This is a genomic window from Stenotrophomonas sp. 28608_Sma, assembly GCF_056486185.1.
Genome location: NZ_CM151308.1, coordinates 2903678 through 3121976, shown reverse-complemented (window position 1 = coordinate 3121976; position 218299 = coordinate 2903678). Strand labels below are relative to the sequence as shown.

Below are 218299 nucleotides of genomic sequence, written 5' to 3'. Positions count from 1 at the left end.
ACCCGCTCGCAAGACGCGTAGAAGTTGTTCCCGTCCACCAAGCCGAACACGTCAACGTTCCCTCTGATCCATGGAGTGCCAATGGCGCATCACGCCTCTTGGACGATCGACACCCCAGCCAGTGCGTCGCCGTCGTTTTCGCGGCGCCGCACCTGGGAGAGCACCCCCTCGAACCGTTCCAGTTCGCCCTCATCGGTGGCGGCCCGCCGGTAGGTGTCCCCGTCGTCGAGCACGTCCACGACAACCGCCACGCCGGTGCCGTCCTCGGCCAGGGTCACCTGACTTTCGTAGATGCAGGTGCCGGTCCAGGAGCGCCAGCAGCGCAGCGTTTCCCCGTCCAGCCACACCGCCCACCGGTCGTCCATGTCGCGCGGCCAGAGGCCCTCGCGCAGGCGCGCCAGATCGTCGGCGGTGAAGGCATGGCCACACCGGATCGGCCAGCGGGGCCCTTCCATCGGTTTGAGCTGGCTCCAGCGGCTTGCATCGTCCATGTCAGCGCCTCCATTGCTTGCGGAAAGACCAGGTCACCACGCCCCACACGTCGAGCTCCACGTCCTCCGGGACGACGATGGGGGCGTTGGCAGGATTGCCCGAATGGAGCTCGTAGCGCCCGGCGCGCAGCCGCAATTGCTTGACCGTGAAGCCGCCTTCCCAACACACCATGACGATGTCCCCATGGCGGGCGGTCAGGGAGCGATCCACCACCAGGGTGTCGCCCGGGAAGATCCCGAACTCGACCATAGACGTGCCCGTGTCCGCTTCAACGTAGAACGTGGCCACCGGGTTTCGAACGACCCGCTGGTTGATGTCCAGCACGTCCTGCGAGCCGTAGAAGTCTTCAGCAGGCGAGGGGAAGCCACACGTGGCCCGCACCGGCAGCAGGAGCAGCGGCAGGGGAGTCGCGTGGAGGTTGGCGGGGCCCAGGTAACCGGGCGGAAGCGTGGTGTCGAGCATGGCGGAAGTCTCTACAAGTCAGAATCACCCGGTGAGACGCACCGGGGAGACAGGCTAGCTCCGCCTCCAGACCCTCGTCATTTAGTATTTCGCTGAACGGGCCCAACCCCTTGTCACTGCGAGGGTGGGGCAAGGCGTGAAACCGATGTGGCGCCGGTCGCGGGCGGTTCCACGCGCAGGACTGGACCGCCTCGGGTATGCTCCTTCGGCGGGGTAAATCGGGGAATCTATGGCAAGGCGTAAGGGCCGCGGGAGGCGGCACTACAGCAGCTACGGCAACTATGTCGTCTCCCAGCGCAGGGAGCTGACCACGGCGTTCGGTGGCATCGACCGGGATGTGGAGCGCCTGTTCCTGGCGCTGGATCCTTATTCGCTCGAATTGTTGTTCCAGGCATACGCCAGCCACTACGGCGGGTCGGCCGGTGCTTACGCCCGAAAGACCTACCCGAACTGGCAATCGGGAGCGGTCCGAATGAGCGGCGAGGTGGCCGAGCGGTTGCTCAACCTGCTTCCACCGCGGCTGCCGTATTCGGTGCGCTACGATCTGGTCAAGAAGCTTCGGAATGCGAACTTCCGGCCCATGACCCGTCATGTTCGCACCACCCAGGAGCGGTGGAGGGAGGATTTGCGACCCGCGATCGAAGAGGTGGTCGCGCACGGGGAAACCGCCAGCCTTTCCGATCGCTTGAAAGGCCGGGTTTCATGGTTGGCCAACGGGGACGTTGCCGCAGCCGAGGCGTTGATGTCCGAGGCCATTCGCGAAGAATCGTTGAGCCGGCTGGCCTATCTGAAAGTGGAGTTTCAGCGGCTGGACGCGATCATCGCCCAGCTCGGCGAATACCAGACGGCGGTGACCCACGCCATCGAATTGCCCCAGGGAAGCATCCAGGTGCACATCGCCATTCCGAAAGTGTCGATGTGGAAGAAGTTCACGAATTGGTTGGGATGACAATGAGCAACGATTTGACGAAAAAGCAGAGCGGCACGGGATTGAGCACCGAGAGTGGGCGATTCCGCCAGGACTTGATCAACCAGCTGACACCCGAGCAGCGCAAGGAGCTGGCCTTAAAGGCCGGGCAGGAGCAGTTGGATCTGGATAAGTCTGATGCCGATGCGGTGCGCCGATTCAACGCGTCGTCCGTGGAAATGCAACGAGATGTCCAAACTGCCAAGGATTTGAATGCTATCGGCTCGGATTTCACGATGGAAAATTCTTACAAGACCGCCAGCGGTGAAACGCGGATCAAGGTGACGAAGAACAACAACACCGTCTGGATCGTGGGATTGGTCGTCATTGCAGTCGTCTTTTTCGTGCTCTTCTCGCGCTGAACCATGACCCGCAAGGTCGTTGTTCACTCCAATGCCAAACGGTTCGTCCAAGTGATTGCCGTGGCGATTCTTGCTGCGGCCACCCTTACCGGCCTAAAGAAAGCATCGCAGTGGTGGCGGGCGCCTCCGGAGGTCGCGGAAATATCGGATACAGCGCCTCCCGCTTCTCTGCCGGCAGCAGCCAATATCCTGGTGGGCCGCAGCTCGGTTATTGACGCTGACACGTTGGAAATTCATGGCACGCGGATCCGCTTGGAAGGCGTTGATGCTCCCGAGGCCAACCAACGGTGTGGGTCGGAATCGCAAGATTGGGCCTGTGGCCAAGAAGCGGCCATGGCCCTTAGCGATTGGATTGCAGGTCGTCCAGTGACCTGTCATCCAAAGGGCGCGGATCGATACCAACGGGTCTTGGCCCGTTGTTTCGTCGGTAATGACGACTTGCAGGCATGGTTGGTGAGCAACGGGTGGGCGTTGGCCTACAGGCAATATTCCGCGGATTACGTGGCGGCCGAGCAACATGCAGAGGCCACGCGGGCAGGAATGTGGCGAGATGACTTTGTTCCGCCTTGGGAGTGGCGGAAGCAGCGCCGCTGAGTGCCCGCTTCATGGGTGAATTCAGCTAGTAAGGGTAAGCATGCCGACATGGAAGCCATCGCGATTGCGAAGTGCCCTGTTCAAGGGGGACGACTGGTTGTTCTCGTCGGATGGAGAAACATTTACCCTCTCTGCCCGCGGGCACGTCCCTTTCAAGGGGTCACTTGTTCTCTTACAGGCGTTCGCCTACCGCCGGAAGAATGCATTTCCCGCCACGGGGGAGTGTAAGTTCGTCATTTCAGGGGAGCGAAGAGATCAACTGCTCGGCGGCTTAAAGCCGGACCAAGCGGAGGAGCTAAAACGCTTTCTCGACCAGCATGTTCCAGAGAGCATCGCCGCGCACGCCCTAAGGGGACAGAAGGCACTCAACGAATGGCAGCGCGGACTTAATCGGCGCCTGGAGACGGATGGCTTTATTGAGCCGGCCACCGTAGAGAAGGTTAGGGACAGCATTCCTTCCCCCATCATTGCTGGACTCCCGACATGGGGGGCGCTGTTCAACCACCCCCAGTTGAGTCCAGCGAGGGAGCGATTCAACTCAAGCTTTCCCTTGCTGGGAATCACGCCATCGTCCTACGTGGACCAAACGGTAGAGCGGCACAATCGCCAAGTCTTCGATAGGGCGCTCCAGCGCTGGTCAAGCGCGTTGAGAAATCAGTTGGAGAGCCGAGGCTGGATCGGCCGTCGAACGGCGGCAGCGATGTTGAAGGGGAGCATGGTTCCCCAGTGGCCGGCTCGCGCATGGCGAGATGTTGCCCCGCCCGAATATCAGCCGTCCGCGGAAGCATGGCTTGAAGCCTCAGTAGCGGCGCACAACGCCGCTTTTGAGGCGCACCAGATGGAGGCCAAACGCTCGTTCTTCGAGCGGGTGGAGTCCAACCCCCTGACCGAGGAGCAGGCCAAGGCAGTGGTCTGCATGGACGACGAGCTGCTGGTCGTGGCCGCCGCGGGCTCGGGCAAGTCCTCCACCATCGTGGCCAAGGCTGGCTACGCGCTGGAACAGGGATTGTGCGCGCCGGAAGACATCCTGCTGTTGGCGTTCAACGCCGACGCGGCAGAGGAGTTGCGTCAGCGCATCGCCAAGCGGTTGGGCCACCTCGATGGGGCTGATCGCATCGCTGCCAAGACCTTCCATGCGTTCGGACTGGAAGTCATCGGCGCGGCGACGGGGAAAATGCCCACCCCGGCGCCTTGGTTGAGCAATGGCAAGGACGAGGCTTTCATCGGCCACTTGGTCGATGAACTTTGTGCCGAGAATCCGACGTTCGCGGCGCAGTGGGATCTCTTCCGATTGCTCTACTTCAAGGACGTGGGGCGGTGGGACGCGCGAGAAGAGCCGGAGGACTACGACCCGGAGAGCCAGCGAAAGCGTGGCTTTCGCACGCTGCGCGGGGAGATCGTCAAGAGCAAATCGGAGCGCCTGATCGCGGACTGGTTGTTCCTCCACGGCGTGAACTACCGCTACGAAGAACCGTATCCCCACGACACCCGCACGGCCACCAAGCGGCAATACCGCCCCGACTTCTACTACCCCGACATCGACGTCTTCCACGAACACTTCGCGCTCAACGCCAAGGGCGAGGCGCCTCCAGCCTTCAAGGATTACCTGGAGGGCGTGCATTGGAAGCGGCAACTCCACCGCGACCAGGGCACCCGGCTGTTCGAAACCACCGCCCATGGTCTGCGCACCGGGGCCGCCCTGGCCGCGCTCAAGGACCTGTTCAAGTCCAGGGGCATCGACCTGGTGTTCGATCCTGACCGCGTCCCTCCGGACAATGACCCGGTGTCGCCACAAGCCATCGCGAAAGTCATGCGCGTGTTCCAGCAGCACATGAAGGGCTCGCGGCAGACGGTCGAGCAGGCCCGTGAACGCATCGGCACATTGCCGGGCGCCTTCGTGCCGCGCATGGAGTTGTTCCTCGACCTCTACGAGGCCGTTGCCCTGCGCTGGGAAGACCGTTTGGCCGCGGAGGGGCTGGTGGACTTCGACGACATGCTCAACCAGTCCGCCGACCACATCGTTGCTGGCCGTTTTCCCTGCGGCGTCAAAATGGTCTTGGCCGACGAGTTCCAGGACACTTCCCGCGCACGAATGAGGCTGCTCCAGGCGATCGTTGACGCCAGCGGTGCGCAGTTCACGGCAGTAGGCGATGACTGGCAGAGCATCTATCGGTTCGCCGGCGCCGACTTGGCGATCATGTCGGGGTTCCAGATGTCCCACCCCCATGCCGCCATCCGACACCTTTCCCAGACGTTTCGGTGCCCGCAGTCGTTGTGCGATCTCACGTCGGAGTTCGTGTCCAGGAACCCGATGCAGTTGGTCAAGAAGGTCTTCACCAGAAACCCATTGAAGGGCCCCCGGGTGAGCGTGGTTGCGCTGCCAACTGTGGAAGACATCCCCGGACGTTTGAAGTCCAACATCCAGTCTCTCTACGACAAACTGCCGGAGCCTACCGACGGGAAGCCGCTGCGCTCCATGCTCGTTCTGGGGCGCTACAGAAACGACAAACCCAAGGAGCTGGAAGCGTGGCGTCAGCGGTTCGGGGACAAGATCGACCTCCGGTTCCTAACCATCCACCGGGCCAAGGGGCTGGAAGCCGATTTCGTGGCATTGCTCAACGTGGTGCAAGACACCCTGGGCTTCCCCAGCCAGGTCCAGGACGATCCCATTCTCCAACTGGCCATGCCCGAGCCGGAGATGTTCGAGTTCGGCGAAGAGCGACGACTGTTCTACGTGGCCCTCACCCGTGCGAAGCGTTCGGTAGTGGTTTACACCACCCAGCACCAACCTTCCCAGTTCCTGGTGGAGCTCCAGGCAGATCACGGCGTGGAAATCGTAAGGACGGAAGGGGAGCCTGCGGAAGCCTGCCCGGTGTGTGGTCAGGGCGTGCTGGTGGAGCGCGTCAATCGTGCGACCAAGGAGGTGTTCCACTCCTGTAGCAGGTTCCCACGTTGCCCACCGACCAAGGAAGACTGAAGTGGGTCAGGGCGCTTGAACGGGTCGGAGCAACTGGCGGTCGAGAAGATCCAACAGAGCATCCGCAACATCTGCGGCGGCCACCGCCCAATCGTTGTCTTCTCCGAAATACGTCTCCTCCAGCGGGTCTTCCTTGCCGCCATGGAAAAGGTTGTTTCTAACGCGTCGCATCGCAACGACCAAGGCTTCGGCGTCGTTATGGGGCAGGTTGACGGGCTGGTAGGTCGCCCGTGGTCGGCCCGTCTGGTCAAACTCAATGCGCTCCCTTTTCGGCCGATTGCGTGGTGGAGCAAGCAGCTTTCTCTGAGTGGGAAGGGGAACGAGTGCGACGAATGCTTGCCCCAAGCGCGCCACCGCTCGATCCACCTTGTTCCAGTCCACGTCTACCACGGGAACGGGGGCAGGTGCTGGCAAGGCGCTGAGACGCACATCGATCTCGAATGAGCCGATCTTGAACACCTTCCAGATGGGCGGTTTTGGGGTCTTGGTCTGAAAGAATTCGCTAGTCTGCTTAAGCTGGAACTCAAGCATTCCGAAGGCTTTCAATAGCCGATAGGCTTTGTCGGGTGATACGGGCATGGACTCATCTTAGTCCAGCTTCCTGCTACCACGCAGCCTCCCGCGGCCGCGCTTGCACGTGACGATACGCGACCAAGGTCTTGGCGCCCATGTTCCGGGCCTGGGCCAACTTCGTGCTCACCAACCGATCAGCTCCGCTGTCCAGCAACGCCCGAACCGTTGGTGCGTCAGCGGTCAGCAGGGCGACGTGGAACGGCGAGTAGCCACGGGCGTCGTGCGCGTTGGGTTGGGCCCCGCGCCCGATCGCCAGGTCCACCTGGGCGGGGTTGCGCTGTCGAATTGCAGCGAGTAAGTCGGTGTTGGCCATGCGTCCTCCTGACCCACTGATTTTCCGCTGTAGCGGAAACGCGCAAGGGGAGGGTGACAGTTTGGCAAACTGTCGTGCAACCCCAGCATTTTTTCGCTTTAGTCAGTAAAGCCCTCTGGACAGAATGTCCCTTTCTGCTTGCATGGATCTGAAGGGATACAAATGTATTCCATGGGGGCTGACATGAATTTCGTGGCAAGTATCAAAAAGGGTGTGCGGGGATGGTTAAAGAATTTGCGTGACCCACCAAATCTATTTCAAGAGCCGATCTGGAAGGTTCGCGTGGAGTTCCTTGTATTGACGCTGCTGTCTCCAATCCTGATCCCCCGCTATGTCATTGAGAAACGCATGGGTAAATGGAGGAGACATCGCCGGATGCCACCCATCTTTCAGCTATTCGAGCGCGAAGGAGGGTTCCAGCTGAGGGAGCTTGAGCAGTTGATTGCAGATGGCGCTGATGTGAACGCTCGGGAGCGAAAAGATGGAAAAACGCCACTTATTTTTGCTGTTATGCAGGACAGTCCATGGGAAGAAAATGGGCGAAGGTGGCTCGAGGTTTGTCGCGTGCTGCTCGAAGCTGGCGCAGATCCGGACGCGGATTACGACTGTGGCGAGATAAGGCGGTCACCAATCTATTTCGCCTATCTGGCGGGCAACGTGGAGCTGCTCGACCTGTTGTTGCAGGCAGGGGCCAATCCGCGTTCGAAGGCTTGGTTGCAGTTTGTCAATGCAGAGCCACGTCCCGATGCGTGGCTCGAACAGCAACGTCCGCAAATACGCGATCGCCTATGGAGATGGGAAACGGAACAAGAGGCCCTGCGTTTGGATGCGACTCTCCCTGGCGCAACGAAAGCCGTTCCGAATAGTAGGGCACGGTTATGAGGGTGATCCCATGAACCTGCAACTCACCTGCCTCTGCCGGGAGGACGTGTTCGCCGATGGGTTCGCCTTCGCAGAACTGCTGGAGGCGCCCTTGGCCGCGTTGCGCTGGGGTGGTGCGTGGTTGACCCAGTTGAAGCCCGGTGGGCCAGTGACCGAGGAGGCCATGCGGCGCTTCGCTATGGGCCAGGATTTCGATGGGCAGCCGCGGTTGTGGGAAGGCGAGGGCCACCACGCCCGGGCGGCGGGCTACCGCGTTTCGTTGCGCCTGCCAAAAGGGTTCGCCGCGCTGCTGGATACCGACGGCGAGGAGAGGGCACGGCTACAGGCTGCCCACCGCCATGCGGTTGACCAGGCGCTGTCGTCCCTGCCGTTCCAGCGTGATCACCGGGTGCTCTTCGTTGCATCCGATCGGTTGGAGGATGACTGGACGCACCACTGGTTGTTCGCCATCGCATGCGCACCGAACGGAAAGTGGGAACGGCTTGCGCTGAGCTTGCGGTTGGCGGCCAGCGAGGACGCTTATACCCACGCCATGGGGGCCTTCATGGAAGCGTTGCTGGAGACCAAACGATTGGAGCGCTTCTTCCGCCCAGCCCCCGTGGGCCGACTGAGGCAGAGGCTGTGACGCTGACGTCCAAGCCTCCCTTGACGGCCGTGCTGCCGAAAGTGTCCCTTTCTTCAACCTTGCGCCAGGCATTGGCCGCACGCGCTAGAGCAGCCGGGGTGAGCGAGAGCGAAGCCGTGCGCCAATGGCTCACCGCCTACCTTGCGCGCCCCCCGCTGCTGCGCTCTCCCGTTGCCGGCCGCAGGGACGACCGCTTGCCGCCTATCCGGGCTTCCCGAGACCTGGCCGACCGCGCCCGCCACGAGGCGCAGCGGCAGCATGTGAGCGTGGCGGAACTCATCCGTCGGGTGGTTGCGTTCCACACGTTCTGAGGCGCAACTTGGCCACGCTCGGCGGGTGCCACTTCCCCTTCGCCAGGCGATTCTGCACGAAGGCGCGGTAAGCCTCGGGGGAGGGCGGCGATTTGCGTTTGTGCCGGCGTGTGTTGCAGAGCCAGCAGGCGGCAGCAATGTTGCCGGCCACGTCCTTTCCGCCCTCTTGCTGGGCCACCAGGTGCTCGGCGGTGCAGCGAAGCGGCGTGGCCGTTTTGGCGCGCAGGCCGAACGGCTTTAGTTCATCGGGAGAGGCGTTCCACATCGGCACGCTGCAATAGCAGCACCGGCCCTTCTGGGCGAGGAAAGCCTCGGTTCTCAACCGTTGGAGGTTGGGCATGCTTAGATCTCAAAAGACAGGAAAAACCATCCCGTCGTCGCTTGTGCGATCGAATCGGGACCTGTTGCCTTGAGCTAAGCAGGCAATACGCCGGGGGCATTTCCCCTCGCGGCAAGGGAGTTATCGCGCCCCAGGCTGGTGGGTGTCAAGATGGGGCCCATTCGGGTGGCCATGCCCGGAGCGATGGGCTATAACCGTTGGATTCCCGACCGGAGTGCTCCTTTGGCCCTGACTACCCTGAAATCCCTTAACGCCGAAATCAAACAGCTCGAAGCCCAGAAGAAGCTGGTGGAGAAGCGCGACGGCGAGGTGCCCAAAGCCCTGGCGGTCCTGCAGAAGTATGCGAAGGTCCTCAGTCCGGCCCAGCGGCGGCAGGTGGCCAAGCTCATCGGGGAAACGATCGACGCCAAGCCGGCGCGTGCCGCCAAGGCTGCCCCGGGACCCCGAAAGGGCCGCAAGCTTGGCAAGGTGGCGCCGAAGTATCGCCTCCCAACCGGTGAGACGTGGGCCGGTCGGGGTTTGGCCCCCAAGGTCTTCACCGCGTGGGCCAAGTCCACCGAGGGCAAGGCGTGGGCTCAGGCCAACCCCGGAGCGAAGTTCCCGTCGGCTGATGGGACGGTGAAGAAAGCTCCCGCCAGGGTGGCCAAGAAGACGGGCAAGCCGGTGAAGAAGGCCGCCCAGAAGGCCGTCAAGAAACTTGCGAAGAATGCCGTCGCCAAGAAGGCCAGCAAGAAGGCCTGATCATGCGCGGCCTGTTCCCCAAGAAGAAGAGCCGGCTCTCGCCCCAAGGCAAAGCCATTGCGGCCGCCCACGTGCTGCTGGACAGTGCCGAGGGCCGATTGGACGAGAAGGCCGCCGGCAGGCGCTTGCGCGAGGAAGTGGGCCTTCAATGGTCCTACCTGACCTGCATCCAATGCCTGTCAGGGCAAGAAGCCTTGGCGGCCATTGAATCGCTGCCCAAAGGGTGGCAGGACAACGGGCGCACCCAGGTGCACCTGTTGGGGGCTGCCGTCATGGCGGCGCACACGGGAGCCAACCTGCGTTCGGACGGCAGCTCGCTATGCGCCAGCTACTTGCGATCGCCACACGACTTTCACGCCACTGTCACGCGGTTGTGGTGATCTCACCCCAAGCGAACAGGAGATTGCTGAGCGCCAATGGCCCGGGCGCCTTGACTTGCTGCCAACCCGCGGGCCTGTAGGATCCCATCATGGAGCTACTTTTGCCTCTTGCTATGGTTATCTTGGCCTGCGCAACTGGTCTGGCGCTGCTCCAACTTGTAATCGCGCTCTTCAAGGCGCTGTCCTGCCGGGAATGGTTGCGCCGCAGGAGAGCGAAATGATACGTTCGTTTCGCCACGCCTGCCAGAGGACTCGCGCTTGGCACAGCCCCACAGCGACATCGATTTGGGCCGGAGTCCGCTATTCGTTGACGGGCGACACCGGCTATTTCAGGTCGCACGTGGATGGCGTTTGTCTCGCGTGCACCGGGGGGGGATGAATCGGCGGAGCAATGAGCGCTTCGGCTGAGCCTGGCGGGCCGCCAAAGGATTTAAGCCCTACACAGCCCGCTCGGTTTGTTTCGCTTACAGATCGGCCGTTTGTGGTGCGGTGAGCCCATCTACCCGGACGGCCGAAATGAAGGGCGGCGCGCAGGCGTTGCCCTCACCTCTGCCGCTGTCGGATACTGATCCTGTCCATCGTTCGTAGCTCGCAATTCGCGCCGCCCACGGAGCCACAAGAGGGGCGAATCGATCAATCAGGCCAACAACGAGCAGCCCGATGATACGTAGCAAGCTTGCTCACAGACGCGTTCTCGCCGAGGGCGGACCGATTCTGGTGTGGTTGACCTCGTTTAAAGATCATTACGTATTTACCGCCAGTGGCATCGGATTGTCTGGAAAATACGGTGTGGCGCTACGGCAGGACACGAAAGCAAGTCGGAGAGCCCTCGAAGCGCGCTTTGCGGGGTCGAAGTTTCACGAAGTGTTCGTGAGCGATGTGCCAGCTTCGGTGATCAGTGTCAACCGGTCTCTGACGTCGGCTGGGCCGCGAGACGGGATATTCTTCCTCTGCAACACAGAGGTCGTCCAAGCCGCGGTTCTCGCGCACCTCGGGGCCGTGATCCCTAGCGAGGTCATCGCTCTTGCAGCCAACTTGAGTCGGGGACGGGGCTAGCCATGGTGCACTCTTAAAGGTTCAGGAATAGCGCAACTGAAAACTGAAATTCAAGCTGGCCTGCGTTTTGTACACAGCTGATCCACGTTGGCCGGCTTGCACTGGTGCCGAGTGAAAGGTAGCCCGTAATGTCTAAGTGTGCGGTGGTGTTCGTAAGCGCGGCTGTGGAAGAGATCGGTGAGGAGCGCTTGCCCGAAGTCATGCGTGCAGGCCGAGAGTTCAATGCCAAGTGCGGCTCGCGTGCAGTTGTATGCTTCGACGGCAGCAGGTTTTTAACATATTTGGAAGGCACAGCGAGTGCGGTGGCTGCGAGCTCCGTTTACACCCAGTCCTTCACCCTGCATACCGAAATCGTTGAGCTGGCGCGGGGATCCATCCAGCAGTTGCGGTTCCCTGCGCATGCATTGCTCTTCCTGCGGATTTCAGAAGCCGAGCTCAAAGCACTGATGAGGTCGAACTGGGTGAATTTCTCCCAACGCTTCGGAGGGAAATTCATCCCAGAAACGGGGATGGAGCGGCTTGCCGCATTGGTCGGCAATCGTCTCGATGACGTTCCGCAGTGATGGGTAACGGATTTCCTCTGTAGGCCGCCCGATTCACGTTGCACAGTGGAAGCAGGGGAGTTATGAATTTGAGGCATTCGACAGGGGCATGCCATGCGGTTGGAATTTACTCACAGCCACATCTACCCAGGGGCCACCGCGTCCCTGACAGGCGAGCAGGCTGAACTGGGCGAGAGAGCCACCTGCTTGGTCGAGCTCAGTGACGGCGTGGTCCTCTCGACCAGCTGTCTGATTCAAGGGGGGGAGATCATGCTATTCATGCCGGACTACCTGACCGCCCGTGGGGCAAAGATTCCGGCGAAGGACTGGGTGCTGCGGAAGGATCTGGAAACAGGCGCCTGGAAGGCAAAATCAAAGGTTGCCGTGTAGCACTTGTTGCTCTTCCCGACCCGTCAGGTTGTTGGGTCTGAAGCAATCTTAGGAGCGTGTCATGCCAAACCGTGCGGTGGTTTTTGTGAGTGAGGCCAGCCCCTACCTTAGCCTTGGGCGGCTGGTTGAGTTGATAGCCGACGCGGAGCGGTTCAACAGACAGGCCGGCGTGACCGGGGTGACCTTGTACGACGGGGCCCGGTTCCTGTCCTACCTGGAGGGTCCACCGGATGGCCTTCGCGTTGCCTACGCCAGGGCATCCGAAGCGCGCAGCCACCTGAACTTCATCGAGTTGGCACGCGGGCGTGTCTCGCAACGTCGGCTGCCGCGGTGGCCTATGCGGCTGTTTTTGGCCAAGGAGGGCCAGCTGCAGAGCATCGCGATGGCAGACTGGGCCAGCTTCTCTCAGCGGGGCGATGCGGACGCAATGAATGCAACGGCGATGGATCTCCTTGTGCGCTTCACGGGAGGGCCGTCTGCCTCAGTCTACGTGGGGCCCCTCTCGAAACCACTCAGCGAAGGGGAGGCGAAATGAACATCGTGGCGACTGGTCTGTCACCCGGCGGAAGGATGCTGGGAGCTCCTCTCGCGCTCCCGATGAAGCGTTGGCAAAGCTGAGCAGATTCCGTCTGCCGAAAGCAGAAGTCGTCCCAACTAGCTTGAACCAGCTGCTGACCGTGTGGAAAATTTGACCCGACCTTGTGGAACGGCAATCCACATGAACGTTCTCTTCGTGGACATTGAAACCTCCATCTGTGAGGTGGTTGGAGTCGAACTAAGAGAGCTCGGCTATGACGTCGAATGCTTGGAATTCAGCTCAGGAGCCTTGCGCGCAGCGCAAGCGGGGCACGTCGACGTCGTCATTCTGGATGTGCCCGCCAGCCCTGACGCCCGGCGCAGTGCATACAAGTTGGCAGACGAACTTCGGCGCGATGGCATCGCTGTCTTCTTTACCTCCACGCTTCATCCGAACGATGTGATCAGCCGGCACCGGGATCGGGGTGTTTTGTCCAAGCCCTACGGCGTCAAACAGATCGCTTCCTGGATCGAGGCGCTTGGCAAAGATTGCAGAGGCGAACCGGCAGGCGCGCACGTGCGCTAGCTGACTGGCAACATGCATCCGCCCTTTGGAGTGCATTGGACCGCAAGCCTTCCTCTTTACAGTGGATACGCTGGAAGCGAACGTCGCTGCTGCCCATCAATGCGCGCTACTTGCATCATCAGAAGCACTGTCGTTCAGCACCGTCACTTTCAAGACGGCGACCAGATCGTTGTCCTGCAGACAGCGTTCAAGAACTGGCTCCTGAATACGTCGTTCGCCATTGGATTTCCCGACTCCAGCAATCGGCCGCTTTCTGATCGAGCGGAGCAGGCCAAGCGCGCTGTTGGCCACGGCGAGCGAGATCAAAGGCCACAGTTACCAGGAGGCCTTCGTCAGGTCTCCTTTCGCCGCGCTTATCTCCATTCATAGCGCGTTGAGTGCTTCAAGCCACGGCGACGCCGTGTTCTTCCTGTGCGCCGAAGAAGCCACGTCGGAAGCATCTCCAAAAAACTGATGCTGGCATTCGCCATAACGACCAGCATGACCTTGGCGTTGGGCATCTTCACTATTGTCCGCGCGTCACATTCGAAGCAGGAGTTGTCCAGGATTGAGTCCGTCTGGGCGCCTGGCAGCTATGCCATCGGAGAGATGCGTGCGCAGTTCGGCGATCTCCGCATCTACGAAACCTCCCAGGTCAGCGAAGCCACTTCCGCTGAGGCCGTCAAGCAATACGAACAGCGGATCGTGGCGGGCAAGGCCAAGATCAACGAGCTGGTGAAGCAATACCTGCGGTCCTTCGCCGATGGCGAAGATGCCGCGTTGTTCAAGCCGGTCAGCGCTGCGTTGAGCGATTACTTTGTCATCCACGATCAGCTTCACGCTGCGCTCCTCGCTGGCGATGCCGAGGCCGCGCAGACGATCTCGGTGACAGAATCCAGGGCAAAGCGCGTGGCGCTGTTCGACGCCATGGAGAAAGTCAGCGAATACAACCTTCGCGGCATGAAGGCTGAACTCGCAACCAACGCAGCAAGCCTCAACAACCTGATGTCGATCACAGGCTTGGTCTTGGCGGTGCTGTACTTGGTCGCAAGCGTGCTGGGGTGGGCGATCAGCCGTTCGGTCACCCGGCCCATTGGTGAGGCGTTGCCCGCTATCCGCAGCGTGGCCAATGGCGACCTCAACGTGCGAACCGACTACCAGAGCCGCGATGAGGCGCGCCAGATGCTGCTCTCCCTCCGTCAAATGGTTGCCACCTTGGAGCGTTTTTCGAACGACACCAAGGTCATGGTCAAGCTTCACGAGGCCGAAGACATCTCGCACCGGATTCCGGAGGACCTGCCCGGTGTCTACGGCGAGCTGGCCAAGGGCATGAACACAATGGTGTTCGAGCACCTTGAGGCCATCCTGGATGCCATCCAAGTGCTCAACGAGTATGCGGCCGGTGACCTGCGGCGTGACGCGCGACGCCTGCCCGGCTCCCGGGCGTGCTCCACGAATCGATGGACGCTGCCAAAGCAAGTCTGCTGGCGATCAACACGGAGATCAAGCGGTTGGCAGTGTCGGCTGCCGACGGCGACTTCTCCGCCCGCGGTAACACGTCTGCGTTCCAGCACGACTTTGAATTGATGGTTTCGGACCTCAACCGTCTGATGGAGACAGCTGACCACAGCCTCAGCGCCGTCTCCACCTTGCTTCAGGCCATTGCCTCTGGCGACTTGACCCACCGCATGGAAGGCGACTTCCGCGGCGTCTTTGCGACGATGAGCGAAGACGCTAACGCGACCGTGGCTCAGCTGACCGATATCGTCTCCCGCATCCAGCAGGCATCCACGGCAATCAATACCGCGTCGACGGAAATTGCCGCGGGCAATGGCGACTTGTCGCGACGCACCGAACAACAAGCGGCCAACTTGGAAGAGACGGCGGCGTCCATGGAGGAGCTTACCTCCACCGTGCGCCAAAACGCCGAGCATGCACGCCAGGCCAGCGAGTTGGCCAGAGTGGGGCCTCGCGCGTGGCCGGGCAGGGCGGTGGAGTGGTCGGGAAAGTAGTGGAGACGATGGGGGGTATCGAAGCCTCGTCGCGCCGCATCGGGGACATCATCTCCGTGATCGATGGCATTGCTTTCCAGACCAACATCCTCGCACTCAATGCGGCCGTGGAGGCGGCTCGAGCCGGGGACCAGGGTCGAGGGTTCGCCGTGGTGGCCTCCGAGGTGCGCACGTTGGCACAGTGCTCTGCCTCTGCAGCCAAGGAGATCAAGGGGCTAATCGAGGACTCTGTGGCCAAGGTCGCTCAAGGATCGGCGCTGGTTGACCAGGCTGGCCAGACGATGTCTGAGATTGTCAGCTCGGTTGAGCGCGTGTCCAACGTCATTGGTGAGATATCTGCCGCCTCTCAGGAGCAGGCGTCGGGCATCGAGCAAGTGAACCAGGCTGTTTCTCAGATGGACGAAACGACCCAGCAGAACGCCGCGTTGGTGGAAGAAGCGACCGCCGCTGCCCGATCCATGGAAGACCAGTCGGTACAGCTGGCAACCGCCGTCGCGGTCTTCAAGGTGAATGAACGCGCGCAGGGAAAGACGCCAGCCACGGCCAGTGCAAGCTTGACCAAGCCAGGTGCTGTGGACGGCTCCCGCCTTTCTCAAACCGCCTACGCGGGCAAGCCAACCCCGCCGAAGGCATTGCCAGCTCGTCCCGCACGGCAGGTATCTGCGGACGCAGCGCACTGGCAGGAGTTCTAACCGCCCTTCCAAGGCCAGTGCGAACGCATGGTCGCTCGCAGGGCATGGTTGACCGAAGTTGCCGCTGAAGTCACCGTGGGTGAGGCCGCCTGGATGGCGGCCTCAGACCCGCAAGCGCGCCGAAAGCTCGGCGCCTTGCGCCGTGAGGCGGCGAGGCGGCAATGGCATTGGCCGAGGTTACGGCCGCCCGATGGCCGCTCCGCTTTGGCAGTTCAGCGGCTCGGAGACGGGGGAATGCCAGCCAATGGTTCCCTCAGGATGCCCAGCCATGGCTCGACGATCTCCTCGAACGCGAAGACATGGTCCCGGTGCTGGTCCATCCCTTGGAGGTAGTGCCGAATGCTGCGCTCAAACTCGTCTGCGACGTTGGCGTTGCCGGCGTTCGTGCGAAGCAGGAGCACTGTGGCCGCTTCCAGCGCCGCAACACGTATATGCATGCGATTCATTGCTTCTTGAAGACGCAAAAATGCGTCCCTGACCTCGTCGTTCACCAAGCCCTCCGCGAGCAGGCACATCAACACAGAAGAGGATCAGTGGCTGCTGCTTGAGCCCGGGATCGTCAGGCGAGCACGGTTGGCGGCGATCAAAAGGGCATTGCCAGTTCGCTCCGCTTGCGTCGGAGTCATCGTCGAGCCGCACATGGTCGAGTCACCGGCCGCGTTGCGAACTTGGTAAAGCCCGAGTGCAACCACTGCTGTTTCGGCGTCAATGCCGACTTCAAACCTGTCCAGTGGGAACCACGTTGCTCCGTCGAATTTCTCCATCGAGCGCCTCATGCACGGAATCGCGGTGTCAGCCAGAGATTACCGCAAAGCGTGGAACTTGGAACGCGCGCGAATCGGTTGCAACTGAAAGCGGCAGCACCGTGCAGCATTGGGCAATCAACCTGAATCGATCTCCAGCCGTTGCTGAATGGATAGGGCACGACCAGGGTCAATGACGGCGACGCGTTTGCCGTTTCCCAGCTGCACGCCCTGCGGGCAGAGCTCAGCGAATCGGTCGCTGTGAGCGGCAGGCTCGGCACGCCAGGCAGACAGGCTCTCGATGACCAAGACTTCGTCCACTGCAAGGGCGAACAGCTGAACCGCGGATTGAACCAACAGCATTGCTGGACAACCCGTCCCGACTGCATCGCCTCCGGTGATCAAGCCCAGATCAACCACAGGGACGTCTTGCCCTCTGATCGAGACTACAAACTGGCGGTCCCGGGTTCGGGTCAGCGTCTCTGGTCCGCGTATTTCCACGGCCGACTCGACATCCACACCGAACAAATCGCAGCCCACACGCACAATCACCAGCTCCAGCAATGGCTCTGATGAGGCCTGCAGAAATGGATCATAAGGCAGGGGAACGGTCATGGTTTCTGTGGGCAAAGACCAAAGGGCGATCGCATCATGCCCTTAATGTGTCCACCGTGGCAATTCATGCCCTAAGAAATCCGAGGCGTTCAGATTGGCAGGCCAAGGGCCTCACTCTGACAAGACCTGCCCGTCGTCCGAAGACGATGGGTTAGCGGTGGCTGTAGCGTTCGTGCCGGCCATTCGCTTCATGAACTCTTCCAACCTCATCCGGCTCACCGCTTGGTGGTTCTGGCAGTGTGGGCACACCATCACACCGGCGCCTTCCAAGTCCGTCAGGCCCTCGCCCGGTGCTAGCAGCGAGGTGAGACCACAGCTGCTACAAGTGGCCTCAACAGCATGCAGACGCGCCAGAGCGCCGTCGGAGGTCAGTTCTCCATTGACAAAGCGAAGCAAAATAAAAGCCGGTATTAGCCACGGGTAGGGTCCTGAAATAGGCCAGAGGCAGTCAGCGGCCTCAGCGATCTCGCAGACTTCCTGAAAGCGATACGCACGCTGCAGGATCCTTCCGCGTGCTTCCATCCGGGACGGTTCGTCGGCTGGAAGACCGAGTATCAAACTCCCTCGGGTCAGGGCGCAAGGAGCTCGGCCAACTCAATGGCGCTGATGGGTCTGGAAAGCGCGAAACCTTGAATTTCGTCACACCCAAGGCCTTGGAGCTTGGCGACCTGACCGTTCGTCTCGGCTCCTTCAGCGACGGTCGAGTAGCCCAGATCATGGGCCAGACCGACGATCGCTTGGACCTTGAGCAATGCGCGTTGGTCTTCGGAAATATCGTCTATCAGCGACTTGTCGAGCTTGAGCGTGTGAATGGGCAACTCGGTCAGGTACCCGAAATTGCTGTAGCCGCTGCCGAAGTCATCCACCCCGAGCCGAATGCCTGACGAGGCCATCCGCTTGAGTTGCTCGCCCGGCAGCGAGTTGACCCGCAGCCATTCTCCCTCGGTGATCTCGACCTCCACGTCCTGGCAATCCAACCCCTGCGCGTGGATTTTGGCCACGAGTTCATCGGCCATTCCTTGCCGCGCGACATTCCGAGCGGAGAGGTTGATGGAAAGGCTCAACGCAAGGCCAGCACGCTTCCATTGCGCCAATTGTGCCAATCCTAGGCGCAAGCGAGCGGCCCCTGGGGGCATTTGTGGCCGCGGCCACCCAGTCGCGTTACTCAATCTCCCCCGATTGGCAGCAGGAGCAGATTTATCGCCAAGGGGACATGGCCGAGCTCAAGGCCACTGGGGGCAACTGGCGTCAACAGCTGATCCACCCCGAGGACAGGCCCGCGGTGGAATTGGCCATTGCTCATGCCGCGGAGTTGGCGTCGCCGTTGGAGGTAGAACACCGCGCCTTGTTGCCAGACGGCTCCGTCCGCTGGATACAGTTGCGGGCAGTCCCGTTGATGGACAGCGAAGGCAACGTGAGCGAGTGGTTCGGTGCAGCCTCCGGCATCACCGATCGCCGCGTGGCTCAAGAGCGTTTGCAGCAGTTGACCGCAACGCTTGAAGAGCGGGTGCAGGCCGGCACTGACGAACTGATGGCGATGGAGGAACGGCTGAGACAGGGCCAGAAGATGGAGTCCCCCGGCCAACTGGCCAGCGGCATTGCCCACGACTTCAACAACATGCTCACCGGGGTCTCCATGGGCTTGGAGCTGTTGGAGATGCGCGTTGGCCAAGGCCGTTTGGAGGACCTGGGTCGCTACGTGGAGATGGCTCGAACGGGGGCCGACCGAGCTGCAGCGTTAACCCAACGACTGTTGGCGTTCTTTCGCCGGCAGACGTTGGCACCGTCGGCCATCCACGTGTCGGCCATGGTGAACAGGACGCTCCACATCCTGGCCCGCTCCATCGGGCCCTCCATTGAGATCGAGACGCGGTCGGATCAAGTGGAGGACGTCGTGCGGGTGGATGCTCCGCAGCTGGAAAACGCCCTTCTCAACCTTTGCATCAACGAGCGCGATGCGACGCCGGATGGAGGGCGCATCTCGATTGAGGCCGAGCTCTCACACGTCGATGGCGGACTGGCGGAGCGTTTGGTGCTGACGCCTGGACCCTATGTTCGCTTGTCGGTCCGAGACACGGGAACCGGCATGGACGCGAGCGTTGTTGAAAAGGTGTTCGAGCCCTTCTTCACGACCAAGCCGATCGGGTAGGGCACGGGGTGGGGCTTGCCGATCTACGTATTCACGCGCCAATCCGGCGGTCAGGTGGCGGTTGACTCCATCCCTGGGGTGGGAACCACGATGCACCTTTATTTGCCGCAAAGCACGGCTGATACCGATGACCGAATCCAGGAAACGCCCGCGCTTCCCCCAGCCACGTCGCCTGGTCGCTCGGTCCTTCTGGTAGAAGACGAGACCGCCATGCGCACGCTGGTGAAAGAGGTGCTGAGCAGTTTGGGCCACCGCGTGAAGGCGGCTGCAAACGGCAGCGACGCCCTCACTGTGCATGCCAGCGAAAAGCACTTTGATTTGCTGATTACGGACGTGGGCCTGACGGGCTCGCTCAATGGGCGGCAGGTGGCGGACGCGGGCCGGCAGCGCCGTCCGACACGCCGGTGTTATTCATCACCGGCTATGCAGCAAGCGTCGCGGTAGGAGCCGGCCAGCTTGAGTCTGGCATGGAGATACTCACCAAGCCGTTCGCCGCGGGGGAGTTGGAAAGAAGAGTGACCGAGTTGTTGCTGGAAGCCGTCAAAGCGTCGAACGAACCGTTCCCAGCAACTCCAGCAGCGTGAAAGCTCCTTGAGCAGCATAACGTCGTTTTCGAGGAAGTGTGGGTCTGCGCCGGGAACGCCCCCGTGACCGGTGACCAGCAGGACCGTCACGGAAGGGTGGCGTGCCATGGCGTGCTTGGCGAGATCGTGCCCGTTCATCCCCGGCAGGCCCACGTCGGAGATGAGGAGATCGAAGGCGGGTTGCTGCGCCAAGCGCTCCACAGCCGCTTCAGCGTCTCCGACCGCAGTGATGTCATAGCCGCTGTCTTTGAGAACGTCCTGCATCGATTCGCGGATGGCGACGTCGTGCTCTACAAGAAGGATGCGAGGGTACGAGAGGCAGTCATAGCAAACCTGGTTGATCAAAAATTCGAGGAATCATGCAGGACTGGGAGTAAAGCGCTGGTGCATCCCTGTGATGACGGCAATCACGGGAAGGCGAGGGCGCCGTCGCGCCTTGACGCGGTTTTGCCGCGAGGGCTGGATACTCAATCCCCACCCCTCCCGCCTGGACACTCCCACTATGGCCCGATCCGCCCCCGATTTGCCGGCAGCGTCGCCCCACGCCCTTCGCGTCGAAATCATGCCGCTGGAGTGCGGTGATACCGCGGTGATCGTCGAATTTGAATCCGAACCGCCCGCGTCGTGGCGAGCTCTTCTGACGAAGAAGTTGGCAGACGTGGAGGGGCTTGAGCTGGTATCCGCCCAGTTTGAGGGGCGGGTTCTCTACGTGCTGGGTGCGGAGGGGGGTAGGGGAGGAAGCGTCCACAGGGTGAGTCAATTGTTGCGGTCTCTTCCCGGACGTCCTGGGGGCTCAAACCTGCTGGATGAGCCTGTGAGCCGGGGCGTCCCGGGGCCGGAGCAGGCTCTAGCGACGCACGCCTGAGCGCGTTGTTCAAAAGACGAGTTAAACGCCCGGCCGGAAGATAGGCCGAGCTCGGTTCGATCGCGCTAGCATCGCAGATTGATCACGCAAGGCAGCTATGTACGTTGAGGTATACCACCGGGTGGGATTTTGGGCCGGGATCACCGGGGCGGAAGGTTGGCGCTGGCGGCTGGTGGCGCCACGCGGGCATGTTTTGATGGCTCCCCGGGAGACGTTCGCCAGTCGGCAGGCGTGCTTGGCGGCCTTGGCTCTGCTGCAGATCGGGCCCATTTCAGCGGTGGAGTCGGCCGGAGATGCCCCGAACGCGGTGGGCGCGGCCCCCTCACTATGTCCCGCCCTTTCAACGCCATGACGGCCACCCCAGGTTGGGCAGGTCACGGTCACATCGCCGGCATCCAATGAGGACTGGGTCTGATCCATCGGGGGGCATTTCGCTTGAGTGTGACTCCCCGCGTCGCAGGAAGGCGATCAGTTGAGGCCAGCGGCGTTCGCGTGCACACTGCTTTTGAACAGTCAGGGTTCGAGGGCCATGGGTACTTCCAAGCCGGGCAAAGATTTAGAACGGGTCACCTTGTCGGTGGGAGAGCACGTTTACACCTCCGAGATCTGGCGGCTCAGTGAAAGCCGTTGGGTTCTTCTCGCTGTCGAGGTCCACGGCGTGGGAGGGCGCTCGGATTTGAGCATCAAAGCGTCGTCGTGCCTCCATGCGTTGGACGCGGGAGAGCGGATTGCGTCTGAGATTCTCAACAACCCCTATGGCTGAATTGGCGTTGGAAGGTTCAATCGACGGAATGGATCCCAAGGACGGCAGATGAGCATTTTGAACGTGTTGCTGAGTGCCGATCACTTGGCTGTGACCGTCGATACCCTTGCGCAAGATGCTCAAACCGGGGCGCACTCAGAGGGCGCCAAGTTGCTTCTGCTGCCTCAGCACAACGCCGTCTTGGCCACGCGTGGGTCGGCCCAGTTCTTCCTAAGAATCTACGAGCTCTGTCTCCAAGCCAGTTTTCGAGCAGACTTCACGATAGAGCGGCTGTCCGGCGAGCTTGGCGGCGTGATTGATCGCCTCTGGCCAAACTACGTGAGCGCGGCGGCAGCCGCTGGCATACCCATCAGCGCTATGCACACCGAGTTGGTTTTGGGCGGCTGGTCGGCGCACGCCCAGCGCATGGTTGCCACCGCTTATGCAAAGTCCGAAGATGGCCGTCCCGCCGTGGTCCAAGCGCTGGTGGGAGGCTTGGCGTCGCCAGGAGAGCCCTTGCGGAATCAGCCAGCAGGCATGGGACGGGCGGAGTTGATGGCAGCAGGACGCTTGCAAGCCGCTTACCTCAACGGCGACAGCGAGCGGCCATTAGCGGGCGGTCGTCTGTTGGCAGCAATTCTCTCAAAGGGCCAAGCAACCGTTCTCGATCTGGGAGGTCTCTAGGGGGCAGGGCAAAGCGTCGATTTGCTCGGCCACGGACCTCAGTCCATGACGCAAGCCAAGCAGAAAGTCCGCATTGGAGCGTTGGCTGGGGAGGCACATGGATGTCGACGATCATGGGCATCAGGTGGGCCCATGCAAGGCGCACCGCGGTGGGATTGGCAGAACTGGCCACCAAAGCCCTGACCGCATACTCCAAGGCATTGGTTTCGCCCTCAGCGTTGGGCAGGCGCCTCTCGCACTCGCTCAGGCGGAGCTCCAACTTGACCAACGCCTCCGTCTCAGCCTTGTGCATACCCCTCCTCCATTGGCTGGCCACCGAATCGCGGTCTGGCAGCAGGGTGGCCCCAAGCTCAAGCGTTGGAAACCGGTGAGCGTTCCGCTTGACTGCACCGTCAATCGGCCCTTTCGGGCCAGCACACAGCGGTCCACTCTTCAATCAAGACTCGCCATGCGCGGGTGGTTAGGTTGGGGGCAAAGCTTTTCCAACCTCGCGCGTGCCACCGCCTAGCGGTTGTCACAGAGCGGGCAAGTGAGCACGGCGGCGCCGTCCAAGTCCAGCAGGCCATGCCCTGGAACCAATCGCAGTTGGCGGCCGCATTCCAGACAAGCGCAACTGATCCGCGTGACCTGCAAGAGCGAGCCGTCGGCCCGCCGCACACCCTCAACCTGATCGATGAAGAAACGTCCAATGTTGGGCATGAAGATGAACAAAAAGCTGAACAGAGCGGAATGCATATGATGCACCGCGACAACCCCACCGGAACCAGATGAGACAATTGGATTCTGAAGAATTCATCTACGGGGTCGTCCGCGCAGTCCGCACGCCAGATACCGCTGTCCGATCCCTCTATTGCCGTCGCAGGAGCATGATAAAGAGGCGGGCTGCACGGCGACAGCCTTAGGCACAGGGAAGTAACCGAGCGGCGCTGTTGGAAAGCGCTGAGCCAGTTCGTTAACCAGCAAAAGGCCAGACCGGCGGCCAGTCGGTTGCGGACCACTGCTGAGGGTGTGTGTCGCGCGTTGCCCTAAAGAGGCCGCCTGCTAGGGGGGCCGATCACGACGATGCCCTGAACTGCCGGGGCGTCACCTAGGGGAGGGGGAGTCACCCCGTTGGGTTCGGCGGCGCCAACTGGGGTCAGCGCCATAGCGGAGATTTTCACGATTGTCGCGTCCATCGGACGCACGGACATCTTGCTAGGGCGAACGTCAAGCGCCAGTGAACGCGCTCGGGTCGACCCGTGCGCGAGGGCTACCCAACTTGGATGGCGGCAAGCGCGTCTTTGGTTGAGAGAGGGCAGCCATAGTGCCACCCTTGGCCAATAGCCTCTGGAGCAATCCGGTAGAGCAGCAAATCTTGCGCCTCTGATTCGACGCCTTCTGCGATGACATCCAGCCCAAGCTCACGTGCGATGCGATACATCCCTGGCAAAACGGGCCGCAGGGGGGAGTCCTCGTTGATAGCGGCCACGAACATGCGATCGATCTTGATTCCTCGAAACGGCGATTGGGCGAGGCGGGAGAAGTTGGCGCTGCCGGTCCCGAAGTCGTCGATCAAGAACCGGTATCCCAGAACTGAGAGGGCCTGCATGTTGCTCTTTGCGGCAGCGGACACGAGTTCTTCCCGCTCGGTGATCTCGATGCGAATTTGCTCTGGCAACACGCCAAAATCGTTGGTGACGCTGCCGATGTAGCGAACGACGCACTCTTGGGCCATGTCCACGGGCTCGGCATTGATGCTTACGTAGAGGTTCCTATGCTCCCTCAGCGCGGGGGCGAGATCATTCATGGCACGGGCCAGCACGTATCGAAAAAGATCAGGACTCAGGCCGAATCGGTGGGCGATGGGCACGAAGATGGCCGGCGGGATTTCATCGTCTCCCGGCGGGCGCCAGCGGCTGAGCGCTTCAAATCCCACGAGCTCCCGCGTGCCAATTCGACGCAGTGGCTGGTAGGCCAGTTCGATCTCGCTGCGCTTCAGTGCAAGCACCAACCGTTGCTGGATGGTTTGCCGAGCCGTGATTTGGTGTTTGATCAGCAAGAACGCGAGCAAAAGCCCTACCGAGGCACCCGCTGACAGGATGGTGGTGAGCAACGCCGAGGGCAGTTCGGACACCACGTGCCTAGGGCTGGTAACGAACGCGCAAACGTCGGCCACCCGGCTGCAATGTTGAGCTTGGACGAGAGACGGGGTGCCGACGCGGCTGGTCGGGGACAAGGTGCGGAATGTAAACGATCGGTCCTTCGTTTCGATGCTGATGGAGCTGCTGCGCGCAGGGTCCAAGCTCTCGAAGGCAGACGGGGAGGACACGGTGAATGTGTCGCCTTGGGCGATCAGATTGGACCCGGTGTAGGGGGAGCCAACGAGATCCGATGCGTGCCAAAGCCGGACAGCGCCGCTGGAGAAGCGTGGGGCGGGGAGGGTGTAGGGGCGCGAGCGCCCCCAGAGAGCGCTGCAGACAAGGCGTCCGTCTCGGATGCGACCGATGTCGTTCATGTAGCTGGAGCGGAACGCGATCTCTTTCAGTGAGTCAATGTCGGTGGCGGAGCAAGGCGGCTGTCCAATGCGAGAGGCTTGTTCGGCCGCGACGCGCCTTGCAAGGGATAAAGCCTCCGAGCGCGTCACCGCGGCTTCCGCCACTGCCTCCGCCCCTTCCTTGTCACGCACGTAGAGGATGGCTTGGGCGACCGCGAGCATCGCCAAGACGCACGCCGCCGTGGCTCCTATTACGGTCAAGACGTAGCGAAGCCGATTTTCTCGAACGCTCAAAGCAACCCCCGATCTGAAACGCGCCATCGCTTCGCTTGGCTTCTCGCCTCATTTACCTTGTTACAGGTTTATCGGCAAGCTTTCCATGAACTTCAGCCCCAGCTCCACTGGCTTGCAAGCCTTGATCGAACAACCATGCATCTGCGTCTGAACTGTACAGCAGCAGGCCGTGAGCCCGGCGATCGCCAGCATGGCCACCCAGGACCTGCTGGTGGCAGCGCAGCTCCAGGCTCGATACCTCAACGCCAGCATGGGGCGGACCGTCGCCGGCGGACGGTTGCTATTGGGCTTTTTGAAGCCTGGCCAGGCGGTGGTCAAAGACTTGGGCCCGATTTAGCCCTGCCAATTTGGTCACTCGGACCGTTCAACGCAATGCCCCAGTCGAGCGCCGGCTGACGGGCAAGTGCAGCCGCGCCTGCAGCGTGATTGGGCTTTTCTCCCAATTTTTAGCTTTAGTCAAAATAACCCCCTTGTGGGTTTCGCGTGCCGGTGTATCCCAAACGTATGGCGTTCGCGATGCGTGCGTCTGACACCGACCAACGAAACGAAAGGGGGGAAGATGTTCATTGGATTCAGACTGACGACGCGGCTTGTCGTCAACGCCGTGGTTGTCCTGGTGCTGGCGCGATTGCTGTTTATGGGCATGGACGGCTTGGACCGGTTTTCCGACACGTGGAACCGCACCTTTGGGGCGAGCATGCCCAACGCCAGCGGGTTGCGCGGCGCCGTCAACGGCGCACGCCAGGTTGTCCCGTCTGGGTTGGACGAGTATGCGCGCCAGGCCGAACGGGACGCGGCCCAAAGCACCTCGCTGATGGACGTGTTTGCCAGCGTGTTCGGACGCGTGAAAAACGAGGAGGTCATGTTGCCCTCCACCATCAATTCCGCTGGAGGGGAGGGCTCGATCTATGACCGCTATGACCATTGATTTTGAGTGGCTGTCCATCCTCTCCGGGTGGTCCTTGCTCAACGACAGCGCGGCGCTGCTGCGCACCCCCGGCCAACGCTGGGCGGGCTTGGAGGGATTGCTCATCGGCTACGGCCTCATCGCTGGACAGTGGTTCGTCCTGGCCACCATGGCAGGGGCGCTGGCATGACCACCGTGGGCGCGGTGTTGGCCGCCGTCCTGGCTGCAGCGTTCCTGGCCACCGTGTTGGGCCTGGCTGGCATCTTCTGGGTCAATGCACGGCACGCCAGCGGGGCGCTTCGTGTGCGTTACCGCTTGCGTGCCCAAATCCTGGCTGGGCTAGTGCTGGCGTGGGTGCTCACCCTGGCGAGGCTGTCCACGTGAGCCGGCCACCTTACGTGCAGATGGCCGTTCGCGTGCCACAGGAGCTGAAAGACCTGTTGGAGCAGGTGGCTGACCGGGAGGGAATGCACGTCAGCGAACTCGTTCGCGTGCTGCTGTCACAATCGTTGACGGACAACAGGTGGAGAGCGCAGGCCATACGCCTTAAAGAGCCGAAACCCCCTCATTCCGGATTTCCTTGAGCTTCGACGTGACGGTCTGGGCAATAGCCTTCAGTTCGATCACAAGAGCAGTTCCGTTTGCCTGTGCCAAGTGATCGGCTAGGTATCGTCGTTCCTCACCCACGAAGACCATGTATTCCTGAAAAGGTGGCCAGCACATGACCACGGCGTCTGTGGTGGCACTGCCTTCGCTGAAAAGCGCACGCATTTCTTCGTTCGAAACGATGGAGTTGGCCTGATCAAAGCTCAGTCCCATGTCCACCAGCTGTTTTGCCAAACGCATGAGGCAGAGGTCTGTGAATCCAAAGCGCTTCCAAGAGGCGCGAACCGCACTCTGGTCTGGGGCAGGCGAATCCTTCGAAACCAATGGGGGCATCAGTCCACTTTTACCCAGCAGTCCTCGCTTTAGGTAGCTCCGAAGTCCCTCATATCCAATGCCTATGATTGCCGCTGCGCGCGACGTGGTGACTGTTGTCTGCATGGCCTCATCTCGGAAAATGGTCTTAACGGGACCGATTTTGAGGTTTGTAAAAATCGGTGTCAATAGGACCGATTATTGCGCTGTTGGCCGTTGACACCCAAGGACGTCGCAGAATTCGCCGCTTCAGCGCCGCCATGAGAGCTAGCTGCGGCGTGGAGACGTGGCTTCCGCTTTAAGCAGCGGCCCTAACGCGATGGGATGCTCAAGCTACCCGTGCCTCCGGCCGATTGGTATAACGATCCACCACCCAAGGAAAGGACGGTCATGAGCGAAGAAGCAAGCACAACACCGCTTGAGGAAATGAGCTGGGAGGAAAAGCTTGAGGAACTTTTTCGAAACGGGGTGCAGTTGTCGCGGCTTGGGCTGAACCTTAGGTCGGACGACGTTCAGCGCTATGGGCACGTGTGGGTGGAGGCAACCGAGATTGCACTTCTTTCCGATAACTTCATTCGCGCCATGGTGACTGCACTGGAGGGCAGACGAGATGCTCCAGAGCTCGCTAGGGCGCTTTATGCAGAGGTAGACGCTGTTATCGCGTTGCAGCGCCATGCTCTCAGAGCTGTTGGCTCCTCTCCGCCTAGCGAGACTAACCGCAGGAAAGAATGGATTCGCCGGTGGATTGGGCCAGGGAAGCGAGCGGGCGACGCCACGCACTCAATTTCTGGAAGCTTCCGTGAGGCTTTGGGTGACCTGTTGCCAGATTGGGCAAAGGGCACTCTGAAGGTCGGCGAGGAACTCTGGGAAATCTACGGTAAGAAGTAAAGGGCAGTCGTCCAACAGCCCTGATCGACCCCTGGCGGGGACAGGACTACGACTTGGTTTCCCGTTCCGAAAGCTCTAAAGATTCCGCGTAGGTTCTCACCCGCGCCAGCAATTCACGCTGGCGTTCGGGTGGGAGCCGGGAGACCACCAAGATCACTTCCGCCAGCACGTCGGACGCGGCGTGGAAATAGGCCACTGGCAGTCCCAGTTCTTCGGCCAAGCGTTCCATGGTTGCTTCGTCGGGCATGCGCTCCCCTCTCTCATAGCGAGAAATGCGCGGTGCCGCAGAGTTCTGGTCTTCCAATCCCAAAACCGCCCCGAGATCCGCCTGGCTCAGCCCTCGGGCCAGGCGAGCCTCACGGAGGCGGCGGCCGTAGGTAGTGGACACAGGAAGCGGGGCTGGCATCGGTCGAAGCTGAACGCATGGATCGGCCCGCCAGTGTGATGCTTCCAAGCATCGCTTGCATTTGCCAAAAGGGCAAATAGGAACGTGCATCCGACAGGGGTAGGAGCATGAAGAAGATGCTGTGCGTAGCGGGGGCTGTTGCAATCTTTTGGTGCACCGCTGAGCAGGCCCGGGCCGAATCGGATCTGCTTCGCCAGATCGGCCGAGCCATCCAAGGCACGCCCAAGGTGGTCAGTGATAGGGCAAGGAGCCCTTACGTCGAGCCGACCGGGACCTACTGGGACCTGGATCAGGACGTCTTGGAAGGGGCTCAGCACCTGCGGGCCGGGGTGACGGCTGTGGGTGGTGGCGGCGTGGACACTTGCGACATGCAGCTGCTCGCCATGGCCCATTCGTCCTATCGCATCGACGCCGACAAGCGCCAATGGTGCCTGAGGCAATGGTGGCTGATGGACACGAAGGCCCAGGGCGCCAACGGCATCTCAGGCGATGATCCGGCTGCCATCGAGCGCCGTTATGGCCCGGCTTTCGACGCGCGCCTGCAGCGCTTCAAGGCCATCCGACGGTTTGCCGTTCGTCCCACGTTCCAAGCCCTGGGCGATGTCGCCTATCGGGCCGACCGTGGCGTGCTGGAAGGATTCATCCCGATGTCTCAGGTGTCCGCGGCGGGACAAAGCGTCACCGGCAAGGGCTTTGTGCCGTGGGTTCACCGCACCTCCACGGGGGTGTCCAGCCCACCCAACGCCGGCCGCTTCCACCTGCTCATCCGAGTGGGCGCCCAAGAGGCCGCCAACTTGGCGCGACAAGGTCGCAGCTACCGAGACGATCTGGTGGTGTTCTCCGTCAACCGGGTCTGGGTGGAGGGCACGGTGCCGAAGATGGACGTGACGATAGAGAGGGTTCGGCTCGGATACCGCGACGAAACCATCGACGTTGATTTAACCCATACGCAAGGAGCACCGGCATGAAAGCAACCCACGTTTCCCTCGCCCTGATCACCGCAGGCTTGGCCGCCTGCAGCAGCAAGGCGGATTTGCCCACCATCGAACAAGTCGCCCACGCTTACGAGGCGCATGCCAACGCCAACCTTTCCAGCGAAATGGGCCAACGAATCGAGGTTTGGGGTTGGAAAGACCTCACCGCGGATTGCACCTCCAGTGGTCCCCAGCGGGCCACGTGCGTGACCGGTGGAACGCTGGACGTGGTCGGGTTCCAGGGCGGGCAGCAGTTGAAGCCCGATCCCGTTCCCGTGCCGTCGGCTTACGACTTCATCTTTGAGAAGCAACCCACAGGCTGGGTGCCGGTCGGAGCCCAGAAGAAGGGCTGACCTTGCCAAGGCGCGGAATCGCGCTATGCATTGAGGGAACACCACTTCAAGGAGGTCCCATGTCTTACAACGCTCACCACACCCCCGGCGGTCACATGCAGTGGGGCTTGCTGGCACCGGGCACCGTCATCCTCGGTGGTGCAGGCCTGCTGTTTCTTGCCGGAGCCCAAGAGATCGGCGAGAACATGGGCTACGGCTGGGAGGCCGGCCTGGCGGCCGCTGGTGGGGCAGCCGTGCTGCTCTTGCTGCTCCTGCTCTACGTGTTGAACTGGCGCGCGGCCCGCGTGCGCGCGGCAAGGGCCTGCGGGCTCCCGGTTTCGCCGCGCAAAGGTGGCTTTGGAAAGGGCGCCCTGGTGGGCTTGCTCTTCGTCGTTGCCCTGCAGCTGGTCAGCGTTGCCGTGGGCCTGCTCTACCCGGGCCTGGAAGAGGGCGAGCGAAACTTCTTCACCTCCGTGCCCCCGATGGCTCTGACGGCGCTCATGCCCGTGGCGCTGATCGTGGGTGGCATCGCAGGCAAGCTCTGGCGCTCCACCAGCCTGTAAGATCAGTCCATGTCCTTTGGGGCCCCCGCGAGGGGGCCTTTTTTTTTCAAAGAACAAAGCCCAGAGCCACCGCCGGTCGCTTCGCGCCGGCTTCTGTAAAAGCGGTGGTGGGAAAAGAGCAGATGACGCCTTCGGCGCGAGAAGTGATGTTAGGAATAACTGCGGCCTTAGCTCCGCAGTTTTTGCTTTTAGTCAAGATTTTGTCCACCGAAACCGTGGACAAATTTTTATGGTGATCTACCTTGGATACATGGGAAGGCAATCGTGCCAACCGACAAACAAGGATCTCGCCATGAACCACGCGATGCTCATCACAAACGACACCATCACCATCAAGGAAGCTCACGAAGCTGCGCATGCCGCTGCCAGCACTTTGTTTGACCAGTTGTCTGGGTATACCTTTTCGACCGGCGCGGCGGGCTATCTCTATCCCGCGTTCCAGCCTTCCGTTGAAGACGCGCTGCTGGCTTTCCTGCTGAACCGCAATTCGGCAGAGCTGGGATGCGAAGACGACGAGCTGTTGGCTGACCAAACCGTCTCCGTCAACGTGGAGCGCCAAGAGGACGGGCAGCTCCTTTATGAGGTGGTGTTCGACATGGAAGGGTCGGATTACGGCACCAATTGCAAGGTCAAGGACCTGGCGACCTAGCTGCCCTTGTTTAGTGCGCACACAGCTACCCAACCCGGAGACAAACGATGCCCCAAATGTTTCGAAAGATCTGGCATTGCCTAACAAGCAAATGCCGAAACTGTGGCCTCACGGCCTCAGATCCTGAATTGCGCGCGATTTCCCCACTTGACTCGACTGACCACGCAGGCAACCTGAAATCGTGGACCCCACACAGAAGCCAGACCGACAGCTGGCATATCAGGGGAACTGAAATGAAAAATTTTGCCACTGCTAACGCGAATGAGCGTATCCATCGAGACATTTGCCAAGATTTTTCTTTGAAGATGTGGAAGCAAGACGTTCCAGACATGACTGAAAAGTCGGTGGTTGATGAGTTGCTGGATGCGGCTTTGAAGTCTGCCAAGAGGCTGGGCATCAAGCCCAAAATTGACCAGAACGGGCCCATCCATCACGGGGACTGATGGATGGGTCGTATCAAGCAGGGACGAAGGACAAAGCTTTCCTCTGAAACAGAGGATCTTCTGCGCTGGGCAATTAAAGAACAGTATGCTGATAAGCTGATGTCTGATTTGCTTGATGCCGGATACACTGCGGATGACGCACTCAAAATTGCTGCCGACCTTTCGATTGACAAAAGAATCGAAAAACATATCGAAACGCGAATCGAAGACCTGTGTATTAAGGATTTTGCGAGCGCAGTTAGGGAGGTGATCGCTGAGGCGCAGGATGAGAACAATGGTCACTTCTCCGCATTGCGAAAAAGGCTCTCTTTTCGTGGGGCCTTCTGGGGGCAGGCTTTGAGCTCTTTCTTAATCGCATGCCTTGGATTTGTTCTCATATTTTTTTGCGCAATTATGTGGAAGGCAAACAAAGACACGAAGTTTGGGCGATGGGTAGAAAGAGTTGCCCTTATCAGCGAAGTTGATAATCATTCGTCCAAGCCACCCACAACCACAAGTGATTCTCCAGCCCCTTAAGGGTCTTGGTGGTCGTCCAGGTCTTCCGCCCCAATCGGGCCAGGTCATTGCGCATTTTCGCGAACGCCAAGTTGATGGCGAACAAGGGGTCGTATTCGGGCACGGTCGGAGACCGGAGCTTGGCGTGGGTGATCCCTGGCAGCGTTTGCGCTACCCACTTTCCATAATTGGCATCCCCATCGCTGGCCAGCGTCGCGCCAGCCTTCATTCCAATGGCCGCTTCGGAGAGCACTCGGGGAATCACCTGGGGGCGGTCATTGATGACCCAGCGATTGCCTTCAATGCCTTGCCGCATGCTGGAAGGCTTACGAGCCACCCCGAACGCCAGCACCTCTCCCGTCTTGACGCGAACCACCACCGACACGGAAACCTGCTTCCAGCGGGCATGAATGAAGGTCTCCAGCTCATCGAACATGGCGTAACGAGTGCTTAGAGTGGTCAGGTGCTTTGTGTGATGGGCTTTGGCCTGGGCGGCCAAATGGGCCACCTTGCGTTCCACCGTGCTTTGGCTGCACCCCAGCACCTCAGCCATCCGACGCATGGTTACGCCTGACACGGCCAGCTCCAGGACCTTTCGATTCAACTCCGGCCGGTGCTGGCCCCGCGTGGGCTTGGCCTGCGAAGAAGAAAACCACGCCCCACATCCTCGGCACTCGTAACGAGGCACGGGTTGGCGGTTGTGCCGCGGCCTGTAGTAACCACGCTTCCGGTAAAACCCCGCCGGCGGCACCTGGTGGTAGGCGCACTCGGCATTTGGGCAGCAGGGTCGTGGGCTTCTCATGATCCCAGAACGTAGCGCGGATCTAGGTAAAAGTTAACAAACGTTGGAATGCTATCCCAATCCAGCCCTTTAGATTGGGCATCCAGGACGGCCCCGGTGAGCATCCAACGAGGGCAGCTAGCCTGGCGACGCTGGACGAATGGTTCGATGAAGAATGGATCGGCGTGGAGTGCGCGGAGTAAGGCGTGCTGACAAAAACTGATCGCGTAAGAACAATTCATGTCCTTTGAGGCCCCGCGAGGGGCCTTTTTTGTGCAAAAAACCAACCGCCGGTCGCTTCGCGCAGGTTTCTGGAAAGCGGCGATGGAAGAAGCGCGGATGACGCCTTCGGCGCGAGAAGTGATGTTAGGAATAACTGCGGCCTTAGTTCCGCAGTTTTTGCTTTTAGTCAAAGTTTTGTCCACTCAAGCAGTGGACAAAATCATGGGGCGATCTACCTTGAGTTTGTGGATAGGCAATCGCGCCTTCCGGGAACCATCAAGGAAATCGACATGAAAATTCATCACCTCGTCAGCGACGGCAACCAAGCGGTCGCCATCACGCAATCGGCTTCGAGTGGCGGTGGCTACGCGCACCCGGTGAAGCTCTCCGCCATTCGCTTCAACGTGAAAGACGCCGAAGCGGTGCTCCAAGAACTCAACAAGTCTGGCCATCGTCATGAGAAGACGTTCGAAGTGATCGAGCGTTGGGACGCCGATGCTCGCAACCAAGGACCAAAGTCGAAGTTCGGTCGAACCCTTGCCGCCCTTGTGGATGAAGCGGGGGATCACCTGGAGGGGCAGGTGATCTACGAAGCCAAAGGCATGGAAGAGGGCACCGTGCGTGCGATCAACGCCGCAGCGAAGCAAGCCAGGCTTTCGCAGGTCCTTCCTGCTGCAGGCGGCCCGAGCATGGTCATCGGTGGGCAGGTCTGGAACCCACGGCAAGAGGCGCACAGCGAAGCTCCGGCGGCTGTCCTGGAAGCTCCTCGTCAGCGCGTGCGTCTGTAACCGCCGATCACCCACCAGCAAAAATCAGGAGATTCGACATGAACGTTCAAATTGCGGAAGCCATGAACAAAGCCAAAGACGACGCGGACCGCTACGGAATCCTTGCAGGGTTCGCCTCCTGCAACCGGGCCCTGCTTGAGAAGGGGGCCGCGCAAGAACTGGTGGACGCCCTGTATTTCGCCGGCGCTGCGATCAACCGTTGGCGTGCCATCGCGGTGGTCCGAGAGGCGGCCGCCAAGCCGTTGGACGCGGCGTCCTAAGCCGGAGCGCGACGTGCTTCAACCTGTCCCTTCCCCAAAACTTGTCACCCTTCCGTCCTCCCGGGGCTACTCCCGTGATTTGGAGCGCTTGCAGGCGGCCGCCGCGCGCGCGCAGGTCACCCGAAACGAAGCCGTGCGCCAAGTGCTCGCCATGTATGCCGCCCACCCTTACGCACTGAGCAAGCGTCGGCTGGGTGGGGAGAGGGACGTGCGCCTGGCCTACCTTCCGCTGCAGCGCAGCGTCTTGGAGGCGGTGGAGCAGGGCGCGGTGAACGCGGGGATTTCCACCGCAGAAGCGGTGCGCCAGATCATCCGAGACTACGTCCAAGGAGATCTCCTCGGGAACCAGGTTCGGGGCAGCCGCCATGGCTGACCACCGCCCACCACTGCCAGGAACTCCGAGCGCCGAGCTGATTCACGCGTGCGTCGAAGGAAGCCTTTTCGGCGTTCTACAGGCGCTGCGGCAGGGCGCCAACCCCAACGCGTGGCGCCTCAACGAAGGTCCTGCGCTCCATTCCGCACTTCCCTGGCCCCGCATCGTCGAAGCCCTCCTGCAAGCTGGTGCGCACCCTCAAGAGAGGAACCACTGGTGCGAGCGCCCGCTCGAAAAGCTGGCGGCGGACTACCAGTTGAGCGACGACGCCGACGAGCGCAATCGTCTTGAGCAGACGGCTTTGCTGCTGCTGCGGCTGGGTGGCAACCCTCACCGGGGCAGCCCATTTTGGAACACGCCATCGCTGAAGACGGCGATGCCGCACGTGGTGGCCACGGTGGAAGCCGAACAACGCGCGGTCCACCTGGAGCAGGCATGGGCAGCCCGGGGAAGTGTCAGTGCAAAGCGGGCAAGGCTGTAGAGCCAACGGCGCAACGCCGCCACCGGCCGCTGCGCGCCGGACTCTGTAGAAGCGTCGGTGGAAAAGAGCAGGTGACGCCTTCGGCGAGAGAAGTGATGTTAGGAATAACTGCGGCCTTAGCTCCGCAGTTTTCACTTTTAGTCAAGATTTTGTCCACTGCAACCGTGGACAAATTTCCAGGGCGATCTACCTTGGGATCAGGAAGAACGCACCGCTCTTTCAACCGACTGGAACCGCCGACATGACCCTTTCCCTTCTCGCCATTGCCGCCCCCATCGCCCTTCCATTCAGCGTTTGGTTGGCCCAGCGCCTTGAACGCTGTATCGACCGCGCCCTCTGGGCGCACTGAGAGAAATGCCATGACCACGCGTGCCTCCCGCCATCGCTACTACGCTTACGAGCGACAGGATGGTTCTGTGTGTTTCCTGCCAAAACTGTTGCACGAGGGGATTCAGCGCTACCCACGAACGATTGCGCACTACCATCTGGTGCAGTGGTTGGGGGTGTCCAAGTTGCTCAGTAGAGACGAATACAAGCAGATGGCGTGGCTGGGTTCGCAGCGTGGCACGCTCCGCAACACCCATGATTCAACGCAAGCTCGTCTCACCGGTTGATACACGGGCCGGGCAAAATGGCTCCATGACCCATGAAGCCCCTGCATCCATCCTCCACGCCCCGGCCTACGGCCTGCTGCTCGCTCAGACCGAGTGCCATTTCTGCCATGCCCCCACTCCCACCGCCGCGGTCTGGGTGCCCTCGTTCGAGGAGCACGACGACGAAGGGTTGGTGGATCAGGGGGAGGGTGCTTTGTTGCGCTACATCGAGCGCTTGAACGAGGAGGCCGCTGCGTTCGTTGCCGGCCACGCCCCTTGGCTTCGCTTCGACGCCACCCGGACGTCCGGGCAAACCTACTTGGCCCACCATTGCACCACCTGCGGGGCCCTTCAAGGGGACCACTTCGTGTTTTCGCCGGATGGCCCGTATTGGCCCCAGGACGACGTCCAACTGGCGTCTCTTCGCTTCATCCGCGGTTTGGGCCCGCTCACCGCTGAAGCGTCCGCGGCGCAGAGTGGTTGGATGAACAACGTTCCCCAGGTTTGCTCATACGTATGACCATTTCCATTCGTTCCGCTGTTGCAGAAGATGCCGCATGGATAGCTGCTCTGCTTCGCGACGGAGCACGGCAAGGGCATTTCCGGGAAACCCTCAGCGCCCAAGCGGTTCCCTTGGTGGAAGGGCTGCTTCATGTCGGCTTCTTGACGATGATGAAGCTGCGACACAATCGACCGGAGGTTTGCAGGGTGGACGGCGACGTGAGGGTTGCGACCTGGGAGGGTCAGCCGGCGGCGTTTCTGATCTGCATGCATGATCGCGAAGGCTACGAGCTCCATCTCGCCGGCACGCGACCAGAATTCACCCGGCGTGGTTGCTTCAAGGCATTGGTGCGCCACGCGTTGGCCAGTTCATCGGGGGAAGGCAGGGTCTTCGCACGGTGCTACGCGACGTCCAGCGTCGCCATTGAGGCATTGAAGGCCCATGGCTTCGTGCGCACCAGTGGCGGCGATCCGATCGAGTTGGACTGGGACAGGGCGTTTCCATTGCCAGAGAACGCGGAAGCGGTTCCCCGGTCCTGGTGGCAGCGCCTCCTTGGAGGATTCAGGCGGGCCGATTGAGGGCCAGTCGGTGTGCCGATCGCGGCACGCCATTCAAGCCCCTTGCGCTCCGCGCGGCCCCATCTCCCGGCTCCTCCGGTCAAGGGCCATTCCAGGGCCCGTGTCCTCGCTGCGCTGCGGGCCGCGCCAGCCCTTCCATTTCCTCCCTTGACCGCGCCGAGCGGTGGGGCGGTGGGTTTCCCATTCCAGGACATCCCGACCGGATGCCCTGGGCGGGCCATCACTTACCAAGCGAGGAACAACATGTTCGAGCCTTCCGACCTCATCCATTCTTACACCCGCGCCCAGGCAATCGAGGACGGCGTCCTGGTGGACGTGTCCGATGTGGCCAAAGAAGCCGGCTTCAAGCTTCCCGTGACCATCACCCGCGCTGCGTGGTCTCGCTACGTGGAAGTGCCCATAGGGTTGGAACTGCGCGGCCAGTCGGTGGACGGCCGGCTCTGGGACGTGCTTTTCATGCTCCACGTGGCCATCAAGCGGCAGCAGGGCAACGGTTCGGAGATCCACTACCAGCTCCACGTGGCTCTGCCCGACGCCGGCGACTGGTTGTCGAACGAAGCCCACCCGGCGACCGGGTCGGGCCTGACGCGGTCGACCCATCGCCAGATCACCTTGAAAGCGCTGTGCGGGCCCGGGGACGCCTTGGAACCGGTGGTCAGCATCATGCTGCCCAACGAGGATTGAGAAGGGAGGGGGCAGGACACCGGCCCTCATCGTTTTCCCGTGCTGGTCCCGCAGCTACCATGGCGGGACGACAAGGGAGGAGTAGGGGATGGAAAAGTTCGATTGGTCGAAGGTGGAGTTTGCACGCACACCCTGGCGGAGCCGGGTTATCCCGGACGCGCTGCCCATCCTCATCCGGTGGGCGCAGGAGGGCGAAGCTCATTCCTACAGCGACCTGGCCCAAGAGCTGCACGACACCTTCGGACACGAGATCAAACCCCGCAAAGACCTCTACGGCACCGTCGCCGGGGGAGTGGCCCAGGCCCTGCAGTGGCTCAGCGAGCAGTGGAAGGAACCCATCCCGCCCCTCCACGCAATCGTCGTCAACAAGAACACGAAACACCCTGGCGAGGGGGCGATCACCATCTCGCCAGCTTACTTCGCGGGGAAGAAGCTGGACACCGAGGAAGAGCGCCGTGCGCACTTGCGAGAGGCGATGGAAGACGTTTTCACCTATCCCAATTGGGACCGGGTCGCCCGCGCTCTGGGAGCCACCATGCTGACCCCGTCCGCCGGGGCGGTTGAAGAGGTGGCAGCGGATGCGCCTCTTCCCCTTCCTAAAGTCCAGGAGGGGGGGCGGCCAGAGAGCGACGAGCACAAAGCGTTGAAGGCGTGGATGGCCAGCCATCCCGAAGAGTTCGAGGACTTTGGGTGCTTCCCCATGGGGAGCAACGAGAAGTTGTTGAGCTCGGGTGACCGACTGGACGCGCATTTCGATAACGGAAGACATCGCCTGGCGGTGGAAGTTAAAACCAGCAAGTGCTCGGAGGACGAACTCCAGCGAGGCGTCTATCAAGCGGTGAAATACCGCGCCGTTCTCCGGGCCGAGCAGAAGGCCATCCGCCACGTGCCCAACGGGGAGGCGGTGCTGGTGTCCACGCGCGCTCCGAACGCGGAAACCCGTGCGCTCATCAAGCGGCTGCAGGTGCGGTTCCAGCAGGTGCCGCTGGAGGCGGAGCAAGAATGAAGCCTGAGGAACTGGAACAACGTATTCGCCAAATCGATGGATTCGTTCGGGTGCTCACGCAGGAGTGCCACATCCTCGACGAGCGCCGGCACATTCTGTCCCCACTCATTCAAGACCCCGAGATTCAGGCAGGGCTGAAAGCCAAGCTGGACAAGACGCCGGGGGCCAATGCCTGGAACCACTTGGCGCCGCTTCTTGGACAAGACCTGGTGCGCGATCAGTCACGGCTTTTTCTGGATAACGATTCGCGGTCCGGTAGCCTGACCAACCTCTGGCGAAAGCTTCAAGCAGATCCCGCGATCAGGGAGCACTACCGGGAGCGCTACGGTCGCATCTTCGATCACTTCCACGACGAACCGATCAGTGACCTGCCGCCCGAAAGCTCGGCTGTTTTCCAGGAGAAGTTCAGACAGAACGATCGGGACGAGAACTACTCGCGCTTCGATAGTGGCTGGGAAAGGGTCTCCAATGAAATGGTGATCCTTTCGGCTGATCCCGTGGCAGCGAAAATCAAGACCCTCCGGGACAAGCACCATGCCCACCTGGAAATGCGCAAGCTGGACGAGGAGCCTGGCGCGTTTGACATCAACACGCTTGGGTTGACCTTCAATGAGGTCTTGGCTTTTGGCGATCGCTGTCAGGCCATCGTGGCAGAGCTGGGGCTGCTCTTGACCGGAACCCGTTGGGATCCGCAGCAATACGCGTCGGTTCACGAAGCCCAGGGCAAGGCGATGTGGAAAACCTTGGCTGGGCTTTGACTTCGAAGCACAACAGCGAAGAGCCCAGAAGCCGCCGCAGGTGGCCAAGCCACCTGCCTTCTGGAAAGCACGCTTGGTGCGAGGGCATCGCCTCCGGTCGGTTTTGGAAATCCGAAGCTTTGCCACTTCCAACGTGAGGGATGCCCCCGCCTTCTTTGCCGTCAAGGGCACTTGAATTCAAAGCCCACCCAGTCGCTCGCTCCCAGGTCTTGCCAGTAGAACCGCGCGCCTGGACCCACGACGCTGCACGAGCAAGCCGCCGGCCAAACCGCGGTGCCTGGGTGGTTGACGAAGCCGTAACCTGGCATCGGAGTCAAGTTGGCGCGCAGCGCGTAGACACAGGCTTCCAAAGCCGGTGTTGGGCGGGTCACGCCAGGTGGCTCTGGCGTAAACGTGGGGGTGTCGTTCGTTTCGTATTGCCAAGTGCATGCCAACGAGGTGGCTTGAAGCTCGGCCAGGGTCCGGGGAGCGTTGCAGAAGATCGCCCAGCCGTAGTGCCCTCCGTCTCCCCACGAATGCCAAGATCGCCCGGTGTATTCGGGAAACGTCGGAGGTGGTGCGTTGGGGGTGCATGTATTGGCCTCGTTGCGACGAAACCCAGTCTCCGCCCAATTTGTCCAAGTGGTGAACGTCGGGCTGGGCAGCGACCACGTGGTGGCTGGGCAGTTGTATGACCCGGTCCTCGTCCGCCGCTGCTCGGCCTGCCACGTGTGCGATCCACTCTGGCCTGCCGGGCAAGCGGCACTCGCGGCGACCCACTGGGTTTCGGCTTGTGGGAAAGGCGCTGGGCAAGCCGCGCAGGTGGTGTTGGTCTGGGTCCACGCGTTCCACGAACCGGTGCCCGTGCACGCGAAGGTCCGCTGCTGCCCAATCGCGCCAAACTGACCTGCAGGGCATCCCACGTTGCGCGTCTCGGGAGCAGGGCACGGCGCGCAGGCGCTGCTGGTCGTGGTCCAACTGCCGGCCGTCGTGGACCCAGCCCACGCCTCGTAAACGCTCGGGTCGGGTCCGCAGTGGTGACGGCGGTTCTGGAACACCTGGCCGACCTGGCCCGATGGGCAATTGATCGTTCGGTTCTCGCTCCACTCCTGGCAAGACGGCACCGTGCTTGTCGGTGGCGGTGTGGCCGGGGGTGAACTCGGTGGGGCCGGAGGCGTCACGCTCACCGGGGGGGCGGGCGGCGTGACCGGTGGGGGTGTCGTGGGAGGAACGCTTGGTGGCGGGGCGGTTGGGGGCGACACCCCCGTGGAAGGTGGCACCGGACCTACGGGCCCCACCGGGGATCCCACGGGCGGAGAAGCGGGTGGGGTGACCGGGGGCGTTGCAGCTGGCAACACCAGCGGTGATCCGGTCCATTCGCCCCCCAACAACCCGCTGTGGTAGACGAAGACCACGCGCGATTTGTCCGCACACGTGCGGCTCAGCAATCCGACGTCGAGCTGGCCGCCGGTGTTTCGAATCACCGACACGTCCGACACCTGCGCGTCCCACACCCCGCCCGCGTTGGCCGCGACCAGGGCCACGCACGCTTGACGATCAAGGCCGGCGTAGCTGACGGAGAACGAATCCCCGAAGCGTTCGACGGTGTAGGGCTGGACGTTCACCGCGCCGCCCCACGCGTTGGTCAAGACGCTTTCCCCGGCGCCGAGTTGGGATTCAGGGGCCAAGCCATCGACCACCACGGCCGTGGTGCTCACCCCGCGAAACGTCCCCACCATCCCAAAACTGCTCTCGATGCGTCGGGACAGCTCGCGCAGGTTGCGCGTTTCGCTGGCCAGCTTGGCCTTTGCATCGACCTGCCCGAAGAACAGGAACATCGCGCCTGTGGCGGCGGTCACAACGCCCAGCGCCAGCAAGGTCTCGGTGAGGGTGAAGCCCAGCGCGCTGCGCACGCCCTTGGAAAGGCGGGTGAGGGTGGGCGAACAGCGGGGGCGGATCGTGTGCGTCATGCATTCAGCATGCGATGCACCTTGGATTCCGCAAGCCCCTGTTTCTAGTCAAAAAAAGTTGGATTTTCCATCTTGACATTGCTCGGTGGTCTGGTTGCATGGAGTTAGGGGAGTGGGGCGACCTACTCACGAAGACCGATTTAAATAACCCAAGAGACCGCCGCCATGATTGAAAGCCCCACCCGCTCGGCCCGCCCCATTGCTGGCCTTCCCTTCGCGCACATCCCACCCACGGCTCCCGCGTTCCTGCCCGAAGGCAAGCTTCGCCGGCAAGCCCGGCTGGCCCGCCAACAACGCCACTTCGAGCGCCAACTGCGGAAGGAGCTGAAATGGAAATGACCGTCCACCGGCTTGCAGAACGACTGTTACAGGCCATTGAGCACTGCAACCCTTGGGCGCTGAGAGAAGCCATCGCTGCTGTCCGCGAGGCGCGCCTGGAGGCTTGGAGGGGCCTAACGGCTTTCCCGTCCTTGGACCACCCGGTGGGGCCCAACGGAATAACCGCTTTCCACGTCGCTTGCATGGCGTGGCACGTAAACCAGGACCACCCACACAAACGGCAGTGCTACGACAAGATGGCCGGAATCCTGGCCGAAGCCGGGGCGGACGTGTTCGCGGAGTTTGGTCCGGCAAAGCAACGCTGGACGATCATTGAAGCACTGCATGGCGCAGCACCACCGTCTGTCAAAGCATGGATGGCCTCCCAGCCGTTCGATTTGCATTGCTCGCCTTCAAGCGTCGCCCACACGCTGCGGTGGGACTGCCGTCGTCCAGTCGCCTCGCGGGAAGAATAGAAAAGAATCCAAGGCCTGAACGGCCCGAAAGGGTTGCAAAAACATGCACTTGCGCAACGGTGGCGTCGGGGTAGATTCGGTAGGAACCCCTATCTACTCACGAAAGGATGCCCTATGCGACTGTGCAACTTCTCACTCAAGGGTGGCGTCGGCCGCACGACGCTGGCCCTGAATCTAGCCGGGTGCTATGCCCGTGACCCCAGCCTGCGTGTGCTGGTCAATGACCGGGACCCCCAAGGCGGGGCCTGCGCGTTTGCCTCACTGTCGGACGAAACACCGTTCAGTGTCGGGCGCTCGCGCTCCCCGGGCTTCGACGTGGAGATCACCGACACTCCGCCGCGTCTGCCCGACAACGAGGTGATTCCCGAGGCGGACCTCTACCTGGTGCCAACGTTGCTCGACGGGGCCAGCTTCCTCATCTTCCTGCGAACCGTGGATGTTCTTGAAAAGAAGGGAAAGCGTTACCTGCCCATCGCCAACCGGGCCAACGAGAGGCGGGCAGCCCATCGACGTCGCCTGGAGCACCCCAAGATGTCGGGCGCCGTCCTGGTGCGGGACCGAGCGTTGTTTGCGGACTGCTACGAGGAGGGAAAGACCGTGTTCGACGCCAACGGCCGCTGGGCCCGGGTGGCCCAGGAGGAGATCCACGCCCTGGCTGTCCGGGTGCGCGACATCCTGGCTGCTGGTGCAGGCCGGAGGGCTGCGGCATGATGGAGCTTCCCTTGGTTTCCCTCCCAGATCCACTCATGGCCACTCGCAAAGCTCCTGCCAAGAAGGCTGCCACAAAGAAGGCCGCGGCGAAGAAGGCGGCCAAGCGCACGTTGGACGACGTCAAGGACGTGACCCATGCCAAGCCCCGCCGGGCCAGCAAAGCAGACAGCCTGCCTGTTGCCCACATCCCGGAGCATTTGTTGCTGGGGCCGGGCGACTACCCGGAGCGCAAGTCCTACTTTGACTACGACGACAGCCAGAAGGCGGGCAGCGTCGGAGGAAAGCGGGTTCACATGGTCATGCCCCGATCGGTCACCCTCCATGACTACCGCCGTCGGGAGGACGGGCTGCGCCACCACCGGGCCATGGTGACCATCCCGCCAAAACTCCGCGAGAACATCGCCAAGCTGTTTGGCTTCGACGATTCGGAAGGCGCCGGCAGTGAAGTCGCGTTGACGACCGCCATGGTGGCGTTGGCCGACTACGCCGCGGCGTCGCTCATCCAGGATAAGACGCTGTTGATCGTGAGCTCGCCCGAGGACGAACACGCGGAGGACCGCAAGGCCGCCAGGGTGGCGGTGCGGAATCTGGGGATGAGCAAGAACGGAAAGATCTACTGACCCTCACAAACAGGGGAACGAAGAAAGCGGCCATAGCCGCTTTCTTGTAGCTGTGGATCATCCCGTGGGCAGAGCAAAAGCAGCTAAAAAAGCGTCCCCTGGCGGGAGCAGGCATACGCCTACGGCGCGGAGAACCGTTGATTGAACTTCCGGATCCACGCGGAGGGCGTTTCTATCATGAGCAATGGTTCGATTTGTCCGATCAGCCGGAGCTTTGGGTCGGCTCATTGGGGAAGGCTGGCAACCTCCAGTTCGGACGATTCATTGCCCGCCAGTCGCCGCCGCAGGGCCTCTTTGGACATCTTGGGCGGAGCGTCCAGCGAGAGCTCCTTTCCGTCCAGCGAACGGTAGAACGGATCGTCCACCCCCGCGCTGACGTAAACGACCAGGTCCGGCCCGATGGTTAACAGGCCTGCATCGAACAACGCGTGGATGTCCTTCCGTAGCAGTAAGCCATTGCTCAAAGCATTGGTGGCTGCCCCGTTGTAGGGGACGATGTGAGCGGCGTCGATGACGCTTGCCAAGGCGGTCCCGGTGACCATGCACACGGCTCCGTAGTGAGCGACTAGGCGTTTACGAAACTCGGCTTGGCCCTCTCGGATCACCCGAAGGACTTGTTCCACCCGCTTGCCCTCGGCCACGACGGCTTCCGCCGCCGGGGGCAGTGCCTGTTCCACTGCCAACCGCCCGCTCTCTTCCAGCACTCCCAGGAGTGCTTGGATGGCATCGTATCCAAGCAGCTCTGCCGCCGGGCGCAGCTGTGGGTCAATGCCGGATCGGTGTCGGATGTGGGCCAACAGGAGGGCGGCGTCTTCGAGGTAAGTGAGCTTCTCTCGGCGCATGCTCCAAAGCTGGTTCAGTTCGTCCAAGCCCCAGGTGTTCAGCGCCAACTGGACCTCACCGCTGCTCATCCGGCGGGCGAGGTTGCCCTTGGCTAGGTTCTGCCGGACCAAGTATTCCTTAAGCTCGGGCGGATCGGTCAGCTCATCGTCATCGATGGCAAACAGGCTTCTGTAGGTCCGCGTGGCGGCTTGGCTCTTCTCTTCGTGGCGTCGTCGTTGTTTCTCCGCCCGCCACTTGGCGATGCGTTCCTTTTCGCTTTCCATGCCGGATGGTGTTCGAGGTTGGGTGCGAAGCTAATGTTAGTGGATCACGGCCGCTGAGAGCGGCCTTGCACTTTCCGCTGGCGGGCCTCCAACCACGACGACGCTAGATCGTCCACATCGGCCTGCATGGCTGCCCGCTCCCCGGGCAACCATGCCCTCAGCGTCCCACTTGCCACGCCCGCGTCTCGCTTCGCCAAACGCCGCCTTGCTTCCAACCACTGGGCCTTCGTTTCCCCCTCACGTGTGGCTTGGCGCTGGGTTCGCATGCGAACCGCATTGGGCTTGTCGCTGTAAGCCGGGACGTGGTCTTTGCCCATGCTGGGCCACAGTGTTTCGTGCGCGCCCTGTCGCCGCAGGCGGATCTGGCGCAGGCTTGGATACCGGGCCATCCACCGGTTCTCAAAGGTGCGGTCGGGAGGGGGAGCAGTCCCCAAAGGCAGGGGAATGACCAACGCGTGGAGGGCAATCAGTTGCCACACCGCCAATTGAAAAACATCCGCGGTCAACCGGAAGGCCACCACCTCGGGGTGTTCCAGCCATTCGCCCTGGTGCACGTTGCGCAAGAGCGCGGCCAAGTCGTTTCGCGTCAGATGGGCACGCTGGGCCAGTGGCCACCCCAACATCCAGCTGTCCGAATGCCGCTCCACGTGGACGAGGAACCGGGGGTGCATCCAGCGCTCTTGGAGCTGGGCAAGGACGGTGGCTGGCTTGGCAAAGCGCCCCACCTCGACCAGGTGGTTGTTGGAGCGCTGCAGGACAAACAGCCGGTCGGCCAGCAAGGCGTCCAAGGTGTCTGGTGGCAGCCGCTGGCTCAACTCGGGCCAGGCCAACAGGTCACGGCTGCCCCGCTCGGTGATGCAGCGCTTGCAAGCCATGCGCAGGTTCTCGGTGTCCGTTGGGCCGCCCTGGCTCAACGGAACGAGCGGTGAAAGCCCCCAGGCGTGGCGACGATCCAAGTCCAGGGGGGCGGTGCAGAAAGCGCACACAGGGCGTTCGGAACGGCGGGCCACGTCCAGCGCCCAACGGGGAGTGGCAGGCGCACGGACGGCATGGAAGGCCAGCACGCGACGGGCAAACGCGTCCAGGTCAGCGGTGGTCATGGGAGCACTCCTGAAACGAAAGCAGGTGGATCATTGATGGGCCAATGGCGGTGAATGAAGGCCATGGCGCGCACCCTTGTTTGACTAAAACGAAATGGGGCGAGGGCTCCGCGCTTTCCTTCCAGGGGTTCTTTGGCTGCCCACTTGCGATTCGGAAAACACGGTGTCGGTGTATCCAAGGGCATTGCACACGTTTGACTAAAACCAACGTGGCTTGGGTGTCGTGGGGTGGTGCGGCGGGTGGGCGAGGGCAACCTGTCCTGGGGATTCGAGGCAATGCGAAATAGTGGGCTGAGAAACTCCGCACGGATTCCCGGGGTGGGGCATCGGTGGGCGTGAGGGGTGGAAGAGCGGGAGCGTTGCGTGGGCATGGTGTGGGCGATGGTCCTGTGGGGCGAGGGGCGTAGACCACCAATAGCGCACCTGGGGCAACACGCAAGGGGCCGCCGAAAAGCAACTGCAAGAGCCCAACGTGTGTGGAAGCAATGTCGGCAGTGGCAGAGAAGCAGGAGCCCGGACGGTTCCCCAGAGTCGTCATACACATGACGCACTGAAGTGGGAGTGCGTTTTTCGCCCAAGAATCGCTGTAACGCCTGCCGAAACCTCAATGCAATCAAGGCCTGGCCATGTCACCACCGAATGGAGACAGTGTCAGTGCTTGTTAGCTCGTTTGGCCCATGTTTTTCAGGCTCCTGACGTGGGGCCTTGCCAACTCCGAGATTCGCGGTATCGGTGGAGTAATCCCGAAACGGAGTTACTCGACCAATGGCGTTCGTTCGTCAAAACGTAAACCTCGACCGTGGGCAGCTGAAACTTGCTCAGCGGCTTGCCCGTGAATCGGGCAGTGGGTTCAGCGCTTACGTGCGAGAGGCGCTGGAGCGACACAACACCGCCACGTCCGTGGTGAGCGTGCTGGAGAACGCCAACGCTCAGCTGGAGCGCCTCATTGACGATCTGCGGGAAGAGAACGCGCTGTTCCGGAGTGCGCTCCAAGAAGACCTGCGGCGGTTGCGAGACGAAACGAAGGCGGAGCAGGACAGCGCCATTCAGCGCTACGAAAAAGCGCTTCGCAAGGTCGTGACGGCGGCCCTCTCGCAACCCTCTCCAAAAGGTTCTGGTGCGGCCAAGGTGCCCGCAACCGGACCCATGACTGCTCCACGCACCTAATTTTCCCCCACAGCAGGAGATCCATCCCATGAAACGTTTTTCCGTTCCTCTCACTCTCTGCCTGGCGGCGTTCTTGCCGCTTCAGGTTTCCGCCCAAGCCGCCCCTGATGCGGTCCATGCCGCGGAGGACGATGGCAAGCCCAATGCCGACAAGAAGCGTCTGTTCAAAGCCGGTGGCATCGGCTGCGTGGCCGGCGGAGCCATCGCCTTGCTCACGGGCAAGAAAGACAAGGCCCTGGGCGCTTGCGCCGCCGGTGCTGCAGTGGGGGCTTCGGCGTCCTACGTGAAGCAGCAGCGGGAGCACGCCGAGCAGGCCGCCGACGCCGCCCGTGCGGCTGGCATGAAGGCCGAAGTGGTCACCAAGACCGAAACCGTGGATGGCAAGCAGGAAGCCGTCCTGGATTCGTTGCGCTTGAACTACAACCCCACCGACATGAAGCGGTTGGACAGCGAAACTCGGGCCTTCCTCGACAAGTTCGCGGGTCTGTTGAACAAGTCCAGCAACGGGTTGACGGTGGTGTTCAAAGGCGCCGACAAGGCCGCCTGCCAGGTGCCCATCGTTGAGCTGGCCAAGCGTGGCGCGCTGTCCAAGGTCACGGTGGACGACCGCTGCGGCAGCGGTGAGCCCGTGATCGTCGTTACCCCGGTGCCTGACGTCCGGTGATCTCAGTGCCCGGGTGTCGATCGATGCTCGGGCTTCCTTCCCCCTTCCGAGGAGCCCACATGACCCCAGAAGAAAAGAACCAAAGAATCCTTCAGCGCAAGCGCAAGGAACTGCTTGAGCGTGCCAAGGCAACCCCAACCGCTTCGCCCACGCAGGAAGAGCGGCTGGTTTCCGATGGCGTGAAAGAAAACCTGAAAGCTGCCGGTCACTGGGCCGGGGTGATCAGCAAGCGCACTGCCGAGTTGACCCAGAAGGGCTTTGTTGCCGCTGCAGAGAAGGCGAAGCAAGCCAAGGCGCAACTGGACGCAAAGCGCACCCGAGAAGCCCAGGAACATCGTGGTGTCGAAGAGAAGCCTCAAGACGCTCCGCTCACCGTGGAGCAGGAAATGTTGGTCAGGCAACTGACGTCCGATGCAGCTGCACCGGTTCTCGTAGGAGCGGGTGATAAGGGAATGTGCACCGTTTGGGAACTGGTTGATGAATTTGGAGAGCCTGGCGCACAGGTTGCAGATGGATTGGGTGGCCCATCGGTGGACGCCAAGGCGTTGAGCAATGAAGATACGGCAGCCTTGGTCAATCTGTCTCAGCAGGACGCAGTGGAAGTCCTGTCCGTTCCCGCGGTGCTTGAAGGGTCCAACCGGCCCCCGGAGGCCGCGTCACCAGAGCAGCCAGTAACTCCAATCCAACCCAGCCCCCGCTCTCGTTTGCCTTGGGTCTTGGCCGGTGTGGTGGCGGTGGTATTGGCCGCGGGGGCGATCTACTTCTTGCTTGGGAAGAACAACCAGGTGCCTCCGAGCACACCGCCTCCCTTGATGCCGGTTGCCACTCCAGCCGTTCCCGAGCAGCTGCCCAAGGTGGTGGAGGACCCCGTGGTCCCGCCCGTTCCAGCAGTGCTTCCAGAGCAGGCCGAGCCAGAACCTGCGATCGAGAAGCCAGAGCCGGTCGACGCTCCCCCGGTAACGACGACAGCGCTGATTGCGTCCCAGCCCAAGCCTTCGCCGAAACGTGCGACCGCCCCATTGCCGAGGACGGCCCCCGCACCCGCCGCCGAGCCAAGGAATGACTGGCAGCAAAAAGCCAACGCAGACCTGGACGCTTGGGCGAAGAAGTCGGGGATCGACTGATCCCCCTTGCGCATCCGCGGATTCGATCTAGAAAGAAGTGACCTACTCACGAATAAGGGGGCGACATGTTCAAGTGGCTGTTCACGCAATACCGGGAACCCGGAAAACTTCACTTCGGCTCAAAGTGGCTGAACCTGCACGGGCGCTTGTTCCTCGGCAGCCCTGAATCGTTTGGCATGGGCCACCTGAGCGAAGGCGTCCGCCGCACTTTCTACTACTTGCGCGCCGATCGCAGGCCTCCGGTCAGAGACGACGCCGCGTATGAGGCGTGGACCAAGGATCGGCTCTACGCGAGCAAGGTTGAGCAGGTCGCAGAGCGCTGGGTGGCCAAGGCGGGCTTCCTGGCGTGCGCGCCGCTTTGCTTGGTGCTTGCCGTCTTGGCGCATTGGCTTCGTTGATTTGACAGGGGAGGGAAACAGAGATGGAAGCAATCAGTTTGTTCAACGTGCTTGACTGGACGAGTGGCTTGGGCCGCAAGTTCCGACGGAAGAGCGGCGAGCCTTCGGGCGTGAAAGAAGAAATCATCGTCCAGTCCCACGAGGAGTATGAAAACCTCGTGGGTCGCTTTGACGTGACCGATCGCGTTCGCAGCCGAGAGCTCGATGTGCCGGAGGCTGATCGGGATTTCGCGAAGGAATGCGGCGCGGTCTGGGACGAGAACGCCCAGGTGTTCAAGGTGCCCGAAGGACGCAGCGAGGACGAGTTCCAGGAGTGGTGGCCGAAGGTTCCGGAGGATTTGCGTGACACCCAATCGCGGATCATCACGACGAAGCGTGGGCGGCGTGCCGAGGGCTTCTTGCAGGGCAACGACATGGGGCAGGGCGGCGACAGCCTGGCCACTCCCTTGATGTATCTGGCCTTCCCCGTGATCGGCGTTCTGGCAACCTTCCTGGTGAGCCTCATCGGTTGGGCCGGCTGGGCCGCTCTGCTGCTGACCATTCCATACTTCATCGCCCTCAAGCAAGGCGAGGGCATGAAGGAGGCCCTGAAAGCCCTGGTGCTGCTGCAATGGGTTCCGATGGCGCTTCAGTTCATGGTCGGCGACAGCAAGGGCGGCACCGAGGTGGCAATGCAAGCCGGCGGCATGGCTGTGTATGCCCAGATGGCCAAGACCTACCTGTGGTGGGCCTTTGGCTTGGTCGGCGTCCTGTTTGTGGTTTGCTTTGTGGCGGCGGCCTCGCACCCGCACCGGGGCGTCATTGGCGGGACAGCCGCGCGCTTCATTCAAGCGATGCAGTGGGTGGGCCTCATCTTTGCCGCCTTGGTTGTCGCCAAGGTCCTGCCGTTTGGCTTGGGCGAGGCGGCACCTTACGTGTTGGCCTGCATGTATGCGATGCAATACGCCGAAGGCAACTTTGTCCAAAACGCCGCCCGGCTCTACCTGCAGAACAACGACAACAACCTGGCCACCCAAGGGGCGTTGATCAACTCACACGTCAAGGCACGTGAACAGCAAGCCGAGGCGGCCCTGCGGGACAAGACCCCGCTGATCACCATCGGGCGCGCCACGGGGCATCTGTCCGACAAAGGTTATGGCTACTCGCCCGACTTGGGCACCGTGATGATGTTCTCATGGCGCGATTGCCAGCAGGGCCTGCTCGTGTTCGGGGCCATCGGTTCGGGCAAATCCTATGCCGCGTTGCGACCCATCGCTCGTCGGTTCCGTAAAGCCGCCTTGGCAATGGCGTGTGTGGCGTCGGAACAAGGCGATGTAAGGGAGCGTTTGACGCGGCAGAAGCTGGCCGGCGGTGCTCTCATTGCCGACGGTAAAGACGGAGCAATCATCGCGGATCTGGAAGGATTGTTCGACATCGTCGTCAAGCCAGGAATGCGCGTGGGGCCCTATGAAGGGTTGGCGCCGGATCAGATCGTGCGGGCATTGCGCGGCGCATCCGGTGGGCGCGTGGACGAGAAATCCAAGCTTTGGACGGATGGTGGCGATGCGTTTCTCTACCACACGGGCATCATCCTTCGTGCGCTCGTGGATCACGAGATGGCTTACAGGTCCTGGTGCTCGGCCAAGCTGGAAGGGTTGGAGCGTGCACAGATGAACGCGGAGCTTGAGCTGGTCAAACAGCGAAAGCTGGGCGAGGACGTGGCCGAGACTGAGGCGTTGATCGAGCGGATCGCCGAGCAGATCGCCATCCATCGAATCCCGGTGAGCGACGACAGGCAATGGCATTACACGCCATTCCACCACATCAAGTTGTTGTCCATTGTGGAACGCGTGATTCCCGCCAGCCCCGCGCCTCGTGCCAATGCAAAGCTGATGGAGGTGGTGAAATACTTGGGCCTGGAAGAGGCGGACACGAGCCATGAAGAAGAGGGGCGGCTGGCCTATGCGGCTTACCTGCAGCAGCACCGCCTTCGTCAGGACAACGCTCCCGAAACCATCCATCCAGACCTCTTCCGTCCCATGTCTCAGCTGCAGAGCTCGCTGGAATGGGCGTTCCAGGAGATTCCCGCGATGCATCCGGAACAGAGACAATCGTTCACGCTCAACTCACGAGGGCTGCTGGAGAAGCTCTTGCGGGGCGAAAAGCTGCGGGACAGCAAGACGGACATGCCTTGGCATTCGATTGAGACGGGCGAGGTGGACGTGTCCGACGCACTCTATGGAGCCATGGTAGGCCTCTTCTTGCCCCCCACCCAATTCGGTGAAGCGGGTGAAATGATGATGCGCCTGCTCAAACAGCGGGTCATGAACGGAATCAAGGCGCGTGGTGCATTCGGCGACAAGTGGCGCGAAGCGTTGCCTGGGCAAACCGAGGTGATGTTGATGATGGACGAGGCCCACCTGTTGTTGACGGCCGATGACATCAACCTGTTCTCCGTTTCGCGCTCGCTGGGGTTGATGCCCGTGCTTGCAACGCAAGGGTTTGAAAGCTTGGTCAACGCCTTTGGATCAGTCAACGAGGCGGAGCTGATGGCCAACACGATGCAATCGGTGATCGCGCTGAAGTGCTCGCACAACACCCACGAATACCTGGAAAAGCGGTTCGGACAGGCAACGTTGACCACGTTCAAACAGCGCACCCGGGGCATCGACTACCAAGGCGGCATGAACAATTGGCGCCACTCCGTGCTCAACGACCCGGATCATGCCTACGCGTCCGCCTACGACAAGATGCGAATGGAAGGGGCCGGGCGGTTGACGGCTTCGCGCATCGACGCCGTGACGGGTCGCCGCTGGCGGATTGGATCGGAGGACACGCTGGGCCAAGACGAGATCGCGCGCGACATCGACATGCCCACCGGGGGCAAGCGCGAGGTGCAGCCGCTCTTCCTGCAGGAAGAATACTCCGCTCTTCTTGAGCCCCGCGGTCACGCCATCGTGGCGCTGAGCCGTGCCGGCATCAAGCGCTTCGACCTGGCGGAGCTGCTGCCCGACGCGGATTGATGCGGATAGGCGAGGGGGTTTGCCCCCTTGCCAAACCTGCGGATTGATCAACGATGAGCCTATTCACCCCAGCGGAGGAAACAAACATGAGCAACACCCTCTCCCAACCCATCGAAGAAATGACCGAGCTGCGAGCACTCCAGGCGCAGCGCAACGAGCGGCTTCTGGTCGATCGCCCACCGCCCCAGAAGGACAGCGCGGCCCGGGCCGACTTCGAGCAGAACGTGGCCCAAGACCAAGACGCCATCGAGCAACGCCGACAGCGCGTTCTGGATTGGGCAGAGAAGGCCTCGCCCGATCAGATCGCCGCGCTCCAGGCAAAGATCCAGGAGGCCGACAAAGCCGTTCGTGATGCAAAGCCGGACGACAAGCACGAGCAGGTGGTTCATGCGACCGTTGCGCAGTGGCGGCAGCAACGCGGGGCCCAGCGGGAGGAGACCCCTCCCATGTTGACCCGTGAGCAGCGGATGGAGAACGGACCTGGGCGCCTGGGATACGCCGATTACGCCCGCAGTTCGTTGAAGGAGGCGGCTTTCATGAAGGACTACGCTGCCAATTACGATTGGGAGAAGCACCAGAAGCAGGCCCAACCGAACGTCTTCCGACAGTAATTTTTCATCGATGTTCAAATCTGCCCGGTTCTGCGCAGAATCGGGCATTTTTGCGTCTTGACGTCCAGTTTGATGGTGCTTTACTGGTTTTGTAAAGAGTAGGTAGACCTACTCATAAAGCCAAAAGGAGAGCCACCATGTCCACGTTGTTCAATGCCCTCAAAGACTTCGCTTTCGAAAACGCGGTTCCACTGCTGACCAGCTTGTTCCTGCTGACCGCGGCCTTCGCAGCGGCTGTTCTCGTCTACCCCCCGGCCGTTCCGGTTCTGCTCAAAGTGGTGGCCATGGCGGTGGCGGGCTTTGTGACCATCGGGGTAGTGGTCCAGACTTCCTTCCGGTGAGCAGCCGGCGCTGGCTCAAGCTGCGTGCAAGGTGCAGGAAGCGTTGGCGCCGGTTTGACTGGGATGGGTTTGATTTCTGGTTCTACCCCGCGCTGATTTTCTACATGTTGGGTTGGATCGTCTTTGGCCCACCCGACAGCGTTTAGCGTTCGGGTCAGTAGTCCGGTAACGAAGCCGGGGCAGTCTGTAAAACTGCTGGTTCACTCCCCTGCAGGTTCAAGTCCTGCCTGACCCACCATTTCTGCGTGTTGGCTTGACGGCCAGCGATTCAACGCTACAACCATGGGGATGGACACCCAAGAATCCCTGTTGCGCCTCTTGCGTCCCCTGGGCCTCCAGCGAGCGGAGGCCTTGACGGGCGCGCTCGCGCGCGAAGCCGATGCGTCCAAAGGCCTTCACGATTCGCAAGTGTTGGCGCGTGCCCACGCCCTGAGCGTTGCCCCTGTCGAGGGTCGGTTGGGCGATCTGGTCTGGCAGGTCCGCCAGCGGAAGCACGATGATGTGCCCCAAGTGGACCTGCGCTGGGGCTTGCATAGGCTTGGGTTCGACGCGCCCACGCGGGCGTCCACCCAGAACCTGGTGCGTGCTTACGAGAGGCGCTTGGCAGACCGTGACGAGCCGATGGTTTACAGCACCTTGGCAGAGAGGGTGGCTGGGTTGTCCATGGCAGAGCACGTCTCGCTCTTCCAAGGCATGGCGATGGCGGTGGAGGAAGCGCGGGCACGGCAGTCCGATGCAAACCGGTTGCGGGAGAACGCACCATGGCAGGGCTGGCTCGTGGGGGCGTCCCGGGCGGGCCACGAAGCAGCACTGCTGGCCTGCATCGGCATGGGCGCGGACGCCCGGCTGCCCGATGCCAGCGGCAACACGCCACTGCATCATGCGGCCCGGTTTGGTCGCGCCTTGCTGGTCACCCCGCTGGTCCAAGCCGGCGCTGATGTGGCGGCCCTCAACGGCCACGGGTGGGCACCGCTCCACCTTGCCGCCCTTCACAAGCACGCCCGGGCCTGCCTCCACTTGATGGCCCACGGCGCCAATCCTGAGCAGCCAGGGTGGCGAGGGCGGACCCCAACGCGCATGCACCGACATGAGCAAACCCAAGCCCTTTGACGCGCTGGGTGACGTGCCCGGCAGCGTTGCGCCTTCCCAGCCGGTCCGATACTGGCACCGCGCCGTTCTTGCCGGTGCATTCGTTTTTGGCTTGGCCTACGTGGGGAGCATGGGCGTTGCCTGGCTCTTGCCGAATCCCGATGGCTCGCTCATCCGCTTCGCCGATGCTTTGAAAGGTGGTCTGGTGACCGCTTTTCACTTCCTGACCGCTGGCATCTCGGCACGTGCTCCGGCACGGGAGTTCATCGAACTGGTGTCCTACCACCACCCAGTGGCGACATGGTCCCGGATCGGGGTGTCGCTTCTGCTGGCGGCGGGCCTCGGTCTGCGGGTGTTCCTCAAGGCGACCGAGCCGGTGAGCAACACCTGGCACCTGTCCGGACCGCGGTTGCTGGAAGGAAAAGAGGCCGTGGACGAAGCCCGGCACCGCTTGATGACACCCAAGGAAGCCGAGGCGGATCCCTTCGCCCTGTCCCTCCACCCCGATCTGTTGCTGTCTAAAAAGCATTGGGCGCGCCACGTCCTGATCACCGGCTCGGTGGGTTCGGGCAAGAGCGTCATCCTCAAGCACATCCTGGAACAACTGACGCGAAAGAGGGACGCAAAGCTGTTCCTTTACGACATCAAGGGTGATTTCACGTCGATTTTCAAAAGGCCCATCATCGTGTCGCCCTTCGATGCGCGCTCCCACGTGTGGGACGTCGCCGCCGACGTGCGGACCCCGACCCAAGCGGCGGCGTTCGCTGCCTCGATCATCCCGGAGGGCGACGGCAACGCAAAGTTCTGGAGCATGGCCGCCCAGGACTTGTTAATTGGGTGCGTGCGCGAGCTCCAAAACACCCGGCCTGGCCAGTGGGGGTGGCGCGATCTGGCGGCCGTGGTGCGCCGTCCGGCCGCGGAGATGGCCGCAGGCATGCGCCCGCATTACCCCCGCGGCGCCGCACTGGTGCGTGACCCGGAAAGCCAGACCACGTCCAGCGTGCTGTCTTCCTTGGGGGGCTTCACCCGCCTTATCGACGATCTGGCCATCGCATGGCCCAAGGTTGGCAAGCGCCGTTTCTCGATGACCGAGTGGATACGGGACGACTACAACGGGCGCAAGCAGGTCATCGTTCAATCCGGACCGGACCCAACCCTGACGAAGGCCTACATCGCCGCCATGATCAACGTGGCCGTGCCGGATCTCATTGGGCCAGGCTTGCCGGACAACGAGGGCGGGCGTGGGCTCTACTTCGTGTTCGACGAGCTGACCAGCGCCGGGCGCTTGAACATCGATCCCTTGCTGGCGTTGGGACGCAGCAAAGGAGTGGTGGCCATCATGGCGGTCCAGGATCACTCCCAGATTGAGTTGGTCTATGGGGACAAGACCGCCCAGGCCTTCTCGTCGCTGGTGGGGACCCACGTGGTGTGCCAAGTGCAAATGGGGGCGACCCGGGACAAGCTGGCCAGCCAGCTCGGCAAGCGAAAAATCGCCTGGCGTGGGCACGAGGACAAAGCCCAAGTCCACGAAGAAAGCCGCGCGTTGGTTTCCAGCGGTGAGCTCACCGATCGGCTGGGTTTCCGAAAAGGCAAGCGCTACGGTCCCGAGACGTGGGGCATCGAGGCGATCGTGCAGATGGGTGGGGACGTGCTGTTGCTGACATGGCCCGGGAAGAGCCACCCAACGGTTCGCGAGGGGCAGGTGGCCGCTGCGTGGACCACCAAGCCAGCTGGCCCGGTGGTCGAGGGTGAAGGGCCATCACCGGCCGCGTCCCCTGCAAGCGCTGGCGCGTCCGCCTTCCCAACCACCGCCGAAGGCATCGATGCGGTGCAGCGGGTATTGACCATGACACCGGAGGAAATCGACGCGCTTTTCCAGCGGTGAGCGGCCTTGCCAACTCTCCGTTTTCTGGGACCTTGGAACAGTCAACGTTCTTTAGGGGAGCCCCATGATCAATCGCACGCCCATCAATGCCAAGGGCCAAAACTCGCACAGTGGCAACATGTTCGACTACATGCTGGCCACCGAGCGCCTGACCATCGACAGCGCCGTGGCCTATTACGCCGGCAGCGGTCCCGATCCGCGGCAGACGCTCAACTGGGGCGGCAAGCTCGCCGCCGAACTCGGCCTGGAAGGGCAGCCGGTCACCCGTGAGGTGATGGAAAAGCTTGGCAAGGGCTTTTCTCCCACCGGAAGGCCGTTGTGCAAAAACGCGGGCAAGGAGCCCCAATTGGTTATCAAAACGGATCGCTGGGGAAACGTGCGGTTGGACGACGACGGCAAGCCGATGGAGAAGTGGGAGGGGGGCCATCGGGTGGGGTTCGATCTGACCATTTCCGCCCCCGGGGACGTGAGCGTGGCGTTCGCGCTGGCGGATGATCGCGAGAAGCTGGCCATCCTGGAGGCCCACCGCCAGGCCTGCGCCGTCGCGATGCGCTACATCGAGAGCAAGGTAGAGACCCGGCGCGGAGAAGCGGGCGTAGACGTTATAGGCACGGCGGGATTGGTTTGGGCAGCCGCCGACCACGTCAGCAACCGGAACGTGGAATCCGACCTGCACACCCATCATCTTGTGTTCGGGGTTTCGAGGGGCGAGGACGGTCGGTGGGGCACCTACGACGCAATTGAGATCTATCGTCACACCCGCGCTGCGGATCACCTCTACAAGGCCGAGCTCTACAACGCAATGAAAGCGTTGGGCTATGGGATCCAGCGGGAACGGGAGGTGGACGTGATGGGGCACGAGACGGGCCAGATTCTCACCACGATTGCCGGAATCGACCGGGAGCTGGTGCTTAAGATGAAGACCCGCCGCCAGGAAATCCTGGACTACGTCAAAGAACACCCCAACGCCAGCCACGACGAGGCCTGCAAGGCCACCCGCAAGAAGAAGGAAGAACCGCCCTTCGAGCAGGTGGTCAAGGACTGGCAGCAAACCTTGTCCAACATCGCTAAAGAGCACCCGGAGCTGGTTCCCACCACCCAGTCGCTCAAGCAGACGAAAGGCCAGCACCTGGACCCGCATACGTTTGACGAGGTTTTGAAGCGCATGCACGAGAACGAGGCGATGTTCTGCGAGCATAACCTGGTCCGGGAGTTGGGGATGGAGTTCGCCGGGCAAAAGAACTCGGAAGAGGTTCTCCAAATGGTGAAAGAGTTCACCGAGCAGGACGATCTGGTGCGCGTGAAACCCGAATACCTCCACAAAGAGGACCGTGGCGCTAGGCTGGCACGAAGGCACAGTGAGGACCGTTTTTCCGCCACCTGGATGGTCGAATTGGAGGCCGAGATCATCCGCCGCTCGAAGGAGCGAGAGAGCGAGACGGACCTGAAGCTTTTCCGCTCCACCGTGGATCGGGAGATCGCCGCTTACGAAAAGCGAAAGGGGTTCACCCTCACAGAGGAGCAGAAAGCCGCCATCGGTCACCTCACTTACGGCACGGCCGGTGTGGGGGTCATGTCGGGGTTGGCCGGCACCGGCAAGACCACCGTGGCCGAGGTCTACAAGCAGTGCTTCGAAGCCGAAGGAAAGCAGTTGATGGGCTTGGCCGTGTCGGGTAAAGCCGCGGCCAAGCTGGAAGAAGAGTCCGGGATGCCCTGCATGTCTGTTGCAAAGTTCTTTTCCCAGATCCGGCAGGGCAAGGTTGCTCTGACGAAGAAGGACGTGGTGGTGCTCGATGAAGCCGGCATGGTGGCCACCGATGACACCTTGAAACTCATGACCTACTGCCAGGGGGTGGGCGCCAAGCTTGTCATGCAGGGAGACAGTGACCAGCTTCAGCCCATCGCTGCGGGCAACGGCTTTGAGCTCGCGAAGATGGCCTTGGGGGACAAGAAACTGACCGAAATCCGCCGGCAGAAGAACGCTGATGACCTGACCACCGCCAACAGCTTCTACGAGCGGGACGCCGAGGGAAAGGTCAAGAACATGCGACGCGGGCACCGCAGCCGCCAAGGCACATTCCATATGGGCGAAGAAATCCTGAACAACCTCAAGCAACGCGACTGCATCGACGACTTCGGCACGGACAAGCAGGCCATCAAAGCGTTGGTGGACGATTACTTGAAAGACAAGACGCCCATGGACGAGAAGCTGGTCTTGGCCCACACGCGCTCTGAAGTCAAGGCGCTCACCACAGGAATCCGAAAGGGGCTCCAGGAACAAGGCGTGCTGGACAAGGAGGAATTCACCTTCCGCTCGATCGTGAAAGGGCAGTGGGAGGACCTGACGCTCTCACGCCGCGACCGTGTGATGTTCACGGCGACCAACAACGACTTGGGCGTCATCAACGGCACCGAGGGCACGGTGGAGAGCATTCGGAAGGACAAATCCGGTGGCTACGACCTGGTGGTGCGCATCGACTCTTCGAACCCGAAAGAGGACGGGCGCATCCTGAAGTTCAACACCAGCGAGCACAACGCCTTGGCCCACCGGTATGCCATGACCGTTCACAAGGCGCAGGGGCAGGGGAAATCCGAGGTTTACCACCTGGCCACGAACATGGGCATGCTCGACCAGCAGTCTGCCTTGGTGGCGTTCACCCGCCTCACCAAAGGCAGCTACCGCATGTATACGACGGACAACGTGATGGATCGCTTGGCCGAACGGCTGGGAACCGAACGGCACAAAGAAATGGCGCTGAGCGTCGGACTGTCCAAGAGGCAGGCCGTCCCGGTGCATAACCTGGTCCAGGACGTGGAAGAGTTGTTGGCAGGATTGAAATCGCAAACCCAGGTGCCGGTAGAAAAGCATCGGGGCGCAGTGCACAACCATTGAATGGTTAGTCCATTGCCAGTCGGTCTTCGATTTCCCCGTCATCAGTCTCTGTGAAGAAAGCGAAATTGACCGCATAGAGTTCAATGATGGATTTCATGATGGTAGAAATCCTTGAGTCCGCCATGGATGTTGATTTCGCTTTGAAGATGAGGTGGTAGATGGCGGCCCATGTCGCTGCGCTGTCGTGAAACTTGATACGATTTCGCGGGCCAAGAAGCGAGCGGAATCTGCCCTCGGTAACCAATGCCTCAGCGGATTCTTCATGAACTACTTCGCATGAGGACATGAATAGGCGGCAGTTCTTTGGGATGCCAGACAGAAGTTCAGCCAGTCGCTGATAGGTGACTCCTTCTTGATTGGTCGTGTCGATGCCGTTCTTGTCCCCATGAGCAGAGATGTGCAGGTATCTGTATCCTGAGGCCCTGAAATCTCGAACTGCTGCCTTGAACTCCTTTCGAGTGCGGACATACGAATACTTGGTCTCCTTCCCGTGGAGACGAAGAATCTGAGCTAAGAAGACACCCTCAAACCGGCCATTGCCCTCATCATTCGGATAAAGGGATTCGATGATGTAAACGTTGGGGGTGGTCTTCATTTTTTTAGGTGCTTTGTTTGAAAGCCCATTCTGAGGCAAGAGTCGTTCAACTTGTCAACGGGGGAATGGCCTACTTGACGCACTTTAGGGGGCCTCCGCCTTCCACCCGTTAGACCAGGCCAGCAGGATCCAAAGCCGCTGTTCGGCTTCTGTCCAACCTCTGAAATGACTGCCAAGGCTCCGTTCGAGCCAGGCACTTGCAAGGTTCGAGCCTGCCAGCAGGGGCGCACATCCCATTTGCTGCTCGATGATCAGCCCTGCTTCCGCACCGGTGGCCCACCCGAGCAACCGATAGCTTTGCCGTTGCTTTCCCACCGCGGCCACTCCCACCTTGGGAAAGGTTTCTGGCAACGCCACGCACCACCATCCAGAGCCGACACCGGGTGCTCTCACGCGATACCGGTTCTTGGCTTCATCCGCCAACCGCTGCATTCGCAACTGCACCGCGCCCCAGCTCATGCCCGTCCGCTTCTGAATGGCATGGACTGATAGGCCGCGGCAGGCCAACGCAGCCACACGCTCCAACCCGTGCTCCGGGCCGCCGCGCAAGTAATGCGCAGGGCCGCGCATCGCGTCCCACTCATTGCACACCGGGCACCACCAGCGGCGCACGTCTCCAAGGCCGCGCACGCCTCGCGAGATCATAGGGTTTCCGCACGGGTGACGGGGACTTTTTAGCTTTATGGATTTCTGGCTCATTTCAACATCACGATGAGCAGCTGAAACCTTGCTGTCCAGTGCCTGAAAACAAGAATTGCGGAGTTGGTTCGCAGTTTTGTATTTTAGTCACTTCTCAAAACGTTTTAGTCAGCGTTGAAGTATTGCGGAATCTTGTCGTTCTGGTTCCTTGATAAAGAGACCAGCTCAAGAAGATGAAGCGCCGAGGTCTCGATCACTGGAGACCATGACGTGCTTATCGACGAGACAACGAGTGTTGAGAATGCTGAAGTTGAGATTGCTGACTCAGGAAAACCGCCGAGGAAGAAAAACTCAAACCTGACAGCGGCCAAGCGGGCCAAGAACGACGAGTTCTACACCCGCATCGAAGACATTCAGAACGAAATCCAGCACTACGCCTCTCACTTCGAGGGGAAGACGGTCTTCTGCAACTGCGACGACCCCATCTGGTCGAACTTCTGGGTGTTCTTCCACGACTGCTTCGACCGGTTGAAGCTCAAGCGCTTGGTCGCGACCTACTACACCAAGAACGGGAAGTCCGCCGGCAAGCTCGTCTGCCATGACGAGAAGCGCGACGCCGCCGGCAAGCCGGAAGTCCTGACCTATGACCTGCAAGGCGATGGGGACTTCCGTAGCCCCGAATGCGTGGCGCTGCTGAAGGACGCGGACATTGTCTGCACCAATCCGCCATTCTCCCTCTTCCGGGAATACATTGCTCAGCTGATGGAGCACGGCAAGCGGTTCCTCATCGTGGGCGACATGAACGCGATCACCTACAAGGAAGTGTTTCCGCTCATTCGAGCAAACAAGGTGTGGCTGGGAGTTTCAACGCCGAAGCGCTTCCGAACCGAGCGGGACCAGGAGGTGTATCAGCAATTTGGCAACAAGTGCTGGTTCACGAACCTTACGCATGAGCAGCGCAATACCGACATCCCACTTTTCCGCTCCATCAAGGACAAAGATGTCCGGTATGACCGGTTCGACAACTACGACGCTATCAACGTCAACAAGACCCAGGACATTCCCTGCGATTTCGAAGGTGCCATGGGTGTGCCGATCTCCTTCCTGTCGAAATACAACCCGGAGCAGTTTGAAATCATTGGTATCACCAAGACGTGGGACAAGCTGGCAATCAAAACCTACGGAAAGCAAATTCAGGTGGACGCAAGTGGAACAAGGAAAGAAGTTTCCAAGCTCAACGATGGGCCAGCCATTCGCATGGACAAGGCGCCCCAGGGAAGCACCTATTACACCGTTGACGGTGTCGCATTTGTCCAAGCCTATGCACGAATCATAGTTCGGAGGAAGTCACGTTGAGCACCCATAAAATGCAAAGTGGCGACATGAAAATCGAGCCACTGGAGATCACCATCGGCGAGCTTCTGAATGGTTTCCAGAGGGACAACGCAACGGGGCAGATCAAGGCCTATGGCGGGAAGCTGGACGTTCGGCCGGCTTACCAGCGGGAGTTCGTCTACAACGAGAAGCAGCAGGAAGCGGTCATCAGGACCGTCCTGCAGGGTTATCCGCTCAATGTAATGTATTGGGCGAAAGCCGATGGGTCAGACGACTACGAAGTGCTGGACGGCCAGCAACGAACCATCAGCCTGGCGAACTTTGCGGCTCAAGCCACCGGCTTTTACGTGGAGGACCCCAGGGACGGCAAGAAGAAGTCGTTCCACTCGTTGTCCAAGGAGCGGCAAGACCGCTTCATGAACTACCCCCTCACGGTCTACGTGTGCGAGGGTGACCACGATAAGAAGCTCGCCTGGTTCCAGACCATCAACATTGCCGGGGAGGTCCTGACCGCCCAAGAGCTCCGCAACGCGGTTTATGCCGGTCCCTGGGTTGCGGAGGCCAAGAAGCTGTTCAGTGGCACCACCCCACCCATGGCTGCCAAGGCCAAGGGCCTCATTGGGAACAAGGCGAAACCCCTTCGCCAGGATCTCTTGGAGTTGGCCATCAAGTGGATCTGCCAAGGAAAGAAGGCGGACGAGATCGAGAAATACATGGTGGCCAACCAGCAGAAGACCAATGCCACCGAGTTGAAGCTTCACTTCATGAAGGTGGTGGATTGGGCCAACACGCTTTTTCCGCCGGAAGATGATGGGATGAAGCTGCGTGAGAAGGTGGACTGGGGAACCCTCTATCGCGAGCACGGCTCCAACCCGGTCCAGCCAGACCCTGCCACCCTGAAGGCCGAGATTGACCGCCTTCTGATGGATGATGAGGTCCAGGTCAAGCACGGCGTCTACTGCTACGTGCTCGACCGAGACGAAACCTGGCTCAACCTCCGGGGTTTCCCGGAGAAGATCAAGCAGGAGCAATATAAGCACCAGGCGGGCATTTGCCCCCACTGCTCGCACACGTTCGCATATCACGAAATGGACGGTGACCACATCGTGCCGTGGAGTAAGGGTGGACGAACCGACGCGGCAAACTGCCAAATGCTCTGTAAAACCTGCAATGCCAACAAGTCCAATAAGGGAAATGGGCCCCGCCCAGCCCTCGCCCCCTGACCCTTGGCTACCTCAATCGGTAGCCATTCACCCAGGCCACGTATAACCAGAGGTGGTTCTCCAGGCCTTGGATGGTCTTGGTCGTCGTCCAGCTTTTCCGGCCCAGGCGCGCAAGGTCGTTCCTCATCTTGGCGAAAAGGACATTGACCGCGAACAGCGGGTCGTAGTCCTTGTTCCCACTCGGGGTCTTCCGCTTGGTGTGCTTCACTCCCGGCAAGTAGCGTGCAATCCACTTTGGGTAGTTGGCATCCCCATCCGTGGCGATCGTGGCCACTGCCTTCAAGCACGGTGCCACGGTGGCCAGCACTGTTGGCACTACCTGGGGCCGATCGTTGTCCACCCAACGGTTGCCCTGGATCCCTTGCTTCATGTTGCTGGGAATACGTGCCACACCGAACGCCAGGATCTCGCCTGTCTTCGGCCGAACAACCACGGGCACGGAGAGTTGCTTCCATCGGGCGTGAACGAAGGTTTCCAGCTCATCCATCATCACGAACGAGGTCTGGACCTGGGCCAGGCGCTTTGCGTGGCGCTCTCGGGCCTGGTCGGCCAGATGCTCGATTTTCCGCAAGACCGTGTTCTGGCTGCATCCCAAGAGCTGGGCAATGCGACGCCCTGATGCACCGGAAACCGCCATTTCAAAGATGCGCTGGTTCAAGTCTGGCCGGTGCTGGCCCTCGATGGGCTTGACCTGGGTGGCGCAGAACTTCCGGCCACACGCCTTGCACTGGTAGCGAGGGATGGGCTGGTGATTGTGCTTGGGGCGACGGTAGCCCTTCTTCCGATAGAACCCGGCCGGCGGCTTGGTGTGGTTTACACACGAGGCATTGGGGCAGGTTGGGCGAGGGTTCCGCATACCTCAACCTAGCAAAGTTATCCAAGTTGGGATAGGAAACCAGTCAAGGAATAGAGCTATCAACGCATAGCGGAATTTGTAGGCCCCTCAAACTGCGTCAAGTAGGGGAATGGCGTCTACGTTTACCCAGTGATGCAGCGGGCCAGCAATAAGACACTGGTCCCCGCCACTACCCACGGCCACCACCCCACGCATTCGGAAGGGGCTTTCACCGGTGTTCCCAGCTGCCACCGCCGCTGATGGGCCAGCCATCGCACGTGGGGCGTTGCCCGACGGTGGGGGTTGACCACAATCCCTGGCGGCTTAGCGTAGATGCGCCACCCCTCCCGGGAGGCCTTCACCCGCCACGCCTGCTCATACGCTTCGGCTTCCGCCCTGGTGGCGGTCACCACCTCCAGCGCATGGAACCGGAAGGGACGGTGCCAGCCGCCTTTGGGGGAGCGGTGCTGCTTCTCCCGCTGCTGCGGGTTCGAGCTTTGGCCGATGTAGCAGCCCCCGTCGTCGAACAGCAGGGCGTAAAGGGTGCGGGGCAGTGCGTGATACTTCTCGCTGCGTCCGAGGTTGTGGCGGTGGGGCATGGTCTCTCCGTGAGTAAAACGACCCACTCACGAATAGATCAGAATCTTGAGTTGGCAAGCCTGCTGCGAAGGGTTCGAGACGCCTATAGGCATTCATGTAAGCACTTGGCAACGAACAAGGGCCCCGAAGGGCCCTTGCCGAGACACGATCACCTCCTTTTCGCTGCTGACATTCGTTACCAGCCGATGGCCCAGGCTGCGCCCATGGCCGTGTCCTGCCCGCTGCGGGAAACCCCGATCGAGAAGGCCGATGGGGATCCGCGTGGGGTGGTCACGTCGCGGGTGTAGCCGATGGAAATGGCGGCTTGGCCGCTGCAGCCACCTACGCCTACGGCCAAGCGGTTGCGGTTCTCCCCATGGATGGCCGACGTCGAGGTGGCCATCTGGGCGTTGGCTTGGGCCATGGCGCAGATACCGCTCACCCGCTTGTCGAGCTGGCGGAAACGGCGGTCCGTCAGGTTCCAGCGGTCGTCTTGCTGCCGCTGGTAATCCCACAATTGGCCACCGTTGATCGCGTCCGTGGACCCTGCGGCGATCGCCCCCGCTGCCACCCCGGTTACCCGCTGGTTGCCGGCGTTGATCCCGGATCTGGTGACCGATGGACCGCCCTGGACAGTGAAGCCGTCGCTGTTGTGGATGGCCTTGGCCACCTGGACCGAGCCCTTTTCGGACAGTCCAACGTTGTCTTTCAAGCCAACGGTTTGGGTGCCGTCCCCGTTGTCAGTGACCTCGATGTTGGCCCCGGCCACCGTGGTGCTGCTTCCTCCGTCCTTACCGTCCTTGCCTGCTGGGCCTTGCGGACCGGTGGGGCCCTGTGGACCGGGGGTGCCACCACCGCCGCCAGGGTTTTGTTCCAGCTGGTGAACGCGCCCATCGAGATCGTAGATGGCACCGGCCACGGTGGTGTAGTTGTTACCGCTGCTCAGCTGGTAGTTCGGCGCCACGATCAAGCCGTTCACCATGGAGGCGCCAGCGCCCAAGGTTTCCACGGCGGTCCGCAGTTGGCTGACGGCCACGGCGTCGTCGTCCGCTTTGCCCAAGGCAACTTGGGTCAAGCGGCGGTTGCCAAAGGCTGCAGTGTCTTCTTCATCGCACGTGGTGTTGGCGCCCACGGCCACGCATCCCCATGCGTTGGCCACGGCACGGGGCCCCAATGCCACACTTTCTGTGGCGTTGGCCGTGGCAGACGCGCCGAAGGCGGCAGAGTAGGGCGCAAACGCCTGTGCCCATGGACCCACGGCGGTGCCGGCCTCGCCGGCAACGCCAGCGCTGTAACCGTAGGCGCCGGCAAAGTCGGCGGTTGCGTTGGCACCGGGCCCCACGGCGGATGCACCTTCGCCCTCGGTCTGGGATGCGGCGCCCAACGCGAGGTTGCGATCGCCTTGAGCATTCGCCCCGGCCCCGAAAGCCGCCGCGCCGTTTCCATCGGCTCTTGCGGTTGAGCCTACAGCGGTCCCGCCATCCCCGAGCGCGCGGGCACTAGAGCCGATGGCCACACCGGTGATCCCGCTGGCCAGGCTGTGCCCGCCAATGGCCACCGCGGAATCGCCGGTGGCTTGGGCTTGGGGTCCGACGGCGACGGCGTAAACCGCAAATGCCTGTGCGCGAGAGCCAATGGCGAGCGCATTTGAGCCCTGCGCTTCGCTCGAGAACCCCAGAGCGGTTGTATGGCATCCGCGAGCGGTGGCGCGATTGCCCACCGCAGTGGCCCCCAGGCACTCACCCGGAACGCCATTTTCATCCACCATTATCCCGCCGTCGGCGAGGGCGTCCGCCCCGATGGTCGTGGCCCCAACGGTCAACGATTGGGCGCGGTCGCCTACCGCAGTGGTCTCGGGTTTGGTGGCAACGGCACCGTTGCCCACTTGAACCTGGGCTTGCGCCGTGCCAGCAACAAGGCCTGCCAGCAAAGCGCAGTGGATGAGGGAGCGTTTCATGGGGTGGCCTCCTGGGTCTGAAATGAGTGAGCGTGTGCACTCACGAATAGATCAGATCCTGGAATGCGCAAGCCCCCCCCCAACGAAACTTCCCGGCGCAACGGCAGGAGGGGCCGGTGCGCCAGGAAGCGGTGGGGCCGACTTTTCCCCACCCCTGTTCTTCTACGACAGGGAAAAAATTCCGCAAGCCCCCTTGCGCGTTTTCGATTCTCCGCTTGCATGGGTGTATCGCTCATGTGAGTAAGGAGGCCTACTCATGTTTCAACGCTTGTTGCTCGCGCTCGCACTGGCCAGCGCACCCGTCTTGGTCCACGCGCACGCGCCAGCCACCGATTCCGTTGAGGTCCACGGGAAGAAGCCTGGGTTTTTCAAACGCCTGTTCCACCGCCACAAAGACGCCCCGCAGTGGGACGGTGTCCAGCCCGAGCTTCGCTCAGCGCTGGAACGCATCGCCTTGCAGATGAAGGACGAGGGCTACGACCTGCGGCTGATGGAGGGCTACCGTTCTAAACAGCGCCAGGCCGAGCTGCTCGCCAGCCAAAAGGGCGTGACCCAGGTGGGGCCAGGCAGCAGCTGCCACAACCACGGTTGGGCCGCGGACATGGTCATCTACAAGCGCGGGCGCCCTTCTTGGGACCTGAAGGACGAGCAGGTGCGGCAGGGCTACCAACGCTTCGGTGAGCTCGCCCAGCAGGCGGGATTGAGGTGGGGCGGGGCTTGGAAGAGCTTCAAGGACATGCCCCACGTCGAGATGCGCAGCGAGTGCCTGGTAGCCATTCGTGGCGGATCTGCCCCCCGCCGATCGCTGCAAACAGTGATTGCCAAGGCCGAGTCAGTGTCTGACGCACCGAAAGCACCCCGTTGGGCCTGGAGCGTCGATTCCGAGCTGGCGCCGGACTGGGCGTGCGAATCCGTGCTTTGCAGTGTGTCGTGGGCGACGGTGAGCCGGCCATGGAGCTATGGCGTAAGGCCGCCGTTGAAAGGACTCCGTCCAGAACCGTTTGCTGAGGCGTCCTGTCCCATGGCCCCAATTGCCCTGAGGCACACATGAGGAAGCGGTCCACCGGATTGCTTCCCTTTTCGGCGGAGAGTGGGGGCGAACGGGTCATCTGCCCTGATCGCGCCGGTTTGGAGAAGATCGAGATTGGCGATCCCAAGGGCGGCAAAAACGGCTGGATCCGTTGCACCGCAAGGGGTATGCTCATCGTGGGCACATTCAAGGGCACCTCCCAGATTCGTGAAACCCAAGCCGTCCAAGGGGTGAGGGCACTTCTCAAGGAAGTCCCACTCTCTCCGCCAGTCTTTACAAAAAGCTCCTAGAAATAGGGGCTTTTTCGTTTCTACAGCCTTCGCTACCCGCCCGCTTACCCATCCACCTGCAAAGGCCGATTCTGTGCGATCTGCTGCCGAACCCAACCTTGCACCTCGGATTGTATCCAGAGTGCGCGGCGACCGATGCGGATAGAGCGCGGGAAGCGGCCGGCCTTGATCTCTCCGTAGATGAAGGTGGTGCCCATGCCGGTCATCTGGCGCACGCGATCAAGCGATAGCAGCTCTTCCAGTCTTTCAGCCGCGCCCATGATGGCCTCCGATGCGGTGAGTCTTGGATGTGCGTTCGGCAAGGCTGAGCTGGAACTGCAGGACGTTGCCGGCAGGTGCCTCGACTGAAATGGGGCGCGCGCTGCGGGCGGGGCGGTTGAGCCGACGCCACGCCGCAATGGCGGCGTCGGGATCGGCATTCTGCCCGCGCGGCAATGGAGCGTGCAGCGGCAGACCTTGGGTTTGGGGAGGGCGCGTGAGCAAGCACGACACGGTGCGACTGCTGCACGCCGAGCGCTGCAGCGTTGCGGAGATTGCGCTGGCGGTGAACTGGCGTCCCTGCAACGTCCGCTGGTTCATCCGGAACTGGATCGACATCGATGGTGACTGAGGCCGAGCTGGCCCAAGCGGAGCAGGCCGGCCGCTGGGCACGCGATGCCTGCCGCAGTCGGGAATCGGCGCCGCGGTACGAGATGGGGCAGAACGGTGTGACGCGGCGCCGCCGCTGGCAGGCCGGATGGGATGGGCGGGATCAGGAACTGAGCGCGGCACGCCGCAGCACCACGAGGAACAGACGCTGATGGATTTCACCAAGTACAACACACGCAGCAAGTTCGCCAAGGAGATCAACGCCGGGTACTCGGCTCGGCTGAACGGACAGCGCCTGAGCGGCAACCCGCACCTAGTCTGGATCGAATGCGAGACCGAGGACGGCGCCAATCGCAGGGCGGGACCGCTGAGCGAGATGGCGGAGGCCTAGCAGCACGGCTGGTGGCTGGCTGACCAGGGCGCGCGCTGATGTGGTCGAAGGCACCGCCACCGACGAAGGTAGAGGCCGCCCGTATCGAGCTGACCAAGACCGGCCCGTGCATGGCGTGCCTTGCGCTACTGGAGCAGCAGCTGCTGGATCCGGAGCTGGTGGTCTACGGCTGCGACTACAACCACGCCAAGAGCGGGAACCTGCGGCGCGGCCACATGTTCGGCTACGCCCTCTGCAAGTGGCACCACATGCGGCATCCCATGGAGGGGAACACCTTCGCGACGATGCGCCAGATCTACGGCCCGAGCTTGCTGGACGGCTCGCGGACCTTCCACGAGACGTACGGCTCCGACGACGAGCTGATTGCAAACCAGACCTACATCAACGAGCTGAGGGCACCAGCATGAAGAACATCATTTGGGAGCAGGCAGCATGAAGAGATCATCAGTTTTGAGGAGCCACTCGACCTTCCGCGATCGCTTTCACTGCAGTGAGGGCCGCTTCAACTTGCGGCAGGGATTGTTTGGCAAGATCACTAATGAATTTATGTTCATTGGGGCCGAGAACCTCAGCATCTTTGCAGGCATCCAGATAGTTATGCAACGCGTGCGCCGCGTTGGTAACGTTCAACAGCGCATCAGTTGCCTCCGGTATTTTCAGCGCTTCAAGCGAGCGATGGCGGATGGCAAGATTGGGAAGCGCGAGGTTGAAATGCTCAGCCGGCGAGTCTGGCGGTCCGTGCTCGATGATCGACTCCAGTACCGCTGCGAAGTTTCCGAGCTCAGGACGTATATAAATTGCTGTTGCTCTGGCTATAAGAAGCGACTCTGCACGCTCTTTAGCAAGCAGGTTCTCAGCCTGTGCTCTGCGCTCATCAGCTGCTCTAATCCTCTCAGCCATCAAGGCGGCATCCGATTTACGCTTCTGCCGAGCCGAGCGCCTGTCAGTTTGATGCTGCGTTATAAGCGCGACAGTGAACGTGATGCAGGTGAGGGCGGCCTGTGTCCACGCGGCCCACTCACTCTGAGTCATGCAGAGCCCTTTTGCTCCAGCAAAACAGTAAATTCCCGGATCGGCCACGCTACGTCCCTCGTTACAGATCGGAGGATTGTAGTGGAGGTCGCGACAGATGCACTGCAACTACCGTTTCATCGACGTACTGTTCTGTACTGCCGATGCTTCCCGCTCGCCGATTTGCAGTGGCGTACGACTCCGAGTTGCACTAGCCCCGCTGGGGGCTGTCTGTGAACGGTAACCAGGTGCTGGAATTGGTGCTTCCTTGAAGGCGCAGTGCTGGCCGATCAGCACCTTGGAGTCGCTGCCTACGCTGGCGGCGGCGGTGATCAGCGAGATCGCCAAGCGGCCGCACTGCGCGGCCTGCGAGGGCAGGGGCCAGGCGATGGTTGGGGATCTGCTGGTGCCGTGCAATGCGTGCGGCGGGTCAGGGCTCGGGGCGGTCAGTGACAGGCGCCGCGCGTCGGCGCTGGGGCGTGACGAGTCCAGCTATCGTGAGCGCTGGCGCGGGGTCTATGAGTGGATGCTGCAGCGGTTCACTGAGGCTGAGAAAGAGGCCGCTTGGCATATGGCTCGCGCATTGGATCGATCGGCTGCGTGAGCAAGCGCATTCGACTGTTCCGGATGGGTAGAATCACTCACTTTTGACCAATTCTTTCCTTCGGAGGGGCCGGTGGAGCAGTTTTTGTCTGACACGGGGGCTGCACTGCTCGCTGCCGGTGTCGTCGCAACCGTTGTTTGGATTTTCAACAGGATACGAAGTCATCGGCTCGAGTCTGCTCTGGCGGAGGCTCTATCTACGAACGGTGTGTCGATTTCTTATGGAAACGATAAGGCGTCGGCAGAGTTTTTGGTCCAAGTTGGGAACGGTTCGAGTGCGACCGTAAGAGTTCGATCATTCGTAATTATCACGGACTCTGTACATGTGAGCTTGGGGCCGAGGACCAAGGAGGCTGAATCACAGAACCCGCTAGACAATGCCGTCCTGCAGCCTGATTTCCCGAGACGTGCTTTGTCGAGGGGAACCGTTCCAGACGACGAGATAGCAGGGACAATGCTCCTTCCGCCAATGACTATGGGGTGGTGGAAAGTCCCGCGCGGCGTCATTGGTGAGCGTAAAACAGTGGCCCATCATGCCTACTTGGTCTTTGAGTACCCTAGCCTTTTTGGACATTCCACTTTGGTGCGGATCAAGGTTGATGGCGCGCGGTTCAGGCTAATAAAGGAACAGTACGAACTGTTGAACACATGTGCATTCGACGGCGTTCCTATGCCGCTCCCTTGGGAAGCGCCAATCCCAACTGTGCGGGGTTGAAGCCCCCGCACTTTAGGGTGTAGTTTCACTACCATCGCGCACGACCCGACCCCGGCCACCCAGCCGGGGTTTTTCATTTCAGTATCCGCTATGGCACAGACCACCCCCCAACAAGCTGGCGGCGTGAACGTCGTGGCCTTCCTCGACATGCTGGCCTGGTCCGAAGGTACGGACAACGGCAAGCAGGCCACCAAGGACCGCGGCTATGACGTGATTGTCGGCGGGCAGTTGTTCAAGCGCTACGCCGACCATCCGCGCGTTCTGGTAGACCTGCCCAAGCTGAAGATCCAGTCCACCGCTGCCGGTCGTTACCAGCTGCTGCGCCGCTACTACGACGCCTATCGCAAGTCGCTGGGCTTGAAGGACTTCTCACCGCTGAGCCAGGACCTGATCGCACTGCAGCAGATCCGGGAGCGCCGCGCGCTGCTGCTGATCCAGGCGGGCAAGATCCCGGAGGCGATCAAGGCGGTCAGCAACATCTGGGCGAGCCTGCCGGGTGCTGGTTACGGCCAGCACGAACATGCGCTTGCCGACCTGTTGGCCGTGTACCGCAAGGCCGGCGGGACGGTGGCGCCATGATCGGGGTCGACGTGGACTGGCAGGCCATTGGCACGGCCATTGGCGGCCTGATGGTCGGCGCCGGCGGTGTAGCGCTGTGGTGGCGCAAGCAGTTCGTTGAGACAGCCAGGGAAGGAGCTGAGGTCAACGTGATCCAGCTGATGCGCGAGGAAGTGACCAGGCTGGGCGAGCGGGTCGGCCGGATGGAAGCCAGAGAGCTTCGCTTGATCCGCCATATCTACAGGCTCGAAGGGCTGATGCGCGCGGCGGGGTTGGAGCCGCCGCCGTTCGATCCAGAGAGCGACACGATCAAAGCAGGAGGTTCGGAATGAACGACAAATGGAATCCGCGCCTGTGGCTGCGGGACTGGCTTGTGAAGCCATCCCAAGCTGGGTGTTCTGAGCGGCGGACCGCCAAAGCGGCTGCCACTCAGGTGACCTGTGAAGAATCAATCAAACATGGCGACCGGACCGTAGGAACCGGTTTTGTTCTGTTGACTGATCGACCCAAGATCGTGGGGAGGGGAGGTGTCGAGGCGGCATTCAACCTGGAGCTTTCCCCATCTTGCCGAGTTGAAGGCATCAGCGTTCGCCGCTAGCCGCTCCGCCGATGAGCTTCAAGAATGGATCAGCTGAGGCATTGAATCCAATCATTGTGGCGCGATGGGCACCCTGCCGAGTCACGTCGTCAGAAACGACCTGAAGCGCGCGGCGCAGTTCCGCTTCCACGTCCTGTGCTGGTTTACCCCACATGCTGAGAATTGCGGCAAAGGTTGTTTCGTGCGCCATCAGTCTGCCCATGTTCTCCCTGAGCTCCTCCTTGAGCTTCTCAACTTCCGCCCGCAGCAGCTGAATCTCTCCGTTTTCCATGTCGCCCTCCTTGTGGGCTGTGTCGGTAGCACACAGCGTACCCCAGGGAGGGCGACCCATTCATGTAGGTGCCCAATGCTGGACCCGCTACGCCCATACGCCACCTTCTTAAGGTACTGGCGGTCTTGGCGCTGGCCGGTGGTCTGTTCGTGACGGGCTGCCAGCACGGCAGCGACCGCCGAGCAGCCAAGGACCAGGCCACCATCGCCAAGGCCGACAAGGCGCGCGCCGCAGCAGAGGCCGACGCGGTCGAGAATCTGCGTGCGGCCACCGCCGCTGGCCAGCTGCTGCAGGAAGTGAACCGGCAGACCCAGGCGTCGATCGATGACGCGGTCCGCCAGCAGCAGGCAGCCAAGGAGGCCGCCCGTCAGGCCGAAGCGGCAGCAGCCCAGAGCCAGCGCCACGCCACCCAGGCCGAGCAGGCCCTGCAGGCGGCCAAGAACCAGCCGAGATGCCGGCAGCAGTTGGAGCAGAACCTATGCGACGCCATTCCGTTGCTGTGATCCTGGCGGCGGCCTTGCCGCTGTGCGGGTTCGGCAGCTGCAGCAAGGCCCAGAATCCTCTGTGGTTGTTCACGACCACCGAGGGGTACGCGAATCCTGGTCCATGGTCAGAGATTCGGCAGTTCGCCACGCAGCTGTTGGAGGGGGTATTCGGCGACGCCGCCGACCACTTCCTGGCGATCTTCTTCGCGGTGGACAAGGACGACGGCGACTTCGACGAGAAGGCCTGGCATAAGGCCAACCCGTTGATGGACGTGAACCCCCACCTGTTGGCGGCAATCAGGAAGGAGTCGATCGAGGCGAAGGCAATGCCTTCGAAGCTCGCCGAGTTCCAGATCAAGCGGCTGAACCGACCTGTTGCAGCGGCAAACGGCTTCATCCTGCTGCCAAAGTGGAATGCCTGCCATGGCGTGGTCGACTTGGATGCGCTGAAGGACGTTCCCTGCTGGGGTGGGCTTGACCTGGCCAGCACGCGCGACCTTGCATCGCTGCGGCTGGTCTGGCGATTGGACGACAAGATCATCACCTGGGGACGCCGCTGGGTGCCGGAATCGGCAGTGGCGCAGCGCACCGAGCGCGGCACTGTCCCGTATGCGGGCTGGGTAGCGGCTGGGCTGCTGGAGCAAACCGAGGGCGAGGTCACCGACTACGCGGTGATTGAGCAGGCCATTCTGGATGTCCACGAGCGATTCAACCTGCAGTCCCTGGCGTTCGACCGCTGGAACGCGACCGAGATGGTCAGCCGGCTGGTGGCGGCAGAGGTTCCGCTGGTTGAGTTCATCCAAGGCACGAAGTCCTACCACCCAGCAATGGTGGAGCTGGAGCGCGCCTACATCGGCAAGCGGCTGGTGCACGACGGCGACCCTGTGCTGGCCTGGTGCGCGGCCAACCTGGTTGCTCGCAAAGACGTGAACTTGAACATGGCGCCGGACAAGCGCCGGTCCGCCGACAAGATCGACGACATCACCGCGCTGCTGATGGCCATTGGCATCAGCATCCCGGTGGCGGAAGAGAAGATCAACAAGAAACTCGTCCTCATGACTCTGGGTGGATCCTGATGAACTATGTGAACCGCGCCTACAGCTTGCTGGAGGTGAAGAACTACGACGACGACCAGCAGGTCATCACCGGCCTGGCCACCACGCCGGAGCCGGATCGCTATGGCGATATCGTCGAACCGCTGGGCACCAAGTTCGCCGCCGAGCTGCCACTGCTGTGGCAGCACCGCCACGACAGCCCGGTGGGCATCGTGAAGTTCGGCAAGCCGACGGCGAAGGGCATCCCGTTCACCGCGAACGTGGCGAAGGGGCTGCGGGTCCTCCAGGTGGTGGCGCTGCCGGCGGTTTCAGGTCCTCCGATCGAGGTCGGCCAGTTCTTCCCGGGCGCAAGGATTGGCATCGCCATCCCCTCGCCGCGCTTCTACTACTTCGCGCAATCGCAGGATCGCTGCACGATGACGGCCGACTACTTCCACATGACGAGCGATAACCGAATCTTCATTTCGCGGCTGCAGACGGTTCAGCAGACCCTGATCACCAACACGTTCCCGGTGGGCGGCGTGACGATGGGGCCGCAGAACGCCACGATCTTCATTGTTGACCTGACTGAGGTGCCTCTGGGGTTCGGGTAGAGCGCCAGGAGGCATTGGCGAGTGACCATTCGAACTTGACCGTGTTGCACGCCAAATACGATATATGTCTCGGTGGCACAAATTTTCCTGCTCTAGAATCGACGTGCGGGCAAGACGCCCGCTGGAAATCTGTACGTCCATTCTCTAAGGAGTAGATGTGAAGAAGACGATTTTGATGTCGGCCATCCTTGCTGGCTCGCTCGCTTGGAACGCTTCCGCGCAGGAAGTCGACTACGTGGGAGCTACGCCAAGTGTCCTAGCCGAGGCGAATGCTCAAACGGCTGATCTTCCGGCAGGTGTTCTATTGGTGGAGCTGGAGCGCTGGAAGAACAGGGAAGACACGTTCTCGGCCCGGCCCATTACTCACGCCGGTTCGAAGCATCCAGGCACACGGCAGGGTGTTCTAGGCTTCGTCTCGTACTACCCCTTCGAAGGCAGCGTCACCATTTATGCCTGTTTGCAGAACAACTGGTTGGATAGCTTCTCTTCGCGCGATCCGAACTGCGAAGGGCATATGCAGACGACAAATGGCATGCCCATCACTGGGTACATTGCAGGCACACAGCTGCCTGGAACTGTACCGCTCTATCGCTGCCACCGCGGCGGACTAAAGCCTAACAACTGGGCCGACCTTTTCGATACAACGGACTTCAATTGCGAGAACGTCAAGTATCCGCTGCTCGATCAGGTATTGGGTTACATCTGGCTCTGATCCATCCGGATTAGTCCTGCGTTAGAAGAGGGGCAGTCGCTACGCGACTGCCCCCAAGAGATCCTCGCGGTTGTTCCGCGGCGTGTTCACCGCGCGACTGACCCGGTAGGCCTCCATCGCCGGCGTCTCGCTGGCCAGCAGCATCGCCATGGCGTCGTCCGGGCCGGCCGCCATCCACTCATCGATCTGGCCAGCCTGCAGCCACACACCGAATGAGCGAGGCGGCCTAGGAAGGCCGCCTCATGGCTCCATGTCGTTAAATCTCTTGTGATCCCTTAGGCAGCTTCGGAATCGGTCCACCTGGTCCGACCGTTACGGTGCCGGTTCTTCCACCGCCGCCGTAGCTGCCGCCGCCTACGTCTGCGCCGCCACCTCTGCCCACTCCTTGACCGCTGCCTTGACCGCTCCCAGAGCCGACACCGGAGCGCGGGGATTGAGTAATGGCCTCTTGGGTCGTGCCATTCCAGTCGTTACTGTCGGTCATTTGATACGTCGTGCAATGCGAACCGTTGCATACGATGACCTTCGCTCCTGTCTGTATCGGCTCCAGATGTGTGCCTTTACGCTCGCGATTGGTGATCTGCATGTACTTCAGCAGAAACGCCTTAGTAGCAACGTCTGGCTCAGGCCTCTGACCTTTGCAAGCATCACAATTGACCGGGCCGAAAACCGCAATTGAAGGGCCAAGTATAGTGAGGGAGTACAGCAACGGAATTGTGGAAAGTCCTATCAAAGCAATCAGGACGACAAGAAATTTCTTGCTCCGAACAAAATTCATGAATTACACCCCTGTTGATAGAATTAAAAGATTATTTGCAGCATGAATTTAAAATTTTACCCGCCATCTCCCTAGCGGCCTGCGACTGATCCGGCGAAAGGTCTACAGAAATTCTATTAATTGCCGTTGCCGATAGCTCGTTTCGATTCAATCTATCGTAGGCCAGCCAATATGCAAGACTCTGCTCGGGTGATTTTTCCGCAAGAATTCCACGATCGTATATGTTTGCCAGGGCCTCCATGGAGTCTACGCTTCCAGTCGAAACAGATTCCTGAAGATATCTAACCGCATTGATGCGGTAGTTAATAATTTCCTCGGGATTTTTTAGTGCGTTTGATAGATCCCCCACCACCTCACGGGGGTTGCGTGCATACATCAAACGAGCTTCGATTGAGCCCTGCTCCGCAGCGAGAGCAAGCCAGTTCTCAGAGGTAATGTCATCTCGAGAGTTAAGCCCTTTGCACAACTCAATTTCCCTCTCGACTCTCTCAGAAAACTGCCCCCCCAGCCCTACCGACGCATACGCCTTGTACTCCTCGCTATCGCCAGGATCCAGTGCCCGACGACAACTCGAAATTCGCGTAAAAATTTCGTAGCTAGCCTGCCCCTCTCCTCGCTTAGATCGCGCCAATCGGTCATCTACATAAGCTGTCGCCTCCTCCTCCATCTCCGGAATTTCCATCTTCAAGAGAAATGCATTGCCCTCCAGATAAACTCTATTTTTGCGATCCTCGTAACCTTTGAGTTGCGCTTGACTTTTGACATCGTGATGGTCGGCATCAATCGATGCCGGAGTGGTCTTTATAGGGTCATCTACGGTGCCCGCGTCACTCGTTGAGTGAGGCATGAAAAAATAGATCGCAGCGGAAATGGATGCGGTCAAAGCGACCAATGAAATGGAAAGCAATATTCCCGATCTCTTCATTTAGATGTTTTTCTTTGTGAAATTTTTGGTATTTTCAGTGAAATTAGTTTTCTTTTTACTGACGATAAGCAGGCTCTGTCCGCTAGCTTCGTGCTGCTGCTCCCAACTCGAAGGTATCGAAGCGGATCACCTCTTGACGCAGCCATTCGTTGGATGAGCGATTGCGATTTCTTAGTTGAAGAAGAACGGACTCGGAAGGCGCTCCCCCCAGCGCGCACCTATGTGATGTTAATCAAGCGTTCATTTTTTGATGAGGAAACATGGTTGCTGCCAGAGCCTGTCACTCCGCCTGGAGCGGCAAGGCAGCGCCGCAGCGGCACCGCAGATGTCCGGAGAGTGGCCCGACCGGTCGTGGCCTCGGGAGGCATGTAGGGACGACCCGACAGGGAGAGGTTGCCCGATGGTGCCGGTCGCGCGTTGAGGGCATTCTGACCTTGCCGGATCCGGGGCCGCAGGCAGCTCAACCCGGGGGCGCGTGAGCAGCGCCGCGCCGGCTCAACTGCAGTGGACAGTGGGTTAGGGCTCCGGCCATAGTCACGGCTGGTCAATGGACGTGCCCTATGAGCATCCTCAACGTACTGATCAGCCTTGACCAGCTTGTCGTTGCAGTGGATACGCTCGCGGAGGATGCGCTGACAGGCGCTCATTCTGCTGGTGCGAAGGTCCTCCTGATACCGCAGCACAACGTGCACTCGCTACCAGAGGTGGAGCCCAGTTCTTCCTGAAGATCTACGAGCTGGCTCTGCAGGCGAGCTTCCGGGCCGACTTCTCCATTGAGCAGCTTTCGGCGGAGATGGGGCCTGTAATGGACCAACTGTGGTTGAACTATGAGAAGGCGGCCGCGGAGGCTGACCTGCCTATCGAACAGCTGGGGACGGAGATTGTCCTGGGCGGTTGGTCGCCCAGAAGCAGCAGGATGATGGCCACGGTTTATGCCAAGAGCGACAGCCGGCAGGCTACGGCAGTGCAGCCGATCGGTGGCCAGTTCGCGTCACCCGGTGACCCTCTCAAGGGCGTGGCGCCGAGCATGCTGCAGGTCGACTTGATGACAGCGGGACGGCTCCAGGCGAGCTTCCTCAACGAGCAGATGGGCCGGCAGGTCGCCGGCGGGAGTCTGCTGATCGGCTTCTTGCAGCAGGGCCAGGCGGTGGTGAAAGACCTTGGGGCGATATGAAGTAGTGTCCCCGCTCGCGCGGGGACGATCCTGCTTGTAGTAGTCAGATGGGGATCAATAGCTCTTACGTCACGTCGCCTGAGAGCTTGGTGTTTGGACGCCGACTACTGGCAAACGTACTCCGTAGAGCTTTCGAAGAACCTGTCGTAATAGTCGTTGGGATTATCGCCAGAGCCGAAGTACACAAGCTCTGCACGGTAGTAGTTGGTGACCCCGTAAAGTCCCGGTGTACTACAGGTCGCCGGTATCGGACCCTGGTACTTCTGGCCTGCGAAAACGTGGTGATACTCCTGGCAGGAATAGCCGCCGCCAACGCCCTGAGGATCTGGCCTACAGGTGCCGCCACCGTACTTCATGTTGTCAAAACCGGTGTATGCGTCTGTCGGGCACGAGCCAAGCCCTTCCGAACCCCAGTCGCCGTACAAATAAACTCCGCTCGGCCCGTCCACGCCGCCCTGGCAAAAGTTGGTATACGCCACTGGATAAGGCTGGATAGTTTCCGAATCCACCCATAGCAGGCGGCCCGTTGGGACCCACTGACCGGCGAACGCGCTCTGGGCGAAGCCTACCGATAGCAATGCGAGTGACATGCCCAACATCAGGCGACGCGGGGTGGAGCGGCCAGTCCTGCAATCGTTTTGCACTGAGTTCACTTCCATCTCTCCATGAGTAGGGTAGTGCTGCACTGCTCGCGCAAGGTCGCAACAGTAAGACGGGGATACAATCGGAAAACCGCCAACACGGCTGTAGGTGAAGCCCTACGCCGAAGTGCAAGAGGCAGTCCGTAGGGGAGTCTGAGCGGTTAAGAATGGCAATTGGTTGGATCGCAGTGGTTGAGACGGCCGGTCGTATCCTTCCGGCCATGATCTCCGCCACCTACCAAGGCTTCCGCACCGCGCCGATCCCGTCTGGCTGGGTCCAGACCGGCGAGCGCTGGGCGCTCTGGGGTTCTACCCCGATATCACGGACGGTTCTAAAAGAGCTGCAACCTTCTGATCCTGCTTGGCGACCCTTCGCTGTAGTTGGCAAGCGGCCGATGCGCCGCGCAAGGCTGCCCTCAGCTATCAAAGCGCAAGCATGACGCTATCGACCCCTTGTCCGCTGGAGCCCTGTACCTCGCGCACTCTTACGTTCAAAAGTTGGTTACAGCCAACGCAGCCCAGTGGCACGGCCTCACGGGTTAAAGATGGAAGCGGGGTGTCAATTGCGTCGCTACCTTTCATCAAATTCTGCATAGTTGCATTGACTCGCCATCTCCCTTCGCTAGACTGCCGCACCTCTTGCGTGTCTATAGGGGCGCCAACCTCGGCCTAGATTTGTGCGATGCCGTCGGGCTATGAATTGACCTCGCCTCTGCGCTACTCAGTGTGAGGCGGGCTACATAGAAGGTCTGACCCCCACTCCAGCCTCTACAGGACTAGCGCGTTGTCGTGAGGCTAGGAGAACGGAAAAGTACAATCGACTGATGTTCGGAGTGAGACATGTCTATCCCAAGTGCTCAATGCAGATTGGTAGCTAAGTACGAACAGAAAATATTTGGTGGCAAGCCAGAGGTCCGGGAATACCTGGATGAGACGGGGGCTGCGTCAATCGACATGCTGACCTGCCTGGACCCCGTCGACCCGGAGATTGTATCGATCGGAACGATCGGTTTGTCCGAGGTTGCGTTGATTACAGGTTCTGGTGATGAGCTCTTCACGAGAGTTGAGCTATGTGCCGCAGCGCTCGCCTCTGAGGGCTACTGGGTGAATGCCGTTGCGTCAGTCGCGCTCCACATCAAAAAGACTAAGGGATCTGTACTTCCGGGGTGCGTTGTGGAGAACATATTTCGTGATTACATTCAAAATCCAAGGATGCCTCACGTTTATCTGGCTGTACCATTCTTCTGGAATGAAGATCATTCTCCGCAGCTTGATATTCCGCCGCTGCAGGTCAACTGGCTTCAATGCATCTCGATCTACGAGGAGGAGCGCTTGTTTATCCAAAAATTCGGCAGCGACGCCTTTGAAGCCCGGCTCGTCGACCAGAATGTGAACATACTGGACATGTCGAGGCAGCAGGCAGCAGTGGATTGAGGCGTTGACGCCCTAGCCGAGTCGGCCGGCCGAGAAGGGGCGGCATGACGCCACCCGTCACCTCGATCCGGTGCAGGAACAACGCCAGCAGTGTCGCGAGATGCCACTGTTCCATAGGGTCATTCATCGAAAGTTGACGAGGTCCAGCTGCAGCGTGGATGGCTGATCCCCTGGCGGGACCAAGCCCCGGGCATAGTTCTTGATGAAAGTTTGGCCAGGTCGAACATCGCCGCGCTGAGTGCGCAGAAGAATGCACTTACCCGCGTCGCCAACCCTTCGGCTTGTTATGGCACAACGGATAACTCGAGCACGACCGGAAAGCCCCATGCGGCCCATTCCGGTCCACGAACACGCCCACCTTGCACACCGGGCAGCGCTCTTCGTGGATGGCCGCACCTGAAATCGCGGTCACTTCCACTGCCCCGTCCTTCACCAGCTCATCCAGGAACGGCGAGCGCTTCCCCTGCAGGGTGAACATGGCCACCGACCGTCGCGCCCGCGTCAGCGCGACATAGAACAACCGCCGTTCTTCGCTCAGTGGGTAGGTATCCCCATCCGGCATTGCCAGGGAAAGCACCGGGTCATCCGCGCGCAGGCTCGGGAAGCTGCGGTTGATCATGCCCGGCAGGATCACGTAGTCCGCTTCGCGCCCCTTCGATCGATGTGCGGTCAGGAATTCGACCTCCATCGTGCTGCCGAAGGCTGTCTTCCAATCCGAAGGCATCGCGCTGCGATCGGCGCGGTAGCGCCCCAGGATGAAGACCGTCACGCGTCCGTTGCGCCCTTGCGGCACCGCCCCGGACAACAACTGCTGATGCAGCTTGGCGAGGTACTGGCGAACGCCATCCTGCACCTCCTCACGCCGATTCATCTGGAACGCCTGCAGCACCGGGCCGATGGCCGTTGCAGCTGAGCGAACTGCTTTGGCGATCTGCGCGGGGTTGCGGCTGATGAAGCGGCTGGACACATCGCAGAGCGCCTGTGGGCAGCGGAACGTCTGTTCCAGTTTCAGCACCTGGCCATGGTCCATCCACTCGCGGAATCCGGTCATCACCGAAACGTCGGCCCCGGCGAAGCGGTTGATCGATTGCCAGTCATCGCCCACCGCAAACAGATGGCGACCCGGTTGGCTGACCAGCGCACGGCAGAGGCGTGCGCGGGCGCGCGAAGCGTCCTGGAATTCATCGGCCATCACCAGCTCGTAAGGCGATTCGTAGCGGCCCTGTTCCAGCAGCCCGGCCGCCATGTTGAGCATGTCCTCGAAGTCGATGCCGCGCTCGTCAGCCAGCGCGTTGTCCCAGGCCTGGAAAACCGGCCCTGCGATTTCCAGGAAGCGACGGTGTCGCTCCTTGAACTGATCCTCGGGCATCTGCCGCAGGCGTGCGGCCATATCGTCCAGCGTCAGGCAGTTGCTCTTGGCGTGAGCAATGAAGGTGCGCATCAAGCCGATCAGGTCCGCATCGGGCATCGGTTTGGCGCCCTGATCGGGCAGCTCGCGGTCCGGGTTCGGGTCGAGCTCGATGTCACACTCGCCAAGCTTCTCTGCGAGATCCCGCAGGGCATGCCCGTTGCGCAGGCCAAAGGATGTCGTCTCGACAAGGGCCGTGCCGCGTGCCACATGCTGCTGGCGCTTCCAGTGCATCCGTTCGCTGTAGTTTGCAATGTGCTTCGGCGGCTGACCATCAGCATCCAGCGCAAAGTGCTCGTGATACAGCCCGGCGTCCGGATAGTAGAAGTCCGGGCGATACTGGCGATGGGTGTCTGTCGCGGTATCAAATTCGTAGCGTCGCTCGTAGTCGTACGTCACGCCGTTGTAGAAGAGCCAGTCGGCGATCACGCACTCTTCCAGGCTCTTCACCCGTTCCCCCTGCAGGGTACGGATGTAGGGCGTGCCATCGCGGTCGTAGCCGTCGGCCTCCATTTCCGCGCCGAATGGCGGCAGGTCACGCCCGAACACCAGGCGGAACATATCCCACTGGGTGCGGAAGTGGGTCGAGCGGTCCTTCAGGTCGTCCACCAGTTCGGCCAGCTTGTTGAAGCCCAGCGTGGCGTCAGTGGTCCATTCGGGGATGTCGGGCTTGCGTCCGGTGGCCTTGGCGACGATGGCCAGGCCGAGGGCGTGGAAGGTCCGGGCTTCAACCAGGGTGTCGCCCATGCCGAGCCGGTCGAAGCATCGCTCCGCGCGCTCTTCAAGCTCCCTGGCGGCGTCCTTGTTGAAGGCGAGCATCACGATCCGTTCGGGTTCGACAAAGCCGCGATCGATGGCATAAGCGGCCTTGGCGACCATGGTGGAGGTCTTGCCAGAGCCGGCTGCGGCCACGACCTGCACGCGATTGTCGAAGCATATGACCGCGCGGGCCTGCTCGTCGGTCAGCGGCTTGCTCTCGACCCGGTCCAGGAAGTCCTTGGCCAGTACCCGTTCGCGCGCTGTCATGGTTGCGTTGGCGTCGGCCCACGCCGCGGGCCAGTCCAGCTGCCAGTCGTGCAGGGCGTCCAGTGCTGCACGGTGGCTGGGCGAATGCAGGTCCTCGTGCACATCCTCATCCAGGAACAATTGTTCCAGCTCGCGCGGCGGGAGCGGCAGGGCGGGGCGACCGGCCAGCAGTGCCTGCTGTTGTTCGTGCGTGATCCAGCGGCGGCCGGTGCTGCCCCGGTCGATGAGGGCATCTGCTTCGGCCAGCCACGACTGGATCTGCTCCAGAATCGTGTCGAACAGTGCCTTGCGCCCGCGCGTGGTACCCGTAAAGCGCAGCTGCTGCAGCGCTGCCGCAAGCCGGGAAGCCTGGCTGTTGGACAGTCCATCCACGGTCAGGACGCCGTCGCCCTGGGTCTGCAGGACGACCTTGGCCCAGAAGAGTCCAGGGATGACCTGCACGCGCTCGTCGTCAGCCACGTGTTGCCGGTACTGGCGACCTTCAATCAAAAGCTCAACATGTTCGCCGTCAAGTCGCAGCCACCAGTTCGGCGAGCGGGTCACACGTAGGCCCCAGCCCGAGGGGCGCCATTCCATAGACATCCAGATACTGCCTTGCGTACGTCAACTGGGCTTGCAGAGCCCTTACCCCTCCATGATAAAGGGCCTTGACCACGCGCGTGGCCTTTCGCTTCATGGTCGGCCGTGCGACCGGTTTCATTGACGTGGGCGAAGGCCGTTGCCAGCATGAAGCCTGTGGATGTGGACGCCGATCATGGAAATCGACTGGAACAGTGTGGGTACCTTGAAGCACACCGTCGGCGGCTACGATATCCGCACGGATGCACTGAAGATTCTGGTGGCCGCTGCAATGCAGGGGCACGAAGGTGATGCCTCGCAGATGCGCATCGAAATGGAGGACGGCGTCGTGTTTCTGCCAGACGAGATCAGGCGCCTGGCACTGGCGCGGAGTCGCATCCGCTAGCCTCGCCGATCGGCACTGGACCTGGTTGCCCTGCGGCAGCTCCAGGTGCCAGCACCTGCCGGCACGGAATCACTCGTAGACGCGGTCCTGCCTTGTTGGAGGCACCTCAACCAGGTCTCCCCGCCGGATCAGCTCATCCAGATCCACTGCCGATGCCGCCAATGCCTCCTGCGCATCGAAATCCCATTTGTTCCTGTACTCACGCGCCAGGAGATCGCAGACAGCCTTGGCGCGTTGGTAGGCATCGCTCTTCGCGTCATCCTGCATCAGCTCATCGCGATGGATCTGGCAGAGCATCAGCTGATGTGCGTCTTCGCCGCGCTCGCGCTCCCAGGCAATGTCGGGCAGGCCGGAAAGAGCGGTCGCAAGTGCGAGTGCAGTCATTGACATGGCGGTGTCCACAGTCGGCGGAAACCTGAGCGTATGCGAGCAGCAGTGGCAAACGGCCACTGCCGCACGCATGGTTTCACGGCGTGTTCACCATTCGTTGCCGGATGGAATCCGCTGGGGAGGCTTCCTCAGGCATTCACATCCACCACTATCCGCCCACGCACCTTGCCCGGAATGATCTGCTCGTAAACCTCAAGCACGTCGGCAAGCCCAATCAGCTGCACCGTGCTTTCAAGCTTCTGCGGGTCCAGGTCGGTAGCGAGGCGATCCCACGCGCGCTGGCGGACGTCCTGCGGCGCGTTCACCGAATCCACGCCCGCAAGGGTCACGTTGCGCAGGATGAAAGGCAGCACCGAGCCGTGCAGCGCGTCGCTCTGCGCCAGGCCGCACGCGGCCACGGCACCGCGGTACTTGGTCTCGGCGATGGCGTTGACGAGGGTAGGGCCGCCGGCCACATCCACCACGCCGGCCCAGCGTTCGGCGCTCACCGGCCGGTCGCGTGGTTCCGAAAGCTGCGCGCGGTCGATGATTTCGCTCGCACCCAGGTTGTGCAGATACTCAGCATGCTCCGGGCGCCCGGTGGCGGCCACCACGCGATAGCCCAGCTTTGAAAGGATCGCCACCGCAATCGAGCCGACACCGCCGTTGGCGCCGGTCACCAGCACATCGCCCTTGTCGGGCGTCACGCCGGCATGTTCCAGGGCCAGCACGCACAGCATGGCGGTATAGCCCGCGGTGCCGATGGCCATTGCGTCGCGGGTGCTCAGGTTGTCGGGAATCCGGTTGAGCCATTCGCCGCGCACGCGGGCGCGCTGTGCCAGGCCGCCGTGGTGACTCATGCTCAGGCCCCAGCCATTGAGCACAACGCGGTCGCCTGGCTTGACGTCGGCCCTGCTGGATTCCAGCACCACGCCTGCCAGATCGATGCCGGGAATGAGCGGGAAAGTCCGGATGACCGGGCTCTTGCCGGTGAGGGCAAGCGCATCCTTGTAGTTGAGCGTGGAGTACTCGACCTGCACCAGGACGTCGCCGTCCATCAGATCGGCCTCATCAAAATCGACCAGATCGGTCGAAACCTGGTTGTTCGTCTTGCGGGCGAGCAGTGCTTTGAACGTCATGGAGGGGCTCACATTCAAGGAATGGGGCCATGCTAGGCTCGCACTGCTATTGCAACAAGAACGATGATTTTCCGTAGGTACTATGGTTTTCCGGAGTATGCATGCGTAGCAAGCGTTGGGATGGCAAGAGCGGTTGGGCCGTGGAGGTCACGCTGTCGGTCATGGGGGGCGTGTGGAAGCCTGTCATCCTCTTTCACCTGATGACCGGCAAGCGTCGCTTCATGGAGCTGACGCGGCGGGTGCCCAATGCCACCCAGTCCATGCTGACCAGCCAGCTGCGGGAGCTGGAAGCTGATGGGGTGGTGATCCGCCATGTCTATGCAGAGGTGCCACCGAAGGTCGAGTACGAGCTGTCCGAATTCGGGCGCACGCTGGTGCCGGTGCTGCTGGCCATGCGCGAGTGGGGCGAAACCTATCGTGGCCATAGAAGCACGGACAGCGACAGCTGAGGTCTGAAGCGTAGCGCCGAGTGTGGTCGACATGGCCCGCGCACCCCGCAGCGTTTCGGAGGCCATAGCAATCGCGGTAGTGGTATTGCTGCAGGCAGCGCATGTGGAGCGCTGCCTCGCTTCGTGAAGGGCGGCGATGCGGTTCCTGTTCCGTTGACACCCGGTTCCCTATAGTGGCGCTGGAACCCTGCAATGGAATGCCCATGCACGTGATGTCTCCCAGCCGGTGTCTGACGCTTGCACTTGCCGTTGCAGTGAGTGCCGGCGCATGTGCGCGGCCACCGTCCAACGAACACGAAAGGAATCCCGCCATGTCCGGCGCAACCCAGACCGGCCGCACGATCAACGGCCACACCTATACCGATGCGCCCGTGGACGTGAAGCTCGGGCCGAATACCTTCCGCATTCCGGCCAATTATCTGGACAGCCAGATCGCACCGTGGCCCGGAGAAGGTGTGACCCTGGTCATCGAATGGCCGGACATGAAGCCGACGCCGCCGGGCGCCCGGGCGAACCCACGTACGAATGATTTCCGGAAGGAGATTCCCATTCGGATCAACTACGTTGATCGGGTTCCCGTCGAAACACTGCTCTCAAGGCTGTCGTCAAATGAAGCCATCACGGAGGAGGGCTCTGTGGAAAGGGAGGATCCCAGGGACCGTCTCGATCAACGCGTTGCACAGCCGGAGACCTTGGGTCTGACGCCCTATGCAATCGATGAAGCGAAGATGGTGTTGTACGCGAAGAAGCATGAGGCGCGGTACGGGAAGCCGCCTGTCCGCAATCCGGCCTATGAGAGAGACTGGTACATCGCACGCCAGGGCGATGGCCGGATCAGATCGTTCATCAAATGTGACGGCGAGGAATTCCGACGCGATGGCGTGCGGTTGGAGGGGGGCGAGGTGATCAGCGAGCCGGGAGAAGTGGCAGCGGGCTGCGTTCACTATTTCGTGGACATCGACAACAGGCTGTCCATCAGCCTGGACTACAAGAGAGCGTTTCTGAAGGACTGGAAGCGTATGGAAGAGGCCGTCAGGGATGTCATCGCGCGCACCCGGTCCAAGTGATCGGTGGTTCAGGGAAGAGAAGGGGTAAGGCATGAGTGGATTGACCGAACACGATCTCAGAATCCTTGGCAGCTATGCCAGAGATGGCAACCGCGAGCTTTACTGGAACTACCTGTCGCAGCTGCCGGGCGCCGATGGGTACGGGACACTGGCGCTGGGTGTTGTACGCAATGACAGCCTGCCGGGGCGCGTAGCGAACAGCTATGCACAGAGCTACGCGAAGACCCAGCAGGAAGAGGGATCCCGTTTCTCGAATGCACAGTTGACCGAGCGGCAATGGGAGTCCTTCGGGCAGACCCTGCTCGAAAGAGATCTTGAACTGCGGCGGCAGTGGATGAACGAACGCCGCCCAGACCTGGCACTGAATCTTCCCGGCAAGGATGTGATGCTGGCCCACGACCGGGCATTTGAACGGCATGAGCTCGATCCCAACTGCTGGACGCCGCGCGTGCTGCTGCAGGCGGCGGAGCAGAAGAGCGGCCCCGAGAAGCTGGAACAGATCTGGACCAACATGCTCAACAACGACTACGCCGGAGGCCCCCGCGTAGGCAACACCAGCGTCGATGCCATCAGCCAGATGGGATGGACGAAGGGCGGCCAGTACCTGACCCGGTTGAGTGTGCTGGAAGCCACCCAGGCCCTGGAAGGGCGCTCGGCGGTCGATCCGAACATCATCGGTGGCAACAGCTATTACGCGATGTACTTCGAAGCGGACAGAAAATGGGCAAGCGTCAATGCGGGCGGCGGTCACATGTCGCTGCGCGAGATCACCGATCCCGCCCGTATCGCTGAACTCAACGACGCGCGCGAGGTTCGTCTGGAACGCCAGGAAAAACGTACCCAGTTCCACCCGGACGACCCGTATCGGACCATTACCCGCAGCCCGCTGACCGCAGCGGCGGACGACGTGCCGGATCCCTCACAGGCGCCGACCCGCCTGGCGGACATCGGCCCAGGCCATCGGGAGTACGCACTGATGCAGCAGGTGCGCGAAGGCGTTGCCGCGATCGATGCCAGCGCCGGGCGTACCCACGATGAGAACAGCGAGCGTCTTGTGGCGAGCGTGATGGCCTTGGCCCGCCGCAACCAGCTTGAACGCGCCGATCACGTGCTGCTGAGCGCCCAGACGGCCGACACTCCCGCAGGGCGGAACGTGTTCGTGGTGCAGGGCGAGATGAACGATCCCGCCCACCTGCGCGTTTCAATGCCCACAGATGTAGCAGTGCATACGCCGGTTGCACAGTCGTTGCAGCAGATGGAAGCCGCCAGTCTGGAGCGGCAGCAGACCGCCGGGCAACACCAGCAGGATATCGAAGTGCAGGCGCGCGAAAATAACGCGATGCGGATGGGATGAAATCACTCCGCCCACGCGTATGGAACCTCTTCAGTAGCAAGGGGCAGCGCCTGGCAGCCAATGCCAGCCCCCGCAATGGGGGCCGGCACACATCACGGCAGTGCGTGACTTACGGGATGGTGCAGCCGCTGTTCCGCAGGCAGCGGGCAAAAGCCGGGTAGCACACCTTCTCGCCATTGCCCGCTGCGAGGCAGGCCTCGTAGGCGGTGTAGCACGGGGTACAGCGGGACTGCGCGGAGGCACTGCCGATTCCCAGGGTCAGTGCAGCAGCCGCAATAGCAACAGACAGCTTGAATCCAATCTTCATGCTTCACTCCGTTGATAGCCCTCCTTGGGCACCTCGGAGGCTAACGTGGGAAGAGGGTGTATTCAACCCGCACCGAGCCCCGGATGGGTATCCATCTTCAGCGCCCCGCCCTGGATTTACTTTGTTGGTGCGTCTGCAGTCTGAGCGGCAACCATGGCCTGTTGCATTTCCTTCAGCGACAGATAGCCATCACCATCGGTGTCCAGGCCCGCGAAGTACTTCGCGATCTCCGGCACCACGTTGGCTTCCTCCTTGCTGATCCTGCCGTCTTTGTTCCTGTCCATCGCGGAAAACGCGGCGTCGATGGAATCGGCCTGCTTGCTGAAACGTTCCTGCTGAAATGTCGCGTACTCTGTCTTCTCGACGCGTCCGTCGTTGTTGGCATCCATGGCGGTGAATGTGGCGTCGATGTAGGCCTGCTTCGGGTCGGTCGGTGAGGCCTGGGCCAGCAACGGGGCAGTGCACAGGGCGATCAACAGAGTGATCCTGGTCATGGGGGATTCTCCTTGAAAATTGCAGATCAGCGGCAGGGATAGGTGTAGCCGTCGGAGCCGCGATAGGTGTCGTTGCGGCGGTCGTAGTTGCCGTAGCGGTTCATGCAATAGTTGGCGCGCTCGCGGGTCTCGCGCTCGCGTTTGGCGGCAGCGGCAATCACGCCGGCCACCACCGCTGCACCTACCACGCCCACCACGACACCGGCGGTCTTGGCATCGTGCCGGCGCTCGCGTTCGCGCTCATGATTCCGCTCACGTTCGCGCCGTTCCCATGCATCGCGCTCCCGATCGCGGTAGTCCTGGTTCCACTGCGGGTTGTAGCGGTCGCCACGCTGCGCATGGGCGTCGCCGGCGTACGGCATCAACACCAGCTGCGCAGCGACCGCCAGAATCAGCGCGGTTCTTCCTGTCTTCAGAAACATCGTCCAGCTCCTGTGCGGACATCGTTGGTAGCCGTAGTACACCCTGCAGACATTGCGCGAACCTGCCGTCAGGGCGAGCAATTGCAGCGGCTATCGAACCAGCGCCTCCACAGGATCCAGCTGTGCGGCACGGCGTGCCGGCAGGAAGCCGAAACCAACGCCGATCAGGCTGGAACACACGAATGCAGCCAGAATCGAATTGACGGAGAACACCAGGCTGAAGCCCGCATCGGCCAGCTCCATCACCGCGCCCAGCGCCAGCGCCACGCCGATGCCGAGCACGCCACCGAGCAGGCAGACCAGCACCGATTCGATCAGGAACTGCTGCAGGATGTCGCTGCGTCGCGCGCCCACCGCCATGCGCACGCCGATCTCGCGGGTTCGCTCGGTCACCGAGACCAGCATGATGTTCATGACCCCGATTCCGCCTACCACCAGTGCGATGGCAGCGATGGAGCTGATCATCATGGTCAGGATGCCGGTGGTCTGTTCAATGGATATACGGATCTGCGCGTTGTTGCTCATGTAGAAATCGGTGCTGCCGTGGCGGCGAGTCAGCAGTCGCGCGATGGCCTGCTCAGCCGCTTCCATGCTGATCGCATCCGAGACGCGCACGGTGATGCTGGAGACGTGGCTCTGCCCCAGCACGCGCGCCATTGCGGTGGTGTAGGGCAGCCATACCCGCAGCAGCGATGCATCACCGGCCGCACCGGCGTCCTTCTTCACCACACCCACCACGCGCACCGGAACATTGCCCAGCAGCAGGGTCTGCCCGATCGGGTTGTCGATCGCGGCGAAGAAGCGTGCGCGGGTATTGGCGTCGATCACCACCACCTGCTGGTAGCCGGCCACGCCGGGTGGACCGAAGAAGGCGCCCTCGCCGAGCTTCAGGCCATGCACGCGGAAGTACTGCTCGCTGACGCCCTGCACCTGCACGCTGGCAGAGCGGCTGCCGCGCAGGGCGGTGCCGCTGGTGGCAACACCCGGGGTGGCGCTGTCCACGAATGGCTGCCGGGCCAGGGCCACGCTGTCGCCGGGGGTGAGTGTTTCCACCCGCGCCGAGTGCAGGTCGCCAAAACCGGAACCGGGATAGATCTCGATGGTGTTGGTACCCAACGAGGAGATGTTGGACAGGATGGCCTGCCGTGCACCGGTGCCCAGTGCTACCACCGCCACGACCGAAGCAATGCCGATGATGATTCCGAGCATGGTCAGGAAGGTGCGCATGCGGTGGGCGTTCATCGCGCGCAGTGCCATGCGGAAGGCTTCAGCGAACCGGTCCCGCCAGACCTGCCAGCCGCTGCTACCCACGGATTGGGGCGCGGCTGGCGTCGCCACGCCCGCTGCCAGAGCAGTACCGGTTGCACGATCATCCACGATCCGCCCATCGCGGATTTCGATGATGCGCTGCGCATGCTCGGCCACGGCCATGTCATGCGTGACCAGCACCACGGTATGGCCCTCGGCGTGCAGCTCGCCGAGTATCTTCATCACCTCTTTGCCGGAATGCGTATCCAGCGCACCTGTGGGTTCGTCGGCGAAGATCACCGCGCCACCATTCATCAGCGCACGCGCAATCGAAACGCGTTGCTGCTGGCCGCCCGAGAGCTCGCCAGGGAGATGCTGCATGCGCTCGCCCAGACCCAGCCGCGACAGCAAGGTGGCTGCCCGTGCATGGCGTGCTTCGGCGGGCATGCCGGCGTAGATCGCAGGCACCTCCACATTGCTCAGTGCAGTCAGATCGGTCAGCAGGTGGTAGCGCTGGAAGATGAAGCCGAAGTGCTCGCGGCGCAGTTCGGCCAGTTCATCAGGCGACATCTGCGCGGTCTCGCGCCCGGCGATCTGATAGACGCCGGCGGAAGGGCGATCCAGGCAACCCAGGATGTTCATCAGCGTGGACTTGCCCGAACCGGATTGGCCTACGATGGCCACCAGTTCACCTGCGTGAATATCCAGGTCGATGCCGTCGAGTACCACCAGTGTCTGCTCGCCCGCGGCAAATTCACGGCGTACGCCCCGAACGCGCAGCAGTGGCTCGGTCATGGTCGTACTCATTTGGGCTGAGCGGGTGCGCTGGTGGCTTCGACGTTGGCCTGCGCCAGCACGACCTGTTCGCCTTCGTTCAGCCCGTCGCGTACTTCCACCTGGATCTGGTCATCCAGCCCGGTGGTGATGCGCCGCGTGCTGGCGCGGCCGTCGGTACCACGGACCTGCACGCTGTAGCTGCCATCGACGGCGCGCGCACCCAATGCGGCCGAGGGAATGGTCAGTACGTCGTTGGCGCGGCCCAGCACGATGCGAACCTGCGCGGTCATGTAGCTGCGCAGGCGGCCATCGGCGTTGCCCACGTCGAACTGGCCGTTGTAGTACATGGCCGTGCGGCTGCCACCCGACACCGCCGGTGCGGCGAGGCTGGAACTGTCTTCGTTGGTGATCGATTCCGGTGCTGGCGCTATATCCCGAAGCCTGCTGCTGTAGCGGCGACCGGCATCACCAAGAATGGTGAAGAACGCCTCCTGCCCAACAGCGGTGTGTACGACGTCAGCCTCGGAGATCTCGGCGTACACCGTCATCACGTCCTGATTGCCCAGCATCACGATGGTCGGTGCGCTCTGCACCGCATTCACGGTCTGCCCCTGGCGCGCGACCACGGCCAGTACGGTGCCGTCGGTGGGGGCGGTGATGCGGGTGTACTCCAGATTGGTCTGCGCGACATCGACGTCGGTCTGTCGACGCGCAACTTCACCGTCCAACGCGGCGATCTGTTCACGGGTGGCGTCGACCTTGGCCTTGGCTGCATCGAAGTCGGCGCGGGCCACCAGCTGCGCGGCAGCCAGTTGCTGCTGCCGATGCAGTGTCAACTCGAACTGGCGCAGGTCGGTCGCCAGTGCATCGCGGTTGGCGCGCGCGGTGCGCTGTGCGGCCTGCGCGCTCAGCAATGCATTGCGCTGCGTGCGCGAATCGATATCGGCGATGGGATCGCCGGCTTTCACTTTGTCGCCCAGTTTCACATGCAGGGTGTCGATGCGGCCGGAGACCTGCGCGCCCACGCTTACCAGTCGCGAGGGCTTCAGCGTGCCAGTGGCTTCCACCACCTGTTCGATGCTGCCGCGAACGACCGGCGCAACCTGCAGTTGCGGAGGTGGTGCGGGCCGCAACCATGCAAACAGAATCAGCGCGCTGCACAGCAGGGCGGCAGCAATCATGAGCGTCCGGCGGCGCTTGCGTGGTGCGGCGCTCATCGTCGCAGCATCCAGTAGAGACAGGTCATCGCGGGTCCTCGTGGCAGAAGAGACACACGTCTGGCGTGGCAGACGGGGTTGGCCGTCGAGTCTCGATGCGCTGGGTTGCGTGAACCTTGCGGGGCTGTCGCTGTGTCAGCGTGCGGCAAGAAGGGCGAGCAACGCTACGGCGATGAACTGCAGGGCGCTACCGAGAACCAGCAGTGCGTTGCGCAGCCGGTGACCTGACAATCGCGCAGCGAAGAGTTGACTCACCACGCCGGCCAACAACCAGAAGAATGTTGGAACAGGCAGCTTCGTCATTCCTGCACCGATGGCGATCAACAGCGCGCTGGCAATCATTATCCCAGCGGCATGATCATCCAGAGCGCGCAGCAGTGGTGGCATCGGGCGCGAGGTTGCCGCGCGCCATGCCGCCAACCCATGCAGCGCGGCATGCACGGCAACGAACAGGAGCACGGCAGCGGCCGCCGCTGCGCTCGCGTGCCGATACGTTGAAGCGACCAGTGCAATGCCGGGCAGCAGCAGGAACAGGGCGCCGAACAGCCGCATCAATACACCTGCGCGCTCGGTTTCGGGAACCGCCCGCAGCCAATGCGGCCAATGTTCCAGGCCGAGCGCGCGGCCAGTGCGCGGGTGGCGATTCCATGCGGCAGCGGTAAGGCCCGGCGAATTCCGCGGTGGCACAGTGCGCGTGGAAGAGGACGGTGGCGGAACTCCCTGGGTCACATGCAGGCTTCCTGTCAGATCGGAACGCGGTGGCACGGCAGGTGCCACACCCCGATGCTGTCCAGCGAACATTGCCGCAACCTTGCCTGTCCTCGCTACCGGCATCGCATGGACAGGTGCCAGTTACACAGGTGCACGCGGTGTGTTCAGTGCTCCAGCGGTGGCGCGCTGGTCACGCCCGGGTGCAGTGGAAACTCAACACGGATCAATGCACCACCGCCAGGCGCATCCAGAATCGTGACGTGGCCGCCGTGGCGGTCGATCACCTGGCGCACCAGGTTCAACCCCAGGCCTGCGCCTGTCTGCCGTGGCCGCAGCCGCTGGAAGGGTTCGAAAACCCGTTCGCGCTGGTCGACCGGTATGCCGGGGCCATCGTCCTCGACCTCCAGGCAGCTGCCCTGAACGCGCACGATGATCTGGCGTCCGCCATGTTCGGCAGCATTCAGCACCAGGTTGGAGATTACCCGCTCCACTGCGCCGATCTCGCCGAACACCGGGAAGTGCGATTCCATCGCCACGGCTACGGTCTTGTCCGACTGGATCAACAGCGGCGCCAGATCGGCGGCCACCCGTTTGGCCACCCGCGCCAGGTTGATGGTTTCCTTCGGCCCGTCTTCGTCCATGCGGTGCAGATCCAGCAACTGCTCTGCCAGCGTCGCCAACCGTGCCACTTCCACGGCCAGGTTGCGCGAGGTGGCGTCGTCGGCCGCATCGACCTTCACCCTCAGAATCGCAATGGGGGTGCGCAGCTCATGCGCGGCGGCGGCGATGAAGCGGCGTTGCCGCTCGTGCCCCTCGTCCAGCCGCTCCAGTGCTTCATTCACCGCCGTCACCAACGGAGCGATCTCCACCGGCACCGCGGTTTCTGTCAGGCGGACACCGCGCCGACTGGCGGAGATGTTGCGGGCTTCCTGGGCGATGCGCTCCACCCCGGCCAAGGCTCGTCTCACGATGATCGGTGTCAGGACGATGGTGGCCAGGCCCAGCAGCAGGAAGATCGGCAGGGTGATGATGTGTGCCGCCAACGCCATCTGCCAGGTCAGCGTATCGGTTTCGCCATGGGCCATGATGGTCAGCTTGCCGGCCGGCCCGCTGTGCTGGCGGACCACGACGGCCAGGCCATCGCTGCGGTCGCGCCCGCGCAGGTCGCCAAAGGGGATGCCATCCAGTGCGCCAACCAGCGAGGCATAGGCCGGCGGCACAGGCCCGAACGTAACGTGGTGGCCGTGCTCATCCTCGGCGATGAACCATGCACCGGGAACCACCTTCAGCAGTTCGGCCAGTTCCGGCGTGTTCTGCACGTAGAGGTCGCCATTGCGGTCGCGGTGCACCGCGTCGGCCGCCACCGGCGCGAAGGTCTGGATGGTGTAGTAGCCACCGCTGTCGGCACGTATCAGCACCATCAGCAGCGCGAAGAACGCCACCAGCAACGCCAGCAGCTGATAGATCAGCGTCTTGACGATCAACGGGCGCTTCAGCGAGGGACGGCGCGCCATTACTTGGCTTCCCGCATCAGATAGCCGACGCCGCGGATGGCGTGTATCTCCACTCCTGCATCGGCATCGGCCAGCTTGCGGCGAAGGCGCGAGACGTGCGAGTCGAGTGTGTTGGAATGGATGCCGTCATCGAATCCATACACCGCCATTTCAATCGACTCGCGCAGCACGGTGCGCCCCAGCCGCCGGGCCAACGCGGTCAGCACACGGATCTCGCGGCGCGGCAGCTCAAGCCGTTGCCCGCCCACACTGGCTTCACCCGATGCCGGGTCGAACACCAACCGGCCAATGCTCACCAGTTCCACCTGCATGCCGCTCGGCCGGCGCCCTGCAGCGCGGATGCGGGCGAACAGTTCCTCAAGTGCGAAGGGCTTGGCCAGATAGTCGTCCGCTCCCTCATCCAGGCCGGCGATGCGGTCCGGTAGCTGCCCCAGCGCGCTCAGCACGATGATCGGCACCCCGGGGTTGCGCTCACGCAGCAGGGAAATCAATCCCAGCCCGTCACCGTCGGGCAGGGTGCGGTCCAGCAGCACCAGATCGTGCGAACCGCACAGGGCCGCTTCGCGGGCCAGTGCCAGCGTGTTGGCCAGGTCCACCACGTAGCGCTCGCGCTGCAGGGCGGATTTCAGGGTGGCGGCCAGTTCGGCTTCGTCTTCGATCAGCAGGATGTGCATCGGCAGGGCTTGGGCAGGAAGGGCGTGGCAGGGCGGTCCGGCACGCGCCGGCACCGTATTACAGGAACATTGCGTGAACATGGCGTGCCTTCCCGATCTTCCGCACGGCTGTGGTGACGCAGGAAACACGCTGTCGGCGCAAGGTTCGCGCAATCCAGGCACTCCAGCCTTGGCGCCCACTCGCTGCCCCCCAATCCCTGGAGTACCCATGAAGTTGTTCGTTCCGTTGTTGCTCGTGGCCGCGTTGAGTGGCTGTACCACCGCGAAGATGACCGTTACCCCTGATGGCCGGCGCGGCGTCTCCTTCGACTGCAGCGGCTCCAGTTCCTGGAGTGGCTGCTACGAAAAGGCCGGACAGATGTGCCCAGGCGGCTATGTAGTCTTCAGCAAGGATGGCGACGACGGCAACGCCATCGCGGTGGGCAACAAGAATGGCTTCACTTCCACCCAGATGGCCACCCGCTCGATGCTGGTGGCCTGCTCGCACTGACACCCACAGGGGAGGTGGGTTGCCACCTCCCCATCATCACCGCCCCCAGCCCTGCGTCAGAAGCTGTAAGCGGCCTGCACGTACACCCGCCGCGGCTCACCCGGGAAATGCCCGTTGCGCGCGATGAAACCGCTGGCTGCATATACCTTGTCGAACAGGTTCTTGACGTTGGCCTGGAACTGCCACTGCTTCCATGTGGTCTTCCAGCTCATGTCGAACACGGTGTAAGCCTTGACCGTCTGCCCGTCCAGACTGACGCGCTCACCTACATGGTCAGCACCAAAGCCGATGGCCGAATTGATCGACGGCAGGTCGTAGCGCGTCCACAGCCCCAGCTTGTTGCGCGGCGCATTGGCGAATCGGTCGCCGGAAGCGTTGGTGATGCCATTCGGGCCTGCATCCTTCACCCGCGCATCGTTGTAGGCGTAGGTCAGATTCAGCACCCAGCGCTCGCTGAGGTCGGCCAGAAGGTCAAGCTCCATGCCGGTACTGCGCACCAGGCCCAGCGCGGCCAACTGGTTCACGCCACCGTTCACTTCGCCGGTGGCCTGCACGATATTGCTGCGGTCGATCCGGTAGGCGGCCATGTTCAAGGTCACACGGTCGGCCAGCAGGGACTTCATGCCCACTTCCCACTGCTTGCTGCGCTCGGCATCGAACGGTCCGCCAGCGGCCGGATTCTGGTTGGCGGCACTCTGCGGCACGAAACCACTGGCCACGTTGGCGTAGACATTCAGGCCCTCGCGCACGGTGAACGTGCTGCCCAGCCGCCAGCTGAGGTCGTTGCCGTCCACACTGCTGCCGGCAATGCGGTCGTCGTCCTTGAAGCCATCCCAGCGCAGCCCGGCCAGCACATGCCAGCGTGTGCCCAGTGCCAGCTCGTCCTGCAGATAGCCGCCATAGCGCTTGCTGCGGGTGGACGTGCTGCGCCAGGGCAGGGCCGCCAGGTTGTAGTCGTGCCAGGTACTGGCGCCGTACACGGGATTGAACAGGTCGATACCGCGCACCGGCCCCGCTCCACGGGCAAGGTCGGCGCTGTTGGCGGTCTGCGCAGTGAAATCCGCATCCAGCTGGTACACATCGGCACCGAACAACACCTTGTGCTCAACCGCGCCGGTGGTCACCCGCCAGACTGCATTGCCGTTGGCAGTGAATGCTTCGTTGTCGCGGATCTGGTTGCGCAGCTGGCGGGTCATCCACTCGGCCACGCCATCGCGGTCACGATCGATCAGGCCCATCGGCTCGTGGTACATCTGGTGCTCGTTGTTGCTGAACCAGCGAGCGGCGAAGTCCACATCCAGATTGTCACGTGGTGCGAAGCGGTACTGCGCCAGCGCCACTTTGGCGCGCATGTCGAGGAAGTCGCTGGCCTCGTTGTGGTTCCAGCGGCGGTCGGTCAGGAAGGTGCCCGCATCATTCACCGGCACGCCGCGCAGGCGGTTGCCGCCGAGGTTCTGGGTGATGTCGGTGAACTGCAGCACCAGCTCGCCGGTCTGGCCGATGTCGAAGGCCAGCGAGGCGTCGCCGATCACGCTTTCGCTGTCGGTGTTCCAGCGCACGCCCTTTTCATTGTCGGCATACAGCCCGGCGCGATAGCGCACGTTGCCGGAGGCATTCAACGGCCCGGTACCCTCGATCGATCCGGCACGAAAGTTCTTGTCGCCCAGCTGGATCTCGATGTTGCGTCCGGCACTGGCTTTCGGTTTGCGGGTTACATAGTTGATGACGCCGCCTGCATCACCACCGCCATACAGCGCACCTGCCGGTCCCTTCAGCACTTCCACGCGCTCGATGTTGAACAACTGCGGGACCGAGAAACCTGCATACGGGTCGCCGCGCAGGCCGTCATACAGCACGTTCTCCTGGCGGAAGCCGCGCAGGGTCACCCCGGCATAGCTGAAGTAGCTGATGCCGCTGATGCTGCGATAGAGGTCGGTCACCTGACGCGCGGCCTGATCGTCGATCAGTTCACGCGGGATGACCTGGATCGATTGTGGGACCAGCTCCAGCGGTGTATCCGTGCGGGTGCCGACCGCAGCATCGTCCACCCGGTACAGGGTCTGTGCACGTCCGCGAACTTCGACCTTGTCCAGGTCCTTTGGCGCGGCCGTGGAGGGCTCGACAGCATGGGCAAGGGTTGCCAGGGGCAGGGTCAGTGCCAGGCACAAGGCGCGTTGCAGGGGCATTGGAAAAGGCATCGGGAGAGGGGGTGTGTCTGCAAATGAGAAAGATTAACATTTGCAACACTTCGTGACCTATCCCCCGAATGCGTTATGGACGCGCGCCGGGGTCCGTATACGGGGTGCCCGCCAAGGCCACCAGTACCCCGGTGGCGCCACGCACGATCAGCTGCAGCATGGCCTCACGGGGGTCCTCGCCCTGCAGTTGGCTTGCCAATCCCTTCTCATAGGCCGCCACCATCGACGCCAGCAGCATGGCCGCGCCCAATCGCGCTTCGGCGTCATGTTCTGGCCGGCCGGCAGCGTCGGCCATCAATCGCGCCAGGTCGTCAGTCAACTGCGCCTGGAACCGTCGCGCGTGCGCGACCAGTACCGGGCTCTCCGCCACGGTGCCCCAGAAGGCGGCAGCGCCGGCATTGATGCGCAGCAGCGGATGGCCAGCCTCCAGCAACTCGCGCACCAGCGACTGGAAGGCCGCCAGCGGGGTCATGCCGCTGCGCGCCATCATGCCCTCGCGCAGCAGCATGCGCGCCTCCTCATCGCGATCGAACACCAGGTCTTCCTTGCTGGCGAAGTAGTTGAAGACCGTCTTGCGTGAGACGCCCGCGGCTTCGGCGATTTCGGACATGGAGACGGCCTCGAAGCCACGCCGGATGATCAGCTCGGTGGCGACGTCCGAAATCGCTTGTCGGGTCTCGGCCTTGCGTTGTTCGCGACGACCTTGAGGCGGGGTCATGGGCGGTTCACTTGTGGAAACGTACACCGAGTGTAACATTTGACCCGCCAGAGCGCCGACCCGGCGCTCACAAGGATTCCCCATGCTGTACGACGTCGTCATTGCCGGTGCTGGCCCGGTGGGCCTGTTCCTGTCCTGTGAACTGGCCCTGGCCGGGTGTTCAGTGCTGGTGCTGGAACAGGCCAGGTCCGCCGGTTCGCCGTTGAAGCGCTTGCCATTCGGGCTCCGCGGCTTGAACGCCCCTACGCTGGAGGCATTGGATCGGCGCGGCCTGTTGGACGCGGTCGCCGCGACGCAGGTGCTCAAGCCCGACAAGGGCGCGCCGCCGCCCGGCACCGCCCATTGGCTGGCGCAGCCGCGTGCGCTGGGTGGGCACTTCGCGGGTATTCCATTTGCACTGGACGATGTGGACCAGACGCGCTGGAGCTGGCGCCTGCCGACACCGGTGGGCACCCAGATGGCGGTGGAGCTGCAGGCCCTGGAAGCGGTGTTTGCCGAACGTGCGACTGCGCTGGGCGTGCGCATCGAACGCGGGCGTGCGGTACAGGCGGTGGATGCGCACGAGGCGCAGGTTGCCGTGCACACCGGCTCCGGCAGGGTCCACGGCCGCTGGCTGGTCGGTTGTGATGGGGCCCGCAGCACGGTACGCAAACAATCGGGCTTCCTCTTCGCTGGAACCGGGCCAGAGTTCACCGGTTACACGCTGCTGGTCGAACTGGCAGATGGGTGTGTACTCACACCAGGCCGACAGTTCACCGATCACGGGATGTGCAATTTCAACCCGCCAGGCATGCTGGCGCTGGCCGATTTCGATGGTGGCGCCGGCCATCGCACGCCACTGGACCGGCTCACCGCGCAAGCGTTGCTGCGGCGGGTGTCTGGCCGCGAGGCAACGATCACTGCATTGCACCTGGCTACGACATGGACCGATGCTGCGCGCCAGGCGACGGCCTATCGCAGCGGACGTGTGCTGTTGGCAGGTGATGCCGCGCACATGCATTCGCCGTTGGGCGGCCAGGGACTGAACCTCGGCATCGGCGATGCGATGAACCTCGGTTGGAAGCTGGCCGCCGTGGCGCGGGGCAAGGCCGATGAGGCGCTGCTGGACAGCTATCAGGCGGAGCGCCATCCGGTGGGTGCCAAGGTGCTGGACTGGTCGCGCGCGCAGGTTGCGCTGATGCGACCCGGGCCCGGTTCGCGCGCACTGGCAGCGATCATGGCCGACCTGGCCGGCACCCGCGATGGGGCCACGTATCTGGCCGAGCGGATCTGGGGTGTTTCGCAGCAGCTGGATCTTGACGGAGACCACCCGCTGGTCGGCAGGAGCGCGCCGGATTTCCGGTTGGTCGATGGCCGCCGCCTGGGCGAACTGCTGAGAGCGGGGCAGGGGGCGCTGCTTGTTTTCGACCCGGCGTCTTCGCCGCCGCAGCATGGCCAACGCTGGCAGCCTTCCATCGCCTGCGCCGCAGATACTGGGGATGCGACATCGGGCCTGGGGGCGGTGCTGGTGCGCCCGGATGGCATCGTTGCCTGGGTCTGTGGCACACGGGGGGATATGTCCGGCCTTGATTCAGCGCTTGCTTCCTGGACCGGTCCGACCCGGTGATCTGCCCGCTAATGCGCAGTCACCATCGTCTGCGAGCGACAGCTGGCCTCGGTCATCACCAAGGCCAGCTGCTTCAGTGAGTAGGGCTTGCGCAGCAGCGTGAAACCGTGGCCTGGATCGCGGGCCAGCAGTTCGCTGTAGCCACTGGTGAGGATGATCGGAAGATCGGGCAGGCGGCTGCGGATGGTGCGGGCCAGATCCAGCCCATTGGTCCCGGGCATGACCACGTCGCTGAACACCACGTGGAAACGCGCAGCGTCGCGCTCGAGCTCCGCCAGTGCTTCGTCGGCATTGCGCGCGAGTACGACGTTGTACTCAAGCTCGCGCAGCGCACCGACTGCAAATTCGGCCACATCCACATTGTCTTCCACCACCAGCACGCACAATCCGTGACCATGCAGCAATCCCGGTTGCGCGGTCGGCAGCTCGATGGAGGCGTTTGCCTGCGCCAGCGGCAGATACAGCGTGAAGCGCGTACCGACACCGGCCTGGCTCTGTACGTCCACTTCGCCCTCGGACTGCTTGACGAAGCCGAACACCTGGCTGAGGCCAAGCCCGGTGCCCGCGCCCACTCCCTTGGTGGTGAAGAATGGCTCGAAGATCCGGTCCACCACGGACGGATCGATGCCGGCACCGGTGTCGCTGACGCTGATCGCAGCGAAGTTGCCTTTCATCGGCGCCGCGAACCGTACGGAAGGCACCGATGTCAGCTGTTCCACATCGATCGTCACCTTGCCGTGGCCGTCAATGGCGTCGCGCGCGTTCACCGCGATGTTGATCAGTGCGGTGTCGAGCTGGGTCCGGTCCAGCAGCACCGGCAACGGGGCGTCGGGCAGGTTCACCGACACGGAGATGCGTGCGCCCAGCACTGTGGTGATGATGTCCGAAAGCGCGCGTACGCTCTCGCAGAGGTCGAATACCTGCGGCGACAGGCTCTGCCTGCGCGAGAACGCCAGAAGCTGGGCGGTCAGGCGAGTGGCGCGGTCAGCGGCGGTTTCGATCGCCTGTACATAGCGCAGGCGCGTATCTTCGGCCGGCCAGGTATGCAGCAGCATGTCCACGGAACCGGTGATGACCTGCAGCAGATTGTTGAAGTCGTGGGCAACGCCGCCGGTCAGCTGGCCGATGGCCTCCAGCTTCTGCGACTGCCGCAGCTGTTCGCGGGCGCGTACCAGTTCAAGATGGGCCTCGCGTGCCTGCTCGGTGATGGCCGCTACCTGGCGGGTGTGCCGGTCGCGTTCGATCACCCGCTCGGTCTGCTCGCTGACCATGCAGATGATGCCGGCCACGCCTCCGCAACCGGCACGCAGCGGCGAGTAGGAGAACGTCCAGAATGTCTCGCGCAACGTGCCATCACGGTCCATCATCAACGGCATGTTCTTGAAACTGCGGCTCGTGCCGCCAAAGGCGTCGTTGACAGCATCGACGACGTCGGCCCAGACGTCCGCCCAGACGTCTTCCAATCGGCTGCCCATGGCGCCGTGCAGCTTGCCGCCCAGCATCGGCAGGTAGGCATCGTTGAAGAAGAACGCCTTGTTGTCGCTGCCCCATGCGATCCACAGCGGCTCCGGAGAATCCAGGATCATCGCCAGCAGAGCGCGAAGTTCGGGAGGAGCGTTGATCGCGTCGGTGGAACGGGCCCAGTCGCTGTCCTGCAGCAGTCGGTAGGCGAGTTGATCGGGTGCCGAGACAGGAAGGGGGAAGGGATGCATGGCCGTGCGCGAAGAAAGGTGCCGCAGCTTAGCCGAGGTGATGTCATTGCGCCCTGCACAGCTCCTTTGCCCTGGCTGTCATCGGCCCTGCGCGGCGGACGAGGTGGCTCACGGGGCGCCCTCTGACTGCACCATCATCCCTGCGCCAACAGCCTGCGTCGTGGCACCGTCGTATTGCAGCCTCAGACACCAAGAAGCGAATTCACCTGCCAATCGGCAACCCGCGCATGGCTCACCGCCTGATGACTGCCGCATCCGTCGCAGCGGAACAAGGCGCCGCCGGGCAGCTGGACCAGATTGTCTTCGCTGGCCGAGCGGGTTTCAGAGCAATGCCGGCAGATGACAGTGAGCGCCGTAATGCGCTCCACCCCGCCAGACAGGTCGAACACAGCTTCAAAGGCATGGATGACAGGGTGACCAGTGGCCGGCATCGGGAAAGTCGTCGTGATGGGGAGGCCTTATCCTGCCCCCCCGATCGTGACGGGCTGGTCATCCGCATGCATTGGAACGATCAAGATGCCCGGCGGCTCAGAGATCCTTCTTCTTGCCGCTCAGGTCGATCGGCCTGTCACTGCCCTTGCGCTCGCTCGACCACACTTCCATGCTCTTGTTGCAGCGGCTCTCGCGGGCAGCCACTTCGCGCGGCAGGTCCTTCAGATGCGGCGACTCCTGGCAGGCCTGATGCATGTTGCTGTCGTCATAGGTTGCACAGGCGCTGAGCGAGGCCAGGGTGATGGCGGCGAGGGAGGTGCGGAGCAGGGGCTGCAGGTTCATGGGAGGGTCTCGGGTGGTGCCGGGCTGGCCATGGAATTCAAATCCGTGACACCGGGCGCAGACAATCCGACCAATCACACTTGTTATTCTGTAACAGATGCGCGATAGTCCGGCGCCTGCTGCTGTCAGGCGACGCAGATCATCAGCATCATGCTCAGCGCCAGCATCAGCACGAATACGCGCCGGCTGAGCGCAAGGCAGGCCAGGCAGGCGGCCAGTGCCCAGGCAGCCAGCAGCGCGCAGGCCAGCAGCCACAGCCCGATCACAATCAAGGATCCGGTCGCCAGCGCCGACAACGCGATGGCCTTGTACAGAGCCACGCCCAACACGCTGCCGAGCACTCCCGCCTGCAGGGCAATGGCATCGTGATGTGCGGGGGCAGGCGCGTGAAGCATGGTGGCTGGATGGTTCCAAGCGTGAGCGGCGCGCGTACTGTGCCCGAATGCACATCCACGCCATGTGTACTTCGCCGACGACGTAATCAGTGACGGCGGCGCGACAGCAATAGCCCAATGCCCACCACGGGCACGATTCCAAGCATCGGTGCTTTGTACAACGGCCAGCCCTGCAGTACGCCCGTGATCACCAGTGCCGCCGTCGCCAGCAACAGGACCGCACCCCAAGCGCGTGCGGGCCAGGCACCGAAGAAGTGGCGACGTTGCGGAGCGGCGGCAGCATTGGCGGGCCGCTTCGCGAGAGCCTCTGCCAGCGCGTCCCGGAAGGTTGAGAATTCATGCGTCGATGCCCGTGTGCGCTGGAGCAGCACGCTCGGTCCATCGATCAGGGTCAGATCAACATGATCGTCCAGGTTGTAGGACCGGATCTGCTTGAACGGGAGAGGAGCACGGTGCTGGAATACCAGACGATCATGTTCCAGTGCCACCCGGTCCCGTCGAGGGGGATAGACAGCGAAGGCGAGGATCAACGCCGACAGCGTGAAAACCGCTGCCGCACCCAGTGCGGTGAGAAGTCCAAGTTCGGGTGCGCGGGCGAACAGGAGTATTGCCAGTGGTACGGCCCCGATGGCAAACATGGCGTACTGGTGATAGCGCCTGAAGATGCGCACTTCACTGTCGATCTTCCGGGGCCGGGCGGGGAGGCGGGAGTGGGCGATGGGTAACTTCATGGACTGTGTTCGATCACGGCTTTCCGGCAAGAGAGGGTCGCGTCGCGTTGCAATGAAGTCCATGCAACTATTTCGAATCCACCCGTGCTGGACCTCTGTGTGAGTCCTCGTGCGCCTTCCCCCACGCATCTGCTCAGTCGAACTCACCCTCGGCCGTTTCCAGCCGTTGCCGGTAGGCAGCGCGGTGCTGATACAGGCGCTGGCATTCGGCCGACCTGTGGATGCGGCTGCCGGGTTCGTTGGCTACCGAGTCGCACATCCGCGCAATATGATTGTTCTCTGCCAGCTCGGTGACGAAGAACACGGCGGTGATGCCGGTACCGAGCAGCACCACGTAGAGCAGGCGGCTGAGCCAGCGTGACAGCTTGCGCTCGAAGTGCTGCTGGATGGTCAGGTCGAAGCGGATGATGCTGAGCACAATCCAGATGATCGCGACCAGGAAGCAGAGCGTGGGCAACAGGCCGCGCCAGAGCCCGGCCTCGTAGACCGATTCGTTGTAATGGACGGCAGCCCCGGCACCGGCGATGGCGATGGCAAGTGCCCAGTTGCGGCCCAGCGAGAGCAGGTCATCGAGCAGCTTCTCGCGGTTCCTGGTTGATCCTGCTGCCACGTGGGTTCCATCTCCATGCTGCGACCGGCGACGGACTGCCGCCGGCCCTGCAGATGGTGGAGCATCGCTGCGGCGATGAGAAGACCGCGCGGCTCAATGTGCGATGGCGCGGGCGCTGATCCAGCGCCGGTAGCGGCGGGTCCGACACTTTGCGGCCGCCTGTGCCAGCAGCAGTGCCCACGCCGGTGAAACTGTGGGTGCGGTGGGGCGGCGCCGGCTCAACCGGCCCAGCTGATACTTCACTGCCGCCATGTGCGCGCTGGCCGCCAGCGGCTTGCTGCGCCAGTTGATGTTGCGCAGCGTCGGCACCGGGTCGCGGCCCTGCTGCCAGTGCTGTGGCAGATCCGGCTCGATCGCCAGTGCGGTGGCGATGCCGACCATGGCCACGCCGCTGGCCAGCACCTGTTCTGCCACCTCGCGGCGGCGGATGCCGCCGGTGACCATCAACGGCATCGTTGCCACCGTGGCGATCTCGCGTGCGAATTCGAGGAAGTACGCTTCGCGGGCCACGCTGCGATCGTCGCGTGCGGCGCCGGTCATGGCCGGTGCTTCATAGCTGCCGCCGGACAGTTCGACCAGATCCACACCGAGGGGGGCCAGCATCTCCACCACGGCGCGCGCATCCTCGGGCGAGAAACCGCCGCGCTGGAAATCGGCGGAATTGAGCTTCACCGCCACCACGAACGTGGGCGCTACCGCCGCGCGTACACCCTGCACGATCTCCAGCAGCAGGCGCGCACGGTTTTCCAGGCTGCCACCCCACTGGTCCTCGCGCCGGTTCGACAACGGCGACAGGAATTGGCTGAGCAGGTAGCCGTGCGCGGCATGGATCTCCACGCCACTGAAACCGGCGCGCTCCGCCAGTTCGGCACTGCGGATGAAGCGCGCGATCACCGAGTCGATGTCGTCCTCGGTCATCGCCTTCGGCGGTGCGAACTGCTTGGACAGCGCGCCCATCTGCAATGCAACGGCCGAAGGCGCGAGCGCGGGTTGACCGAGTGCGGCCGGCATCTGCCGCCCCGGGTGATTGATCTGCATCCACATCTGCGCACCCCGCGAGCGGGCAGTGTCCGCCCAGGCAGTGAAGCGGTCGAGGTGGCGGTCATCCTCCAGTACCACGCCGCCGGGCCCAGTCATGGCGCGCCCATCGACCATCACGTTGCCGGTGATGATCAGTCCGGCGCCGCCGTCGGCCCAGCGCTGGTACAACTGCAGTAGCGCTTCGGACGGAGCGTGGTCAGCGTCGGCCATGTTTTCCTCCATCGCCGCCTTGGCGATGCGGTTGCGGATGACGGCACCGGAGGGCAGTGCCAGGGGCGAGAACAGCGACATCGGACAGCTCCAAGACAGGGGAATGGGGCTACGCTAACCTTCAAGTTTGATTGAAGGTCAACAGGCTTCCATGTCGAGGGTTCAGGCAGATGAAGATCGGTGAGCTGGCCCGCCGCACGGGCCTGGCAGCGTCGCGCATCCGCTTCTACGAAGAGGCCGGGTTGCTGGTGGTCCAGCGCCAGGCCAACGGCTACCGCGATTATCCGGAGCAGGCGGTGCTGCTGCTGGAACTGATCACCGGTGCGCAGCGCGCCGGTTTCAGCCTGGAAGAGATCCGCGCGCTGTTGCCGCCGGACATGGGCCAGTGGCAGCACGAGGCACTGATCACGATGCTGCAGCAGAAGGTGGCCGACATCGAGGCGCTGCAGCTGCGGCTGGCAGAGAGCCGTGCGCACCTGCTGGCCCTTATCGAGGACATCCAGGCGCGGCCGGAGGGCATTGATTGCGCGGCCAACTCGCGGCGGGTGCTGGACCGGGTGAAGCGTGGTGAGCTGGCGCGGCCGACGCTGGCGGCCGGCGATGTGGCGATGCTGCGACCGGATCGCCGCCGCCGCATGGGCCGCGACTGACGATCCGGCGCGATGTTCAGTGGCTGCCGGCTACGGCGGCCTTGCGCTTCTTGTCCAGCATCACCGCCACGCACCACAGCAGCAGGCCGCCGATGGCGGTGGCCGCGCCCACATAGCCGGTGCTGGCCGGGCTGAAGCCGGCGCTGATCGCCATGCCACCCAGCCACGGGCCGAGCGCGTTGGCGGTATTGAAGGCGGCATGGTTGGAGGCGGCGGCCAGGGTCTGGGCTTCGCCGGCCACGTCCATCAGGCGGGTCTGCAGCACCGCAGCCAGCGCACCCATGGTGCCGACGGTGATGATCATCGGGCCGATGGTCCACACTGACTGTGCGGCCAGCGGATACAGCAGCAGCATCACGATCGACCACAGCAGCACCACCGCGGCGGCCTTGAAGTGGAACTTGTCCACCAGCCAGCCACCGGCGATGTTGCCGATGATCGCGCCGATGCCGAACACGCCCACCGCCAGCGGCATCCACGATTCGGCCACGCCGGTGACCTGCACCAGGGTCGGTGCCAGGTAGGTGAACACGCAGAACATGCCGGCGAAACCGACCGCGCCGATCGCCAGTGCCAGCCACACCTGGGTGGTGTTGAAGGCACGCAGTTCGCGCATCGGCGAGGTGCGCACCTCGTCCGGATCGGGCAGCAGGAAGCGCGCGATCATCGCCACGGTGGCGATGGCCAGCACGCTGACCAGGGCAAAGGCGGTGCGCCAGCTCAGCTGCTGGCCCAGCCAGGTGGTCAGCGGATTGCCGACCAGGATCGCGATCGACAGGCCCAGCAACACGCGCGACATCGCCTGGCCGCGCTGGCCGGCAGGGCTGATCGTGGCGGCCACCAGCATCGCCACGCCGAAGTAGGCGCCATGCGGCAGGCCGGCGACGAAACGCGCAATGAGCATCGTGCCGTAGTTCGGGGCCAGGGCGCTGGCCAGGTTGCCGACGGCGTAGAAGCCCATCAGCGCCAGCAGCAGCTTGCGGCGCGGGAAGCTGGCGCCGACGAAGGCGAGGATCGGCGCACCGACGACCACGCCGATGGCATAGGCGCTGATCAGGTGGCCGACCTGAGTTTCGGAGATCGACAGGCCACGGCTGATCTCCAGCATCAGGCCCATGCTGGCGAACTCGCTGGTACCGATGGCGAAGCCGCCCAGGGACAGGGCAAGGATGATCAGGGTGCGCTGACGGGGCGTCAGCCGCGCAGCCAGGGAAGAGTTGGGGCTCATGCGGGGGCGCGATGGGGGCGGGGAGCCGTGCATTGTACTGCTGCACCGCAACAGCAGCAGCCATGCTGAGGGTAAATCAGCGTTTGATCCGTGGGGTTGCGGCAAGCCGGGCACGGGCTCGGTACGAAAGCAGGTTCGGCGCATTGTTGTCGGCGTCCTGCATGTAATGACGACATGGACGTCGGCATGATGCGAAACACAGGGGCTGCGGAGTGCTGAAACAAGGAGGATGTCGATGCAGGAATTCAGGCATGTACTGGAGACGCGCGGCCGCTATCAGCTGGTAGCGGTGTCCTACGCGCCGGTGTACGCTCCGGGCGATGTGGTCGGCCATGCGGTCGTCGCCGACGATGGGGATCGTCTGACCGACCTGATGTCGCTGGCCGAAGCGCGCCAACGCCTGCAGGCACTGGTGCGTGAAGAGGGCGAAGAGCCCGGGCTGGAGAACGAAAACCACCTGCGGAAGAAGGCGTCGCGCTGGCGCCGCCGCTAGGCCGTCGCGCCCTTGTGCGCATCATGGAGGATCCGGGTGTTGCCCAGTAAGAAGTATCTGCTCATCGCCATCATCACGCTGGCGACCCTGCTGCTTGGTTTCGTGTTTTCCGGTTACCTGACCCTGCTGTTGCTGGGGCTGGACACCAAGCTGTTCACCTGGAACACCTACTACCAGTACTTCAACGCGCTGGGCCAGCCTCAGGTCGCGCCGTTCGTGGGCAAGATCAAGTGGGCCGGTTATCTCGGCTTCGGCCTGCCGCTGCTGGTGCTGCTGGTGACCGGCCTGGTGCTGCTACTGAAGAAGGACAAGCGCTCGTTGCACGGCGACGCGCGCTTTGCCACCGGCGCCGACCTGTCCAAGCACGGCATGTTCAAGAAGACCGGCCAGAGCATCGTGGTTGGCAGCCATGGCGGCAAGCTGGTGCGGCTGGACGGCCAGCAGTTCGTGATCCTTGCAGCGCCTACCCGTTCAGGCAAGGGCGTGGGCGTCGTCATCCCGAACCTGCTGGAGTACGGCGAATCGCTGGTGGTGCTGGACATCAAGCAGGAGAACTTCGACCTGACCAGTGGCTGGCGTGCCAGCCAAGGGCAGGAGATCTACCTGTTCAATCCCTTCGCTGAAGATCGGCGCACGCACCGCTGGAACCCGCTCAGCTATGTGTCCGATGACCCGGCGTTCCGTGTCTCGGACCTGATGAGCATCGCCGCGATGCTGTATCCGGATGGTGCCGAGGACCAGAAGTTCTGGGTCAGCCAGGCGCGCAATGCGTTCATGGCCTTCACCCTGTATCTGTTCGAGAACTGGGATGACGAGCGCAGCAGCGGTTTCCCGGGCGGCTCGGGCACGCCCACCCTGGGCGCTGTCTACCGGTTGTCATCGGGTGACGGCAGCGATCTGAAGAAGTACCTCAAAGCCCTGTCGGAGCGGTCGTTCCTCAGTTCCAACGCGCGCTCGGCGTTTGCCAACATGCTGTCCCAGGCCGATGAGACCTTCGCCTCGATCCTGGGTACCTTCAAGGAGCCGCTCAATCCCTGGATCAACCCGGTGCTGGACAAGGCCACCAGCAGCAACGACTTCCTGCTGACCGATGTCCGCAAGAAGAAGATGACCATCTACATCGGCATCCAGCCCAACAAGCTGGCCGAGAGCCGATTGATCATCAACCTGTTCTTCAGCCAGCTGATCAACCTCAACACCAAGGAACTGCCCAAGTCCAACCCGGACCTGAAGTACCAGTGCCTGCTGTTGATGGACGAATTCACCTCGATCGGCAAGGTCGAGATCATCGCCTCGGCGGTGTCCTACATGGCCGGTTACAACATCCGCCTGCTGCCGATCATCCAGAGCATGTCCCAGCTTGATGCCACCTACGGCCGGGAAGTGTCACGCACGATCATCACCAACCACGCACTGCAGATCCTGTACGCGCCGCGCGAGCAGCAGGACGCCAACGACTACTCGGACATGCTGGGCTACACCACCGTCCGCAAGAAGAACGTCACCCATGCCCGTGAGAAGACCCACAACTTCACCGAAGAGCGGCGTGCACTGATGCTGCCGCAGGAGCTGAAGGCGATGGGGCCGGACAAGGAAGTATTCCTCTACGAGGGCATACCGCATCCGGTGAAGTGCGACAAGATCCGCTATTACAAGGATCGCTATTTCACATCGCGGCTGCTGCCGAAGGTCGACGTTCCGATGCTTAACGTCTAATTCACGTCGCTAAATTTGTGACGTAGATTCATATTCACCGACGTGAAACCGTGAGCTGAGTCAAAAATTCGGCATCTGTTCATAGATTTTCAGACTTGTCTGACATGGAATTGACGCGTGGTTGTGTAACTCTGTGTGCGTCATCCAGAAGTGTGTGCTGGATGCCAAAAGTTGTAACGCAGGGTGGCCAGGAGTTTGTGCCATGGAAACAAGGATGGTTTCGACGTTGGTGAGGGTGTGCGGGTGTGTCGTCGGCAACGTCTGGCGGCCCCGCGACCTGGTTGGCAGCTTTCGGGCTGCAGGGGAGCCGGGGCAGGTGTGCTGCATGCCAGCGCGTCTCCCCGATTCCGGCGTGCGCCATGCAGCGCCGGACGGCCAGGGAACCAACGCTCGGGACTGCTTTTTCGTACGTCAAAGTGAAGCCCGTATGAATCAGGCGTTTATCGCGAAAATCTCCATCGCCGCAGTCGCGGCGCTGATGGTGGCAGGGTGTGCCACCAAGTCCGCCCCCGATTTCGGTGGGCGCTGGAAGCCGGTCAACCGCTTTGCCGTGGCGACGACCGAAATCCCGCTGTATTCCAGCTACGTCTACCAGGCCTCGCCGATGGATGGCACGCTCAAAGCCATGCTCGAGCGCTGGGCCAAGGATTCCGGACGAACACTGGACTACCGCCTCAGCTCGGACTTCACGCTGTATGGCGCGGTCTCGAAGATCGACACCACCAATGCGCAGCAGGCCGTGATCGATCTGACTTCGGCGTATTCGGCGCAAGGCATCTCCGTCTCCATTGTTGGCAACCAGATCGTTGTGCAGAGCGCTGGCTCGACGCCCACCGCGTCGGCGCAGGGCGCTGATTCCAACAGCGGCACCTGAGTCCACCTCGAAACCATCGAACGTGCCGCTCCCCGCGCCTGTCGCAGGGGCTCCATGCCCATTGATGTTTCAGCAGTACGGAAGAATCCATGTTCCGCAAGAAGGATCCCGGCAACAGTCCCAAGGTCGAGCAGTCGGTCGCCAAGGCGGTCAGCTACGAGATCACCGTGGCCGACATGGCGCGTCGCAGCGAGCGCCGTGCCTGGTGGGTCGCCACGGGCTCGTTGCTGATGTCGCTCGCACTGGCGGGCGGCTACTACTACATGCTGCCGCTGAAGGAGAAGGTGCCGTTCCTGGTGATGGCCGATGCGTACACGGGTACCGCGACGGTCGCACGCCTGAGTGGCACGTTCCAGGGCGAGACGATTACCAGCAACGAAGCGATCAATCGCAGCAATGTGGCCCAGTACGTACTGGCGCGCGAGTCGTACGACTCGGCGGTGATGGGCCTGCGCGATTGGGAACTGGTGTTCGTGATGTCCACCGATCCGGTGGCGCAGTCCATGCGCGTGCGCTATGCCGGCAACAACCCGCAGAACCCGTTCGTGATGTATGGCCGCGAGCGTGCCATCCGGGTCAAGATCCTCAGCATCACGCCGCTGGGCGCCGAAGCGAACGGCAGCTTCCGCGGCGCTTCGGTGCGCATCCAGCGCAGCCTGCTGGACAAGCGCACTGGCGTTGCCACCTACCTGGACAACCAGCTGGTGACGATGCGCTTCGGCTACAACCAGAACCTGGCGCTGTCCGAGCAGGATCGCATCCTCAATCCGCTGGCCTTCCAGGTCACCGAGTATCGCGTCGACAACGACTATTCCCGTGGCGTCCCGGTGCCGGATGACGGCGCCATGCAGGCGCAGGCGCAGCAGGCTGCACAGGCCGCGCAGCAGGCCCAGGGTGTCTACGATCCCAACAACCCGGCCGCGGCCACGATGATCGATCCGGCCACCGGCCAGCCGGTCGCCGTCCCGGCCAATGGCCCGACGCCGGGCCAGCCGATGCCGGGTCAGCCCGTACAGGGGCAGCCCATGCCGGGTCAGCCGGTGCAGGGGCAAGCAATGCCGGGGCAGGCCATGCCCGGACAGCCGGCCATGAGGCCGGCGCAGAACAATTCCACCGGAACTGCTGATGGAGCAAGCAACCGATGAGTAGTCGAAATATCAGGGGAAGCGCACTGGCGCTGCTGTCGATGTTGTCGCTGTTGTTTTCAGCAGCGGCGATGGCGCAGGCGGTGGACCATTACGAGTACGAGAAGGACCGCATCTATCCGGTTCGCACCGGCCTGGGCCTGACCACCCAGATCGAGTTGAGCCCGAACGAGAAGATCCTCGACTACAGCACCGGCTTCAGCAGCGGCTGGGAACTGACCCGTCGCGAGAATGTGTTCTATCTCAAGCCGAAGAACGTCGACGTCGACACCAACATGATGGTGCGCACCGAGACCCATTCCTACATCTTCGAGCTGAAGGTGGTGGCCACCGACTGGCGCCAGCTGGAACAGGCCCGTCGTGCAGGCGTGCAGTACAAGATCGCCTTCGTCTATCCGAACGACACCGTGTTCGGCGTCGCCCAGGAAGCGGTCGAGGAAGAGGCCAAGCCGTTGTTGAGCTCCGAACTGGCCAAGGACCGCCAGTACAACTTCAACTACTCCTATTCGACCAGCAAGGCGAAGAAGATGGGTTGGCTGATCCCGGTCAACGCCTACGACGACAGCCGTTTCACCTACCTGAAACTACCGAATTCGCCGGAGTACAAGACCGGCATCTTCCCGGCCGTGTTCGGTCGTGAAACGGAATACGGTGAAGACTTCGTGGTCAACACCACGGTTGAAGGCAATACGCTGATCGTGCACGGGACCTACCCGTACCTGGTCATCCGCCACGGCGACTTCGTCGTCGGCCTGCGAAGGAACGTGAAGAAATGAGCCAGCAGAACACTCCCGGAAACGACCCGAACAACGGACGCGACGAGAGCCAGAGCCCGTACGGTGCACAGGCTGCTCCGGAGGCGCAGACGAATCCGTACTTCGGCACGACCCAGGCTGAGCCTGCACCGGATCTGGACGCGGCCGCGCCGCAGCTGCGCTCGGCTGAAGAGCAGCGATTGAACCGCAAGGCGCTGCTGTTCCTGGGCGGTATCGTGGTGCTGCTTGTTGCCATGGGCTTCCTGCTGTTCCGCAAGGGCCAAGACAAGGACGATGCGCCGAAGGTGCCGGATGTTGCGCGCGCGAGCACGCCAACACTGCCGGATGCTGTCCAGACCGATCCGGGTCCGGCGCAGGCAATGCAGCCCGTTGATCCGATTCCGATGTTGCCGCCGCCCCCATTGGGGCCGAGTCGCCCTGAGCCGCCAGTGACGTTGGAAGATCGCTCCGCGGGCCCTCGTGGTCCGACGCTTGCCGAACGTCGGATGGGTGCCAGTGCCGACGGTTTCGTTGGCAATGGCAGTTCACAGGATGAGGAGCGCTCGCAGCAGGCGGGCATGGACGAATACACGCGGGCAATGCTGCAGCAGATGAACGGGCAGCAGAATGCAGCGCCAGCGCGCGTGCGTCGTGGCCCCGACGTGGATGACGTGTCCAATGCCAGCTACATCCGCAGCCCCGATGCGCTGCTGGTGCGAGGAACCTATCTGCGCTGTGTACTGGAAACCCGCATCATCACTGATATCGCGGGCTACACCTCGTGCCTGGTGACAGAGCCGGTGTACTCGATCAACGGCCGCAATCTGCTGCTGCCGAAGGGCTCCAAGATCTATGGCGCCTATGGCGGTGGTCCTACCGGCAAGCGGGTGGAAGTGATCTGGGACCGCATCACCACGCCGAACGGTATTGACGTGGCCATGTCCAGCCCGGGCGTGGATCAGCTGGGTGGCGCCGGTCATCCGGGCCAGTACAGCGCGCACTGGGGTAGTCGTATCGCCTCGGCGCTGATGATCAGCTTGCTGGCTGATGCGTTCAAGTATGCCGCCGCCGAACATGGCCCGGAGACCACCACGGTGGCCAACAACGGCATGACCATCCAGTCGCCCTATGAGAGCGCCACCGCGCGCACCATGGAACGCCTGGCCAACGAGTCGCTCAGCCAACGTCGCCCGCCGACCGTGACCATCAACCAAGGCACCATCGTGAATGTGTACGTCGCCAAGGACGTCGACTTCACGAGCGTGCTGCATCCTCGCCGGTAACCCAACGAACGATCATGGACGCTGAAGTGTCACCCCTTGCCCTCGTCTCCAGCGATTTCCTGCGCTATCAGTACGAAGTGCTGGGCATCGCCGAGTACATGACTTCCCCGGAAGTGACGGAAATCTGCATCAACCGTCCCGGTGAGCTGTACCTGGAAACCCGGGCGGGGTGGCAGCGGGTGGATGTGCCGAGCCTGACCTTCGAGCGGGCCCGGCAGTTCTGCACGGCGGTGGTGAACGAGAGCAACACCGGCCAGCGCATCACCGATGCCGATCCGGTGGTCTCGCTCACGTTTCCCACCGGCCAGCGTGCCCAGTTCGTGATTCCGCCGGCGTGCGATGCAGGCAAGGTGTCGATCACCATCCGTCTGCCGTCCAAGCACACCAAGTCGCTCAGCCAGTATCACGAAGATGGGTTCTTCAACCAGATCCTGGAAAGCGATGGCAGCATCAGCGAGCAGGATCGCGAGCTGCTGGAGCTGCGTCAGCAGCGCGAGTACGCAGAGTTCTTCCGGCGTGCGGTGATGTACCGCAAGAACATCGTGGTATCCGGTGCGACCGGTAGCGGCAAGACCACCTTCATGAAAGCGCTGGTCAATCATATTCCGGACAACGAACGCCTGGTCACGATCGAGGACGCGCGCGAGCTGTTTCTGACCCAACCCAATGTGGTGCACCTGCTGTACTCCAAGGGTGGGCAGAGCACCAGCAATGTCAGTGCCAAGAGCTGCATGGAAGCCTGCCTGCGCATGAAGCCCGAGCGCATCATCCTGGCCGAGCTGCGCGGTGACGAGGCGTTCTACTTCATCCGCAACTGCGCATCGGGCCACCCGGGTTCGATCACCAGCTGCCATGCAGGCAGTCCGGAACAGACCTGGGACCAGTTGGCCCTCATGGTGAAGGCCTCCACCGAAGGTTCGGGCCTGGAGTTCAACGTGATCAAGCGACTGTTGATGATGACCATCGACATCGTCGTGCATATCAAGGCGCACGCCGGTTCGCGCTACATCACCGGTATCGATTTCAATCCTGGGCGTGCCCAGGGGCAGGAGGGCTGAAGGATGCTGCCAGGACTGGAGATGATGGCGTGCCCGGAGATGGCGGTGTCGATGGACGTGATGCAGCACGTCATCAACGTTGAATCGTCACGCAACCCTTATGCCATCGGCGTAGTCGGTGGCGCTCTGGTGCGCCAGCCCAAGGCGCTGGACGAGGCACTGGCGACGGTTCGGATGCTGGAAGAGAAAGGCTACAACTTCTCCATCGGGCTGGCCCAGGTCAACCGCTATAACCTGGGCAAGTACGGTCTGGATTCCTACGAGAAGGCTTTCCAGCAATGCCCGAACCTGCAAGCGGGTTCTCGGATCCTCGCCGAGTGCTACAAGCGCTCCGGTGGTGACTGGGGCAAGTCATTCAGTTGCTACTACTCGGGCAATTTCGAGACTGGCTTCCGCCATGGCTATGTGCAGAAGGTCTATGACTCGATGCGCCGTGGGCAGCAGCTTGCCAGCAATGGTGTTGCACCGATCGACGTGGTGAGTCGCGGCGAACGCCGCAGCGTGAAGGTCGAGCATCACCCGCAGCTCGCTTCCCCGGCGCAGGCGCGCATCGTTGCGCAGGCGAGTGGCCCGGTGTACGTGCCGTCGGAAGACCCGGCACGTGCGTATGTCGTGTATCCGTCCACCGGTGCAATGGCGCGGGGCAGCCTGCTGAACATCGCCGACCAGGCGCTTTCCAAAGTGGTACTGGGCTCGGTGGATCGGATGATGCAGCCGCAGGCGCAGCCCACCCAAGGGGCCGCCTATCCGCAGCAACAGGCCGGTGGCATGCCGCAGCAGCTGCCTCAGCAGGGTCCGGCGCAGGCGATGGCCATGCCGCAGCAGTTGCCAGGTGCTGCAGGTGGCAGCAACGAGGGCCCTGTGATGTTGCGGCCCTGGAATGAGCGCAATCAGCCAGTGGCCGGCAATGGCAGTTCATATAACGCACCGGCACAGTCCGCACCGGTGCAGCAGATTCCCGCAGGGGATGCGGCCTTCGTGTTCTGACGAAGTCGTGGTACGGCCAGTCCCCCGGCTGGTCGATTCAGTTGTGTTAGTCCATCAACAAGGAAATCAATCCATGAAGCGATCCAATCTCGACCTCGTCCAGGCCCAGCGCACGCTGAAGACCCTGCTGATGGCCACTCTGTTCGTCGGCGCACTGTTTGCCCCGCAAGTCTTCGCCAACGGCGCCACCGACTTTGGCGGCACCGACAAGAAGGTCTGCAGCTTCTTCAACAACATCAACGGCCTGCTGAACATCGCCTCGATCGCCGTGGTCACCATCGCGGTGATCTTCGCTGGTTACCAGATCGCCTTCGCGCACAAGCGCATCGCTGACGTCGCCCCGATCCTGATCGGTGGCGTGCTGATCGGCGCCGCAGGCCAGATCGCGCGCATGCTGCTGGGTGATGGCAGCGACGGCAAGTGCGGTGGTGGCACCAGCACCTCCTACCTGATCAACCACGTGATCCAGTACTACAGTGCATAAGAACGTCGTGTTCCGCGGCTGCACGCGTCCAGCGATGTTCCTGGGCGTTCCCTACCTGCCATTCTTCATGGTGGCAGGCGGGCTGTTGCTGCTCAGCATGTACACGAACTTCTGGTTCCTGCTCACCATTCCGGTGGCGGTCTTCATCATGCGGCACATGGCCAAGCGTGACGAGATGATCTTCCGTCTGCTGGGCCTGCGCCTGATGTTCAAGCTGAAGGTGCGCAACGTGCAGGAGCACGATGGCATGTGGGTGCTCAACCCCAACCATTACCGCAACAAGCCGGCCCGAATGGATTGAGGTCCGGATCCGGCCTGGCGGGCATCCGCGCCCGCCAGGTCTCTTGAAACTTCTTGGCAGTACCTCTTTGGAAGCAGTCGTATGTTCAGCCCTGACACCTCCATCAGTGAGTTCATCCCGTTGTCGTCGCATGTCGCCCCGAACGTGGTCAAGACCACGGGCGGCGACTACCTGCTGACCTGGCATCTGGAAGGGCTGCCGTTTGTCGGCCGAGAGGAGTGGGAGCTCGAGCATCGCCACAACACGTTCAACCGTCTGCTGCAGACGTTGCGCGCGCCTGACTTTGTCAACGTAGCCTTCTGGGTGCACGACATCCGTCGCCGTCGCACGTTGAAGGGCAAGAGCAACTACAGGCAGCGCTTCAACCAGGACGTTTCCGACCAGTACATGGGCATGCTGTCCTCGCAGCGCATCATGCAGAACGAGCTGTACCTGACCATGATCTATCGCCCGGTGGTGGCGGGCAAACGCTTCGTCGAAAAGTCGGCGAACGTGGAGAAGCTGCGCGCCGAGCAGGAGCAGGCGGTCGAGAAGTTGATGGAACTGGCCGGCAACGTCGAGGCCGTGATCCGCGACTACGCGCCGTATCGCCTGGGTATGTACGAAGCCAAGAATGGCGTGGTGTTCTCGGAAACGCTGGAGCTGTTCGGTTACCTGATCAATCGCATCGACGAGCCGGTGCCGGTGCTGTCGGCACCGATCAAGGATTACCTGCCGGTCAGTCGCCACATGTTCTCGGCCAAGACCGGCGATTTTGCGATCAATACTCCCAACGGTGCCAATCACTACGGCGCCATTCTGAACATCAAGGAGTATGCCGAGGGGACTTACCCGGGCATCCTCAACGGCCTGAAGTACCTCGACTACGAATACGTCATCACCCATTCGTTCAGCCCGATGGGGCGCCAGGATGCGCTGAAGGTGCTCGACCGCACCAAGGGCATGATGATCTCCTCCGGCGACAAGGCGGTCAGCCAGATCGTCGAGCTGGACCAGGCCATGGATCAGCTGTCGTCGGGCAACTTCGTGCTGGGTGAATACCACTTCATCATGGCGGTCTACGGCGACACGCAGGCCAAGCTTTCGCAGAACGTCGCCTCGACCCGCGCCGAGCTGTCCAACGCCGGGTTCGTATCGACCAAGGAAGACCTGGCGGTTACCTCGTCGTTCTATTCGCAGCTGCCGGGCAACTGGCGCTATCGCACACGCCTGGCCAATGTCAGCTCGCTGAACTTCCTGGGCCTGTCGCCGCTGCACAACTTCGCCACCGGTAAGCAGCACAACAACCCGTGGGGCGACTGCGTCACCACGCTGCAGACCACCAATGGCCAGCCGTACTACTTCAATTTCCATGCGACCCATCCCTCGGAGAATTCGCTGGGTGAGAAGGCGATCGCCAATACCATGGTGATCGGCAAGTCCGGTACCGGTAAAACCGCGCTGATCAACTTCCTGCTCAGCCAGGTGCAGAAGTACGAGCCGTCGCCGACCATCTTCTTCTTCGACAAGGATCGCGGCGCGGAGATCTTCGTGCGCGCCTGCGGTGGCAACTATCTGGCCCTGGAGAACGGCGCACCGACCGGCTTCAACCCGTTCCAGTGCGAGAACAACGAAGCCAACCTGCAGTTCCTGGCTGACCTGATCAAGGTGCTGGCCGGCAAGCGCGAGTACAGCGCCCGTGAGGAAGAGGATATCTACCGCGCGGTGGAGAGCATGCTCGATACGCCGATGCACCTGCGCAGCATGACCAACTTCCAGAAGAGCCTGCCCAATATGGGCGACGATGGCCTCTACGCGCGCATGCGCCGCTGGACCTCGGGCAACTCGCTGGGCTGGGTGTTCGATAATCCGATCGATACCGTTGACCTGAGCAAGGCCAACATCATCGGCTTCGACTACACCGACATCATCGACAATCCTGAAGTGCGCGTGCCGGTGATCAATTACCTGCTGCACCGCTTGGAGTCGCTGATCGACGGTCGTCCGCTGATCTATGTGATGGACGAATTCTGGAAGATCCTGGACGGCGAAGGTGGCCTGAAGGAGTTCGCGAAGAACAAGCAGAAGACCATCCGTAAGCAGAACGGTCTCGGCATCTTCGCTACGCAGAGCCCGGAAGATGCGCTGAAGAGCGATATCTCCGCCGCCCTGATCGAGCAGACCGCTACCCTGATCCTGCTGCCGAACCCGAATGCCAGCAAGAGCGACTACATGGACGGCCTGAAGCTGACCGAGGCCGAGTTCAGGGTGGTGACTGCACTGGACGAGCGCTCGCGCTGCTTCCTGGTCAAGCAGGGCCATGCCTCCAGCGTGTGCCAGCTCAACCTGCGCGGCATGGACGACATCCTGTCGGTGATCTCGGCTTCGACCGACAACATCGATGTCATGCATCGGGTTCTGCAGACGGCCGCGGTCCGCAATCGCGTCACTGTAGACGAGCTCAGCCCGGAGCAGTGGCTGGAAGATTTCTACAAGAACCGGAAGGGGTCGGGAAAGGAACCCCGGTCCGACGCGGCCTGATGGCCGTGCGAGCAGGAGACAGGCAAGTGGACGTCAATCAGAACAACAGGAGTTTTCCCATGAACAACGTCAAGCGTCGGGCCAGCGCCCGCAAGGTACTCAAGCCGATGGCCAAGGTGCTCGGCGTTGCCTTGGCCCTCTCAGCGACCAATGCGGGCGCCATCGGCCCGGTGCAGGAAACGGGTCCTGCGCTGTGGCAGCACATCCTCAATCAGATCAATACGTACCAGGCCCGTTTCCAGGAGAAGTACCAGTTCGTCAAGGAGAACACCCAGTGGGCACGGGACTGGGCGCAGACGATCAAGGAGTACCAGGAGACGATGGTCCAGATCCAGGGCATCGTGAATTCCTTCGGGTTGCCGGATTCCGCCCCGCTGACGCCGGTGCCACCCAATTATCTGGTTGCCGAGACCTGCGGAATCGGCACCGACCTGAAGACTCTCGCGACCCGGGTCGTTTTCAATTTCAAGGGCGATTGGAAAGATCAGCAGCAACAGATCTGCGTGAACATCCGGATGATGCAGAACCGCAAGTACAACGATGCGGTGGACTTCATGCTCAAGACGATGCCGTCGTTCTTCGATAGCCTCGATGCAATCGAGAAGCAGCGAAATGTCAGCAATCTGCTCGGCAACGTCAACGCAACGCAGAACGACACGTTGCGCACCGCGAACGACATGGCAGCCAAGGCAAAGTCCTTCGAGGCACAGCAGAAGGCCTACGATGCCTACATCGAGGTGATGGAAGCCAATCAGAAGGTCGTTGCACAGGCAGCGCTGAAGGGCGACCCGATGAAGACCATTGCCAGTGATCTGGTCAAGACGGCGGCGCTGAAGGCAGCGCTGTCCATCGACTGATGCATGGAATGGAGCACCAAGGGTGCGCGCGTCTGCGTCGCCCCTCATGTGATTGCAGTATTACCAAGGGAATGTGGGTATGACGATCAGGTCGATTGCCAACTTTGATTTTTCGGGCGGATTCCAGGATCTGATGGGGCACGTCGCGCGTGTCCAGTCGATTGGCGATTTCGTGTTCTTCAAGCTGATCCTGGACTACCTGCGGGACAGGATCGGCAAGTTCGGCTTCGACCTGATGGACAACATGATGGCGTGGGTGGGCGGCATCGCGCTGACCCTCATGACCTTGTGGGTGCTGATCCAAGGCTATCGAATCGTTACAGGCCGCAGCCGCGATTCGATGATGGTCCTGGTAACCAACATGGCGCGCGCAGCGTTGATTGTTGCCGTTGCCACCAGCATGGGCATGTTCGGGCGCGATCTTCATGAGTTCCTGACCGAGGACGTGAAGGGGCTGATCACCCATGTTGTCACTGGCAAGGATCAGAAGCCGGAAGAGCAGATCGACAAGAGTCTGGCTTGGATGCAGGTGGCGCTGTCCAGCATTGATGGCATCAAGATTCTGAATGACCCTGGATTGCAGGAAGACAAGACCCGGGCCATGTGGTTCATCGGCCTCGGCACAGGTGGTCCAGCGGTAACTGCGGGTTCAATGCTTCTGCTCTACGAAGTAGCAATGGCGTTGTTCATCGGATTCGGGCCGTTGTTCATTCTTTGCCTTCTGTTCGACCAGACCAAGCAGTTGTTCCAGCGATGGTTGTTCTATGGCATCGGAACCATGTTCTCGATGGCGGTGCTGGCGGCAATGGTGTCGATCGCACTGGACATGGTAATTCGCGTGTCCGCCTCGTTCTGGGTGACGGCGCTGGTGAACAAGTTCCCGCTGATGGGAGCGTCCAGCGACGGCATGACCAGTCAGGCGATGCAGCAGGGCGGCATGGGATTGATCCTGACGACCCTGATTCTGACTGCGCCCCCAATGGCGGCCATGTTCTTCCAGGGCACCTTGGGTAGCTTCATGGCATATTCGCAGATAGGTGGCAGCCCGGTGGCACAGGCGCCGGGCCCGAGTGGGCAGCCGCCGGGTAGCTTCTACACACCTCCGGCTCCAGAGAAGGGTGGGACGCATAGTGCCACTACCGAGCAGGTTGTTGGTTCGCGAGTGACTGGTGGTAGTTCATCGCCGGGTTCGGCGGTGGTGGACTCCGGGCGTCTTGGTCTTGCAAAGAACAACGGCTGATGGGAAGTTTGAGGGTCTAACGATATGGTCTCGATATTTGGCCGCCGATCTGCGCTTATCTTCGGCGCTGCAATTTGCATGCTATTTTTTGGCTTCGCGCCCGTTGTTGGCGCTGAAGGACGTTGCCCGCCAGGTCAGTATCCAATCGGAGGTCAGGGTGTCGGTGGGTGTGCGCCGATCCCAGGAGGGGATGCGGGCACGGGTCAGACGGGTCCTATCCAAACGGGACGCTGGAATAAGACATGGGGCGCGATCGCCATGGCATCCAATGGCGATGTCGGCGTGTCAGTCGGAAAAGTGAGAAAGGCTGACGCCTCAAATGAGGCCTTGGCCAATTGCAGTCAGCACGGGGCGTCGGACTGCAAGGTTACTCAGACTTACAAGAATCAGTGCGTCGCCTTGGTCTCTCCTCGAACTAGCGCATTCGGAGGCTCCACGTTTGGACGCGCTGAATCTGTCTCTGCCGCGACTTCGTTGGCGATGGGGCTCTGCACGAAGCGCGGCAGTGAGGGTTGTGTGGTGATCTACTCGGCGTGCAGCGAACCGGAATTCGAGTCGTTCTGAGTGGTCGTCAACGAGGCGGCGCAGGTTGGAACGGCTGGAAGAGTTTAGGTTTACCTGCTCTCATGCTTTTCTTGCCAACTCAATGTCCTGCGATCATTGCAGCCGTCTTTGCTTGGCATGCGGTGTAAGAGGGCTGCCGAAAATTCACACTTTGCCTCTTCTTACTGTACTGGGGCGATCGAATCAGATGATAGTGTTGCGTCCGGCAGCTAGCCATTTGGGCGTGGGAAATGACTTGCCCTTGTGTAAGAAGCGATGACTCGTGCTTCGGCTTCGTTCTATAAGCAATGAGCCGGTAAGCAAGTTTCCGCTTATGGTGGCCATGCTTTTCCAAGACACCTTGGGTAGCTTCATGGCATATTCGCAGATAGGTGGCAGTGCTGGGGCTGTGTCGCCTGGTCCGAATGGCCAGCCGGCAGGGAGCTATTACGCTCCGCCGAAGCCTTCTAGCAGTACTGAGGCTCCGACGGCGGGTCAGGACGCGGCTTCCGGGACAGCTCGCATGACCTTGCCACAGAACTCAGCGCCGACGATTCACGACACGGGCCTTCGCGGGGTGAATCGTTAACTTGATGCGTCGCCGCAAGTTGGCAAAAATTCTTGATCTGCTGTCGAGTCGCTTCTTATGAGAATGAATAATTTTCTATTGCTGATTCTCCTGACTCTTGCCCCACTAGTTACTTATGGGGAGGGGCGCTGCCCGCCAGGTCAGTATCCGGTTGGCGGGCAGGGTGCGGGTGGCTGTGCCCCGATTCCAGCCTCTCAGGGTGAGGGGAGTTCCGGGCCGCGTGCGATAGGTAAGTGGATCAAAACCTGGGGAGCCATATCCCGTTCTGTTGCGACCGGTGATGTGGGAGCTTCGGTTGGAAAGAGATCAAAGGCCGAGGCTGTCGCTGAGGCTCAGTCCAGGTGTGCGACATATGGTGCGAAGGATTGCACTGTAGGGATAACGTATAAGAACCAGTGCGTCGCTTACGCGGATCCGGCTCCGGGCTCTAAAGGCTTGATTTCAATGGCCGGCGGCCCAACGAGAGAGGCTGCTTCCACTGAGGTTCTGAAGTACTGTGCTGCTCACGGCGGTGGGCAGTGCACGATCAAGTACACCGATTGCAGTGAGCCGATCTTCCAAGAATTCTGATTGCTCGATGGAGCTGCGTTGATACATCCGACGTCCAGCGTCTATCGCATTCTGGCATAGTAGTGGTATCTGTCTCTAGGTGAGACTGCTGCTTGGCGCTTGAGTCACGTAGGTAGCCACTCATGGTGATTGCGCTTTTTTCAATCAAGAGCGCCTCTCAATCCAAGTTCCGTTAGGCGAGCAATCCCTCCTCGAAGTAGGGTGCGTTCGCGTCAAAAATGTTGACGCATCAGCCCCTCAGACGCAGGAACTTTTTCGTCGTTGACGGCTCTGAGGGCGAGTATTGCGGGCGACGCTCACGGCGCAGTAGCGCGGCATGGGCTTGATCCTGGCGAACACGATTCTGACTGTTGCCAATGGCGGCCATGTACTTCCGAGGCACCTTGGGTAGCTTCATGGCATATTCGCAGATAGGTGGCAGCCCGGTTGCGCAGGCGCCGGGCCCGAGCGGGCAGCCGCCGGGTAGTTACTACACGCCTCCGGCTCCAGAGAAGGGGAGCACCGGGCATGGAGCAAGCGGCGTGGGGCAGATGGGTAGATCAACTGGATCTCCACATGTTGCCGATAGGCCGTCGGATACAGGCCGATTTGCCAAGGCACCTATTTAGCCCGCGGAGATGCGCGTTGTCTGTGTAAGGAGAGTTGCCTGATGAGAATGATCCATTTGCTAGCGCCGTTGGTGTTCATGTTCGCCACATCGGCCCTTGAGGCTCGGGCTGAGGGGCGATGTCCTCCTGGGCAGTACCCGATCGGAGGGAAGGGAGTCGGTGGTTGCGCCCCGATTCCTGGAGGCGAAGGTGCAGCTACCAGTGGGCCCAGAGCGACGGGTAAATGGATCAAGACTTGGGGCGCAATATCATTGGCGCCGTCGGGCGCCTCTGGCTCCTCAACAGGGCGGGTACGGAAGACGGAGGCCGTTGAAGAGGCGCAGAGGAAGTGTGCTGAATCCGGCGGAGTGGGATGTAAGGTTACAATTACATATAAGAATCAATGCGTGGCCGCCGTTGTCGCCAGCTCGGGCACAGGTGGAACCACGCAGTTTGGTACAGGTGCAACGATCGAGAGTGCCACGGAGTTTGCCTCCCGCCTCTGTGCCTCGAAAGGAGGGAGCGATTGTGCTGCCGTCTACTCCGCTTGCTCTGAGCCGATCTTCGAGGAATTCTAAAAATCCAATAGCGAGTCTGTGGTCGTCCGACTGGCGTCCTGGCACAGTCCTTTATGGAAAGAATCCGGAAGATTGAATGTCAGGCAGGTCGAAATGGTGAGGTGCCCGGTAGTTGCGCGCTGGCTCGGGCGTTTGGTGTAGAGGCGAATCGGCTTCCGTAACTCGGGTGCGTGGTGGCGGAAGGATGAGTGACAGCGGATCAGATGCTGGATCTCGCATCGCCCCGGGATTGAGTGCGAGGCGGCTTGGAGACCAATCCTCAATGGCAAGGGGATTGGACGTGAAAAGGCGTCGTTCCGACCTGCGGTGAGGAAATTTGGTGGCATGAAAGCACTTGGCACCAAGCGACTCGAGAGTCTGGGGTGAGAGCCTGCGGCTGAAGAAGCTGCACGCCGAGAAGTTTGATCGAGAACGACGGCATCCAGAATGCGATGCGAAAGGCGCATCTTTCTTAGGGGGGGGGATGCCCGTTTGCTGCGCTGTGGAAAAGGGCCGCAAGACTACCGGATAATCACCGGCCGCAGCCGCGACTCGATGATGGTCCTGGTAACCAACATGGCGCGCGCAGCGTTGATTGTGGCCGTTGCCACCAGCATGGGCATGTTCGGGCGCGATAAGCAGCGCACGCTTTCCGCGCAACCTCAGGCCGGCGGGGCTGCGGGAGGCGATGCATCCCCGGCGCCATCCAACGCGGATCTGTTTGTCGGATAAGCCACCATTCACGTTAACCGCGCTTTTTCTGTGATCAAGTGCGCTTTTCATCCCAAGCCCCCTTCGACGAGCCCCGCCTCCTCGAAGTAAGCTGCGTGCGCGTCAAAATCCCGACGCATCGGTGCCATCGAACGCAGGAGCTTTTCCGTCCATGAGGACTCTGATCACCCGCGTTGCGGATGACGCTTGCCACCGTCGCGGTCGCCGTGGGCTCAGGGCTATCATCCGGCATGGCGGACGCTGGGCGCGCGTGGTGCATGGCGCCGGTTCCGGCCTCCGCTCGGATACTGGCAGGACGGGATTGAAGGAGTTGCAGGGGATGCAGAAGGGGAGTGGCGTACACATGGACAATGCCTTGGCGTTCGTTCCGTCCGGCGCGAACCTGCTGGAGGCGGTACGCGGCGATCTCACCGGCAACGGGATCGACGACCAGTTGCTGGTGATCGATCAACCGGCACCCGACGGCTTGGTGCCCGGCGAGCACGGTCCTAACCGGGTGTTGTTGCTGCTGCTGGGTGACGCCGCGGGCCGATGGCAGTTGGCCGCGCGCAACGACAAGCTGGTGCCGTGCTCCACCCGTGGGGGCATTGCCGGCGACCCCTTCGCGTACGTGACCATCGAGGATGGCGCGTTCAGTGTGATCACCAACGGCGGGAGCCGTGAGCGCTGGAGCAGCATCTACACGTTCCGCTACGTTCCGGCCGACGAGGCCTGTTGGGTGCATGGCGTGCAGCGCAGGGTGGTCGACACCGAGACCGAGGCCAGTCATACACGCGATTTCTCGGCGGCCGAACTTGGTCGGGTGCGGTTCGAGGATTTCGATCCGTCCGTTGTCGCCGACGTGAGCTTGCCCTGAGTGCCATGCCTGTGAGGAGGCGGGAGTACCCAACGATGATCGAGCAGGAGTTTCACCGTGTCGCAGGATAGAGAGTCGCAGTTGCTGCGGCAGGCCACGGAGGCCGGCATCACCTCGTCCCGGGAACTGGCCAACTTCATGGCGCAGGCCGGGCACGAGTCCCGTGGCCTGAGCCGGCTCAATGAAAGTTTCAACTTCACCCGGGGTATCTCGCAGATCCCGGTGGAAGCGGCGTGGCGCAATGGCAATGGCGCGCTTGAGGACGCCCGCCAGGACGCGTTGCGCGGCCGTCCGGAGAATCTGGCCGAGCTGATGTACGGCGGGCGCATGGGCAATGATGCGCCCGGCGAAGCATTGAAGTATCACGGTCGCGGCTATCTGCCGCTGGTCGGCAAAGAGAATTACGAGCGTGCCGGCAAGGCGCTGGATCTGGATCTGGTGAATCAACCGGAACTGGCCGCGCAGCCTGAGCATGCGGGCCGTATTGCGGTGTGGCAGTGGCAAACGCGCGTGCCGGAGGCGGCGCGCGAGGATGTGCGCGAAGCGACGCGCGCGATCAATGGTGGCCTTAACGGCATCGAGGCCCGCCAGCAGCGATTCGATGCGTGGCAGCAGAAGCTGACGCCTGATGTGATGGCGCGGCTGGAGCGGGGCGAAGTAGGGGCGCCGGCGCAGCAGGCCACCCTGCGCGACATGTCGCAGCCGGGCGAGCCGGGACACGCCCTGTTCCAGGGGGCACGCCAGCACCTGCAGCAGATGGGGGTGCAGAGCGGACTGCGCAGTGAACAGGAACTGGACAACGCCGCCGGCGCGCTGGCGTTGAGCGCGCAGAAGGCCGGCCTGTCGCGTATCGATCATCTGCTGGCGGGCAACGACGGGCGCACGCTGTTTGCGGTGCAGGGCACGCTGGGAGATCCGGCGATGCTGCGTGCGTCCGTTGACCGGGAGCAGGCCGCCCAGCAGCCGCTGGCGCAGAGCAGCCAGCAGTTGGCTGCCAGTGTCGCCCAGCAGGACCCGGCGGCCGCGCTCGCCCGCGAGCAGGAGCAGCGTTCTCGATCCCTGTAACACCTGATGCCGGCGGGCAGGGGACCCGCCGGCGCTTTACGTACGACGCGTGGCGCCCTGTGGCGCCGACATGGAAACCCACTCGGAAGGACACCACATGCGAATCGTTCCCTCGAATGCCCGGCACGCCGCTGCCCGCTGCGATGCATCCGCGCGCCGCCTGCCGCCGCTCTGGCTGCTGTCACTTGGACTTGCCGCAGCGTCGGCACAGGCTCAAGCTCAGGAGACAGCGGCGCCCGTCGTGGAGGCGCCCCCGGCTGCCGAGCCGACCGTTGACGTGCCTGCAGGGACGGCGTCTGTTGCAGCGCCCGCGGCGACCGATGCCGTTGTCGCGGCGCCGGCTTCCGATGTACCCGCTGCCGCGCCAGCCCCTGCAACACCCGTGGTGGACGCACAACCGGAGCCCGTTGCAAACCCGACGCCCCCGCCCGCGACGGCTGTAGGGACGGCCCCAGTAGCTGCACAGCCAGCCGCCGCCGAGCCAGCCGCTCCGGCGGTAGCGCCCGCACCGCCCGCATTGGCCATCGTGCCGTTGCCGCCCGAGCAGGCGACCGAGCGTGCGCTTGGTGCCCGCTGCCCGGTGGATCTTGCTGGGCGGCTGGCGGCCCAGGGCGAGCTGCTGATCGGCGCCTGCCAGGGCACGATGCCGGCGCATCTGGCCGCGCTGCTGGTCGCGCTGCCCCAGCAGGACATCCACCTGCCGCGCAGCTGGCGCGAGCGTGAGGTGCAACAGAAGGTTTGGTTCAAGGCGGTGCCGGGCTACGGCCAGCGCCCGGACTTCATCGCGCGGATGGGCGACATCTGGGTGCGCTCGCTGGAAGGACGCGACGCCGACAGCACGTTCTACCTGGTGTCGGCACCGTTCACCTGCAGCGACCGGGTCGCCAACCGCGATGAGTACGGCGCGGAGCCGGTACGTGTGCCAGCGGGTGACTGCCGCGAGGCCTATGTGGCCCAGCGTGTGTACCAGGTTCGCGGGGATGCCGCGCCGAGGGATGTGACCGCCGACGCCATGCCGGCCATGCCCCAGGTGACGGAGGCCGATCGTGCACGGCAGCTGTCGCGCGAGGGCCGGATCAGCCTGGACCACAGCAAGTTGCAGTATGGCCCGGCCATGCGCTGGTTCGTGCAGTACCCGGAGACGGCGCATCAGGTCGGTCCGCGTGCCTACAGTGACTGGAACCGCGAGCACCTGGCCTTCGTGGTCTGGACTGGGGATCGCTTCGAGCTGCGCGAAAAGGTCGCGCGGGCGCAGTGGCCCTGTGATCCGGTAGCGCCGGGTGATCGCGCCTGTGGTGGCTTCCCGGATTCCGGGCCGGATCTGTTCGTGACCGCCAGTGCGTCCGCGCCGGTCGCGGCCTCCAGCCCCTGAGGCAGAGGGCCGAAGTGACGCGGGAGCCGGATTGACCGGTTCCCGCGCTGTTCATCAGGCCTGCATGCTGCGGGTCTGGTTCTGCTGTTGTTCCAGTTGTTGATCGCGGTCCTGTGCCAGGCGCTGTCCCGCAGCTTGCTGATCAATCCGCTGGCTGCTCTGCTCCAGCGGGGTGTTCATCGCCACGGCCGTGTCCACCGACACGCGCAGATGCGCCGGGTCGCCGCCCAGGCCCTGCACCGCGAAGCTGCGCGAGGCGTCGGCATTCATCACCACCTCGTCGATGCGCTTGCCGCCTGCAGCGTGCATCTCCGCCGCCAGGCTACCGGCCAACTGCGTACTCATCACGTCCGGCACGCGGCCGACGCGAACGTCCTGCGCATGCACGCCACGGATCGCGTCGTTGAACAGCGGGTTGCCCAGGTGATTGGCATCGTCCATGCGCAGCATGCTGGTGTGATGGCCGTTCTTCTCCGCCTCGCGACGGGCCGGCTCACCGGGTTGCAGCGGGCCACGGAGGTGGTCGTACAGATCGATGGCGCCGCCCGGGATGCCGCGTGCTGCACGGGTAACACCGCGGCGCAGTGATTCGACGTCGTCGCGGTACTCCTCGATCATCTTGGCGTTGTCTTTCGCCAGTTTCTGCGTTTCCGGGTGCTTCAGCACCGAGCCTTCGTTGAGGAAGTTGCCCAGTTTGTGCGCGCCGAATGAGCTGGTGGCCGCGATGATCGGACGGTCTGGAATCAGATCACGCAGGGCGTGATTGCTGAAGCCGTTCGCTGCCAGCGTCTTGATCTCGTCGGGCTTGGCGTAGATGCGGACCTGGCCGAAGTGCGGCGAGGCAGCGCTGACCGGATCGGAGGCCATGACGTGGTTGATCATGGTGTTGCCGCCTTCCGGAATGCGGTAGCTGAGGCTGACCGCGCCGTAGGCGTTGAAGGTCTCGCCCTTGACGTTGAAGTGGTGCGAGGTGATCTGGGCCAGGGCGCCGCCGAGGGAGTGGCCTGTGACGGTAACTTCGGGCGGACGTTGTCCGAGATCCTGCCCTTCCTTCTTGGCGTAGGCGAGGGCGCGTTGAGTCAGCGCGATGGCGTCCGGAGCCTGCACGTTGGTGCGGGCGACGACCATGCCACCATCGGTCAGAATTGCATCGCGTGCGATCTGTTCGGTGCCGCGATGTGCGACGACAATTTCATTGGTGTCGACTCGCTGGTAGATCGTTCCCTGATAGCCGTTCAGTCGATTATCAACATGCTCAAGAATCTTGTACTTGTGGCCGTTGATCGGGACGATCTCTTCTTGACCAGGTGCACGACGACCGACCGCATAATCCTTGTATGCATCTTCGGATAGTGCAGCATAGTCCTGGCTGTTGAGGCTCATTGGCGCACCTCACTGGCTTCAAGCGAAGCGGAGAACAGCGCATTCTGCAGTTCAGGCCGGAACTTGGTGGGATCTTTCTGGCCGCTTGCGCCGTAATCAGGAATCTCGTTCACACGCGGATAGTCTGCGCGAGGATAGTGGCGAGTTTCGGTCTCGCCTTTGACGAACGGCGCTGCCTCAATGAACGACAGGAAGCGCGTTTCACCCTCGGCGCCGGTGGCTTTCAGCATCGCGCCGGCGCCGCTGAATTCCCACTTGCAGACGCCACGACCGTAGTAGTCCTCATCCAGCATCCGGTCGAGGTACACGGTGCCGCGGTATTCGCCGTCGGCGACCTTGCGCAGCTCCACCGGCTCCTGGCTGGTGATGCGTGCGGCGGTACCGGTGGCCGGTTCGATGTGCCCGCACTGGTCTTCGTTGGTCACGTCGTACTGCGCGACACCTTCAACCAGCGCGAAATCACCGGGGGCATCCTTCAGGCGCAGCACCAGTTCATAGGCCTTGCGCGGGCTGGGGTTGAGCTTGGCGAGGCCACGCCCACCCTGGGCGACATCGGCTTCAGCAGCGGCACGTTCCTGGTTCATGGCGGTCTCCGGATTGCAGGCGGTCAATAGAAGCAGAGCAAGGCACGGGATCATCTTGTGGCGCAATGTCGGCCTCCTTGGGGGTAGGAATGGTTGAACTGGCAGCTCATGGCGCGAGTTTCTGCACAGTGGTGGTGGTCGAGAACAGCGCGTCGCGCAGATCTTCGCTGTACTCTGATGGATTCTCCTCGCCACTGGCGCCATAGTTGGCGACGGTGGCGGCGAGTGGATAGATCAACTTTGGGTAGTAGAGCGTCAGAGGAGACTCGTTCTCCATGCGCTCCTTGTCGATGAACGTCAGGAATCGCGTATCCGCCTCGCCGGTCGTAGCGCGCAACATCGCACCGACTCCCGTCAGCGCCCAATGGCAGACACCACGCCCGTAGTAATCCTCGTCCTGCATTCGGTCGAGGTAGAACGTGCCGCGGTATTCGTTCTCGCCCACCTGGCGCAGTGCGATAGGTTCCTGACTGGTGATGCGGCCCGCAGTGCCCGTTGCAGGTACGATCCGCCCACATGCTGCGTAGTTGCGTGCGTCGTACTGGGCAACGCCCTCGACCACCGCGAAGGGACCGGGGGCATCCTTCAGTGTCAGCACCAGCTCGTAGCCTTGCTCCGGTGATGGGTTGAGTTTGGCCAGGCCGCGCCCACCAGCGGCGACGTCGCGCTCGGCATCAGCATAGGGCGAGCATGCGGCCAGTGGGATAAGGGCGAGCAACGCCAGCAGCGGCTGCCTTTTCCTTTCAGGGAGCGCTACTCCCATGGCCTGATCCTGCATCGTGCGTCCATGTCCATATATCCTTCCTGGGTGACAGGTTTCTCGATTATGGAGCGTGTCAGGAACGCAGCGCCACCGCCGCGACGGCTTTTTGACGCGCCCGATGCGGTGTATTCCGGCGAATCGACTGCAGCACAGGGGATTCGGGTGTCGCGTTGGCCTTGCTGGCAGGGCCTGTTCGCGGTTGAATCTGCGACGTAAATCAATAATTCACGCATTCATCACGTTATCAAAGGCGTTCTCTTGAACTGCATGATCCGCACCGAAACCACGGCCGACCACGCCGCCATCCATGCACTCACCGAGGCCGCCTTCCGCGAAGCCCCGCACAGCAGCCACACCGAGCAGTTCATCGTCGACGCCCTGCGCACCCGCGGGGAGTTGAGCATTTCGCTGGTCGCCGAAACTCAGGGTCAGGTGGTCGGTCACATTGCCCTGTCGCCGGTGACGGTCAGCGATGGAAGCACGGGCTGGTTTGGTCTGGGCCCGATCTCGGTATTGCCCGCGTGGCAGGGGCAGGGCATCGGTGCGGCCCTGATGCGCGCCGCACTTGAAGCACTGCGTCAGCAGGGTGCGCATGGCTGTGTATTGCTGGGCGAGCCGGCCTATTACGGGCGCTTCGGCTTCCGTGCCGAGCCGGGCCTGGTGTTGCCGGGCGTGCCGGCGGAGTACTTCCAGGCGCTTTGCCTGCAGCCTCCGCTGGCTCAGGGCGAGGTGCAGTACTCACCGGCCTTCGAGGCGACAGCCTGAGCCACGGCGGGCGTGCGCCCGCTCAGGGCGCGCGCCAGACGGTCGGTTCGGGTTGCGGTTTCGGAATGCGGTAGCCGCCGATATGCTCGAGAAGTTCATTGGTACGACGCTGCTCGATCAGTACCTCACGCAGCAGGTTGCGCACGGCGAAGATGGCGAACGGCACCAGGATCCAGACCAGGCTGATGCCCAGCGCAAACAGGGTCAACAGGGCTTTTGCACCATCCATGTACGGCATTCCTTGATCGAAAGCAGCCACGCTAACACGCAGCTGCTGCCAACGGATGTCAGGCCTTATGCCGAAGGTGGATCAGCGGATACGGGCGGCCCTGCGAATCCAGCGGCGAACGACCGGTTTCGACAAAGCCCATGCGCAGGTAGAAGCCCACGGCCTGCGCGTTCTGTGCGTTGACGTCGGTGCTCAGCTGCGGGTGCAGGGCCAGTGCGTGCTGCAGCAGCTGCCGACCGATACCGGTGCCGCGCACGTCCGGATCGATGAACAGTGCTTCCATGTGGGTGCCGTCGATCAGCATGAAGCCCAGCGGCCGATCCTGTGCATCGACAGCAACGGTCATCGGCGCCTGCGGCAGGAAACCGGCGACTTCGGCATCGATCGCCAGGCGATCTTCAGTGCTGAGGAAGTCGTGGGTGGCGTCGACGGCGCGGCGCCAGAGATCGACAAGGGCGGCGCCGTCGTCAGCGCGAGAGAGACGGAGGGTGGTCATATGTTCACCAAGGTGCTTGCAGGAATGCGAAGTATGAAGCTTTTCGGCCGTGCCTGCAGGTGCGGGTTCATCCGGCGTTGCGATGGCGGATGAAGGGACTGTACGCAGTCGCTTCCGCGCGCAGCAACACGCCATCCTCGAAGTCCTCACTGCTGTTGAAGGGCACGGTCGGCCACTGCCGCCATCGCGACAGTCGCTCGCGGTAGGAAAGGGTGGCTGCAACCAATGCTTCGTCGTGGGCCTGCACGCGTTCCGCTGCAAGCCCTGAGCGCACGCCGTGCACCATGTGCGGCTCCATCACCTCGAAGCCGACGTAGCGCAGGCTGTACATCAACGGCCACAGCAACAGCCGGGTATCGCCTTCGCGGCCATCGACCGCGCACGCCCGCGCCGAAGAGCCGGTGGTGACGCTCAGCAACGCACGCTTGCCCTGCATCACGCCGCGCTCGTGGCGTTGCCGGCTGTTGTACATCGGCCCGTAGACCAGCACGCGGTCCAGCCAGCCCTTGAGGATGGCCGGCGCCGCAAACCACCACAGTGGGAACTGCAGGATCACCAGGTCCGCGGCCTGCAGCAGCTGCAGGTGATGCCGCACATCGGCGGGCAACTGGTCGTGTTCGGCGCTGTAGCGCTGTTCGCGCTGGGCATCGAAGCGCTCGGGCTGCAGGCGCCGTGGATGGTGCCAGGCCGCTTCCAGCGGATCGAAGCCTTCTGCATACAGGTCGACCATGTCCACCTGCAGATGGTCGTGCCGCAGCTGCTCGGCCGCCTGCATGGCCAGGTGGGCATTGAAGGAACGGGGTTCGGGGTGGGCCAGCAGGATCAGAGCGCGCATGAGGGAGGGGCGTATTGGGATGTGCGACCATCCTCGCGGTGCCGGCATGCCCCGGCAATTACGCACTTTGAGGTAACCATGGCCTTTCCCGGTGATGTCTATGCCGCCGACTGCTCGGCGCGCGATGCGCTGGCACTGATCTCCGGCAAGTGGGTGATGCTGCTGCTGCCGGCATTGGCCGAGGGCCCGCAACGCAATGGTGCGCTGCTGCGGAAGATCGAAGGCATCTCGCAGAAGGTGCTGACCCAGACCCTGCGACAGCTGGAGCGCAACGGTCTGATCGAGCGCTGCGATCTGGGCGGCAAGCCACTGCACGTGGAGTACCGGTTGACCGAGGTTGCGCGCAGTCTGGTAGACACCCTGACCGCGTTGGACCGTTGGGCCGAGCACAATTTCCCGGCGCTGGACGCTGCCCGCGAGCGCTTCGACGCGCGCTAGCGGCGCCTGCACGGCTGCGGGCGTACAATGCGGCCCCGGCGGCCATCCTGGCCCTGCAGACACGCGAGAACCGCCATGACCGACGCCCTGGGTGTGCCGGTGCACGACACCGACGAACACTGGATGCGCCACGCGCTGGCGCTGGCTGAGCGCGCACAACGCGAGTTCGACGAGATCCCGGTGGGTGCAGTGCTGGTCGGTGCCGACGGCCAGCTGCTGGGCGAGGGCTGGAACCTCAACATCGCCTCGCATGACCCCAGCGCACACGCCGAGATCGTGGCCATGCGGGCGGGCGGAGAGTTGCTGGCGAACCATCGCCTGCTCGGCAGCACGCTGTATGTGACCCTGGAGCCGTGTGCGATGTGCGCAATGGCGATCGTGCACGCGCGCGTTGCACGGTTGGTCTACGGTGCCAGCGACCCCAAGACCGGTGCCTGCGGCAGCGTGTTCGACCTCATTGGCGATTCCCGCCACAACCACCGGGTGGAGATCCACGGTGGGGTACTGGCCAAGGAAGCCAGCATGCGCCTGACCAACTACTTTCGCGCCAAGCGTGGCAAGCCGCCGCTGTTGCTGGAAGACCACGCCAGCGAGGGCTGAGGGGCGAACGGGTATGATGGGCGACTCTTTCCATCACCGGTAGGCCGCGCGCCTGCCCAGCAACGAGGCGACACATGGCGGACAACGGCGCGGCCAACGAACGACTGATCTGGATCGACCTGGAAATGACCGGGTTGGATACCGACAACGATTCGATCATCGAGATCGCCACCGTAGTCACTGACGCCCAGCTCAACGTGCTGGCCGAAGGTCCGGAATTCGCCATCCACCATCCGCTGGAAACGCTGGAAGCGATGGACGAGTGGAACCGCAACCAGCACCGCCGTTCGGGCCTGTGGCAGCGCGTGGTGGACAGCACGGTGACCCTTGCCCAGGCTGAGGCGCAGACGGTGAATTTCCTGGCGCAGTGGATTCCGGCCGGCCTGTCGCCGATGTGCGGCAACTCGATCTGCCAGGATCGCCGCTTCCTGCACCGCCAGATGCCGCGCCTGGAGAAGTACTTCCACTACCGCAACCTGGACGTGTCCACGGTGAAGGAACTGGCCAAGCGCTGGGCGCCGACCGTGGCCGCTGGCGTCGGCAAGAACAGCAACCACACCGCGCTGAGCGATGTGCATGACTCCATCGCCGAGCTGCGTCACTACCGCCAGTTCATGGGCGCGCTGTCGGGGCTGCCGGTTGCCTGAACAACGACGCCGGGCATGGCCCGGCGCTACCGGGTGACACGCGAACTGGTAGTGCCGGCCGCTGGCCGGCAAGGCGCCGGGGGCGGTTCCCTTTCCAGCGGAAAGGGCCCTGATCCCCGCGACGAACCGTTCAACTATCCGGCGCTAAGATCAGCGCCATGAACGAGCCCATCCTGCTTCCCCGCGACATTGCCCACGACGCCCGCGACTGGTCTGACCTGCAGCGGGCGGTGGCCCTGCTGGAAGCGCCGACCCTGACCGCGCGCATGGCCAACCTGGTCGGCACGCCGCTGGAGTTCGCGGTGAAGGCGCTGCCCAGCTCGGTCTCCGGCCGCATCCACGGTGCGGTGCAGGCAGCACTGTCCAAGTCGGCGCAGGCGGCGCTGTGGAGCATGGACAACACGCCCGGCAAGGGGGCATCCACCCGCTGGCACAAGCTGGCGGCAGCGACGTCCGGTGCGGTGGGCGGCGCCTTTGGTTTTGCCGCGCTGTTCATCGAGCTGCCGGTATCGACCACCATCATGATGCGTGCGGTAGCCGACGTGGCCCGTAGCGAGGGCTTCGACCTGTCCGAGTTCAGCACACGCCAGGCCTGCCTGGAGGTGTTCGCGCTGGGTGGCAACTCGCCGCGCGATGACGCCAGCGAGACCGGTTACTACCTGGCCCGCGGCTTCACCACCGACGTGATGCGCCATCTGTCGGCCGAGCTGGCCGGACGCGTGGTGACCGGCCGCGACTTGACCCTGGGCGTAGCACCGAAGGAGGCTGGCAAGCTGCTGGCGAAGATGGTGGAGAAGGTGGCGGCGCGCTTCGGCGTGGTGGTTACCGAGAAATTCGCCGCACAGGCGGTGCCGGTCGTGGGTGCCGCTGCCGGTGCGACGCTCAATACGATGTTCACCGATTACTACCAGGACATGGCGCGCGGCCACTTCATCGTGCGCCGGCTGGAGCTCAAGTACGGCGAAGACGTGGTGCGCACCTGCTATGACCGCGTAGCGCATGGCACGATCAGGATGGAACCCCGCCTGGAGTAGATCCACGCCATGCATGGATGAGCCTTCATGCCAGGCCATCCTTGCCTGCCGGGCACAACTGTTTTGCCACAACACGCCTGTTGCCTTTCGCAGGCGGTCCCCATTCTTGCTGGCACTCCCCCCGCAAGAGATGTCCGCCATGTTGTTCACCTCCCACCGCCTGGGCGCCTTGACCCTGCCCAACCGAATCGTCATGCCGCCGATGACCCGCTCGCGCGCTGCCGACGGCAACGTTGCCACCGCGGAAATGGCCGCCTACTACGCGCAGCGGGCCAGCGCGGGCCTGATCGTCAGCGAAGGTACCCAGATCAGCCCGCAGGGCCAGGGCTATGCCTGGACCCCGGGCATCCACAGTGGCGAGCAGGTGCAGGGCTGGCGCCAGGTGACCGACGCCGTGCACGCCGCTGGTGGCCGCATCTACGCCCAGCTGTGGCACGTGGGTCGGGTCTCGCACGTGGCCCTGCAGCCCGGTGGTGCCGCGCCAGTGTCGTCGTCGGCGCTGCTGGCCGAGGGCGTGAAGGTGTTTGTCGACCCCACCGGCGCCGGCCCGGAAGCGGGCGTGGGCGAGATGATCCAGCACTCGATGCCGCGCGCGCTGGCCGAGGCTGAGATTCCAGGCATCATCGCCGACTACGCGCAGGCCACCCGCAATGCGCTGGCCGCCGGCTTCGATGGTGTCGAGCTTCACGGTGCAAATGGCTATCTGATCAACCAGTTCATCGATTCGCAGGCCAACCAGCGCACCGACGGCTATGGTGGCTCGCTGCAGAACCGGCTGCGTTTCCTGCGCGAGGTCGTGCAGGCGGTGACTGCAGAAGCCGGTGGTGAGCGCGTTGGCGTGCGCCTGGCGCCGCTGACGACGTTGCAGGGCGCGGTGGACGATACGCCGCAGGCCACCTACCTGGCGGCGGCACACCTGCTGGGCGAGCTGGGCGTGGGCTACCTGCACATCGCCGAGGCCGACTGGGATGACGCACCGCTGATGCCAGTGGCGTTCAAGCAGGCGCTGCGCATGGTCTACCCAGGCACCCTGATCTACGCCGGCAAGTACACCGCCGAGCGCGCCGAGCAGGCACTGGCTGAAGGCTGGGCCGACCTGATCGGCTTCGGTCGCCCGTTCATCGCCAACCCGGACCTGCCCGAGCGCCTGCGTCTGGGGGCGGAGCTGAACCCGCCGGATCGGGCGACGTTCTTCGGCGGAGGCGCGATCGGCTTCACCGATTACCCAACGCTGGAAGAAAGCGTCGCCGCCTGATCCCGGAGGCTGCCGGCCAGCGGCCGGCACTACCGATGTATGGAGATGGGGTGGGTGCCGGCCAGCGGCCGGCACTACCAGGATGTGCGGGGCAGGGTAGTGCCGGCCGCTGGCCGGCATTTCTGTTTGGGATCAGGGCTTGTCGCGCACCAGCGCGTCGGCCTCGACCACGCTGCCATCCTTGCCGTGCAGGTACAGGTGCATGTCCTGCTGCGGATACGGGATGTTGATGCCGGCCTTGTCGAAGCCCAGCTTGAGCTGTTCCAGCAGCGTGACCTTGGTACCGAACCAGTCGGCCGACTTCACGTAGCAGCGGATGCCGAGATTGATCGCGTGCGCGCCCAGTTCGTACACCACCACGTCCGGTGCGGGCGTCTGCAACACGCGCGGGTCGGCCTTCATCAGCGCCAGCGCGGTGTCGCGCGCCAGCTGGATGTTGTCTTCATAGCCGATGCCCACCACCAGTTCGACGCGGCGGGTCGGCTCGGCGGTGAGGTTGATGATCGGCGCAGCGGTGATCAGCGTGTTCGGAATGGTGGTGTGCTGATTGTCGGCACCGGTGATGACGGTCTGGAAGATGCGCACTTCGCGCACCGTGCCGGTCTGTCCGGCCACCGTCACTACATCACCGACGCGGAACGGGCGCAGCGTCACCAGCATCACGCCCGAGGCGATGTTGGACAGCGAATCCTTCAGTGCCAGGCCTACCGCCAGGCCGGCGGTGCCAAGCACGGCCAGCAGCGGGGTGATCTGCACGCCCAGCGTGCCGATTGCCAGCACCACCACGATCACCAGCGACGCGGCGTACACCACGTTGCGCAGGAAATTGCCCAGCATCGGGTCCACGCCCATGCGCGCGGTGGCGCGTGGCATCGCGTTGGACAGGCGTCGCGCCACCCACATGCCGACCAGCAGCACCACGATCGCGGCCAGCAATGGCACGCCGTAGGTCTCCAGCAGGCGTTCCCAATCGAGCGAGTGGAACCAGGGTGTTGCGGCGGGGGCGGGTGGGGCAGTAGCAATCATGCGGGCTCCTTGTCGAACGGGCGCGGCGCTCAAGAACGCCAAAAACTGAAAACCCCGCAGAGGCGGGGTTGCATGCGGGCAGATTATCGGCATCGCAGGATGAACGTGATGTCAGCCGCCTTCGATCAACGCGCCCGTACCCTTGAGCAGCGAGCGGAGTCCTTGTACCAAGTGCGGTTCCACCGTACTGAGCCAGAGGCGGCCGGGCACCAGTTCGTCCAACGTGCAGCCGGGAGTACCTTGCAGTATCGCCGCCAGTGTCTTGCCGGGCGCGACGGACACACCCAGCTGCACTGGATTCAGCAGGCTAAGGGGGAAAACGTTGCGGGCCCTGCGCAGGCGCACCTCCGGCGGCGCGTCATACCAGGTCTGGTTGCGGTCTTCTTCATCCTGCGGCTGTGTTCCATCACAGTAGCCACTGATGTAGGCCTGCGGGCTGCGCTCGAAGGGTGGGTGAGTGACGTAGCCGAAGTCCCAGTCATACAGGGCGATCAGCCCCACCAGGAGCTCGCGGATGGACTGCGGTTCCAGGGGGAAGCGAGCGTCCTTGGAGAACAGAGCAAATTCCGTTCCAAGCTCGTGATGGGAGCAGAAATCCACTGATGCCGTCAGATCATACGCGGGCGCGTCACTTCCTTTGGGTACAGCGACAACGCTGAGGAGGGTCAGCTCCTTGAAGCTACTGGCCAGAAGTCTTCGATGTGCTGCATTGCCCAGCTTCGCCAACTTGCTACTGTGGCCCTTTCCATCAGACGCAAAGTAGGTGACCTCTACTCCACGCTTTTCGAGCATGGATATAGCCAACTCGTGAAACTTCTGGAAATCCTGCGCTCCTGCCAGTGGGCCGGAGTAGTTGAACAGTCCAAGTGCGAACGGGATGGTCATGGGGCGAACCTTGCCGGCAAGTGATTCCAGTCCTTCCAGTGTGCGTCGGCCATTTCAGGGCGCCTACTGGAATAGTTGCAAATGACATACCGGTCCAGTTGGTCCCCAAAAGCAGAAACCCCGCCGAGGCGGGGTTTCTTTATTCAGCCTTACAGCCGGATCAGCCGTTGGCCTTCAGCTTGGCCAGGCGCAGCCAGGTATCGACCACGGTGTCCGGGTTCAGCGACACTGACTCGATGCCTTCCTGCATCAGCCACTCGGCCAGATCCGGATGATCGGACGGGCCCTGGCCGCAGATGCCAACGTACTTGCCCTTGGCACGCGCTGACTTGATCGCCATCGACAGCAGCTTCTTCACTGCCGGGTTACGTTCGTCGAACAGGTGCGCGACGATCGACGAGTCGCGGTCCAGGCCCAGGCTGAGCTGGGTCAGGTCGTTGGAGCCGATCGAGAAGCCGTCGAAGATTTCCAGGAACTCATCGGCGAGCAGTGCGTTGGACGGCACTTCGCACATCATGATGATCTTCAGGCCGTTCTCGCCCTGCTTCAGGCCGTTCTGTTCCAGCACCTCGATGACCTTGCGGCCTTCTTCCAGGGTGCGCACGAACGGAATCATGACCCACAGGTTGTCCAGGCCCATTTCGTTGCGCACGCGCAGCACGGCCTTGCATTCCAGCGCGAAGGCAGCCGAGAAGCTCGGGTCGACGTAACGGCTGGCGCCGCGGAAGCCGATCATCGGGTTCTCTTCGTGCGGCTCGTAGTTGCTGCCGCCGATCAGGTTGGCGTACTCGTTGGACTTGAAGTCCGACAGGCGCACGATCACGGCGTTCGGTGCGACCGAGGCGGTGAGGGTGGCGATGCCTTCGGCCAGGCGATCCACGTAGAAGCTGACCGGATCACCATAGCCGGCGATCTTCTCGTCGATCTTCTTCTTCGTCGCTGCGTCCTGGCGGTCGTATTCCAGCAGCGCGTTCGGGTGGATGCCGATGTGGCTGGCGATGATCATTTCCAGGCGGGCCAGGCCAATGCCGGCGTTCGGCAGCTGGCCGAAGTCGAAGGCACGTTCCGGGTTGGCCACGTTCATCATGATTTTCAGCGGTGCCGGCGGCATGTTGCCCAGATCGGTGGTGGTGCGCTCGAAGCCGAGCTTGCCTTCGTAGATGAAGCCGGTATCGCCTTCAGCGCAGCTGACGGTGACCAGCTGGCCATCTTCGATCACCTTGGTGGCATTGCCCGAACCGACCACGGCCGGCACGCCCAGCTCGCGCGCGATGATCGCGGCGTGGCAGGTACGGCCACCGCGATTGGTGACGATGGCCGATGCACGCTTCATCACCGGTTCCCAATCGGGATCGGTCATGTCGGCGATCAGCACGTCGCCCGGCTGCACGCGGTTCATGTCGTCCAGCGTCTTGACCACGCGGGCCACGCCCGAACCGATCTTGGCACCGACGGCGCGGCCCTCGGCCAGCACGTTCCCGCCCTTTTCAGTCAGCGCGAAGCGCTCGATCTGGGTGGCATGGCTGCGCGACTTCACCGTTTCCGGGCGCGCCTGCACGATGAACAGTTTGCCGCTGACACCGTCCTTGGCCCACTCGATGTCCATCGGGCGGCCGTAGTGCTTTTCGATGACCAGCGCCTGCTTGGACAGTTCCTGCACGTCCTCGTCGCTGATCGAGAAGGTGTTGCGCAGTTCGACCGGGGTGTCCTCGATCCGGACGCGCTCACCCGGCACATCCGAATACACCATGCGGATCGCCTTGCTGCCGAGCGAGCGGCGCAGGATCGCCGGCTTGCCGGCCTGCAGGGTGGGCTTGTAGACGTAGTACTCGTCCGGGTTGACCGCGCCCTGCACGACCATTTCGCCCAGGCCGAAGGACGAGGTGACGAATACCACGTCGCGGAAGCCGGACTCGGTGTCCAGGGTGAACAGCACGCCAGAGGAACCGACGCCCGAACGCACCATCAGCTGCACGCCGGCGGACAGGAACACGTCTTCATGCTTGAAGCCGTGGTGCACGCGATAGGCGATGGCACGGTCGTTGTACAGCGAGGCGAACACTTCCTTGACCTTGTGCACGACGTCGTCGGCACCGGTGACGTTGAGGAAGGTTTCCTGCTGGCCGGCGAAGGAGGCATCCGGCAGATCCTCGGCGGTGGCCGACGAACGCACGGCCACGGCCACGTCGCCGCCGCCGTTGTCGGCGCTCAGCTGGGCGTAGGCAGTGCGGATGTCCTGGTCCAGCTGCGGCTGCAGCGGGGCATCGATCACCCAGGTGCGGATTTCCTTGCCCGCTGCGGTCAGCGCGTTGACGTCCTCGACGTCCAGCGTGGCCAGCTTGTCGAAGATGCGCTTGGACAGATCGTTGTGCGCGATGAAGTCCTTGAAGGCTTCAGCGGTGGTGGCATAACCGCCCGGCACCGAAACGCCCAGACCGGCCAGGTTGCCGATCATCTCGCCCAGCGACGAATTCTTGCCGCCTACGCGGGCCAGATCGGCCAGACGCAGTTCGTGCAACCACAGGATGTTCTCGTTCAAGCGCGATGCTCCGTTTGGCCATCGCCCGAGGCGGGCTGGAATGGCCGCGTCCGTAGGAAGAAGCCGATATGATGCCGGGCAGAGTACCGTCGGCACAAGCTTGTGCTGGCGGCCTTTTTAGGCTTCGTAGGGGGTAAAAGCGCGCATGTCGACCATCCGTCCGGTGTTCTACGTTTCCGATGGAACCGGTATCACCGCTGAAACCATTGGGCATAGCCTGCTTACCCAGTTCTCCGGGTTCAGCTTCATTACCGATCGCATGTCGTTTGTCGACGACCCCGAAAAAGCGCGTGAAGCCTGTGCCCGGATCCAGGCGGCAGGGGAGCGGTACCAGGTCCGGCCGATCGTGGTGAACTCCTGCGTGGACCAGAGCCTGAGCCTGATCCTGGCCGACAGCGGCGCGCTGATGCTGGATGTGTTTGCGCCGTTCATCGAGCCGCTGGAGCGTGAACTGGCCAGTCCGCGCCTGGCCCGGGTCGGCCAGGCCCACGGCATGGTCGATTTCGACACCTACCACCGCCGCATCAACGCGATGAACTTCGCCCTGACCCATGACGATGGCATCGCGGTGAACTACGACGATGCCGACGTGATCCTGGTGGCGGTGTCACGCGCAGGCAAGACGCCCACCTGCATCTACCTGGCCCTGCATTACGGGGTGCGCGCGGCCAATTACCCGCTGACCGACGAAGACCTGGAAAGCGACCGCCTGCCGCCGCGCCTGCGCAACTACCGGCGCAAGCTGTTCGGCCTGACCATCGACCCGGACAGGCTGCAGCAGATCCGCCAGGAGCGCCGCCCGAACTCGCGCTACGCCAACCTGGACACCTGCAAGCGCGAGGTGGCTGCGGCCGAGGTGATGTTCCAGATGGAGCGGATCCCGACCCTGAGCACCACCCATACCTCGATCGAGGAGATTTCCAGCAAGGTGCTGGCTACGCTGGGGCTGCAGCGCGAGCTGTATTGATCCTCGTCTGGTAGAGCCGGCCGCTGGCCGGCTGGTCGATGAACCCTCGGCCGTGATGCGGGGCTGCCGGCCAGCGGCCGGCACTACCCAGGGGTTGGCTTGCACGTGCGCGCCCCCACGTTGAAGCACCAACGTGTAGGATCGACCCATGGCCCGAGCCTTGCCCCGCACCGAACGCATTCCCCGCCTGAGCCGGCTGAGCTGGCTCATGGGCCTGTACGCGGAAAACTACCGCCATCTGGTGCGTCTGTTCGAACCGGCCGGACTGGTGGCGGGCAGCTACATTTCCTCGATCGGCGACGGCCTGGATGTCCGCCTGGACGTGATCGAGTGCCACCGCTACACGGTGGAACTGCGCCTGACCTACGACCTGGCCGACCCGGTCACCGGTGAGCCGGATCCGTCGGCCTATGTGCGTCTGTACCGTGACGCGCGCCAGGCCGAGACCACCCATTGCTACGTAGGCCGCCGCTGGCAGGACACGATGGGCCTGTATCCGCCGCCGGCGGAGCTGATCAGCCACCGCATGCGGATGAACACCTTCCTCGGCAAGTGGCTGGAATACCTGGCCGAGCGCGGCCACGGCGTGGCCACCCTGCGCCGCGATCCCGACGGTGCTGGCACACCTGCCGAGCGCCGCCTGTCGCTGGTGCGCTGATCGGCCATAATCCACGGCTGACCTGCCGCTGGATGCTGCCCCATGCCGTACACCCCGATCGTCGCCACCCTGGGCTATGTGCTGTCGCCTGATCGTCGCCAGGTGCTGATGATCCACCGCAATACCCGTCCCGGTGACCACCACCTGGGCAAGTACAACGGCCTGGGCGGCAAGATCGAAGCGGACGAGGATGTGGCGGCCAGCATGCGCCGCGAGATCGCCGAGGAAGCCGGCATCGACTGCACCGGCATGCGCCTGCGCGGCACCATCAGCTGGCCGGGCTTCGGCAAGCACGGCGAGGATTGGCTGGGTTTCGTGTTCGTCATCGATGGATTCGAGGGCACCCCGCACGGCGGCAACCACGAAGGCACGCTGGAGTGGGTGGACCTGGACAAGCTGGACACCCTGCCGATGTGGGAGGGCGACCGCAACTTCCTGCCGCTGGTGTTCGACGCCGACCCGCGCCCGTTCCACGGCGTGATGCCGTACAAAGACGGGCGCATGGTGAGCTGGTCCTTCAGCCGCCTGTGAGCCGGGAAATCGGGTAGCTGCCAACCTTTGGTCGGCACGCTCTTCTGGCAAATTAATACCCGGGCAATATTGACGGGAGAGAATTACCCGGGCAATATTCGCGCATCGCCTCTGATGCCGTTGCCATGCCTGCGTCCCGACTTCCTCCCTTCAGTTGTTTCGACGGCCATCGCCTGGTCGCTTCCGGTACGCCGGAAGTGGCCGCGCTGGCGCTGAAGCAGCTGCGTGCCGACAACCCTGCCGGTCCGCTGCTGGTGTTCGACAACGCCACCGGTCGCACCCGTGATTTCGATACGCGTGGCAGCGACGCAGAACTGCTTTCGCGGGTGGCTGCCGCGTTCCCATCGGCCGTGCAAGCGGACGCCGGAATCGCTCCTGAAGACGCGCCTGTTGCCCCGCGAGGCCGTGGCCGCCCCAAGCTGGGTGTGGTCGCCCGAGAAGTGACCTTGCTGCCGCGCCATTGGGCGTGGCTGGCCGAGCAGCCTGGCGGTGCCTCAGTGGTGCTGCGCAGGCTGGTGGAGGCGGCCAGCCGTGCCGGTGCTGACAAGGACCGCCAGCGTCGTGACAGCGAGCGTGCCTATCACTTCCTGCAGGCCATCGCTGGTGACCTGCCTGGCTTCGAGGAAGCCATCCGCGTCCTGTTCGCGCATGACCGCGCGGGCCTGGAAGCGGCGTTGCGGAGTTGGCCCGCGGATGTGCGCGCCCACGCTCTGCGCTTGGCCTTCGACGATCCTGCGGACCACATCGACGGCTGAGCCATCGCGCCGTTGCTGAGCGACGGCGCCACCTGACCGCGGGCCACGGCCTGCTTTCCCTGTGCTTGCTTTGCTGGCGGAAACGCCGGGCAGGGCGGCGCCTTGCCCAGAGAACCCCATGAGCCCCCCTGTACATCCGATACCTCCGGCAGCACCCCCGCTGTGGCGCACCTATCTGACCCTGCTGCTGCCGATGCTGCTGACCAATGCGCTGCAGCTGGCCGCAGGCACGCTGGACAACATCTACCTCGGCCATCTGCTTGGCACACAGGCAGTGGCCGCAGCAGCTGCGTTCTTCCCGGTCTTCTTCCTGCTGTTGGCCCTGGTAATGGGCCTGGCGACCGGTGCGATGGTGCTGATCGGCCAGGCCTGGGGCGCGGGCCGCCCGCAGCAGGCACGCGCCGTGGCTGGCAGCGCGGTGGCGCTGATCCTGCTGCTGTCGGTGCTGGTGATGGCTGTGGGCGGCGGCTTCGCGCCACAACTGCTGGTGGCGTTGGGCACGCCGGCAGCGGTCCTCAGTGAGTCCATTGTCTACGCACGCGTGCTGTTGCTGACGGCACCGGTGTTCTTCCTGCTGTGGCTGGCCACTGCGGTGAGCCGCGCGGTGGGCGATGCGAAGACACCGCTGCATGCGCTGCTGCTGGCAACGGTGGTCGGCCTGCTGTGCACGCCGCTGCTGATCCTCGGCTGGGCCGGCCTGCCGCAGCTGGGTTCGGCCAGTGCGGCAGTCTCGGCGGCGTTTGCCTCGCTGCTGGCCCTGGCCTGGCTTATGTGGCGGTGGCAGAGGATGGAGCACCCGTTGGCGCCGGGACGTGAGCTGCTGCGTGCCATCCGTTTCGATGGCGTGCTCATCCGCGCGATGCTGCGCATCGGCGTACCGTCATCGCTGCAGATGCTCAGCCTGGCCATTGCCGAAATCGTGTTGCTGGGCTGGATCAACCGCTACGGCTACACGGCCACGGCCGCCTACGGTGCGGTCAACCAGTTGATGAGCTGGGTGCAACTGCCTGCGATGTCGCTGGGGATCACCGCCACCATCCTCGCGGCGCATGCGATGGGCGCGGGGCGTACGGCACGGCTGCCCGCCATCGCTCGCACCGGTGTGCTGCTTGGGCTGGCGGTGCTGAGCGTGGTGGTGCTGCTGGTGATGGCGCTGGCGCCCTGGCTGACCGGGCTGATTCTGGCGGCCGCAGAGGTGCGCGAATTGGCCGCATCGCAGCTGCGCACGGTGGTATGGGGCGTGCTGGCGATGGGAGGCAGCGCGGTGTTGGTCGGAGTGATGCGAGGCAGTGGCACGGTGATGTTGCCAGCGTTGCTGGGCATGGCAGCGGTACTGCTGCTGGAGCTGCCGTTGGCGATGTGGTTGCAGGCGCGGCATGGTCTGGCCGGCCTGTGGTGGGCGTGGCCACTGGGGCTGCTGGCGATGCTGGTGATGCAGGTGTTCTGCTTCGCGCGTTGGCGGCGGCGGGAGCAGGCCGGGTAGTGCCGGCCGCTGGCCGGCAATCCGGAATGCCGGGGCAGCCGGCCAGTGGCCGGCTCCACCACGCGGTCGGAACACAGTCGTTGCGGCGGCTGCGGTGGGCCGACCACTGGTGATGCAGGTGTTCTGTTTCGCTCGCTGGCGGCGGGTGCGGGCTGGGTAGTGCCGGCCGCTGGCCGGCAATCCGGAATGCCGCGGCAGCCGGCCAGCGGCCGGCTCTACCACGCGGTCGGATCACCGTCGTTGCGGCGGCTGCGGTGGGCCGACCACTGGTGATGCGGGTGTTCTGTTTCGCTCGCTGGCGCCGGGTGCAGGCTGGGTAGTGCCGGCCGCTGGCCGGCAACGCGGAACGGCCGGGGCAGCCGGCCAGCGGCCGGCTCTACCACGCGTTCGGATCACAGTCGTTGCGGCGGCTGCGGTGGGTCGGCCACTGGTGATGCAGGTGTTCTGTGTTGCTCGCTGGCGGCGGGTACAGGCTGGGTAGTGCCGGCCGCTGGCCGGCAATCCGGAATGCCGGGGCAGCCGGCCAGCGGCCGGCTCTACCACTTCAGCGCCGCTGTGCCAGCAGCAGATGGAAGTGCTTTTCGCGGATCTGGCCGTCATTGCCGGCTGCGGATTCCCGGTGGCTGCGCCAGGCCGAGACGCGGAAGCCCGACACACGCAGCGCCAGCTCCACCGCGTCCAGCTCATGCAGTTGGAAGTCGGCAGCAAATGGCAGGCTGCGCATGAAGCTGGCGTCGCCAAAGGCCAGGCACAGGCGGCCGCCCCGGCGCAGCACCCGCGCCAGCTCGTCCAGCACCGGCGCCAGGTTCGGCCAGAAGTACAGGGTGTTGACCGCCAGCGCGGCATCCATCGCGGCATCGGCGACCGGCAGCGCATGAGCGTCGCCGTGTCGCATCGCGGCACGCTCGGCCAACCCGGCGCTGGCCAGGCGCTGGTTGCCGGCCTCGACCATGGCGGTGGACAGCTCAATACCCAGATAGTGGCTGTCGGTGGCCTGCAGCATCAGCGGCGCGAAGGCCGCATTGCCGGGGCCGATCTCCAGGACCCGTTCGCCAGTGCCGACGGCCAGCAGCCCGATCGCGGCCAGGTTGAGTGCGCCGTTGCTGCGGTTCATCGAGTCAGCCACCGCCAGCGCGGCCTCGCCATGGGGCTGCCGCAGCTGTGCGGCCAGAGTGGGAGCATCCAGCATCATCATCGTCCGTTGCAGAGTTTCGGACGTGGCGGCGGCGGGTCCGCCGGTGACCATAGCGCCGACCTTGTGGCTTGGGAAGTAGGGAAACCCCGCTTCGGGGTGATGAGGAAATGTCCAGCGTCGCAGTCGGTGAGATCTGGTTGTCCACAGGGGGTGTGGATTACGCGTGGGCAACTTTGTGGATAAGCCGCGACAGGCGCCACCCCCCTAGGCTGTCAAGATGGGTGGCGAAAAATTCACCGCCGGTGAGGACAGGTGAGGGAGCGGTGAAGGCTGGGGCCTGCCAACGCTGTCGCCAGCGGCGGCGCTCGCGGTAACCTGTGGGCCTTGATGCTCCGTGAGACCCCATGAAACGTCACTTCTCGATGCTGCGCGAATTCCAGCTGGCCGACTGGTTCACCCTGGCCAATGCTTTCTGCGGCACCGGTGCGGTCTTTGCCGCAATGCGCTTCCTGCAGGACGGCGAGCGCGGCTACCTGCTGTTCGGCATGGCGTTGATCCCGCTGGCTTTCATTTTCGACGCCCTCGATGGGCGCATCGCGCGCTGGCGCAAGTCCAGCTCCACCCTGGGCCGCGAGCTGGACTCGCTGTCCGACGTGATCTCCTTCGGTGTGGCCCCGGCGGCGCTGGCCTACGCCTGCGGCATGCAGGGCGGCTGGGACTGGCTGGTGCTGAGCTATTTCGTCTGCTGCGGCGTCAGCCGCCTGGCGCGCTACAACGTCACCGCCGAGGCACTGGCCGGCGACGAGGGTAAGGTCGCGTATTTCGAGGGCACCCCGATCCCGACCAGCCTGGTGCTGGTGATCGTGCTGGCGATCGCCGCCGGTACCGATGCCATCGGCCAGAACATCTGGTTCGGCCAGTGGCAGATCGGCCCGTGGCAGCTGCACCCGATGGTGCTGTTGTTCGCCCTGTCCGGGTCGCTGATGATCAGCAAGACCCTGCGTATCCCCAAGCCATGAGCCAGCCCTGCGGAGGCCTGCGATGACCAGCTCGGCCCACGACGCCGGCAGCAGTGATTTCGAAACCCTGGCCCGGCAGTACTTCGGCGCCTGGGGCGATGCCCTGCGCCATGCGAGCACGCCCGGCGCACCGGCTGGTGACGATCCCGGCAGCTGGCAACGGCTGTTCGACTGGTGGGGCCAGCTGTTGCCCGAGCAGGGGCAGGGCGCGCCGGAAGATGCCGTGCGCCGCTTCCGCGAACAGGCGGGCAGCTGGTACGGCACCATGCAGGAAGTGGCCGCGCGTTTCGCCGGCCGCGACGCCAGCAGTGCCGACGTGGCACAAGCCTGGCGCGAGGCGGTGCAGGGGCAGGGCGACGGCATGCTGCAGTGGATGCTGCAGGGCGCCCGTGGCAGCACCCACGCTGGCGCCGCTGTACCGGAGTTTGCCGCCTGGCTGCAGCAGTTCCAGCTGCAGGCCGGTCCGTGGCTGCAGAGCCCGGCGTTCGGGCCCGGCCGCGAGCACCAGGCGCGCTGGCAGGCGCTGCTGCGGGCGCAGGAGGAATACCAGCAGCATTCGCGCGCCTACGTCGATCAAATCAAGCAGGCACTGGACGAGGCCTTCGCGCTGTTCGAGCAGCGCCTGGCCGAGCACGAGCAGCCGGGCAGCCAGCTGACCAGCGCCCGCGCGATGTTCGACCTGTGGATTGAAGTGGCCGAGGAGGCCTACGCCAAGGTCGCCATGTCCGAACCGTTCCAGCAGGTGTATGCCGCGCTGGGCAACGCTCAGATGCGCCTGCGCGCCGGCCTGCAGCGCGAGGTGGAACAGATGAGTGAACGGATCGGCCTGCCGACCCGCAGTGAGATGGACGCCGCGCACCGCCGCATCGCCGAGCTGGAGCGCAGCCTGCGCCGCCTGCAGGCACAGGTGGCGGCCATGGCCGGTGCGGGCGAGGTCGATCCGGTGGCACAGCCGGCGCCGGCGAAGGTGAAGCCGGTCGCGCGCAAGGCCGCGAAGAAGGCCGCGCCGGCAAAGAAGGCGGCTGCGAAAAAGGCGCCTGCGAAAAGGGCTGCACCAAAGGCAGCGCCCCGTACTTCCACGCGGACGCGTGACCGATGAAAGGACCGCTGGGCTTCAACGCCGATGACCTGATGCAGGAAACCCTGGCCATGCAGCGCAAGCTGATGGAAGGGCTGAAGCTGCTGCCGCAGGTGGAAGACGTGGACTACGGCGTGACCGCGCGCGAGGAAGTCTGGCGCGACGACAAGGTGGTGCTGTACCGCTTCGTCGGCGAACAGGCACCGACCCGCCGCACGCCGTTGCTGATCGTCTACGCGCTGGTCAACCGGCCGTACATGGTCGACCTGCAGGCCGATCGCTCACTGGTACAGAAGCTGCTGGCGCTGGGGCAGGACGTCTACGTGCTGGACTGGGGTTACCCGGATCGCTCGGAGCGCTTCCAGACCCTGGAGGACTACCTGCTGCGCTACATCGATGGCGCGGTCGATGCGCTGCGCGCGCGCGGTGGTGGACCGGTCGACCTGCTCGGCATCTGCCAGGGCGGCGTGTTCGCGCTGTGCTACGCCGCGCTGCGCCGGCAGAAGCTGGGCAAGCTGATCACCATGGTCACCCCGGTCGATTTCCACACCGCCGACAACATGCTCTCGCACTGGGCGCGGCAGGTGGATGTGGACCTGCTGGTCGACACGCTGGGCAACATCCCGGCCGACCTGATGAATGCCAGTTACCTGATGCTCAAGCCGTTCCGCCTGAACGTGCAGAAGTACGTCGGCCTGCTCGACATCCTCGATGACAAGGCTGCGCTGGAGGATTTCCTGCGGATGGAGAAGTGGATCTTCGATTCACCGGACCTGGCCGGCGAGGCGTTCCGCGACTTCATCAAGCAGTTCTACCAGGGCAACGGGTTGATGAACGGCACGGTGCGGATCGGCGAAGAGGCGGTGGATCTGTCGAAGGTGACCCTGCCGGTACTGAACATCTACGCCGAGCAGGACCATCTGGTGCCGCCGGATGCCTCGCGCGCAATGCGTGGACGCCTGGGCACCGAGGATTACACTGAGTCCAGTTTCCGTGGCGGCCATATCGGCATCTACGTGTCCGGTCGCGCGCAGCGCGAAGTGCCCGCCACGATCGATGGCTGGTTGAAGGCGCGCGACGTGTAAGGCCTGCTTCGCTTTTGTAGAGTCGAGCTTGCTCGACTGCCTTGGAGAATAATGATGTCGCAACGGTTCACGCTGCTGCTTGCCACGCTGCTGCTGGCAGCACCTGTTGCTCACGCCGCACCCAGTACGGATGCACGCCGGGAGATCGCCCAGCTGATCTCCAGCCTGGACGGCTCCCAGTGCCGGTTCCAGCGCAATGGCAGCTGGTACGACAGCAGCGATGCGCGCGCGCACCTGCAGCGCAAGTACGACTACCTGCTGAAGAAGGACATGGTGGACAGCGCAGAGCAGTTCATCGAGCGCGCCGCCAGCCAGAGCAGCATGAGCGGCAAGCCCTATCGCATCCAATGCCCGGGGCAGCCTGAACAGACCGCGGCCGCCTGGTTCGGCGCCCGCCTGCAGGCCCTGCGCCACCGCACGCCGTAGACATAGGGGCGGTGTAGAGTCGAGCCATCTCGACTGCTTTTTCCCGTAGCCCAGGAGAACCGCCATGAACACCACGCCGCGCACGCTGTCGCGTTCATTGAACGACCGCATGATTGCCGGCGTGATGGGCGGCATTGCCCATCGCTTCGGCTGGAATGCCACCCTGGTACGGATCGTGTTCGTGCTGGTCTCGATCGGCTCGGCGGCCTTCCCCGGCATCCTGGTCTACCTGATCCTGTGGCTGCTGATTCCCAACGAGGCCGATTGAAGACTCCCGTGACGCCCTGGCCGATCTGGCTGCGCGCGCTGCAGGTGCTGGGCGCGGTGTGGACGTCCCCCAATTCCCTGCTCGGCCTGATCGGTGGACTGGCCGGCATGCTCGGCGGCGCGACGCTGCGCTGGAGCGGCCGTGACAGCGCGTTGGTGTTCGATCGCTGGCCGTGGGGGCCGGGTGGGGCGATCACCCTGGGCAATGTGATCCTGCACACCGGGCATGACCTGGGCATTTCCTGCCGCACCTATGCGCACCAGGCAGGGTGGGGCGTGGAGCCGCTGATCCGGCTGGATGACCACGAACGCGCGCACGTCTACCAATACATGGTGCTGGGGCCGCTGTACCTGCCGGTGTACCTGCTGTGTGGTGGGGTGAGTGCGCGCAATCCGTTCGAGCGCGCGGCCGATCATTTCGCCCGGTTCGGGCGTGGCTGGTGGCCGTAGTTTCCAGCCAACGGCGCAGCCCCTCGTGGGTGGTCGCGGAATGCGTTCATGCGATTGGGCCGGGCGGGGTGGGTTCGCGGGACACGCCGTAAACCCGTCCCTGGGGGCTCGATGGCGCCATCCATGGCGCCAACGGTCCCGCGAACCCACCCCGCCCGGCCCCTGACAGTTTCCGTGCGCGTCCAGCCACGGAGAAGAAATAGAACAGCAGAAGCGGGTCGCGCGCTGCGCTTGCTCGCGAGCGGGGCATGGCTTGGCTTGGCTTGGCTCTACAGGAAGCAACAAATCAGCCGGCCAAGCTGTTTTTGCTTTTGATCTTCTTTTTTCTTTTCCGTGGGGGGAGGCAGGCATCAGGAACCTGTCAGCGGCCGGGAGGGTGGGTGGGGCGGGGTGTCCGCGGCATGGATGCCGCGGCCAAGCCCCGGGGGGCACTTCAGGGACGGGTTCACGGCGTCCCCGCACTACCCACCCTCCCGGCCAGCCCCCGGGAAACCAGCTTTCCGCGAACAACCAAACCACCCACGAGGGGCTGCGCCGTTGGCGGGAATCCCCCACGGATTCGTTAGCCGGAAGTTAAAGATCCGTAAGCATTCTGCTGCGATCCCGCAGTCATCTGCATGCAACCGATCGTCATTAGCCTTCGTGACGTTCCAGTCAGGTTCGACGCGGTAAGCTCTCCCTCGATGAGCTCGCAGCATCGCTCATCGAGTGCAGTACGCAGTAGCAATTTGGAGGAATACATCACATGGCAATCGTTCTTTATGTCGGTGGTAGCAAGGATGGCGAGAAGGGCGTGGTGCCCTACGGCTTCAGCAAATCCCGCGCCGACACCGCGCTGGGGCCGGAGTTCTACACGGAGCGGTTCATGGAACTGCAGGGTGTCGGCAAGGTCCGCCTGATGGCCCTGGAAGGCATGCGTGACGAGATCGTCATGCAGCGCGCCGCCCGCCACTACCGCTGACCTCCGCAACACGCGGCAGGGCGCGCCCACCATCGTGCGCCCGCGCCGGCATCCCAGCCCAGGGCCAGTCCGAGCCCTCTCTCCGCCAGGATGCCGGCGTCCACTCCGGCCTCGCTGCTGAACCTCGCCCCCTGTCAATGCCTTGTCCGGCTCCGTCGTGGATTGCCAGAATGGGGTCTTCCCGTAACGCGGCACAGACCTGAAGCAATGCACGACGCCAAGAACGCCCAGAGCGCGCTCGCCCAGCAGATCGCCCAGACCATCGCCGACGAGATCGGTGCCCAGTCCGCCCAGGTACGTGCCGCCGTCGGCCTGCTCGACGAGGGCGCCAGCGTTCCGTTCATCGCGCGCTACCGCAAGGAAGTGACCGGGGGCCTGGACGACACCCAGCTGCGCAACCTGGAAGTGCGCCTGACTTACCTGCGCGAACTGGAAGACCGGCGCGCGGCGGTGCTGGCCAGCATCGGCGAGCAGGGCAAGCTCAGCGACGACCTGCGCAACGACATCCTGGCCGCCGACACCAAGAGCCGACTGGAAGACCTGTACCTGCCGTACAAGCCCAAGCGCCGTACCCGCGCCCAGATCGCCCGCGAGGCCGGTCTGGAACCGCTGGCTGATGGCCTGCTGGCCGACCCGACGCAGGACCCTCAGGTCTTCGCGGCTTCCTTCGTCGACACCGACAAGGGCGTGGCCGACACCAAGGCTGCGTTGGAAGGTGCACGCGCGATCCTGATGGAGCGCTGGGGCGAAGATGCCGCGCTGGTCGGTGAGCTGCGCACCTGGCTGGGCGAGACCGGCGTGATCCGTGCCCGCGTGGCCGAGGGCAAGGAAACCGAAGGCGCCAAGTACCGCGATTATTTCGAGCATGCCGAGGCGCTGGCGAAGATTCCCTCGCACCGCTTGCTGGCGCTGTTCCGTGCGCGCCGCGAGGAGATCCTGTTCCTGGAACTGGACCCGGGCAGCGAGGCCGAGGCCGGCCACCAGTACGCCGAAGGACGCGTGGCGCGCAAGGCCGGCATCGCCGATCAGGGCCGCGCCGCCGACCGCTGGCTGCTGGATGCCTGCCGCCTGACCTGGCGTGCCAAGCTGCACACCCATCTGCTGCTGGACCTGTTCAACCAGGCTCGCGAAAAGGCCGAGGCCGAAGCCATCGCAGTGTTCGGCGACAACCTGAAGGACCTGCTGCTGGCGGCTCCGGCGGGCCCGAAGACTGTACTCGGGCTGGACCCGGGCATCCGCACCGGCTGCAAGATTGCCGTGGTCGATGCCACCGGCAAGCTGGTCGCCACCGAGACCATCTACCCGCACGAGCCGCGCCGCCAGTGGGACCAGTCGCTGCAGACGATCAAGCAGCTGTGCGCCAAGCACAACGTGGAACTGATCGCGATCGGCAACGGCACCGCCAGCCGCGAAACCGACAAGCTGGCCGGCGAAGCGATCAAGGCTGCCGCCAACCCGAAGCTGCAGAAGGTGGTGGTCAGCGAGGCGGGCGCGTCGGTGTACTCGGCGTCCGAGTTCGCGGCCAAGGAATTCCCGGGGCTGGACGTGTCGCTGCGTGGCGCGGTGTCCATCGCGCGCCGCCTGCAGGATCCGCTGGCCGAACTGGTCAAGATCGAACCCAAGGCGATCGGTGTCGGCCAGTACCAGCACGACGTGGACCAGTACCGCCTGGCACGGGCGCTGGATGCGCGGGTCGAGGACTGCGTGAATGCCGTGGGCGTGTACGTGAACACCGCTTCGGCCGCGCTGCTGTCGCGCGTGTCCGGCCTGTCGTCCACGGTGGCCGAGAACATCGTGCGCCATCGTGACGACAATGGCCCGTTCAAGCGCCGCAAGGACCTGCTGAAGGTCGCGCGCCTGGGCGAGAAGACCTTCGAGCAGTGCGCCGGCTTCCTGCGTATCGCCGATGGTGACCAGCCGCTGGACGCCTCGGCGGTGCACCCCGAAGCCTACCCGGTGGTCGAGCGCATCGTGGCCAGCACCGCGCGCCCGATCAAGGCGCTGATCGGTGATGGCAGCTTCCTGCGCGGCTTGAAGGCAGAACAGTTCACCGACGACACCTTCGGCGTGCCGACCGTGCGCGACATCCTGAAGGAACTGGAAAAGCCGGGCCGTGACCCGCGTCCGGAGTTCAAGGCCGCGCGCTTCGCCGAGGGCGTCGAGGACATCAAGGACCTGCGCGAGGGCATGGTGCTGGAAGGTGTGGTCAGCAACGTGGCCGCCTTCGGCGCCTTCGTCGATATCGGCGTGCACCAGGATGGCCTGATCCACATTTCGGCGCTCTCCGATACGTTCGTGAAGGACCCGCGCGACGTGGTCAAGGCCGGCGATATCGTCAAGGTGAAGGTGCTGGAGGTGGACGTGGCGCGCAAGCGCATCGCCCTGACCCGGCGCCTGGACGATACCCCGGGCCAGGCCACCAGCCGCCCGGGCCAGCGCGATGACCGCGGCCAGGGGCAGGGGCCGCGCCGCGACGCAGGCGGCCAGAACCGCGGGCCAAACCGGGGCCAGGGCAATGGCGGCCGTCCCGCTCAGTCCGCGCCCCCGGCCAACAACGCCCTGGCGGAGGCCTTCGCCCGCGCCAAGCGCAGTTGAGGACCGTGTCCCCCGTCACGCTTGATTCGTGGCGGGGGACTTGTCGATTTTCCCCGTGATTGCGCACACTTGCGCCTGAGGGGGGCGTTTGGCCTCCCCGCTGTCGCTGGGGAGGGCCATGACGCCAGCAGGACCCGTTGTCTTCGTTGAGGGCTGCAGCGTTGTGCTGCGGCTGCTGCCCGCCTGTGCGGGCCGGGGACCGGATTGATGGCGGGCCAGGGAAACAACGGCAACGGGCTGCTCGAGCGGCGCCTGCAGGAACTGGCAGAGGAGCGCCGGCGCCTGGCCATGATCATCGACGGCACCGCTGCCGGTACCTGGGAATGGAACGTGCAGACCGGCGAAATGCGGGTCAATGCGCGCTGGGCGGAGATTGTCGGCTATCGGCTGGAAGAGCTTGAGCCGGTGTGCCAGAAGACGTTCCTGAAGCTGGTCCACCCCGACGACATCGTCCTGTCCGACGCGGCACTCGAGGATCACTTCGAAGGCCGCAGCGACAACTATGTCTGCCTGCTGCGCATGCGCCACAAGAATGGCCAGTGGATATGGATCCACGATCGTGGCCGCGTGTTCGAATGGGACGGGCAGGGACGACCGCTGTGGATGGCCGGTGCGCACGCCGACGTGACCGAGCTGCAGCAGGCGCGGCAGGATGCGGCCGAGAGCCGACAGCGATTGCAGGCCGTGGTCGACGCGTCCGATGAGGTGGCGGTGATCGCGACCGATACCGAAGGGACCATCACCCTGTTCAATACCGGCGCGGAACGCCTGCTGGGTTACAGCGCGGAAGAAGTGGTCGGCCAGCGGCGACTGGGTGATTTCCACGATCCGGACGAGCTGGCGGCCTGGCTGCGTCCGCTGGCGGCTGCGGACGGAAGCCTGCCGGGCGCGTTTGAAGCACTCAGCGCCCGCGCCGATGAGCAGACCTATTCACGGCAGTGGACACTGCGGCGCAAGGATGGCCAGCCACGCCAGGTGCGCTTGTCGATCAGCCGCATGGATGGTGCCGGCGGCGCGCGGATCGGCTATGTCGGCATGTCCATCGACATCACCGAGATCCTGCAGGCGCGCGCCGAAGCACGCCTGTCGGCAGAGAAATTCGCCGGTGCGTTCACGTCGGCGGCGCTGGGCATGGCGCTGGTGTCGCTGGAAGGACGCTGGCTGGACGTCAATGACGCACTGTGCCGGATCCTGGGCTACCCCCGCGAAGAACTGCTGCAGGTTGATTTCCAGCGCCTGACCCACCCCGATGACCTGCAGACCGACCTGGCCCTGGTGCAGGATCTGCTGGCCGGGCGGCGCAGCCACTACCACCTGGAAAAGCGCTATCTCGATCGCGACGGCAAGGTGATCTGGGCGCGGCTGTCGGTGTCGCTGGTGCGCACCGAGCACGGTGAACCGCTGCATTTCGTGTCGCAGATCCAGGACATCAGCGCCCAGCGCAGCAGCGAGCAGCGCCTGTTCGAGAGCGAGCAGCGCAGCCGTATCACGCTTGATGCGGTTGCCGACCTGGTGCTCAGTGTCAGCCTGGATGGCCGTATCGACTACGCCAATGCCGCCGCAGTACGCACCCTGGCGGGTGATGGCGCGCTGTCGCTGGCCGGGCTCAAGGTGCAGGACGTGCTGGCACTGACCACCGAATATGCGCCCGGCTCGGTACTGGATGTGTCGGTCCTGCTGGACCCGGAAAGCAATGCGGTGGACCTGCACGCCGATCTTCTGCTGCGCCTGGGCGCGGCCACGATCCCGGTCGACCTGACCCGTGCCTGGCTGCGTGATGATGAAGGTCATGTACGCGGTGCAGTGTGGGTACTGCGCGATGACACCCAGCAGCGCGCGCGCCAGCGCGAAGCGCGCCATCTGGCCGAGATCGATCCGCTGACCGAGCTGAGCAACCGTCGCGGCTTCGAGGTGCACCTGCAGCAGGCGATCACCCGCGTCGAGCGAACTGGCCAGGCCGCGTCGTTGATGTACATCGACCTGGACCGCTTCAAGCCGGTCAACGACACCTGGGGCCATCTGGCTGGCGATGCCGTGCTGTGGGCGGTGGCCAGCGTGCTGCGCCACGGTGTGCGTGATTCGGACGTAGTGGCGCGTCTGGGCGGCGACGAATTCGCAGTGATCCTGTCCGGCTGCACGCCGCGTCGTGCCGCGCGCATCGGCGGTGAACTGCTGCACACCCTGGCATCGCTGTCGATTCCGTGGGACCGGGACCGCCTGCATGTGGGTGCCAGCATCGGTATCGCGCCATTGGCGGGTGGGATGAGCGTGGACCAGGCCGTGGCAGCGGCTGATGCCCAGTGCTACCGGGCCAAGGCAATGGGTCGCAACAACGTACAGGTGCAGGGCGAGGCCAGTGAGCTGCCCGGCGATGATTCCGAAGCCGCCGAAGGCTGATCTCAGCCTGTGAGAGGGCGTGCGCGAATACTGCGCGCACATCCACTCATGCAGGTGATCCCATGAAGGTCTGGAACCCGGTTGCGATGCGGGCCTACGCCCCGGCGATGGTTGGCTGGTGCCTCGCGCTGGCCGCCTGCCTGCGTGCGGAACAGCTGCGCGGCGACCTTCACGCGCAGGCCCTGCTGCCGGTACTGCAGGGCGGCGCGGTCGCCCTGCTGGTGTTCACGCTGTCCTGTATCGGTGCCGCCAGCATCGTGCTGTGGCGGACGGGCGGGAACGCGGTGGAGTGATGCGGTGGATGGTCACCGCTTCCTCCACGTCATGTTGCGTCAGCGCAGTACTTCATCCGAACTGACCAGCTGCACGTCATGCATCAGGTTGAGGTAAGCCTCGTAGTAGCCCTTGTGCGAGGCACCGACGATGGTCAGCATGCGGGTGCCTGGATGCTGGCCCAGGATGTCGCGCATGTTGGCGACCATGCGCAGGTTGCGGGTTTCCCAGTAGCCCACGTAGTTGCGGCCGAAGCCTTCCGGCGAGGGCTCGACGAGGGTCGCGCCGAAATCGCTGTTGAAGGCCACCATCGCGGCTGCGGGGGCGTTGTAGGCGCGATACATTGCGAGCAATCCATCCGGTTGAGCAAGATTGGCCTCCAGTCGTTCATCGGCCGCCCTGCGCGCTTTGACGAAGGAATTGTCCCAGGCACCGCGTATGGCGGCAGCGTAGGCCTTCTGCTGCGATTCCGGTGTTGGCGAATCTGCAGTGTGGTCGTCGACCGACCACAGGCGCTCCAGCCCCAGGCGTGCCGCAAGTACGCCGGCCACCAGTCCGGCCTCGTTGCGGCGGGCCATGCGCGTGTCGAGGAACTGCACCAGCTCCGGTGTCAGGCTGTCCGAAGCACGTCGCTCTTCCCTGGACAGCCGCAGCCATTGGACGACTGCCGAGCTGCTTTCGCCCGCGGCCAGGAACACGGCGGCCAATCGGCGCCGCTGGGCAGCGGTCGGCGCCTTCGGCCAATCCGCAAGCAGGCGTTCCATCTCCACGTTGGCGCTGGGCACGTCCAGGCCGGTGGCGGCCTGCGCCGGTGCCGGGTCGACGCAGTAGTCCGCTACGCTCTCCGCGTATCGGGCCGGATTGCGGCGCATGAAGTCACACTGCAGGCCGGACAGGTTCTCCACCGCGATCGCGGTTGGCCGCCAGGCTTCCAGGCGCTGCAGCAGAGGTTCCAGCATCGCCGGCGTGAAGGTCTCCGGCAGGCTGGACAGGTGCGGGCTGCCCAGCACCAGCACTTCGTTCGGGCGTCCTGCGGGTGGTCCCTTCAGCTGGTCGGGGTGGAAGGCGGGTCGATAGGCGGCGTCGTTGGCCAGCGCGCTGCTGCTGCACAGGGCCAGGAAGAGAAGGCTGGCAAAGCGAGGGAACATGCGATCTCCATGTCGATAAGCATCCTGCGCATGCTGGTCATTTTCTCCTGCTGGGGAATCCCGCATTGGTCATGTAAACCTTTCTGCCTTGAGCTGCATCCTTCTGCTGAGCGATGCTGTACGCAATGCCCAGGCGATGCAGAAGATGACATTGGACGACTGGACCATCGACAGTCCGCGGCTGCACCTCCGGCCATTCACGCCCGGTGATGCCGACGAGGCATTTGTGGCAATCACACCCGGGCTGACCCGCTATATGGCGTTCGAGCCCCCACCCTCGAAGGAGGCGTTTGCTGGCGTCTGGCGGGCGTGGCTGCTTACCATCGCCGACGGGACCGACATCACGTTGGTGATCCGCAGGCGCGGGGATGGGGTATTCCTTGGCCTGGCAGGCCTGCATCGAGCCCGTGAAGCAGAACCCGAACTGGGCATCTGGATCGCAGAAGTGATGCATGGGCACGGCTATGGCCGCGAGGCAGTGGCGGCGGTGTGGTCGGCGGCCTCCGGGCGCCTGCGCTGTGCTGCGTTCCGCTACCCGGTGGCGGAACGGAACCGGTCCAGCCGTGCACTGGCTGAGTCCCTTGGTGGGCAGGCTGTGGCATGTGAGCAGGGCGTGAAGTACACGGCAATCGTCTACCGCATTCCGGCTGCAATGCACAGAGTTGCGACGGACGTCGCGGAATCCCGCTAAAGCGGCCGACGGCGTCGCCGATACTCCCTCTGGATCCCGCTCCAGTCACCCGCCGCAGGACCCCAGGCTGCCCCCGACGGGTGGTCCGCGCAGTGTGTTCCGCCGTTTCCAGATGCCGATCGCACCCGCAGCAGACGTTCTTGGCAGTCGCTCGAGAGGTGCCCGTTGGCACCTGTAGTCCCTGGCAACTGATGTTGCCGCCGGGCATCCCGCCCGTCGGGTCACAACCGCTTACCGGACACCGAGGATCAGACAATGCTCATTCCAGGCTTCACGGCAGGCGCGCAGGCGCCGGCCGAGCTGCATCCCCGTTGGTCGCCCTGGCGTGCGCTGCTTGGCGTGCTGGCGCCGCAGCAACGCACCAGCACAGAGGCGGCGATGACCGACCGCACCGAGCTGGAAGCGCAGGTGGCCGCGCTGCATCGCGTGCAGGCCGTCATCGAGTTCGCTCTCGACGGCACCATCCTGCGGGCCAATGACAATTTCCTGCAGGCGATGGGTTACCGGCTGGAGGAGATCCAGGGCAAGCATCACTCCCTGTTCGTCGACCCCGAGCAGGCGCGCAGCGCGGAATACCGCGACTTCTGGGTGCGCCTGGGGCGTGGCGAATATGACGCCGGACAGTACCGGCGCTTCGGCAAGGGCCAGCGTGAGATCTGGATCCAGGCCTCGTACAACCCGGTGCTGGACCGCCAGGGGCGGCCGTACAAGGTGGTCAAGTTCGCGACCGACATCACCGCGCAGAAGCTGCAGGCGGCCGACTCGGCGGGGCAACTGGCCGCGATCGCCAAATCGCAGGCGGTGATCGAGTTCAGCATGGATGGCCGCATCCTGTCGGCCAATGACAATTTCCTGGCCGCTACCGGCTACAGCCTGGACGAGGTGCGCGGGCAGCACCATTCATTGTTTGTCGAGCCTGAGCATCGCAGCAGCGTCGAGTATCGCCAGTTCTGGGAGAAGCTCGGGCGCGGCGAATATGACGCCGGCCAGTATCGGCGCCTGGGCAAGGGCGGGCGCGAGGTCTGGATCCAGGCATCCTACAACCCGATCCTGGACCTCAATGGCAAGCCGTTCAAGGTCGTCAAGTACGCCACCGACATCACCGCGCAGGTGCACGAGAACCAGGCCATGCAGCGCGCCGTGGCGCAGACCCGCGAGGTGGTGGCTGCCGCCAAGCAGGGCGATCTGACCCCGCGCGTGGCCACCGCCGACAAGAACGGGTCGATCGCCGAACTGTGCGAAGGCGTGAATTCGCTGGTCGAGGCGATGGCCGCGATCATCGGCCAGATCAAGTTCGCCGCGGACACCATCGCAGTCGGCGCGACCGAAATCGCACAGGGCAACAGTGACCTCTCGCAGCGTACCGAGCAGCAGGCGGCCTCGCTGGAGGAAACCGCTGTGTCGATGAAAGGCCTGGCCGAGACCGTGCAGCGCACGGCCACCAACGCGCGCCAGGCCAGCCAGCTGGCCGGTGGAGCGGCCGACGTCGCCGCTCGAGGCGGCACTGTGGTGCATGAAGTGGTCGAGACGATGGCGGTGATCAATGCCTCGTCGCGGCGCATCGTCGACATCATCGGAGTGATCGACGGCATCGCCTTCCAGACCAACATTCTCGCGCTGAACGCAGCGGTGGAGGCTGCGCGTGCCGGTGAACATGGCCGCGGCTTTGCCGTGGTCGCCACTGAGATCCGCGAGCTGTCGCAGCGTTCGGCCAGCGCAGCCAAGGAGATCAAGCACCTGATCGATGAGTCGGTTGCCAATGTGGGCGCCGGCACGGCGCAGGTTGAGAGCGCGGGCCGTACCATGGATGAAATCGTGACCAACGTGCGCCGGGTCAGTGACCTGATGACTGAAATCAGCGCGGCCTCGCAGCAGCAGAGCGACGATATCCAGCAGATGAATCATGCGGTCGACCTGATCGATCAGGGCACCCAGCAGAACGCGGCCCTGGTCGAGGAGGCGTCGGCGGCGGCGCGCAGCATGGAAGAGCAGTCGGCGCAGCTGCTGCAGACCGTGGCCAGTTTCCGCGTGCAGGGCGGGGCCGGGCACCGGCACGGAACAGCGGGGCTGCACGCGGTCTAGGCGCGGCGACCGGACGGGTCTTCCATGCTATCGGTGTCGCCGCGTACGCAGTTGCGACCGGCATGTTTGGCGCGGTACAGGGCCTGGTCGGCGCGTTCGACCAGGTCGCGCGGATCGCGGTCTTCGCCGGGCGCCTGCCAGGCCACGCCGATGCTGATGGTGACGGTGGCCTCGGGAGCGGGCAGGGCTGCGACTTCGACCGAAGCGCGCAGCCGTTCGCCCAGGCCCAGTGCGTGGGCGGCATCGGGCGAGGGCAGGGCGGCGATGAACTCTTCGCCGCCATAGCGCGCCAGCAGATCGTCACCTCGTTGCAGGCAGCCGTCAAGAATGGCGGCGACCGACTGCAGGCGACGATCGCCCTCCGGATGGCCATAGGTGTCATTGAGCCGTTTGAAGTGATCGATGTCGATCATCAGTACCGCCAGCCCGAGTCCCTGGCGGCGTGCGCGGCCACGGGCATTGCCAAGAGATTCGTCGAAGCTGCGGCGGTTGCCCAGCCCAGTCAGCGGATCGCGCCGCGCCAGCGTTTCCAGCTCATCGCGCTGGCGCTGGATCTCCACCTGGCTCAGCACGCTGCGCAGGGCATAACCGAGCATGGCACCAATGAAGCCCACCGTGGCCAGGGTGGGCTGCAGGCGCGCGACCAGCAGCGCCACCATCATCAGCAGCAAGGGCAGCATCAACGGCACGCCGGCGTCGACGATGCGGCGCAGGCTGCGCGATACCTCCACCGTCGGATAGCGGCGCTTGCTGGCGGCCATGACGGCCAGCATCACGAACAGTCCGCTGATCAGCAGGTCCCCCCAGTTGCCGTCAGGCAGCTGCGGCTGGTAGGTGTTGATGTAGAACGCCAGCAGGAAGTAGCCCAGCGCGTAGATCGCAAGTGTCCGGAAAAAATCGCGGCGGTCGGGATTGTCCTCGGCCAGGAAGCGGATCAGCGCGAAGCAGAACACCAGGCTGTTCTGTAGGTTGCTCATGGCGTTCAGGCACTGCGTCCACAATGCGGCGTTGAAATGCGCCATCGCCCGCGTGTGCCCGAAGTACAGCAGCCACAGCAGCGCGATGATCAGCAGGTCCACCGCGCGGATGCAGCGGTTGCCGCCGCCCGGGCTGGCGGCCACGTAGGTCAGGGGGATGCGGTAGAACACGTACAGGATCAGCGAAGACACGGTCATCTGCGCAGGATCGAGGCCGGCCACATTGCGGTACAGCAGGGCGAGCAGGGCCAGCGAGAACAGGCCCATGGCAGCGCCCAGCGTCCGCCATTTGCAGGCCGCCTGGCGGCTGTCACGTGCACGCCGCACACAGGCCAGTGCAGCCAGCAACGGGGCAGTGATCAGCATCAGGTAGGAGCCGACCGGGTCCTGCGGGCCAACAAAGGCAATGACGAGCGCGTGCGTGACCAGAAAAAACAGTGCCGCACGCAACGTCATGCATTCCCCCGCCCCCAGCTCCGGCTGGGATCACGATAGGCAGAAGCACGTGTGGCTTGCAAGAAAAGTGTGCGCTGCGTCTATTTCGAAGCTTGCCGGAAGTCGCAGTTGTGTTTCAGCATGGTGACGCGGAGCCTTCGACGCGGGCGTACATCCAGAAGTCACGGGGCTGTCCTCGAACCCGCCGGTAAGCGCGCAGCAGGCCTTCGCGCTGCATGCCGAGGCGTTCCAGCACGGCGATCGAGCGGGCGTTGCTGTCCAGGACAGTCGCCTGGATTCGGACCAGAGCGAGTGCGGCATGGCCCCATTCGAGCACCGCGCGTGCTGCGTGCGTGGCCAGTCCCTGACCCTGCCAGCGCGGATCGAGATCATAGGCAAGTTCGCCGCGGCCATGCGACAGGTCGATTCCGTTCAGGCCAACGGTGCCGATCAGCTGGCTGTCGGCGCCCACCAGCGCCCAGCGCTGGTCCGTTGCCGTGGGCAGGTAACCGGCGATCTGGCAGCGCAGTGCTCTTTCGGAAACGTCGCCCCAGCTGGTGTGCTCGGTCACGCCGGGCAGCGAGAGATAGCCGGCCCAGGTGGCAGCATCATCCACGTGCAGTGGACGCAGCCGTGCGGGCAGGGTGGCAGGGAGCGTGGGCAGGGCGGGCGTTGGCATCGTCGCCAGTGTCGGCGCCCGGGCCCTGAAAATGCAAAAGGCCAGGTCGGTGACCTGGCCTTTGATGCAGTGGTGCCGGTGAAAGGACTCGAACCTTCATGGGGTCACCCCCGGCTGATTTTGAGTCAGCTGCGTATACCATTCCGCCACACCGGCAGGCAGCGTGCGAGTGTAACCGAGGTCGGCACGGCTTTCATAGTGGGGAGGCCGATCGGGGCGCGTCCTGTCGGCTTCGGCCCTGTCATGGCTATACTGCGGCGGCTTGAATGCCTCCAGGAGCGGTAGCCGATGACAGTGTTGCAGGACCTGAGGGTGCTGGTGGTCGAGAACGACGAGATGAGTGCCGCACTGCTGCAGATGCAGCTGGTGCATGCCGGTGCGACGGTGGTGGGGCTGGCCGCGAGCGTGGCTGAAGCGCTGCGCCTGCTGCAGGCGTCGACCCCGGACGTGGCCCTGCTCGATTACCGCCTGGCCCGCAATGAGACCAGCGAGCCGGTGGCTGCGGCACTGTCGGCGCGCGGGGTGCCGTTCGTGCTGGCCACCGGGATGCAGGCCGAGCAGCTGCCCGAGCCGATGCTGGCCGGCGTGCTGCTGGTCAAGCCCTATCTCTCGGCAGATCTGAGCCAGGCGCTGGTACGCGCAGTGGGCCGCGCCAGCGCCAGCGCCTGATTGGCGCGTGCTGAAGCGGTGGGCGTATCCTGCCCGGGCCTGAATGCTCAGGCCTGCAAGGAGAGTGGCATGAAGAAGTGGATCAAGCGCATGGTTGCTGCGGGTGTCCTTTCGATGGCGGTCTTCGGTGGTACGGCCTCTGCCGCGTGGTGTGGCCAGCCCTGTTTCCAGCTCTACAAGAGCTGCATCGCGCGGGGTGGAGAGGTTGAACAGTGCCTGCAGGAACAGGCCTTCTGCGAAGAGGCGATGTGCGGCGGCAATCCCTGATCCATGAACCCCGCCCACGCGGGGTTTTTCATCTGTGCGCGGTGCTCAGGCCGCTTCTTCGTATACGTAGCGGATCTCCTCGCGGTCGTCGAGGATGCGGTACTGCCGCGCCAGGTCATCCGGATCGGGATTGAGCCAGGCATCGAGGTGTTCCTTGCGGATGGGAACGACGCCGCGGTCATGGCCCGCAGCGGCGACATCGTGCGGAGGCGTGTCGGTGATCGTGGCAAATGACAGGAGGCGACCTTCCGGTCCTTCCCATTCCGCCCACAGGCAGGCCAGCAGCAGGTCGCGCGGGGGATCGGGCCGGAACTCCAGCACCACGTCCTGATCCTTCTCATCGGCACCCAGCGTACGGCAGGCGATGGCATGGCGTGGCACGTGCTCATAGAACGCCTGCACCACCACCACGCCGTGGCGCAGCCCGAATGCACCGCGCCAATAGCCTTCCAGGCTGTCGCGCCGCGCGTTGTAGGTGCCGGGATAGAGGATGTCGTTGCGCACCGGCTTGTCCGGCAGCCGGCACTGGTAGCGCATCGGCTTGATCACGCGTTTGCCGCCCTCGCTGACCATCACCGGTGCGTAGGTACCGGGGAAAATGCGGTTGTCGCGCGGCAGCAACTGCACCCGGTGCAGGTCTTCCAGCCGAGCCTGCGCACGATCGATGCGGTTGCCGGCCACGCGCAGGTCGTTGCGTGCCTTCTGGGTGGGGCGGGTCGCCAGCGTGGCATTGGCAATATCGCGTCGCTCGCGCTGGCGGGCCAGCTCCGCTTCCAGATCCTGGCGTTCCTGCGCATGCCACTGCTGGATTTTCGCGACGATGTCGCGGCCCTGCTCGGTGCGCGCGCCGGCGAAGCCGTCATCCATCGCCTTGGGAGTTCTGGGGCGCTTCTTGCCAGGATCGTGCGCGTACAGCTCCGCGAATTCTTCCAGCGACAGGATGGCGCCGAACTCGCGCACCAGCTTGGCGTAGTCGGCGCGGATGAGGGCGGAATAGCACATGGGAACTCTGCGGGCGTGGGTCGCAGCAGCTGCGACATGGATGAGGCAGGATAGCCCGACCTACAGGGAGATAGCGCATGAATGATTCCGTCGCCTGCCAGTTCCGCGACGCCGTGCCCACGGTCGAAGACTATTGCCAGCTGCGTGTGCTGGCGGGCCTCAGTGCCAAGAGCCAGGAGGCGGCGGCACGCGCGCTGCCCAATACCCTGTATGGCGTGTGTGCCTACCAGGGTAACGAGCTGGTGGCGATGGGGCGCATCGTCGGCGATGGGGGCTGCCACCTGCAGGTCTGCGATATCGCTGTGTTGCCGCGCCTGCAGGGGCAGGGCCTGGGCAAGGAAGTGATGCGTCGCCTGGAGGGCTGGATGCAGGCGAACCTGCCGCCGTCGGCATACGTCAGCCTTCTGGCGGATGGTGAAGCGCACCGGTTGTACGCGCAGTTTGGTTTCGCACCCACCGCACCTGCATCGATCGGGATGTATCGCCGGTTCTGAGGTGTGGCCGAGTTGAAGCCATCCACGCATGGCGTGGATCTACTGGGCCAACCGGCCGCCGGATCCATCCCGGCCCTGTAGTAGATCCGCGCCATGCGTGGACAGGGCCTTCCCAGGAATCACAGGCAAAGAAAAACCCCGGCCGAAGCCGGGGTTTTAAAGAATTGGCGTCCCCACGGGGATTCGAACCCCGGTCGCCACCGTGAAAGGGTGATGTCCTAGGCCTCTAGACGATGGGGACGCACGAAAACTTCAAGTTGTAGATCCTTCGACGGCCTAATGTCGAAGTGGTGGAGCCAAGCGGGATCGAACCGCTGACCTCCTGCATGCCATGCAGGCGCTCTCCCAGCTGAGCTATGGCCCCAGTGAAACTCCGGATGATCTGCCGGGAGCAGAGTCCGTTTTGAAACTGGCGTCCCCACGGGGATTCGAACCCCGGTCGCCACCGTGAAAGGGTGATGTCCTAGGCCTCTAGACGATGGGGACGCACGAAAAACTTCAAGTTGTAGAACTTTCGACGGCCTAATGTCGAAAGTGGTGGAGCCAAGCGGGATCGAACCGCTGACCTCCTGCATGCCATGCAGGCGCTCTCCCAGCTGAGCTATGGCCCCGTGTTACCGAGCCGCCTATCATACCTGCGTGTTCACGTTTGTGGAAGCTTTTTTTGAGCTTTTTTTCGTTCCGGTTCAACCGCGACCACGAGGGCAGGGGAACCGCAACGCCACAACCTGAATGCCGGTAGGCGGTGAACAAAAAAGACCCGGTTATCGGCCGGGTCCTCGTTGTTCGTGATGAGTGGCGTCCCCACGGGGATTCGAACCCCGGTCGCCACCGTGAAAGGGTGATGTCCTAGGCCTCTAGACGATGGGGACGCAATTCTCATCAATGTTCTTTAGCGACCTTTCGACGGCCTAATGCCGAAAGATTGGTGGAGCCAAGCGGGATCGAACCGCTGACCTCCTGCATGCCATGCAGGCGCTCTCCCAGCTGAGCTATGGCCCCACGTCGCTGAGGAGCGAAATAATAGCCTTGACCCAGGGGGTTGGCAAGCATTTGTTGCACTTTTCTTCACGTGCGTTGCGAAGCCGATGTCAGTCGCCTTTCGCCTGTGCAGCGTCGTCGGTCAGTGCCGCCAGGATCGGGCACTGGTCCAGCGCGCCGTGACCTGGGCAGGCGTCGACCAGCAGCGAAAGTGCAGTGTGCATGCGTTGCAGCTCCGCCATCCGCTGTGCGATGTCCTGCAGGCGCGCCTGCGCGGTGTCGCGCACGCTGCCCATGTCCTGCGAATGGCGATCGCTCAATGCGAGCAGCTCGCCGATCTCTTCAAGGCTGAAGCCCAGCGCCTTGGCGCGGCGGATGAATCGCAGCCGGCGCAGGTCCTGCTCGCCGAAGATGCGGTAGCCACCCGCCGAGCGGGCCGCGGTCGGCAGCAGCTGCTGTCGTTCGTAGTAGCGCACCGTATCGATCGGTACGCCCGCCTGGCGGGCCAGTTGTCCAATGTTCATGGCGGATTCCTGCAGGGGCTGCCGACCATTGTGAAGCCTGGAGTCTGGTCGAGAGTCAAGGCTTGGCCCGGGTGCGCGCATTCAGCGCACTTTGCAACTTTCTTCATAGCCCCGCCGATGGACCAGTTCCTACCCTTCGCCTGAACCGGCCGTTCGATGGCCTGCAACGAACCGAGGAGGTGGTCTGTGGAAGGATTCAGGAACGAAGGATTCGTCGAGATCGCGGTGGTTGAATACCCGGGAGGTGATCCGTCTGCCGCCTCCGTACTGGCCGAAATGGCGCACGTTGCCAATCGCCTTGCCCAGCAGCAGCGTCGGCCGTTCAAGCGGGTGCTGGTCACCCGCTGGATCGTGCCGGCCAGCCAGACAGGGGTGCATCGTATTGCGGGTGCGGAAATGCTCGATGCGGCCATCCCGGCTGTGATCGCGGTTCCCGGCCAGATCAGTGCCGGCGCGTGCCTGCGCGCGGACGAGGTCCTGCTGGACTGGCTGCGTGCGCACTATGACGGCGGCAGCCTGCTGGCCGCCGCCAGTGATGGCGTCAGCGTGCTGGCACGCGCCGGGTTGCTGGCCGGGCGTACGGTCAGTGGCCCCGATCTCGGACGCCATCCAGGCCTGCAGGCGCAGGCCGCGAGCTGGGTGCCGAGCGAGCGGGCGCTGGTGGATGACGGTGACCTGCTGACGGTCGGCGGGGCCCAGGCCTGGCGCTTCCTTGGCCTGCGACTGTTGTACCGGCTGCACGGGCAGGGCGTGGCCAGTGCGGTCGCACAGCAACTGGGCATCACCGTGCCCGCCACGATCCAGCAGGACCTGGAGCGCTTCAGCGCCAACTTCGCACATGGCGATCGTGATGTGCTGAAGGCACAGCGCTGGCTGCACACCACGGCGGCACGCGGCGCCACCCTTGCCGCGATCTGCGAGGTCTCCGGGCTGGAGCCGCGCACACTGCAGCGGCGGTTCCTCAAGGCCACCGGCCTGCGGCCGATCGAATACTGCCAACGGCTGCGCATCGCCAAGGCGCAGACCCTGCTGCAGCAGGGGGCGGGTATCGATGAGGTGGCGTGGGGTGTCGGCTATGCTGATCAGAGTGCTTTCCGCCGGTTGTTCCTGCGCATCGTTGGCATGACGCCGGCCAACTATCGGCGTCACGTCAGCAGCAAGCGTCGCGAGCGGCCCTTGATGCCGTCGGTGGCAGGCAGCCTGCGCGGGCTGCAATCGCCGTCGGTGATGCAACTGGGGCGCAGCGCGGCCTGATGTCGGCGGCATCGTCGCGCTTGCAACCGGAGCGCGACACTTCGACCATGCAGTCAGTGGACGATTGAACAGGTGGTCTGATGTCGAGCGTTGGGCCGGTGCCGATGCCGGTGGTGTTGATTCTCGTGTGCGTAGTGATTGCCATGGCCGTGGCGCGTCTGTGGCCACGCAGGAAGGACGGCATGCCGCTGCCTTCTGCACCCAGCATGGTTCTGGACATGCTGCTGGTGGGCCTGCTGTGTGGTCGCATCAGCTTCGTGGCCTTGAACTTCGCCCTGTATCGCGAGGCGCCGTGGAGCATTCTGCAGATTGCCGATGGTGGCTACCACCTGGTGGTTGTCCTGGTTGCGGGATCGGCATGGGGGCTGTGGCGGGTGCGCCCATGGCGGGCGTTGCGCGCCCCGGTGCTGGGCGCGGCGTTGGCGGGTGTGCTGCTATGGGCGGGCGGTAGTCAGCTGCTGTCCGCATGGCAGGAGCGGCAGATGCCCTTGCCGGTACTGCAGGTTGCTGATCTGCAGGGGGGCAGGGTTGATCTGCAGCAGTTCCGGGGAAAACCGCTTGTGCTGAATCTCTGGGCGACCTGGTGCGGGCCCTGCCGGCGCGAGATGCCGGTCCTGGCTGCGGCGCAGCAGGCGCATGCGGACGTGCAGTTCGTGTTCCTCAATCAGGGTGAAACCCTTGAGGAGGTCCAGGGTTTCGTTGCGCGCGAACGGCTCCTGCTGCACAACGTATTGCTGGACGATGACGCTGCGGCATCCACGGTGCTGGGCGTGCAGGCCTATCCCTCGACCCTGTTCTTCGACGCCGAAGGGCGCCTGCGTGAACTGCACCTGGGCGAACTGACGGCAGCCGCTCTTGAACACAAACTGCGCCGGCTGCGGTAGCCTGCGCGGGCATCTCACTACGGAGTTCCCATGTTGTCGACTTCCCTGCGCACCGCCCCGGCGGTGCTGTTGCTGCCGGTCCTGCTGGCATTGGCCGCCTGCAGCCAGGCACAGACGCCACCGGGCAAGACCGCCGCGGCACCGGCAGCGAGCGCCACAGCCACGGCTAACAAGGGCGATCGCCCTGCGGTGCTGAAGGGCATCGAGAAGCATGGTTTCGAGGTCGTCGCAGAATTCGATGCCCCCGGTGACCTGCGGGGCTTCGCCGGCGTGGTCGGCGGCCAGCAGCCGGCAGCGGCCTATGTCACCGCTGATGGCAAGCACGTACTGGTCGGCAGCCTGTTCGATGCGGAGGGCAACGATGTAGCCGCTGAGGCCGTTGAAAAGCTGGTGGCTTCGCCGATGTCGGCCAAGATGTGGACCAAGCTGGAAGCCAGTGCCTGGGTGCGTGATGGCAAGGCCGATGCGCCGCGCGTGGTCTATACCTTCAGCGATGCCAACTGCCCGTACTGCCACAAGTTCTGGGAAGCGGCACGGCCGTGGGTCGATGCTGGCAAGGTGCAGCTGCGTCACATCATGGTCGGCGTGATCCGCGAGGACAGCCCGGCCAAGGCCGCGGCGATCCTTGCCGCGCGTGACCCGAGTGCGGCGCTGCTGCAGAACGAGCACGATTTTGATCGCGGTGGCATCAAGGCGCTGCCGAACATCAGCCGCGAGATCGCTGGCAAGCTCGACGCCAATCAGGTGCTGATGATCGAGATGGGCTTCCAGGGCACCCCGGGCATCCTGTTCCAGGACGCACAGGGCCAGGTGCAGCGTCGTGCGGGTCTGCCGCAGGGTGCCGATCTGCAGACGGTGCTTGGCCCGCGCTGAGTGGCGCCAGCCCCATGAAACATTGCGCAGGCCCGCATGGCAGCATGCGGGCCTGTCACATTCCATGGCGGGCATTGCGGTTGCGGGCCCGCGCAACAGTGGTTCATCGTCACGTATGAATCGTGACTGACATCACGCATCCCGCCTTGATTCCAATCAAGGCCAAAAACGACAGGCGGATTAGCCTGTGACGCATGGAATACAGCGTCAATGCGCGATGGATGCCGCGCTCGCCACGCCCTGATCAGGGTCGGCTGGCACAGCCATTCACGACACTCTCACTCTGTGCTTGTTACCCAGACCGCTGCGGTCGCCACCTCTCTGGCAGCGCGGCCTTGATGGCGTCGACATCGGTGCGGGCAGGGCAGTGTCATCGTCCTGTTGCCTGCCATGCGCAGGCTGGCCGGTGTCGTCGACGCAGTATCCGCATTTCCAGCAACGGCAGCACGAGGCCGGAGTGGCGCATGCGTGCGTCCCGTCTGCGTGCTGCGAACAGGGGTCGTCCAGGGAGGATGCAATGCGCGCGGCGGTACTGAGCCTGGCCTGTGTGACAGCACTGGCGATCACGCCGGCGTATGCACAGGTGGATGACAAGGAGGACGCGCAGGCGCTGCGTCGTGAGATTGCGGCCATGCGGCAGGCACTGGAGGGCATGCAGCAGCGGTTGGACCGCCTTGAGCAGCGCGACGCAACCGTTGCGCCTGCTACAGCACAGGCACCCGCCGCCGTGGTCGCGCCTGCCAGCACTGCCAACCTGCTGCACCCCACCCAGGTACCGGGCGTGGCACAGCCGGTGCTGCCGCAGCGCGAATCGGTGGCCGATCCGTCCACCGCCGCGTCGCGACCGGACAGTGCGGCGGGCCCGACCGATCCGGATCTGAAGGGGTTCTTTGCCATACCCGGCACTGATACGGTGATCCGCATCGGCGGTTACGCCAAGCTGGATGCCATCGCCGATTCGCGCGCGGCCGGCGACGAGGATCAGTTCATTCCCTCGTCGATGCCGGTGGGCGGCAGCCACCGCGATGTCTCCAACTTCAACATCCACGCCAAGCAGACCCGCTTCAGCTTCGAGGCGCGGCGTCCAACCACGCACGGCAACCTGCGCTTCTATCTGGAGAACGACTTCTTCGGCAGCAGCGATGGCTACGAGTTCCGCCTGCGGCATGCTTATGGACAGCTCGGCAATACCTATGCCGGCTATGGCTACTCCAGCTTCATGGACCCGGACAGCCTGCCCGACACGCTGGACTTCGCCGGGCCGGGCGGCGCCGGCTATCTGCTGGTGGCCGGCATCCACCACAGCTTCACGATGGGCAAGGGCAACACGCTGACCGTGGCGGCCGAAGACCCGAAGACTGAACTTGCCGGTGCCAGTGATGAGCGGGCTGCGGTGAACCGTCTGCCGGACGTAACCGTGACCGCGCGCATGGAGCGCGACTGGGGCCACCTGCAGGTGGGCGCGGTGGCGCGCAGTCTGGCCTATGACGGCGATGGCGAGCACGACCGGCGAATGGCCGGCGGCCTGCAGCTGAGTGGCTCGGCCTCGGTGGGCGAGCGCGACCTGCTGCTGTTCGGTGCGCTGGGAGGACGCGGCCTCAGCCGCTATACCGCCGACCTGACCGGCTCCGGGCTGGACGCGGTGGTCGGTGCCGATGGCCGCCTCGACGCGTTGGACCTGCACGGCGGCTTCGTCGGCTATACCCACTACTGGTCCGAGTTGTGGCGATCGAACCTGATCTTCGGCCAGCTGACCCTGGAGCGGAACGCCGCACTGGCGGCCGATGCCTTCCGGCAGAGCCGGTACGGCGTATTCAACCTGATCTGGAGCCCTGCGCCGTCCTGGACGATGGGCATGGAGCTGTTGTATGGCCGCCTGGAACAGCAGGGCGGCGCACGCGGCGACACGGTCCGGGTGCAGGGCAGCCTGCAATACAACTTCATCAAATAGGCGCCAGCGGTCGTACGCCAGCGCAACCGTCCCCACGCCCGGTGCTGCCGGGCTCATGCCAGTACCGGAGATCGTCATGGCAGAAGCAAAGAAAATCGGGGTGGTCGGAGCCACCTTCCTCGTCGCCGGCAACATGATGGGCTCAGGCGTGTTCCTGCTGCCATCGAGCCTGGCCAAGATTGGTACCGCCTCGATCTGGGGCTGGTTGATCACCACCGCCGGCGCGCTGTTGTTGGCCTTCGTGTTCGCCAAGCTGGGCAAGCTGGCACCCAAGGCGGGCGGCCCGTACGCCTATGCGCGCGACTGGTTCGGGCCGTACATGGGCTTCCAGACCAACACCATCTACTGGTTCGCCAACTGGATCGGCAACGTCGCCATTCCGATCGCCGCAGTGGGCTATTTCAGCTACTTCTTCCCGATCCTGTCCGAGCCGCTGGTGCGCTGCATCGCGGTGCTGATCCTGGTGTGGGCGCTGAGTTTCGCCAACGTGATCGGTCCGGCGTTCGTCAGCCGGGTGCAGACCGTCACCACCAGTTTTGCGCTGGTGCCGATCCTGGGCATCGCCATCTTCGGCTGGTTCTTCTTCGATGCCGACATTTTCAAGGGCGCCTACAACGTGTCCGGCGAATCGAACTTCGGCGCGATCTCCAGCGCCGCGGCGCTGACGCTGTGGGCCTTCATTGGTGTCGAGTCGGCCTCGGTCACCGCTGGTGTGGTCGAGAACCCGGAAAAGAACGTGGCCCGCGCCACCCTGGCGGGTGTGTTCCTGGCCGCCATCGCCTACATCGCCAGTTCCTCGGTGATCATGGGCATGGTGCCCAATGGCGAACTGCAGACTTCCGATGCGCCGTTCGCACTGGCTGCGGCCAAGGCCGTCGGTGGCTGGGGTGGTGCGCTGGTCAGCCTGTGTGCCTTCATCGGTGCCGCCGGTTCGCTGGGCGGCTGGATCCTGCTGACCGCGCAGAGCGCCAAGGCGGCCTCCGATGACGGCCTGTTCCCGAGCATCTTCAGCAAGACCAACAAGGACGACGTGCCGGTCAAGGGTGTGCTGATCGTGGCCGTGCTGATGACCCTGGCGGTGCTGGTCACCTCCACCTCGGAAACCGCGTCGGCCCAGTTCGACGTGATCACATCGGCGGCGGTGGTGCTGACCCTGCTGCCCTACATCTACTCGTGCGTGGCCTGCTACTTCGTGGTCGAGCGCTCGCACACCCTGGTCCACACCGGTGCGTTCTGGACCCTGACCAGCCTGACCGTCGTTTACTGCCTGTGGGCGATCTACGGCTCGTCGGGAACCATCGTGCAGTACGCCTTCCTGTTCGTGCTGTTCATCACCGTGTTCTATCCCTTCTTCAGCGAGGAGCGCCGCCAGCAGCGGCAGCGCGCCCGCGAGGCATCGGCCATCAGCGCCGGCGCCCAGCGTTCCTGAGTTAGTCAAGGAGAATCAACGTGTACTTCAAGTCCCTGGATTACCCGGTCATTGTCATCGACAACGACTACGAGTCGCCGCGCATCGGTGGCATCCTGATCCGCGCCCTGGTGGAAGAGCTGCGCAGCAACGACCAGCGCGTGCTGTGCGGCCTGAACCTGGATGATGCCCGCGCCGGTGCCCGCACCTACGTGGCGGCCTCGGCGGTGCTGATCTCGATCGACGGCAGTGAAGAGGTGGATGGCGAGTTCCAGCGCCTGACCGCCTTCCTGCGCGAGCAGAGCGCGCGCCGCGCCAACCTGCCGGTGTTCCTGTACGGCGAGCGCCGCACCATCGAGAAGGTGCCGAGCAAGCTGCTCAAGTACATCCACGGTTTCATCTTCCTGTTCGAAGATACCAAGAGCTTCATCTCGCGGCAGGTGATGCGCGCGGCCGAAGACTACATGAAGAACCTGCTGCCGCCGTTCTTCAAGGCATTGATCCACCATGCGGCCGAGTCGAACTACTCCTGGCACACGCCAGGCCATGCCGGCGGCGTGGCGTTCACCAAGTCGCCGGTCGGTCGTGCATTCCATCAGTTCTACGGTGAGAACACGCTGCGCAGCGATCTGTCGATCTCGGTGCCGGAACTGGGCTCGCTGCTCGATCACACCGGCCCGATCAAGGACGCCGAGAACGAGGCCGCACGCAATTTCGGTGCCGACCATACCTTCTTCGTCACCAACGGCACCTCCACTGCCAACAAGATCGTCTGGCATGGCACGGTGGCCCGCGGCGACGTGGTGTTCGTCGACCGCAACTGTCACAAGTCGCTGCTGCACGCGCTGATCATGACCGGTGCGGTACCGGTGTACTTCACCCCCAGCCGCAACGCGCATGGCATCATCGGCCCGATCAGCCTGGACCAGTTCACGCCGGAGTCGCTGCAGCAGCGCATCGCCGCCAACCCGCTGGCCAGCCAGGCCTACAAGGCCGGCTCCAAGCCGCGCATTGCGGTGGTCACCAACTCGACCTACGATGGCCTGTGCTACAACGCCGAGAAGATCGCCGACGAGATCGGCAGCGCGGTGGACTTCCTGCATTTCGACGAAGCCTGGTACGCCTACGCTGCGTTCCATCCGTTCTACGAGAACCACTACGGCATGGCCAAGGGCAAGCCGCGCGAGCAGGATGCGATCATCTTCACCACGCATTCCACCCACAAGCTGCTGGCCGCGTTCTCGCAGGCGTCGATGATCCACGTGCGCAACTCGGCGCAGCGCAACCTGGATGCCGAGCGTTTCAACGAGTCGTTCATGATGCACACCTCGACCAGCCCGCACTACGGGGTGATCGCGGCCTGTGACGTGGCCTCGAAGATGATGGAAGGCGACGCGGGCCGCTCGCTTGTACAGGAAATGCATGACGAGGCCATCGCCTTCCGCCGCGCGATGCTGCACGTGCGCGACGACCTCGGTCGCGACGACTGGTGGTTCAGCGTGTGGCAGCCGACCCAGGTCGAGCGCAGCCTGGACAAGGGCGATACGCCGGCGCCGCTGGTGGCCAAGCGCGAGGAGTGGTACCTGCAGCCGGATGCGCACTGGCACGGTTTCGAGAACCTGGTCGACGACTATGTGCTGATCGACCCGATCAAGGTGACCCTGCTGACCCCGGGCCTGGCGATGGACGGCAACATGGGCAAGCTGGGCATCCCGGCGGCGGTGCTGAGCAAGTTCCTGTGGGGCCGCGGCATCACCGTGGAGAAGACCAACCTGTACTCGGTGCTGTTCCTGTTCTCAATGGGTATCACCAAGGGCAAGTGGAGCACCCTGGTCACCGAGCTGATGGCGTTCAAGGAACTCTACGACCGCAATGCGCCGCTGAGCCAGGCACTGCCGACGCTGGCCGCCGACTATCCGAATGCCTACGCCGGCTGGGGCCTGCGTGACCTGTGCGACGCGCTGCATGCGTTCAACCAGGAATTCGCCGTGGCCAAGGTGATGCGCGAGATGTACGTGGATCTGCCGACGCCGGTGATGACCCCGGCCGATGCCTACAACCACCTTGTGAAGGGCGAGATCGAACGGGTCGACATCGAGCAGATCAGTGGCCGCATTGCGGCGACCATGCTGGTGCCGTACCCGCCGGGCATCCCGACCATCATGCCGGGTGAGCGTTTCGGTGACAGCGACGAGCCGATCATCCAGTCGCTGCGCATCGCCCGCGAGCAGAATGCGCGTTTCCCGGGCTTCGAGTCGGACGTGCACGGGCTCATCATCGAGCAGGAGGGGGATGCGGTTTCGTACAAGGTGGAGGTGCTGAAGGCCTGACCGGCAACGGTCGGCCGTTCGGCGAACGATGGATACCGCGCGCGAGCAACGCATCCTGAAGTTCTCGATCGGGGTCACCCTGGCGGTGAGCGCGGTCGGCTTCATCGGTGGCCTGCTGGTGGGATCGCAGGCCATCCTGTTCGACGGCGTGTACAGCCTGGTCGATGTCGCCCTGACCCTGGTGTCGTTGTCGGTGCTGCGGCTGGTGGCGCGGGAGCAGAGCCCGCGCTTCCAGTACGGCTACTGGCACCTGGAGCCGATGGTCGAGGCGCTGGGCGGTGTGATCCTGTCGCTGGCCTGCGTGTATGCGCTGGCCAACGCCGTGATCGGTTTGACCACGGGCGGGCACGAAGTGAAGTTCGGGCCCGCGCTGTGGTGGGCGGCGTTGCTGAGTGCCAGCAACCTGGCGATGGCGGCGTTCGTCGCGCAGCGGGCGCGGCATCTGCGCTCCGCGCTGTTGTGGCTGGATGTACGGGGCTGGCTGCTGGGCGGGTTGATGAGCCTGGCAGTGGTACTGGCCTTTGTGTTGGCGCTGGTCCTGCACGGTGGTGAGTGGCACCACTGGGTGCCGTACCTGGATTCGATCGTGCTGGCGTTGATCAGCCTGGCGGTGTTGCCGGTGCCGGCGCGGGGTGCCTGGAAGGCCATGCGCGAAGTGCTGCAGGTGGCACCGGATGATCTGGACCGGCGCGTGCAGCGGGTGATGCAGGCGTTCGTCGCCGAGCGTGGCTATGCCGGTTTCACCAGCCATGTGGCGAAGATGGGGCGGATGCGCTTCATCGAGATCCACGTGCTGGCCGACCCGGCCACGCCGCTGGGTTCAGTGGGCGAGGTCGATGCGATGCGTGACGAGATTGCGGTGCGGCTGGATGCGCGGGGCAGCACGTTCTGGTTGACCATTGATTTCACCGCAGACCCAGCGTGGACGTGACCACGCTTCTGTAGAGTCGAGCTTGCTCGACTGCTTCTGGTCGGTGGAAGTCGAGCAGGCTCGAGTCCACGGAAACGCGCGATCGTTGCGCATGGCGGACTACTCTGTTGCACAGGACCCATTTGACCTCAACCGGAGTTGAGGTCACAGACTGCCGGCATCCCCCACGAGGCGCGCGGCATGAACCTGCTGACCACACCGGACCTCAGCCATGGCCTGCTGGAACTGTTCAATCCACCGGGCCTCTACGATCCTTCGGCCAACGGCTACTCACACGTGGCGGTGGTGCGCCTGCCGGCGCGGGTGATCCATGTCGCAGGGCAGGGCGGCGAGGATGCCCAGGGCCGCCTCTCGCCCAGCTTCGAAGAACAGGTCGGGCAGGCGCTGGACAACCTGCAGACCGCGCTGCGATCGGCGCAGGCAAGTCTGGCCGATGTGGCGCGGCTGCGCATCCTGGTGGTCGGCCACGATGAGGACCGGCTGGGCATCATTGCCCACCAGGTGCGACGGCGCTGGCCGAACCGCGCGGCGCCCACCTGCACGCTGATCCCGGTGCCGCGACTGGCGTTGGACGGCATGCTGTTCGAGATCGAGGCGGAGGCCTACGCCGCCTAGCGCAGGTAGTACTCCACGGGCACCACCAGTTCCTGCGGTGCCTTCAGTTCATCGGGAATGGGCGGCAGCGGCTGCGCGCGACGGAAGGTCTGCAGCGCAGCGTCATCGAGCATCGGCTGGCCACTGGACTGCTCCAGCCGCAGCGCCAGCAGGCGACCTTCGCGGTCGATGCTGGCCCTGACCCAGGCAGTGCCCTGCTGCCGGCGCGAGCGCGCGGCGGCAGGGTAATAGCGGTAACGCTCCAGCCGCGCCATCAGGCGGGCTTCCCACTGGTCGCTGGCGGCGCCGGCCTGGAAGTCCGCCGGTGGCGCGTCTGGAGCGGGCGGCGCGGCCGTGATCGATGCCGGTGCGGGACTTGCATCGGTCGCGGCCGCAGGCGGGGCGACCGGCAGCGGCTTTCGACCCGTCCCGCCCGTTTCGCTGGCGGCCAACTCGCCCTCGCGCGCGGCGGTGGGCTTCGGTGGTGGCGGCGACTTTGTCGGTTGCGATGCACGCGCCTGCTGCGCCTGGCTGGGGGTATCCGCCTGGCGCTCCTCTACGGGCTGTGGCGGCGTGGCCGGTGCCAGCAGGCGCAGGCTGATGCGCACGTCCTGCTCCGGCGGTGGCAGCATCGGCGGCATTGCAACCCAGTGCACCAACAGCAGCAGGGGCAGCAGGTGCAGGACGACGGTGATCACGATCGCCTGCCAGTGTTGGCCGCGCTCACTCATCGTCCAGCACCCACAGCAGATCGGCATCAGCAGCACCGACGGTTTCACCCGGCGAGGCCAATGCGATCACCAGCGCAGGCGTATCCGGTGGCAGGTAGCCCGGCACCCCGGTGCCGCGCAGCACATGCCAGCGACCGGCTACCAGCAGCGCGGGTGCGGGTGCTGCGGTCAGCACCTGTGCCATGCGCGTGTCGCGGGCCTGTTGCACGGCCAGCATCCCTTCCAGCATCGGTGCCGCGTCTGCGTGCTGGGCCAGAACCACATCCGACAGGCGTTGGCGGGCGGCGGGCAGCGGGAACCGCACTGCATCAGCGGACGCCAGGTGGGCGTTGACCTCGACGCGCGCGAGATTGCCGCCGAACAAGGGGATGCCGGCAGCGGTGGCGTCCTGCACCAGCCCGCCGTAGGCGGTCCACGGCCATCGTGTATCCCAGCCCAGCAGCTCCTGCAGGCGTGCACCGTCGGCATGGTTGCCCTTGGCCAGCCAGCGCTGCACCCGCTGCAGGCGCGGCTGGCGTTCGCTGGCAATCATCTCCAGCACCAGCGCGCCTTGTGGACGCTGCTGCTGCAGCGCGTGCAGCAGCCAGTGCTGGGCAGCGTGGTCACCGGCCAGGTCGTGGCGTTCGCCCAGCAGCAGTCGCGGAGCGTTCGCTGCGCGCTTCACGAACGCAGCTTCGTCCAGGGTCTGGCCGCTGGCGAGGTCCAGCACCGTGCCGGGCATCGGCTGCGCGCTGGCCATCGACGCGAGCGCGAGCAGGCACAGCGGCAGCCAGTGGCGGCTAGAACGCCACATTGACGCCCATCGAGACGGTGCGGCCACGGCCGTTGCCGCGGTCCAGGATCGGACTGAAGATGCTGTCGATCGAGGCATTGTTGTCATAGGCCTTGTTCTGCAGGTTTTCGATGTTCAGCCACAGCGTGGTGTTGGCCTGCGGCTTGAAGCTGGCGTAGAAGTCCAGCAGCACGCCGGTGCCGCCGGTCTTGCGGGTCTGGAAGAAGTCGTAGCCTTCCTCGGTCGGACCGGAGTACTCGGCGCGCAGGCCGGCCTGCACGCGCTGCTGCCACCAGCGGCCGCCCACGTCCAGCGTCCAGTAGCGGTCGGGCAGGGCGGTGATGTCTTCCAGGTTGACGAACTCGATGGCCGGCGCGCTGGTGCGCGAGCGGGTCCAGCTCAGCGTGGCGTGGTAGTGCTCGCTGGCGTAATGGGCTTCCAGTTCGATGCCGCGCATGCGCACCACGCCGGGGTGGTTCATCCAGCGCGTGGTGGCGCTGAAGTCGTCGGCGTCCAGCACATCGGTCCAGGCATTGAGCTGCGGATCGCTGTCGATCGGCACCACGAACGGTTCCACTTCCGGCGGATGCACGATCAGCAGGTACTGCGGCTTGATGTAGTCGCGGATGCGGTTGTCGAAGCGGGTGACCCGCAGTTGTGCCAGGTCACCGTCGACCAGCAGCGAGTCGGTGCTGAGGTTGGCGCCGAACTGCAGGTTGCGCGAGCGCTCGCGGCGCAGGAACGGATTGGCGCCGATGCCGTCGGCGACGCTGGCGTCCTCCAGCGGGATCTTCTCGAAGAACATTTCCTGCACGCGCGGCGGCCGCGACGTGCGCGAGACCTCGGCGAACAGCTGCAGCCAGTCGGTGGCCTGCAGTGAAACCGCCAGGCTCGGGCTGAGTGCGCGCTCTGTGCGACGCACGTCGATGTCGCCGCCATTGATCTCCGCGCACTGGCCGGGCACATCCGAGCACACCGGGATGTGACCACGGATGCCGAAGCGGTCCTGGCGCAGTCCTGCGGTCAGGGCATAGATGTCGTACTGCAGCTCCAGCGTGCTGAACACACTGTCCAGCTGGCTGCGACCCTGCGGGTTGGCACCGCGCAGGATGGGCGTATCGGCCACATAGATGTCCGATTGGTGCTTGATGCCGGTGTTCCAGCGCGCCTGCAGTGCACCGATGTCGAAGCGGCTGGTGTTGTCCACGGTCCAGCTGCTAAGGCTGCTGTGGGTGCGGCGGCCGATGTAGCTGGAGTCCTCCACCGGCGGGTAGAACAGCCGGGTCTTGTTGCTGGCGAAGGTCGCACGCAGGTCGATCCACGGCGAATAGGGTGTGTAGTGGTAACTGGCGCGCTGGTTGCGCGCGGAAATCTGCCACGGATAGTTGTGGTAGAAGTCGTTTTCGTAACGCATGTGGCTCAGGTCCAGCCGATGCTGGTCGCTGGGCTGCAGGCGCGCCTTCAACAGCCAGCTGCTGGGCTGCTGGCTGCCCGGGTCGGCGTTGTTCTTCTGCCCGCGTGCGGTCGCGTATTCGCTGCTGCGGCTGCTGCTGGCGGCGGCCAGCAGGCCGAACTGGCGGTCGCCACCCTCTTCGCTGTGGCGCCAGGCACCGGCGAAGGTACGGCCACTGCCGTAGCCGTTGTTGCCGTGGCGGTAGCCCGCACGCAGGCCCCAGTCGCGCCCCTCGCCGAGCAGATCGTCGATGTCCAGCGTGCGGAAGTTGGCACTGCCGGCCAGCGTGCCGGCGCCATCACCACCGGCGACCGCACCGCGCTGCACGTCCACACCGGCCAGCAGGAAGGGATCGACATAGGCGAACGGGCCGCCCGAGCCGTGCCCGGCATTGTTGCGGAAGGTCTGGGTGACACCGTCGATCATGGTGTTGACCCGGCCAGCACCGGTCATGCCGCGGATGTTGACCTGCAGGCCCGGCTGACTGCGCGAATGGAAGCTGTGGGTGCCAGGCATCGAGCGCAGCAGGCTGTTGCCTTCCTGGCGTTCGGCCATCGCCACACGCTCGCTGCCCACCGAGGGCGCAAAGCCATCGCGGGTGGCCGGTACATATTGACTGGCGCCGGCACCCGGTGCCTGACCGTGTGCGGTAGTACCCTGCACCCGCAGCGGGCCAGTGCGACGGCTGCCATCGGCGCGTTCAGCCGGTGCCGGCTCCAGGGCGGCACGACGCGCATCGACGAAGCGCGGGCGCAGGCCGCTGCCTGCCAACAGGCGCGACAGGGCCTGCGCATCGTCGAAATCACCACGCAGGGCAGGGGCAGCGTGGCCGGCGGGCAGCGCCGCGCCGATCACCAGATCGACGCCGCTCAGGCGGCTGTAGGTATCCAGCGCGGCCGCCAGCGGCTGTGCGGGCAGATCGTAGTGGCGGCTGACAGCCTGCGCCTGGGCGCTGGCAGGCAGCAGTGGAATCGCGCTGGCACAGGCCAGCGACAGGGCGAGGACAAGGGGGCGGTGGCACAGCATCGGGGGCTCCAGGGGCTGACGCAGAGCGTCGTCATCCTGGGTAGACGCAGCCGCAGGCCGGATGTCAGGGTCCATCACGCTGTTCCCTGCGTGGCGGCAGCCACACCTGTATGCCGTCGCCGAGGCGCAGCACGCGCACCTGCAACTGAGTGGCCAACTGGTCGCGGTTGCTGGCTGCACCGTCGGCACTGCCAAGCAGGGTGACCGGCTGCTGGCGCAGCTGCTCGCCGACGACCCACGTGTGCCCGCCGTGCCAGCGGTCCAGGCCCTGCGTGACGTCGGCCAGCGGGGCCGAGACCCAGTGCAGGCGCCGCTCGCGCCAGGCCAGTGTTCCCGGGGCGGTGGTTGTTGCATGGGCTGTTGACTGCCCATCGAAGCGCAGCTGCTCGCCGTCGTTGGCCAGCATGCTGGCGTTGCCGCTGTCCACGCGCACGCAATGCTCGGTAACGGTGACCACGCTGCTGTTGCCCTGCACGGCAAGATCGAATGCGGTCCCCAGTGCAGTGACGGTGCCCTGCGGAGTGTGTACCTGGAAGGGCCGGTCGGCATCGGCGGCGACCTGGAACCAGGCCTGGCCACGCTGCAGCTGGAGCTGGCGGCGCTGCCCATCGATGCGCACCTTCACTTCGCTGCCGGGTGACAGCAGGACATGCGAGCCATCCCGAAGGGTCTCCTCGCGGATCTCGCCAGCGGCCGTTCGCAGGACCTGCGCTACGGGCGGCGACACATGGCGGCTGTAGAGACCCAGCGCGCACAGCAACAGAACCGCAATGCCGGCTTCGCGCAGGCGACGGCGTTGCCTGCGCTGCTGTTGCCGCTGCAGGCTGGGCAGCGTCGCACCAGCCTGCCACAGGTGTTGCAGATGCTGGTACTGCGCAGCATGGCGAGGGTCGGCCTGGTACCACTGCTCGAACGCGTTCTCGTCGCGGCCACCGTCGTGCCCGTCCAGCCACCAGCGTGCAGCTTCGCGCGCGATCGCGTCCAGGCTCATGCGCCCGGCACCTGCTGCAGGGCGACCAGTGCGCGCAGCAGATGGCCGTGCGCGGTCTGCCGGCTGATGCCGAGCTGGCGCCCGATCTCGGCCAGCGCCAACTGTTCAACCCGCGCCAGCAGGAACACCTGGCGCGAGCGCGGTGGCAGCGCGGCGATGATCGCGTCGAGGTGGCGCAGCTGTTCGGCGTCGAGCAGTCGCTGCTCGGGCAGTGGTGCAGGATCGGCGATGGCCTGCAGCTGCGTGTCATCCGGTACCTCTTCGCGACGGCGCTGGCGCTGCCGGTAGTGATCCGCGATCAGGTTGTGGGCGACGCGGTACAGATAGGCGCGGCCGTTGCTCAGCAGGCCGCTGGCGGCGACTTTGACGACACGCAGCCAGGTTTCCTGGACGACGTCATCGGCGTCGCTGCGTTGCGGGAGTTTGCGGCGGACATGGGCGTGCAGCGGCCGGTAATGGGCCGCGCACAGCTGCGCGACATCCGTCGGTTCGACAGGCGTGGACACGGGGCGGGCGACAACTGGGAAAGGGAACAGCCCGCGGCGGCAAGGGCAGCGGCTGCACCTTACAGCAAAAGAGAATCATTTGCATCCATGGCGCGAGGCACGGCACGCATGGGTCACCGCGGCGTCAGCGCGGACGATAGTCGCAGTGGATCTGCAGGGCTTCGGTGGCGTTGTGATGCAGCTCGAAGCCGCACTGCTGCAGGCTGCGCTTCACCTGCACGACGGCTTCGGAATGACGGGCAACGCGACGATCCTGCCAGCGCAGTGGGGTGAACACGCCCAGGGGCAGCAGCCGCAGCCGCTTGCCGTGCAGTACCAGTGAGACATCGACATGACGGCCATCGATGTCGTGGCCGTTGGCACCGAAGATGGCATCGATCTCATCGCGGCGCTGCGGATAACAGGCACGGAAGAGGGTGATGCCGAGCCGACGCACCAGGCGGCGGAAGCCACCGAGACGGCTGTGGCTGGGTTCGAAGCCACGGGTGAGCAGTAGCCGCAGCCCCACAGGCAGCATTGCCTGTGCGTCGAGCAGGCGTTGCAGTACCTCTTCTTCCAGTTGGATGCGGGTGGAGGGCCAGCGCGGGGCGATGAGCAGTCCGTGGTGGTTGCCGCGTTGCAGGGTCAGCATCGGTGAAGCTTCGCACGCGGCCGAACAGCCGCGGTAGTGCCGGCCGCTGGCCGGTAGATTCGAATGCCGGCCAGCGGCCGGCACTACCGTGACGATCGTCAGAGGTCGCGGTACTGGATCTGCGAAGCCAGTACGCGCAGGCCGTCGGCATTGCTGGACAGGATGCGCTCTTCGCCAACACCTTTCTGCCGTTTCAGCTGGAAGCCCTGATCCGCAGGCAGTTGTGCGGCGATGGCGTCCATGCGCTGCAGGGCATCAGGGCCGCTGCAGTCGAAGTGGCCCCAATAGACGCCATCGCGGTGGATCTGCAATCGATAGTTCATCGCGGTGTCTCCGGCAGGTCCTGCAGCCAATGGTCGAACATCGCGGTGGCGGCCGCGGCCAGTGGTGCGCCATAGCGACGCGCCTGCGCGCGCAGATCATTCGGATCGATGCCGGCCTGGGCCAGCTCCAGCGTGTGGCCGACCAGCCAACGCTCGAACTGGCGGGCGTCCAGTTCCGGATGGCATTGCAGGGCCAATGCGTGGTTGCCGATGGCGAAGGCCTGGTGGCGGCAGGCCGGCGTGCTGGCCAGGCGGCGTGCACCGGCCGGAAGGTCGAACGCCTCACCATGCCAATGCAGTACCGGAATGCCCTGCAGGGCCTGCAGCGGTGAACGCTGGCCTTCATCGGTCAGCAGCAGTGGCGCAAAGCCGATTTCCTTGCCGCCGCTGGGAGCGACACTGGCACCGAGTGCACGCGCCATCAGTTGTGCACCCAGGCAGATGCCCAGGGTTGGCCGCTGCTGCTGCAGCCGGCGCTGCAGCAGGGCGATGCTGTCGGTGACGAAGGGATAGGTCTCTGTGTCATTGGCACTGATGGGGCCGCCCAGCACCACCAGCAGGTCGGCCACTTCGGCCGGATCGAGCGCATCGACGCCGGCCTGCAGCACCTGCAGCTGCCAGCCTTGTGCCAACAGCAAAGGCTGCAGGGTGCCGAGGTCTTCGAAGGCGACGTGTTGCAGAACGACTGCGTGCTTCATGCCGGGGCTCCGCTGTTCGGCCAGTAGAAGCTGTCCGGGGTGGCGCGGGCGCCGAAGATGGCCTGGCCGACGCGGACCACGGTGGCACCTTCCTCGATGGCCACTTCGAAATCACCGGACATGCCCATCGACAGCTGCGACAGGTCAAGGCCGGGCGGGGCGGTGCGTTGCAGCTGGTCGCGCAGTTCGCGCAGGCGCACGAAGCAGGCGCGCACGCGCTCGACGTCGGGGGTGAAGATGGCCAGGGTCATCAGGCCGCGCACACGCAGGCGATCGAAGGCCGGCAGCTGCTGCACGAAGGCCTCGACCGCGTCGGGTTCCAGTCCGTACTTGCTCGGCTCGGCCGAGGTGTTGACCTGCACGAACACATCCAGCGTGCGGTCTTCCAGTTGCAGGCGCTGCTGCAGGGCCTCGGCCACGCGCAGGCTGTCCAGCGCCTGGAACTCGCTGGCAAAGCGCGCCACGTAGCGCGCCTTGTTGGTCTGCAGATGGCCGATCACCGACCAGTGCACGCCCAGGTCGGCCATCGTTTCGGCCTTGCGCTGTGCTTCCTGCACCTTGTTCTCGCCCAGTTCATGGCAGCCTGCGGCCACCGCCATGCGGATGCGGGCTTCATCGACGGTCTTGCTGACCGGCAGCAGGCGCACGCTGGCCGGGTCCCGGCCGACGCGGGCGCAGGCATCGGCGATGCGTTGGCGCACCGTGACCAGGTTGGTGGCGATCTGTTCAACGGACTGGGCGACGGGCCAGTCGGCGGCGGCAAGGGGCATGCGGGCACCTCCAATGCAGGGCGGCCAGGGTGGGATACACTGGCACAGGACAAGAGATATTTTGGCATAGGACAAAATGAAAATCACCGGGCATAGCGCCGAGTCGATCTTCGACAGCATCCGCGACGGCATCGGCAAGGGCCGCCTGCCGGCCGGCAGCGTGCTGCCGCCGGTGCGTGAACTGGCCGAGCAACTGGGCGTGAACCGCAACACCGTGGCCGCTGCCTACAAGCGCCTGGATGCGGCGGGCCTGGCCAGCACGGCGGGCCGCCGTGGCACGGTGGTGCGCGGATTGCCGCCGACGCTGGCGCGCGAGGGCAGTACGCCCGGGCTGGCGCTGCAGGACCTGGCCGGTGGCAATCCGGATCCGCGCCTGCTGCCGAACCTGCGCCTGGCCCCGGCCGCGCCGCGTTTGTACGGCGTAGGCACGGTCGACCCGAGGTTGCAGGCGCTGGCGCGCGCCTCGCTGGATGCGGACTGCCCGGAGGGCTATGCGCTGGAGCTGACCCATGGCGCGGTTGATGGCATCGAGCGCCTGCTGGCGGCGTGGTTGCTGCCAGGAGACCGCATCGCGGTGGAGGATCCATGTTTCCTCGGTAGCCTCAATGTGCTCAATGCTGTGGGCCACGCGCCGTTGCCGGTGGCGGTGGACGCGCATGGCATGCAGGTCGATTCGCTGCGGCAGGCGCTGGAGGCCGGTGCACGCGCGGTGCTGCTGACCCCGCGTGCGCACAACCCGACCGGGGCCAGCCTGGATGCGAAGCGGGCACGGGCGTTGCGCCAGCTGCTGGCGGCCTACCCGCAGGTGGCGGTGCTGGTCGACGATCATTACGCGCTGCTTTCGCAGCAGGCCTACCACTCGGTACTGCCGCTGGATGGCCGGCGCTGGGCGCTGTTGCGTTCGTTGTCCAAACCGCTCGGCCCCGACCTGCGCCTGGCCTGGCTGGCCTGCGATGAAGAAACCGCGATGCGGTTGCGGCTGCGATTGGCGTCCGGCACCGGCTGGGTCAGTCATCTGCTGCAGGATGCGGCGACGTCGGTGCTGGCGTCGGCAACGCAGCGGGCGAAGATCGCCTCGGCAGGTGAGCGTTACCAGCAGCGCCTGCAGTCGCTGCAGGAGTTGCTGCGCGCGCGTGGCATGCCGACGCCGCTGCCAATGGAGGGATTGAACTTGTGGCTGCCGTTGTCGGCTGACAGCCATCCTCAGGTGCTGGCACTGGCTTCGCGCGGATGGCATGTGCGGGCGGGCGAAGTGTTCGCGGTGGCGGCGCCGGGACATGGCCTGCGCATCACCTGTGCGGCGCTGGGGACGACGCAGCTGCGGCAGCTGGCCGATGACCTGGCGGCCGTGTGCGGGGTGTAGCGTCGAGCATGGCTCGACGCTACAGAAGCCGATCAGGGCGCGGCGTTGGCGCCAGGGCGCACGTAGTAGGACTGGCCGCTGTCATCGACGAACATCAGCTCCGGCTTGCCCTGCCAGGAGGTGAGCATGGCGCCGGTATTGTTCTGGTGCTTGACCATCAGGCTGGCGCCGCGATCCGGGTTGGCGACGACCTTGAATACTTCGGTAGTGCCGGTGGCATCGTCGAGGGTGAGCAGGGCTTCGCCGCCGCGGTCGCTGGTGCCATAACCACCACGCTCCGAACCGTCGGGGCCAAGCAGGATCAGGCCAGACAGGGCGGTGGCGCGCGGCCCCTGGGTGCGGCCCTGGCTGAGCGGGTCGGGGACCGGTGCGCCGAGGATTACCCGCGGTTGGCCGCTTGCATCGTGGATGATCAGCCCGCGTGCCTCGATGATGCGCTGTGGCGATTGGCTGCGATGCAGGTTCCAGGCGGTCCAGCCGGAAACAAGCAGGGCGAGGGTGGAGACCACCAGTGTGGTCAGCAGCAGCGCACGGGGCATCGGGTGGTCCTTCCTTGGATGTGCCGACGATAGCGGATGCAAAAGGGGATGGGTAGAGTCGACTGTCAGTCGACTGCTGTTCGATCAGATCACGGAGATTCCCGCGCTGGCGCGCGCAAGTCGACTGACAGTCGACTCTACCTCTACCTGCTCGACATCACCCAGTGGCCGTTACGCGGTGATTCCCGGCGTCAGTGGAAATCGCGGCTGTGGCTGCGCAGTCCCTGCAGCAGTTCATCCAGGCAGTGCATGCGTTGCACGATGACGTGCTGGACGCCATCGACGCGTTCCAGGCGACCATCGACCTGCATCAGCTGGGTATCGACCAGCACCCGGTGCTGGCGATCGGCCAGGTGCCGCCAGACCACGGCGTTGACCATGCCGGTCTCATCCTCGAGCGTGAGGAAGGTGACACCGCTGGCGGTCTGTGGGCGCTGGCGCATGCGTACCAGGCCGGCGATGCGCACGCGACGGCCATGGCCGTGGGCAGCCAGTTGTGCGGCATCCAGGCAGCCACGGGTGCGCAGTTGCGCGCGCAGGAACGAGATCGGATGGCGGCCCAGCGTGGTGCCGGTGCTGCGGTAATCGGCCTGCATGTCTTCCCAGGCGCTGGGCAGGGGCAACGGCACGCGGGCTTCGGCGGTGGCGCGGGCCTGGTCGAACAGCGGCAGCCGGTTTTCCACGCCGGAGATATCCCAGCGTGCACGATGGCGATGGCCACTGAGCCCACGCAGCGCACCGGCATCGGCCAGCAGGCCCTGCTGGCGGCGATCCAGGGCGGTGCGCTGGCACAGGTCGCCCACATCGTCGAACGGGCGCCGCGCACGTTCGCGCATGATGGCCTGCACGGCGGGCTCGTTGCAGCCATCGACCAGGCGCAGGCCGAGCCGGATCGCCGCCGGCCCCTTGCTGAAATCCAGGGTGCAGTCCCAGTCGCTGTGGCGCACGTCCACCGGCAGCACGCGGATGCCGTGCCGGCGCGCGTCCTGCAGCAGCTGGTCGGGGCTGTAGAAGCCCAGCGGCTGGCTGTTGATCAGGCTGGCGGTGAACGCGGCGGGGTGATGGCATTTCAGCCAGCAGCTGTTATAGGTCAGCAGGGCGAAGCTGGCGGCGTGGCTTTCCGGGAAACCGTAATCACCGAAGCCCTTGATCTGCTCGAACAGGTGCTCGCCGTACTCGCGGCTGAAGCCGTTCTTCAGCATGCCGGCCAGCAGCTTCTCGCGATGCGGTTCCAGACCGCCACGGCGCTTCCACGCCGCCATCGAGCGGCGCAGGGCATCGGCCTGGCCCGGCGTGTAGCCGGCCGCTTCCACCGCCAGCTGCATCACCTGTTCCTGGAACAGCGGCACGCCCAGCGTGCGTGCGAATACGCGTTCCAGCTGCGGTGGGTAGAGCGGGTTGTCCGGGTCGTTCAACGCGTCCGGTCCCTTTTCGCGCAGGATCCGGCGCCGCTCCAGATAGGGGTGCACCATGTCGCCCTGGATCGGGCCAGGGCGCACGATCGCCACCTCGATCACCAGGTCATAGAACGTGCGTGGCTGCATGCGCGGCAGCATCGCCATCTGTGCGCGCGATTCGATCTGGAACACGCCGATGGTATCGGCGGCGCAGATCATGTCGAAGGTCTTTGCATCCTTGGGCGGGATCGCATCCATGCGTCCTTCATGCAGGCCGTGCTGCTTCAACATCGCCAGGCATTTGCGGATGGCGGTGAGCATGCCCAGCGCCAGGCAGTCGACCTTCATCAGGCCGGTGGCATCCAGATCGTCCTTGTCCCACTGGATGACGGTGCGGTCGGCCATCGCCGCGTTTTCCACCGGCACCAGGGTCGACAGCGGATGCTCGGAGATGACGAAACCACCCGGATGCTGAGACAGGTGGCGCGGGAAGTCGATCAGTTCATTGGTCAGTGACAGCAGCCGCCGCATCAGCGGCGTGTCCGGGTCGAAGCCGCGCTCGCGCAGGGTTTCCGGCAGCGGGATGCTGCCACCCCAGTGGTCCATCGCCGCGCCGAGTTCGTTGACCTGGTCCATCGGCAGGCCGAGCGCACGGGCCACGTCGCGGATCGCGCTGCGGCCACGGTAGCTGATTGCTACTGCGGTCAGTGCGGCGCGCTCGCGGCCATAGCGCTTGAACACGTACTGCAGCACTTCCTCGCGGCGCTCGTGCTCGAAGTCGATGTCGATGTCCGGCGGCTCATTGCGCTCGGCGGAGATGAAGCGTTCAAACAACAGATTGCTGCGCGCAGGATCGATCTCGGTCACGCCCAGCACAAAGCACACCGTCGAATTGGCCGCCGAGCCGCGGCCCTGGCAGAGGATGTCCTGGCTGCGGGCGAAGCGCACGATGTCATGCACGGTAAGGAAGTAGGAGGCGTAGTTTTTCTCCCGGATCAACGCCAGCTCATGTTCGATCTGTTTGCGTTGTGCCGGTTCGATGCCGCCTTTCCAGCGCCACGGGATGCCGCGCTCGACCAGCACGCGCAGCCAGCTGTCCGGGTCGTGGCCCTCGGGTACCAGTTCACGTGGATAGGTGTACTGCAGCTGCTCCAGGGTGAAGTGGCAGCGCTCGGCGATGCGCAGGGTTTCGGCCAGCAGTTCGGGCGGATACAGCTGGGCCAGCGCGGTACGCGGGCGCAGGTGGCGCTCGCCGTTGGGAAACAGGCGCCAGCCGGCCTCGGCCACGCTGCAGCGGTGGCGGATCGCGGTCAATGTGTCCTGCAGGGCGCGGCGGCGGCGCACGTGCATGTGCACATCACCACTGGCGACCAGCGGCAGGTGGTGGCGTTCGCCGAAGGCCTGCAGCTGCTGCAGGCGACGCGCGTCGTCATGCTCATGGTGCAGCTCCACCGCCAGCCACAGCCGATCATCGAAGCCGGTGCGCAACAGTTCCAGATCGATGGCGGCCGGTTGCCGGTCCAGCCACAGGCACAGCAGGCCCTCGGGCAGGCCGAGCAGGTCCTCGCGCAGGCAGCGGTATTCGCCCTTGGCCGCGCGCCGCCGGCAGGTGGTGATCAACTGGCAGAGACCGGCATAGGCGGCCTGGTCGGTGCACAACAGGGCCAGCTTCGGCCCGTCCTCGACCTGGAATTCGGCGCCGACGATCAGCGCCACGCCATGCGTCTTCGCCGCCTGCCAGGCGCGCACGATGCCGGCCAACGAGCATTCGTCGGTGATCGCCAACGCGCGGTAGCCCTGGCCGGCGGCGCGCGCGAACAGTTCTTCGGCAATCGAGGCGCCACGCTGGAAACTGAAGGCCGACAGGCAGTGCAGTTCAGCGTAGCCGGGCAGTTCGTTGTGCATGGCGGCTCAGCCGAACCAGCCGTGCAGCATCCACGGCGCATGCGGATCATTGCGTGTGCGGAACGCCCAGCCGCGCTGGCCATGCGCGGTTTCCACCACGTAGTAGTCGCGGCGCGCATCGGCCTGGTCCCACCAGCCCGATTCGATCCGCTCCGGCCCGGCGATGATACGCAGGCGGGGATCACGCAGCGGTTGCGGGGTGTCCAGCAACCAGCCAGGGCGCAGCGGCCAGTACGACGGAGGCTTGGCCGCAGGCTGGCTGCCACTGGCGCGTTCGGGGCGATGGTCGGCCTGCACCGCCAGCGGCTGCACGGCGTCATCGCCCAGCCGCGCGCGCAGGCGCTCGCGCAGCTGGTTCCAGGGCATTGCCTGTGCCGGCCGGGTGTCGAACAGGTCACGCGCGGCGGGCACGAATGGTGGCAGTTGCTCGGCCTGCAGGCGCAGTGCACGGCTGCCGGCGGGCAGGGCAAAGGCTTCCATGCGGTTGCGCGCGATCTCGAACAGCAGCGCGGGATCGCGCTCGGGTGCCAGCAGGCCGATGGTCAGCACGCTGGCCGGCAGCAGGTCATGCTCGAAGTGCAGGTCGAAGCGCTGTACGCCGCCATCGCGCGAGCACAGGAAGGCCGCCAGGTCCAGCAGCAGGCGGCGCAGCGGGAACAGCAGGGCCTGGCTGGATTCGATCTCGTATTCGAATTCGATGCGCGCATCGAAACGGTCCGGTGGCTGGTAGTAACGCAGTGGCGCGGTGGGCAGGCCGCGCAGCGCATCCAGCTGCTGCAGCACCTCGGGTGAGAAGCGCCGGGCCAGGCTGTCGCGAGGGAGTTCGAGCACCGCACCCAGCGTGCGCAGCCCGGAGCGGCCGAGCACGGTCACTGCCTCGCTGGGCAGGCCGCAGCGCGGCAACGGCAGCTGCGCCAGCGCCGCCGGCAGCTGCTGCGCATCGATGCCGAGGCCATCGTGGACGTTGGCCAGCACGCGCGCGGCATGCGCCGTGGGCGCGGCCACCAGGCGGTGGCGGAACCCGAGTTCATGCAGTTCGTTGCGCAGGCGCTTTTCGATCGTCAGCCAGTCACCGAACAGGGCGCGACTGGCTCCGATCTCCATGACCAGCGCGTGCGGAAAATCGAGGCTGACCTGCGAGCTGTAGGCGTAGGCCCAGCTGGCCAGCAGTTGCCGGGTGTGCTGTTCGGCGTTCGGGTCGTAGTCGTGCAGGTGCATGTCCTGCACCAGCACCTGCGCAGCCGACAGCAGCATGCCCGGGCGCAGCCCCGCTGCGCGTGCCGACGGGCTGACCGCACGCAGCACGCGGCGCTGTACCGGCCCCTGCAGCAGCACCAGTGGCCGCTGCGGGTCCGGCTGCAGGCGCAGTACGCTGTCCAGCGCCAGCTGCGGCAACAACAGGCAGGCCCAATGCATGGCGCAGCCTCAGTGGGCGATGGCCAGTGGCAACGGCTGTGCGGGTGGCAGGCCGCCACGGCACTTCAGCACCCGTACCTGGCCGTGGTCGAGCTGCAGGCGCAGGCTGGCCGGGGAGGGGTTGCGCGCTGCTTGCGCCTCGCGGAACACGAAGCCCAGGCACTGGCCGCTGTCGGCAGCCACCTGCAGGCGGCGCAGTGAGCGGTCGTCGGCCTGGTGTGGCCAGCACAGTACCGCCGCGCAGGCGGCCGAGCGCAGGCACTGTTCGGCAGCCCACAACGCCTGCTTCGGCGCGGCGTGGATGATCTGCAGCTGGGCCAGGTCCAGCCCGGCTGCAGCCCAGGCCGGGGCATGCGGGCGGTAGGGCGGGGCGACCAGCACGATCGGGCGGTCGCGCTGGCTCAGCTTCGCCAGCGCCGGCCAGACCAGGGCCAGCTCGCCCACGCCGGGCGCGGCCTGCAGCACCTCGCACAGCCCGCTGGCTGGCCAGCCACCGCCGGGCAGGCGTGCGTCCAGTGCCGGGTGACCGCTGGCCAGGTGGTCGCTGGCCGGTCCCTGGCGAGCCGGGCCGCGCCACAGCTGGCGCCCGTCCAGCAGCCGGTCGAGGGCGACGACAGCACCCATCAGCCGGTCCTCCAAGGGAGGCGCCGAGCGGGCTGGAAGCGGCAGGAACGGGCGGAAACGGCGGGCATGGCGCGAGTATCGACGAGCCGGTATCAGGGGCTGAGACCGGACATGCTACTCGCCTTGTGAGTAGAATTACTAATGAAATCGGAAGGTCGGGTTTCAGGTTGCTGAAGGGGTAAAGGAGTGCCGACCAAGGTCGGCACCCACAGGTCCCGGTTACGGGCGCACCGGCAGCGCCACTGGGCGCAGCGGCGCGGCATCGCCGCCGCGGATCTTCAGCGGGCCGCCGATGAAGGCGAATTCGTAGACCTTGTCGCGGGCCAGTTCGTCCAGCGCCACCAGCTCGATGATCGGCGCGCCCTGCTGGGCCAGCAGGTAGGTGTGCAGCGGCACGTAGTCGTCGGACACCTCCGAGGGGAAGGTCTCGAAGCTGAGGTTGTCGGCGCCGACGATCATCGCGCCGCTGTCCTCCACCAGGAAGCGCGCCGCGTCCAGGCCCATGCCCGGCGGGTTGGCCATGTAGGCCTTGGGCTGTTCGAACAGGCGCATGCGGCCGGTGCGGATCAGCACCACGTCGCCCTGCTGCAGCTTCACCTGCTGGCGTGCCAGCGCATCCTTCAGGTCCTGGCGGGTGACGCGGTAGCTGTCCGGCAGCATGTCCACGCCCTTGGCGCCGGCCACGTCGATCAGCACGCCACGCGCGATCAGCGGCGGGAATTTCTCGATGCCGGTGACATTCCAGCCACGGTCACCGAGGTGCTTGTCGGCCTCGAAGCCGTTCCAGATCTTTCCGTGGATGCCGAAGTGGTTCAGCGCATCGATGTGGGTGCCGGTGTGGCTGTACATCGAGAATGCGGTGCCGGTGTAGCTGCGGGTGAGGTTCATGGTCTCGCCCACGCCCATCGGATCATCCATCACCGTGCCGCGCGGGGTGTGGGTCATCCAGAACTGGTAGTGCGGGTCGCCGGCATCCTGCCAGCTGGGCATGCCGACGTAGTATTCGGTGGCCAGGTCATAGGCCTTGCCGCCGCTCACCCGCGACAGGATCGCCGCACGCGAGGCCTCGGTGATCAGGTTGAGGCGGCCGATCTCGTCCTTCGGCCCCCAGGGGCTGGTGCCGACCTGTTGGCCGGAGGGAACGCGTTCGTGCGCGGAAACGGTGGTGGAAGCGGCGGTGCCGGCCAGCAGCAGGGCCAGCGCGGTGGCCAGGGTACGTGAGGTCATGGGGAATCTCCTTGCAGGGTGGGGGACGGTGCGGCTCAGGCCGCGACCAGGTGCGCCAGGGCCTGGCGCAGTTGCGGCAGCGGCAGGGTCTGCAGGCGCAGGCCGTTGCCGCCGATCACGGTGGGAATGGAGCGGATGCCGAGGGTCGCGGCTTCGGCACGGTCAGCCTGCACACGCCGGGCTGCTGCGTCGCTGCGCATGTGGTCAGCGAAGGCGCCACGCGGGTGGCCCAGTGCTTCGGCGATATCCAGCAGTACTTCGGCGTCGCCGATGTTGCGGTGCTGGTGCAGGTGCGCCCACTGCACGGCATCAAACATCGCGCCATGGGCGTCGTTGCCACCGAGCATGCCGGCGGCCTGGCAGGCCAGTGCGCCGAGCCAGCCGGACGGATACTCGAAGTCCTGTGCGCGCATGCCTTCGATATCGATGCGCGCGGTGTCTTCATGCGCGGCGCAGTCGGTCCAGTGGCGCAGGATGATCGCCTTGGCGCGCTCCATCGAGCCGAACACCTCGACCATCTGCGCGCGCGAGTCCTGCAGCACGAAGCTGCGGTGGCGCACCTGGATGCCGAGTTCGGCCGAGACCTGCTGCAGGCGAGGGGCCAGCACGAAGCACCAGCCGCAGACCACGTCGTGGAAGAAATCGACCACCGGCGCGGCGGTGGCGGGGGAAGGAACGGAAGACATCTGCCTGCCATCGGTGAGAGGGGAGGCGGCAGAGTAGGCAGCGCGGCGTGGCCGAAACAGCACGCTGCGGGCAGCTCAGTTTTCGCTGGCGGTTACGAATCCAGGCCGGCGCAGCCGGGCAGCTCGGCGTGCAGGAAATCGATGAAGGCACGCACCTTGGGCTGCAGGTGGCGCGAGGTGGGGTAGACCGCATGCACGAAGCGTGGTGGATAGCGGTGGTCGGGCAGCACCTGCTGCAGTTCGCCACGGGCCAGCACCGGTGCCGCCAGGAACGAGGGCAAGGCGCCGATGCCCATGCCGGCCACCAGCAGGTCGCGCAGCAGCAGGCTGTTGTTGACGGTGACGCGCGCCGGCAGGGTGATGGTCACCTGGCCGTCGGGGCCGAGCAGCGGCCAGCTGCCGGGCGAGTCGGACAGGCTGTAGGCCAGCACGCTGTGCGTCTGCAGATCGTCCACCGCCTGCGGTGCCGGATGCTGCCGCAGGTAGGACGGGGCAGCGCACAGCACCTGCTGCAGCGAGGCCAGGCGGCGCGCCACCAGTCGCGAGTCGTCCAGCTCGGCACGCAACCGCAGCGACACATCGAAACCTTCGCCCACCGCATCGAGCAGGCGGTCTTCCATCACCAGGTCCAGCGACAGCTGCGGGTGCTGCTGCAGGAAGCGCGGCAGCAGCGGCGACAGCGTGCTCAGTGCGAATGATTGCGGTGCGTTCACGCGCAGGCGTCCGGCCACGTCGCCACGCTGTTCGGCGATGCCACGCTCCAATGCATCCAGCTCGTCGAGCAGGCGGCAGCATTCGCGGTAATAGGCGTGGCCGGTCTCAGTCAGGCTCATGCGCCGCGTGGTCCGCTGCAGCAGCACCACGCCCAGGTGCGCTTCCAGGGTGCGCAGCTGCTTGCTCAGGCCGGCCGGCGACATGCCCAGGTCTTCGGCGGCGCGGGCCAGCCCGCCGCGTTCGACGATGCGGCGGAAGGCACGCATCAGGTTGAAGGAATCCATGCCGGTCCCGGGCGCGATGAGGGCGCCATTGTAGATCCACGCCATGCATGGATGTGGGAAACGTGGTGCCGTCCACGATGGTCATCCACCGGGGAGCGCGCCGGGTTGCGCCGTTTGTTCAAGCCGGCGCCCCATACGCGGCGCCAGCATGCAGGCCCCTTACTTTCCGGATTGCCCATGAAGCACTGGATGCTCCGCCTGTATGCCCCGTTGTTCCTGCTGGGTTTCGTTGCCGCCGCCGTCGCCTGGGTCGGCCACCTCCACGGCGACCCGCTATGGCTGCTGGCCTTGCTGGCAGTTGCCATCGCGGTCTCGTTCGCTGCCGAACGTGCTTGGCCGTATGACCCCGCGTTCAACCACGATCACGGCGACAGCCTGCGTGACACCCTGCATGCGCTGGTCAACGAGAGCCTGAACCTGCTGTCGATCGCGGCGGTGCCACTGCTGGCAGCCATCATTCCGTGGCAGGCCTGGCCGCTGCAGTGGCCATTCGCGCTGCAGGTGCTGCTGGCCGTCATCTGCGCCGATCTCGGCATAACCCTGGTGCACTACGCCAGCCATCGCATCGGCTGGCTGTGGCGGCTGCATGCGGTGCATCACAGCGTGACCCGCATGTATGGTTTCAACGGACTGATGAAGCATCCGCTGCACCAGGCGGCCGAAGCGGTCGGTGGCGTGCTGCCGCTGCTGGTGCTGGGCCTGCCGATGCCGGTGGCTGCGGTGCTGGCCTTCGCCATTGCCATCCAGCTGCTGCTGCAGCATTCCAACGTGGACATGCGCCCCGGCGTGCTGGGCCGGGTGATGGCCTGGGCACCGCTGCATCGCTTCCACCACATGCGTTACGGCACCGCCGGCGACGTCAACTTCGGCCTGTTCCTGAATGTCTGGGATCACCTGCTGGGGACCGCCTTCGATGCGTCCGGCTATCGGCTGCAGCAACGCGACCTCGGCATCGGCAGCCAGCCGGACTATCCGCGCGATTATCCCGGGCAGCTGCTGGCACCGTTCCGTGAACTGCCGCATGGCGAGGTGCCGGAGCTGCCGGAAGGTCTGCGCAGGCGCGAATGATCGAACATGTCAGACCGCGTGCAGCTGCAGGCCCTGCAGTTGCGCGGCACCGATGCCGAACATGCGGCGCAGGCTGCGTGACAGATGGGCCAGGTCAGCGAATCCGGCCGCGTGCGCGCTGTCGGTCAGGCTGTGCCCGCGCAGATGATGCATCAGTGCGCGGCGCAGCCGTTGCCACAGTACCCAGCCGCGCAGGGTCACCGCCAGATCGGACTGGAAGCGCCGATGCAGCTGGCTGGCCGACAGATGCGCCGCCTCGGCGATATCGGCAGCCGGCACCGGGCCGGGCAGGTGCTGGGCGATACGGGACAGCGCGGCCTGCACGCGGCGGTCCAGCGGTTGCGGGCGACTCAGCCGTGGCAGCCAGTCGTGCAGCGCCAGCGCGTTGCCCGGCAGCGCGTGCAGGTGCTGCTCGATCTGCCCGGGATCGGCATGTGCGGGCTCGAGGAACACCGTACAGCCCGCTTCCGGCGCCGACAGGATTGCGTGCGGCTGGAATGACGGCAGCCACAGCCGTTGGCCCTGCTGCCGCACGCCATCAACCTCGACCTGCCAGGGCGCGGCTTCGCTCAGCAACAGTTGATGGGCGTAGTGCGCGTGCGTATCGCTGCCACCGGCGTGGCCCTGCAGCACGGCCACGTGAGCATCCAGCAGCAGCGTGCCATTCCAGGGCAGGGCGGGAGAGGACATGGAGGAATTGTAGATCCACGCCATGCGTGGATGAATCTCCATCGAAATCGATTGATTCGACGATTGATCGAAGAACATCCACGCATGGCGTGGATCTACTGCAGATTGCGGCGAATTGTCCAAGGCGGGGTGGGTCCGGTTGCGGGGGCGTGAGCCGCATGGATGCGGCGACCGAGCTTACATGGACGTACTTGCAGCGGCCCCCGCAACCGGACCCGCCCCGCCACCCCACAGGAAGCCCGCTGTTGCTTCGGCTGTTGCTTCTGAGGTTGCCGGCCAGCGGCCGGCACTACCGCGGGTGCCGGGCGCAGCCCGGCCGTGTGCCCCCTCACCGCCCCTGCGGATCCGGCCGGTGATGCACGTACTCGACCACGGTGCCATCGGGATGCACCGCATTGAACGCCGCCCCGGTCGGTACCACCTGCAGCGGGAAGATGATTTCAGCGCCAGCCGCCACCAGCTTGTCGTGATAGGGCCGAACGTCATCGACCAGCAGCGTCCCCGTGGTCGAAGTGAACGGCGCCAGCGCCGCCTTGCTGCCCTCGATCAACAGGAACGCACCGACCATTGCCAGACGCAGCCCGGCCTCCGGAAACGGGAACCCCGCATCGGCCACCACACCCTGCAGCTGCTCGTAGAACGCCACGCTGCGCTCCAACTCCCCCGGGGCCACGAACACCCGGATCAACACGCGCGGCGCGCGCTGGCTGGAGGTATCACAGCGGTCGCGCCAGAGATGGTCGAAGTCGCGATGGACGGTCATGGGCTCGATTCGTGGCCAGGGATCTCCATTATCAGCAGCCTCGCGCGGCGCGCTGATGACCGCCGGTGATGGCCTGATAACCAGTGGCTGGGGTCGGCCTGTGACTTAGGTCCTGTTGACAGGTGTGAACGCCCTCGCACAATCTTCACATGATTGGGTCGCCCTGCGCGGCCCGGACAGGCAGGTTGTCACGCCGGGAGGAGGGTCCCAGGCGCAGACCGGCCCGTCCTTCGGCCTGCGGGACGTTGCCTGGCAACCCCTGTGCGGCATGAACGCTGCACCCTTCGGCGGCACTTTCCCTGGACCGATTGCCTTGGCAACGGAATTACGCCTGTCGATGAAAACGTTTACAAAGCCGCTTGCACTGTCCTTGGCCCTGTCAGCCGCACTGGCCGCCCCGGCCTGGGCCGACCCCGCCGCGTTCACTGTGCTGACCCTGGAACAGGCCCCGACCGCCGAGGCCATGCCGGCCCTGGCCGCCCAGCTGAAGACCCTGCAGGTGGACGCGGTGAGCGTGCGCCAGGTGCAGCGCGGCATCGACCAGGTCGATCCGTTGCAGGTGCTGGCCGACGGCCTGGGCTACGAGTACCGCTTCATTGCGGCGGGCAAGGACGATGGCCAGACCCAGCGCGGTCAGGCCGTGCTGACCCGGCTGCCGATTGCCGCTGAGTCCGGCCCGGACCAGCCGGGCCTGAACTACCTGCGCCTGGACGATGGTCGCCACACCGTGGCGGTCTACACCGATGCTGGTGCAGGTGCCGCGCAGCTGCCGGCGCTGGTCACGCGTTCGCGGCTGGGCGCACCGGCGGTGCTGCTCGGCGCAGTGGCCGGTGAATCGGCCAAGGCCGCAGGCTTCGACCCGGCACGTGTGGCGCTGGAAGCCGATGCCAGCTATTTCAGCGACGGCTTCCAGGCCGCCAGCAGTGCACCCTTCAAGGTGGAAGGCAGCGCCCTGCGTGCCACGCTGCTGACCCTGGCCTATGCCGCCGACAAGCACGGCGACAGGCCGTGGATGGACACCACCCTCAACGCCGATGCGCGCGCTGCGCTGCTGCTGAAGGCGATGACCGAGGATGAGAAGTTCCAGATGCTGCACAGCTACTTCGGGCTGGGCAAGGATGGTGGCCCGCTGCCGGAAGGCGCGGTCGGGTCGGCCGGTTTCGTGCCGGGCGTGGCGCGGCTGGGCATTCCGTCGCAGCAGTCGGCCGATGCCGGCGTCGGCGTGACCAATCCAGGCGGCATCCGCCCGGGCGATTTCGCCACGGCGATGCCGTCGGGCCCGTCCACCGCCTCCAGCTGGAACCGTGCGGTCGCCTTTGCCGGTGGCGCAGCCATGGGCCGCGAAGCGTGGCAGCAGCGCTTCAACATCCTGCTGTCGGGCAGCGTCAACCTGCAGCGTGACCCGCGCAACGGCCGCAACTTCGAATATGCCGGTGAAGACCCGCTGCTGGCCGGTTCGATGGTCGGCGCGCTGATCCAGGGCGTGCAGAGCCAGCACGTGATCTCGTCGATGAAGCACTTCGCGCTGAACGACATGGAGACCCGGCGCAACTTCCACGACGTGCGCATCGGCGAACAGGCCATGCACGAGTCCGACCTGCTGGCCTTCGAGATCGCGCTGGACGCCGGCCGCCCGGGCGTGGCGATGTGCTCGTACAACAAGATCAACGGTACCTACGGCTGCGAGAACGGCTACCTGATGAACCAGGTGCTGAAGCAGGAATGGAAGTTCCCCGGTTTCGTGATGTCCGACTGGGGCGGCGTGCACAGCGGTTCCAAGGCAGCGCTGGCCGGCCTGGACCAGCAGTCGGCCGGCGAAGTGTTTGACGCGGCGGTGTTCTTCGACGAACCGCTGCGCCTGGCCGTGCATGGCGGCGTGGTGCCGCAGGCACGCCTGAACGACATGGTGGCGCGCATCCTGCGCACGATGTTCCTGCACGGCAATTTCGACAACCCGCCGCAGCACCAGAAGGTCGACGCCGAGGCCGGTTTCGCCGTTGCCCAGCGCACGGTGGAAGAAGGCAGCGTGCTGCTGCGCAATGAAGGCAACCTGCTGCCGCTGGCCGACAGCGTGAAGCGCATCGTCATCATCGGCGGCCATGCCGACAAGGGCGTGATCGGCGGCGGTGGTTCGTCGATGGTGGGCGTCACCGCCAAGGGCACCAATGCGGTGCCGGGCGTGATGCCGATCACCTGGCCGGGCCCGGTGATCTTCCATCCGTCCTCGCCGCTGGAATCGCTGCGTGCGGCGCGCCCGGACGCGACCATCGAGTATGTGGACGGGACCAATGCCGCCGCTGCGGCCAAGGCCGCCGCGCAGGCTGACGTGGCCATCGTGTTCGCCACCCAGTGGGCCGCCGAATCGGTGGACCTGCCGGACATGCAGCTGCCGGACAATCAGGACGCGCTGATTTCGGCGGTGGCCAAGGCCAACCCGAAGACCGTGCTGGTGCTGGAAACCAACGGCCCGGTGCGCACGCCGTGGCTGGCGCAGGTGCCGGCGATGCTGCAGGCCTGGTACCCGGGCATCCGCGGTGGCGAAGGCATTGCCGCGCTGCTGACCGGCCAAGTCAATCCGTCCGGCCGCCTGCCGGTGACCTGGGTGGTGGACGAATCGCAGCTGCCGCGTCCGCACATCGACGGCCTCGGCTTCAAGCCGGCCAAGCCGTTTGGTGATGTGTTCGATTTCGATATCGAAGGTGCCAACGTCGGCTACAAGTGGATGGCAGCCAAGGGCCTGACCCCGACCTTCGCCTTCGGCCACGGCCTGTCCTACACCTCGTTCGCCTACGAGAATCTGAAGGTGAGCGTGGAAGGCTCGCGCCTGGTCGCCAGCGTCGACATCCGCAACACCGGCAAGCGCGCCGGTGCCGACGTCGCCCAGCTGTACCTGAAGCTGCCGGCCGGCAGCACCACGCCGATCCGCCTGATCGGCTACGACAAGGTGACCCTGCAGCCGGGCGAACAGCGCCGCATCCGCATCGAAGCCGAGCCGAAGACGCTGGCTCACTACGATGCGCAGGCCCGCCAGTGGAAGATCGATGGCGGCACCTACCAGGTGCAGCTGTCGCGCAACGCCGCCGAACCGCTGCAGACGGTGGACGTACAGCTGGTGGAGCAGGTGCTGCGCTGAGGCTTGAAGGCATGGCCCCGCAAGGGGCCATGCAAAAAAGGGGACGGAGGGGATTAAGTCGTTTATGCATAAACGACTTAATCCCCTCCGTCCCCTTTTTTCAGGTGACAAACCACCCGCGCAGGAAATCAATCAGCTGCCGCACCTTCGGTGAGGGCTGCGTGCTGTGCGGGTAGACCGCGTACACGCTCTGCTGCGGGAACCGGTGCTGGCGCAGCACCGGGCGCAGCCGGTCCTGGGCCAGGTCGTCCTCGATCAGCCAGCGTGGCAGCACGGTGACCCCGGCGCCGGCCACGGCGAAGGCGCGCAGGCTGCTGGCACCATCCACGCGCACCACTGCGTTGCCCGGGTTGGTGGCGAACAGGGCGTCGCTGCCATCCGGTGCCACCACCGGCACGTCGGCCAGGCGTGGGTAGCCGAGGCGGGGCAGGGTGCCCAGCTGCACGGGGTCATCGGCAGCATCGGCAGAGGGCAGGCGTGCCAGCAGGGACGGAGCCGCCACCGCGCACAGTGGGTGCCGTTCCAGCTCACTGGCATGCAGGCCGGAATCGGGCAGGCGGCCGAGGCGGATCGCCAGGTCGAAACGTTCGGGAATCAGGTCCGCCGGCGCGGGTGACGTCGACAGGTGCAGCTGCAGAGCCGGATGCCGCGCACGGAACGCCTCCAACGCAGGAATCAGGCGCAGCTGCGCGTACTCCGGGGTGGTGGTCAGGCGCAGCACGCCCTGCAGCTGATGCTGGTCGCGGCGGGCGGCATCGATCGCCGCCTGTGCGGCGTCCAGCGCCTGCACGCAGTGCTGCAGGAACTGTTCGCCGGCCTCGGTCAGGGCCAGGTGGCGGGTACTGCGCAGCAGCAGGGTCACGCCCAGCTCCTGCTCCAGCCGCTTCAGGTTGAAGCTGACCACCGCACGGCTCAGGCCCAGGCGATCGGCGGCAGCGGTCAGGCTGCCGGCCTCGACCACTGCACGGAAGATATCGAAGCGATCAAGGCTGACCATGGCAATTCATTGTCAAAGCAGATTTGACAGTGTTGCAGTTGCTGTCGTGTTTTTCCAACAAGGCCCGCACGGCATGCTGGCCGCTTCCCTGCTGGAGCGTCGCCGATGCCGTCCCCCCGCCTGCGCCATGAGGCCATCTTCCTGCTGGTGTTCGCTCTGGATCTGGTCAACATGCTCATCGCCACGGTGGCCTATCCGGCGCTGGCGGCGGAACTGCATGCCGACGTCGGTACCCTGGCCTGGGTCGGCACCGCCTACATGCTGGGCCTGAGCGTGGTGATTCCGCTGGCGCCCTGGCTGGCCGCACGCTGCGGTGAGCGTCGCCTGCTGCTGGTGGCGTTGCTGCTGTTCGCCGCCTCCGCAGTGTTGGCCGGGGCTGCACCGGGTATTGGCTGGCTGTTGGGCTGGCGCCTGCTGCAGGGCCTGGCTGGTGGCCTGCTGATTCCGGTGGCACAAGCGGCAGCGTACCGACAGTGCACGCCTGACCAGCGTGGCGCGCTGACCCGCCGCATCCTGCTGGTGGCGCTGCTGGTGCCGGCACTGGCGCCTGCGCTCGGTGGGCTGCTGGTGCAGTGGTTGTCCTGGCGCGGTGTGCTCTGGGCCAGCCTGCCGCTGGCCGTGGTGGCGATTGGACTGGTGCTGGCGTGGATGCCGGCCGATGGCGCGCGTAGTGCGCCACGCCTGCAGGCCTATGCGCTGTCCACCGCGATGGCGGCGCTGGGCGCGCTGCTGCTGGCGTTGACCTGGCTGGGCGAGCCCGGACATCGGACCGCCGGTGCCGTACTGCTGTTGATCGCAATGCTGTTGGCAGCGGCTCACCTGCGGCATGCACGGCAGCAGGCGCAGCCACTGCTGCGCTGGTCATTGCTATCCCATCGCGGCCTGCGCCTGGCGATGCTGGTCTACCTGGCAGTACCCGGTGTATTCATCGGCAGCCAGTTGGTCAGCACGCTGCAGTTGCACCAGGCCGGTTACAGTGCCGCGCACATCGGCGCGCTGATGCTGCCGTGGGCGCTGGCCTCGGCCATTGCGATCACGGCCAGCAAGCGCCTGCTGGCTCGCTTCGGACCAGCCACGGTACTGCGTACGGGCATGCTTCTGCAGGCCAGCGGCCTGCTGTTGATGGCGCTGCTGCCACACCCGGTCTTTGCCATTGCAGCATGGCTGTTTGCCTTGATGGGCGCCGGCGGCAGCCTGTGCAGCAGCACGGCGCAGACGCTGGCCTTCCATGGGGTCGAGGGCGAAGCATTGGGCGATGCCAGTGCGCTCTGGAACCTCAATCGCCAGCTCAGCTTCTGCCTGGGCACCGCGGCCATCGCGCTGCTGCTGGCCTTGGCCATGCAGTGGCTGCCGGCCCGCGCCACCGGCGCGGCGCTGGGTCTGGCCGCCGTACTGACCCTGCTGCCGATGGCGCTGCTGCGCCGGCCGCAGTTGCTCACCCTTTCACAACCGGAGGACACCTGATGGATACCATCGCAGAACACGAAGTCCACCACCTGCACGACAAGCTGCAGGCCTGGTTCCGCGCCGACGCCGGCACCGACGCACTGGAGGACCTGATGGCGCATTTCTGCGCGGACTTCAGCATGGTCGGCATCGCGGGTCGCAGGCTGGATCGGAATGCCTTGCAGGCACTGTTCGCGGGTGGCCATGGCGCGCGTCCAGGGCTGCAGATTTCCATCGACGCCGTGCAGGCGGTGGAGGCGCCATCACCGCTGGCGGTGCTGCGCTATCGCGAAGGGCATGCGATCGATGGCGGCGAGCCCGTATGGCGGGAATCGCTGGCGGTGCTGCGGCGGGAAGAGGGGCGTTGGCGCTGGCTGGCGCTGCATGAGGTAACGGCAGCCTGATCGGTAGTGCCGGCCGCTGGCCGGCAACCGCGTACCGTGCCCGAGGTGGATGAAGTTGCCGGCCAGCGGCCGGCACTACCGGTTGCCGACGAGCGCAGCAGCTGGTCGCACATGTGCCATCAGTCCTGCCTGCATCCACCGCAGAATGCAAAGCCTGCACACACTTCACGGCTCAAGGCAGGAGTAGGCTTGAGGCTTTCCTGCCGGGAGGGGTTGTCCATGCGTGTGCGTGCCGTCGCTGTAGCCATTGCCCTTTGCCTGTCCAGCACCGTGCTGGCCGCCGAAACCCCGCCGATGACCCCGGACATCAGCGGCAAGCCCTTCGTTGCCCCTGATGTCGGTCGTGACTACGACAAGCGCGTGGTGATGGTGCCGATGCGCGATGGCACCAGGCTGTATACGGTGATCGTGGTGCCCAAGGGTGCGCGCAATGCCCCGATCCTGCTCACCCGCACGCCTTACGATGCTGCCGGCCGCGCCAGCCGCAGTGATTCGCCGCGCATGCGCGACCTGCTGCCGCAGGGCGACGAGGTATTTGTCGATGGCGGTTACATCCGCGTATTCCAGGACATCCGCGGCAAGTACGGCTCCGAGGGCGATTACGTGATGACCCGGCCGCTGCGCGGACCGTTGAACAACACCAAGGTGGACCACTCCACCGACGCCTGGGACACCATCGACTGGCTGGTGAAGAACGTGCCGGAGAGCAACGGCAAGGTCGGTATGCTCGGCTCGTCGTACGAGGGCTTCACCGTGGTGATGGCGCTGACCGACCCGCACCCGGCGCTGAAGGTGGCCGCGCCGCAGAGCCCGATGGTGGATGGCTGGATGGGCGACGACTGGCTCAACTACGGCGCGTTCCGCCAGGTCAATTTCAACTACTTCGCGATGCAGACCGAGAAGCGCGGCAAGGGCACGCCGCTGCCCAGCCTCGGCTACGATGACTACAGCACCTTCCTGCGTATCGGTTCGGCCGGCGACTACGCGCGTTTCACCGGCGTGGACCAGCTGACCTGGTGGAAGAAACTGGTGGAGCACCCGGCCTATGACGGCTTCTGGCAGGGTCAGGCGCTGGACGCGGTGATGGCGAAAACACCGTTGAAGGTGCCGACCATGTGGCTGCAGGGCCTGTGGGACCAGGAGGACATGTGGGGCGCCAACCACGCCTACCAGGCAATGGAAGGGCGCGACAGCGGCAACAACCGCAATTACCTGGTGATGGGGCCGTGGCGGCACAGCCAGGTGAACTACAGCGGCAGCGAACTGGGCGCGCTGAAGTTCGACGGCGATACCGCGCTGCAGTTCCGCCGTGATGTACTCAAGCCGTTCTTCGACCAGTACCTGGTGGACGGTGCGCCGAAGGCGGACACGCCGCCGGTGCTGATCTACAACACCGGCGAAAACCACTGGGATCGCCTGAAGGGTTGGCCGCGCAGCTGCGACAAGGGCTGTGCCGCCAGCAGCAAGCCGCTGTACCTGCGGGCCGGCGGCAAGCTGGCATTCCAGGCGCCGGCGGCGGGCGAGGGGGACTTCGAGGAGTACGTGTCCGACCCGGCCAAGCCGGTGCCGTTCGTGCCGCGTCCGGTCCGCTTCGGTGACCGCGATATGTGGACCACCTGGCTGGTCAAGGACCAGCGCTTTGTCGATGGTCGCCCGGACGTGCTGACCTTCATCACCGAACCGCTGACCGCGCCGCTGCGCATCGGCGGCGCGCCGGTGGTGCACCTGCAGGCCTCGACCAGTGGCACCGACAGTGACTGGGTGGTGAAGCTGATCGACGTGTATCCGGACCAGGAAGCGTCGACGCCGGAGATGGGTGGCTACGAGCTGCCTGTGTCGCTGGCGATCTTCCGTGGCCGCTACCGCGAAAGCTTCAGCGATCCGAAGCCGCTGGCGGCGAACCAGGTGCTGCCGTACCGCTTCGACCTGCCCAATGCCAACCACACGTTCCAGAAGGGCCACCGGGTGATGGTGCAGGTGCAGTCCAGCCTGTTCCCGCTGTACGACCGCAACCCGCAGACCTACGTGCCGAACATCTACCTGGCCAAGCCAAGCGATTACCAGAAGGCCACGCAGCGGGTCTGGCACAGCGCGGCGCAGGCGAGCTACATCGATCTGCCGGTGTATTGAGGCGGAGAGGATGACGCCGGGCATAGCCCGGCAGCACGCGGTAGTGCCGGCCGCCGGCCGGCATCCGCGATGGCGCGGGAGCGTGTCGACCAAGGTCGACACCTACCAGAGCGGAGCCATGGCAGGTCGATTCAGGCGGGTGTGGTAGTGCCGGCCGCTGGCCGGCATTTCTAAGCTCAAGGATAAATGTTGTCGCTAGTCAGCAGCCCGCTGTCGAACTTCCGAAAGAGTTCGGCGATAGATTCGGCGATGGGCTTTCCCCGGCTGATGTCGAGATCGCCCAGATCGAATGAGATGATCTGTCCGCGACTGAGCGGGCAGAGATCGAGCGCGATGAGCGTCGATCCACCGTCCGTTCCAATGCCCATCAGGTAGTCGCCAAGATAACGACGGATCTGGTAGCTGCGGTTGAGCTGAATGATGGTGGCGATGGACCATAGGTCCACATAAGCATGAGGGAACACGCAGCGCCCACCGTTTGACCACTGCAGGAGCCGCATGAAGTCTTCGGGAATCGCAGCTTCGACCCAATGCGCCTGCAGCGTACGCAGATCGTCCGCATGCGCGCCCGCCTCGGGTATCCATGGGCTTTGGATACTTCGGATGAAGATCGGCGTGCGAGGTTGATCCTGGTTTTCCACGCGGAGTCCCTGTGGTCAGCCCTACCACGATGGCGCGGCCCATCTTTGGCGGCAATGGGCATATGCGACATGCGCAAAGATGTGCCGGGAGTGCAGTCGCCTTCTGGGAGTGTCGACCAAGGTCGACACCTACCAAGGCGGGGCCATGGCATGTCGATTCAGGCGGGTGCAGTAGTGCCGGCCGCTGGCCGGCGTTCGCGATGCGAAGAGCGTGTCGACCAAGGTCGACACCCACCAGAGCGGGGCCATGGCATGCCGATTCAGGCGGGTGTGGTAGTGCCGGCCGCTGGCCGGCATCCGCGATGGCGCAGGAGCGTGTCGACCAAGGTCGACACCTACCAAGGCTGGGCCATGGCATGCCGATCGACCAAGGTCGACACCTACCAGAGCGGAGCCATGGCAGGTCGATTCAGGCGGCTGCGGTCGTGCCGGCCGCTGGCCGGCATCCGCGATGGCGTGAAGCAGAAGCTGCTATCCGACCTTTGAGGGCCCGGTGCGCCAGCGGCTGGGTACCAGTCCGAAACGCTTGCGGAATGCAGCCGCGAAGTTGCTGGGGTGGCGGTAACCACTGGCGGCCGCAGCCTGCTCGACAGTCCAGCCGTCTTCGCGCAGGCCCTGCTCGGCGTGGCGCATGCGTTGTTCGTGCAGGTAGTCGAACACCGAGCAGCCGTACTGCTGGGCGAAATGACGGCGCAGCGAACTTGGGCTCATGCAGGCCAGCTGGGCCAGTTCGATCAGACTATGCGCGTGGCTGGGATCGTCATGCAGGTAGGCACGCACGCGCTCCAGGCGCTCGCGCTGGCCAGCCCGCAGCGTTCGCACATGATCGGTCTGCAGATCCTCGGCCTTCAGCCCAACGGCCAGCAGCTGCAGTGCGACGCCTTCGCGCCACAACGCGTCGATGCCGTCCTCCCATGGGCTTTCGAACAGCTGGCCCAGCACCGGCAGCAGGGTATGCGGAATGGCCCAGTGGCGGCATTCCAGGTGGGTGTTGAGCGCGGTCTCCAACTGTGGCAGCTGGAACAGGTCCGGATCGATCTGGCCGGGCACCATCACGCTGACGCCGCGCATGCGCGTTTCGCCAGGATGCGCACCCGTCATCTCAACCTGTTCGCGGTGGTGCGCGGTCATCGCCGTACCAGCACGCAGGGTGAAACCACCACGTCGCGGAATGCGCACATCAACCTGGCCCTGCAGCATCACGCGGATGGCCAAGCCGGGACTCTGCTGGGCGGTGGCGACATAAGGGAAGCGATTATGGACGTCGGAGGCGATCAGGCTCATGCCGCCGCGCAGGAACTGCTCGTTGACCTCGCCATGGCCGGCCCACTGGTCGTCGCGCAGGTGTTCCGGGTCGGCGCGGTAATCGAAGCCATGGCGGTGGCCGAAGCGGCGGTAATCAGCAAAAGTGAAATATCGGGACATCGCTCGGCACGTGCTTTGGAGGTGGACGCTGGCATTACCTCGCCCACGCGCTCTGCAATGCAGATGCAGATCCCGTCGTTACCCGTGCAGACATGCTGGGAAGCAGGGGCGTGGGCACGCTGGATGGTGGGGGGAACACCAGGTTGAATGGAATGTGTCGAAGAAACTGGAAACGTTTCCCATTGTCGCCTTGATTCGCGCGCTTTTGATTTCAATATGGTCAAAACGATTGACGATTACGGCCAAAGTGAAAATGCCGCCGAACATACGCCAGCGTTTTGCATGCATATCCGTACGCAATTCCATACATCAACTTGAGTTGAGGTTTCATGGCTGGAACGATCACCCGTAGACGCGATGTCGGCCGGGCCATCACGAGCGGGCGCGTAGGGTGGGGCGGTTGGCCATTGCAGGTCACATCGATACCCCCACTGATGGAGAACGCAGATGATTGACTACCAGCTCACCGGCAAGACCGCGATCGTGACCGGCGGCGTGTCCGGTATCGGCCTGGCCGTGGCGCAGACGCTGGCCGCATCCGGTGCCCGTATTTCGGTCTGGGACCTGAAGCAGGATGCAGTCGATGCCACCGTGACGCAGCTGCGCAGTGCCGGTGCACAGGCCATCGGCATTGCGCTGGACGTTACAGACGACGCGGCCGTGGAGGCGGCGGTGCAGCGCACGATCAAGGAACTCGACGGCCTGCATGTGGCGGTCAACAACGCCGGTATCGGCGGGCCGGCCGCCAGCAGCGGTGACTATCCGATCGATGGCTGGCAGCGGGTCATCGACGTCAACCTCACCAGCGTGTTCCTGTGCCAGCGTGCGCAGATCCGGGCAATGCGAGCCGCTGGAACCGGCGGCAGCATCATCAACATGGCCTCGATCCTGGGCCAGGTGGGGTATGCCGGTTCCACCGCTTATGCGGCGGCCAAGCACGGCGTGGTCGGGCTGACCCAGACAGCCGCGTGGGAACATGCCGCCGACGGCATTCGTGTCAACGCGGTCGGCCCGGGCTTCATCAGCACACCCCTGCTGGAGAAGATGGACCCGAAGGTGCGCGCCACGCTGGAAGGCCGTCACGCCTTGAAGCGGCTGGGTACGGCCGAGGAAGTGGCGGCGCTGGTGGCCTGGCTGGCCAGCGACGATGCCTCGTTCGCGACCGGCGCGTACTACGCCATCGATGGTGGCTACCTGGCGCAGTGAGCGAATGCGGTCAGTAGATCCACGCCATGCGTGGAGGAATGCGTGCGGTGAAGAAGGCGTGCCATCGCCTTCACTCCCGCCCTACGACCGCCGAGCAAGGCTCCGGGAAAAACCGCCGGAGCCTTTGCCATGGAACTCACCCAGGATGTCTCGATCCTGCTGCGCGTTGCCGCAGCGATGCTGTTCGGCGGCGTGCTCGGCGTCGAGCGCGAGATGGGCAAGCACGCCGCTGGCCTGCGTACGCACATGCTGATCGCAGGGGCCGCCGCGTTGATCGTCGGCCTCGGCGACTCGGTGGCCGAGCATTTCCAGCAAGAGCGTTACCGCGACCTGCTGCAGGTTGATCCGGTGCGCCTGATCGAAGCGGTGGTGGCCTGTGTCGGCTTCGTTGCCGCTGGCACCATCCTGCGTGGGTCACGCGAGGACCAGGTCAGCGGCCTGACCACGGCCAGCTCGCTGATCATGGCAGCGGCCATCGGGATTGCGGTGGGGATCAGCAAGTACGTGATCGCCATCGGGGTGAGCGTGCTGTGCGTGCTGGTGCTGGCGGTGATGCGGCGGTTGGAGAAGAAGATCTAAGGGGTTGAGGGAGTGGGATCAGAGTCCCTTCGGGGGATCTGATCGTGATTCCAAGGCGGAGTTGAAGCAGTCAGGTCTGCTGCGAAGTGTTGCGCTGCAGGATGGCCAGTGCTCTGGCCAGCATCTGGTCAGGAACATCCGTCGTAGCGCCGTACAGATCTGCGATTCCCACTTCAACGCAGGAACAGATCAGGTCATTCAACTCCTCGTGCTTGTCTGTGGCGATCTGCCCCAACAGAGATGGCGGCAATGGATCGCCTCGACCCGCTATCTGAAGCTCTGAGCCTGCCTGATCCCAGTCTGGCAGGGCCATGGGTTCGCCCGAATCCGGATATGCGCGCAGGTGGGCGATGAGCGCATCCAAGCCTGCATGATTGAGAAGGTTCGCTTCAGCGTAGCCGGCCAGACAGTCAGCTGCCTGTTGCTGCATGGACTGCAGGTCGCGGGTGGGGGCGAGTGTCATTCGTGTACCGGACATTGGGCAGGATCCAGTGTGGTGGATGCGCGCCACGGTCTCAATCGTCTTAATGGTCGTACCAATAATTGATTCTAGCCCTATGGTCTAATAGGCTCTTCGCGCAATCAGCGGTTCAATCTGCGTCCAGTGGCTCCATAAATCCATTATTGGTACTACCAATAATGCTGGAGCCCATGACCGCCCACCCCTGCGGTGTTGAACCCGTCCCCAGTCGAGAGTCTTCATGCAGCCCTGGCAACACCTGTACGACCCCGCCGGCAACCTGTGGTTGTCCAGCCTGATCGCGCTGCTGCCGATCGCGTTCTTCTTCGTCGCCCTGGCCGTGCTGCGCATGAAGGGCTGGCTGGCCGGCACGATCACCGTGGCCATCGCGCTCGGCGTCGCCCTGCTGTTCTACCGCATGCCGCTGAGCCAGGCGCTGGGCGCGGCCGGTTTCGGCTTCGTCTACGGCCTGTGGCCGATCGCCTGGATCATCATCGGCGCGGTATTCCTCTACAAAGTCTCGGTCAAGACCGGGCAGTTCGACATCATCCGCGCCTCGATCCTGTCGGTCACCGAGGACCAGCGCCTGCAGATGCTGATGGTCGGCTTCGCCTTCGGTGCCTTCCTGGAGGGTGCAGCCGGTTTTGGTGCACCGGTGGCGATCACCGCGGCACTGCTGGTCGGGTTGGGCTTCAAACCGCTGTATGCCGCCGGCCTGTGCCTGATCGTCAACACCGCGCCGGTCGCCTTTGGTGCGATGGGCATTCCGATCATCGTGGCCGGGCAGGTCACCGGTCTGGATGCCTTCGAGATCGGCCAGATGGCTGGGCGCCAGCTGCCGTTCCTTACGATCATCGTGCTGTTCTGGATCATGGCGATCATGGATGGCTGGCGCGGCATCAAGGAAACCTGGCCGGCAGTGCTGGTGGCCGGTGGTTCGTTCGCCATCGCGCAGTATCTGACCTCCAACTTCATCGGCCCGGAGCTGCCGGACATCACCGCGTCGCTGGCCTCGCTGGTCTGCCTGACGCTGTTCCTGCGCCGCTGGAAGCCGGTGCGGATCTTCCGTTTCGATACCGAAACCAGCGCCGAGGCGGCCGCACAGGCGCTGGAGGCGCCGCGCTACAGCGTCGGCCAGATCGCCAAGGCATGGTCGCCGTTCCTGATCCTCACCGCGATGGTCACGCTGTGGAGCATCAAGCCGTTCAAGTCGCTGTTCGCGGCGGACGGCCCGCTGGAAAGCTGGGTGCTGAAGATCCCGGTGCCGGGCCTGGACCAGATGGTGCAGAAGATGCCGCCGATCGTGGATGCACCGCTCAGCTACGAGGCGATCTACAAGTTCGACTGGTTCTCGGCCACCGGCACCTCGATCATCCTCGCCGCTGTGATCGCCATCATCGCGCTGCGCATGCCGGCCCGTTCGGCGCTGCAGACCTTCGGTGAGACCGTGCGTGAGCTGCGCATGCCGATCTACTCGATCGGCATGGTGCTGGCCTTCGCCTTCATCGCCAATTACTCGGGCCTTTCGGCGACGCTGGCGCTGGCACTGGCGCACACCGGTGATGCGTTCCCGTTCTTCTCGCCGTTCCTGGGCTGGTTGGGCGTGTTCCTGACCGGCTCGGATACTTCGTCCAATGCCTTGTTCTCGGCACTGCAGGCGACCACCGCGCAGCAGATCGGCGTGTCCGACGTGCTGCTGGTGGCGGCCAACACCACTGGCGGCGTGACCGGCAAGATGATCTCGCCGCAGTCGATCGCCATTGCCTGCGCGGCGGTCGGCCTGGCCGGCAAGGAATCGGACCTGTTCCGTTTCACGGTCAAGCACAGCCTGATCTTCACCACGATGGTCGGCCTGATCACCCTGGCCCAGGCTTACTGGCTGACCTGGATGATTCCCTGAGCCATGCACGGTCAGTCGACCACCCGCTGCGCGCTTCGGGCCACAATGACGCCATGAGCACGCAACGTATTTCGGACAAGGTGGCCGCGCAGCTGCGCGGCCTGGTGCAGGAACAGCGGCTGCAGCCGGGTGACCGGCTGCCGGCCGAGCGCACCCTGGCGGTGCAGCTGGGGGTCTCGCGCACGGCGTTGCGCGAAGCCATCGCGCAGCTGGCCAGCCAGGGCCTGCTGACCGCACGCGTCGGTGGCGGCACCTATGTAGCCGAACCTGCGGCGCGCGCGCGGCAGGCGCTGGATGAACCGCTGGCGCCGTACCTGCCGCTGTTCCAGGGCGACCCGGAATACCGCTTCGACGTGCTGGAGATCCGCCACGCGCTGGAAGGTGCCACCGCCTGGCATGCAGCGTTGCGCGCCACCGATGAGGATCGTACGCGCATCGCGCAGGCCTTCCAGACCATGATGGACGCGCACGGCAAGGATGACCCCACCGGTGAAGCCGAGGCCGACGCGGCCTTCCACCTGTCCATCGCCGAGGCCTCGCACAACCTGGTGCTGCTGCAGGTGATGCGCGGCCTGTTCGACCTGCTGCAGACCAACATCTCGCAGAGTCGCGAAAAGCTCTACACCTCGGCGAGGACCTTCTCGCCGTTGTCTGACCAGCACCGCGAGATGATGGACGCGGTGCTTGCCGGCGACCCCGAACGCGCGCGCGCCGCCGCGCATGCCCACCTCGAGTTCGTGCACACCACGCTGCGCACCCTCGATGACAACGAAGCCCGGCGTGCGCGGGCCTCGCGTCTACCTTCCCCACACGGTTGACCCCATGATCATCTCCGCCTCCACCGATTACCGTGCCGCAGCGCAACGCCGGCTGCCGCCGTTCCTGTTCCACTACATCGATGGCGGCGCGTATGCCGAGCACACGCTGAAGCGCAACGTTTCCGACCTGTCCGACATCGCGCTGCGCCAGCGCATCCTGCGCAACATGTCCGACCTGAGCCTGGAAACCGAACTGTTCGGCGAAACGCTGGCGATGCCGGTGGCACTTGCGCCGGTCGGCCTGACCGGCATGTATGCCCGGCGCGGCGAGGTGCAGGCGGCGCGCGCGGCCGACAGTCGAGGCATCCCGTTCACCCTGTCCACCGTATCGGTGTGCCCGATCGAGGAAGTGGCACCGGCCATCCAGCGGCCGATGTGGTTCCAGCTGTATGTACTGCGCGACCGTGGCTTCATGCGCAACGCGCTGGAGCGGGCGCAGGCCGCGGGCGTGACCACCCTGGTGTTCACCGTGGATATGCCGGTGCCGGGTGCGCGCTACCGCGATGCTCACTCCGGCATGAGCGGACCGAATGCCTCGCTGCGCCGCATCGGCCAGGCCATCACCCACCCGCACTGGGCGTGGGACGTGGGCCTGTTCGGCCGCCCGCATGATCTGGGCAACATCTCCACCTATCGTGGCAACCCGACCGGGCTGGAGGATTACATCGGCTGGCTGGGCAGCAACTTCGATCCCTCCATTTCGTGGAAGGACCTGGAATGGATCCGCGAATTCTGGAAGGGCCCGATGGTGATCAAGGGCATCCTTGATCCGGATGACGCGCGTGATGCGGTCAAGTTCGGCGCCGATGGCATCGTGGTCTCCAACCACGGCGGCCGCCAGCTCGATGGCGTGCTGTCCACTGCGCGTGCTTTGCCGGCGATTGCCGATGCGGTACAGGGCGATCTGAAGATTCTCGCCGATTCGGGCGTCCGTACCGGCCTGGACGTGGTGCGCATGCTGGCGCTCGGTGCCGATACCGTGCTGCTGGGGCGTGCCTTCGTTTATGCGCTGGCCGCGCAGGGCGAGGCCGGCGTGGCCAACCTGCTGGACCTTATCGCCAAGGAGATGCGCGTGGCGATGACACTGACCGGTGCGCGCCGCATCGCTGACATCGGCCGCGATTCGCTGGTCAGCCTGCCATGAGTGGCCACGATGCCGTGCTGGCACAGTTGCGCGACGCGGTCGGCAGCCGCCATGTGCTGACCGGCGACAAGGCCACGCGCCGCTTCCGTCGCGGCTACCGCTTCGGCGACGGCCCGGTGCTGGCGGTGGTGCGCCCGGGGACGCTGCTGGAGCTGTGGCGTGTTCTGCAGGCGGCGGTGCAGGGGGGGGCAGCGATCATCCTGCAGGCGGCCAACACCGGCCTGACCGGTGGCTCGACCCCGGATGGCAACGACTATGGGCGTCCGATCGTGCTGGTCAGCACGCTGCGCCTGACCGGCATCCAGCTGTTGAACGAGGGCCGGCAGGTGCTGTGCCTGCCCGGCGCGACGCTGGACCGCCTGGAGCAGACGCTGGCACCGCTCGGCCGCGAACCGCATTCGGTGATCGGCTCGTCCTGCATCGGTGCGTCGGTACTCGGTGGCATCTGCAACAACTCCGGCGGCGCGCTGGTGCGCCGTGGCCCGGCCTATACCGAACTGGCACTGTACGCGCAGGTCGATGCGCAGGGCCAGCTGCAGCTGGTCAACCATCTGGGCATCGCGCTGGGCGATACGCCCGAGCAGATCCTGCAGCGCCTGCAGGCGGGCGACTACCGTGCTGCCGACGTTGGGGACGGCGATGGCCGCGCCGCCTCCGATCCACGCTACGCCGAGGAAGTGCGCCGGGTCGATGCCGATACGCCGGCACGCTTCAATGCCGACCCCAGCCGCCACTTCGAGGCAGCGGGGTCTGCCGGCAAGCTGGCAGTATTCGCGGTGCGCCTGGATACCTTCGAGAAGGAGGCCGCCGAAGTCTTCTACATCGGCAGCAACCGCACCGACAGCCTGACCGCGATCCGGCGCCAGCTGCTGACCGGCTTCGAACGCTTGCCGATTGCCGGCGAATACATCCACCGCGATGCCTATGACATCGGCGAGCGCTACGGCAAGGACAGTTTCCTGCTGATCGACCGCCTCGGCACCGCCCGCGTGCCGGCCGCCTTCGCACTGAAGAGCCGCGTCGATGGCTGGTTCGAGCGGTTGGGCCTGCGCGGGGTGACCGACCGGGTGATGCAGGTGCTGACCGGCCTGCTGCCCTCGCACCTGCCCAAGCGCATGGGCGAGTTCCGCCAGCGCTACGAGCATCATCTGCTGCTGAAGGTCTCCGCGCAGGACGCCGCGGACACCGAGGCCTGGCTGCGCCGCTTCTTCGCCGACCATGAGGGCGACTACTTCCACTGCACGGCCGATGAGGGGCGCAAGGCGTTCCTGCATCGCTTCGCTGTGGCCGGCGCCGCGGTGCGCTACCGCGAGGTACACCGCGACCAGGTGCAGGACATCGTCGCGCTGGACATCGCCCTGCGCCGCGATGATGCCGACTGGTTCGAGCAGTTGCCGGTCGATATCGATGGCCGCCTGCTGCACAAGCTGTATTACGGGCACTTCCTGTGCCACGTGTTCCACCAGGACTACATCGCGCGCAAAGGCGAAGACCCGATGGCGATCGAGCATGCGATGTGGGCGTTGCTGGACCAGCGTGGCGCCGAGTATCCAGCCGAGCACAACGTCGGCCACCTGTACCCGGCCAAGCCGGCGCTGGCCGGGTTCTACAGGCAGCTGGACCCGAGCAATACGTTCAATCCGGGCATCGGCCAGACATCGAAGGCGAAAGGGTGGGGTGGCTGCGACTGTAGTGGGCATTAGCGGCGCACTCTCTGAAAATTCGGATCTCTTGCATTCATCACTGATCGGGTTCGCACTAGGCTGAGGTCTTGGCTGAAACGGATACAGAACCAATGCAGAGTGCGGATCAGATATGGGCGTCCATCAAAGCGTCGCTTCACGAGAAAAATTGTCTGGATGAAGTGCAGTTGCGACCGGGAGCTTCCGAAAGCGAGTTGGTTGAACTGGAAGCTCAGCTTGCAGTCGCTTTGCCAGATCTGCTCAGGCAGCTGCTGATGATTCACGACGGGCAGGATGGGGCCGGGCTTCTGTTCGGCACTCAGATGCTCTCGTCCATGGAGATCAGGCGGCAGTGGCAGGGTTGGCGTGAGATCGAGGCCGACGGCATGAACGAGGACTGTGCGGAGTTCATGAAGTCCAGTCCTGCGGGGGTGGTGAAGCCGATGTATACCAATGCACGTTGGATACCGCTGACTCACGATGGTGGCGGCAATCACATGGGATTGGATTTCGATCCCGATATTGACGGTGCTGAAGGACAGATGATTGCCTTTGGTGCGGATGAAGAAACCAAGTACCTTCTTGCTCCCACTTTCGCTGACTTCGCTGAGAAGGCTGTGGAGTGGATCACTCAGGCAAGCTGGGATGGTGAGAATCTCGAGTCGACAACTGATGACGGCTTCGCTCCCCCGGCCATTCTCCGTACTGCTGGAGGGGCGTAGTTGGGAGCGCCGTTCTGACAGGTAGTGTGCCGCTTGGGTTCCGGTTGACCGGGCTGGTCGCGATCGTTCCGTTATTCCTGCGCTACCATCTTGATTCCACGAGCAGGAATCTCATCCATGCCCCCCGTCCTTGCCCGCACGACCGTGTGCGTTGCACTGCTGGCCACCCCGATGCTGGCGCTGGCGCAGGGCTCGATCCTGCCGCAGCAGCGTGACGCTGCGGGCAACGTGATGGAGCCGTTGGGGCAGGTGCTGATCGCCAGTGAGACGGGGCCGGTGGGGCTCTACGAGTGCACGCGGGACGGCAACTGGTGCGTGCGCGTGCAGCCGGTTGCCAAAGATGGTGACCGGCCGACCGTGCTGGAAGTACTTGAGAAGGCACCGGGCCAGGGCACGCCACACACCTACCACGTCAGCATCGACGTGCCGCAGGAAAGCGAGCTGTCGCTGTGGCCGTGGATCGTGCGGCTGGCACCTGGCGTGGGCAGCGATGAACCGGTGACCGACCCGCAGCAGCGCGCCCGCCAGAATGTGCTGGTGGGTGGCATCGTCACGTTCAGCGCCATGTACTCCGGTGGAGGTGCCGACGCGTCCACGCTGCAACTGGCACGCGTGCGCCACCTGCAGGACGACATCCAGGTGGACGACGACGTGTTGACCGTGCCATGGCTGGGCAATGCGATGATCCGCGCCTGTTTCAGCGAACAGGACATCAAGCAGCGCGCAGGTGCCTGCCATGACGAATACGGCTTCTCGGCGAAGCTGGCGCTGGATACGGTCGCCGAGGGCATGCCGGTGCTGCGCTACCAGACCGTGGCGACCCGGTTCCCGGCCGGTGTTTCGCGCTTCGAGGATTCGCTGGCCAAGGGGCCGTTGAAGAAGCAGGATCTGCGCACCGAGCAGGACCCGGCGTGCACCTACACGCGGCTGTTCCGCTTCAGCGATGGAGTATTCCACCCCGACCAGGCGCTGCCGGATTGCGCGGGGTATACCGAACCCTGAACCTTGTAGAGCCGGGCCTACGCTCGGCTGGTCTTCGGATGCGCCGCGCGAAAAGCCAGTCGAGCATGGCTTGTATGTTCCTCCCGGCTCCTACGAGGTATGTAGGAGCCAGGGTGGAGGGACCGTCAAGCATGCATCTGCGGATACTAGCCGACAGACGAGTCGAGCGATCCCCATCCCGCACACGAACGTCGATAAAGGATCGTACGGCCCCCAAAGGGGATCGTCGATGTAGGCAAGCTAACGTCGGTGCGGTACCACCCCAGCCCCTTAAAGATAGCTGGGAGCCGTACAAATGTCTGATTCTCTCGATATTGGCGTGGACGTGGACTCCAAGGAGTTCGTACCGGCAGTGGCCGACCGCAAGGCCGGCGACAGGATCGCCAACACCCGGGCCGGCATAGCCCAGTGGCTCAACACCTTGCCCCAGCGATGCCGGATTGGCATGGAGGCGACGGGGCGGTACTACGAGTTGTTGGCTCGGATGGCTGGCCAGGCAGGCCACGTTGTCTATGTGATCAATCCACGTCTGATCAAGCACTACGGCCGGGCGACGGGCTCGCGTGGCAAGACGGACGCCATGGACGCCGAAGCGATCGCCCGGTACGTGAAGAAGGAGAACGATCGCCTGCGTGAATACGTACCGCGTACCGACGAGCAGCAGCAGATGCACGATTTGCTGCGCAAGCGGCAGACGCTGGTAAAGACACGCGCGCGCCTGGAGCAATCCTTCGGGGTAAGCAAAAGTGCCCCCGGGGAGCTGTCAGATCTGTTCTGCGCTCTGGCTGGGACGCTGTCCGAGCTGGAAAGCGAACTGCAGCGCTTGGGTCGCGATGGAGAGCATGGCACGCTCTACAAGCGCCTGTTGACCATCCCTGGTATCGGCCCCGCCGTCGCCGCTCACCTGATCTACTACATGACGCGCTGGCCGTTGGCCAACGCCAACGCGTGGATCGCCTGCACCGGCCTGGATCCCCGGCCTAACGAGTCTGGCGGCAGAACGGGACGGCGTCGGCTGTCCAAACAGGGCGCGCCAGTGCTGCGCCAGATGCTCTACATGGCCGCCATGGGGCTCAAGCGGTGTCGTCGGGGGCAACCGCTCTACGACGAGCTGTCAAAACGCGGTCACCCCAGCACCGCCGTCTTCAACATCCTGGCCAGAAAGCTGGCCAGGATCGCCTGGGGTGTCTTCAAAAGCGGCC

The 218299-nt window shown here is 63.9% G+C and carries 234 protein-coding genes, 8 tRNA genes and 3 pseudogenes (2 of these 245 cut by a window edge); 149 read left to right on the top strand and 96 right to left on the bottom strand.

Features of this window, described 5'->3' with window-relative positions; all coding sequences use genetic code 11:
* The 3 genes in view from ACZLHH_RS14840 to ACZLHH_RS14830 are tightly spaced (at most 39 nt apart) and all read right to left on the bottom strand, a layout consistent with a single transcriptional unit that may run on beyond the window.
* Positions 1 to 50 carry the 5' end (the start) of a Y-family DNA polymerase gene (locus ACZLHH_RS14840; protein WP_049400618.1) on the bottom strand. It extends 1213 nt beyond the left edge of the window, so the window shows 50 of its 1263 coding nt (coding positions 1-50); its start codon is at positions 48 to 50; the stop codon falls past the left edge of the window.
* Positions 51 to 89: 39 nt separating this feature from the next.
* Positions 90 to 491: a hypothetical protein gene (locus ACZLHH_RS14835; RefSeq protein WP_006375707.1), complete on the bottom strand. Its 402-nt coding sequence runs from the start codon at positions 489 to 491 to the stop codon at positions 90 to 92.
* A gap of 1 nt (position 492) precedes the next feature.
* Positions 493 to 954: a LexA family protein gene (locus ACZLHH_RS14830; RefSeq protein ID WP_006375705.1), complete on the bottom strand. Its 462-nt coding sequence runs from the start codon at positions 952 to 954 to the stop codon at positions 493 to 495.
* 229 nt (positions 955 to 1183) lie between these two features.
* Between ACZLHH_RS14830 and ACZLHH_RS14825 the strand changes: the two genes are divergently transcribed.
* The 4 genes from ACZLHH_RS14825 to ACZLHH_RS14810 all read left to right on the top strand — a co-directional run bounded on the left by ACZLHH_RS14825 (position 1184) and on the right by ACZLHH_RS14810 (position 5854).
* Positions 1184 to 1903, top strand: a complete 720-nt coding sequence (locus ACZLHH_RS14825) for a hypothetical protein (protein ID WP_049400617.1) — start codon at positions 1184 to 1186, stop codon at positions 1901 to 1903.
* Between the two features lie 2 nt (positions 1904 to 1905).
* The gene (locus ACZLHH_RS14820) at positions 1906 to 2283 is read left to right on the top strand and encodes a hypothetical protein (RefSeq protein WP_032971159.1); all 378 of its coding nucleotides are present in this window, start codon (positions 1906 to 1908) and stop codon (positions 2281 to 2283) included.
* Positions 2284 to 2286: 3 nt separating this feature from the next.
* The gene (locus ACZLHH_RS14815) at positions 2287 to 2877 is read left to right on the top strand and encodes a thermonuclease family protein (RefSeq protein ID WP_080103076.1); all 591 of its coding nucleotides are present in this window, start codon (positions 2287 to 2289) and stop codon (positions 2875 to 2877) included.
* 64 nt (positions 2878 to 2941) lie between these two features.
* Complete coding sequence (locus ACZLHH_RS14810) at positions 2942 to 5854, top strand: UvrD-helicase domain-containing protein (protein WP_049400616.1); 2913 nt, start codon at positions 2942 to 2944, stop codon at positions 5852 to 5854.
* A gap of 6 nt (positions 5855 to 5860) precedes the next feature.
* On the opposite strand, the gene ACZLHH_RS14805 is transcribed toward ACZLHH_RS14810, so the two are convergent.
* Positions 5861 to 6433 (bottom strand): hypothetical protein, encoded by a 573-nt coding sequence (locus ACZLHH_RS14805; RefSeq protein ID WP_006375657.1) that lies wholly within the window; start codon positions 6431 to 6433, stop codon positions 5861 to 5863.
* Between the two features lie 25 nt (positions 6434 to 6458).
* The gene (locus ACZLHH_RS14800) at positions 6459 to 6740 is read right to left on the bottom strand and encodes an ankyrin repeat domain-containing protein (RefSeq protein WP_032971158.1); all 282 of its coding nucleotides are present in this window, start codon (positions 6738 to 6740) and stop codon (positions 6459 to 6461) included.
* A 183-nt stretch (positions 6741 to 6923) separates the two neighbouring features.
* Here ACZLHH_RS14800 and ACZLHH_RS14795 point away from each other — a divergent pair, with 183 nt between their 5' ends.
* Together ACZLHH_RS14795 and ACZLHH_RS14790 are read left to right on the top strand one after the other, a co-directional pair.
* Positions 6924 to 7622, top strand: a complete 699-nt coding sequence (locus ACZLHH_RS14795) for an ankyrin repeat domain-containing protein (protein ID WP_158229329.1) — start codon at positions 6924 to 6926, stop codon at positions 7620 to 7622.
* 10 nt (positions 7623 to 7632) lie between these two features.
* Entirely contained in the window at positions 7633 to 8247 is a 615-nt protein-coding gene (locus ACZLHH_RS14790; protein WP_006375655.1) for a relaxase domain-containing protein, read from the top strand.
* A 276-nt stretch (positions 8248 to 8523) separates the two neighbouring features.
* Here the strand turns inward: ACZLHH_RS14790 and ACZLHH_RS14785 are convergent, their stop codons facing one another.
* Positions 8524 to 8898 (bottom strand): HNH endonuclease, encoded by a 375-nt coding sequence (locus tag ACZLHH_RS14785; RefSeq protein ID WP_076739360.1) that lies wholly within the window; start codon positions 8896 to 8898, stop codon positions 8524 to 8526.
* 222 nt (positions 8899 to 9120) lie between these two features.
* Here ACZLHH_RS14785 and ACZLHH_RS14780 point away from each other — a divergent pair, with 222 nt between their 5' ends.
* From ACZLHH_RS14780 to ACZLHH_RS14755, 6 genes are all read left to right on the top strand, one after another.
* Positions 9121 to 9639, top strand: coding sequence for an H-NS family nucleoid-associated regulatory protein (locus tag ACZLHH_RS14780; RefSeq protein WP_032971149.1), 519 nt, complete (start codon positions 9121 to 9123; stop codon positions 9637 to 9639).
* 2 nt (positions 9640 to 9641) lie between these two features.
* Positions 9642 to 10019 carry a hypothetical protein gene (locus tag ACZLHH_RS14775; RefSeq protein ID WP_006375651.1) on the top strand — a complete coding sequence of 126 codons (378 nt, stop codon included), beginning with the start codon at positions 9642 to 9644 and terminating at the stop codon, positions 10017 to 10019.
* Positions 10020 to 11203: 1184 nt separating this feature from the next.
* Positions 11204 to 11638, top strand: coding sequence for a BLUF domain-containing protein (locus ACZLHH_RS14770; RefSeq protein ID WP_006375649.1), 435 nt, complete (start codon positions 11204 to 11206; stop codon positions 11636 to 11638).
* Positions 11639 to 11731: 93 nt separating this feature from the next.
* Complete coding sequence (locus ACZLHH_RS14765) at positions 11732 to 12007, top strand: hypothetical protein (RefSeq protein WP_032971143.1); 276 nt, start codon at positions 11732 to 11734, stop codon at positions 12005 to 12007.
* A gap of 61 nt (positions 12008 to 12068) precedes the next feature.
* A complete protein-coding gene (locus ACZLHH_RS14760) occupies positions 12069 to 12542 on the top strand; it encodes a BLUF domain-containing protein (RefSeq protein ID WP_006375647.1) in 474 nt (157 codons plus the stop codon).
* Between the two features lie 183 nt (positions 12543 to 12725).
* Positions 12726 to 13109, top strand: coding sequence for a response regulator (locus tag ACZLHH_RS14755; RefSeq protein ID WP_032971140.1), 384 nt, complete (start codon positions 12726 to 12728; stop codon positions 13107 to 13109).
* A gap of 96 nt (positions 13110 to 13205) precedes the next feature.
* Here the strand turns inward: ACZLHH_RS14755 and ACZLHH_RS14750 are convergent, their stop codons facing one another.
* Positions 13206 to 13415 (bottom strand): hypothetical protein, encoded by a 210-nt coding sequence (locus tag ACZLHH_RS14750; RefSeq protein ID WP_139338727.1) that lies wholly within the window; start codon positions 13413 to 13415, stop codon positions 13206 to 13208.
* A 147-nt stretch (positions 13416 to 13562) separates the two neighbouring features.
* On the opposite strand from ACZLHH_RS14750, the pseudogene ACZLHH_RS14745 reads away from it, so the two are divergent.
* Positions 13563 to 15792: pseudogene (locus ACZLHH_RS14745) on the top strand (methyl-accepting chemotaxis protein).
* 212 nt (positions 15793 to 16004) lie between these two features.
* Here ACZLHH_RS14745 and ACZLHH_RS14740 read toward each other — a convergent pair.
* From ACZLHH_RS14740 to ACZLHH_RS14725, 4 genes are all read right to left on the bottom strand, one after another.
* Positions 16005 to 16283 (bottom strand): hypothetical protein, encoded by a 279-nt coding sequence (locus tag ACZLHH_RS14740; RefSeq protein WP_125892001.1) that lies wholly within the window; start codon positions 16281 to 16283, stop codon positions 16005 to 16007.
* A 39-nt stretch (positions 16284 to 16322) separates the two neighbouring features.
* Positions 16323 to 16556 carry a hypothetical protein gene (locus ACZLHH_RS14735; protein ID WP_032971135.1) on the bottom strand — a complete coding sequence of 78 codons (234 nt, stop codon included), beginning with the start codon at positions 16554 to 16556 and terminating at the stop codon, positions 16323 to 16325.
* Positions 16557 to 16673: 117 nt separating this feature from the next.
* Positions 16674 to 17150, bottom strand: coding sequence for a chemotaxis protein CheW (locus ACZLHH_RS14730; protein ID WP_046272126.1), 477 nt, complete (start codon positions 17148 to 17150; stop codon positions 16674 to 16676).
* Between the two features lie 569 nt (positions 17151 to 17719).
* Entirely contained in the window at positions 17720 to 18244 is a 525-nt protein-coding gene (locus tag ACZLHH_RS14725; RefSeq protein ID WP_032971133.1) for an EAL domain-containing protein, read from the bottom strand.
* A 119-nt stretch (positions 18245 to 18363) separates the two neighbouring features.
* Here ACZLHH_RS14725 and ACZLHH_RS14720 point away from each other — a divergent pair, with 119 nt between their 5' ends.
* Positions 18364 to 19299 carry a sensor histidine kinase gene (locus ACZLHH_RS14720; protein WP_139338728.1) on the top strand — a complete coding sequence of 312 codons (936 nt, stop codon included), beginning with the start codon at positions 18364 to 18366 and terminating at the stop codon, positions 19297 to 19299.
* A gap of 15 nt (positions 19300 to 19314) precedes the next feature.
* A complete protein-coding gene (locus ACZLHH_RS14715) occupies positions 19315 to 19743 on the top strand; it encodes a response regulator (RefSeq protein ID WP_065427813.1) in 429 nt (142 codons plus the stop codon).
* On the opposite strand, the gene ACZLHH_RS14710 is transcribed toward ACZLHH_RS14715, so the two are convergent.
* Positions 19707 to 20228: a response regulator gene (locus tag ACZLHH_RS14710; RefSeq protein ID WP_050559897.1), complete on the bottom strand. Its 522-nt coding sequence runs from the start codon at positions 20226 to 20228 to the stop codon at positions 19707 to 19709. The genes ACZLHH_RS14715 and ACZLHH_RS14710 overlap by 37 nt on opposite strands.
* 1049 nt (positions 20229 to 21277) lie before the next feature.
* Between ACZLHH_RS14710 and ACZLHH_RS14705 the strand changes: the two genes are divergently transcribed.
* The 3 genes from ACZLHH_RS14705 to ACZLHH_RS14695 all read left to right on the top strand — a co-directional run bounded on the left by ACZLHH_RS14705 (position 21278) and on the right by ACZLHH_RS14695 (position 22945).
* Positions 21278 to 21511: a hypothetical protein gene (locus tag ACZLHH_RS14705; protein WP_106468504.1), complete on the top strand. Its 234-nt coding sequence runs from the start codon at positions 21278 to 21280 to the stop codon at positions 21509 to 21511.
* A 48-nt stretch (positions 21512 to 21559) separates the two neighbouring features.
* Complete coding sequence (locus tag ACZLHH_RS14700; RefSeq protein ID WP_032971128.1) at positions 21560 to 22174, top strand: hypothetical protein; 615 nt, start codon at positions 21560 to 21562, stop codon at positions 22172 to 22174.
* A gap of 564 nt (positions 22175 to 22738) precedes the next feature.
* Positions 22739 to 22945, top strand: a complete 207-nt coding sequence (locus tag ACZLHH_RS14695; protein WP_153643642.1) for a hypothetical protein — start codon at positions 22739 to 22741, stop codon at positions 22943 to 22945.
* Between the two features lie 478 nt (positions 22946 to 23423).
* Here ACZLHH_RS14695 and ACZLHH_RS14690 read toward each other — a convergent pair whose 3' ends face one another.
* Positions 23424 to 24869: an EAL domain-containing protein gene (locus ACZLHH_RS14690; protein WP_046272226.1), complete on the bottom strand. Its 1446-nt coding sequence runs from the start codon at positions 24867 to 24869 to the stop codon at positions 23424 to 23426.
* A 241-nt stretch (positions 24870 to 25110) separates the two neighbouring features.
* On the opposite strand from ACZLHH_RS14690, the gene ACZLHH_RS14685 reads away from it, so the two are divergent.
* From ACZLHH_RS14685 to ACZLHH_RS14670, 4 genes are all read left to right on the top strand, one after another.
* Positions 25111 to 25278, top strand: a complete 168-nt coding sequence (locus ACZLHH_RS14685; RefSeq protein WP_153643641.1) for a hypothetical protein — start codon at positions 25111 to 25113, stop codon at positions 25276 to 25278.
* Between the two features lie 222 nt (positions 25279 to 25500).
* Positions 25501 to 25869: a hypothetical protein gene (locus ACZLHH_RS14680; protein WP_046272124.1), complete on the top strand. Its 369-nt coding sequence runs from the start codon at positions 25501 to 25503 to the stop codon at positions 25867 to 25869.
* Positions 25859 to 26038, top strand: coding sequence for a hypothetical protein (locus ACZLHH_RS14675; protein WP_046272123.1), 180 nt, complete (start codon positions 25859 to 25861; stop codon positions 26036 to 26038). Before ACZLHH_RS14680 ends, ACZLHH_RS14675 begins: the two co-directional genes overlap by 11 nt.
* The gene (locus ACZLHH_RS14670; RefSeq protein ID WP_046272122.1) at positions 26035 to 26232 is read left to right on the top strand and encodes a hypothetical protein; all 198 of its coding nucleotides are present in this window, start codon (positions 26035 to 26037) and stop codon (positions 26230 to 26232) included. The genes ACZLHH_RS14675 and ACZLHH_RS14670 overlap by 4 nt, the downstream gene beginning before the upstream one ends.
* Before the next feature lie 162 nt (positions 26233 to 26394).
* Here the strand turns inward: ACZLHH_RS14670 and ACZLHH_RS14665 are convergent, their stop codons facing one another.
* Positions 26395 to 26892, bottom strand: coding sequence for a hypothetical protein (locus tag ACZLHH_RS14665; protein ID WP_141098879.1), 498 nt, complete (start codon positions 26890 to 26892; stop codon positions 26395 to 26397).
* A 264-nt stretch (positions 26893 to 27156) separates the two neighbouring features.
* Between ACZLHH_RS14665 and ACZLHH_RS14660 the strand changes: the two genes are divergently transcribed.
* Positions 27157 to 27654: a hypothetical protein gene (locus tag ACZLHH_RS14660; protein ID WP_046272120.1), complete on the top strand. Its 498-nt coding sequence runs from the start codon at positions 27157 to 27159 to the stop codon at positions 27652 to 27654.
* 46 nt (positions 27655 to 27700) lie between these two features.
* Here the strand turns inward: ACZLHH_RS14660 and ACZLHH_RS14655 are convergent, their stop codons facing one another.
* Positions 27701 to 28060 carry a helix-turn-helix domain-containing protein gene (locus tag ACZLHH_RS14655; RefSeq protein ID WP_046272119.1) on the bottom strand — a complete coding sequence of 120 codons (360 nt, stop codon included), beginning with the start codon at positions 28058 to 28060 and terminating at the stop codon, positions 27701 to 27703.
* Positions 28061 to 28167: 107 nt separating this feature from the next.
* Between ACZLHH_RS14655 and ACZLHH_RS14650 the strand changes: the two genes are divergently transcribed.
* The 6 genes from ACZLHH_RS14650 (at position 28168) to ACZLHH_RS14625 (ending at position 31537) form a co-directional block, all read left to right on the top strand.
* Entirely contained in the window at positions 28168 to 29028 is an 861-nt protein-coding gene (locus ACZLHH_RS14650; RefSeq protein WP_046272118.1) for a hypothetical protein, read from the top strand.
* Positions 29025 to 29387 carry a hypothetical protein gene (locus ACZLHH_RS14645; RefSeq protein WP_046272117.1) on the top strand — a complete coding sequence of 121 codons (363 nt, stop codon included), beginning with the start codon at positions 29025 to 29027 and terminating at the stop codon, positions 29385 to 29387. Before ACZLHH_RS14650 ends, ACZLHH_RS14645 begins: the two co-directional genes overlap by 4 nt.
* A gap of 59 nt (positions 29388 to 29446) precedes the next feature.
* Positions 29447 to 29929, top strand: coding sequence for a hypothetical protein (locus ACZLHH_RS14640; RefSeq protein ID WP_049400428.1), 483 nt, complete (start codon positions 29447 to 29449; stop codon positions 29927 to 29929).
* Between the two features lie 292 nt (positions 29930 to 30221).
* Positions 30222 to 30578 carry a hypothetical protein gene (locus tag ACZLHH_RS14635; protein WP_049400427.1) on the top strand — a complete coding sequence of 119 codons (357 nt, stop codon included), beginning with the start codon at positions 30222 to 30224 and terminating at the stop codon, positions 30576 to 30578.
* Between the two features lie 233 nt (positions 30579 to 30811).
* Positions 30812 to 31021, top strand: a complete 210-nt coding sequence (locus tag ACZLHH_RS14630; RefSeq protein ID WP_049421744.1) for a hypothetical protein — start codon at positions 30812 to 30814, stop codon at positions 31019 to 31021.
* A 3-nt stretch (positions 31022 to 31024) separates the two neighbouring features.
* Entirely contained in the window at positions 31025 to 31537 is a 513-nt protein-coding gene (locus tag ACZLHH_RS14625; RefSeq protein WP_133120055.1) for a hypothetical protein, read from the top strand.
* Here the strand turns inward: ACZLHH_RS14625 and ACZLHH_RS14620 are convergent.
* Positions 31473 to 32069: a hypothetical protein gene (locus tag ACZLHH_RS14620; RefSeq protein ID WP_049400426.1), complete on the bottom strand. Its 597-nt coding sequence runs from the start codon at positions 32067 to 32069 to the stop codon at positions 31473 to 31475. The genes ACZLHH_RS14625 and ACZLHH_RS14620 overlap by 65 nt on opposite strands.
* Before the next feature lie 468 nt (positions 32070 to 32537).
* Between ACZLHH_RS14620 and ACZLHH_RS14615 the strand changes: the two genes are divergently transcribed.
* The 11 genes from ACZLHH_RS14615 (at position 32538) to ACZLHH_RS14565 (ending at position 38542) form a co-directional block, all read left to right on the top strand.
* Positions 32538 to 32813, top strand: coding sequence for a hypothetical protein (locus ACZLHH_RS14615; protein ID WP_141098915.1), 276 nt, complete (start codon positions 32538 to 32540; stop codon positions 32811 to 32813).
* Positions 32810 to 33307, top strand: a complete 498-nt coding sequence (locus ACZLHH_RS14610; protein ID WP_049400425.1) for a hypothetical protein — start codon at positions 32810 to 32812, stop codon at positions 33305 to 33307. Before ACZLHH_RS14615 ends, ACZLHH_RS14610 begins: the two co-directional genes overlap by 4 nt.
* A gap of 38 nt (positions 33308 to 33345) precedes the next feature.
* The gene (locus tag ACZLHH_RS14605) at positions 33346 to 33567 is read left to right on the top strand and encodes a hypothetical protein (RefSeq protein WP_024956690.1); all 222 of its coding nucleotides are present in this window, start codon (positions 33346 to 33348) and stop codon (positions 33565 to 33567) included.
* 88 nt (positions 33568 to 33655) lie between these two features.
* Complete coding sequence (locus ACZLHH_RS14600; protein ID WP_049400424.1) at positions 33656 to 33940, top strand: hypothetical protein; 285 nt, start codon at positions 33656 to 33658, stop codon at positions 33938 to 33940.
* Positions 33933 to 34421, top strand: a complete 489-nt coding sequence (locus ACZLHH_RS14595; RefSeq protein WP_049400423.1) for a hypothetical protein — start codon at positions 33933 to 33935, stop codon at positions 34419 to 34421. The genes ACZLHH_RS14600 and ACZLHH_RS14595 overlap by 8 nt, the downstream gene beginning before the upstream one ends.
* A 359-nt stretch (positions 34422 to 34780) precedes the next feature.
* On the top strand, positions 34781 to 35035 hold the full coding sequence (locus ACZLHH_RS14590) for a hypothetical protein (protein WP_049400422.1): 255 nt from the start codon (positions 34781 to 34783) through the stop codon (positions 35033 to 35035).
* 25 nt (positions 35036 to 35060) lie between these two features.
* Entirely contained in the window at positions 35061 to 35534 is a 474-nt protein-coding gene (locus ACZLHH_RS14585; RefSeq protein WP_049400421.1) for a hypothetical protein, read from the top strand.
* Positions 35531 to 36094: a GNAT family N-acetyltransferase gene (locus tag ACZLHH_RS14580; RefSeq protein WP_049400420.1), complete on the top strand. Its 564-nt coding sequence runs from the start codon at positions 35531 to 35533 to the stop codon at positions 36092 to 36094. The genes ACZLHH_RS14585 and ACZLHH_RS14580 overlap by 4 nt, the downstream gene beginning before the upstream one ends.
* A 243-nt stretch (positions 36095 to 36337) precedes the next feature.
* Positions 36338 to 36778: a DUF6573 family protein gene (locus ACZLHH_RS14575; RefSeq protein WP_049400419.1), complete on the top strand. Its 441-nt coding sequence runs from the start codon at positions 36338 to 36340 to the stop codon at positions 36776 to 36778.
* An 88-nt stretch (positions 36779 to 36866) separates the two neighbouring features.
* On the top strand, positions 36867 to 37784 hold the full coding sequence (locus ACZLHH_RS14570) for a hypothetical protein (RefSeq protein ID WP_049400418.1): 918 nt from the start codon (positions 36867 to 36869) through the stop codon (positions 37782 to 37784).
* Complete coding sequence (locus ACZLHH_RS14565; RefSeq protein WP_006375415.1) at positions 37781 to 38542, top strand: AbiU2 domain-containing protein; 762 nt, start codon at positions 37781 to 37783, stop codon at positions 38540 to 38542. Before ACZLHH_RS14570 ends, ACZLHH_RS14565 begins: the two co-directional genes overlap by 4 nt.
* Positions 38543 to 38703: 161 nt before the next feature.
* On the opposite strand, the gene ACZLHH_RS14560 is transcribed toward ACZLHH_RS14565, so the two are convergent.
* Complete coding sequence (locus ACZLHH_RS14560; protein WP_080355149.1) at positions 38704 to 40491, bottom strand: type II secretion system protein; 1788 nt, start codon at positions 40489 to 40491, stop codon at positions 38704 to 38706.
* 165 nt (positions 40492 to 40656) lie between these two features.
* Between ACZLHH_RS14560 and ACZLHH_RS14555 the strand changes: the two genes are divergently transcribed.
* The 4 genes from ACZLHH_RS14555 (at position 40657) to ACZLHH_RS14540 (ending at position 42616) form a co-directional block, all read left to right on the top strand.
* Positions 40657 to 40830 carry a hypothetical protein gene (locus ACZLHH_RS14555; protein WP_006375368.1) on the top strand — a complete coding sequence of 58 codons (174 nt, stop codon included), beginning with the start codon at positions 40657 to 40659 and terminating at the stop codon, positions 40828 to 40830.
* Positions 40821 to 41285 (top strand): hypothetical protein, encoded by a 465-nt coding sequence (locus tag ACZLHH_RS14550; RefSeq protein WP_006375367.1) that lies wholly within the window; start codon positions 40821 to 40823, stop codon positions 41283 to 41285. The genes ACZLHH_RS14555 and ACZLHH_RS14550 overlap by 10 nt, the downstream gene beginning before the upstream one ends.
* A 114-nt stretch (positions 41286 to 41399) precedes the next feature.
* The gene (locus ACZLHH_RS14545) at positions 41400 to 41996 is read left to right on the top strand and encodes a ParA family protein (RefSeq protein WP_088470581.1); all 597 of its coding nucleotides are present in this window, start codon (positions 41400 to 41402) and stop codon (positions 41994 to 41996) included.
* Positions 41993 to 42616 carry a hypothetical protein gene (locus ACZLHH_RS14540; RefSeq protein WP_049463004.1) on the top strand — a complete coding sequence of 208 codons (624 nt, stop codon included), beginning with the start codon at positions 41993 to 41995 and terminating at the stop codon, positions 42614 to 42616. Before ACZLHH_RS14545 ends, ACZLHH_RS14540 begins: the two co-directional genes overlap by 4 nt.
* A gap of 224 nt (positions 42617 to 42840) precedes the next feature.
* Here ACZLHH_RS14540 and ACZLHH_RS14535 read toward each other — a convergent pair whose 3' ends face one another.
* Both ACZLHH_RS14535 and ACZLHH_RS14530 read right to left on the bottom strand, forming a co-directional pair.
* The gene (locus tag ACZLHH_RS14535) at positions 42841 to 43722 is read right to left on the bottom strand and encodes an HNH endonuclease (protein WP_046272104.1); all 882 of its coding nucleotides are present in this window, start codon (positions 43720 to 43722) and stop codon (positions 42841 to 42843) included.
* A 44-nt stretch (positions 43723 to 43766) separates the two neighbouring features.
* Complete coding sequence (locus ACZLHH_RS14530; RefSeq protein WP_478478677.1) at positions 43767 to 44822, bottom strand: hypothetical protein; 1056 nt, start codon at positions 44820 to 44822, stop codon at positions 43767 to 43769.
* Positions 44823 to 45587: 765 nt separating this feature from the next.
* Between ACZLHH_RS14530 and ACZLHH_RS14525 the strand changes: the two genes are divergently transcribed.
* From ACZLHH_RS14525 to mobF, 11 genes are all read left to right on the top strand, one after another.
* A complete protein-coding gene (locus ACZLHH_RS14525) occupies positions 45588 to 45989 on the top strand; it encodes a hypothetical protein (protein ID WP_006375357.1) in 402 nt (133 codons plus the stop codon).
* A gap of 28 nt (positions 45990 to 46017) precedes the next feature.
* Positions 46018 to 46653, top strand: a complete 636-nt coding sequence (locus ACZLHH_RS14520) for a hypothetical protein (protein ID WP_006375355.1) — start codon at positions 46018 to 46020, stop codon at positions 46651 to 46653.
* Between the two features lie 59 nt (positions 46654 to 46712).
* Positions 46713 to 47777 (top strand): hypothetical protein, encoded by a 1065-nt coding sequence (locus ACZLHH_RS14515; RefSeq protein WP_224481862.1) that lies wholly within the window; start codon positions 46713 to 46715, stop codon positions 47775 to 47777.
* 65 nt (positions 47778 to 47842) lie between these two features.
* Positions 47843 to 48175 carry a hypothetical protein gene (locus tag ACZLHH_RS14510; protein WP_006375352.1) on the top strand — a complete coding sequence of 111 codons (333 nt, stop codon included), beginning with the start codon at positions 47843 to 47845 and terminating at the stop codon, positions 48173 to 48175.
* A 23-nt stretch (positions 48176 to 48198) separates the two neighbouring features.
* A complete protein-coding gene (locus ACZLHH_RS14505; RefSeq protein ID WP_006375350.1) occupies positions 48199 to 51177 on the top strand; it encodes a TraM recognition domain-containing protein in 2979 nt (992 codons plus the stop codon).
* 86 nt (positions 51178 to 51263) lie between these two features.
* Positions 51264 to 51788 carry a hypothetical protein gene (locus ACZLHH_RS14500; RefSeq protein ID WP_006375347.1) on the top strand — a complete coding sequence of 175 codons (525 nt, stop codon included), beginning with the start codon at positions 51264 to 51266 and terminating at the stop codon, positions 51786 to 51788.
* 137 nt (positions 51789 to 51925) lie between these two features.
* A complete protein-coding gene (locus tag ACZLHH_RS14495; RefSeq protein ID WP_032971083.1) occupies positions 51926 to 52129 on the top strand; it encodes a hypothetical protein in 204 nt (67 codons plus the stop codon).
* A 151-nt stretch (positions 52130 to 52280) separates the two neighbouring features.
* Positions 52281 to 52367, top strand: a tRNA-Tyr gene (locus tag ACZLHH_RS14490).
* Positions 52368 to 52417: 50 nt separating this feature from the next.
* Positions 52418 to 53239, top strand: a complete 822-nt coding sequence (locus tag ACZLHH_RS14485) for an ankyrin repeat domain-containing protein (protein ID WP_224481860.1) — start codon at positions 52418 to 52420, stop codon at positions 53237 to 53239.
* Positions 53217 to 55103 carry a helicase HerA-like domain-containing protein gene (locus ACZLHH_RS14480; RefSeq protein ID WP_006375344.1) on the top strand — a complete coding sequence of 629 codons (1887 nt, stop codon included), beginning with the start codon at positions 53217 to 53219 and terminating at the stop codon, positions 55101 to 55103. The genes ACZLHH_RS14485 and ACZLHH_RS14480 overlap by 23 nt, the downstream gene beginning before the upstream one ends.
* A gap of 64 nt (positions 55104 to 55167) precedes the next feature.
* Positions 55168 to 57996: a MobF family relaxase gene (mobF, locus tag ACZLHH_RS14475; RefSeq protein ID WP_006375342.1), complete on the top strand. Its 2829-nt coding sequence runs from the start codon at positions 55168 to 55170 to the stop codon at positions 57994 to 57996.
* 4 nt (positions 57997 to 58000) lie between these two features.
* Here mobF and ACZLHH_RS14470 read toward each other — a convergent pair whose 3' ends face one another.
* Together ACZLHH_RS14470 and ACZLHH_RS14465 are read right to left on the bottom strand one after the other, a co-directional pair.
* On the bottom strand, positions 58001 to 58591 hold the full coding sequence (locus ACZLHH_RS14470) for a hypothetical protein (RefSeq protein ID WP_032971082.1): 591 nt from the start codon (positions 58589 to 58591) through the stop codon (positions 58001 to 58003).
* A gap of 84 nt (positions 58592 to 58675) precedes the next feature.
* Positions 58676 to 59050 carry a hypothetical protein gene (locus ACZLHH_RS14465; protein ID WP_152906878.1) on the bottom strand — a complete coding sequence of 125 codons (375 nt, stop codon included), beginning with the start codon at positions 59048 to 59050 and terminating at the stop codon, positions 58676 to 58678.
* A gap of 450 nt (positions 59051 to 59500) precedes the next feature.
* On the opposite strand from ACZLHH_RS14465, the gene ACZLHH_RS14460 reads away from it, so the two are divergent.
* Positions 59501 to 60586, top strand: a complete 1086-nt coding sequence (locus ACZLHH_RS14460; protein WP_197581398.1) for an adenine-specific methyltransferase EcoRI family protein — start codon at positions 59501 to 59503, stop codon at positions 60584 to 60586.
* Positions 60583 to 61788 carry an HNH endonuclease family protein gene (locus ACZLHH_RS14455; protein ID WP_478478676.1) on the top strand — a complete coding sequence of 402 codons (1206 nt, stop codon included), beginning with the start codon at positions 60583 to 60585 and terminating at the stop codon, positions 61786 to 61788. The genes ACZLHH_RS14460 and ACZLHH_RS14455 overlap by 4 nt, the downstream gene beginning before the upstream one ends.
* 7 nt (positions 61789 to 61795) lie before the next feature.
* Here ACZLHH_RS14455 and ACZLHH_RS14450 read toward each other — a convergent pair whose 3' ends face one another.
* From ACZLHH_RS14450 to ACZLHH_RS14440, 3 genes are all read right to left on the bottom strand, one after another.
* A complete protein-coding gene (locus ACZLHH_RS14450; RefSeq protein ID WP_152906879.1) occupies positions 61796 to 62446 on the bottom strand; it encodes a hypothetical protein in 651 nt (216 codons plus the stop codon).
* A 320-nt stretch (positions 62447 to 62766) separates the two neighbouring features.
* The gene (locus tag ACZLHH_RS14445) at positions 62767 to 63222 is read right to left on the bottom strand and encodes a GIY-YIG nuclease family protein (protein ID WP_006375340.1); all 456 of its coding nucleotides are present in this window, start codon (positions 63220 to 63222) and stop codon (positions 62767 to 62769) included.
* Between the two features lie 176 nt (positions 63223 to 63398).
* Positions 63399 to 65159 carry an adhesin gene (locus ACZLHH_RS14440; protein ID WP_049398256.1) on the bottom strand — a complete coding sequence of 587 codons (1761 nt, stop codon included), beginning with the start codon at positions 65157 to 65159 and terminating at the stop codon, positions 63399 to 63401.
* A gap of 256 nt (positions 65160 to 65415) precedes the next feature.
* Here ACZLHH_RS14440 and ACZLHH_RS14435 point away from each other — a divergent pair, with 256 nt between their 5' ends.
* The gene (locus ACZLHH_RS14435) at positions 65416 to 66210 is read left to right on the top strand and encodes a M15 family metallopeptidase (RefSeq protein ID WP_006375262.1); all 795 of its coding nucleotides are present in this window, start codon (positions 65416 to 65418) and stop codon (positions 66208 to 66210) included.
* A gap of 313 nt (positions 66211 to 66523) precedes the next feature.
* Here ACZLHH_RS14435 and ACZLHH_RS14430 read toward each other — a convergent pair whose 3' ends face one another.
* A complete protein-coding gene (locus ACZLHH_RS14430) occupies positions 66524 to 66739 on the bottom strand; it encodes a helix-turn-helix transcriptional regulator (RefSeq protein WP_010480570.1) in 216 nt (71 codons plus the stop codon).
* Between the two features lie 215 nt (positions 66740 to 66954).
* Here ACZLHH_RS14430 and ACZLHH_RS14425 point away from each other — a divergent pair, with 215 nt between their 5' ends.
* The 3 genes from ACZLHH_RS14425 (at position 66955) to ACZLHH_RS14415 (ending at position 67865) form a co-directional block, all read left to right on the top strand.
* Positions 66955 to 67089 carry a hypothetical protein gene (locus ACZLHH_RS14425; RefSeq protein WP_258014153.1) on the top strand — a complete coding sequence of 45 codons (135 nt, stop codon included), beginning with the start codon at positions 66955 to 66957 and terminating at the stop codon, positions 67087 to 67089.
* A gap of 189 nt (positions 67090 to 67278) precedes the next feature.
* Positions 67279 to 67458: a hypothetical protein gene (locus ACZLHH_RS14420; protein ID WP_180845341.1), complete on the top strand. Its 180-nt coding sequence runs from the start codon at positions 67279 to 67281 to the stop codon at positions 67456 to 67458.
* Between the two features lie 38 nt (positions 67459 to 67496).
* Complete coding sequence (locus ACZLHH_RS14415; RefSeq protein WP_049422493.1) at positions 67497 to 67865, top strand: Ref family recombination enhancement nuclease; 369 nt, start codon at positions 67497 to 67499, stop codon at positions 67863 to 67865.
* A 37-nt stretch (positions 67866 to 67902) separates the two neighbouring features.
* On the opposite strand, the gene ACZLHH_RS14410 is transcribed toward ACZLHH_RS14415, so the two are convergent.
* Positions 67903 to 68538 (bottom strand): hypothetical protein, encoded by a 636-nt coding sequence (locus ACZLHH_RS14410; protein ID WP_180845340.1) that lies wholly within the window; start codon positions 68536 to 68538, stop codon positions 67903 to 67905.
* 199 nt (positions 68539 to 68737) lie between these two features.
* On the opposite strand from ACZLHH_RS14410, the gene ACZLHH_RS14405 reads away from it, so the two are divergent.
* From ACZLHH_RS14405 to ACZLHH_RS14390, 4 genes are all read left to right on the top strand, one after another.
* Positions 68738 to 69073 (top strand): hypothetical protein, encoded by a 336-nt coding sequence (locus ACZLHH_RS14405; protein ID WP_180845339.1) that lies wholly within the window; start codon positions 68738 to 68740, stop codon positions 69071 to 69073.
* 804 nt (positions 69074 to 69877) lie between these two features.
* A complete protein-coding gene (locus ACZLHH_RS14400) occupies positions 69878 to 70366 on the top strand; it encodes a glycoside hydrolase family 24 protein (RefSeq protein ID WP_180845338.1) in 489 nt (162 codons plus the stop codon).
* The gene (locus ACZLHH_RS14395; RefSeq protein ID WP_180845337.1) at positions 70363 to 70677 is read left to right on the top strand and encodes a hypothetical protein; all 315 of its coding nucleotides are present in this window, start codon (positions 70363 to 70365) and stop codon (positions 70675 to 70677) included. The genes ACZLHH_RS14400 and ACZLHH_RS14395 overlap by 4 nt, the downstream gene beginning before the upstream one ends.
* On the top strand, positions 70674 to 70943 hold the full coding sequence (locus ACZLHH_RS14390; RefSeq protein ID WP_152905217.1) for a hypothetical protein: 270 nt from the start codon (positions 70674 to 70676) through the stop codon (positions 70941 to 70943). The genes ACZLHH_RS14395 and ACZLHH_RS14390 overlap by 4 nt, the downstream gene beginning before the upstream one ends.
* Here the strand turns inward: ACZLHH_RS14390 and ACZLHH_RS14385 are convergent.
* Entirely contained in the window at positions 70927 to 71214 is a 288-nt protein-coding gene (locus tag ACZLHH_RS14385; protein ID WP_049422489.1) for a hypothetical protein, read from the bottom strand. The genes ACZLHH_RS14390 and ACZLHH_RS14385 overlap by 17 nt on opposite strands.
* Before the next feature lie 125 nt (positions 71215 to 71339).
* Here ACZLHH_RS14385 and ACZLHH_RS14380 point away from each other — a divergent pair, with 125 nt between their 5' ends.
* The 4 genes from ACZLHH_RS14380 to ACZLHH_RS14365 all read left to right on the top strand — a co-directional run bounded on the left by ACZLHH_RS14380 (position 71340) and on the right by ACZLHH_RS14365 (position 74059).
* Positions 71340 to 71717, top strand: a complete 378-nt coding sequence (locus tag ACZLHH_RS14380; protein ID WP_180845336.1) for a hypothetical protein — start codon at positions 71340 to 71342, stop codon at positions 71715 to 71717.
* The gene (locus ACZLHH_RS14375; protein WP_197573193.1) at positions 71693 to 72775 is read left to right on the top strand and encodes a terminase TerL endonuclease subunit; all 1083 of its coding nucleotides are present in this window, start codon (positions 71693 to 71695) and stop codon (positions 72773 to 72775) included. The genes ACZLHH_RS14380 and ACZLHH_RS14375 overlap by 25 nt, the downstream gene beginning before the upstream one ends.
* Positions 72775 to 73347 (top strand): HK97 family phage prohead protease, encoded by a 573-nt coding sequence (locus tag ACZLHH_RS14370; RefSeq protein ID WP_180845334.1) that lies wholly within the window; start codon positions 72775 to 72777, stop codon positions 73345 to 73347. The genes ACZLHH_RS14375 and ACZLHH_RS14370 overlap by 1 nt, the downstream gene beginning before the upstream one ends.
* Before the next feature lie 157 nt (positions 73348 to 73504).
* Positions 73505 to 74059, top strand: a complete 555-nt coding sequence (locus tag ACZLHH_RS14365) for a hypothetical protein (protein ID WP_180845333.1) — start codon at positions 73505 to 73507, stop codon at positions 74057 to 74059.
* A gap of 39 nt (positions 74060 to 74098) precedes the next feature.
* On the opposite strand, the pseudogene ACZLHH_RS14360 reads toward ACZLHH_RS14365, so the two are convergent.
* The 3 genes and pseudogenes from ACZLHH_RS14360 to ACZLHH_RS14350 form a co-directional block, all read right to left on the bottom strand.
* Positions 74099 to 74266: pseudogene (locus tag ACZLHH_RS14360) on the bottom strand (SOS response-associated peptidase); the annotation flags it as partial.
* Between the two features lie 49 nt (positions 74267 to 74315).
* Positions 74316 to 74837 carry a hypothetical protein gene (locus ACZLHH_RS14355; RefSeq protein WP_152905216.1) on the bottom strand — a complete coding sequence of 174 codons (522 nt, stop codon included), beginning with the start codon at positions 74835 to 74837 and terminating at the stop codon, positions 74316 to 74318.
* A gap of 31 nt (positions 74838 to 74868) precedes the next feature.
* The gene (locus tag ACZLHH_RS14350; RefSeq protein WP_180845332.1) at positions 74869 to 75762 is read right to left on the bottom strand and encodes an SEL1-like repeat protein; all 894 of its coding nucleotides are present in this window, start codon (positions 75760 to 75762) and stop codon (positions 74869 to 74871) included.
* Between the two features lie 560 nt (positions 75763 to 76322).
* Here ACZLHH_RS14350 and ACZLHH_RS14345 point away from each other — a divergent pair.
* Together ACZLHH_RS14345 and ACZLHH_RS14340 are read left to right on the top strand one after the other, a co-directional pair.
* The gene (locus tag ACZLHH_RS14345; RefSeq protein ID WP_239669955.1) at positions 76323 to 76487 is read left to right on the top strand and encodes a hypothetical protein; all 165 of its coding nucleotides are present in this window, start codon (positions 76323 to 76325) and stop codon (positions 76485 to 76487) included.
* 80 nt (positions 76488 to 76567) lie between these two features.
* Positions 76568 to 76936, top strand: coding sequence for a hypothetical protein (locus tag ACZLHH_RS14340; RefSeq protein ID WP_440977544.1), 369 nt, complete (start codon positions 76568 to 76570; stop codon positions 76934 to 76936).
* A 104-nt stretch (positions 76937 to 77040) separates the two neighbouring features.
* On the opposite strand, the gene ACZLHH_RS14335 is transcribed toward ACZLHH_RS14340, so the two are convergent.
* Positions 77041 to 77526: a hypothetical protein gene (locus tag ACZLHH_RS14335; RefSeq protein ID WP_239669953.1), complete on the bottom strand. Its 486-nt coding sequence runs from the start codon at positions 77524 to 77526 to the stop codon at positions 77041 to 77043.
* Positions 77527 to 78417: 891 nt separating this feature from the next.
* On the opposite strand from ACZLHH_RS14335, the gene ACZLHH_RS14330 reads away from it, so the two are divergent.
* Positions 78418 to 79011 carry a suppressor of fused domain protein gene (locus ACZLHH_RS14330; protein WP_180845101.1) on the top strand — a complete coding sequence of 198 codons (594 nt, stop codon included), beginning with the start codon at positions 78418 to 78420 and terminating at the stop codon, positions 79009 to 79011.
* A gap of 256 nt (positions 79012 to 79267) precedes the next feature.
* Here the strand turns inward: ACZLHH_RS14330 and ACZLHH_RS14325 are convergent, their stop codons facing one another.
* The gene (locus ACZLHH_RS14325) at positions 79268 to 82021 is read right to left on the bottom strand and encodes a UvrD-helicase domain-containing protein (protein WP_180845102.1); all 2754 of its coding nucleotides are present in this window, start codon (positions 82019 to 82021) and stop codon (positions 79268 to 79270) included.
* Positions 82022 to 82184: 163 nt separating this feature from the next.
* On the opposite strand from ACZLHH_RS14325, the gene ACZLHH_RS14320 reads away from it, so the two are divergent.
* A complete protein-coding gene (locus ACZLHH_RS14320; RefSeq protein WP_180845100.1) occupies positions 82185 to 82409 on the top strand; it encodes a hypothetical protein in 225 nt (74 codons plus the stop codon).
* Positions 82410 to 82478: 69 nt separating this feature from the next.
* On the opposite strand, the gene ACZLHH_RS14315 is transcribed toward ACZLHH_RS14320, so the two are convergent.
* Both ACZLHH_RS14315 and acuI read right to left on the bottom strand, forming a co-directional pair.
* Positions 82479 to 82799 carry a hypothetical protein gene (locus tag ACZLHH_RS14315; protein ID WP_049463018.1) on the bottom strand — a complete coding sequence of 107 codons (321 nt, stop codon included), beginning with the start codon at positions 82797 to 82799 and terminating at the stop codon, positions 82479 to 82481.
* Positions 82800 to 82927: 128 nt separating this feature from the next.
* Positions 82928 to 83917, bottom strand: coding sequence for an acrylyl-CoA reductase (NADPH) (gene acuI, locus ACZLHH_RS14310; protein WP_180845099.1), 990 nt, complete (start codon positions 83915 to 83917; stop codon positions 82928 to 82930).
* 101 nt (positions 83918 to 84018) lie between these two features.
* Between acuI and ACZLHH_RS14305 the strand changes: the two genes are divergently transcribed.
* From ACZLHH_RS14305 to ACZLHH_RS14295, 3 genes are all read left to right on the top strand, one after another.
* A complete protein-coding gene (locus tag ACZLHH_RS14305) occupies positions 84019 to 84366 on the top strand; it encodes a winged helix-turn-helix transcriptional regulator (protein WP_180845098.1) in 348 nt (115 codons plus the stop codon).
* Positions 84367 to 84569: 203 nt separating this feature from the next.
* Positions 84570 to 85433, top strand: coding sequence for a Smlt3025 familytype IV secretion system inhibitor (locus ACZLHH_RS14300; protein ID WP_180845097.1), 864 nt, complete (start codon positions 84570 to 84572; stop codon positions 85431 to 85433).
* 31 nt (positions 85434 to 85464) lie between these two features.
* Positions 85465 to 86787: a Smlt3024 family type IV secretion system effector gene (locus ACZLHH_RS14295; RefSeq protein WP_180845096.1), complete on the top strand. Its 1323-nt coding sequence runs from the start codon at positions 85465 to 85467 to the stop codon at positions 86785 to 86787.
* Between the two features lie 109 nt (positions 86788 to 86896).
* On the opposite strand, the gene ACZLHH_RS14290 is transcribed toward ACZLHH_RS14295, so the two are convergent.
* The 8 genes from ACZLHH_RS14290 to ACZLHH_RS14255 all read right to left on the bottom strand — a co-directional run bounded on the left by ACZLHH_RS14290 (position 86897) and on the right by ACZLHH_RS14255 (position 94151).
* Positions 86897 to 87094 (bottom strand): hypothetical protein, encoded by a 198-nt coding sequence (locus ACZLHH_RS14290; RefSeq protein WP_032128612.1) that lies wholly within the window; start codon positions 87092 to 87094, stop codon positions 86897 to 86899.
* A gap of 116 nt (positions 87095 to 87210) precedes the next feature.
* Positions 87211 to 87588, bottom strand: coding sequence for an EF-hand domain-containing protein (locus tag ACZLHH_RS14285; protein WP_180845095.1), 378 nt, complete (start codon positions 87586 to 87588; stop codon positions 87211 to 87213).
* Positions 87589 to 87614: 26 nt separating this feature from the next.
* On the bottom strand, positions 87615 to 88010 hold the full coding sequence (locus ACZLHH_RS14280; protein ID WP_180845094.1) for a hypothetical protein: 396 nt from the start codon (positions 88008 to 88010) through the stop codon (positions 87615 to 87617).
* 90 nt (positions 88011 to 88100) lie between these two features.
* The gene (locus tag ACZLHH_RS14275) at positions 88101 to 90065 is read right to left on the bottom strand and encodes a MacB family efflux pump subunit (RefSeq protein ID WP_180845093.1); all 1965 of its coding nucleotides are present in this window, start codon (positions 90063 to 90065) and stop codon (positions 88101 to 88103) included.
* Complete coding sequence (locus ACZLHH_RS14270) at positions 90062 to 91252, bottom strand: efflux RND transporter periplasmic adaptor subunit (RefSeq protein ID WP_180845092.1); 1191 nt, start codon at positions 91250 to 91252, stop codon at positions 90062 to 90064. Before ACZLHH_RS14270 ends, ACZLHH_RS14275 begins: the two co-directional genes overlap by 4 nt.
* A gap of 135 nt (positions 91253 to 91387) precedes the next feature.
* The gene (locus ACZLHH_RS14265) at positions 91388 to 91804 is read right to left on the bottom strand and encodes a hypothetical protein (RefSeq protein WP_180845091.1); all 417 of its coding nucleotides are present in this window, start codon (positions 91802 to 91804) and stop codon (positions 91388 to 91390) included.
* 323 nt (positions 91805 to 92127) lie between these two features.
* Positions 92128 to 93477, bottom strand: a complete 1350-nt coding sequence (locus tag ACZLHH_RS14260) for a sensor histidine kinase (protein ID WP_180845090.1) — start codon at positions 93475 to 93477, stop codon at positions 92128 to 92130.
* The gene (locus ACZLHH_RS14255) at positions 93477 to 94151 is read right to left on the bottom strand and encodes a response regulator transcription factor (RefSeq protein ID WP_049398287.1); all 675 of its coding nucleotides are present in this window, start codon (positions 94149 to 94151) and stop codon (positions 93477 to 93479) included. The genes ACZLHH_RS14260 and ACZLHH_RS14255 overlap by 1 nt, the downstream gene beginning before the upstream one ends.
* Before the next feature lie 208 nt (positions 94152 to 94359).
* Between ACZLHH_RS14255 and ACZLHH_RS14250 the strand changes: the two genes are divergently transcribed.
* Positions 94360 to 94641: a hypothetical protein gene (locus tag ACZLHH_RS14250; protein WP_180845089.1), complete on the top strand. Its 282-nt coding sequence runs from the start codon at positions 94360 to 94362 to the stop codon at positions 94639 to 94641.
* 56 nt (positions 94642 to 94697) lie between these two features.
* On the opposite strand, the gene ACZLHH_RS14245 is transcribed toward ACZLHH_RS14250, so the two are convergent.
* Together ACZLHH_RS14245 and ACZLHH_RS14240 are read right to left on the bottom strand one after the other, a co-directional pair.
* Positions 94698 to 96839 carry a TonB-dependent siderophore receptor gene (locus tag ACZLHH_RS14245; RefSeq protein ID WP_180845088.1) on the bottom strand — a complete coding sequence of 714 codons (2142 nt, stop codon included), beginning with the start codon at positions 96837 to 96839 and terminating at the stop codon, positions 94698 to 94700.
* Between the two features lie 73 nt (positions 96840 to 96912).
* On the bottom strand, positions 96913 to 97557 hold the full coding sequence (locus ACZLHH_RS14240) for a TetR/AcrR family transcriptional regulator (protein WP_180845087.1): 645 nt from the start codon (positions 97555 to 97557) through the stop codon (positions 96913 to 96915).
* Positions 97558 to 97639: 82 nt separating this feature from the next.
* On the opposite strand from ACZLHH_RS14240, the gene ACZLHH_RS14235 reads away from it, so the two are divergent.
* A complete protein-coding gene (locus ACZLHH_RS14235) occupies positions 97640 to 99163 on the top strand; it encodes an FAD-dependent monooxygenase (RefSeq protein WP_071227587.1) in 1524 nt (507 codons plus the stop codon).
* A gap of 8 nt (positions 99164 to 99171) precedes the next feature.
* Here ACZLHH_RS14235 and ACZLHH_RS14230 read toward each other — a convergent pair whose 3' ends face one another.
* From ACZLHH_RS14230 to ACZLHH_RS14200, 7 genes are all read right to left on the bottom strand, one after another.
* Complete coding sequence (locus tag ACZLHH_RS14230; RefSeq protein ID WP_071227588.1) at positions 99172 to 100875, bottom strand: hybrid sensor histidine kinase/response regulator; 1704 nt, start codon at positions 100873 to 100875, stop codon at positions 99172 to 99174.
* 182 nt (positions 100876 to 101057) lie between these two features.
* Entirely contained in the window at positions 101058 to 101306 is a 249-nt protein-coding gene (locus ACZLHH_RS14225; protein ID WP_005410137.1) for a hypothetical protein, read from the bottom strand.
* 97 nt (positions 101307 to 101403) lie between these two features.
* Positions 101404 to 101649 (bottom strand): hypothetical protein, encoded by a 246-nt coding sequence (locus tag ACZLHH_RS14220; protein WP_032128602.1) that lies wholly within the window; start codon positions 101647 to 101649, stop codon positions 101404 to 101406.
* A gap of 125 nt (positions 101650 to 101774) precedes the next feature.
* Entirely contained in the window at positions 101775 to 102044 is a 270-nt protein-coding gene (locus tag ACZLHH_RS14215; protein ID WP_049422469.1) for a hypothetical protein, read from the bottom strand.
* Positions 102045 to 102130: 86 nt separating this feature from the next.
* Positions 102131 to 102775, bottom strand: a complete 645-nt coding sequence (locus ACZLHH_RS14210) for a hypothetical protein (RefSeq protein ID WP_132810397.1) — start codon at positions 102773 to 102775, stop codon at positions 102131 to 102133.
* A 133-nt stretch (positions 102776 to 102908) separates the two neighbouring features.
* On the bottom strand, positions 102909 to 103385 hold the full coding sequence (locus tag ACZLHH_RS14205; protein WP_180845086.1) for a hypothetical protein: 477 nt from the start codon (positions 103383 to 103385) through the stop codon (positions 102909 to 102911).
* Positions 103386 to 103478: 93 nt separating this feature from the next.
* Entirely contained in the window at positions 103479 to 104717 is a 1239-nt protein-coding gene (locus tag ACZLHH_RS14200) for an NADH:flavin oxidoreductase/NADH oxidase family protein (RefSeq protein WP_032128599.1), read from the bottom strand.
* 89 nt (positions 104718 to 104806) lie between these two features.
* Between ACZLHH_RS14200 and ACZLHH_RS14195 the strand changes: the two genes are divergently transcribed.
* Positions 104807 to 105286, top strand: a complete 480-nt coding sequence (locus ACZLHH_RS14195; protein ID WP_049422464.1) for a MerR family transcriptional regulator — start codon at positions 104807 to 104809, stop codon at positions 105284 to 105286.
* Positions 105287 to 105302: 16 nt separating this feature from the next.
* Here the strand turns inward: ACZLHH_RS14195 and ACZLHH_RS14190 are convergent, their stop codons facing one another.
* Positions 105303 to 106514 carry an MFS transporter gene (locus tag ACZLHH_RS14190; protein WP_180845085.1) on the bottom strand — a complete coding sequence of 404 codons (1212 nt, stop codon included), beginning with the start codon at positions 106512 to 106514 and terminating at the stop codon, positions 105303 to 105305.
* A gap of 235 nt (positions 106515 to 106749) precedes the next feature.
* Here ACZLHH_RS14190 and ACZLHH_RS14185 point away from each other — a divergent pair, with 235 nt between their 5' ends.
* The 20 genes and pseudogenes from ACZLHH_RS14185 to ACZLHH_RS14090 all read left to right on the top strand — a co-directional run bounded on the left by ACZLHH_RS14185 (position 106750) and on the right by ACZLHH_RS14090 (position 127098).
* Entirely contained in the window at positions 106750 to 107007 is a 258-nt protein-coding gene (locus ACZLHH_RS14185) for a hypothetical protein (protein WP_006374755.1), read from the top strand.
* 36 nt (positions 107008 to 107043) lie between these two features.
* Positions 107044 to 108723, top strand: coding sequence for a type IV secretory system conjugative DNA transfer family protein (locus tag ACZLHH_RS14180; RefSeq protein WP_180845084.1), 1680 nt, complete (start codon positions 107044 to 107046; stop codon positions 108721 to 108723).
* A 427-nt stretch (positions 108724 to 109150) separates the two neighbouring features.
* On the top strand, positions 109151 to 109597 hold the full coding sequence (locus ACZLHH_RS14175) for a hypothetical protein (RefSeq protein ID WP_032129529.1): 447 nt from the start codon (positions 109151 to 109153) through the stop codon (positions 109595 to 109597).
* Positions 109598 to 109686: 89 nt separating this feature from the next.
* Positions 109687 to 110742 (top strand): VirB8 family type IV secretion system protein, encoded by a 1056-nt coding sequence (locus ACZLHH_RS14170; protein WP_032129528.1) that lies wholly within the window; start codon positions 109687 to 109689, stop codon positions 110740 to 110742.
* On the top strand, positions 110739 to 111518 hold the full coding sequence (locus ACZLHH_RS14165; protein ID WP_021202792.1) for a TrbG/VirB9 family P-type conjugative transfer protein: 780 nt from the start codon (positions 110739 to 110741) through the stop codon (positions 111516 to 111518). The genes ACZLHH_RS14170 and ACZLHH_RS14165 overlap by 4 nt, the downstream gene beginning before the upstream one ends.
* The gene (locus tag ACZLHH_RS14160; protein WP_032129527.1) at positions 111515 to 112780 is read left to right on the top strand and encodes a TrbI/VirB10 family protein; all 1266 of its coding nucleotides are present in this window, start codon (positions 111515 to 111517) and stop codon (positions 112778 to 112780) included. The genes ACZLHH_RS14165 and ACZLHH_RS14160 overlap by 4 nt, the downstream gene beginning before the upstream one ends.
* Before the next feature lie 14 nt (positions 112781 to 112794).
* Complete coding sequence (gene virB11, locus ACZLHH_RS14155) at positions 112795 to 113838, top strand: P-type DNA transfer ATPase VirB11 (RefSeq protein ID WP_032129526.1); 1044 nt, start codon at positions 112795 to 112797, stop codon at positions 113836 to 113838.
* A gap of 3 nt (positions 113839 to 113841) precedes the next feature.
* Complete coding sequence (locus ACZLHH_RS14150; RefSeq protein WP_071227599.1) at positions 113842 to 114825, top strand: lytic transglycosylase domain-containing protein; 984 nt, start codon at positions 113842 to 113844, stop codon at positions 114823 to 114825.
* Between the two features lie 73 nt (positions 114826 to 114898).
* Complete coding sequence (locus ACZLHH_RS14145) at positions 114899 to 115309, top strand: TrbC/VirB2 family protein (protein WP_006374697.1); 411 nt, start codon at positions 114899 to 114901, stop codon at positions 115307 to 115309.
* Entirely contained in the window at positions 115302 to 115610 is a 309-nt protein-coding gene (locus ACZLHH_RS14140) for a VirB3 family type IV secretion system protein (RefSeq protein WP_006374695.1), read from the top strand. The genes ACZLHH_RS14145 and ACZLHH_RS14140 overlap by 8 nt, the downstream gene beginning before the upstream one ends.
* A gap of 81 nt (positions 115611 to 115691) precedes the next feature.
* Complete coding sequence (locus ACZLHH_RS14135) at positions 115692 to 118130, top strand: VirB4 family type IV secretion/conjugal transfer ATPase (protein WP_032129524.1); 2439 nt, start codon at positions 115692 to 115694, stop codon at positions 118128 to 118130.
* A gap of 59 nt (positions 118131 to 118189) precedes the next feature.
* Positions 118190 to 118987 carry a hypothetical protein gene (locus ACZLHH_RS14130; protein ID WP_049398226.1) on the top strand — a complete coding sequence of 266 codons (798 nt, stop codon included), beginning with the start codon at positions 118190 to 118192 and terminating at the stop codon, positions 118985 to 118987.
* A gap of 79 nt (positions 118988 to 119066) precedes the next feature.
* Positions 119067 to 120227, top strand: a complete 1161-nt coding sequence (locus ACZLHH_RS14125) for a TrbL/VirB6 family protein (protein ID WP_164080295.1) — start codon at positions 119067 to 119069, stop codon at positions 120225 to 120227.
* A gap of 24 nt (positions 120228 to 120251) precedes the next feature.
* A complete protein-coding gene (locus tag ACZLHH_RS14120) occupies positions 120252 to 120791 on the top strand; it encodes a DUF4189 domain-containing protein (RefSeq protein WP_321029109.1) in 540 nt (179 codons plus the stop codon).
* A gap of 625 nt (positions 120792 to 121416) precedes the next feature.
* On the top strand, positions 121417 to 121929 hold the full coding sequence (locus ACZLHH_RS14115; RefSeq protein ID WP_343170874.1) for a DUF4189 domain-containing protein: 513 nt from the start codon (positions 121417 to 121419) through the stop codon (positions 121927 to 121929).
* Positions 121930 to 122578: 649 nt separating this feature from the next.
* Positions 122579 to 123094 (top strand): DUF4189 domain-containing protein, encoded by a 516-nt coding sequence (locus tag ACZLHH_RS14110; protein ID WP_164080294.1) that lies wholly within the window; start codon positions 122579 to 122581, stop codon positions 123092 to 123094.
* 495 nt (positions 123095 to 123589) lie between these two features.
* Positions 123590 to 123727: pseudogene (locus ACZLHH_RS14105) on the top strand (TrbL/VirB6 family protein); the annotation flags it as partial.
* 397 nt (positions 123728 to 124124) lie between these two features.
* A complete protein-coding gene (locus tag ACZLHH_RS14100) occupies positions 124125 to 124661 on the top strand; it encodes a hypothetical protein (RefSeq protein WP_032129521.1) in 537 nt (178 codons plus the stop codon).
* A gap of 57 nt (positions 124662 to 124718) precedes the next feature.
* Positions 124719 to 125726 carry an XVIPCD domain-containing protein gene (locus ACZLHH_RS14095; protein ID WP_180845083.1) on the top strand — a complete coding sequence of 336 codons (1008 nt, stop codon included), beginning with the start codon at positions 124719 to 124721 and terminating at the stop codon, positions 125724 to 125726.
* A 97-nt stretch (positions 125727 to 125823) separates the two neighbouring features.
* The gene (locus ACZLHH_RS14090) at positions 125824 to 127098 is read left to right on the top strand and encodes a hypothetical protein (protein ID WP_429000443.1); all 1275 of its coding nucleotides are present in this window, start codon (positions 125824 to 125826) and stop codon (positions 127096 to 127098) included.
* A 54-nt stretch (positions 127099 to 127152) separates the two neighbouring features.
* Here ACZLHH_RS14090 and ACZLHH_RS14085 read toward each other — a convergent pair whose 3' ends face one another.
* The 3 genes from ACZLHH_RS14085 to ACZLHH_RS14075 are packed head-to-tail and all read right to left on the bottom strand — an operon-like array spanning position 127153 to position 129843.
* Positions 127153 to 128481, bottom strand: a complete 1329-nt coding sequence (locus tag ACZLHH_RS14085) for an XVIPCD domain-containing protein (RefSeq protein ID WP_180845081.1) — start codon at positions 128479 to 128481, stop codon at positions 127153 to 127155.
* A complete protein-coding gene (locus ACZLHH_RS14080) occupies positions 128478 to 129131 on the bottom strand; it encodes a hypothetical protein (RefSeq protein WP_180845080.1) in 654 nt (217 codons plus the stop codon). The genes ACZLHH_RS14085 and ACZLHH_RS14080 overlap by 4 nt, the downstream gene beginning before the upstream one ends.
* Before the next feature lie 40 nt (positions 129132 to 129171).
* Complete coding sequence (locus ACZLHH_RS14075; protein ID WP_440977542.1) at positions 129172 to 129843, bottom strand: hypothetical protein; 672 nt, start codon at positions 129841 to 129843, stop codon at positions 129172 to 129174.
* Positions 129844 to 130086: 243 nt separating this feature from the next.
* Here ACZLHH_RS14075 and ACZLHH_RS14070 point away from each other — a divergent pair, with 243 nt between their 5' ends.
* Positions 130087 to 130593: a GNAT family N-acetyltransferase gene (locus ACZLHH_RS14070; protein WP_049462139.1), complete on the top strand. Its 507-nt coding sequence runs from the start codon at positions 130087 to 130089 to the stop codon at positions 130591 to 130593.
* A gap of 22 nt (positions 130594 to 130615) precedes the next feature.
* Here the strand turns inward: ACZLHH_RS14070 and ACZLHH_RS14065 are convergent, their stop codons facing one another.
* The 3 genes from ACZLHH_RS14065 to ACZLHH_RS14055 form a co-directional block, all read right to left on the bottom strand.
* On the bottom strand, positions 130616 to 130822 hold the full coding sequence (locus tag ACZLHH_RS14065) for a hypothetical protein (RefSeq protein ID WP_071227606.1): 207 nt from the start codon (positions 130820 to 130822) through the stop codon (positions 130616 to 130618).
* A 58-nt stretch (positions 130823 to 130880) separates the two neighbouring features.
* Positions 130881 to 131318 (bottom strand): acetyltransferase, encoded by a 438-nt coding sequence (locus ACZLHH_RS14060; protein ID WP_071227607.1) that lies wholly within the window; start codon positions 131316 to 131318, stop codon positions 130881 to 130883.
* A gap of 67 nt (positions 131319 to 131385) precedes the next feature.
* Positions 131386 to 132153 (bottom strand): NAD(P)H-dependent oxidoreductase, encoded by a 768-nt coding sequence (locus tag ACZLHH_RS14055; RefSeq protein ID WP_107431638.1) that lies wholly within the window; start codon positions 132151 to 132153, stop codon positions 131386 to 131388.
* 78 nt (positions 132154 to 132231) lie between these two features.
* Here ACZLHH_RS14055 and ACZLHH_RS14050 point away from each other — a divergent pair, with 78 nt between their 5' ends.
* The 5 genes from ACZLHH_RS14050 to ACZLHH_RS14030 all read left to right on the top strand — a co-directional run bounded on the left by ACZLHH_RS14050 (position 132232) and on the right by ACZLHH_RS14030 (position 136127).
* Positions 132232 to 132591 carry a winged helix-turn-helix transcriptional regulator gene (locus tag ACZLHH_RS14050; RefSeq protein ID WP_032129513.1) on the top strand — a complete coding sequence of 120 codons (360 nt, stop codon included), beginning with the start codon at positions 132232 to 132234 and terminating at the stop codon, positions 132589 to 132591.
* A gap of 75 nt (positions 132592 to 132666) precedes the next feature.
* The gene (gene tadA / locus ACZLHH_RS14045) at positions 132667 to 133191 is read left to right on the top strand and encodes a tRNA adenosine(34) deaminase TadA (protein WP_180845078.1); all 525 of its coding nucleotides are present in this window, start codon (positions 132667 to 132669) and stop codon (positions 133189 to 133191) included.
* A 74-nt stretch (positions 133192 to 133265) separates the two neighbouring features.
* A complete protein-coding gene (orn, locus tag ACZLHH_RS14040) occupies positions 133266 to 133838 on the top strand; it encodes an oligoribonuclease (protein WP_107431636.1) in 573 nt (190 codons plus the stop codon).
* A gap of 158 nt (positions 133839 to 133996) precedes the next feature.
* The gene (locus ACZLHH_RS14035) at positions 133997 to 134872 is read left to right on the top strand and encodes an EcsC family protein (RefSeq protein WP_180845076.1); all 876 of its coding nucleotides are present in this window, start codon (positions 133997 to 133999) and stop codon (positions 134870 to 134872) included.
* 139 nt (positions 134873 to 135011) lie between these two features.
* Positions 135012 to 136127, top strand: a complete 1116-nt coding sequence (locus ACZLHH_RS14030; protein WP_180845075.1) for an alkene reductase — start codon at positions 135012 to 135014, stop codon at positions 136125 to 136127.
* A gap of 132 nt (positions 136128 to 136259) precedes the next feature.
* Here ACZLHH_RS14030 and ACZLHH_RS14025 read toward each other — a convergent pair whose 3' ends face one another.
* From ACZLHH_RS14025 to ppsA, 3 genes are all read right to left on the bottom strand, one after another.
* On the bottom strand, positions 136260 to 137153 hold the full coding sequence (locus tag ACZLHH_RS14025; protein ID WP_180845430.1) for a mechanosensitive ion channel family protein: 894 nt from the start codon (positions 137151 to 137153) through the stop codon (positions 136260 to 136262).
* A 111-nt stretch (positions 137154 to 137264) separates the two neighbouring features.
* On the bottom strand, positions 137265 to 138038 hold the full coding sequence (locus ACZLHH_RS14020) for a hypothetical protein (protein ID WP_180845429.1): 774 nt from the start codon (positions 138036 to 138038) through the stop codon (positions 137265 to 137267).
* 160 nt (positions 138039 to 138198) lie between these two features.
* Positions 138199 to 140577, bottom strand: coding sequence for a phosphoenolpyruvate synthase (gene ppsA, locus ACZLHH_RS14015; protein ID WP_014037623.1), 2379 nt, complete (start codon positions 140575 to 140577; stop codon positions 138199 to 138201).
* 145 nt (positions 140578 to 140722) lie between these two features.
* Here ppsA and ppsR point away from each other — a divergent pair, with 145 nt between their 5' ends.
* The 5 genes from ppsR to ACZLHH_RS13990 all read left to right on the top strand — a co-directional run bounded on the left by ppsR (position 140723) and on the right by ACZLHH_RS13990 (position 144971).
* The gene (ppsR, locus tag ACZLHH_RS14010; RefSeq protein WP_006452040.1) at positions 140723 to 141544 is read left to right on the top strand and encodes a posphoenolpyruvate synthetase regulatory kinase/phosphorylase PpsR; all 822 of its coding nucleotides are present in this window, start codon (positions 140723 to 140725) and stop codon (positions 141542 to 141544) included.
* Positions 141545 to 141692: 148 nt separating this feature from the next.
* Entirely contained in the window at positions 141693 to 142202 is a 510-nt protein-coding gene (locus tag ACZLHH_RS14005) for a DUF1249 domain-containing protein (protein ID WP_049398213.1), read from the top strand.
* Positions 142203 to 142244: 42 nt separating this feature from the next.
* Entirely contained in the window at positions 142245 to 142733 is a 489-nt protein-coding gene (locus tag ACZLHH_RS14000; RefSeq protein ID WP_049462146.1) for an NUDIX hydrolase, read from the top strand.
* A 125-nt stretch (positions 142734 to 142858) separates the two neighbouring features.
* Positions 142859 to 143488, top strand: coding sequence for a DUF2239 family protein (locus ACZLHH_RS13995; protein ID WP_107431633.1), 630 nt, complete (start codon positions 142859 to 142861; stop codon positions 143486 to 143488).
* Between the two features lie 118 nt (positions 143489 to 143606).
* Positions 143607 to 144971: an MATE family efflux transporter gene (locus ACZLHH_RS13990; protein ID WP_180845428.1), complete on the top strand. Its 1365-nt coding sequence runs from the start codon at positions 143607 to 143609 to the stop codon at positions 144969 to 144971.
* A gap of 544 nt (positions 144972 to 145515) precedes the next feature.
* Here the strand turns inward: ACZLHH_RS13990 and ACZLHH_RS13985 are convergent.
* Positions 145516 to 146166: a class I SAM-dependent methyltransferase gene (locus ACZLHH_RS13985; RefSeq protein ID WP_049398211.1), complete on the bottom strand. Its 651-nt coding sequence runs from the start codon at positions 146164 to 146166 to the stop codon at positions 145516 to 145518.
* Between the two features lie 344 nt (positions 146167 to 146510).
* On the opposite strand from ACZLHH_RS13985, the gene ACZLHH_RS13980 reads away from it, so the two are divergent.
* From ACZLHH_RS13980 to ACZLHH_RS13935, 10 genes are all read left to right on the top strand, one after another.
* Entirely contained in the window at positions 146511 to 147125 is a 615-nt protein-coding gene (locus tag ACZLHH_RS13980; RefSeq protein ID WP_032130352.1) for a CDP-alcohol phosphatidyltransferase family protein, read from the top strand.
* A 22-nt stretch (positions 147126 to 147147) separates the two neighbouring features.
* Positions 147148 to 148224, top strand: a complete 1077-nt coding sequence (gene phaE, locus ACZLHH_RS13975; protein WP_180845427.1) for a class III poly(R)-hydroxyalkanoic acid synthase subunit PhaE — start codon at positions 147148 to 147150, stop codon at positions 148222 to 148224.
* A complete protein-coding gene (phaC, locus tag ACZLHH_RS13970; protein ID WP_180845426.1) occupies positions 148221 to 149288 on the top strand; it encodes a class III poly(R)-hydroxyalkanoic acid synthase subunit PhaC in 1068 nt (355 codons plus the stop codon). Before phaE ends, phaC begins: the two co-directional genes overlap by 4 nt.
* 54 nt (positions 149289 to 149342) lie before the next feature.
* Positions 149343 to 149714: a YfeK family protein gene (locus ACZLHH_RS13965; RefSeq protein WP_429000452.1), complete on the top strand. Its 372-nt coding sequence runs from the start codon at positions 149343 to 149345 to the stop codon at positions 149712 to 149714.
* 64 nt (positions 149715 to 149778) lie between these two features.
* On the top strand, positions 149779 to 149982 hold the full coding sequence (locus ACZLHH_RS13960) for a PspC domain-containing protein (protein ID WP_006452007.1): 204 nt from the start codon (positions 149779 to 149781) through the stop codon (positions 149980 to 149982).
* On the top strand, positions 149979 to 150431 hold the full coding sequence (locus ACZLHH_RS13955) for a hypothetical protein (RefSeq protein WP_154352821.1): 453 nt from the start codon (positions 149979 to 149981) through the stop codon (positions 150429 to 150431). The genes ACZLHH_RS13960 and ACZLHH_RS13955 overlap by 4 nt, the downstream gene beginning before the upstream one ends.
* A gap of 745 nt (positions 150432 to 151176) precedes the next feature.
* On the top strand, positions 151177 to 151392 hold the full coding sequence (locus tag ACZLHH_RS13950) for a hypothetical protein (protein WP_005410085.1): 216 nt from the start codon (positions 151177 to 151179) through the stop codon (positions 151390 to 151392).
* Between the two features lie 207 nt (positions 151393 to 151599).
* A complete protein-coding gene (locus tag ACZLHH_RS13945) occupies positions 151600 to 153987 on the top strand; it encodes a Tex family protein (protein WP_180845173.1) in 2388 nt (795 codons plus the stop codon).
* Positions 153988 to 154194: 207 nt separating this feature from the next.
* Entirely contained in the window at positions 154195 to 156384 is a 2190-nt protein-coding gene (locus tag ACZLHH_RS13940; protein WP_180845174.1) for a PAS domain S-box protein, read from the top strand.
* A gap of 62 nt (positions 156385 to 156446) precedes the next feature.
* Complete coding sequence (locus tag ACZLHH_RS13935) at positions 156447 to 156677, top strand: hypothetical protein (protein WP_180845175.1); 231 nt, start codon at positions 156447 to 156449, stop codon at positions 156675 to 156677.
* 39 nt (positions 156678 to 156716) lie between these two features.
* Here ACZLHH_RS13935 and ACZLHH_RS13930 read toward each other — a convergent pair whose 3' ends face one another.
* Positions 156717 to 157805 (bottom strand): DUF5694 domain-containing protein, encoded by a 1089-nt coding sequence (locus tag ACZLHH_RS13930; RefSeq protein WP_134951325.1) that lies wholly within the window; start codon positions 157803 to 157805, stop codon positions 156717 to 156719.
* A gap of 88 nt (positions 157806 to 157893) precedes the next feature.
* Here ACZLHH_RS13930 and ACZLHH_RS13925 point away from each other — a divergent pair, with 88 nt between their 5' ends.
* Both ACZLHH_RS13925 and ACZLHH_RS13920 read left to right on the top strand, forming a co-directional pair.
* A complete protein-coding gene (locus ACZLHH_RS13925) occupies positions 157894 to 158496 on the top strand; it encodes a GNAT family N-acetyltransferase (RefSeq protein ID WP_258014138.1) in 603 nt (200 codons plus the stop codon).
* 255 nt (positions 158497 to 158751) lie between these two features.
* Positions 158752 to 160578 (top strand): methyl-accepting chemotaxis protein, encoded by a 1827-nt coding sequence (locus ACZLHH_RS13920; RefSeq protein WP_180845176.1) that lies wholly within the window; start codon positions 158752 to 158754, stop codon positions 160576 to 160578.
* On the opposite strand, the gene ACZLHH_RS13915 is transcribed toward ACZLHH_RS13920, so the two are convergent.
* The 3 genes from ACZLHH_RS13915 to ACZLHH_RS13905 all read right to left on the bottom strand — a co-directional run bounded on the left by ACZLHH_RS13915 (position 160575) and on the right by ACZLHH_RS13905 (position 162825).
* Positions 160575 to 162011 carry a GGDEF domain-containing protein gene (locus tag ACZLHH_RS13915; RefSeq protein ID WP_180845177.1) on the bottom strand — a complete coding sequence of 479 codons (1437 nt, stop codon included), beginning with the start codon at positions 162009 to 162011 and terminating at the stop codon, positions 160575 to 160577. The genes ACZLHH_RS13920 and ACZLHH_RS13915 overlap by 4 nt on opposite strands.
* Positions 162012 to 162126: 115 nt before the next feature.
* Positions 162127 to 162669 (bottom strand): GNAT family N-acetyltransferase, encoded by a 543-nt coding sequence (locus tag ACZLHH_RS13910; RefSeq protein WP_180845178.1) that lies wholly within the window; start codon positions 162667 to 162669, stop codon positions 162127 to 162129.
* A 70-nt stretch (positions 162670 to 162739) separates the two neighbouring features.
* Positions 162740 to 162825: transfer RNA gene (locus tag ACZLHH_RS13905), tRNA-Leu, on the bottom strand.
* 132 nt (positions 162826 to 162957) lie between these two features.
* On the opposite strand from ACZLHH_RS13905, the gene ACZLHH_RS13900 reads away from it, so the two are divergent.
* A complete protein-coding gene (locus ACZLHH_RS13900) occupies positions 162958 to 163338 on the top strand; it encodes a response regulator (protein ID WP_032129385.1) in 381 nt (126 codons plus the stop codon).
* 69 nt (positions 163339 to 163407) lie between these two features.
* On the top strand, positions 163408 to 163605 hold the full coding sequence (locus ACZLHH_RS13895; RefSeq protein WP_010484956.1) for a hypothetical protein: 198 nt from the start codon (positions 163408 to 163410) through the stop codon (positions 163603 to 163605).
* A 45-nt stretch (positions 163606 to 163650) separates the two neighbouring features.
* Here the strand turns inward: ACZLHH_RS13895 and ACZLHH_RS13890 are convergent, their stop codons facing one another.
* Positions 163651 to 164607, bottom strand: a complete 957-nt coding sequence (locus ACZLHH_RS13890) for an SOS response-associated peptidase family protein (protein ID WP_180845179.1) — start codon at positions 164605 to 164607, stop codon at positions 163651 to 163653.
* A 77-nt stretch (positions 164608 to 164684) separates the two neighbouring features.
* On the opposite strand from ACZLHH_RS13890, the gene ACZLHH_RS13885 reads away from it, so the two are divergent.
* Positions 164685 to 165101, top strand: a complete 417-nt coding sequence (locus ACZLHH_RS13885; protein WP_010484960.1) for a GNAT family N-acetyltransferase — start codon at positions 164685 to 164687, stop codon at positions 165099 to 165101.
* Between the two features lie 165 nt (positions 165102 to 165266).
* Here ACZLHH_RS13885 and ACZLHH_RS13880 read toward each other — a convergent pair.
* The 7 genes from ACZLHH_RS13880 to ACZLHH_RS13850 all read right to left on the bottom strand — a co-directional run bounded on the left by ACZLHH_RS13880 (position 165267) and on the right by ACZLHH_RS13850 (position 166606).
* Positions 165267 to 165342: transfer RNA gene (locus ACZLHH_RS13880), tRNA-Glu, on the bottom strand.
* 47 nt (positions 165343 to 165389) lie between these two features.
* Positions 165390 to 165465: transfer RNA gene (locus ACZLHH_RS13875), tRNA-Ala, on the bottom strand.
* Between the two features lie 46 nt (positions 165466 to 165511).
* Positions 165512 to 165587, bottom strand: a tRNA-Glu gene (locus ACZLHH_RS13870).
* Positions 165588 to 165636: 49 nt separating this feature from the next.
* Positions 165637 to 165712 (bottom strand) — tRNA-Ala (locus tag ACZLHH_RS13865).
* A 185-nt stretch (positions 165713 to 165897) separates the two neighbouring features.
* Positions 165898 to 165973 (bottom strand) — tRNA-Glu (locus ACZLHH_RS13860).
* Positions 165974 to 166027: 54 nt separating this feature from the next.
* Positions 166028 to 166103: transfer RNA gene (locus ACZLHH_RS13855), tRNA-Ala, on the bottom strand.
* 89 nt (positions 166104 to 166192) lie between these two features.
* Positions 166193 to 166606, bottom strand: coding sequence for a heavy metal-responsive transcriptional regulator (locus ACZLHH_RS13850; RefSeq protein ID WP_032129382.1), 414 nt, complete (start codon positions 166604 to 166606; stop codon positions 166193 to 166195).
* A gap of 186 nt (positions 166607 to 166792) precedes the next feature.
* Here ACZLHH_RS13850 and ACZLHH_RS13845 point away from each other — a divergent pair, with 186 nt between their 5' ends.
* The 8 genes from ACZLHH_RS13845 (at position 166793) to ACZLHH_RS13810 (ending at position 176852) form a co-directional block, all read left to right on the top strand.
* Positions 166793 to 167860: a GlxA family transcriptional regulator gene (locus ACZLHH_RS13845; protein WP_032129381.1), complete on the top strand. Its 1068-nt coding sequence runs from the start codon at positions 166793 to 166795 to the stop codon at positions 167858 to 167860.
* Positions 167861 to 167940: 80 nt separating this feature from the next.
* Positions 167941 to 168744, top strand: a complete 804-nt coding sequence (locus ACZLHH_RS13840) for a TlpA disulfide reductase family protein (RefSeq protein WP_049422840.1) — start codon at positions 167941 to 167943, stop codon at positions 168742 to 168744.
* A gap of 30 nt (positions 168745 to 168774) precedes the next feature.
* Positions 168775 to 169617 (top strand): thiol:disulfide interchange protein DsbG, encoded by an 843-nt coding sequence (dsbG, locus tag ACZLHH_RS13835; protein ID WP_180845180.1) that lies wholly within the window; start codon positions 168775 to 168777, stop codon positions 169615 to 169617.
* A gap of 517 nt (positions 169618 to 170134) precedes the next feature.
* Positions 170135 to 171568: a DcaP family trimeric outer membrane transporter gene (locus ACZLHH_RS13830; RefSeq protein ID WP_180845181.1), complete on the top strand. Its 1434-nt coding sequence runs from the start codon at positions 170135 to 170137 to the stop codon at positions 171566 to 171568.
* A 76-nt stretch (positions 171569 to 171644) separates the two neighbouring features.
* On the top strand, positions 171645 to 172997 hold the full coding sequence (adiC, locus tag ACZLHH_RS13825; protein ID WP_005410068.1) for an arginine/agmatine antiporter: 1353 nt from the start codon (positions 171645 to 171647) through the stop codon (positions 172995 to 172997).
* A 20-nt stretch (positions 172998 to 173017) separates the two neighbouring features.
* Positions 173018 to 175306 (top strand): Orn/Lys/Arg family decarboxylase, encoded by a 2289-nt coding sequence (locus tag ACZLHH_RS13820; protein ID WP_107432350.1) that lies wholly within the window; start codon positions 173018 to 173020, stop codon positions 175304 to 175306.
* A 28-nt stretch (positions 175307 to 175334) separates the two neighbouring features.
* Entirely contained in the window at positions 175335 to 176237 is a 903-nt protein-coding gene (locus ACZLHH_RS13815) for a cation diffusion facilitator family transporter (RefSeq protein ID WP_049398424.1), read from the top strand.
* A gap of 180 nt (positions 176238 to 176417) precedes the next feature.
* Positions 176418 to 176852, top strand: a complete 435-nt coding sequence (locus ACZLHH_RS13810; protein ID WP_107432351.1) for a RidA family protein — start codon at positions 176418 to 176420, stop codon at positions 176850 to 176852.
* On the opposite strand, the gene ACZLHH_RS13805 is transcribed toward ACZLHH_RS13810, so the two are convergent.
* The 9 genes from ACZLHH_RS13805 to ACZLHH_RS13765 all read right to left on the bottom strand — a co-directional run bounded on the left by ACZLHH_RS13805 (position 176849) and on the right by ACZLHH_RS13765 (position 184732).
* Positions 176849 to 177562, bottom strand: a complete 714-nt coding sequence (locus ACZLHH_RS13805) for an energy transducer TonB family protein (protein WP_049398426.1) — start codon at positions 177560 to 177562, stop codon at positions 176849 to 176851. The two genes, ACZLHH_RS13810 and ACZLHH_RS13805, sit on opposite strands and share 4 nt — an antisense overlap.
* Positions 177555 to 178355, bottom strand: a complete 801-nt coding sequence (locus tag ACZLHH_RS13800) for a ChaN family lipoprotein (protein WP_107432352.1) — start codon at positions 178353 to 178355, stop codon at positions 177555 to 177557. Before ACZLHH_RS13800 ends, ACZLHH_RS13805 begins: the two co-directional genes overlap by 8 nt.
* Positions 178342 to 180813, bottom strand: a complete 2472-nt coding sequence (locus ACZLHH_RS13795; protein ID WP_180845182.1) for a TonB-dependent receptor — start codon at positions 180811 to 180813, stop codon at positions 178342 to 178344. The genes ACZLHH_RS13800 and ACZLHH_RS13795 overlap by 14 nt, the downstream gene beginning before the upstream one ends.
* A 64-nt stretch (positions 180814 to 180877) precedes the next feature.
* Positions 180878 to 181804 (bottom strand): FecR family protein, encoded by a 927-nt coding sequence (locus ACZLHH_RS13790; protein WP_180845183.1) that lies wholly within the window; start codon positions 181802 to 181804, stop codon positions 180878 to 180880.
* The gene (locus tag ACZLHH_RS13785; RefSeq protein WP_071228845.1) at positions 181801 to 182310 is read right to left on the bottom strand and encodes an RNA polymerase sigma factor; all 510 of its coding nucleotides are present in this window, start codon (positions 182308 to 182310) and stop codon (positions 181801 to 181803) included. The genes ACZLHH_RS13790 and ACZLHH_RS13785 overlap by 4 nt, the downstream gene beginning before the upstream one ends.
* 124 nt (positions 182311 to 182434) lie before the next feature.
* On the bottom strand, positions 182435 to 182941 hold the full coding sequence (locus ACZLHH_RS13780) for a hypothetical protein (RefSeq protein WP_071228846.1): 507 nt from the start codon (positions 182939 to 182941) through the stop codon (positions 182435 to 182437).
* A 98-nt stretch (positions 182942 to 183039) separates the two neighbouring features.
* Positions 183040 to 183264 (bottom strand): hypothetical protein, encoded by a 225-nt coding sequence (locus tag ACZLHH_RS13775; protein ID WP_032129370.1) that lies wholly within the window; start codon positions 183262 to 183264, stop codon positions 183040 to 183042.
* A complete protein-coding gene (locus ACZLHH_RS13770) occupies positions 183261 to 183962 on the bottom strand; it encodes a glutamine amidotransferase (protein ID WP_071228847.1) in 702 nt (233 codons plus the stop codon). The genes ACZLHH_RS13775 and ACZLHH_RS13770 overlap by 4 nt, the downstream gene beginning before the upstream one ends.
* Complete coding sequence (locus ACZLHH_RS13765) at positions 183959 to 184732, bottom strand: YggS family pyridoxal phosphate-dependent enzyme (RefSeq protein ID WP_180845393.1); 774 nt, start codon at positions 184730 to 184732, stop codon at positions 183959 to 183961. The genes ACZLHH_RS13770 and ACZLHH_RS13765 overlap by 4 nt, the downstream gene beginning before the upstream one ends.
* A 76-nt stretch (positions 184733 to 184808) precedes the next feature.
* On the opposite strand from ACZLHH_RS13765, the gene ptsJ reads away from it, so the two are divergent.
* The gene (ptsJ, locus tag ACZLHH_RS13760) at positions 184809 to 186095 is read left to right on the top strand and encodes a MocR-like B6 salvage transcription factor PtsJ (RefSeq protein WP_071228849.1); all 1287 of its coding nucleotides are present in this window, start codon (positions 184809 to 184811) and stop codon (positions 186093 to 186095) included.
* A 32-nt stretch (positions 186096 to 186127) separates the two neighbouring features.
* Here ptsJ and ACZLHH_RS13755 read toward each other — a convergent pair whose 3' ends face one another.
* From ACZLHH_RS13755 to ACZLHH_RS13725, 7 genes are all read right to left on the bottom strand, one after another.
* The gene (locus ACZLHH_RS13755) at positions 186128 to 186634 is read right to left on the bottom strand and encodes a hypothetical protein (RefSeq protein WP_046984666.1); all 507 of its coding nucleotides are present in this window, start codon (positions 186632 to 186634) and stop codon (positions 186128 to 186130) included.
* Positions 186635 to 186825: 191 nt separating this feature from the next.
* Positions 186826 to 189936 (bottom strand): error-prone DNA polymerase, encoded by a 3111-nt coding sequence (locus tag ACZLHH_RS13750; RefSeq protein WP_071228850.1) that lies wholly within the window; start codon positions 189934 to 189936, stop codon positions 186826 to 186828.
* Positions 189937 to 189942: 6 nt separating this feature from the next.
* On the bottom strand, positions 189943 to 191352 hold the full coding sequence (locus ACZLHH_RS13745; protein ID WP_180845394.1) for a Y-family DNA polymerase: 1410 nt from the start codon (positions 191350 to 191352) through the stop codon (positions 189943 to 189945).
* Between the two features lie 9 nt (positions 191353 to 191361).
* Positions 191362 to 191976, bottom strand: coding sequence for a translesion DNA synthesis-associated protein ImuA (gene imuA / locus ACZLHH_RS13740; protein WP_012511391.1), 615 nt, complete (start codon positions 191974 to 191976; stop codon positions 191362 to 191364).
* A gap of 219 nt (positions 191977 to 192195) precedes the next feature.
* A complete protein-coding gene (locus tag ACZLHH_RS13735) occupies positions 192196 to 193203 on the bottom strand; it encodes a cyclase family protein (protein WP_049422824.1) in 1008 nt (335 codons plus the stop codon).
* 35 nt (positions 193204 to 193238) lie between these two features.
* The gene (locus ACZLHH_RS13730) at positions 193239 to 193889 is read right to left on the bottom strand and encodes a DsbA family oxidoreductase (RefSeq protein ID WP_049422823.1); all 651 of its coding nucleotides are present in this window, start codon (positions 193887 to 193889) and stop codon (positions 193239 to 193241) included.
* 92 nt (positions 193890 to 193981) lie between these two features.
* Positions 193982 to 194932, bottom strand: a complete 951-nt coding sequence (locus tag ACZLHH_RS13725) for a LysR family transcriptional regulator (RefSeq protein ID WP_177179518.1) — start codon at positions 194930 to 194932, stop codon at positions 193982 to 193984.
* 132 nt (positions 194933 to 195064) lie between these two features.
* Here ACZLHH_RS13725 and ACZLHH_RS13720 point away from each other — a divergent pair, with 132 nt between their 5' ends.
* Positions 195065 to 195955, top strand: coding sequence for a sterol desaturase family protein (locus tag ACZLHH_RS13720; RefSeq protein WP_180845395.1), 891 nt, complete (start codon positions 195065 to 195067; stop codon positions 195953 to 195955).
* A gap of 9 nt (positions 195956 to 195964) precedes the next feature.
* On the opposite strand, the gene ACZLHH_RS13715 is transcribed toward ACZLHH_RS13720, so the two are convergent.
* The gene (locus ACZLHH_RS13715; RefSeq protein WP_180845396.1) at positions 195965 to 196669 is read right to left on the bottom strand and encodes an AraC family transcriptional regulator; all 705 of its coding nucleotides are present in this window, start codon (positions 196667 to 196669) and stop codon (positions 195965 to 195967) included.
* Positions 196670 to 196973: 304 nt separating this feature from the next.
* On the bottom strand, positions 196974 to 197408 hold the full coding sequence (locus tag ACZLHH_RS13710; protein WP_049422820.1) for a VOC family protein: 435 nt from the start codon (positions 197406 to 197408) through the stop codon (positions 196974 to 196976).
* Positions 197409 to 197745: 337 nt separating this feature from the next.
* On the opposite strand from ACZLHH_RS13710, the gene ACZLHH_RS13705 reads away from it, so the two are divergent.
* The gene (locus ACZLHH_RS13705; RefSeq protein ID WP_180845397.1) at positions 197746 to 200541 is read left to right on the top strand and encodes a beta-glucosidase family protein; all 2796 of its coding nucleotides are present in this window, start codon (positions 197746 to 197748) and stop codon (positions 200539 to 200541) included.
* 100 nt (positions 200542 to 200641) lie between these two features.
* On the opposite strand, the gene ACZLHH_RS13700 is transcribed toward ACZLHH_RS13705, so the two are convergent.
* On the bottom strand, positions 200642 to 201538 hold the full coding sequence (locus ACZLHH_RS13700) for a LysR family transcriptional regulator (protein WP_180845398.1): 897 nt from the start codon (positions 201536 to 201538) through the stop codon (positions 200642 to 200644).
* 105 nt (positions 201539 to 201643) lie between these two features.
* Between ACZLHH_RS13700 and ACZLHH_RS13695 the strand changes: the two genes are divergently transcribed.
* The 3 genes from ACZLHH_RS13695 (at position 201644) to ACZLHH_RS13685 (ending at position 205518) form a co-directional block, all read left to right on the top strand.
* On the top strand, positions 201644 to 203002 hold the full coding sequence (locus ACZLHH_RS13695; RefSeq protein ID WP_180845399.1) for an MFS transporter: 1359 nt from the start codon (positions 201644 to 201646) through the stop codon (positions 203000 to 203002).
* On the top strand, positions 203002 to 203388 hold the full coding sequence (locus ACZLHH_RS13690; RefSeq protein ID WP_132810345.1) for a DUF4440 domain-containing protein: 387 nt from the start codon (positions 203002 to 203004) through the stop codon (positions 203386 to 203388). Before ACZLHH_RS13695 ends, ACZLHH_RS13690 begins: the two co-directional genes overlap by 1 nt.
* A 219-nt stretch (positions 203389 to 203607) precedes the next feature.
* Complete coding sequence (locus ACZLHH_RS13685) at positions 203608 to 205518, top strand: CocE/NonD family hydrolase (RefSeq protein ID WP_180845431.1); 1911 nt, start codon at positions 203608 to 203610, stop codon at positions 205516 to 205518.
* Between the two features lie 176 nt (positions 205519 to 205694).
* Here the strand turns inward: ACZLHH_RS13685 and ACZLHH_RS13680 are convergent, their stop codons facing one another.
* A complete protein-coding gene (locus ACZLHH_RS13680; RefSeq protein WP_180845432.1) occupies positions 205695 to 206159 on the bottom strand; it encodes an SMI1/KNR4 family protein in 465 nt (154 codons plus the stop codon).
* A 315-nt stretch (positions 206160 to 206474) separates the two neighbouring features.
* Between ACZLHH_RS13680 and ACZLHH_RS13675 the strand changes: the two genes are divergently transcribed.
* Entirely contained in the window at positions 206475 to 206645 is a 171-nt protein-coding gene (locus tag ACZLHH_RS13675; RefSeq protein ID WP_180845433.1) for a hypothetical protein, read from the top strand.
* Here the strand turns inward: ACZLHH_RS13675 and ACZLHH_RS13670 are convergent.
* On the bottom strand, positions 206631 to 207584 hold the full coding sequence (locus tag ACZLHH_RS13670) for a helix-turn-helix transcriptional regulator (protein ID WP_049398445.1): 954 nt from the start codon (positions 207582 to 207584) through the stop codon (positions 206631 to 206633). The genes ACZLHH_RS13675 and ACZLHH_RS13670 overlap by 15 nt on opposite strands.
* A 447-nt stretch (positions 207585 to 208031) precedes the next feature.
* Here ACZLHH_RS13670 and ACZLHH_RS13665 point away from each other — a divergent pair, with 447 nt between their 5' ends.
* A complete protein-coding gene (locus ACZLHH_RS13665) occupies positions 208032 to 208790 on the top strand; it encodes an SDR family NAD(P)-dependent oxidoreductase (RefSeq protein WP_107431442.1) in 759 nt (252 codons plus the stop codon).
* Between the two features lie 129 nt (positions 208791 to 208919).
* Complete coding sequence (locus tag ACZLHH_RS13660; RefSeq protein ID WP_049422814.1) at positions 208920 to 209369, top strand: MgtC/SapB family protein; 450 nt, start codon at positions 208920 to 208922, stop codon at positions 209367 to 209369.
* Between the two features lie 70 nt (positions 209370 to 209439).
* Here ACZLHH_RS13660 and ACZLHH_RS13655 read toward each other — a convergent pair whose 3' ends face one another.
* A complete protein-coding gene (locus ACZLHH_RS13655; RefSeq protein WP_049422813.1) occupies positions 209440 to 209832 on the bottom strand; it encodes a hypothetical protein in 393 nt (130 codons plus the stop codon).
* A 238-nt stretch (positions 209833 to 210070) separates the two neighbouring features.
* On the opposite strand from ACZLHH_RS13655, the gene lldP reads away from it, so the two are divergent.
* The 7 genes from lldP to ACZLHH_RS13620 all read left to right on the top strand — a co-directional run.
* Positions 210071 to 211729 (top strand): L-lactate permease, encoded by a 1659-nt coding sequence (lldP, locus tag ACZLHH_RS13650; protein ID WP_132810342.1) that lies wholly within the window; start codon positions 210071 to 210073, stop codon positions 211727 to 211729.
* 53 nt (positions 211730 to 211782) lie between these two features.
* On the top strand, positions 211783 to 212547 hold the full coding sequence (gene lldR / locus ACZLHH_RS13645) for a transcriptional regulator LldR (RefSeq protein ID WP_049398449.1): 765 nt from the start codon (positions 211783 to 211785) through the stop codon (positions 212545 to 212547).
* Positions 212548 to 212551: 4 nt separating this feature from the next.
* Positions 212552 to 213691 (top strand): FMN-dependent L-lactate dehydrogenase LldD, encoded by a 1140-nt coding sequence (gene lldD / locus ACZLHH_RS13640; RefSeq protein ID WP_071229117.1) that lies wholly within the window; start codon positions 212552 to 212554, stop codon positions 213689 to 213691.
* A complete protein-coding gene (dld, locus tag ACZLHH_RS13635; protein ID WP_180845434.1) occupies positions 213688 to 215394 on the top strand; it encodes a D-lactate dehydrogenase in 1707 nt (568 codons plus the stop codon). The genes lldD and dld overlap by 4 nt, the downstream gene beginning before the upstream one ends.
* Before the next feature lie 92 nt (positions 215395 to 215486).
* Positions 215487 to 216095 (top strand): SMI1/KNR4 family protein, encoded by a 609-nt coding sequence (locus tag ACZLHH_RS13630; RefSeq protein WP_071229115.1) that lies wholly within the window; start codon positions 215487 to 215489, stop codon positions 216093 to 216095.
* 117 nt (positions 216096 to 216212) lie between these two features.
* Positions 216213 to 217097, top strand: coding sequence for a hypothetical protein (locus tag ACZLHH_RS13625; RefSeq protein WP_180845435.1), 885 nt, complete (start codon positions 216213 to 216215; stop codon positions 217095 to 217097).
* Positions 217098 to 217392: 295 nt separating this feature from the next.
* Positions 217393 to 218299 carry the 5' portion of an IS110 family transposase gene (locus tag ACZLHH_RS13620; RefSeq protein ID WP_132808894.1) on the top strand. Its footprint extends 56 nt past the window's final position, so only the first 907 of its 963 coding nucleotides appear in the window; it begins with the start codon at positions 217393 to 217395; its stop codon lies off the right edge, out of view.

Excerpts from the sequence above, each read along its gene's own strand:
- ACZLHH_RS14835 (WP_006375707.1), bottom strand. The coding sequence starts at position 491 with ATGGACGATGCAAGCCGCTGGAGCCAGCTCAAACCGATGGAAGGGCCC.
- ACZLHH_RS14830 (WP_006375705.1), bottom strand. The coding sequence starts at position 954 with ATGCTCGACACCACGCTTCCGCCCGGTTACCTGGGCCCCGCCAACCTC.
- ACZLHH_RS14825 (WP_049400617.1), top strand. The coding sequence starts at position 1,184 with ATGGCAAGGCGTAAGGGCCGCGGGAGGCGGCACTACAGCAGCTACGGC.
- ACZLHH_RS14820 (WP_032971159.1), top strand. The coding sequence starts at position 1,906 with ATGAGCAACGATTTGACGAAAAAGCAGAGCGGCACGGGATTGAGCACC.
- ACZLHH_RS14815 (WP_080103076.1), top strand. The coding sequence starts at position 2,287 with ATGACCCGCAAGGTCGTTGTTCACTCCAATGCCAAACGGTTCGTCCAA.
- ACZLHH_RS14805 (WP_006375657.1), bottom strand. The coding sequence starts at position 6,433 with ATGCCCGTATCACCCGACAAAGCCTATCGGCTATTGAAAGCCTTCGGA.
- ACZLHH_RS14800 (WP_032971158.1), bottom strand. The coding sequence starts at position 6,740 with ATGGCCAACACCGACTTACTCGCTGCAATTCGACAGCGCAACCCCGCC.
- ACZLHH_RS14795 (WP_158229329.1), top strand. The coding sequence starts at position 6,924 with ATGAATTTCGTGGCAAGTATCAAAAAGGGTGTGCGGGGATGGTTAAAG.
- ACZLHH_RS14790 (WP_006375655.1), top strand. The coding sequence starts at position 7,633 with ATGAACCTGCAACTCACCTGCCTCTGCCGGGAGGACGTGTTCGCCGAT.
- ACZLHH_RS14785 (WP_076739360.1), bottom strand. The coding sequence starts at position 8,898 with ATGCCCAACCTCCAACGGTTGAGAACCGAGGCTTTCCTCGCCCAGAAG.
- ACZLHH_RS14775 (WP_006375651.1), top strand. The coding sequence starts at position 9,642 with ATGCGCGGCCTGTTCCCCAAGAAGAAGAGCCGGCTCTCGCCCCAAGGC.
- ACZLHH_RS14770 (WP_006375649.1), top strand. The coding sequence starts at position 11,204 with ATGTCTAAGTGTGCGGTGGTGTTCGTAAGCGCGGCTGTGGAAGAGATC.
- ACZLHH_RS14765 (WP_032971143.1), top strand. The coding sequence starts at position 11,732 with ATGCGGTTGGAATTTACTCACAGCCACATCTACCCAGGGGCCACCGCG.
- ACZLHH_RS14760 (WP_006375647.1), top strand. The coding sequence starts at position 12,069 with ATGCCAAACCGTGCGGTGGTTTTTGTGAGTGAGGCCAGCCCCTACCTT.
- ACZLHH_RS14755 (WP_032971140.1), top strand. The coding sequence starts at position 12,726 with ATGAACGTTCTCTTCGTGGACATTGAAACCTCCATCTGTGAGGTGGTT.
- ACZLHH_RS14735 (WP_032971135.1), bottom strand. The coding sequence starts at position 16,556 with ATGGAGAAATTCGACGGAGCAACGTGGTTCCCACTGGACAGGTTTGAA.
- ACZLHH_RS14730 (WP_046272126.1), bottom strand. The coding sequence starts at position 17,150 with ATGACCGTTCCCCTGCCTTATGATCCATTTCTGCAGGCCTCATCAGAG.
- ACZLHH_RS14720 (WP_139338728.1), top strand. The coding sequence starts at position 18,364 with ATGGCCGAGCTCAAGGCCACTGGGGGCAACTGGCGTCAACAGCTGATC.
- ACZLHH_RS14705 (WP_106468504.1), top strand. The coding sequence starts at position 21,278 with ATGGGTACTTCCAAGCCGGGCAAAGATTTAGAACGGGTCACCTTGTCG.
- ACZLHH_RS14700 (WP_032971128.1), top strand. The coding sequence starts at position 21,560 with ATGAGCATTTTGAACGTGTTGCTGAGTGCCGATCACTTGGCTGTGACC.
- ACZLHH_RS14695 (WP_153643642.1), top strand. The coding sequence starts at position 22,739 with ATGCCCTGGAACCAATCGCAGTTGGCGGCCGCATTCCAGACAAGCGCA.
- ACZLHH_RS14690 (WP_046272226.1), bottom strand. The coding sequence starts at position 24,869 with ATGCTCGCGGTCGCCCAAGCCATCCTCTACGTGCGTGACAAGGAAGGG.
- ACZLHH_RS14680 (WP_046272124.1), top strand. The coding sequence starts at position 25,501 with ATGTTCATTGGATTCAGACTGACGACGCGGCTTGTCGTCAACGCCGTG.
- ACZLHH_RS14675 (WP_046272123.1), top strand. The coding sequence starts at position 25,859 with ATGACCATTGATTTTGAGTGGCTGTCCATCCTCTCCGGGTGGTCCTTG.
- ACZLHH_RS14670 (WP_046272122.1), top strand. The coding sequence starts at position 26,035 with ATGACCACCGTGGGCGCGGTGTTGGCCGCCGTCCTGGCTGCAGCGTTC.
- ACZLHH_RS14665 (WP_141098879.1), bottom strand. The coding sequence starts at position 26,892 with ATGCAGACAACAGTCACCACGTCGCGCGCAGCGGCAATCATAGGCATT.
- ACZLHH_RS14660 (WP_046272120.1), top strand. The coding sequence starts at position 27,157 with ATGAGCGAAGAAGCAAGCACAACACCGCTTGAGGAAATGAGCTGGGAG.
- ACZLHH_RS14655 (WP_046272119.1), bottom strand. The coding sequence starts at position 28,060 with ATGCCAGCCCCGCTTCCTGTGTCCACTACCTACGGCCGCCGCCTCCGT.
- ACZLHH_RS14650 (WP_046272118.1), top strand. The coding sequence starts at position 28,168 with ATGAAGAAGATGCTGTGCGTAGCGGGGGCTGTTGCAATCTTTTGGTGC.
- ACZLHH_RS14645 (WP_046272117.1), top strand. The coding sequence starts at position 29,025 with ATGAAAGCAACCCACGTTTCCCTCGCCCTGATCACCGCAGGCTTGGCC.
- ACZLHH_RS14640 (WP_049400428.1), top strand. The coding sequence starts at position 29,447 with ATGTCTTACAACGCTCACCACACCCCCGGCGGTCACATGCAGTGGGGC.
- ACZLHH_RS14635 (WP_049400427.1), top strand. The coding sequence starts at position 30,222 with ATGAACCACGCGATGCTCATCACAAACGACACCATCACCATCAAGGAA.
- ACZLHH_RS14630 (WP_049421744.1), top strand. The coding sequence starts at position 30,812 with ATGAAAAATTTTGCCACTGCTAACGCGAATGAGCGTATCCATCGAGAC.
- ACZLHH_RS14625 (WP_133120055.1), top strand. The coding sequence starts at position 31,025 with ATGGGTCGTATCAAGCAGGGACGAAGGACAAAGCTTTCCTCTGAAACA.
- ACZLHH_RS14620 (WP_049400426.1), bottom strand. The coding sequence starts at position 32,069 with ATGGCTGAGGTGCTGGGGTGCAGCCAAAGCACGGTGGAACGCAAGGTG.
- ACZLHH_RS14615 (WP_141098915.1), top strand. The coding sequence starts at position 32,538 with ATGTCCTTTGAGGCCCCGCGAGGGGCCTTTTTTGTGCAAAAAACCAAC.
- ACZLHH_RS14610 (WP_049400425.1), top strand. The coding sequence starts at position 32,810 with ATGAAAATTCATCACCTCGTCAGCGACGGCAACCAAGCGGTCGCCATC.
- ACZLHH_RS14605 (WP_024956690.1), top strand. The coding sequence starts at position 33,346 with ATGAACGTTCAAATTGCGGAAGCCATGAACAAAGCCAAAGACGACGCG.
- ACZLHH_RS14595 (WP_049400423.1), top strand. The coding sequence starts at position 33,933 with ATGGCTGACCACCGCCCACCACTGCCAGGAACTCCGAGCGCCGAGCTG.
- ACZLHH_RS14590 (WP_049400422.1), top strand. The coding sequence starts at position 34,781 with ATGACCACGCGTGCCTCCCGCCATCGCTACTACGCTTACGAGCGACAG.
- ACZLHH_RS14585 (WP_049400421.1), top strand. The coding sequence starts at position 35,061 with ATGACCCATGAAGCCCCTGCATCCATCCTCCACGCCCCGGCCTACGGC.
- ACZLHH_RS14580 (WP_049400420.1), top strand. The coding sequence starts at position 35,531 with ATGACCATTTCCATTCGTTCCGCTGTTGCAGAAGATGCCGCATGGATA.
- ACZLHH_RS14575 (WP_049400419.1), top strand. The coding sequence starts at position 36,338 with ATGTTCGAGCCTTCCGACCTCATCCATTCTTACACCCGCGCCCAGGCA.
- ACZLHH_RS14570 (WP_049400418.1), top strand. The coding sequence starts at position 36,867 with ATGGAAAAGTTCGATTGGTCGAAGGTGGAGTTTGCACGCACACCCTGG.
- ACZLHH_RS14565 (WP_006375415.1), top strand. The coding sequence starts at position 37,781 with ATGAAGCCTGAGGAACTGGAACAACGTATTCGCCAAATCGATGGATTC.
- ACZLHH_RS14560 (WP_080355149.1), bottom strand. The coding sequence starts at position 40,491 with ATGACGCACACGATCCGCCCCCGCTGTTCGCCCACCCTCACCCGCCTT.
- ACZLHH_RS14555 (WP_006375368.1), top strand. The coding sequence starts at position 40,657 with ATGATTGAAAGCCCCACCCGCTCGGCCCGCCCCATTGCTGGCCTTCCC.
- ACZLHH_RS14550 (WP_006375367.1), top strand. The coding sequence starts at position 40,821 with ATGGAAATGACCGTCCACCGGCTTGCAGAACGACTGTTACAGGCCATT.
- ACZLHH_RS14545 (WP_088470581.1), top strand. The coding sequence starts at position 41,400 with ATGCGACTGTGCAACTTCTCACTCAAGGGTGGCGTCGGCCGCACGACG.
- ACZLHH_RS14540 (WP_049463004.1), top strand. The coding sequence starts at position 41,993 with ATGATGGAGCTTCCCTTGGTTTCCCTCCCAGATCCACTCATGGCCACT.
- ACZLHH_RS14535 (WP_046272104.1), bottom strand. The coding sequence starts at position 43,722 with ATGGAAAGCGAAAAGGAACGCATCGCCAAGTGGCGGGCGGAGAAACAA.
- ACZLHH_RS14530 (WP_478478677.1), bottom strand. The coding sequence starts at position 44,822 with ATGACCACCGCTGACCTGGACGCGTTTGCCCGTCGCGTGCTGGCCTTC.
- ACZLHH_RS14525 (WP_006375357.1), top strand. The coding sequence starts at position 45,588 with ATGGCGTTCGTTCGTCAAAACGTAAACCTCGACCGTGGGCAGCTGAAA.
- ACZLHH_RS14520 (WP_006375355.1), top strand. The coding sequence starts at position 46,018 with ATGAAACGTTTTTCCGTTCCTCTCACTCTCTGCCTGGCGGCGTTCTTG.
- ACZLHH_RS14515 (WP_224481862.1), top strand. The coding sequence starts at position 46,713 with ATGACCCCAGAAGAAAAGAACCAAAGAATCCTTCAGCGCAAGCGCAAG.
- ACZLHH_RS14510 (WP_006375352.1), top strand. The coding sequence starts at position 47,843 with ATGTTCAAGTGGCTGTTCACGCAATACCGGGAACCCGGAAAACTTCAC.
- ACZLHH_RS14505 (WP_006375350.1), top strand. The coding sequence starts at position 48,199 with ATGGAAGCAATCAGTTTGTTCAACGTGCTTGACTGGACGAGTGGCTTG.
- ACZLHH_RS14500 (WP_006375347.1), top strand. The coding sequence starts at position 51,264 with ATGAGCAACACCCTCTCCCAACCCATCGAAGAAATGACCGAGCTGCGA.
- ACZLHH_RS14495 (WP_032971083.1), top strand. The coding sequence starts at position 51,926 with ATGTCCACGTTGTTCAATGCCCTCAAAGACTTCGCTTTCGAAAACGCG.
- ACZLHH_RS14485 (WP_224481860.1), top strand. The coding sequence starts at position 52,418 with ATGGACACCCAAGAATCCCTGTTGCGCCTCTTGCGTCCCCTGGGCCTC.
- ACZLHH_RS14480 (WP_006375344.1), top strand. The coding sequence starts at position 53,217 with ATGAGCAAACCCAAGCCCTTTGACGCGCTGGGTGACGTGCCCGGCAGC.
- mobF (WP_006375342.1), top strand. The coding sequence starts at position 55,168 with ATGATCAATCGCACGCCCATCAATGCCAAGGGCCAAAACTCGCACAGT.
- ACZLHH_RS14470 (WP_032971082.1), bottom strand. The coding sequence starts at position 58,591 with ATGAAGACCACCCCCAACGTTTACATCATCGAATCCCTTTATCCGAAT.
- ACZLHH_RS14465 (WP_152906878.1), bottom strand. The coding sequence starts at position 59,050 with ATGAGCTGGGGCGCGGTGCAGTTGCGAATGCAGCGGTTGGCGGATGAA.
- ACZLHH_RS14445 (WP_006375340.1), bottom strand. The coding sequence starts at position 63,222 with ATGCCCCACCGCCACAACCTCGGACGCAGCGAGAAGTATCACGCACTG.
- ACZLHH_RS14440 (WP_049398256.1), bottom strand. The coding sequence starts at position 65,159 with ATGAAACGCTCCCTCATCCACTGCGCTTTGCTGGCAGGCCTTGTTGCT.
- ACZLHH_RS14435 (WP_006375262.1), top strand. The coding sequence starts at position 65,416 with ATGTTTCAACGCTTGTTGCTCGCGCTCGCACTGGCCAGCGCACCCGTC.
- ACZLHH_RS14430 (WP_010480570.1), bottom strand. The coding sequence starts at position 66,739 with ATGGGCGCGGCTGAAAGACTGGAAGAGCTGCTATCGCTTGATCGCGTG.
- ACZLHH_RS14420 (WP_180845341.1), top strand. The coding sequence starts at position 67,279 with ATGGATTTCACCAAGTACAACACACGCAGCAAGTTCGCCAAGGAGATC.
- ACZLHH_RS14415 (WP_049422493.1), top strand. The coding sequence starts at position 67,497 with ATGTGGTCGAAGGCACCGCCACCGACGAAGGTAGAGGCCGCCCGTATC.
- ACZLHH_RS14400 (WP_180845338.1), top strand. The coding sequence starts at position 69,878 with ATGGCACAGACCACCCCCCAACAAGCTGGCGGCGTGAACGTCGTGGCC.
- ACZLHH_RS14395 (WP_180845337.1), top strand. The coding sequence starts at position 70,363 with ATGATCGGGGTCGACGTGGACTGGCAGGCCATTGGCACGGCCATTGGC.
- ACZLHH_RS14390 (WP_152905217.1), top strand. The coding sequence starts at position 70,674 with ATGAACGACAAATGGAATCCGCGCCTGTGGCTGCGGGACTGGCTTGTG.
- ACZLHH_RS14385 (WP_049422489.1), bottom strand. The coding sequence starts at position 71,214 with ATGGAAAACGGAGAGATTCAGCTGCTGCGGGCGGAAGTTGAGAAGCTC.
- ACZLHH_RS14375 (WP_197573193.1), top strand. The coding sequence starts at position 71,693 with ATGCGACGCCATTCCGTTGCTGTGATCCTGGCGGCGGCCTTGCCGCTG.
- ACZLHH_RS14370 (WP_180845334.1), top strand. The coding sequence starts at position 72,775 with ATGAACTATGTGAACCGCGCCTACAGCTTGCTGGAGGTGAAGAACTAC.
- ACZLHH_RS14355 (WP_152905216.1), bottom strand. The coding sequence starts at position 74,837 with ATGAATTTTGTTCGGAGCAAGAAATTTCTTGTCGTCCTGATTGCTTTG.
- ACZLHH_RS14350 (WP_180845332.1), bottom strand. The coding sequence starts at position 75,762 with ATGAAGAGATCGGGAATATTGCTTTCCATTTCATTGGTCGCTTTGACC.
- ACZLHH_RS14345 (WP_239669955.1), top strand. The coding sequence starts at position 76,323 with ATGAGCATCCTCAACGTACTGATCAGCCTTGACCAGCTTGTCGTTGCA.
- ACZLHH_RS14340 (WP_440977544.1), top strand. The coding sequence starts at position 76,568 with ATGGACCAACTGTGGTTGAACTATGAGAAGGCGGCCGCGGAGGCTGAC.
- ACZLHH_RS14335 (WP_239669953.1), bottom strand. The coding sequence starts at position 77,526 with ATGTCACTCGCATTGCTATCGGTAGGCTTCGCCCAGAGCGCGTTCGCC.
- ACZLHH_RS14330 (WP_180845101.1), top strand. The coding sequence starts at position 78,418 with ATGTCTATCCCAAGTGCTCAATGCAGATTGGTAGCTAAGTACGAACAG.
- ACZLHH_RS14325 (WP_180845102.1), bottom strand. The coding sequence starts at position 82,021 with ATGGAATGGCGCCCCTCGGGCTGGGGCCTACGTGTGACCCGCTCGCCG.
- ACZLHH_RS14320 (WP_180845100.1), top strand. The coding sequence starts at position 82,185 with ATGTGGACGCCGATCATGGAAATCGACTGGAACAGTGTGGGTACCTTG.
- ACZLHH_RS14315 (WP_049463018.1), bottom strand. The coding sequence starts at position 82,799 with ATGTCAATGACTGCACTCGCACTTGCGACCGCTCTTTCCGGCCTGCCC.
- acuI (WP_180845099.1), bottom strand. The coding sequence starts at position 83,917 with ATGACGTTCAAAGCACTGCTCGCCCGCAAGACGAACAACCAGGTTTCG.
- ACZLHH_RS14305 (WP_180845098.1), top strand. The coding sequence starts at position 84,019 with ATGCGTAGCAAGCGTTGGGATGGCAAGAGCGGTTGGGCCGTGGAGGTC.
- ACZLHH_RS14300 (WP_180845097.1), top strand. The coding sequence starts at position 84,570 with ATGCACGTGATGTCTCCCAGCCGGTGTCTGACGCTTGCACTTGCCGTT.
- ACZLHH_RS14295 (WP_180845096.1), top strand. The coding sequence starts at position 85,465 with ATGAGTGGATTGACCGAACACGATCTCAGAATCCTTGGCAGCTATGCC.
- ACZLHH_RS14290 (WP_032128612.1), bottom strand. The coding sequence starts at position 87,094 with ATGAAGATTGGATTCAAGCTGTCTGTTGCTATTGCGGCTGCTGCACTG.
- ACZLHH_RS14285 (WP_180845095.1), bottom strand. The coding sequence starts at position 87,588 with ATGACCAGGATCACTCTGTTGATCGCCCTGTGCACTGCCCCGTTGCTG.
- ACZLHH_RS14280 (WP_180845094.1), bottom strand. The coding sequence starts at position 88,010 with ATGTTTCTGAAGACAGGAAGAACCGCGCTGATTCTGGCGGTCGCTGCG.
- ACZLHH_RS14275 (WP_180845093.1), bottom strand. The coding sequence starts at position 90,065 with ATGAGTACGACCATGACCGAGCCACTGCTGCGCGTTCGGGGCGTACGC.
- ACZLHH_RS14270 (WP_180845092.1), bottom strand. The coding sequence starts at position 91,252 with ATGAGCGCCGCACCACGCAAGCGCCGCCGGACGCTCATGATTGCTGCC.
- ACZLHH_RS14265 (WP_180845091.1), bottom strand. The coding sequence starts at position 91,804 with ATGCGGCTGTTCGGCGCCCTGTTCCTGCTGCTGCCCGGCATTGCACTG.
- ACZLHH_RS14260 (WP_180845090.1), bottom strand. The coding sequence starts at position 93,477 with ATGGCGCGCCGTCCCTCGCTGAAGCGCCCGTTGATCGTCAAGACGCTG.
- ACZLHH_RS14255 (WP_049398287.1), bottom strand. The coding sequence starts at position 94,151 with ATGCACATCCTGCTGATCGAAGACGAAGCCGAACTGGCCGCCACCCTG.
- ACZLHH_RS14250 (WP_180845089.1), top strand. The coding sequence starts at position 94,360 with ATGAAGTTGTTCGTTCCGTTGTTGCTCGTGGCCGCGTTGAGTGGCTGT.
- ACZLHH_RS14245 (WP_180845088.1), bottom strand. The coding sequence starts at position 96,839 with ATGCCTTTTCCAATGCCCCTGCAACGCGCCTTGTGCCTGGCACTGACC.
- ACZLHH_RS14240 (WP_180845087.1), bottom strand. The coding sequence starts at position 97,557 with ATGACCCCGCCTCAAGGTCGTCGCGAACAACGCAAGGCCGAGACCCGA.
- ACZLHH_RS14235 (WP_071227587.1), top strand. The coding sequence starts at position 97,640 with ATGCTGTACGACGTCGTCATTGCCGGTGCTGGCCCGGTGGGCCTGTTC.
- ACZLHH_RS14230 (WP_071227588.1), bottom strand. The coding sequence starts at position 100,875 with ATGCATCCCTTCCCCCTTCCTGTCTCGGCACCCGATCAACTCGCCTAC.
- ACZLHH_RS14225 (WP_005410137.1), bottom strand. The coding sequence starts at position 101,306 with ATGCCGGCCACTGGTCACCCTGTCATCCATGCCTTTGAAGCTGTGTTC.
- ACZLHH_RS14220 (WP_032128602.1), bottom strand. The coding sequence starts at position 101,649 with ATGAACCTGCAGCCCCTGCTCCGCACCTCCCTCGCCGCCATCACCCTG.
- ACZLHH_RS14215 (WP_049422469.1), bottom strand. The coding sequence starts at position 102,044 with ATGCTTCACGCGCCTGCCCCCGCACATCACGATGCCATTGCCCTGCAG.
- ACZLHH_RS14210 (WP_132810397.1), bottom strand. The coding sequence starts at position 102,775 with ATGAAGTTACCCATCGCCCACTCCCGCCTCCCCGCCCGGCCCCGGAAG.
- ACZLHH_RS14200 (WP_032128599.1), bottom strand. The coding sequence starts at position 104,717 with ATGTCGCTGTTCTCGCCCCTGGCACTGCCCTCCGGTGCCGTCATCCGC.
- ACZLHH_RS14195 (WP_049422464.1), top strand. The coding sequence starts at position 104,807 with ATGAAGATCGGTGAGCTGGCCCGCCGCACGGGCCTGGCAGCGTCGCGC.
- ACZLHH_RS14190 (WP_180845085.1), bottom strand. The coding sequence starts at position 106,514 with ATGAGCCCCAACTCTTCCCTGGCTGCGCGGCTGACGCCCCGTCAGCGC.
- ACZLHH_RS14185 (WP_006374755.1), top strand. The coding sequence starts at position 106,750 with ATGCAGGAATTCAGGCATGTACTGGAGACGCGCGGCCGCTATCAGCTG.
- ACZLHH_RS14175 (WP_032129529.1), top strand. The coding sequence starts at position 109,151 with ATGAATCAGGCGTTTATCGCGAAAATCTCCATCGCCGCAGTCGCGGCG.
- ACZLHH_RS14170 (WP_032129528.1), top strand. The coding sequence starts at position 109,687 with ATGTTCCGCAAGAAGGATCCCGGCAACAGTCCCAAGGTCGAGCAGTCG.
- ACZLHH_RS14165 (WP_021202792.1), top strand. The coding sequence starts at position 110,739 with ATGAGTAGTCGAAATATCAGGGGAAGCGCACTGGCGCTGCTGTCGATG.
- ACZLHH_RS14160 (WP_032129527.1), top strand. The coding sequence starts at position 111,515 with ATGAGCCAGCAGAACACTCCCGGAAACGACCCGAACAACGGACGCGAC.
- virB11 (WP_032129526.1), top strand. The coding sequence starts at position 112,795 with ATGGACGCTGAAGTGTCACCCCTTGCCCTCGTCTCCAGCGATTTCCTG.
- ACZLHH_RS14150 (WP_071227599.1), top strand. The coding sequence starts at position 113,842 with ATGCTGCCAGGACTGGAGATGATGGCGTGCCCGGAGATGGCGGTGTCG.
- ACZLHH_RS14145 (WP_006374697.1), top strand. The coding sequence starts at position 114,899 with ATGAAGCGATCCAATCTCGACCTCGTCCAGGCCCAGCGCACGCTGAAG.
- ACZLHH_RS14135 (WP_032129524.1), top strand. The coding sequence starts at position 115,692 with ATGTTCAGCCCTGACACCTCCATCAGTGAGTTCATCCCGTTGTCGTCG.
- ACZLHH_RS14130 (WP_049398226.1), top strand. The coding sequence starts at position 118,190 with ATGAACAACGTCAAGCGTCGGGCCAGCGCCCGCAAGGTACTCAAGCCG.
- ACZLHH_RS14125 (WP_164080295.1), top strand. The coding sequence starts at position 119,067 with ATGACGATCAGGTCGATTGCCAACTTTGATTTTTCGGGCGGATTCCAG.
- ACZLHH_RS14120 (WP_321029109.1), top strand. The coding sequence starts at position 120,252 with ATGGTCTCGATATTTGGCCGCCGATCTGCGCTTATCTTCGGCGCTGCA.
- ACZLHH_RS14115 (WP_343170874.1), top strand. The coding sequence starts at position 121,417 with ATGAGAATGAATAATTTTCTATTGCTGATTCTCCTGACTCTTGCCCCA.
- ACZLHH_RS14110 (WP_164080294.1), top strand. The coding sequence starts at position 122,579 with ATGAGAATGATCCATTTGCTAGCGCCGTTGGTGTTCATGTTCGCCACA.
- ACZLHH_RS14100 (WP_032129521.1), top strand. The coding sequence starts at position 124,125 with ATGCAGAAGGGGAGTGGCGTACACATGGACAATGCCTTGGCGTTCGTT.
- ACZLHH_RS14090 (WP_429000443.1), top strand. The coding sequence starts at position 125,824 with ATGCGAATCGTTCCCTCGAATGCCCGGCACGCCGCTGCCCGCTGCGAT.
- ACZLHH_RS14085 (WP_180845081.1), bottom strand. The coding sequence starts at position 128,481 with ATGAGCCTCAACAGCCAGGACTATGCTGCACTATCCGAAGATGCATAC.
- ACZLHH_RS14075 (WP_440977542.1), bottom strand. The coding sequence starts at position 129,843 with ATGCAGGATCAGGCCATGGGAGTAGCGCTCCCTGAAAGGAAAAGGCAG.
- ACZLHH_RS14065 (WP_071227606.1), bottom strand. The coding sequence starts at position 130,822 with ATGGATGGTGCAAAAGCCCTGTTGACCCTGTTTGCGCTGGGCATCAGC.
- ACZLHH_RS14060 (WP_071227607.1), bottom strand. The coding sequence starts at position 131,318 with ATGACCACCCTCCGTCTCTCTCGCGCTGACGACGGCGCCGCCCTTGTC.
- ACZLHH_RS14055 (WP_107431638.1), bottom strand. The coding sequence starts at position 132,153 with ATGCGCGCTCTGATCCTGCTGGCCCACCCCGAACCCCGTTCCTTCAAT.
- ACZLHH_RS14050 (WP_032129513.1), top strand. The coding sequence starts at position 132,232 with ATGGCCTTTCCCGGTGATGTCTATGCCGCCGACTGCTCGGCGCGCGAT.
- tadA (WP_180845078.1), top strand. The coding sequence starts at position 132,667 with ATGACCGACGCCCTGGGTGTGCCGGTGCACGACACCGACGAACACTGG.
- orn (WP_107431636.1), top strand. The coding sequence starts at position 133,266 with ATGGCGGACAACGGCGCGGCCAACGAACGACTGATCTGGATCGACCTG.
- ACZLHH_RS14035 (WP_180845076.1), top strand. The coding sequence starts at position 133,997 with ATGAACGAGCCCATCCTGCTTCCCCGCGACATTGCCCACGACGCCCGC.
- ACZLHH_RS14030 (WP_180845075.1), top strand. The coding sequence starts at position 135,012 with ATGTTGTTCACCTCCCACCGCCTGGGCGCCTTGACCCTGCCCAACCGA.
- ACZLHH_RS14025 (WP_180845430.1), bottom strand. The coding sequence starts at position 137,153 with ATGATTGCTACTGCCCCACCCGCCCCCGCCGCAACACCCTGGTTCCAC.
- ACZLHH_RS14020 (WP_180845429.1), bottom strand. The coding sequence starts at position 138,038 with ATGACCATCCCGTTCGCACTTGGACTGTTCAACTACTCCGGCCCACTG.
- ppsR (WP_006452040.1), top strand. The coding sequence starts at position 140,723 with ATGTCGACCATCCGTCCGGTGTTCTACGTTTCCGATGGAACCGGTATC.
- ACZLHH_RS14005 (WP_049398213.1), top strand. The coding sequence starts at position 141,693 with ATGGCCCGAGCCTTGCCCCGCACCGAACGCATTCCCCGCCTGAGCCGG.
- ACZLHH_RS14000 (WP_049462146.1), top strand. The coding sequence starts at position 142,245 with ATGCCGTACACCCCGATCGTCGCCACCCTGGGCTATGTGCTGTCGCCT.
- ACZLHH_RS13995 (WP_107431633.1), top strand. The coding sequence starts at position 142,859 with ATGCCTGCGTCCCGACTTCCTCCCTTCAGTTGTTTCGACGGCCATCGC.
- ACZLHH_RS13990 (WP_180845428.1), top strand. The coding sequence starts at position 143,607 with ATGAGCCCCCCTGTACATCCGATACCTCCGGCAGCACCCCCGCTGTGG.
- ACZLHH_RS13985 (WP_049398211.1), bottom strand. The coding sequence starts at position 146,166 with ATGATGATGCTGGATGCTCCCACTCTGGCCGCACAGCTGCGGCAGCCC.
- ACZLHH_RS13980 (WP_032130352.1), top strand. The coding sequence starts at position 146,511 with ATGAAACGTCACTTCTCGATGCTGCGCGAATTCCAGCTGGCCGACTGG.
- phaE (WP_180845427.1), top strand. The coding sequence starts at position 147,148 with ATGACCAGCTCGGCCCACGACGCCGGCAGCAGTGATTTCGAAACCCTG.
- phaC (WP_180845426.1), top strand. The coding sequence starts at position 148,221 with ATGAAAGGACCGCTGGGCTTCAACGCCGATGACCTGATGCAGGAAACC.
- ACZLHH_RS13965 (WP_429000452.1), top strand. The coding sequence starts at position 149,343 with ATGTCGCAACGGTTCACGCTGCTGCTTGCCACGCTGCTGCTGGCAGCA.
- ACZLHH_RS13960 (WP_006452007.1), top strand. The coding sequence starts at position 149,779 with ATGAACACCACGCCGCGCACGCTGTCGCGTTCATTGAACGACCGCATG.
- ACZLHH_RS13950 (WP_005410085.1), top strand. The coding sequence starts at position 151,177 with ATGGCAATCGTTCTTTATGTCGGTGGTAGCAAGGATGGCGAGAAGGGC.
- ACZLHH_RS13945 (WP_180845173.1), top strand. The coding sequence starts at position 151,600 with ATGCACGACGCCAAGAACGCCCAGAGCGCGCTCGCCCAGCAGATCGCC.
- ACZLHH_RS13940 (WP_180845174.1), top strand. The coding sequence starts at position 154,195 with ATGGCGGGCCAGGGAAACAACGGCAACGGGCTGCTCGAGCGGCGCCTG.
- ACZLHH_RS13935 (WP_180845175.1), top strand. The coding sequence starts at position 156,447 with ATGAAGGTCTGGAACCCGGTTGCGATGCGGGCCTACGCCCCGGCGATG.
- ACZLHH_RS13930 (WP_134951325.1), bottom strand. The coding sequence starts at position 157,805 with ATGTTCCCTCGCTTTGCCAGCCTTCTCTTCCTGGCCCTGTGCAGCAGC.
- ACZLHH_RS13920 (WP_180845176.1), top strand. The coding sequence starts at position 158,752 with ATGCTCATTCCAGGCTTCACGGCAGGCGCGCAGGCGCCGGCCGAGCTG.
- ACZLHH_RS13915 (WP_180845177.1), bottom strand. The coding sequence starts at position 162,011 with ATGACGTTGCGTGCGGCACTGTTTTTTCTGGTCACGCACGCGCTCGTC.
- ACZLHH_RS13910 (WP_180845178.1), bottom strand. The coding sequence starts at position 162,669 with ATGCCAACGCCCGCCCTGCCCACGCTCCCTGCCACCCTGCCCGCACGG.
- ACZLHH_RS13900 (WP_032129385.1), top strand. The coding sequence starts at position 162,958 with ATGACAGTGTTGCAGGACCTGAGGGTGCTGGTGGTCGAGAACGACGAG.
- ACZLHH_RS13895 (WP_010484956.1), top strand. The coding sequence starts at position 163,408 with ATGAAGAAGTGGATCAAGCGCATGGTTGCTGCGGGTGTCCTTTCGATG.
- ACZLHH_RS13890 (WP_180845179.1), bottom strand. The coding sequence starts at position 164,607 with ATGTGCTATTCCGCCCTCATCCGCGCCGACTACGCCAAGCTGGTGCGC.
- ACZLHH_RS13885 (WP_010484960.1), top strand. The coding sequence starts at position 164,685 with ATGAATGATTCCGTCGCCTGCCAGTTCCGCGACGCCGTGCCCACGGTC.
- ACZLHH_RS13850 (WP_032129382.1), bottom strand. The coding sequence starts at position 166,606 with ATGAACATTGGACAACTGGCCCGCCAGGCGGGCGTACCGATCGATACG.
- ACZLHH_RS13840 (WP_049422840.1), top strand. The coding sequence starts at position 167,941 with ATGTCGAGCGTTGGGCCGGTGCCGATGCCGGTGGTGTTGATTCTCGTG.
- dsbG (WP_180845180.1), top strand. The coding sequence starts at position 168,775 with ATGTTGTCGACTTCCCTGCGCACCGCCCCGGCGGTGCTGTTGCTGCCG.
- ACZLHH_RS13830 (WP_180845181.1), top strand. The coding sequence starts at position 170,135 with ATGCGCGCGGCGGTACTGAGCCTGGCCTGTGTGACAGCACTGGCGATC.
- adiC (WP_005410068.1), top strand. The coding sequence starts at position 171,645 with ATGGCAGAAGCAAAGAAAATCGGGGTGGTCGGAGCCACCTTCCTCGTC.
- ACZLHH_RS13815 (WP_049398424.1), top strand. The coding sequence starts at position 175,335 with ATGGATACCGCGCGCGAGCAACGCATCCTGAAGTTCTCGATCGGGGTC.
- ACZLHH_RS13810 (WP_107432351.1), top strand. The coding sequence starts at position 176,418 with ATGAACCTGCTGACCACACCGGACCTCAGCCATGGCCTGCTGGAACTG.
- ACZLHH_RS13805 (WP_049398426.1), bottom strand. The coding sequence starts at position 177,562 with ATGAGTGAGCGCGGCCAACACTGGCAGGCGATCGTGATCACCGTCGTC.
- ACZLHH_RS13800 (WP_107432352.1), bottom strand. The coding sequence starts at position 178,355 with ATGTGGCGTTCTAGCCGCCACTGGCTGCCGCTGTGCCTGCTCGCGCTC.
- ACZLHH_RS13795 (WP_180845182.1), bottom strand. The coding sequence starts at position 180,813 with ATGCTGTGCCACCGCCCCCTTGTCCTCGCCCTGTCGCTGGCCTGTGCC.
- ACZLHH_RS13790 (WP_180845183.1), bottom strand. The coding sequence starts at position 181,804 with ATGAGCCTGGACGCGATCGCGCGCGAAGCTGCACGCTGGTGGCTGGAC.
- ACZLHH_RS13780 (WP_071228846.1), bottom strand. The coding sequence starts at position 182,941 with ATGCTGACCCTGCAACGCGGCAACCACCACGGACTGCTCATCGCCCCG.
- ACZLHH_RS13775 (WP_032129370.1), bottom strand. The coding sequence starts at position 183,264 with ATGAACTATCGATTGCAGATCCACCGCGATGGCGTCTATTGGGGCCAC.
- ACZLHH_RS13770 (WP_071228847.1), bottom strand. The coding sequence starts at position 183,962 with ATGAAGCACGCAGTCGTTCTGCAACACGTCGCCTTCGAAGACCTCGGC.
- ACZLHH_RS13765 (WP_180845393.1), bottom strand. The coding sequence starts at position 184,732 with ATGCCCCTTGCCGCCGCCGACTGGCCCGTCGCCCAGTCCGTTGAACAG.
- ptsJ (WP_071228849.1), top strand. The coding sequence starts at position 184,809 with ATGAAAATCACCGGGCATAGCGCCGAGTCGATCTTCGACAGCATCCGC.
- ACZLHH_RS13755 (WP_046984666.1), bottom strand. The coding sequence starts at position 186,634 with ATGCCCCGTGCGCTGCTGCTGACCACACTGGTGGTCTCCACCCTCGCC.
- ACZLHH_RS13750 (WP_071228850.1), bottom strand. The coding sequence starts at position 189,936 with ATGCACAACGAACTGCCCGGCTACGCTGAACTGCACTGCCTGTCGGCC.
- ACZLHH_RS13745 (WP_180845394.1), bottom strand. The coding sequence starts at position 191,352 with ATGCATTGGGCCTGCCTGTTGTTGCCGCAGCTGGCGCTGGACAGCGTA.
- imuA (WP_012511391.1), bottom strand. The coding sequence starts at position 191,976 with ATGGGTGCTGTCGTCGCCCTCGACCGGCTGCTGGACGGGCGCCAGCTG.
- ACZLHH_RS13735 (WP_049422824.1), bottom strand. The coding sequence starts at position 193,203 with ATGACCTCACGTACCCTGGCCACCGCGCTGGCCCTGCTGCTGGCCGGC.
- ACZLHH_RS13730 (WP_049422823.1), bottom strand. The coding sequence starts at position 193,889 with ATGTCTTCCGTTCCTTCCCCCGCCACCGCCGCGCCGGTGGTCGATTTC.
- ACZLHH_RS13725 (WP_177179518.1), bottom strand. The coding sequence starts at position 194,932 with ATGGCGTGGATCTACAATGGCGCCCTCATCGCGCCCGGGACCGGCATG.
- ACZLHH_RS13720 (WP_180845395.1), top strand. The coding sequence starts at position 195,065 with ATGAAGCACTGGATGCTCCGCCTGTATGCCCCGTTGTTCCTGCTGGGT.
- ACZLHH_RS13715 (WP_180845396.1), bottom strand. The coding sequence starts at position 196,669 with ATGGCGTGGATCTACAATTCCTCCATGTCCTCTCCCGCCCTGCCCTGG.
- ACZLHH_RS13710 (WP_049422820.1), bottom strand. The coding sequence starts at position 197,408 with ATGACCGTCCATCGCGACTTCGACCATCTCTGGCGCGACCGCTGTGAT.
- ACZLHH_RS13705 (WP_180845397.1), top strand. The coding sequence starts at position 197,746 with ATGAAAACGTTTACAAAGCCGCTTGCACTGTCCTTGGCCCTGTCAGCC.
- ACZLHH_RS13700 (WP_180845398.1), bottom strand. The coding sequence starts at position 201,538 with ATGGTCAGCCTTGATCGCTTCGATATCTTCCGTGCAGTGGTCGAGGCC.
- ACZLHH_RS13695 (WP_180845399.1), top strand. The coding sequence starts at position 201,644 with ATGCCGTCCCCCCGCCTGCGCCATGAGGCCATCTTCCTGCTGGTGTTC.
- ACZLHH_RS13690 (WP_132810345.1), top strand. The coding sequence starts at position 203,002 with ATGGATACCATCGCAGAACACGAAGTCCACCACCTGCACGACAAGCTG.
- ACZLHH_RS13685 (WP_180845431.1), top strand. The coding sequence starts at position 203,608 with ATGCGTGTGCGTGCCGTCGCTGTAGCCATTGCCCTTTGCCTGTCCAGC.
- ACZLHH_RS13670 (WP_049398445.1), bottom strand. The coding sequence starts at position 207,584 with ATGTCCCGATATTTCACTTTTGCTGATTACCGCCGCTTCGGCCACCGC.
- ACZLHH_RS13665 (WP_107431442.1), top strand. The coding sequence starts at position 208,032 with ATGATTGACTACCAGCTCACCGGCAAGACCGCGATCGTGACCGGCGGC.
- ACZLHH_RS13660 (WP_049422814.1), top strand. The coding sequence starts at position 208,920 with ATGGAACTCACCCAGGATGTCTCGATCCTGCTGCGCGTTGCCGCAGCG.
- ACZLHH_RS13655 (WP_049422813.1), bottom strand. The coding sequence starts at position 209,832 with ATGACACTCGCCCCCACCCGCGACCTGCAGTCCATGCAGCAACAGGCA.
- lldP (WP_132810342.1), top strand. The coding sequence starts at position 210,071 with ATGCAGCCCTGGCAACACCTGTACGACCCCGCCGGCAACCTGTGGTTG.
- lldR (WP_049398449.1), top strand. The coding sequence starts at position 211,783 with ATGAGCACGCAACGTATTTCGGACAAGGTGGCCGCGCAGCTGCGCGGC.
- lldD (WP_071229117.1), top strand. The coding sequence starts at position 212,552 with ATGATCATCTCCGCCTCCACCGATTACCGTGCCGCAGCGCAACGCCGG.
- dld (WP_180845434.1), top strand. The coding sequence starts at position 213,688 with ATGAGTGGCCACGATGCCGTGCTGGCACAGTTGCGCGACGCGGTCGGC.
- ACZLHH_RS13630 (WP_071229115.1), top strand. The coding sequence starts at position 215,487 with ATGCAGAGTGCGGATCAGATATGGGCGTCCATCAAAGCGTCGCTTCAC.
- ACZLHH_RS13625 (WP_180845435.1), top strand. The coding sequence starts at position 216,213 with ATGCCCCCCGTCCTTGCCCGCACGACCGTGTGCGTTGCACTGCTGGCC.